This is a genomic window from Pseudomonas sp. MM211 (assembly GCF_020386635.1).
GTDB lineage: Bacteria > Pseudomonadota > Gammaproteobacteria > Pseudomonadales > Pseudomonadaceae > Aquipseudomonas.
Genome location: NZ_CP081942.1, coordinates 3,324,743 through 3,551,069, shown reverse-complemented (window position 1 = coordinate 3,551,069; position 226,327 = coordinate 3,324,743). Strand labels below are relative to the sequence as shown.

The following is a 226,327-nucleotide window of genomic DNA, read 5'->3' as shown; positions in this document are numbered from 1 at the left end:
ACCACCGCCTTCACCGCGCCGCACGACGTTGCACGCTTCGGTGCCGAGGTAATCCGCGCATCCCCACGCCAGGCGGACTTCATGGTCATCGCCGGCACCTGCTTCATCAAGATGGCGCCCGTCATCCAGCGCCTCTATGAGCAGATGCTCGAACCCAAGTGGGTCATCTCCATGGGCTCGTGCGCCAATTCCGGCGGCATGTACGACATCTACTCGGTCGTTCAGGGTGTCGACAAGTTCCTTCCCGTCGACGTCTATATACCTGGTTGCCCGCCCCGTCCCGAGGCGTTTCTGCAAGGGCTGATGCTGTTGCAGGAATCGATCGGTCAGGAGCGCCGCCCGCTGTCCTGGGTCGTTGGCGATCAAGGCGTTTATCGCGCCGAGATGCCTTCCCAGAAAGAACAGCGCCGCGAGCAGCGTATTGCGGTTACCAACCTGCGTTCCCCTGACGAAGTCTGAGTCCCGCTTTCAAGCAAGGCCGGATTCACTCTCACCGTTGACCGATAGCGATCGAGACCATGACTGCAGACACCACCGTGTCCATTGCGCCGTACAAGGCGGACGACCAAGACGTCGTCGTTGAGCTTCAATCCCGTTTTGGCGCCGACAGCTTCACGCTGCAGGCCACCCGCACCGGCATGCCGGTTATCTGGGTCGGCCGCGACAAGCTTGTCGAAGTGCTGCGCTTCCTGCGCCAGGCATCGCGCCCCTACGTCATGCTGTACGACCTGCACGGCGTCGACGAGCGCCTGCGCACCCAGCGCCGCGGCCTGCCGGACGCAGACTTCACCGTGTTCTACCACCTCATGTCGCTGGAGCGTAACAGCGACGTGATGATCAAGGTGGCCCTGCGCGAGGGCGACCTCAACCTGCCTTCCGTGACCGGTATCTGGCCGAACGCCAACTGGTACGAGCGCGAAGTCTGGGATCTCTACGGCATCCATTTCACCGGTCACCCGCACCTGACCAGGATCATGATGCCGCCGACCTGGGAAGGTCACCCGCTGCGCAAGGACTACCCGGCGCGCGCTACCGAATTCGATCCGTTCAGCCTGACCCTGGCCAAGCAACAGCTCGAGGAAGAAGCCGCACGCTTCAACCCCGAAGACTGGGGCATGAAACGCCAGAGCGAGAACGAGGACTACATGTTCCTCAACCTCGGCCCCAACCACCCTTCTGCGCACGGTGCGTTCCGCATCATTCTGCAGCTCGACGGTGAAGAAATCGTCGACTGCGTGCCGGAAGTCGGTTACCACCACCGTGGTGCCGAGAAGATGGCTGAACGCCAGAGCTGGCACAGTTTCATCCCCTATACCGACCGTATCGACTACCTCGGCGGGGTAATGAACAACCTGCCGTACGTGCTCTCGGTCGAGAAGCTCGCTGGCATCAAGGTGCCGCAGAAGGTCGACACCATCCGCATCATGATGGCCGAGTTCTTCCGCATCACCAGCCACCTGCTGTTCCTGGGTACCTATATCCAGGACGTCGGCGCCATGACCCCGGTGTTCTTCACCTTTACCGACCGCCAGCGTGCCTACAAGGTGATCGAAGCCATCACCGGTTTCCGTCTTCACCCGGCCTGGTACCGCATCGGCGGTGTCGCTCACGACCTGCCGCGCGGCTGGGAAAAACTGGTCAAGGAGTTCGTCGACTGGCTGCCCAAGCGCCTCGACGAGTACGAAAAGGCCGCGCTGCGCAACAGCATCCTCAAGGCGCGGACCATTGGCGTGGCGCAGTACAACACCAAGGAAGCGCTGGAATGGGGCACCACCGGTGCCGGCCTGCGTTCCACCGGTTGCGACTTCGACCTGCGCAAGGCACGCCCCTACTCCGGCTACGAGAACTTCGAGTTCGAAGTGCCGCTGGCCGTCAATGGCGACGCCTATGACCGCTGCATCGTGCGCGTCGAAGAGATGCGCCAGAGCATCAAGATCATCGACCAGTGCATGCGCAACATGCCGGAAGGCCCGTACAAGGCGGATCACCCGCTGACCACGCCGCCGCCGAAGGAGCGCACGCTGCAGCACATCGAAACCCTGATCACCCACTTCCTGCAGGTTTCCTGGGGCCCGGTCATGCCGGCCAACGAAAGCTTCCAGATGATCGAAGCGACCAAGGGGATCAACAGTTATTACCTGACCAGCGACGGCAGCACCATGAGCTACCGCACCCGCATTCGTACCCCGAGCTTCCCGCACCTGCAGCAGATCCCTTCGGTGATCCGCGGCAGCATGGTCGCTGACCTGATCGCGTATCTGGGCAGTATCGACTTCGTTATGGCCGACGTGGATCGCTGAGGAAAACACCATGAGCAATGCAGCCCTGATTCAGACCGACCGTTTCGCCCTCAGCGAAACCGAGCGCTCGGCCATCGAGCACGAGATGCACCACTACGAAGACCCGCGTGCGGCGTCCATCGAAGCCCTGAAGATCGTGCAGAAGGAGCGTGGCTGGGTGCCAGACGGCGCCGCCGATGCCATCGGTGCGATCCTCGGTATCCCGGCCAGCGACGTGGAAGGTGTCGCCACCTTCTATAGCCAGATTTTCCGTCAGCCCGTCGGCCGCCACATCATCCGCGTGTGCGACAGCATGACCTGCTTCATCGGTGGCCATGAAAACGTGCTCGGCAGCATCAAGTCCGAACTGGGCATCGTGCCTGGGCAGACTACTGCTGACGGCCGCTTCACCCTGCTGCCCGTGTGCTGCCTGGGCAACTGCGACAAGGCGCCGGCGATGATGATCGACGACGAGACCTTCGGTGACGTTCAACCCGAAGGCGTGGCGCAACTGCTGGAGAATTTCCAATGACCAGTCGCAGCTCGAACCTGCTGACCTCTTTCGGCCCGGCAAACCGCATCACCCGCAGCGAAGAGACTCATCCGCTGACCTGGCGCCTGCGCGACGACGCGCAGCCGGTCTGGCTGGAGGAATACCAGCAGAAGAACGGCTACACCGCTGCCCGCAAGGCGCTGGCCGAGATGGCCCAGGCCGACATCGTGCAAACGGTCAAGGATTCCGGCCTCAAGGGCCGTGGCGGTGCGGGCTTCCCCACCGGCGTGAAGTGGGGCCTGATGCCCAACGACGAATCCCTGAACATCCGCTACCTGCTGTGCAACGCGGACGAGATGGAGCCCAATACCTGGAAAGACCGCATGCTGATGGAGCAGCTGCCGCACCTGCTGGTGGAAGGCATGCTGATCAGCGCCCGGGCCCTGAAAGCCTATCGTGGCTACATCTTCCTGCGGGGCGAGTACGTCGACGCGGCCGCCAACCTTAATCGGGCCATCGACGAAGCGAAAGCCGCTGGCCTGCTGGGCAAGAACATTCTCGGCAGCGGTTTCGACTTCGAGCTGTTCGTACACACCGGCGCCGGGCGCTACATCTGCGGTGAAGAAACCGCACTGATCAACTCCCTGGAAGGCCGTCGCGCCAATCCGCGCGCCAAGCCGCCCTTCCCGGCCGCCGTGGGCGTGTGGGGCAAGCCGACCTGCGTCAACAACGTCGAAACCCTGTGCAACGTGCCGTCGATTATCGGCAACGGCGTCGACTGGTACAAATCCCTGGCCCGCGAAGGCAGCGAAGACCACGGCACCAAGCTGATGGGCTTCTCCGGCAAGGTAAAGAACCCGGGCATCTGGGAGCTGCCATTCGGCATCAGCGCCCGCGAGCTGTTCGAAGACTACGCCGGTGGCATGCGCGACGGTTACACGCTCAAGGCCTGGCAGCCAGGCGGCGCCGGCACAGGCTTCCTGCTTCCCGAACATCTGGATGCGTCCATGTACGCCGCCGGCATCGCCAAGGTCGGCACCCGTATGGGTACCGGCCTGGCCCTGGCCATCGACAACACCGTGAACATGGTGTCGTTGCTGCGCAACATGGAAGAGTTCTTCGCTCGCGAATCCTGCGGCTGGTGCACGCCGTGCCGTGACGGTTTGCCGTGGAGCGTGAAGATCCTGCGCGCTCTGGAGCGCAAGCAAGGCACCCGCGAGGACATCGACACCCTCCTCGGCCTGGTCAATTTCCTCGGCCCCGGCAAGACCTTCTGCGCTCACGCGCCAGGTGCCGTGGAGCCGCTGGGCAGCGCGATCAAATATTTCCGTGAAGAGTTTGAAGCTGGCGTAGGCGCAGATGCGCCGCAACCGCAGCCGCTGGTGGCGGCACACGCGGTATAGGCCTGATGGCCGGACAAATGGGCGCGCAGCGCCGTCCGGCCCAGGTCACGACAAAGAATTCCCTTAGCCCGTCCACCTCACGGTGGGCAAACGAAGACTGAAGAAAATGGCCACTATCCACGTAGACGGCAAAGATCTCGAAGTCGATGGTGCGGACAACCTGCTACAGGCCTGTCTGTCCCTCGGACTCGATATCCCCTACTTCTGCTGGCACCCGGCGCTCGGCAGCGTCGGCGCCTGCCGCCAGTGTGCGGTAAAGCAGTACACCGACGAGAACGACAAGCGCGGCCGCCTGGTCATGTCCTGCATGACGCCGGCCACCGACAACAGCTGGATCTCCATCGACGACGAAGAGGCCGTGGCCTTCCGCAAGAGCGTTGTCGAGTGGCTGATGACCAACCACCCGCACGACTGCCCGGTCTGTGAGGAAGGTGGTCACTGCCACCTGCAGGACATGACGGTGATGACCGGCCACAACACCCGTCGTTATCGCTTCACCAAACGTACCCACCAGAACCAGGAACTCGGCCCGTTCATCGCCCACGAGATGAACCGCTGCATCGCCTGCTATCGCTGCGTGCGTTACTACAAAGACTACGCTGGCGGTACCGATCTGGGCGTCTACGGCGCGCACGACAACGTGTATTTCGGGCGTGTCGAAGACGGCACCCTGGAAAGCGAGTTCTCCGGCAACCTGGTCGAGGTCTGCCCGACCGGTGTGTTCACTGACAAGACCCACTCCGAGCGTTACAACCGCAAGTGGGACATGCAGTTCGCCCCGAGCATCTGCCATGGCTGCTCCAGCGGCTGCAACACCAGCCCGGGTGAACGCTATGGCGAAGTGCGCCGCATCGAGAACCGCTTCAACGGCTCGGTGAATGGCTACTTCCTGTGTGACCGTGGCCGTTTCGGCTATGGCTACGTCAACCGCGAAGACCGGCCACGTCAGCCGATGATGATGCTCAGCAAGATGAAGATGAGCCTCGATTCCGCACTGGATCAGGCGGCCGCGCTGCTGAAGAACCGCAAGGTGATCGGCATCGGCTCGCCACGGGCCAGCCTGGAGGGCAACTTCGCCCTGCGCGAACTGGTCGGCAACGATAACTTCTACTCCGGTATCGCCGCGGCCGAGCAGGCCAATATCCGCCTGATCCGTGACGTGCTGCAGAACGGCCCGCTGCCGGTGCCGACCCTGCGCGATATCGAGGATCACGACGCGGTATTCGTGCTCGGTGAAGACCTGACCCAGACCGCCGCGCGCATCGCTCTGGCGCTGCGCCAGTCGGTCAAGGGCAAGGCCACCGAGATCGCCGCCGGTGCGAAGATTCAGGACTGGCACATGGCTGCGGTGCAGAACGTCGCCCAGCACGCGCTCAATCCGCTGTTCATCGCCAGCGTCACCACTACCCGCCTCGACGATATCGCCGAGCAGTGCGTACAGGCGGCGCCGGATGACCTGGCTCGTATCGGTTTCGCCGTGGCCCACGCCATCGACCCGAGCGCTCCGGCAGTCAGTGGTATCGACAGCGAAGCCGCCGAGCTGGTGCAACGCATCGCCGAGGCGCTGCTCAATGCACGCCGCCCGCTGATCGTATCCGGTGCCTCGCTGGGTAGCCGGGCGCTGATCGAAGCCGCAGCGAACATCGCCAGCGCGCTGAAAAATCGCGGCAAGGCCGGCTCCATCAGCCTGGTGGTGCCGGAAGCCAACAGCTTGGGCCTGGCCCTGCTGATGGGTGAGCAGTTCGCCAGCCACACCCTGGACGAAGCGCTGCAAGCGCTCACCTCGGGCCAGGCCGATGCACTGGTGGTGCTGGAAAACGACCTCTACCACCGTACCGATGCCGCCCGTGTCGACGCCGCCCTGGCTGCCGCCAAGGTGGTGATCGTCGCCGATCACCAGAGCACTGCCACCACCGCCAAAGCGCACCTGCTACTGCCGGCCGCGAGCTTTGCCGAAGGCGATGGCACCCTGGTCAGCCAGGAAGGTCGCGCCCAGCGCTTCTTCCAGGTTTACGATCCGTCCTACTACGACGCCAACATTCTGGTTCGTGAAGGCTGGCGCTGGCTGCACGCCCTGCACAGCACACTGCTGGGCCGTGGCGTGGACTGGACGCAACTGGATCAGGTCACCGCCGCCTGTGCGGCCAGCAGTGCCGAGCTGGCCGGTATCCGTGATGCCGCGCCAGGCGCCTCGTTCCGCATCAAGGGCCTCAAACTGGCTCGCGAACCACACCGTTACAGCGGCCGTACCGCCATGCGCGCCAATATCAGCGTGCACGAACCGCGTCAGCCCCAGGACAAGGACTCGGCCTTCGCCTTCTCCATGGAAGGCTATTCGGGCAGCAAGGAAGACCGTCAGCAGATCCCCTTTGCCTGGTCGCCAGGCTGGAACTCGCCACAGGCTTGGAACAAGTTCCAAGACGAAGTCGGCGGTCACCTGCGTGCCGGTGACCCAGGTGTGCGCCTGATCGAAGCTACTGGCGCGGGTATTGACTGGTTCGCCGCCCCTGCGCCGTTCAATCCGGCCCAGGGCACCTGGCAGGCAGTGCCGCTGCACCACCTGTTCGGCAGCGAGGAAAATTCCTCGCGCGCTGCGCCAATCGCCGAGCGTATGCCTGCACCTTACATCGCGCTGGCCAAGGAAGAAGCCGGTCGCCTGAGCGCGGGCGACGGCGCTCTGCTGCAACTGACCGTCAATGGTCAGGCGCTGCACCTGCCGCTGCGCGTCATGGACGAGCTGGGCATCGGCCTGATCGGTTTGCCGATCGGTTTGCCTGGCATTCCACCGGCATTCGCCGGTGCTGCAGTGACCGCGCTATCAGTTACCAGCGCTGAGGAGGTCGTGCAATGAGTTGGCTGACTCCCGCGCTGCTCGACATCATTCAGGAAGTGCTCAAGGCCATCGTCATCCTGCTTGCCGTGGTGGTGTGCGGCGCGCTGCTGAGTTTCGTCGAACGCCGCCTGCTCGGCTGGTGGCAGGATCGCTACGGCCCCAACCGGGTTGGCCCATTCGGCATGTTCCAGATCGCTGCGGACATGCTGAAGATGTTCTTCAAGGAAGACTGGACGCCGCCGTTCGCTGACAAGGTGATTTTCACCCTGGCGCCGATCATCGGTATGGGCGCCATGCTCATCGCGTTTGCGATCATCCCCATCACCCCCAACTGGGGTGTGGCGGATCTGAACATCGGCATCCTGTTCTTCTTCGCCATGGCTGGCCTGTCGGTTTACGCCGTGCTGTTCGCGGGCTGGTCGAGCAACAACAAGTTCGCCCTGCTCGGCGCCCTGCGCGCCTCGGCGCAGACGGTGTCGTACGAAGTGTTCCTGGCCCTGGCGTTGATGGGTATCGTCGCCCAGGTCGGCTCGTTCAACATGCGCGATATCGTCGATTACCAGGCCGAGAATCTGTGGTTCATCATTCCGCAGTTCTTTGGTTTCTGTACCTTCTTCATCGCTGGCGTTGCCGTGACTCACCGTCACCCCTTCGACCAGCCGGAAGCGGAACAGGAACTGGCCGACGGCTATCACATCGAGTATGCCGGCATGAAATGGGGCATGTTCTTCGTCGGTGAATACATCGGCATCGTGACCATTTCCGCCCTGCTGGTAACGCTGTTCTTCGGCGGCTGGCACGGCCCGTTCGGCATCCTGCCGCAGATCCCGTTCTTCTGGTTCGCGATCAAGACCTGTTTCTTCATCATGATCTTCATTCTGCTGCGCGCGTCCATTCCACGCCCACGGTATGACCAAGTCATGGCCTTCAGCTGGAAGTTCTGTCTGCCGCTGACCCTGATCAACCTGCTGGTGACCGGCGCCGTCGTGCTGGCCACGGCCCAGTAAGGAGAAAGCGATGTTCAAATATATCTGGGACATATTGGTCGGTACCGCGACCCAATTGCGCAGCCTGGTGATGGTCTTCGGCCATGGCTTTCGCAAGCGCGACACCCTGCAATACCCGGAAGAGCAGGTCTATCTGCCGCCACGCTACCGTGGCCGCATCGTATTAACCCGCGACCCGGATGGCGAAGAGCGCTGCGTAGCCTGCAACCTGTGCGCCGTGGCGTGCCCGGTGGGCTGTATCTCGCTGCAGAAAGCCGAAACCGAAGATGGTCGCTGGTACCCGGACTTCTTCCGCATCAACTTCTCGCGCTGCATCTTCTGCGGTCTGTGCGAGGAGGCCTGCCCAACCACGGCGATTCAGCTCACCCCGGATTTCGAGATGGGCGAGTTCAAACGTCAGGATCTGGTCTACGAGAAAGAAGATTTGCTGATTTCCGGCCCTGGCAAATACCCCGACTACAACTTCTATCGCGTGGCCGGTATGGCCATTGCCGGCAAGCCGAAAGGCGCTGCGCAGAACGAAGCCGAGCCGATCAACGTCAAGGGGTTGTTGCCATAATGGAATTCGCCTTCTATTTCTCAGCAGGGGTCGCGGTTGCCTCGACCGTTGGCGTTATCACCGGCAAGAATCCGGTGCACGCCCTGCTCTACCTGATCATTTCCCTGCTCGCCGTTTCCATGGTGTTCTTCAGCCTCGGCGCGCCGTTCGCTGGCGCCCTGGAAATCATCGTTTACGCAGGCGCGATCATGGTGCTGTTCGTGTTCGTGGTGATGATGCTCAACCTTGGCCCGGCCTCCGTGCAGCAGGAACGCACCTGGCTGACACCGGGTATCTGGATCGGCCCTGGGCTGCTTTCCGCCGTGCTGCTGGGGCAACTGCTGTACGTGCTGTTTGCCGTACCGAGTGGCGCCACCATCGGCCATACCACGGTCGATGCCAAAGCCGTCGGCATTCACCTGTTCGGCCCTTATCTGCTGGCCGTGGAGCTGGCTTCCATGCTGCTGCTCGCCGCGCTGGTCGCCGCCTATCACCTGGGCCGCAATGACATCAAGGACGCTACGCCATGAACGGTATTCCAATGGAGCACGGCCTGGCGCTGGCCGGCGTGCTGTTCAGTCTCGGCCTAGTCGGCCTGATGGTGCGTCGCAACATCCTGTTCGTACTGATGAGCCTGGAAGTGATGATGAACGCCGCCGCCCTGGCGTTCGTCGTGGCAGGTGCACGCTGGGGGCAGGCTGATGGGCAGATCATGTTCATCCTGATCATCGCCCTGGCGGCTGCCGAAGCGAGCATCGGCCTGGCGATCCTGCTGCAGTTGTATCGCCGCTTCCACACCCTCGATATCGACGCAGCCAGCGAGATGCGCGGATGAACTTCCTATTCCTGACATTACTGTTCCCTCTGATTGGCTGGTTCATCCTGGCCTTTTCCCGTGGCCGCCTTTCAGAAACTGTTGCAGCGATCATTGGCGTTGGCTCTGTTGGCCTTTCGGCGCTGACCACCGCCGTGATCATCTGGCAGTTCAATACCGTGCCGCCGTTAGACGGTGTGTATACCCAAACCTTGTGGCAGTGGATGAGTGTCGAGGGCCTGGCGCCGAGCTTCACCCTGTATCTGGACGGCCTGTCGCTGACCATGCTCGGCGTGGTGACCGGTGTTGGCTTCCTGATCCACCTGTTCGCCAGCTGGTACATGCGTGGTGAAGAGGGTTACTCGCGTTTCCTCTCCTACACCAACCTGTTCATCTTCAGCATGGTTCTGCTGGTGCTGGGCGACAACCTGATGACCCTGTTCTTCGGGTGGGAAGGCGTAGGTCTGTGCTCGTACCTGCTGATCGGCTTCTATTACAAGCACGTGCCAAACGGTAACGCGGCGCTGAAGGCCTTCATCGTCACCCGCATCGGCGACGTGTTCCTGATGATTGGCCTGTTCCTGCTGTTCCTCAATCTCGGCACCCTGAACATTCAGGAACTGATGGTGCTGGCACCGCAGAAGTACATGGCTGGCGACACCTGGCTGTGGTTGGCGACGCTGATGCTGCTCGGCGGCGCAGTCGGCAAATCCGCCCAGCTGCCGCTGCAGACTTGGCTGGCTGACGCCATGGCCGGTCCGACCCCGGTTTCGGCACTGATTCACGCCGCCACCATGGTCACCGCAGGCGTCTACCTGATCGCCCGTACCAACGGCCTGTTCCTGCTGACCCCGGAGATTCTCCAACTGGTCGGCATCGTCGGTGGTGTGACGCTGGTACTGGCAGGCTTCGCCGCTCTGGTGCAGACCGACATCAAGCGCATCCTCGCCTACTCGACCATGAGCCAGATCGGCTACATGTTCCTCGCCCTGGGCGTTGGCGCCTGGGACGCGGCGATCTTCCACCTGATGACCCACGCCTTCTTCAAGGCGCTGCTGTTCCTCGCCTCCGGTTCGGTGATCCATGCCTGCCACCACGAGCAGAACATCTTCAAGATGGGCGGCCTGTGGAAGAAGCTGCCACTGGCCTACGCCAGCTTCATCGTCGGTGGCTCGGCTCTGGCGGCGCTGCCGCTGATCACCGTGGGCTTTTATTCCAAGGACGAGATCCTTTGGGAAGCCTTCGCCAGCGGCAACTCCGGCCTGCTTTACGCCGGCCTGCTGGGCGCCTTCATGACCTCGATCTACACCTTCCGGCTGATCTTCATCGCCTTCCATGGCGAACAGAAGACCGAGGCCCATGCCGGTCATGGCATCGCTCACAACCTGCCGCTGCTGGTGCTGATCGTGCTGTCGACCTTCATCGGTGCCTGGATCACCCCGCCGCTGGCTGGCGTGTTGCCAGAGAGCGCCGGCCATGCCGGTGGCGAAGCCAAGCACAGCCTGGAAATCGTCTCGGGCTGCATCGCCCTGGCTGGCATCCTGCTGGCGGCGATGCTGTTTCTCGGCAAGCGCAGCTTCGTTACCGCTATTGCGGCCAGCGCGCCGGGGCGTTTCCTGTCGGCCTGGTGGTTCGCTGCCTGGGGCTTCGACTGGCTTTACGACAAGATTTTCGTGCAGCCCTACCTGTTCCTCTGCCGCGTGCTCGCCCGTGACCCCATCGATGGTGCCATCGGCATCATCCCGCGCCTGGCGCGTGGCGGTCATGGCGTGTTGAGCCGTAGCGAGACCGGGCAGCTGCGCTGGTACGCCATCTCCATCGCCGGGGGCGCCGTGCTGGTGCTCGCCGCTGTGTTGCTGGCCTGACCGATGATCCCGAATACTTTTTCTAAGGAAACTCGCCCGTCATGATTCTGCCTTGGCTAATCCTGATTCCCTTTATCGGCGGCCTGTTGTGCTGGCAGGCGGAGCGCTTCGGCGGAACCCTGCCGCGCTGGATAGCGCTGCTGACCATGTCCCTGCTGTTCGGCCTCGGCCTGTGGCTGTGGGGCACCGGCGACTTCAGCCTGGCGCCTGCGCCGGGTGCCGAGCCACGCTGGGCCCACGAGTTCCAGGTGCGCTGGATCGAGCGCTTCGGTATCAGCATTCACCTGGCGATGGATGGCCTGTCGGTACTGATGGTCACCCTCACCGGCCTGCTCGGTGTGCTCTCGGTGCTCTGCTCGTGGAACGAGATCCAGAACCGCGTCGGCTTCTTCCACCTCAACCTGATGTGGATTCTCGGCGGCGTGGTCGGTGTGTTCCTGGCCATCGACCTGTTCCTGTTCTTCTTCTTCTGGGAAATGATGCTGGTGCCGATGTATTTCCTCATCGCGCTCTGGGGTCATAGCGGCAGCCCTGGCAAGAGCCGCATCAACGCGGCCACCAAGTTCTTCATCTTCACGCAGGCCAGCGGCCTGGTGATGCTGGTGGCGATCCTCGGCCTGGTGTTCGTGCACTTCAACCAGACCGGCGTGTTCACCTTCAACTACGCGGACCTGCTCAAGACCGAACTGTCGGAAGGCACCGAATACCTGCTGATGCTCGGCTTCTTCATCGCCTTCGCGGTGAAGTTCCCCGTGGTGCCGTTCCACTCCTGGCTGCCGGACGCCCACGCTCAGGCGCCGACCGCTGGCTCCGTGGATCTCGCCGGTATCCTGCTGAAAACTGCGGCCTACGGCCTGCTGCGCTTCGCCCTGCCGTTGTTCCCCAATGCCTCGGCAGAGTTCGCGCCGATCGCCATGGGTCTGGGCGTGTTCGCGATCCTCTACGGCGCATTGCTGTCCTTCGCGCAGACCGATATCAAGCGCCTGGTGGCCTACTCCAGCGTGTCGCACATGGGCTTCGTGCTGATCGCCATCTACTCCGGCAGCCAGATCGCCCTGCAGGGTGCGGTGGTGCAGATGATGGCTCACGGCCTGTCGGCTGCTGCACTGTTCATCCTCTGTGGTCAGCTGTACGAGCGCCTGCACACCCGTGACATGCGCGAGATGGGTGGCATCTGGGCACGCATGTCCTGGCTGCCGGCGTTGAGCCTGTTCTTCGCCGCCGCCGCACTGGGTCTGCCGGGCACCGGCAACTTCGTTGGCGAGTTCCTGATTCTGATCGGCAGTTTCCCGACAGCCCCCTGGATCACAGTGATCGCTGCGACCGGCCTGGTACTGGGCTCGGTGTACTCGCTGATCATGATCCATCGTGCGCATTTTGGTCCGGTGAAGAACGACAGCCCACTGCCAGGTCTGCAATTTCGTGAACTGAGCATGGTGCTGTGCCTGGCCGTGCTGCTGATTCTGCTCGGCGTTTACCCGCAGCCGGTGCTCGACACTTCCGCCGCCAGCATGCAAGGCGTGCAGCAGTGGTTCAGCGGCGCCCTCAATCAACTCGCTTCGGGCCAGTAGACGTTATGGAACATCACGCTGTGGAATTCACCACCCAACACCTGATCGCCCTGCTCCCGCTGCTGGTCACCTGCGCCACCGTGGTCGTGGTGATGCTGGCCATCGCCTGGAAGCGCAGCCATGCAATGACCTTCGTGCTCTCGGTGATCGGCCTCAACGCGGCGCTGCTGTCGCTGCTGCCGGCTATCGGCGTCACCCCGCTGCAGGTCACCCCGCTGATGCAGATCGACACCTTCGCCTGTTACTACATGGCGCTGGTGCTGATCGCGACGCTGGCCTGTGTGACCCTGACCCACGCCTACCTGGGCGAGGCGACGGTGAGCGATGGCAAGACCAAGGGTTACCCACGCAATCGCGAGGAAATGTACCTGCTGCTGCTGCTCTCCGCGGCCGGCGGCTTGGTGCTGGTCAGCACCGAGCACTTGGCGGGCCTATTCATCGGTCTGGAGCTGCTCTCGGTACCGACCTACGGGATGATCGCTTACGCGTACTTCAACAAGCGCTCCCTGGAAGCCGGTATCAAGTACATGGTGCTGTCGGCAGCCGGCAGTGCCTTCCTGCTGTTCGGCATGGCGTTGCTGTATGCCGACGCCGGCAGCCTGAGCTTCGCCGAGATCGGTGCCAGCCTGGCCACGGCCAGCGGCAGCCAGTTGGTGCAGATCGGCATCGGCATGATGCTCATCGGCCTGGCGTTCAAGCTGTCCATGGTGCCGTTCCACCTGTGGACGCCAGACGTCTACGAAGGTGCTCCGGCGCCTGTGGCTGCGTTCCTGGCCACGGCCAGCAAGGTGGCGGTGTTCGCCGTGCTGCTGCGCCTCTATCAGCTTTCCCCGGCTACCGCTGGCGGCTGGCTGAACGACCTGCTGACGGTCATCGCCATCGCCTCGATCCTGTTCGGCAACCTGCTGGCTCTGGTACAGAACAACCTCAAGCGCCTGCTCGGTTACTCGTCCATCGCCCACTTCGGTTATCTGCTGGTGGCGCTGATCGCCAGCAAGGGCCTGGCCGTGGAAGCCATCGGCGTGTACATGGCCACCTACGTGCTGACCAGCCTTGGCGCGTTCGGCGTAATCACTCTAATGTCTACGCCTTACAATGGCCGTGATGCTGACGCGCTGTACGAATACCGTGGCCTGTTCTGGCGCCGCCCGTACCTGACCGCGGTACTCACGGTAATGATGCTGTCGCTGGCCGGTATTCCGCTCACCGCGGGCTTCATCGGCAAGTTCTACGTGATTGCCGCAGGCGTACAGGCACAGCTGTGGTGGCTGATCGGTGCACTGATTCTGGGCAGCGCCATCGCGGTGTTCTACTACCTGCGCGTAATGGTCACGCTGTTCCTCAACGAGCCTAACCTGCAGCGTCACGACGCCCAGTTCAACTGGGGCCAGCGTGCCGGCGGGATCATGCTGATCCTGGTAACCGTTATGGCATTCATCCTTGGTGTCTACCCGCAGCCGCTGCTGGACTTGGTGCAGCAGGCAGGCCTCAGCGCCGCGCTCTGATCGCAACGCACCGAAAAATGGCTGCCACTGGGCAGCCATTTTTTATCCAGCGTTGAAATCTGGCCGGGCAGCCGCAGACAAGCCATCACGTAGCCTGCCGCTGAGCGAAGCGATGCGCAGGATGAGTTGGAAGACGAACACCCTCACTCGCGTGGCCAGCGCTCCCCGGATTTCGCGTCGCTCTCCCAGGGCTACCGACGATTCGATATGTGCGCGTCACAAACAAAAACGGCTGCCCCAGGGCAGCCGTTTGTTTTTCTCCAACACCCTACTCGGGCAATCTGGCCGTTTTCTTCCCCGCGCTGAACAGGTTCCAACTGGCAACGAACAATGCCGCTATCAAAGGGCCAAGAACGAAGCCGTTGAGACCGAACAGCGCCATACCGCCCAGGGTAGAGATCAGAATCAGGTAATCGGGCAGGCGAGTGTCCTTGCCGACCAGGATCGGACGCAGAATGTTGTCCACCAGACCGATGACCAGCACGCCGAACAGAGTCAGCACCACGCCCTGCCAGACGCTGCCGCTGAGAAATAGGTAAATGGCAACCGGAGCCCAGACGATGCCGGCACCGGCAGCCGGCAGCAGCGACAGGAAGGCCATCAGGACGCCCCACAGCAGTGGGCTGGGAATGCCCAGCACCCAGAAGATCAGACCACCCAGGGCACCCTGAACCGCTGCGACCACGATATTGCCTTTCACCGTGGCACGTACCACTCGGGTGAACTTGATCTGCAAACGGCGCTTGGTGTTGTCGCCCAGCGGAACAGCCATGCGGATATCACGCACCAGTTCCTGGCCATCACGCAGCAGGAAGAACAGCAGATACAGCATGATGAAAAAGCTGATCACGAACTGAATGGTGCCCTGACCAATGGAGAACACCTTGGTCGCCAGGTACTGGCTGCCGGCTGCGGCGCCGCTGGATATCTGCTCACGCAGGCCGTCCAGGTTGCCCATACCGATGCGGTCGATCTGCTGCTGCATGAACGCAGGGAGCATTTCCTTGGTGCTGGTGACGTAGGCGCCTACGTCCAGGTCGCCCGACTCGATACGCTGATAGATGCTGGTGCCCTCCGCCACCATCGCCGAGGTGATGAAGATAACCGGCAAAATCGCCACCAGCAGGCAAATAACCAGCGTCAGCAAAGCCGACAAGTTGCCGCGTCCGCCAATGCGCCGGGCCATGCGCCGTTGCAAGGGGGCGAACACCACCGCCAGTGCCACCGCCCAGAACACCGCACCGTAGAACGGCAGCAAGATCCAGATGAAGGCGATCGTCACCAGGACGAGCAGCAGGATGAAGGTTTTCTTTTCGAGGGAGGTAGTGGGCATGGTCGGATCACAGGAGGGGTATGCCCGTTAGTCTCCTGCGGCCCGTACAAAGTGCGAGAAACTTCTCGAGAAGGGCATCCTTGCCCGCGTTGCTCAAATTCTGAACTGCCGCACCAATTGCTCCAGGCCCTGCCCCAGCTGCGCCAGGCTGCGTGCCGTCTGCGCGCCCTGGCGGGTTTCGTCGGCGACGCTGTCTACCGCACCAGCAATCTGGTGCACGCTGCGGTTGATCTCTTCGGCTACCGCGGTCTGCTCCTCGGCGGCACTGGCGATCTGCGCGTTCATGGCATTGATGGTGCCGATCAGCCCGGCGATGGCATCCAGCGAGGTGCCGGCCTTGTTGGCCTGTTCGCTGGTGATGTCGCCAGCATCGCTGGACTGGCGCATGGCGTTGACCGCATCCCGCGTGCCGCTCTGCAGGCGGTCGATCATGCCCTGAATTTCCTGGGTGCTTTGCTGGGTGCGGCTGGCAAGCGCCCGTACTTCGTCGGCAACCACGGCGAAACCACGGCCCGCCTCGCCGGCACGCGCCGCCTCGATCGCAGCATTGAGGGCCAGCAGATTGGTCTGCTCGGCAATCGAGCGGATCACGTCGAGCACGCTGACGATGGAGTGCACGTCCTTCTGCAGGTTGTCGAGTGAAGTGCCGCTGCCGCGAATGTCGCCCACCAGGGAGTGGATACGAGCGATGCTGCCGTCGACCACCTGTTTGGCCGCCTGCCCTTCACGATCGGTCTGTTGGGCAGCCTCAGCGGCGCCCTGGGCGCTTTTCGCTACTTCGTGGGCTGCGGCGGACATCTCGTTGATCGCCGTGGCCACCTGATCCGTTTCGTGACGCTGCCGCTCCATGGCCTGTTCGGAGCGCTGCGCCTGGGCGGCGACCTGGCCGACCAGTTCGGTCAACTGCCCAGTCATGTCGGCGATCTGCCGCACCAAAGCGTGCACTTTGTCGACGAAACGGTTGAACGAGCCGGCCAGTTCGCCCAGTTCGTCACGGCTGGTTACCGGCAGGCGGCGAGTCAGATCGCCATCGCCAGCGGCGATATCGTCGAGGTTGGCTTTTATCTGCTGCAGCGGGCGCAGGAAGGTATTGGCGAGAATTGCGCCGACCACCCCGAAGACCACCAGCAGCACCACCGCAATCACCAGGATGCTGGTGATGATGGTGCTGACTCGCTGATCGATGCTCTCACGCACAGCTACGATCTGTTCCTCTACGCCGTCCAGATTGATCGCCGTGCCCAGGGCCATGTCCCATTTTGGCAGGTAATAGCTGTAGGCAAGTTTGGGAACCTGAATCGCTTCGTTGGTAGGCAGTGGTGAGGAGTAATTGACGAAGTTGCTGTTGTCTTTGGCGACGCGCACCAATTCGCGGTTCACATAGACGCCGTTGACATCACGCCGATCGTTGAGGCTCTTGCCGACATCCACGGAGCTGTCGCTGCGAAACAGCCTGACCACATTGGAGTCGTGACCAAAGAAGTAGCCGTCCTTGCCGTATTTGATCTTGGACAGAATCACGATGGCCTGCGCGCGGCTGCTCAGATCCCCATTGGGGGCCGCATCGTAGAGGCTCTGAACAGCCCCCAGAGCAATCGAGCTGTAGTTCTGCAGCTCATTGCGTTTCTCGTCCAGAAGCCGGGTGCGGGTCTCGACGACCTCAGCCTCCGCCAGTCCGTACAGCACCTTGGCGGCAGCGCCACTGAGTACCAAGGCGAACAGCAGAACGGGAACCAGTGCCAACAGCACGACTTTGGACTTCAACGTGAGGCGCATTTTTATTTTCCTTGTGGCCAAGCGAAGCCAACGGAAAAGGCTTCTACTCAGGTCATCGGCAGGCGCCAACGAAACCTTAAGCTCGTCAGCGGCGACCTGGAAATTGCGCCTGATTCGTTACAGCACCATGGCGGCGACCCAGCCGAACACCAGCAACGGCAGGTTGTAGTGCAGGAAAGTAGGCACCACGGTGTCCCAGATGTGATTGTGCTGGCCATCGACATTGAGGCCGGCCGTCGGGCCCAGGGTCGAATCCGAAGCGGGCGAGCCGGCATCGCCAATGGCGCCGGCGGTGCCGACGATGCACACCGTGGCCAGGGGGCTGAAGCCCAACTGCACGCACAGCGGCACGAAAATCGCGGCAATGATCGGCACCGTGGAGAACGACGAGCCGATGCCCATGGTCACCAGCAGTCCGACCAGCAGCATCATCAGCACGCCCAGCCCCTTGCTGTCGCCGATCCAGGCGGCGCTGGCATCCACCAGCCCTTTCACCTCCCCCGTCTCGCGCATCACTTCGGCGAACCCTGAAGCGGCGATCATGATGAAGCCGATCATCGCCATCATCTTCATGCCTTCGGTGAACAGGTCATCGGTTTCCTTCCAGCGCACGATGCCCGAGGCGGAGAACACCACGAAACCGAGCAGCGCGCCGATGATCATCGAGTCGAGCCACAGTTGCGCGCCGAAGGCGATGGCCACGGCAATGCCCGCCACGGCGAGGCTACGGCGGTTGTAGGCGACATCCACGCGTTCGGTTCGCTCGACCAGCGCCAGGTCGTAACTGCGCTTGCGGCGATAGCTGTACAGCGCCAACAACAGGCCAGTAACCATGCCCATGGCCGGGATCAGCATGGCGTGGCTGACGTTCACGCCGGTGACGTCCACGCCGCTGCGCACCACGTTGGCCAGCAGGATTTCGTTGAGGAAGATATTGCCGAAGCCCACCGGCAGGAACATATAAGGAGTGATCAGGCCGAAGGTCAGCACGCAGGCGATCAGCCGACGGTCGAGCTGCAGGCGGGTGATGACGTAGAGCAGCGGCGGTACCAGCAAGGGGATGAAGGCGATATGGATCGGCAGGATATTCTGCGAGGAGATCGCTACCACCAGCAGTAGCCCCACCAACATCCACTTCAGCGAACCGCCGCCGCCACCGCGTGCATCCTGACGGCCGACCAGCACCAGCGCCTTGTCGGCCAGGGCATGGGCCAGCCCGGATTTGGCGATGGCCACGGCGAAGGCACCGAGCAAGGCATAGGAAAGCGCTACGGTAGCACCACCACCCAAGCCCTTGTTGAACGCGGCCAGAGAGCCTTCGATGCCCAGGCCGCCGATCATCCCGCCAGCCAGTGCACCAACGATCAGCGCCACCACCACGTGTACCCGGCAAAGGCTGAGGATCAGCATGATGCCGACGGCGGCGATAACTGCGTTCATTGATGGCTCCTGGAATCGCCGCGCAAGCCACGGCCCATTGGGGTGGCCGCCAGGGGCGGCAGGCCACAAAAAGCGTCGCACTCTGCCGGAAGCTGACCTAGGTGTCAAAAATCGGCCCAGGCGTTACGGTCAGATTCACACGGCTTACTCAAGAACGGTTCTAAGCAAATAGCACAAACGTCCTTTGCGCTTTCGATAGTGAACGTTAGCCTCACGCCTTTTACCCATGGAGGATCCACATGCTCGACATCGTTCTGGTCTCAGGTTCAAGCCGACCTGATAGCCAATCCGCAAAAGTTGCCCATTTTCTGCGTCAACGTCTGATTGCCCTGGGCAAGACCAGCGCAGAGCTGAGCCAGGTCATCGATCTGGGCACCGGCCCCCTGCCCCTTTGGCCTGCCGAAGACAAAGGCACGTGGCCGGATTACAGCCAACGCCTGAAAAGTGCCGATGCGGTGGTGGTGATCGCCCCCGAGTGGAACGGCATGGCCGGGCCGGCAATCAAGAATTTCTTCATCTATGCCAGCAAGGCCGAGCTGGCCCACAAGCCGGGTCTGCTGGTGGGTGTATCGTCGGGTATTGGCGGCGGTAGCCCGATCGCCGAGCTGCGCAGCTCGAGCTACAAGAACTGCCGCGTGAACTACCTGCCCGAGCACCTGATCATCCGCCAGGTGACCAAGGTGCTCAATGACGAGCAGCCGGCCAGCGAAGACGACAGCCGCATTCGCGCGCGTATCGACTACACCCTAGACATCCTTGCTCAATACGGTGAAGCGCTGAAGCCGGTGCGGGCCAATATCGACTTGAGCGATCCGGCCTTCACCAACGGCATGTAAGCAATGGCGGGGCATTCATGACGGATGCCCCCGCATCGAGCCAGGCCCGTAGCCTGGGTAGTGCGAAGCGAAACCCGGGTAAATCCTCGCTACGGCGCTCAGCGAGCGCGCAAAGGCAGCTCGATTCTCACCCGCAGCCCACCCAGGTCACTGTCATGCAGCGATATCGTGCCGCCCCAAGCGTCGACGATATCGCGCACGATGCCCAAGCCCAAACCATGCCCAGCGGTCTGCTCATCCAGGCGAATGCCCCGGCTCAGCACATCCTCGCGGCGCTCGCTTTCGATCCCAGGGCCATCGTCATCGACACTCAGCACATAAGCATCGGCCGTCTGTACGATCTGCAGGCGCACCTGGCTGTCCGCCCACTTGCAGGCGTTATCCAGCAGGTTGCCGAGTAGCTCCAGTAAATCCTCGCGGTCGCGTGGCAGGCGCAAATCCGGCGGCGAAGTCTGCCAACTCAACTCCAGGCCGCTGTCGTGGATCATGCCCAGGGTGGCGAACAGCCCCGGCAACTCTTCCTTGCAATCGAAATGCGCACCGGGCAAGGCTTCGCCGGCCAGCCGAGCACGGCCCAGTTCGCGGGCGATACGCTGTTCGATCTGCTGCAGGTGTTCGATCAGGTTGTCGCGCAGCTCTGGATGAGCACGCAGTTCGTCCCGCGAGGCCAGATTGACCAATACCGCCAGCGGCGTTTTCAGGGCATGGCCGAGGTTGCCGAGGGCGTTGCGCGAGCGTTTCAGGGTGTCTTCGGTGTGGGCCAACAGATGGTTGATCTGCTCGACCAAGGGCTCGAGCTCCTCGGGTACCCGCTCATCCAGTTCCGAGCGCTGGCCTTGCTGCAGCTGGGCGATCTGCACACGGGTCTGCTCCAGTGGGCGCAGAGCGCGGCTGACGGCGATGCGTTGCAATAACAGAATCAGCGCCAGGCTACCCAGGCCCAGGCCAAGGCCGATGCGCTGTACGCGCCGAAAACTTTCCAGAACAGGCGTGTAATCGCGTGCCACGGAGATGGTCAGTTGTTGACCAAAGCGTCTGTACTCGCCGCGGTAGGCGACCAGCAGTTGTCCCTGTGGCCCGTCTTGCAGCTCGGGCTGCAGGCCATCGATATCCGAGGGCTGCAGTTCGCTGTCCCACAATGAGCGTGAACGCCAGCTCTTGTCGGCAAAGTCGATACGGAAATAAAGCCCGGAGTATGGTCGCTGAAAGGCTGCACTGAGCCGCGATTCATCCAGCTGGATACCGGAAGGGCCGCGTACCAGGGCAATCAGTAACGATTGAGCCTCCTCCTCGAGCCCCGACTGCATGTAGCGGCGCAGGCTGTTGTCGAACAGCCACAGGCAGGTCTGTGCCAGTAGCAGGCCAATGATCAACAGCACGCTGATCAGGCCGAGACTCAGACGCCGCTGAATCGACCTCAAGCGGCGCTACCGCAGAACCGGTAGCCCTGGCCACGACGGGTTTCGATCACTTCACGGCCGAGCTTGCGGCGCAGGTGGTTGACGTGAACCTCGATGACGTTGGAGTCACGCTCGGTTTCACCATCGTAGAGGTGTTCGGCCAGGTGGCTTTTGGAGAGAATCTGCCCGGCGTGCATCATGAAGTAGCGCAGCAGACGAAACTCTGCAGCGGTCAGCTCGATCTCCTGCTCGCCACGGCTGACGCACTGCCGGCCTTCATCCAGATGCAAGCCGGCAGCCTGCAGTTGCGGCTGATTGGCCAAACCGCGGGCACGACGTAACAGCGCCTGGATGCGCAACTGCAGCTCTTCAGGGTGAAACGGCTTGGTCAGGTAATCGTCGGCACCGACCTTCAGCCCTTCGATACGCTCCGCCCACGAGCCGCGGGCGGTGAGCACGAGCACCGGGGTAGCGAGGCCACCCTTACGCCATTCCTGCAACACCTCGAGCCCCGGTTTGCCGGGCAAACCGAGGTCGAGAATGATCAGGTCATAGGGCTCGCTGGCACCCTGGTAGACCGCATCGCGGCCATCGGCCAGCCAGTCCACCGCGTAACCCTGGCGGGTCAGCGAGGCGATCAACTCATCAGCAAGAGGAACGTGGTCTTCCACCAGCAACAGGCGCATGTCAGTCGTCTACCTCATCCTTCAGAATCCGCCCGTCGTGGGCGTCCAGTTCCAACTCGCGAACCACGCCCTCGCGGGTCAGCAGTTCCACTTCGTAAACGAAGACATCGTCCTCTTCCTCCAGCTCGGCCTCGAGCAGAGTCGCGCCGGGGTAACGCTGCAGCGCCTCACGCATCAACTGGTCGAGCGGCAGGATCACGCCGCTCAAGCGCAGATCCCGCGCCTCGTCCTGGTCGAGGTCACGCGCGCTGGCGGCGCAGGTCAGCGTCACCAGCAGCATGATGGAAATGAAGCGTAAAACCGGGTTGCCTTTCATCAATCATCCTGATGGTTCTTGAGGATGGTGCCATTGGTCGCGTCGAGTTCGACATCCCATTTGCGGTTCTGGGCGTCACGCACTTCTACCTGATACAGGTAGCGACCATATTCTTCCTCGAGTTCGGTGTCCTCCAGTTTACCGCCCGGATGTGCGGCAAGGGCAGCCTCATTGAGTTTTTCGAAGGACTGGATGGTACCGGCGTCACGCAACTTCAGCGCTTCATCCGGGCCCAGGTCACGGGCCTGGGCGATACCGGCGGTGGCGGTCAGGGCGGCAGCGGCGAACAATGCAGTCAATTTCTTCACGGTTAACTCCTTGGTGATCTGTTTCGACGGTGTTCAGATTAAGGGAGGCGACTTAACTCAAACTGAATTGCTCCACAGACCTGCATACCTCCGGCCTCTATACTGGTCGCTCGCAACTGGAGCCCCGCATGAGCGCCATTCAGATCAAGTACCCCGCCCTTACCCTCAAGGCTGGCCGCCGTGCCCTGGCACGCATTCGCGAACGTAATCTGCAGCCGGCGGATGTCGGTACCCTGCCCGGTGCGGCTGGTGGACCCAAGGCACTCGGCATCCAGGGGCTGGATATCGCCTTGTTCGGCGACTGGCTGGCGCGCGCACCGCGGGAACGCTCACTGATCGGCGCCTCGATTGGTTCCTGGCGCTTCGCCAGTGCCTGTCTGCCAGAGCCCGCTGTGGCATTACGGCGCCTGGGCGAGCTGTATACCGGCATGCGTTTCGCCAAGGGCGTGAGCATGCTCGAGGTGTCCCGGCGCTGCACGCAAATGCTCGACGAACTGCTGCAGCAGCAGGATGCCGATGTACTCGACAATGCTCATTACCGGCTCAATATCATGGTGGTGAAAAGTCACGGGCTGCTTGCCGAAGATGGCAAGCGCGCACTAGGGCTGGGACTCTCGTCGGTGATGGGCAGCAACATTCTGGGGCGCCCGCGTCTGGCCCGCCACTTCGAGCGGGTGATTCTCCACGACGCGCGCCTGGCACCACCGCTGCACCCGCTCACCGATTTTCCTTCGCGCTGCCTGCCGTTGGATATCGGCAACTTGCGCCATGCGCTGCTGGCATCGGGCTCGATACCGTTCGTGATGCAGGGCGTACGCGACATCCCCGGCGTGGGCCCGGGCACTTATCGAGATGGCGGCCTGCTCGACTACCACCTGGATCTGCCCTACAGCGGTGACGACATCGTGCTGTACCCGCATTTTACTGATCGCATCATTCCCGGCTGGTTCGACAAGGGCATGCCCTGGCGTCGCGGTGATGCCACACGCCTGCAGAATGTCCTGCTCCTCGCTCCGTCGCGCGAGTACCTGGCACGTCTGCCCTACGGCAAGCTGCCGGATCGCAAGGATTTCAGCCGTTTTCTCGGTGATGACGCCGGGCGCGAGCGATATTGGCGCCTGGCAATGGACGAAAGCCAGCGCCTGGGTGATGAGTTTCTCGAGCTGCTAGAGGCAGGCAGCCTGGCTGATCGCCTGCAGCCACTGTAGATCCCGGCAGCGTTTCACGACGTAAACGTCGGAAAACTGGCAGCAGCTCGCCTACTGCCGTTAAACGCTTGCCATTATTGATAAAAAACACGGAACCAAACGGAACCGAATACTCAGGTTATTTTCCTATTAACTGTTGGTGTCGTTTCAATGGTTGGTAACGCAATGAGTGTCCTAACCCTTGAAAACTTTGATGCTCGTCAACTTCACAATTTAATTTTCGGTTTTTTGAAAAATTAATTGATTCGGATGTGACTTGCAGGGCTCATCGAAACATCAACAGCTATGAACGTCAGCGTTAACAAGCTCGCTGACACTATGAGTCACTGGGAAAACCTCGGAGAACCGACCCCATGAACGCTTCGCTGCGTTTCAATGATGCACTGCTGATTGCCGATCGTGCCTTTCAACCTTTTCACTGTGTAGCCTGGGCCCCCCAGGACGGCACCGGCGTGCTGAGCCTTACGGTCGTAGACCGCACCAGCACTCGCCTGATCGATCGTACGCAACTCACCAGCAGCATTTACAGCGACCCACAGGAGCTGGCCAAGGCCCTGAAAAAATCCCGCGACGAGTTGAGCAGCAAAGGCTTTAACCTCGCGCCGTGGAGCATGCCGGAATAGAGCGGTAGTCGCTCACTTTCACTATGTCATGAAAGTTGCCGCACCTCTGGTGCGGCAACTTGTCTCGGTACTGAAACATCCCTCCCCTGTTTTATTTCCCGGTTCACCGCATTCGGAAACACTGAACTTAAGATCGTGTTCGGCTGGCTAAGTATTTATCCGTCGCAACGAGCTGGCCGGCATGCATTACGTCGTTGAAGTACAGCGGTTTCCGATGACGCATTGCGTCGCTTACCTCTTGGTTGGCACCTCCATTACCGTATTGGAGTGCCGTCGATGAGCGACTCGCCGTTGATCCCCGAACTACCCAGTGATCTGCACTACGTCGATGACAGCGGCCCTGGCATCACTCGGCGCAAGCTGCGCGGCAAGTTCTGCTACTTCGAACCTGGCGGTGAACGCATTCGCGATGCCGAGCAGATCGCTCGCATCAACGCGCTGGCCATTCCACCCGCCTACGTCGACGTGTGGATCTGCCCAGATTCCAAGGGCCACCTGCAGGCCACCGGCCGCGATGCACGTGGTCGCAAGCAATACCGCTACCACCCGCGCTGGCGCGAAGTCCGCGACACCGACAAGTACGCCAACCTGCTGCTATTCGGTAAAGCCCTGCCGAAACTGCGCCAGACCGTGGAGCAACACTTGCTGCTGCCCGAACACGGCCGCGAAAAGGTCATGGCCACGGTCATTACCTTGCTCGACAACACCCTGATCCGCATCGGCAACGTGCGCTATGCCAAAGAGAACCGCTCCTACGGCCTGACGACGCTGCGAAACCGCCACGTCGAGGTGCAGGGCAGCGCCATACGCTTCCACTTCCGCGGCAAGAGCGGAATCGAGCACGAAGTGGAGGTCAGCGACCGGCGCCTGGCGCGCATCATCCGTCGCTGCCTGGAGCTGCCGGGGCAGCATCTGTTCCAGTATCTGGACGCCAATGGCGAGCGCCATACCGTTACCTCCAGCGACATCAACAACTACCTGCGTGAGCTGACGGGCGCCGATTTCACCGCCAAGGATTACCGCACCTGGGCAGGAAGCGCCCTGGCCCTGACGCTGCTGCGTGAACTGGAGTGGCAGCCCGAGAACTCGGCCAAGAAGCATGTGGTGGCGATGGTCAAACAGGTTGCCGAGGAGCTGCGCAACACCCCGGCGGTGTGCCGCAAGTGCTATATCCATCCCGCCTTGATAGACGCCTTCCATGCCGGTGAGCTGGCCGATCTGCGCCTGGCAGCAGCACGTAAAGGGCTGCGCTCCGAAGAGAGTCTGCTGATGCGCTTTCTGGAAAAGATCCCAGCGGCCTGAGCCCATCTTCGAAGTGGCGAGATCTGTGGGAATAATGTCATTGCCGCCACCTTCTCGCCCGCGCACACTCTGTCCATCTTCCCTGAGGGATTGCCATGGACGAAAGCAGATGCATCGCCGCGTTGATCTACACCGACTTCATGAGTCTGGATGTAGTCGGCCCCTTGCAGGTGTTCGCCTCCGCCAACGCTGAGCGCAATCGCCACGGGTTGGGCGACGCCTATCGCTTGCTGATGCTCGCTGAGCAGGCAGGCGCCGTGCGCAGCTCTTCAGGCATGCGCGTAGTGGCAGACGCTGCCTGGGCCGACTGCGACCCGGCCAGCCTGGACACCCTGCTGATTCCCGGCGGTATCGGTGAAACCGCACAGTGTGAAAACCAGCCCCTGCTGAACTGGCTGCGCGACGCAGAGCCGCACATACGCAGGCTTGGCTCGGTCTGCTCAGGCGCTTTGATCCTCGCCCGCACCGGCCTGCTCGACGGCCAGCGCGTGACCACCCACTGGGCCGACATCGACACCCTGCGCCAGCACGATAAATTGCGCGTCGATAGCAACTGCCTGCACACCTACGACCCCGCCAGTGCGAGTGGCAGCAACCACCTGTTCACCTCAGCCGGTGTGACGGCCGGTATCGATCTGGCCCTGGCGCTGGTCGAGGCCGATCTCGGCCGCAGCATGGCGCTGGCCGTGGCGCGACGGCTGGTGATGTTCCTGCGCCGCCCTGGCGGCCAAGCACAGTTCAGCGCCCTGCTCGCCCCCGAACCCAGCCGTACGCCCCGGCTTGCCGAATTGCTGGACTGGATACCTGCCAATCTGGGTGCAGACCTATCTCTGGAGGCGCTGGCCAGCGAAGCGAAAATGGCGCCGCGCACCCTATCGCGGGTTTTCGCCAGAGAGTTAGGCACTGGCCCGGCACGCTACGTGGAACGCATTCGCCTGGAGGCTGCTCGCGCGCTGCTCCAGGACGCCCAGGCCTCGATCGCTACGGTCGCGCGTCTGACCGGCTTCGGCCATCCGGAGAACCTGCGCCGGGTCTTTCACAAACATCTGTCCATCAGCCCTCAGGAATATGCCGAACGTTTCGGCCAGGAGATATCCCATGCTTGAACTGCGCCCCAACTGCGAATGCTGCGACCGCGACCTGCCACCCGAGTCCAGTGAAGCACGCATCTGTTCGTTCGAATGCACCTACTGCAGTGATTGCGCCGACACACACCTGCAAGGCCACTGCCCGAACTGCGCAGGCGAACTGGTTCGTCGACCGATCCGGCCGGCCGCAAAGCTGCCGGCCAACCCGCCGTCTACGTTGCGAGTCCATAACCCAGCCGGCTGTGCCTTACCTAAATGATTTCGGAATACAATGATGCTTGAGTTTGTGAAGAAGCTCCGCGATGACACCGCTGCTCTACCTCCACGCCCGCACCTTCGGCAGGTGTTCATCGCCTGGCTTGGCGGGGTGATAGCGATCGCTGCTATTGCCGGGCTTGGAGACGTACTAACCCTGAGCTTGCTGTTGGGGTCTTTTGGCGCATCGTGCGTGCTGGTATTCGGCTTTCCCGATGTGCCCTTTTCGCAACCGCGCAACGTCGTCTTCGGGCACCTGCTGAGCACGTTCACGGGGCTGGTTTTTCTGAACCTCTGCGGCCCGCATTGGTGGGCTGTGGCACTCGCGGTAGGTAGCGCCATCGCACTGATGATGCTGACCCGTACCGTACACCCGCCGGCGGGTTCCAACCCAGTAATCGTCTTTCTCGCGCAGCCAAGCTGGGACTTCCTGCTCTACCCGACGCTCAGTGGCGCCGTGCTACTGACCGTAGTTGCTTTGGTCTATAACAACGCGAGCCGCAAAGCCCGCTATCCCACATACTGGTAACGCGCGACGCTCATACCGCTAGGCGGAAGGTAGCGGAGTGAGCCATCAAGCGCCGAAAACAGTCACCTGGTTACGGCCGTTGCGCTTGGAGCTATACAGGGCCTGGTCAGCCCGCTCGATGAGTTGCTGATGGTCGTTGCAGGGCTCGCTCAGATCCGCCACGCCGAGGCTGATGGTGAAGGGAATCACCTGCCCTTCATGACTGATTTGCAAGCGCTCGACGACACCACGCAGGCGCTCAGCGAATACCCGCCCACCCGCCGAGTCGACATCCGGTAGCAACACTACGAACTCTTCGCCGCCGTAGCGCCCGGCGATGTCGGTATCGCGAATCTGCTCGCGCACCACATGGGCCAGACCTTGGATCACGGCATCGCCTGCTTGATGGCCGTAGGTGTCGTTGACCTTCTTGAAATGGTCGATATCGAAGATCACCAGCGACGCGCTGCTGCCATACCGCCGATGACGGCCATGCTCGCGCTTGAGCTCTTCTTCCCAATGCCCACGATTGTTCAGCCCGGTCAGCCGATCCGTACGCGAGAGATGCTTGAACTGATCATTCATCGACTGCAATTGGCGCTTGTTCACCGCAACGCTGGTGACGTCGTAGATGATCAGGCACAGGTGCTCGATCTTGCTGTTGGTGGCCTGCAGCGGCAGCACGGTGGTGTTCTGGTACATGAAGTCTTCCAGGCCGGTAATCGGCTGGTAGTTCTTGAAGCGCACCAGGTAGGGTCGTTGCTCCCAGATGGTAAAGGCCGGTGTGCCCAGAGTGGCCACGCTTTCCACCTTGCGGCGAAACCAACTTTCCTCGACCTCAGGAAACAACTCGAAGAACGAGCGCTCTGACGCATCTCGCGCCGTGCGGCCGGAATGGTTCTCCATGAAGCTGTTCCAGACCTCAACCCGGTAGTCGCGATCCATTACCACCACGCCAACGTCGATACTCTGCACGATCGCCAGCAGCCAGTGGAATTCGTTCAAATCCATGTTCGCGACCATGTCTGTCATTCCATCAGGTAGGCGAGTTTGTTGGTCAGCAGCGGCACCGAATCTTCGGTGAACAGCAGCAGCAGGTCGAAATGGATGTTATGCCCCTCGATGCTGTAACTCACCTCCACCGCCAGGGTCTTGCGCCAGCGTTGACCGTTGATACGGATCAGTTCGTCGATGGAAGCATGCTCGCCCAGTATCTGAGGGTGGCCCTGGGAAAAGCTCACGTCGAGTTGTGCAGCAATACCGCTCAGGCAGGCCCCAATCAGCACGCTGGACATGTCGAGGAGCATTTCCATGGCAGAGAAGTCCTGCTGCTGCCAATCCATCAGTTTGGCCATGTCGGCCACTTCCGAATCATGGAAAATCAGCAAAGCTTCACCGCAGATACCGCCACCGATGTAGCCCTGGCAAACGGCGGTCAACCCGTTGCCACGCTGGGCATCTGCAAGGGCCATATGCAGTTCGCTGACTTCGAGGATATTCACGTTGGGGATCGGCAATTGCACGAATACGCCCAGCACTCGCGCCAGCAGCGCTGCTGCCTGGCCCATGGCAACGTTGACCACTTCACGAAAAGCATCGCGAAACGACACTGTGGGCTCGCTAAGCGCGGGAGCGACCGGTTTCGCGAGTGCCGCTGGCGTATTCAGGAAACCCAGTTTGTCCAACGTTTGACGCAACAGCTCAGGGTCGCCTGGTTTTTTCAGGAAGGCCAGCGCACCGAGCTCTTGAACGCGCCGTACAGCCTCGTCCTGCACGTCACCAGATACCACGATAACTTTCTGCTCACGACCTTCCGCCTTGAGCGCAGTCAGCACGCCATAGCCATCGAGCACCGGCATGGTCAGATCGAGTAATAACAAATCGAAATGCGCCGCTCGCAAAAGCTCTAGCGCTTCCTGGCCATTGCTGGCCTGGCTGACCGTCACCGGCCAATCCGCGGGCAAGGCTCGCAACAGTTGCTTGCGGGCCATGTTCGAATCGTCACATATCAGAAGAGATGCTTTGGGCATCAATAACGCCTCAAGAAGGTGAGCCTGTGCCCGGCTTTCGTTACGCTGCGGTGAAAATTCCGACAACGGTGGCCCCATCCTAGAGCCCTGCAGACAAACTATAGCAAAAAGCCATTACGCTTTTACTGTAATCCTGCTTTCGTGAACGCGAGCACTCTAAAAACCGAAAAGGCGACCGGAGTCGCCTTGTATACCATCAAGCACGCCACTCAGTAGTAGGCGTTTTCCTTGTTGCTGTGGTCGGTCACATCACGCACGCCTTTGAGCTGAGGAATGCGCTCGAGCAGCGTTTTCTCGATACCTTCTTTGAGCGTCAGGTCGGCCTGGCCACAGCCTTGGCAACCGCCACCGAACTGCAGCACGGCGATACCTTCATCGACCACGTCGATCAACGTCACCTGGCCGCCATGGCTCGCTAGACCAGGATTGATTTCGGTTTGTAGGTAGTAGTTGATGCGCTCGTTGAGCGGGCTGTCTTCATTGACCATCGGTACCTTGGCATTCGGCGCCTTGATGGTCAGTTGGCCGCCCATGCGATCGGTGGCGTAATCGACGACTGCGTCCTCGAGAAACGGTTCGCTGACGGCATCGATCCACGCGGTAAAGCTAGCCAGACCAATGGCCTGATCTTCGGGTTTCTGCTCGCCTGGCTTGCAATAGGCAATGCAGGTTTCCGCATACTGGGTACCCGGCTGGGTGATGAAAACACGGATGCCGATACCCGGAGTGTTCTGCTTGCTCAGCAGGTCTGCCAGGTAATCATGGGCGGCATCGGTAATGGTAATTGTGCTCATGGCAACTCCTCACGGTCATGTGGCGCAGTGTACGCCAAATGGCGCCCTCGGATAAAGTCCTACTATTTTACTCAGGATAGTATCTGAGGCCTTCCATTGACTGCTTTTTCACTGAACCAAGCCTTGGCGTGAACGAAAAACCGCTTTTCGATCAGCTCGTAACTGCCCCAGGACGCTAAAGCAATCAGCGGCATACAGGCGGCGATCACCCAGTAAGGATTGAGATCCAGGCTGGCCTGCAGGTACCAGCCCAGTGACAGCACGATCACATGCAGCAGATACACCGAGTAGGAGCAATCGCCCATCCGCGCCAGTAGACGGTTGTCGTTGAACCAAGGCTCCATGGCGATACAGGCGGCGACGATCAGCGCACTTGGCACGCCCCAGTGCAGCAGACGCATGGAATTATCCAAGTGATAGATGGCCAGCAGTGAACCGGCAATCAGTAGCAGCGGCAGCCACAGGCCCTGACGAATCCAGCCGCGGTTGTAGACCATGCCCAGCAACACGCCAAAGAGAAACTCGTAGACGATGCTGTTGCGGTAAAAATCACTGACCCACGGCTGCGTTGCCAACAGCCCGAAGACCAGCAAGGTGCTGGTGATCAGCAGCAAGCGCAAGCGCTCCGGCACGATGAACGCCAGCGCGAAGAGCAGGTAGAAGAACATTTCGTAGTTCAGCGTCCAACCCACATTGAGCGTGGGATACAGGCCAAAACCGGCAGGGTTCTCTGCGGGGATGAACAGCAGCGACATCATCAGGTGCTGCAGGTCGAATGCTTGAGTTGGCATCACCGGGTTGGCGAAGGCGATGATCAGCGCAGCAATCAGTGAATACAGCCAGTACGCCGGCACGATACGCAGTGCGCGGTTAAGCATGAATCGCCACGGCGTGATGCTTTTGCCCTGGGTGGAGAGATAGATCACCAGCCCGCTGATGACGAAGAAGATATCGACGCCCACGGCGCCTTTATCGGCGAACAGATAGCCCATGAAGCTATCCGCCTTGAAATCGAAAAACACCTGCATGACATGATGAAAGACCACTACCCAGGCTGCTAACGCCCGCAAGGCCTGCACTGAAATCAGCATAGAACCGCCACTCTCCCTCTCGTTGAAACCGGTACTGGGCGGCCCGGAATCAGGCCACCACAGCGTCCGACCGCAACGGCTGGAGAAAGGTCGAGAGAAATGCCAGAGCCAGCATGACAGCGCTGGCTCGTCGGGAATCAGAGGTTCTGGTAGCGATTCATGTCCAACACGCCCGCCTCCAGCGGATCGTGTTCATGGATATGTGCGCTCAGGTCGTGGAAATGCCGCCAGAACTGCGGATGGGTACGGCGAATGCCCCAGCGCTCGACCACTTTCTCGAAGGTAGCGGAATTGTTGACCTGCTCCAGCGCCGTGACGAATTCCGCCACCTGATCGGCCGATACCGAGAACATGAAGTTCGGGTAGCTGGTCATCACCTCCGGATAAAGGGTCAGGGTATCCAGGCGTGGCTGGTAACGCAGATCCTCGCCCAGCATGAAGGCCACATTACTGTGGGCGCGGTTGCGCAACAGGCTGTAGACCTCACGGCGGCCATTGCTCCCTTCGACACGCAGCAACGTTGCTTCCGGCAGTTGATGGATCACCTTGAGTTGCGAGGCTGGCCGAGACGCCAGGCGGCTCAGCGCCTGTTCCGCCTGCTGCAGGTCGGCAGGCAGGCCATCGCGGTGGCAGTGCTCACCCGTACAGCGGTTGATGGGATCCGGCCGCGCGTTAAGGGTGCTGAAGCGCTGCAGCAACTGCTCGCCAAACTGCCGTTTGGGGTCTTCACCAGAGAGCGGCAAGCCGCTTGGGGTTTTCTTGTCCAGCGGGTAGTAATCCATCCACGCCTTGAGTTTGCCGCTGTTCTGGTACCAGTCGCTGAACAGCCCCGAGCGAGCATCGGCGGGCATCAAACGCAGGAAATTCTGCTCCGCACCATTGCGGATCAGGTCGAAGTACAAGCGCGTCTGCGCCTGATGCGAGACGTTGCCGAACACATCGAAATTCACCACCAGTTGATAATAGGTGCGCTCCAGCAGCGGATAGTCCATCCACCACAGCGTTTGTGGGATTTCGCCGACCAGCCCCTTACGTACCGAGGCGCTGTCGTGCTGTCGGAAAATCGACAGCAGCGCATTATCGTTACCGCGCCATATATGCGACCAGTCGGGCGCCGGTGCGTTGGCATAACCGTCGGTGCGCAACGCCTCATAATCGTTGCGTTTATTACGATAGGCGCGCCACAGGCCTAGCAAGTCGCCAATCTGGTCGAGTTGGCCAGGCATGGACAACAGTGGAGTGGTTTCACCGCGATAGCTCGGGTCGGTGATGTACAAGTCGTGCTGTGGATCCTGGAAGACCACCCAGAAATTATCGCGAATCACGTCCGTGGCGATCTGCCCACGGCATACCGGTCCGCGAATGAAGGTGCGCACGAAATACTCGGCGTTATCGAGCATGAACTGATAGCGCGCCTGGGCAGGAATCGCCTCGAAGGTTTCGAACGGGTTGGAGCGGCGCTGCACGCCATAGCCCGGCACCACGCCCACCTGCCAGTCGCTACCGAAAAACAGCGATTTGACCCGTGCCAGTTTCTCGGCGCTCAGCGGGTAGGTGATGTGGGTCTTGTGCACGATCACGCCCTGGATCGGCATCAGGCGGTAGTAGACGGTGGTGCCTGGATCGTCATTGGGGCGCCGGGTGGCAATAATGTCCACCGGTTGGCCGCTGGGCGTGCGCGAACGCACCACCTGGAAGAAATGCCCGGGCTCGCCTCCCTCGAAATACAGATGAGCGAGAAACAGGTGCTCGTACAACCAGCGGCTGACTAGGCCCTGCTCGTCGCCGGGCGCATTGAGAAAACGCTCCCACTCGGCGATCTGCCGTGCCTCGCCCGCGCTGGGCTGCAGCGCCTGCTCATCGAGCGGAGCGCCCTGCTCTAGCCAGCGCTGTACCGTCTGGTAGTCCTGCTCGGTCAGACCGGTGACCGCGAATGGCATGCCGGCCATGGGGTTCTTCGCCGCGAACGCCTCGAACTCGCCCGGCAGCGGGCACTGATTGTCCCGGTCGATGCCGATGGCCAGATCCTTCGGCAGTTTGCTGTTGGCAGGCAGCGGCGTGGCGTGCCCAAGCTCGAGCATGCGTGCCATCAGCGCGGCCTGGCCGCCCTGCTGATCGAGTACCGAGTGGAAATCCTTGCGGCGCCAGGCCGGCTCGCCGTGGGCATCCATGAACAGCCGCGTGGTGGCCTGGGTCTTGGTGCGTGTGCCGTCATAGACCGTGGCCTTGCTGGCACCGCGCTCGACGCCCTCGCCACTGCCCAGGTTGAGCTGGCAAGGCGCGTCGTAGCAGGCATGACAGGCTACGCAGTTCTGGGTAAAGATCGGTTGAATGTCACGGCTGTAGGAAACGGTCTGCGCCATCACCAACGGACTGATAAGAACAAGGCAAACACTCAATAGCAGCCGGTAGTGCATGGTCGCAATTCCACAAAAATAGCCGGCCATTCTAGCCGTCTCGCTTGTGCTATCGCTATGCCTGCATATGGCGAAAAGTAACCGGCTTGGCAGCCACATCAACATGAACATAATTCATGCACAAGCGTGAAATGCGGAAAAACCACCAGCTTTTGTTATGATCGCCCCCCCTGTCGTAGCCTCCCGCTCAGAGCCTTTTCCATGCCCCTGTCAGATCGTAGCGCCCGCCTCCAAGCACTTCAGCAAGCTCTCAAGAATCGCATCCTGATTCTCGATGGTGGCATGGGCACCATGATCCAGAGCTACAAGCTGGAAGAGGAAGACTACCGCGGTGAGCGCTTCGCCGACTGGCCACAGGACGTCAAAGGCAATAACGACCTGCTGCTGCTTTCGCGCCCAGATGTCATCGCAGCCATCGAAAAGGCCTACCTCGATGCCGGCGCCGACATCCTGGAAACCAACACCTTCAACGCCACCCAGGTATCCCAGGCCGATTACGGCATGGAAAGCCTGGTGTATGAACTGAACGTTGAAGGCGCCCGCGTAGCGCGCCGCGTCGCGGATGCCAAAACACTGGAAACCCCAGACAAGCCGCGCTTCGTCGCCGGGGTACTTGGCCCAACCAGCCGTACGTGCTCGTTGTCGCCGGATGTGAACAACCCTGGCTACCGCAACGTCACCTTCGATGAGCTGGTAACCAACTACATCGAAGCCACCCGCGGCCTGATCGAAGGCGGCGCGGATATGATCCTGATCGAAACCATCTTCGACACCCTCAACGCCAAGGCTGCAATCTTCGCCGTACAGGAAGTCTTCGAGCAGCAGGGTTTCGAGTTGCCGATCATGATTTCCGGCACCATCACCGACGCCTCCGGCCGTACCCTGTCAGGGCAAACCACCGAAGCGTTCTGGAACTCCGTCAGCCACGCCAAGCCCATCTCGGTCGGTTTGAACTGCGCCCTGGGCGCCAAAGAACTGCGCCCGTACCTGGAAGAGCTGGCCAGCAAGGCCGACACTCACGTGTCCGCTCACCCCAATGCCGGCCTGCCGAATGCCTTCGGTGAGTACGATGAAAGCCCGGCAGAAACAGCCCTGGTTATCGAAGAATTTGCCGCTGCGGGTTTTTTGAACATCGTCGGCGGTTGCTGCGGTACGACACCGGCGCATATCAAGGCGATTGCCGAAGCCGTGGCCAACTACACGCCACGCGCTATTCCAGATATTCCCAAGGCTTGTCGCTTGTCGGGCCTGGAACCCTTCACCATTGATCGTAATTCGCTGTTCGTGAACGTCGGCGAGCGCACCAACATTACCGGATCAGCCAGGTTTGCCCGGCTGATCCGTGAAGACAACTACACCGAAGCCCTTGAGGTCGCTCTGCAGCAGGTGGAGGCCGGCGCGCAGATCATCGACATCAACATGGATGAGGGCATGCTCGATTCCAAGGCAGCGATGGTCACCTTCCTCAACCTGATCGCCGGGGAACCTGATATTTCGCGGGTGCCGATCATGATCGACTCCTCCAAGTGGGATGTGATCGAAGCCGGCCTCAAGTGCATCCAGGGCAAGGGCATCGTCAACTCGATCTCGATGAAAGAAGGCGTCGAACAATTCAAGCATCACGCCAGGCTGTGCAAGCGCTACGGCGCCGCCGTGGTGGTGATGGCATTTGACGAAGCCGGCCAGGCCGACACCGAAGCGCGCAAGAAAGAAATCTGCAAACGCTCCTACGACATTCTGGTCAACGAAGTGGGCTTCCCGCCGGAAGACATCATCTTCGACCCGAACATCTTCGCCATTGCCACCGGCATCGAAGAGCACAACAACTATGCGGTCGACTTCATCAACGCCTGCGCCTACATCCGCGATGAGTTGCCCTACGCGCTGACCTCTGGCGGCGTGTCCAACGTGTCGTTCTCGTTCCGCGGCAACAACCCGGTGCGCGAGTCGATCCACTCGGTATTTCTTTACTACGCGATCAAAAACGGCCTGACCATGGGCATCGTCAATGCCGGCCAACTGGAAATCTACGACGAGATTCCCAAACTGCTGCGCGACACGGTCGAAGACGTGGTGCTCAACCGCAACGAAGGCGGCACCGATGCGCTGCTGGCCATCGCCGACAACTACAAGGGTGACGGCAGCGTCAAAGAGGCCGAGACCGAAGAGTGGCGCACCTGGAACGTGGTCGAGCGGCTCAAGCACGCGCTGGTAAAAGGCATTACCGCGTTTATCGTCGAAGACACCGAAGAATGCCGCCTGCAATGCGCGCGACCGATTGAAGTGATCGAAGGCCCGTTGATGGCCGGGATGAACGTGGTTGGCGACCTGTTCGGCGAAGGCAAAATGTTCCTGCCCCAGGTGGTGAAATCCGCCCGCGTCATGAAACAGGCCGTGGCCCACCTGATTCCCTTTATCGAACTGGAAAAGGGCGACAAGCCGGAAGCCAAGGGCAAGATTTTGATGGCCACGGTGAAAGGCGACGTGCATGACATCGGCAAGAATATCGTCGGCGTGGTGCTCGGCTGTAACGGCTACGATATCGTCGACATGGGCGTGATGGTGCCGGCAGAGAAAATCCTGCAAACCGCCATTGCCGAGAAGTGCGACATCATCGGTCTATCCGGGCTGATCACCCCGTCGCTGGATGAGATGGTGCATGTCGCCCGCGAAATGCAGCGTCAGGGCTTCCACTTGCCGCTGATGATCGGCGGTGCTACCACCTCGAAAGCCCATACCGCAGTAAAGATCGAACCCAAGTACCAGAACGACGCCGTGGTTTATGTCACCGACGCCTCGCGCGCCGTGGGCGTGGCGACACAGCTGCTGTCCAAAGAACTGAAGGCCGGGTTCGTCGAAAGTACTCGCCTCGACTATATCGAAGTCCGTGAGCGCACCGCCGCCCGCAGTTCACGCACCGAGCGTCTGCCCTACGCCGCTGCCGTGGCGAACAAGCCGACGTTCGACTGGAGTACGTACCAACCGCCCGTGCCAAGTTTCACTGGCAGCAAGGTGCTGGACAACATCGACCTCAATGTTCTGGCCGAATACATCGACTGGACACCGTTCTTCATCTCCTGGGATCTGGCCGGCAAATACCCGCGCATCCTCACCGATGAAGTGGTTGGCCAAGCCGCCACCGACCTGTTCAACGATGCCCAGACCATGTTGCGTAAACTGATCGACGAAAAACTGATCAGCGCCCGCGCGGTATTCGGCTTCTGGCCTGCCAATCAGGTGCAGGACGACGATATCCAACTGTACGACAACGACGGCCAGCCGCTGGCCAAGCTGCACCACCTGCGCCAGCAGACCATCAAGCCGGACGGCAAACCGAATCTCTCCCTGGCCGATTTCGTCGCACCGCAAGACAGCGGCCTGACCGATTATGTCGGCGGTTTTATCACCACAGCTGGCATCGGCGCGGAAGAAGTGGCCAAGGCCTATCAAAACGCTGGCGACGACTACAACTCGATCATGGTCAAAGCCCTGGCCGACCGCCTGGCCGAAGCCTGCGCTGAGTGGCTACACCAACAGGTGCGTAAAACCTATTGGGGCTACGATCAGGATGAAGCCCTGGATAACGAGGCGCTGATCAAAGAACAGTACAAAGGCATCCGCCCTGCCCCCGGCTACCCGGCATGCCCTGATCACACCGAAAAAGGCACGCTGTTCGATCTGCTTGACCCAGCAGCTACAGAAAACCAGGCAGGGCGTAGCGGCGTGTTCCTCACCGAGCACTACGCCATGTTCCCCGCGGCCTCGGTCAGCGGCTGGTACTTCGCCCATCCGCAAGCGCAGTATTTCGCGGTAGGCAAGGTTGATAAGGATCAGATCGACAGTTACACCGCCCGCAAACAGCAAGACTTGAGCGTCAGCGAACGCTGGCTGGCACCTAACCTGGGGTATGACGAATGACGTATCTACTCGACCAGTTAGAAACCGCTGACATGCTGGAAATCGATGGCTTGCATGCCTTTGATTTCCAACTCGACGATGGGCTGCTCGACCAGGCCGATGCGGCCGCCGAAGCTGACGAGTCATTCGCCAGCGACGCCACTGTGCTGCGCATCGAGGTACAAGACGGCCGCGAGCGTAAAAGCTGGCAGTTCAGCTATAACGCAGTGATGGAAGCCGACTATCAAGCAGCCGATGACAGCTGGACTCTGGACGGCCATCAGTTGCGCTGTTTCTCCGCGACCACTGCCAGCAGCGACGACGAGTAATTGCCACGCGAATAGGGAGATGCCCACGTGCTGAAGATGATCCGCATTGACCCGCCGCACGGGGCTCCCGACTACGCACGCCAGGTGATCGATTACCTCGGCGACGATGGCGAGGCTAGCCAGCGGGCCTTCGAACCCCTGCTGGCGCAAATCCACGCCAGCCTTGACGCCCAGCTCAACACGTTCGTCAACGATCCGCGACAATGCTTTAGCGACGAGGAACAGTTCCCCTGCCGCAACAGGCTGTCGGGCCATTACTACATCGGTTCACAAACGTTCGAAGGCTATAGCGGTGACGGTGATTACCAGCTGTGGATTCAGATCCGCTGCCTGGAACAAACCACCCACGCGGAAACTGACTATCTGGGTCTCGAAGTGATTTGCAGCTTTACGCCCGCCACTAGCGAATTGCTCATCGAGGAGAGTTTCAACACCAGCGTGATCTGAAGACTGCACATTTTCAGAATCACGCACGGGGCTTCGAAACACCAACCTTCCGACAGTACGAGGCCACACGGGCGGCTAATCCACTCCCGTGACGGGCGCGATTATTAAGATAGTCGGGAGGCGGATCGGCGTACGATCTTGATCGAGTGCTTCAGGGTCGGCTTGCGTGTGACGCTAATCGCCCTTTGGGTCACGGTATCGATGGTGATATTCCAAAAACCACTGCTCGGCACGGTGATTTTGGCCGGAAACGTGTCGAAAGCACCACCATGATAGGAATGCCGACCGCCATTCTTGAAGCTGCGAAAGTTCGCATCACTCATCAGACGGATATTGCAGGTTTGCGAGCATTCAATAACGACCAGATCGTCTTCGTTGAGGTGCTCGCGCTGGTGTATGAACTTCATCAGGCGCTCCACGCGTGTTTTCAGGGCGATAGCATGACTCACCAGCCGTCGGACAGCAAAGCCTGTGACTTCTCCAAGCCCAGATAGCTCGCCAATATGCGCTGCCAGCTACCGTCGCTGCGCATTTGCGCAAAAGCATCGCTCATCCGCTGACGCAAGACCTCAGCGCCATCGAACTTGAGACTGGCAGCGATATGACTGCGTGTCTGGCTGAGTGGCTTGCCGAATAGCAGAGGCGCCTCGTACCCCAGCTCACGCCACAGATACAGCGCACGCAGGTCGATCTCGAACCAGGCGACCACGCGGCCGCTGTGCAGCAGTTGCGCGGCCTGCTGCGGATCGGTGACTTCGACGACCCGTTGCCCCGAGGTACGGATGGCATTGATATCGTTGGCTCTCGGCGTACCGCCCATGACCGCTACCGGGCCAGCCTTCAGCGCCTCAGCCAGGCTGTTGTAAGGATGATCGACGCTAGCCAGCACGTAGGGAGTAGGCAGCACATCGAGCAACCAGGCGAAATCACCCTCACGCTCGGCGGTACGCCCCAGATTCAGCACGATGCCATGCTCATCATCGCTCGCCTCGCTCAAGACTCGACGCCAAGGCACGCTGCGAAACACGCATTGTTGGTCGGTGCGCACGCACAGCTCACGCATCAGATCGCCAAACAGCCCCGCCCGCGCAGCCACGCCGTCGGCAAACGGCATCTGCCCCTGGCCGACATAAATATTCAGCGGCTCGGCCTGCACGCTGCTTGCGCAGCCCAAAACGCCGGCCAGTAATAGCGCATAGCCAGCCCGACGACTGCAGGCCATGAGATCACTTATTTGCACACGCGAACCTCAATCCGATACCCGCCGCAGTGTGCATCAGGCGTAGGCAAACGCCAATCAACCCAATGCCGTATCCAAGAACATCATCACAGCAAAGCCACCCATCAGGCCTAAAGTCGCCGGCGTTTGGTGGCCGTTGCGATGGGTTTCCGGAATGATTTCATGGGAAACCACGAACAGCATCGCGCCCGCCGCCAAACCCAAGCCGACGGGATAAGCGAGCGCATAGCTGCTGGACATGCCGACGCCAACCAATGCGCCCAGCGGTTCCATCAGGCCGCTGGCGACGGCAATCAGCGCCGCATGCAACGCGGATAGACCAGTAGTGCGCAGCGCCAGAGCGACGGCAAGTCCTTCGGGGATATCCTGGATGGCGATGGCGGTCGCCAGGGGTATACCCACTTTCATGTCATCACCGGCAAAACCAACGCCAACGGCCATACCCTCGGGCAGGTTGTGCAAGGTGATGGCGAAGACGAATAGCCATACCCGGTTCAGACGCTCACTCTGTGGCCCAAGCGGCCCAGTGCTCTCGTGCTCGTGCGGGGTAAAATGGTCGAGTCCCAGCATCAGCAGAACGCCAAGCGCCAGACCCAGCACCACCGTTGCAGCGCCCAGCATACTGCTGCCGGTGATGTTTTCGGCAGCCTCCAGGCCCGGAATGATCAGCGAGAAAGAGCTGGCGGCGAGCATCATGCCGGCGGCGAAGCCAAGCAGGCTGTCCTGTGTTCTGACGCTGATGGTGCCAAGCGCCAACGCCGCAAAGGCCCCCAGAGCCGTTGCTGCAAACCCTGCCCCACCACCGTACAGCGCATGACGAACACGCTCGGGGTGGCCCTCTTCAAACACATTGAAGAGACTGCTTATCAGCAACCAGAGAACCACCAGCAGGGCAACCGCAAGCCCGGCGGCCACCCAAGGCGACGCCCGCACCTGAGTAAGCCAGGCCTGTAGAAAACTGCTGGGCTGCGGAAGCGCTTGCATGTAACCCCTCTGATTGAGTGAAGACGTTGAATAAACCTTGATAGCTGCGACAGCCCGATGATCCGCTGCGTTTCATCTTAACGTTGCGTGCCGGCTGTCTACCCGGCCCTCATCCCGCTATCTTCAGGCCAGGGTGAGCGTATGATCGAACCGGAAGCTACCTGGTATCAGGATCTGATAACTGCAGCCAAGCGAATTGCTGCTCAGGCTGGCGAGCGGTGAAAACGATCAGCTTACTCGCCCCAGCTGCAAGCGCTTGTTTTACCGGGCTATTGCGAACCATTCCCGAGTAGCGCGGGATCCTGAAGAGCAATTCGGATCGGTCTGGGAGCCCCCTCGACCAGCGCAGTTATGCATGCCCTCTCGCTTAGCACCAAAAGTTCTTTTCATATATTAAAACTTCACTTTTGCGCATAAACCTGAACTGGTATCTTCCCCCGGCTCCGCCTGGAGTGCGCGGCCGTGCGCGCAGATTTGCTGTAACAGGTCATCGAGAACGTTGCGAGCGACGGCTAGCCAGGAACGGAATCAGTAAACGGACGGTTAACCGTTTCGAGGCTGATTCCATACCGCACAGCTGCGCGCAGTAGCCTTTCACCGATCTGGCAAGCAGCCTGATAACAGGATTCTCCATGTACGTATACGACCAGTACGACCAACAAATCGTCGAGGACCGCGTCAAGCAGTTCCGCGATCAAACCCGCCGGTATCTCAGTGGCGAGCTGAGCGGTGAAGAATTCCGTCCGTTGCGCCTGCAGAACGGTCTGTACATTCAGCGTTTCGCGCCCATGCTGCGCGTCGCCGTGCCTTACGGCCTGCTGTCGTCCACGCAGGTACGCAAGCTGGCGCAAATCGCCCGCGATTACGACAAAGGCTATGCCCACATCAGCACCCGCCAGAACGTCCAGTTCAACTGGCCAGAGCTGGAAGACGTGCCAGAGATTCTCGCCGAGCTGGCCACCGTGCAAATGCACGCGATCCAGACCAGCGGCAACTGCATCCGCAACACCACCACCGACCAGTTCGCCGGTGTTGCCAAGGACGAACTGATCGATCCGCGCCCGTGGTGCGAAATCATCCGTCAGTGGTCGACCTTCCATCCCGAGTTCAGCCACCTGCCGCGCAAATTCAAGATCGCCGTCAATGGCTCTGCCGGTGACCGTGCGGCCATCGAAGTGCATGACATCGGCCTGGAAGCGGTCAACAACGAAGGCGGTGAGCTGGGCTTCCGCGTCGCCGTTGGCGGTGGCCTGGGCCGTACCCCGATCGTTGGCAGCTTCATCAATGAATTCCTGCCGTGGAAGCACCTGCTCTCCTATCTCGACGCCATCCTGCGTGTGTACAACCGCTATGGTCGTCGTGACAACAAGTACAAGGCGCGCATCAAGATCCTGGTCAAGGCGCTGACCCCTGAAGTGTTCGCCGAACGGGTGAACGCCGAATGGGCACACCTCAAAGACGGCCCGACCACTCTGAGCGATGAAGAAGTGGCGCGCGTCGCCGCTCACTTCGTCGATCCGGCCTACCAGGCGCTGCAGGATCAGGACTCCCTCCTCGTCAGCCACGACGCCGAGCACCCAGGCTTTGCCCGCTGGCGCGAGCGCAATACCTTCGCCCACAAGAAGCCGGGTTACGTCGCCGTCACACTGTCGCTCAAGCCGACCGGCGTAGCGCCGGGCGACGTGACCGACAAGCAGCTCGAAGCCATCGCCGACCTCGCCGATCGCTACAGCTTCGGTGAGGTGCGTAACAGCCATAACCAGAACATCATCCTCGCCGACGTCGAGCAGGAGCAGTTGTTCACCCTGTGGGGCGAACTGCGCGAGCAGGGCTTCGCTACGCCGAACGTGGGCCTGCTGACCGACATCATCTGCTGCCCGGGTGGAGACTTCTGCTCCCTGGCCAACGCCAAGTCGATTCCGGTCGCCGAAGCCATCCAGCGTCGCTTCGACAACCTCGACTACCTGTTCGACATTGGCAACATCGACCTGAACATCTCCGGCTGCATGAATGCCTGTGGCCACCACCACGTAGGCCACATCGGCATTCTCGGCGTGGACAAGAAAGGCCAGGAGTTCTACCAGGTGTCCCTTGGCGGCAGCGCCGGGCGTGACGCCAGCCTGGCGCAGATCCTCGGCCCGTCCTTCGCTCAGGACGACATGCCGGACGTGATCGACAAGATCGTCAACGTCTACGTCGAACAACGTACCGAAGAAGAGAGTTTCCTCGACACCTTCCGCCGTATCGGTGTCGCCCCGTTCAAGGAGCGCGTATATGCAGCGAATCATTAAGAACGGCCAGATCGTCGACGAAAGCTGGCACCTGCTGCCGAAGGAAACCACCTTCGAAGAGTTGTCCAACTGCGATGACCTGATCGTCCCGCTGGCGCTCTGGCTGGAGCATGGCAACGCGCTGAAAGCCCGCGACGGCGGTTTGGGCGTGTGGCTGGATGCCGAGGAAGAAATCGAGTCCATCATCGACTCGCTGGACGATTTTCAGCTCATCGCGCTGAATTTCCCGGCCTTCACCGACGGCCGCCACTCCTCCTCCGCTTACCTGCTGCGCACCCGCTACGGCTTCAAGGGCGAGCTGCGCGCCATTGGCGATGTGCTGCGTGACCAGCTGTGGGCGCTCAAGCGTTGCGGCTTCGATGCTTTCGCCCTGCGCGAAGACAAAGACCCCGAAGACGCGCTGAAAGCCTTCGAGGAGTTCGCCGAGGTGTATCAAGCCTCCAGCGACCAGCCGGTACCTCTGTTCAGGCGCCGCGCCTGAAACCAAAAGCCCCGCCAATTGGCGGGGCTTTTTTCTGCACGCGGACTTCCTGCTATCGGTCGACTTCGCCGAACTGCTCGGCAAGCTCATCGATCCGCTCGGGGATTTGTGGTTGTCTGGAGAGAATGAAGCCCTTCTGGTTGCCCACCAGGGTTTCTAGCAGATAGAGCCTATCGCCCACATCGACACCCAGTTCCTGCAATGCTTCATCGGGCAAACGTATGGCACCGTCGCCATCCCAATCCTCGATCATTACCGCCATCGTATCCATGGTGTTTCCTGTATCAGTGAGTAGTCGTTCGGACGGCACCGACGCCCTGTATCAAGGTGGCACAAGGCCTGCGACCGTTGAGGACTTTACCCTGAACCTAACACGCGCCAGGTCATTCGATACCCATAGGCCTACCAAGGTCATGGGCACCGAGCCAGAGCAAGTATTACAAATCGCTCGGTAGCTCTCGTCTGTAACTAGCTGCGCACAACCGATGCGTGGCAGCCCTGATGAGGATAAAGCAAATGGCTTCGCGCAAAACCTCCACCCCGAAATCCTCTACCGCCGACAGCGCCTATCTGAAAAGCGATAGCGCCGCTACTGCGGCCCCGCCTGCCGGAACCGGCAAGGCAGTCATCGAACAGAAACGCGCCACCGGCGAAACCGTCGACGCCATGCCGCACAACGCCAATAAGGCCGACGAATACGGCGAAGCGTCCAGCAAACCACGCCAGGGCGCTGCGGTTGGCTGCCCCTTCAGCGTAGGTGCCAGCACCGTCAGCGAAACCAATACCAACGAAAAGACCGGTGACGCGCCCGAACAAGGTGTCAACGCCGCCAGTGGCCACTTGCCGAGAGTCAGGGCCGACAGCGGTGGCCAGGGCATGACCACCAACCTTGGTGTGCCCATCGCCGATAACCAGAGCTCGCTTAAGGCAGGGCTGCGTGGCCCGGCACTGCTCAAGGACTTCATCCTCCGCGAGAAGATCACCCATTTCGACCATGAGCGGATTCCGGAGCGCATCGTCCACGCCCGCGGTTCGGCAGCCCATGGCTACTTCGAGACCTACGATTCGCTGCAGGATCTGACCTGTGCATCGCTGTTCGCCGAAGCAGGCAAGCAGACCCCGGTCTTCGTGCGTTTCTCCACCGTGGCCGGCGAGCGTGGCTCCAAAGACACCGCCCGTGATGCACGTGGTTTCGCGGTCAAGTTCTACACCGACCAGGGCAACTGGGATCTGGTGGGCAACAATATCCCGGTGTTCTTCATTCAGGACGCCATGAAGTTTCCCGACCTGGTTCACGCGGTCAAACCCGAGCCCCATCACGGTATGCCCCAGGCGGCTTCCGCCCATGACACCTTCTGGGATTTTATCTCGCTGATGCCGGAGTCGGCGCACATGATCATGTGGGTCATGTCCGATCGCGGCATCCCGCGCAGCTACCGGATGATGCAGGGCTTTGGCGTGCACAGCTTCCGCTTCGTCACCGCCGCCGGGGAATCGCACTTCGTCAAATTCCACTGGAGCCCGAAGCTGGGCACCCACTCCCACGTGTGGGACGAGGCCGTGAAGATTTCCGGTGCCGACCCGGACTTCCACCGCCGTGATCTGTGGGAAGCCATCGAGGCTGGCGAGTACCCGGAATGGGAGCTGGGCGTACAGGTCATCTCCGAAGCCGAGGCGGAATCCTTCAGCTTCGACATTCTCGACTCGACCAAGCTGATTCCCGAGGAGCTGGTACCGGTGCGCCCGATTGGCCGCATGGTGCTCAACCGCAACCCGGACAACTTCTTCGCCGAAACCGAGCAGGTGGCCTTCTGTACCGCCCATGTGGTGCCCGGCATCGACTTCAGTAACGACCCGCTGCTGGCCGGGCGCATCCACTCCTATGTGGATACCCAGATCACGCGCCTGGGTGGTGCCAACTTCCAGGAGTTGCCGATCAACGCCCCGGTGGTGCCGGTTCACAACAATCAGCGCGACGGCATGCATCGCCAGACCATCCACCGTGGCCGAGTCGCCTACGAGCCAAACTCACTGGCCGGTGGCTGCCCGTTCCAGAACGGCGAGATGGGTTTCGTCCCCTTCCCCGAGCCGGTTCATGGCGACGAAGTGCGTGGCAAGCCGGAGAAGTTCGCCGAGCACTACAACCAGGCCACCCTGTTCTTCAATAGCCAGGCAGCCCATGAGCAGCAGCACATCATCGATGCGTTGCGGTTCGAATTGAGCAAGGTGACAGTGCCCGGCATCCGTAACCGTACCCTGGCGATGCTGCGCAATATTTCGGAGACGCTGGCACAAGGCGTCGCCGATGGTCTCGGCATGCCATTGCCAGAACCGTTGCCAAAGGCCAATCCGCAGCCCATAGCGGCCGAAATTGATGACTCTCCTGCCCTGTCGCTGCTGGCACGACCAGGCGATGGCGGCATTCGCACTCGTCAGGTAGCGATTCTGCTGGCTGCTGGTGTCGATGCCACCTCGCTGCAAGCAGTGTCTAGCGCTCTGCAGGCCGAAGGCGCGGTGGTGCGCCTGGTTGGCCCACGGGTCGGCCCGTTCACCGCCGCCGATGGCAGCGTCATCGAAGCCGACTGCTCACTGGAAAACCAGCCCGCGCCACTCTTCGATGCGCTGGTGGTACCCGATGGTCAGGATGCCAGCACCGCGCTGCAGGCTGACGGGCGCGCGCTGGAGTTCGTGCGTGACAGCTTCCGCCACGGCAAGAGCATTCTCGCCATCGGTGCCGGCACGCAGTTGCTGGAAAAGGCCGATGTACCGCTGCAGTCAGCCCCTGCGGGGGTCTACGACGGCAGCAGTGCCGATCAGTCGCTCATCGACCAACTGATCGCCGGCATTGCCCAACATCGCCATCCATCGCGCGAGACCAATCCACCACAAGTCTGATACTCGCACCATCTGAGCCCGGCACCCGCCGGGCTTTTTTTCGCCTGATCAACGGTATGGATCGATGAGAGACAGGCCGTGGTGGCAGCTGAAATGAAAACGCCCGGCGCAAGCACCGGGCGTTTCGTTGAGCCAGCCGGCGACGTCAATCCAGCCTGACCAATACCCGCCCGACCTGGCCGCCGTGCAGAATTCGCTCGATCGCCTCCGGCAACTGCGCCAACCCCACTTCGCTGACCAGATCATCGAGGTTCGGCAGCTTCCACTGCAGCGACAGCTTGTCCCACATCGACGCCTTGACCACCAGCGGCAGCTCGACTGAGTCGACACCCAGCAGATTCACGCCACGCAGGATGAACGGCAGCACGCTGGCCTGGAATTCGACCCCGGCCGTCAAACCGCAGCAGGCGACACTACCGCCGTATTGGGTGGCCTTGAGCACGTTGAAAAGGATGTCGCCCCCCACCGTATCCACCGCACCGCTCCACTGCTCACGCAGCAGTGGCCGATCGGCACCGGCCTGCAGTTCGAGACGCGGGATCACCTGCGTGGCACCGAGGCGGGTCAACAGTTCGCTTTCCTGCGCCTTGCCGGTCGCCGCCGTTACCTGATAGCCCAGCTTGCTCAGTAACATCACCGCGATGCTGCCAACACCGCCTGTGGCGCCAGTCACCAGCACCGAACCGTCATCCGGAGAAAGCCCGGCACGCTCGAGCTTGTCGACGCACAGAGCTGCCGTCAGGCCTGCGGTACCGAGAATCATCGCCTCACGCAGCGACAGCCCCTGGGGCCGCTTGATCGCCCAGCCGGCCGGAATACGGATGTATTGGCCAAAACCGCCAGCGGTATTCATGCCGAGGTCGTAGCCGGTGACGATCACCTCGTCGCCCTCGTTGAATTCGGCCGCGCTGGAATGTTCCACCACGCCAGCGGCATCGATGCCAGGGGTATGCGGGTAGTGACGGCTTACACCCCGCTGCCCACTGGCCGAGAGCGCATCCTTGAAGTTGAGAGAAGAATACTGAACGCGGATCAGCAGCTCGCCGGCAGGCAAGTCGGTGACATCGCGTTCGACCACTTGCTGAGTGAACGTGCCACCTATCTCAGGGGCTGCCTGTAGAGCGAAAAAACTCGTCATCCGAACCTCCTCATCCGCCTTGGCGGAAGGTGCTGGTTACCAGAAGCGTTGCTGGCCGAGACGGCCCAGCCAGGTCAGTGCGAAGCGATCCAGCGCCACGCTGGCAGCCAGGCCGACACGCTCCTGAAGGGATTTTTTCTGCACGAAGTGCAGTTGGAACAGATCGGCCTCGCGGGCACGCTCCGCCAGGTACTCGTCGCTGGTTTTCAGTTCATCGACCAGCTGTTTTTCCAGTGCAGCCATGCCCAGCCAGACTTCGCCAGTGGCAATTTCGTCGATCTCGAGCTGCGGGCGATAGCGGGCCACGAAATTCTTGAACAGCTCGTGGGTGGTTTCCAGGTCTTCCTGAAACTTCTCCCGGCCCTTTTCGGTGTTTTCGCCGAACACCGTGAGGGTGCGTTTGTACTCGCCGGCGGTCAGCACCTCGAAGTCGATATCGTGCTTCTTCAGCAGGCGATTGACGTTCGGCAGTTGGGCGACCACGCCGATGGAACCGAGGATGGCGAACGGCGCGGAAATGATCTTCTCTCCGATGCAGGCCATCATATAGCCGCCGCTGGCCGCGACCTTGTCGATGCACACCGTCAGCGGAACGCCGGCCTGACGGATGCGCGCCAGTTGCGAGGAGGCCAGCCCATAGCTGTGCACCATGCCGCCGCCACTTTCCAGACGCAGCACGACCTCATCCTGAGGCGTGGCCAGGCTCAGCAGTGCGGTGATTTCATGGCGCAGGCCATCGGTTGCCGAAGCCTTGATGTCGCCATCGAAATCCAACACGTAAACCCGGGACTTCTGCTGCGGCTTCTTCTTGGCCAGCTTGGCCGACTTGGCTTCCTCCTTGCTCAGGGCCTTGAGTTGATCCTTGTCCAGGATCGACTGCTCCAGGCGCTGACGCAGTGCCTTGTAGAAATCGTTGAGTTTGACCACCTGCAGTTGGCCGCCGCCACGACGGCCGCGGCTACGCACCGCAACCAGGGCGACCAGTACGACGATGAAAGCCACCACCAGCGTGACTGTCTTGGCCAGAAACCCCGCGTAATCAGCAAGAAACTCCACACACTTCCCCTATATCCAATCGATGGCCTCTCGCAGAGGCCTTGCGTTGCCCAAGCATACCGGCGCCACCTGGGCACGGCCAGACAGGTTCGTGGCTTTCAGCGGATGCACGACACGGGAATTCAAACAAACGTATGAATTTTCGTTGACAGCCTCCGGCCACCCTCCTACCCTCGGCAAACATTCAAGATTCCCGGGTTACAGCGGACGTGGGCAGCATCTACCTGATTCGACATGGCCAGGCTTCGTTCGGTGCAGAGGATTACGACGTTCTCTCGGCCCTGGGCGAACGGCAGTCCAGTCTGCTAGGCAGCCACCTGGCGCAAAGCGGGCTGTGCCTCGATCGGGCGATCAGCGGCAGCCTGTTGCGTCAGGCCCACACCGGCCGCCTGGTACTCGAACAACTGGAGCAGGCCCCTGCGCTGGAAACTGATCCGGCATTCAACGAGTTCGACGCCGAAGGCGTTATCCGCGCCCTGCTCCCGGCGCTGTTGCCCGAAGAACCGAAAGCCATCGAAATAATGCGTAATGCGGCGCACAACCGCGCCGAGTTTCAGCGCCTGTTCGTGCGCCTGCTGGAAACCTGGATCGGCGGAGACTATGACGCCCCGACACTGCAAAGCTGGCAGTCCTTTGTCGACCAGGTTGACGACGGCTTGCAGCGCCTGCTCGGCAGTGCAACATCCAGAGAGAAAGTCGCCGTATTCACCTCCGGCGGCACCATCACCGCGTTGCTGCACCTGCTGACCGGTATGCCGGTCGCCAGCGCCTTCGCAATGAACTGGCAAATCGTCAACACCTCGCTAAGCTGCCTGAAGTTTCAGGGCGAGCGGGTGACCCTGGCTTCGTTCAACAGCCACGCCCATCTGCAGCTGTTGAATACACCGTCGCTCATCACCTATCGCTGAGCCTCGGTCAACGTACCCGTGAGGGTGCAGAACAACCCGAAAACAAAGGAAACCACCATGAGCGTCGCAGACATCGTCCAAACCATGCAGACCAAGTTCAACCCCAGCGCCGCCGAAGGCCTGGACCTGGTCTTCCAGTTCAATATCGAAGATGCCGACAACCACTACCTGATCGTCAAGGACGGCACCTGCGACGTCAAACAGGGTGATAGCCCGGATGCCAACGTCACGCTGATCATGGACAAGGAAACCTTCAAGGGCATCACCACCGGTGAAACCGACGGCATGCAAGCATTCATGGCTGGCAAGCTGCGCGCCGAAGGCGACATGATGCTGGCCCTCAAGCTGAGCGAACTGTTCCCGGTCTGAGACCAGCGTTCGACAGCCAAAACCGGAGTCTTGTGATTCCGGTTTTTTTTCGCCTGCCGGCGGCGTATCAGCGGCCTTGATCCGCTGCCAACAGCGATATCGATAAGCGGATGATGTGCTTGTGGCACTGCCCTGGGCTGATTAGATTGGCCAGATCATCACCGCCAACGACAACTAAAAGGGATAGGGATGACACTCACCGACCGATCCAGCGCCATCCGCCAGGGCGAGGAACTCGACGCCACGGCCATCGATGCCTACCTCAAGGCGCATATCGCCGGCCTGAGCGGCGAGCCGCAGATCAGCCAGTTTCCGGGCGGGGCCTCGAACCTCACCTACCTGCTGCGCTATGCCGATCAGGAGTTGGTGCTGCGTCGCCCGCCGTTTGGCAGCAAGGCGAAATCTGCCCATGACATGGGCCGCGAATTCCGCATCCTCAACCAGTTGCGCGACGCCTTCCCCTATTGCCCGCAGGCCTTCGTGCACTGCACCGACCAGGCTGTCATCGGCGCAGAGTTCTACGTGATGGAGCGCGTCGAGGGCATCATCCTGCGTGCCGATCTGCCTGCCGAACTGCAGTTCACGCCTGCGCAGACCACCACGCTGTGCGAGAGCTTCATCGATCGCCTGGTGGAACTCCATCAGGTCGATTACGCCGCCTGCGGCCTGGCCGATCTTGGCAAGCCGGACGGCTATGTGGCGCGGCAGATCAGCGGCTGGAGCGAGCGCTACGATAACGCCCGCACACCCGACGCCCCGCTCTGGCAGGAGGTCAGGAACTGGCTGCAGGAGAAGATGCCGGCCGACCACCTGCAACCGGCAATCGTCCACAACGACTACCGCTTCGACAATGTGATCCTCGATCCGCAGGATCCCATGCGCATCATCGGCGTGCTCGACTGGGAGCTCACCACACTGGGCGACCCGCTGATGGATCTGGGCAATACCCTGGCCTACTGGATCGAGGCGGATGATCCACCTGCCGTGCAGATGATGCGCCGCCAGCCGAGCAATGCTCCCGGCATGCTCACTCGCCAGGCCTTCGTCGACTACTACGCGCAACGTTCCGGCATCGAGATCGAGTGCTTCGACTTCTATTACATTTATGGCCTGTTCCGCCTCGCCGGAATCGTCCAGCAGATCTATTACCGCTACTACCACGGTCAGACCGCCGACAAGCGCTTCGCCTCCTTCGTGCAGATGAACGCATTGCTGGAACAGATGGCCCTTGGGGTCATCGCGCGCTCGTCACTTTGACGTCACCCATTCAGAGAGGCTCATATGTCCAAGACCCAGTTGTTCGACCTCGATGGCAAGATTGCCTTCGTATCCGGTGCCAGCCGCGGGATCGGTGAAGCGATCGCCCATCTGCTGGCCCAGCAAGGCGCCCAGGTGATCGTCGCCAGCCGCAAGCTGGACGACTGTCAGACGGTGGCGGATGCCATCATTGCCAAAGGTGGCAAGGCGGTGGCGATGGCTTGTCACATTGGCGAAATGGAGCAGATCCAGGCGGTATTCGCGCAAATCCGCGAGCGCTTCGGCCGCCTCGACATCCTGGTCAACAACGCCGCCACCAACCCGCAGTTCTGCAACGTGTTGGATACCGATCTCGGCGCCTTCCAGAAGACCGTCGACGTGAATATCCGCGGCTACTACTTCATGTCCATCGAAGGCGGCAAGCTGATGAAGGAAGGCGGTGGTGGCAGCATCATCAACGTGGCGTCGATCAACGGCGTATCGCCGGGTGAGTTCCAGGGCATCTATTCGGTGACCAAGGCGGCAGTAATCAGTATGACCAAGGTGTTCGCCAAGGAATGCGCGCAATTCGGCATCCGTTGCAATGCCCTGCTCCCGGGCCTCACCGATACCCGCTTCGCCTCGGCGCTGACCAAGAACGAGGCGATCCTCAACTTCGCCCTGCAGCGTATTCCGCTCAAGCGCGTGGCCGACCCGAGTGAAATGGCCGGCGCGGTGCTCTACCTGGCCAGCGACGCGTCGAGTTACACCACCGGCGTGTCGCTGAATGTCGACGGTGGCTTCCTGTCCTGAAGCTGGGCGCCTTACTGCCAGTCCTGCAGCGCTTGGTGGGCGGCCTGGTTCATTGGCTGGGCGAGCAACCCGGTAGGCGTCAGGCTGATGTTGAACACCGCCCCGTCAGCCATCGGTAGATAGGTCACGCGGCGGGCCTGGGCATCGAACATGAACAGGTCGTGCTGCCCCACACGCAGCCAGCGCCACAGGTCGACGTCATACAGGCTTTGGGTCAGTTCCACCTGGGTGTAGCGAGCCTGGCTCTGTTGCTCGATGGCCAGGAAGCGGCTGTTGAGCTTCTCCAACCGATAGCCCGGCTCCAATCCAATCAAAGCTGCCAAGCCCTTCCATTGCAGCAGGCGCGCATCCAGTTGCCACAGGTCGCCTTCAAGGTTGACGCTGCGCTGGGCACCGCCCTCGGTGATATCGACCTGGTAAACGTTACCCGCGCGATGGAAGCTCAGAGTCAGCAGCGGCTTGTCCGCCGGCCAGGGGTCGTAACGACTGAGGTCATAGGCCACCAGCCCGACCAGCACCGCGACAGCCAGAAAGACCAGGCCGCAGGTGCCGCGCAGCCAGGCCAGAAACCAACGCCCGCCAAACAGGATACGAACTGCGACGAAGACCACCAGCAGCGCCAGTAGGGCTGTTGCCCAGGCAAGACCGTTGTACTGCATGGAATCAATTCCTTGTGCGTGAAAATGTCGGCATTATGCGCAGCGCATTCGCATGCGAATAGCGCTGACACCGCACAATCGGATACAGGTCGCCTTTTATGTCCTTCCCGTTCGAAATGGCCGTCGATCCCACGACGTTGCTACTGCTCGCCCTGGTTGCCTTCATCGCCGGGTTTATCGACGCCATTGCCGGGGGTGGCGGGCTGCTGACCATTCCCGCCCTGCTCACCACCGGTATGCCGCCGCACCTGGTGCTGGGCACCAGCAAACTCTGCGCAACCTTTGGCTCGGGTACCGCGGGCTACGCCTTCTATCGGCGCAAGTTGTTCACCCCGGCCAAGTGGCGCAACGCGATGATCGGCACCGCCATCGGCGCCATTGCCGGTGCCGTACTGGTGCACTGGATACCTGCGGAGTGGATCAATAAGATGCTGCCGGTGGTGGTATTCGCCTGCGGCATCTATCTGCTGTTCGGCAAGACGCCCAGCGCACCGCTGGATGCCGACCTGCCGATCGCCAAAAAACGCCAGTGGCCGCAGAGCCTGACCCTGGGTTTCTACGACGGCGTGGCTGATCCCGGTACAGGCGCTTTCTGGACGGTCAGCACGCTACTGATGTATCCGCTCGATCTGGTGCGCGCCAGTGGCGTGGCACGCTCGATGAACTTCATCAGCAATGCCTGCGCACTGGTAGTGTTCATCGCGGCGGGTCAGGTGGCTTGGTTGGTGGGGCTGTGCATGGGCTTTTCGCTGATGGGCGGCGCCTTTCTCGGCGCGCGCACAGCGATTGGCGGTGGCTCGAAGTTCATCCGCCCGGTGTTCATTCTGGTGGTGTTGGGCCTGACTACGCGGCTAGTCTGGCAGCACTGGTTCGGCGCGGCCTAAGCGGCGCGCCACATACAGGTCGATCAGGTAACGAGCGATGGATCGGGACGCCGGCAATGGCGGTAGCTCATGTACCGAAAACCACTGCGCGTCTTCGATCTCCGCTTCCTGCCTGACGATCTCACCACCGGCATAATGGGCATGGAAGCCTAGCATCAGCGAGTGCGGAAACGGCCAGTTCTGGCTGCCTTGATACTCGATATCACAGACTTCCACGCCCACCTCTTCGCGCACTTCCCGCGCGACGCACTGCTCCACCGACTCGCCAGGCTCGACGAAACCGGCCAGGGTGCTGTACACGCCGATGACGAAGCGCGGTGAACGAGCCAGCAGCACCTCATCACCACGGGTGACCAACACGATCATGCTCGGCGACAAGCGTGGGTACTGGCGCAGGAGGCAGCGTGGGCAATGCATCGCACGCTCGCCTATTACAGGCTCCATGGCAGTGGCACAGCCGCCACAGAAGCGATTATCACTGGCCCAGGTGCCGATCTGCGCGGCGTAGCCAAGCATCTGGAACAGTTCGGCATCACCTTCGAGCATGACCTGACGCAGGCCCTGCCAGCTGCACCCCGGCAGCTCGGCCTTGTGCTCCAGCTCCAGCAGGTAGAGTGGATCGCCGCGAAAATGCCCGAGGCCATGCTCGGCGATTACCGGCAGACCCTGCTTCTTCAACCAGTCACGGGGAAACAGCAGGCCATTGGTATCGGCCAGAAAATGCTGTCGGTGGTGAGCCAGCACCCAGCCTCCAGGTTGCCCACAATCCAGCAGCTCGGGCAACCAGCTCGGGGTCATCAGGCCGCCACCTCTTGACCCAGGGCGCGCACGCTCTCCGCAGCCAGATCCAGCACGCTCGGCTGTGCCAAACCGTTATCGGCTTCCAGGTAATATTCAAGGCTGCTCAGCGCATCGGCGAGCACTTCCAGGCGCGCATCGGCTGGCATCTGCTCAGCATCGAGCATCTGTGTCTGGATGTAGTCCGCACAGGCGCCGACCAACGCCGCCGCACGTTCCTGGCCAAGAAACCACAAGCCGCCACGAACCGCCTGTAAGCTGAATGGCACGTTGGCCAGGTGCATGCGGTCACCAGACGCCTCGAGGTAGGCGGTGATCGCGCGTTTGGCCAGCGCCAAGCCCGCACGCGCTTCATCCAAGACGACGATCCGCGCTTCGAAAAGCTGATGCTGGGCGAAGGTACAAATCTCGGGTTCCGGGCGTGGCACGCTCACCCGCTCACCACGCTCGAGCGTTGCTACCATGCCTTCGACATAGAGCACGACGTCAGCCAGAACGACTAATTGTTCTGGCTCTGCTGGGGCGCCCTCACACCAGCCATTAACCGTCGGCAATTGGTTTGACAGTGAATTGCCCGCAGAACTGAGACCGACCATGGCCAGCGTCTTGCTCAGTTTGCCCAGCAATGCATGCAGGTTGGTCAAACCCTCCTCCTGCAAAGTGCCGCGTTCGATCAGATCGAGCAAATCCTTGACGCTGGCCAGCTCTTCACGAATGGCCGAGCTGAGCGAACGCATCACCGCCTGTCCGGGCCCGGAGAGTCGCTGATACTCCTCTTCCAGCAGGTGATCGGTAAACGGCAACGGCGTGATGCCAAACAACTCGCGCACCTCACCTGCCAACGCACCTCGGCCACCGGACAGCGCGACCAGATACAGCAACTCCTTGAGCAGGCTGCGCGGCGGTTCGTAGGCACCGTTGACGAGCATCTGTCGTAATTCGCGGTCGATCCGCGAGAACAGCTGCTTGCGCGATTTGCGCGGCAACAGCTGGCCATCGTTCTGCGCTTCGAGGGCTGCCGCACTCAACCAACACAGGCGACCGCGCGGCTCGTTGGCGAACAACCCGTCCAAGCGGCTCATCGCACGCCCCATCAACTTCATGCTGGCGGCAGGATTTTGCTCGCGGATAAAACCAAGCAGCCCTACCTGATACATCTGTCGCAGACGGCGGCCTTCGCTTTCCTTGGCGGCGGCATCCAGCGCCGGTGGCACCATGCGCGGCCGGGCCTGGTCGAGGCGTACGCTGAAGAAAAAGCTTTCCGGTAGTGGTGGCTGCTTGCAGGCCTGGCGCAGATCATTGATCGCTGGCAGCAGGAGCTCGGGCATTTCCTGACGATGCGCGTCCAGGCCTTCGAGATATCGACGCAGTACGTGCAGGGCATTGCTCAGCGCCGCCAACTGGGCGTCGCGTTCGGAACCCACGCCAGCGGGAATGTCAGTCGCCTGGTCGAGCACTTCCTGGGCGAGCAGCTCGGCACCGGTGAGTTCGATCAGGTTGAGCGTACCGCGCACCTGTTGCAGATTGTCCACGGCCTGCTGCAGCAAGCTGCCGTTATTGCGCTCGACGATGAACTGTTCGAGGCTCGCTTCGGCCTCTTCGATCGTGGCGAACAGTTCGTTGCGAACCAGCCCCAGTGACGATGCTCCAGAAACCATTCGCTATTGTGCCCCCTGCACAGGTATATGAAGCCGCATCAGTCGGCGAACTCCGGGTGCTGCTTGCTCATATGGGCCGCCATGGCCACGCGAAGATCAGCAGACTGCAACATGGCGGCATTCCACGTGGCGACGTATTCGAGTCCGTCGTCGACGCGATGATCGCGCATATAGCGAATCATTTCCTTGGTACCGCTCACGGCAATCGGCGATTTTGCAGCGATCACTCGTGCAATGTCCATGACCCCCGCAAGTAGCGTGTCGGCATCGCTGAACACCCGGTTGACCAGCCCGATTTCCCGCGCCTCGGCGGCGCCGACCGTACGCCCGGTATAGGCGAGTTCACGGAGCATGCCGTCACCAATGATTCGCGGCAGCCGCTGCAAGGTGCCGACATCGGCGGCCATGCCAATATCGATTTCCTTGATGGCGAACTGGGCATCCTCGGCGCAGTAGCGCATGTCGCACGCCGACACCAGATCGATCGCGCCACCCAGGCAATAACCCTGAATGGCTGCCAGCACCGGCTTGCTGCATTCATCGACGGCGTTGAACGAGGCCTGCAGCTCGAGAATCTTGCGGCGTAGCGTACGAGCATTACGACCCGCATCCTTCCCCAACTGAGTGCCGAGCTGCGCCAGCAGGCTGAGGTCGATGCCCGAGGAAAAGTGCTTGCCCGCACCAGACAGCACCACCGCGCGCACCTCATCGGTCTCGTCGATCCAGCGGAAGATCTCGATGATTTCCGTCCAGAAGGCGGCATTCATGGCGTTGATCTTGTCAGGACGATTGATCACCACATGGGCGACCTTGTCCAACAGCTCGACACGAAAGGCCTGATACTCGGTCATGGCAGTCATCCTCGGCAGACGGCGCTGGGCGCTCGGGTACGTTCAGTATCTAAAAGCGGCTTGTGAGCCCCCGCGACGGCAGCTGCTTGAGAACCGCGCAACTATAGCAAGCGGCGCCTGAAAGTCGATCACGCCCGGTGTGACGTACAGCACGCCTCGCCCAAGCCGATGTTTCTGCATGACGCCTGTAACGCGGTTATGCCTCGATGATGCAATCGACCGTGTAATAACTTCCCTGCTCGCCCTGGTGACGTTGCAACCCGTGCACGTCGGCATCGAAGCCAGGAAAACGCTGCTCGAAAGCCCTGGCGAAGCGCAGATAGTCAATGATCGAGCGAGTTTCCGCGGTGAACCGCTCGCCCGGCATGATCAGCGGAATACCCGGCGGGTAAGGCACCAGCATCACCGCAGCGATGCGCCCTTCGACGTCATCGACCAGCACCTCCTCCACCTCGCCGCGTACCAGCTGGTTATAGGCATCGGCCGGTTTCAAGGCAATTTCAGGCAGCACGGTGTACATGCGCTTGAGGGATTTTGCGGTGGCGTTTTCGCGGTAGCAATCGTGCAGCGCATCGCACAGATCGCGCAGCCCCATGCCCTGATAACGGCTGGCGCCTTCACGGGCCACCGAAGGCAGTACTGAGGTCAGTGGCAGATTGGCGTCATAGCTGCGCTTGAACTCCAGCAGCTCGGTCAAGAGCGTGCTCCACTTGCCCTTGGTGATGCCCATGGAGAACAGCACCAGGAACGAGTACAGGCCGGTCTTCTCTACCACCAGGCCACGTTCCCAGAGGAATTTGCTGACCACCGCCGCAGGAATACCGCGCTCATCGAGACGACCGCCTGCGGTCAGCCCAGGCATGACCAAGGTCACCTTGATCGGATCGAGCAGCACGTAATCCTCGGCCACATCGCCGAAGCCGTGCCAGTCGGCATCGGGCTGCAGCAGCCAGTCCGGCGTCGATACGTCGTCGGCGCCTTCGGTTTGTGGTGGCTGCCAGATGCTGAACCACCAATCCTCACTGCTCAGGCTCTGACCGAGGTTGGCCAGGGCACGGCGGAAGCTCAGGGCTTCGTCGAAGGTTTCCTGGATCAGCGAACGCCCGGCCGGCCCTTCCATCATCGCCGAAGCGACGTCCAGCGAGGCGATGATGCCGTACTGCGGCGAGGTGGAGATATGCATCATGAACGCTTCGTTAAAGCGGTCGCGGTCGAGCTTGCGCACGCCGCCGTCCTGGACGTGAATCATCGACGCCTGGCTGAAGGCAGCCAGCAGCTTGTGGGTCGAATGGGTGGTGAACACCATCGGCCCGCCCGCCTCACGCGTGGTGCCCATGCCGTAGCGGCCGGCGTAGAACTCGTGGAAGGCGGCGTAGGCATACCAGGCTTCGTCGAAGTGCAAAACTTCCACCGAATCGCCGAGGGTGCGCTTGATCAGCTCGGCGTTGTAGCACAGCCCGTCGTAGGTCGAGTTGGTGACCACCACCAGCTTGACCTTCGGCTCACGGCCGCGGGCCAGCGGGCTGGCATCGATCTTGGCCTGGATCGACTCGCGGGAGAACTCGCTCAGCGGAATCGGCCCGATGATGCCCAGCTCGTTGCGCTCCGGCGATAGGTACAGCGGAATCGCCCCGGTCATGATGATCGCGTGGAGGATCGACTTGTGGCAGTTGCGATCGACCAAAACCAGGTCATCGCGGCCAACCATCGAATGCCAGACGATCTTGTTGGCGGTCGAGGTGCCGTTGATCACGAAGTAGGTGTGGTCGGCGCCGAAGTTGCGCGCGGCCCGCTCTTCGGCGGCGGCCAGGGGGCCGGTGTGGTCGAGCAGCGAGCCCAGTTCGGGCACCGATACCGAAAGATCGGAGCGCAGGGTGTTCTCGCCGAAGAACTGGTGGAAGGCCTGCCCGACCGGGCTCTTGCGATAGGCCACGCCGCCGCCGTGGCCCGGCGTGTGCCAGGAATAATTGGACTGCGAGGTGTGCTGCACCAGCGCTTTGAAGAACGGCGGCAGCAGGCCATCGAGGTAATTGCGGGCAGCGCGCGCCACCTGGCGAGCCAGAAACGGCACGGTGTCTTCGAACAGATAGAGAATACCGCGCAATTGGTTGAGATCGGCCATGGCTTCGGCCGGCGCATTTTCGATGGTGACCTGCTCGCCCAGGGCAAAGATCGGCAACTGCGGCGCACGCCGACGGGCGATGCGGATCAGCGCGACCATGTCCTGCAGCAAATGGCGGTTTTCCCCGGCGCCCTCGGCGGCGACCAGAATGCAGGCCAGGCCATGATGGGTCGACGCGACGATATGCCCTTCCGCCGAACTAGCGGTGGAGAGGATGGTGAAACCGTCCTGCTCCAGTTCCTGGGCGATGGCCCGTACCCGCTCGCCGGCCACGGTATCGGCCTTGATATCACGATGAACGATGAGTACGGGGAACTTGAGGTCTTTGTACATCAGCTACACCTGAGGTCACACGGGATTGGCCCGCTGTGCCCTCAGGGTAGAGGGTCGCCGGAGAGGACGGAACCCCTCGCAGGCGGTGCTATACGAAAAGGTCGCAATTCGCCGCTCAGGAGGCGGATGTACCCTGCTCCAGCTGCGCCCATAGCGCCGGTGCGCCGGCGGACTTCTCGATAGCGGCCAGTCGTGCAACGTGTGCGGCAACGTCGTCGGCACTGGCAGCGATCACGGCGCCACGCGCGCGATCAGCCGGCAGACGGCGGATCGGCGTCGGTTGCTGGCGGCCGTTACCGTCGCCCTCCGAACCATCGCCGGCCAGGGACAGATTGGTCTGCCCACCGGTCATCGCCAGGTAGACGTCGGCCAGAATCTCCGAGTCGAGCAAGGCGCCGTGCAGTTCGCGGCCGGAGTTGTCGACGCCGTAGCGTTTGCACAGCGCATCGAGGCTGTTGCGCTGGCCCGGATGGCGCTCGCGGGCCATTTGCAGGCTGTCGAGCACGTCGCAGTAGGAAGCCAGATCGGCGCGCTCGTGCTGACCGATCAGATTGAACTCGTTGTTGAGGAAGCCCACGTCGAACGGCGCGTTGTGGATGATCAGCTGCGCGCCCTTGATGAACTCGTAGAACTCGTCGGCGACTTCCTTGAAGCGCGGCTTGTCCTTGAGGTCTTCGCTGGTAATACCGTGAACGGCGATGGCGCCTTCGTCGATCTCACGATCGGGCTGCAGGTACACGTGGAAATGGCGCCCGGTCAGGCGACGGCCCTCAACCTCGACGCAGCCGATCTCGATGACCCGGTGGCCATCGCCTACCGGCATACCGGTAGTTTCAGTATCCAGTACGACTCTACGCACGCTTCATGCTCCTGATGTCTTCGACGCCGCGGTTGGCCAGTTGGTCAGCACGCTCGTTGCCCGGATGGCCGATGTGGCCGCGCACCCACTGCCAGGTCACGTTGTGGCGGTTGACCTGCTCGTCCAGCTGCTGCCACAGGTCGGCGTTCTTCACCGGTTCTTTCGCGGCGGTTTTCCAGCCACGCTTCTTCCAGTTGGGCATCCATTCCTGAATACCCTTCATGACGTACTGCGAGTCGGTGACCAGACGCACGTCACAGGGACGCTTCAGCTCGGCGAGGCCGCGGATCGCGCCCATCAACTCCATGCGGTTGTTGGTGGTCGCTAGTTCACCGCCCCACAACTCCTTCTCCACACCCTGGAACACCAGCAATGCGCCCCAGCCACCGACGCCAGGATTGCCCTTGCAGGCACCGTCGGTGTAAAGCTCAACTTGTTCGGACATTCAGCGCCTTTCTATCTATGGTCTGATTCGAGATTGCAGCAGTGGCTCAGGATGCGTCGCTATCGCGACGGCTGACCTTGGCAACCGGCATGGGCACCAGCTTGCCCATCGGCTCGCGACGGGACTGGCGCAGGGGGCGCAGGCCGACCACCAGCTTGCGCGCTACCAATACGTAAAAACCGCCACCCGGCGACTGCCAGGCACCGCCCCAGCGTTCCAGCGGGGCCAACCGAGTCTGCCAGGCAGCGGAAGCAAGCGGCGGACGATAACATCCGAAGCGCCGTTTCTCCAGCGCGAAGCCGAGCAGGTTGAGCCAGTCGGCAAGGCGCCCGGGAGCGATGCAGCGGGCGTCGTGGAGAACGTCATGAGCGAACAGATGACGTGCGCCCCAGGCACTCAGCGGGTTGATGCCGACCACCAGCAAGTGACCACCCGCACGCACGCTGCGCGCAGCCTCGCGCAACAATCCATGGGGCGACTGGCAGAAGTCCAGACCATGCTGCAGCACCACCACGTCGGCGGCCTGCTCGACCAGCGGCCAGGACTGCTCTTCACAGACGATCTCGACCCCCGCGAACGGCGCGCCAAGGCGCACGCTGCGCTGGATCTGCTGGGTCTCGATGGAGGTTTCGGCGCATGGGCCGTAATGCACCAGGTAACCGCCGAAGAAACGTGCCAGTTCTTCATCCAGCAAGCGCTGCTCCTGCTCCAGCAGCAGACGCCCCAAGGGGGTGGTGAACCACTCTCGGGCAGCACCAATCAGCTGAAGCCAATCGGCATCAGCCTGGGCAAAGGGATTGTCGCTCATGGACGCTTGTTCATAGGGATTACCTGCATAGCCATCTTCAACAATGACACCTAAGATGCACCTTTGTCCCCAACTTGGCGACCACCTGATGATCAAGATCGAAGCCCTGAGTGCATTCTCGGACAATTACATCTGGCTGTTGCAGGATGAACGGGACAAGCGCGTCGCCGTGGTCGACCCCGGTGATGCGGCGCCCGTGCAGGCCTGGTTGCAGGCGCATCCAGGCTGGACGCTGAGCGATATCCTGATCACCCACCATCACCCGGACCACGTAGGCGGCGTCGAGCAATTGCGCCGCGACAGTGGTGCGCGCGTCTATGGCCCGGCCAAGGAAAACATCCCCGCCCGCGACCAGGCGCTGGTCGATGACGAACGTATAGAAGTGCTTGGCCTGCCCTTTCAGGTGATCGACGTGCCGGGCCATACCCTTGGCCATATTGCCTTCTATCAGGACGACCATCACTGGCTGTTCAGTGGCGACACCCTGTTCGCCGCGGGTTGCGGCCGGCTGTTCGAAGGCACTCCCGCGCAGATGCACCACTCGCTGCAGCGTCTTGCCGCATTGCCGGACGACACGCTGATCTACTGCGCCCACGAGTACACCCTGAGCAACCTGCGCTTCGCCCACGCGGTTGAGCCCGGCAACCCGGCCGTTACCGAGCGCCTGCAACAGGTCACCGAATGGCGTGAGCAGGGCCGTATCAGTCTGCCCTCCGTACTGGAACTGGAGCGCGTGACTAACCCCTTTCTGCGCGGCGCTGAAACATCGGTTAAAGAAATGATCGCCAGCCGCGAGGGTCGCTCGATCGACAGCGAGGCCGAGGTTTTCGCGGCATTACGTGCCTGGAAAGATCACTTCTGAAACACGACTGGGCCGCAAAAACTCTGGTCAAAACTTGACCACCCCTGGATCGGTTTCTAGAATCCTCCAACTTTCGATCCAGGACACCCCCACTAACCAATGCCTTATCAGCCCTGTAACTCACTGAATTCAAAGGCATTGTCCTTGCGTTATCCGGCGCTTGCAGTGGCCATTTTTGCCATTCTCAGCGGCTGCCAAAGCCTGGATCAACAGGCCGTTGACTCAGTCCCTGCAGTCGATCTGAGCGGCAGGACTCCGCACGAGCCTCTGTGGATCAATGGGCCGGCTCAGGCTGAGCAACCCAAGGACATCTGGGAACGGGTGCGAGCGGGTTATCAGTTGCAGGACAACATCGGCGTCAACCCGCGTATCGAACAGCAGCGCCTGTGGTTCGCCAGCAACCCGTCTTTCGTCGAGAAGTCCGGGGAGCGCAGTAACCCGTACATTCACTACATCGTCGAGCGTCTGCAAGAACGCAACATGCCGATGGAATTGGCACTGCTGCCGATGATCGAAAGTGCCTACAACCCATTTGCCTACTCTCCGGCCGATGCAGTTGGCCTGTGGCAGTTCATCCCGTCCACTGGGCGCAACTTCAACCTGCGCCAGACCAGTTGGTACGACGGCCGTCGCGACGTCACAGCGTCCACCCAGGCCGCCATGAATTACCTGGCTCGCCTGCACGAGATGTTTAACGGTGACTGGCTGCTGGCCCTGGCTGCCTACAACGCCGGTGAAGGTCGAGTCAGCCGGGCCATTGAGCGCAACCAGAAGCTCGGCCTGCCGACCGACTACTGGAACCTCTCGCTGCCCCAGGAAACTCAGAATTACGTGCCCAAGCTGCTCGCCCTTTCCCAGGTGATCATGGCGCCCAATGCTTACGGCGTGAGCCTGAGCCCAATCGCCAATGAGCCCTACTTCGAGGAAGTTGAGCTCAAGCAGCGCATGGATCTTTCCCGTGTCGCCGCCCTCGCCGAAGTCGATGAAGACGAGCTGTATCTGCTCAATCCGGCCTTCAAGAAGCGCATCACCGTCGACGGCCCGCAGCATCTGCTGGTACCGACGCAGAAGGTCGAGCTGCTGACTGCCAACCTGTCGACCCTCAAGCCCGAGGATCTGCAGAACTGGCAGGAGTATGTGGTGCGCCCAGGTGACAACCTGCACGGCATAGCCAACCGCTACGAGCTGAGCGTTGCCAGTATCAAGGAGCTCAACCAGATCGCCGGCAATACCCTGCGCGTCGGCCAGCTCCTCAATCTGCCAACCACCGCGCAACCAGCACCGGACTCGACACCGCAACGCACTGCCAACACCGCCATCGCCTCGCGCAGCTACCAGGTACGCAACGGTGACAACCTGTGGCAGATCGCCAAAGCCCACAACGTCGCGGTGACCGACATCCAGCGCTGGAATACGCTCAAGGGCAATTCCCTGCGTGTCGGCCAGAATCTGAAGCTGCAGGGCACGGCGGGCACTCAGGCAGTCGCCAGCCTGGAACGCGATGACGTGACCTACTACAAGGTGCGCAAGGGTGACTCGCTGCACCTGATCGCCAAGCGTTTCAATGTGCAGATGAAAAACCTGCAGAGCTGGAATCCGAGAACCGGCAAGGCGCTCAAACCGGGCCAAGTACTGACCCTGCGCCTGCCTAACTGAAGTTCATTGCGACACACTTGATGCACACCGCCGGGGCCGGCCTTTTTCCTGTACAGACAAGCTGTTACTGTACGAAGACCTCTGCCGCCCCGGATCGGATACTGCACTTGAGACGCCCTCTCCTCTCGCTGATTTTCGGCCTGGCCACCAGCTTCCCGGCCCTGGCAACGCTCAGCGAAAGCCATGGCTATGCGCAGTTCGGCGCACTCAAGTATCCAGCCAGTTTTACCCACTTCGACTGGGTAAACCCCGAAGCGCCCAAGGGCGGAACACTGAGGATCATGGCTGCTGGCAGCTTCGACACCCTCAACCCCTACACCTTCAAAGGCACCAGTCCGGTCGCCACGGCCAACTTTCTGCAATATGGCGTGACCGAGCTGAACGAGCCGCTGATGGTCGGCACCGGGATGTACGACCCTTCAGGTGACGAACCCGCCTCAAGTTACGGGCTGATCGCCCAATCGGTGGAGTACAGCGAAGATCGCAGCTGGGTGGTATTCAATCTGCGCCCGGAAGCGCGCTTTCACGATGGCAAGCCGATTACTGCCTACGACGTGGCCTTTTCGTACCGACTGCTGCTCAAGGAAGGTCACCCGCAGTACCGTACCAATCTGCAGGAAGTGAAGCGCGTCGATATCCTCAATCGCCATCGCGTACGCTTCGTACTCAAGCGCTCGAACAACCCGCTGCTGATCCTGCGCCTGGGCGAGCTGCCGGTACTGCCGCAACATTACTGGAAGGATCGCGACTTCAAGGCGACCACCTTCGAGCCACCGCTGGGCAGCGGCCCCTACCGAATCACTGGAGTCAATCCGGGACGCAGCCTGAGCTTCGAGCGGGTCGAGGACTGGTGGGGGGCCTCGCTGCCGGTCAACCGCGGCAAATACAACTTCGATCGCGTCGAAGTGGACTTCTACCGCGACAGCCATGTCGCCTTCGAAGCCTTCAAGGCCGGTGAATTCGACCTCTACATCGAACAGCAGGCGAAGAACTGGGCAAACAACTATCGCTTTCCGGCGGTCACCCGTGGCGATGTGGTACGTGCGGAAATCCCTCACCAGATCCCCACCCAGACCCAGGCGCTGTTCATGAACACGCGGCGCGGCACCTTCGACGACGTGCGCGTGCGCGAAGCGCTGGGTCTGATGTTCGATTTCGAGTGGACCAACCGCACTCTGTTCAATGGTTCCTACACCCGCGCCGCGAGCTATTACCCCAACAGTGAGTTTTCCGCCAAAGGGAAACCAGAGGGTGCAGAGTGGCTGCTGCTGTCGCCCTTTCGTGCCCAACTGCCACCAGAGCTGTTCACCGAGCCGTTTCAGATGCCGGTCACCGACGGCCGTGGCATCCCTCGGGAAACCTTGCGCCGCGCCCTCGGTCTATTGGCCGACGCTGGCTGGAAACCCTCAGGCCAGCGCCTGATGAACGACAAGGGCCAGGCGCTGCGCTTCGAGATCCTGCTGGTCAATCCCAATCTCGAGCGCATCCTCCAGCCCTTCACTGAAAACCTCGCGAACATCGGCATCCAGGCCACTCTGAGAACGGTGGATCGCGCCCAGTACAAGCAACGTCTGGATCAGTTCGAATTCGACATGATATTGCTGACCCTGCCGCAAACCCTCAGCCCGGGCCTGGAGCAGTCGCTGTACTTTCACTCCAGCCAAGCCAGCGTCAAAGGCGGGAAGAATTACGCAGGCATCAACGATCCGGTGGTCGACGCCCTGCTCGAAAAACTGCTCTCTGCCCGTAGCCGCGACGAACAGGTAGCTGCTACCCGCGCCCTGGATCGCGTGATGCTCTGGCAGTACTACACCATTCCAAACTGGTACATCGACTATCACCGCCTGGCGTACCGCAACCGCTTTGCATTCGTCACCACGCCGCCCTACACGCTGGGGCTTCGCACATGGTGGCTGAAACCCACGGAGACCGCCCGATGACGCGTCCACTGCGCTCATTCCTGATGCATGGCAGCGCCCTGTTGCTGCTTGGCCTTGCCAGCCTGTCCCAGGCTGCGCCACAACACGCGCTGACGCTTTACGGCGAGCCGCCGAAGTACCCGGCCAGCTTCAAGCATTTCGACTACGTCAATCCCGATGCGCCCAAGGGCGGCATCCTGCGTCTGCCTGGCCTCAACGGCTTCGATAGCTTCAACCCGTTCATTCCCAAGGGCAACGCGGCGGATCGCCTGGGTCTGATCTATGACACCCTGACCTACCATTCTCCAGATGAGCCTTTCACCGAGTACGGGCTGCTGGCCGAAAAAGTGGAAAAGGCTGCAGATGACAGCTACGTGCGCTTCTTCCTCAACCCCAAGGCACGTTTCAATGATGGCGAGCCGGTCACCGCCGAGGATGTGATCTTTACCTTCAACACCCTTCTCGAGCATGGCGACCCCATGTACCGCCACTACTACGCCGATGTCGCTGATGTCATTGCCGAGAACCCGCGCACAGTGCGCTTCAATTTCAAGCATGCCGGAAACCGCGAGCTGCCGCTGATTCTTGGCCAACTGCAAGTCCTGCCTAAACACTGGTGGACTGGCCGCGACTTCTCCCGTGGCAGCCTGGAAATTCCTCTGGGCAGCGGTCCCTACCGAATAGCCGAATTTTCACCGAACAGCTCGATACGCTTCGAGCGGGTCAAGGACTGGTGGGCCAAGGATCTGCCCGTGGCCCGCGGCCAATACAACTTCGACGAAATTCGTATTGAGTACTTCCGCGACATGGCCGTCGCCCTGGAAGCCTTCAAAGCAGGCCAATTCGACGTTAACCTCGAATACTCGGCAAAAGATTGGGCCACCGGCTACAACTCACCGGCGCTGCGCGCCGGGCGCTTCGTGCAGGAAGCCTTCCCCAACCGTAATCCGGCCGGCATGCAGGGCTTCGTCTTCAACACCCGCAAGCCCCTGTTCCAGGATGCACGCGTGCGTGAGGCGATCGCCTTGCTGTTCGATTTCGAGTGGGCCAACAAGCAGCTGTTCTACGGCGCCTACAAGCGTACGCATAGCTACTTCGAGAACTCGGAAATGGCGGCTAACGGCCTGCCCAGCGAAGCAGAACTGAAGCTGTTGGAGCCGTTACGTGGGCAGATCCCTGAACAGGTGTTCACCGAAGCCTTCAAAAACCCAGTCAGCGATGGCACCGGCATCATCCGCGATCAGGCCCGCCGCGCCTATCAGCTACTCACTGAAGCCGGTTACCGTATCGAGAACGACAAGATGGTCGATGCCAATGGCAACCAGCTTGCGTTCGAATTCATCAATCACCAGGCCAACCTGGAGCGTGTGATTCTGCCGTTCAAGCGCAACCTGGCGGAATTGGGTATCTACCTGCAGATTCGTCGGGTCGACGTCTCCCAGTACATCAACCGCCTGCGTTCGCGGGACTTCGACATGACCTCGGCGATCTGGCCGCAGTCTAGCTCGCCGGGCAATGAGCAGCGCGAGTTCTGGCACTCCAGTAGCGCCGACAATCCAGGCAGCCGCAATCTTATCGGCCTGCGCGACCCAGCCATCGACCAATTGGTCGATGGCTTGATCCGTGCGGACTCGCGTCAATCGTTGATCACTCATACAAGGGCGCTGGATCGCGTCCTGCTATGGGGCAACTACGTGGTGCCGAACTATTTCGTCGACGCCTACCGCGTGGCCTACTGGAAGCGCTTCGGGCACCCGGAGAAATCGCCACTGTACGATTACGGTCTGATGACCTGGTGGCAGGAAAAGCCGGTCGGCGAAGTGGTCACTCCTGAAGAAACGCCCACCACCGAGCAGGAAGAACGCTAAATGCTGTCCTATATCCTGCGGCGCTTGCTGCTGATCATTCCAACGCTGTTCGGCATTCTGGTGATCAATTTCGTGATCATTCAAGCCGCACCTGGCGGATCAGTCGAGCAGATGATTGCCAAGCTCGAAGGCTTCGATGCCGCCTCCGGTGGGGCCACGGGGCGTATATCCGGTGGTGGTGGCGGTGAGGTAGCAACCGCGGGCTCCAACTACCGCGGCGCCCAGGGCCTCGATCCTGAACTGATCGCCGAGATCGAGAAGATGTACGGCTTCGACAAGTCGGCGCCCGAACGCTTTTGGATCATGCTCAAGAGCTATGCCCAACTGGATTTCGGTGAGAGTTTCTTTCGTGACGCCAAGGTCATCGATTTGATCCTGGAGAAAATGCCCGTGTCCATTTCCCTCGGGTTATGGAGCACGTTAATCATGTACCTGGTTTCCATTCCACTGGGTATCGCCAAGGCGACACGGCATGGCAGCGTTTTCGATGTATGGACCAGCTCGGCGATCATTATTGGTTACGCGATTCCGGCGTTCCTGTTCGCGATTCTGCTGATCGTGTTATTCGCTGGTGGCAGCTATTACGACTGGTTCCCGCTGCGCGGGCTGACCTCGAGCAACTTCGACGAACTGAGCTTCAGCGGTAAGCTGCTCGACTACTTTTGGCACTTGGCACTCCCCGTCACCGCACTGGTGATTGGCAACTTCGCCACCCTCACCCTGCTGACAAAGAACAGCTTCCTCGATGAAATCAACAAGCAGTACGTGACCACCGCCCGGGCCAAGGGCCTAAGCAACACCCGTGTGCTTTATGGCCACGTCTTTCGCAATGCCATGCTACTGATCATCGCTGGTTTTCCGGCAGCCTTCATCGGCCTGTTCTTCACCGGCTCGCTGCTGATCGAGGTGATCTTCTCCCTCGACGGTCTTGGCCTGCTGAGCTTCGAGGCGGCGATCAACCGCGACTATCCGGTGGTCTTTGGCACCCTGTTCATCTTCACCTTGTTGGGACTGGTTGTGAAACTCATCGGCGACATTACCTATACCCTGGTCGATCCACGCATCGACTTCGAAAGCAGGGAGGGCTGACATGGCACTTTCCCCGCTCAATCAACGCCGCTTCGAGCTGTTCAAGGCCCACAAGCGTGGCTGGTGGTCGCTGTGGATTTTCCTTGCCCTGTTCTTCGTGACCCTGGGGGCCGAGCTGATCGCCAACGACAAGCCCCTGGTCGTCAGTTACGACGGCGAGCTCTACTTCCCGGTGCTCAAGCGCTACCCGGAAACCACCTTCGGCGGTGAATTCCCCCTGCAGGCGAACTACAAGAGCCCTTATATCCAGGAGCTGATCGAGCAGAAGAATGGCTGGATGGTCTGGCCGCTGATTCCCTTCAGCTACTCCAGTATCAACTACGACCTCAAGGTGCCGGCCCCCGCTCCGCCCTCGGCGGACAACTGGCTGGGCACCGATGACCAAGGCCGCGACGTGCTTGCCCGGGTGATCTACGGGTTCCGTATTTCGGTGCTTTTCGCTCTCTCGCTAACCTTGGCAAGCTCGGTGATCGGCGTCGCGGCAGGTGCCTTGCAAGGCTTTTACGGTGGCTGGGTGGATCTGACTGGGCAGCGCATCCTGGAAATCTGGTCAGGTCTGCCGGTGCTGTACCTGCTGATCATCCTGGCCAGCTTCGTGCAACCGAACTTCTGGTGGCTACTCGGCCTGATGCTGCTTTTTTCCTGGATGAGTTTGGTGGATGTGGTGCGTGCAGAGTTCTTGCGTGGCCGCAACCTGGAATACGTGCGTGCCGCCCGTGCACTGGGCATGCGTAACGGCTCGATCATGTTCCGGCATATCCTGCCGAACGCCATGGTTTCGACCATGACCTTCCTGCCGTTCATCCTCACTGGCGCTATCGGCACTCTTACCGCCCTGGATTTCCTCGGCTTTGGCCTTCCAGCCGGCTCACCGTCACTTGGCGAGCTGGTGGCGCAGGGTAAATCCAATCTGCAGGCGCCGTGGCTAGGGATGAGCGCCTTTGCTGTGCTGGCCATCATGCTCAGCCTGCTGGTATTCATCGGCGAGGCCGCCCGCGATGCCTTCGACCCGAGGAAATAAGATGACCGATCCTGAAAACCTCGTTGAAGTGCGCGATCTGTCCGTGGCATTCGTCAATGGCGACAGCCATCGGCAGGTGGTCAACAACATCAGCTTCGATATTCGCCGGGGCGAAACCCTGGCACTGGTCGGTGAAAGCGGGTCAGGAAAGTCAGTCACCGCCCACTCGATCCTGCGCCTGCTGCCCTACCCGCAGGCGCAGCACCCCAGCGGCAGCATTCACTACGCCGATCAGGATTTGCTCAAGCTCAGCGAGAAAAAGTTGCGCGGCATCCGTGGCAACCGCATCGCCATGGTGTTTCAGGAGCCGATGACCTCGCTGAACCCCTTGCACAGCATCGAGAAGCAGATCAACGAAGTACTCGCCCTGCACAAGGGCCTGAGCGGCAAGGCGGCTACACGGCGCACTCTGGAGCTGCTGGAGCTGGTCGGCATACCTGAGCCGCAGAAGCGCCTCAAGGCCCTGCCCCATGAGCTTTCCGGCGGGCAGCGTCAGCGCGTGATGATCGCCATGGCCCTGGCCAACGAGCCAGAACTGCTGATCGCCGACGAGCCGACCACCGCCCTCGACGTTACCGTGCAATTGAAGATTCTCGAATTGCTCAAGGAGCTGCAGGCGCGCCTGGGCATGGCCATGCTGATCATCAGCCATGACCTCAACCTGGTGCGGCGTATCGCTCACCGCGTCTGCGTGATGCAGAACGGCGAACTGGTCGAGCAGGCTGAGTGCGAGGCGCTGTTCACCAGCCCGCAACACCCCTATACCCGCGAGTTGCTGGCCGCCGAACCGGATGGCAACCCGGTTGCGACGCAAGCTGCCGACACCATGCTCGAGGTCGATGACCTGCGCGTCTGGTTCCCGATCAAGAAAGGCCTGCTGCGCCGCACCGTCGATCATGTAAAGGCGGTAGACGGCATCAACTTCAGCCTGCAGCGTGGCCAAACCCTGGGCATCGTCGGCGAAAGCGGCTCGGGTAAATCCACGCTCGGGCTGGCCATTCTGCGCTTGATCGGTAGCCAGGGTGGCATTCGCTTCGACAAGCAGTCTTTGAATGGCCTGTCGCAAAACCAGGTGCGCCCTTTCAGGCGCCAGATGCAGGTAGTATTTCAGGATCCCTTCGGCAGCCTCAGCCCGCGCATGACCGTGGGTATGATTGTCGGCGAAGGCTTGCGCATCCATGGCATCGGCAGTGGCGCTGAGCAAGAGCAGGCGATCACTGAAGCGCTTCTGGAGGTCGGCCTGGATCCTGAAAGCCGCCATCGCTATCCCCATGAGTTCTCCGGTGGTCAGCGGCAGCGTATTGCCATCGCTCGCGCGCTGGTGCTCAAACCGGCCTTGATCCTGCTGGATGAACCGACCTCGGCACTCGATCGCACCGTACAGCGTCAGGTGGTTGAACTACTGCGCTCGCTGCAAACCAAGTACAACCTGACTTACCTGTTCATCAGCCATGATCTGGCAGTGGTACGGGCGCTCAGCCATCAGTTGATGGTGGTCAAGCAGGGCCAGGTGGTTGAACAAGGTGACGCCGAGGCGATCTTCCGGGCGCCGCAGCACGCCTACACGCAGCAACTACTGGAAGCTGCGTTCCTGTCGCCGGCCAGTAGCGCATAAGCCTGCGATCGCTGAATGTGAAAAGGCCCCGCTGTCTCTCGACGCGGGGCCTTTTCTTTAGTCTGAGACAAGGCTGCAGAAACACAAAGGCCCCGAAACCGGGGCCTTTGTTTACTCAGCGGACATCCGCACTTAGAAGCGCTCGATGTCTGCCTTGCTCTCCAACTGCTTGCGGAAGGCCGCAAAATCCTGCTGGCCACTGCGCGAAGCGAGGAAGCGACGGTACATCGCCTTCTCTTCATCGCTCAGCGCCTGCTCAGGCTCGCTGACGCCTTTCAGGCGTACCGCTACGAAGTCGCCATTGCCCAGCGTAACGCCAGTAAACTCGGACGCGTCGCCAGTCGGCTTGGGCATACGGAACAACGCTTGTAGCACAGCCGGGTCGACACCTTCCTGATTACGGGTAGCGGCTTCCACCACCTGCCAGTCAGCGCCTTCTGCCTGCGCCTTGCCGTCACGCAGCTCAGCGACCAGAGCCTCACCAGCGGCCTTGGCAGCTTCGCTGGCCCGGGTCTGAGTCAGTTGACCACGGATGCTATCGCTCACCTGCTCCAGCGTCAGCTGTTGCGGCTTGAGATGTTCCTTGACGCGTACAACCACCAGGGTGCTCGGATCGAGTTCGATGGCTCCGCTGTTGCTACCGTCTTCCAGCACTTCCTGGCTGAACGCAGCCTGCAGCACCTGACGGTTACCGGCTAGGCCTTCACCACCCTGACGCCCGAACGGCTCGCTGGTCTGGACCTTCAGGCCCAGTTCCTGAGCTGGCTGAGCCAGGTCAGAGGACTCGAATGCGGCATCTTCCAGTTGCTTGGTCGCTTCGACAAAACGCTGCTCGACACGCTGAGTCTTGAGATCGGCCTCGAGCTTGTCTTTCAGGCTGGCCAGCGTCGGCACTTCAGGAGCCTGCACGCCCAACAGTTTGATCAGGTGCCAGCCGAATTCGCTGCGTACCGGCGCCGACACTTCGTCTTTGTTCAGTGCGTAGAGAGCGTCCTCGAAGGCTGGGTCATACACACCCTTACCTGCGTAACCGAGATCCCCGCCTTCACTTGCGGAACCTGGATCCTGAGAAAACTCCTTGGCCAGCGCAGCAAAATCTTCGCCTTGCTGCAGGCGCTTCTGGACGTCTTCGATCTTCGCCTTGGCCTGCTCGTCGCTGATGTCGCCGCCAACTTCGATGAGAATATGCGCCGCCTGACGCTGCTCGGCCAGGTTGGCAATTTCCGACTCGTAGGCGGTTTTCAGCTCTTCGTCGCTGACGGATATTTCCGAGAAGAAAGCGTCTTTCTTCAGTTCGACGTACTCGAGTACCACCTGCTCCGGGCTCATGAACTGAGACTGCTGGGCATCGTAGTAAGCTTTCACGTCATCATCGCTGACCTGCACCGCATCAGCATCTACCTTGATGGTGCGGGTGGCGAAATCGCGGGTCTGTTTCTCCAGGCGGGCGAATGACGTCACTTCTTCATCGGTGACGAAACCGCTGCCAGACAGTCCGGCACGCAATTGACCGATCAGCATTTCCTGCTCGAGCATCTGACGGAACTGCATGCGGTTGTAACCAAGCTGACGAATAACCTGGTCGAAACGCTCAGCATTGAAACGGCCATCAACCTGAAACTCAGGTGTCTGTACGATCACTTGGTCGAGTGCAGGCTGAGAAAAGGCGAACTTGGCATCGGCAGCGCCTTGTACGAGCAGTGAGCGCTCGATCAATCCTTTCAAGGAAGCTTCACGCAGCAGATTCTCATCCAACAGCGATGCGTCAAATTCCTGACCAAGCTGTTGCAACAGTTGGCGACGCTGCATTTCCACAGCTTGATTGAGTTCGTTCTGGCTAATTGCCTCGCCATTCACTTCGGCAGCGTTCTGGCTGTTGCTGGTACCGGTAATGATGGCGTCAACGCCGGTCAGCGCCATAAGAACGACGATCAGGCCGATGATGGTTTTGGCAATCCAACCCTGTGAATTGTCCCTGATATTTTGCAGCATGCTTCCCCCAGAACGACCACGTACTAAAAATGGCCGCGCAGCGTGGGTAAATTCCGGATAGAAGAAAGGCGCATCCTAGGATGCGCCTTCTCGTAACGTGCGAAGCGGATCGGGATCATCAATCTACAATCCCCGGCGTGACAGACCAGGTGGTCTTATTGCCGCTCCACAACCGAGCCGGGGTTAGCCGACCCGGCGGGCAAAGGCCCGAAGACGCTTAGTTGACGGCGTCTTTCAGCGCTTTACCAGCTTTGAAACCTGGGATCTTGGCAGCAGCGATGCTGATCGGCTTGCCAGTCTGCGGGTTGCGGCCAGTGCGAGCAGCGCGATCCTTGACAGCGAAAGTACCGAAACCTACCAGTACAACGGAGTCCCCAGCTTTCAGAGCACCAGTAACGGATTCAATCACTGCGTCCAGCGCACGGCCAGCAACAGCTTTCGGGATATCAGCAGATGCAGCGATGGCATCGATCAGTTCCGACTTGTTCACTCTAAGTCCCCTTAATTTCGGTTGAGTTTGTTTCTTGATTTTAATGGAAGCGAATCGGGTGCTGGATGGCCTGCCGACACGAATAAGCCGCTTTATAGCAAGGGCTCTAAAATTGTGTCAAGGAAGCCACCCGGCTAATGCGTGCTGATTCGCTCCTTGGAATCAGTCTCGCGTGTTTCATCCTTTGCAACCAACTCCGGAGCCGCGTCTGGCAAGGGCTCCGGGGCGTATTGCAGCGCAATTTGCAGGGCCTCGTCAATCCATTTAACCGGTTTAATCTGCAGGTCTTGTTTGATGTTCTCCGGAATTTCCTTGAGATCGCGAACATTCTCCTGGGGAATGATCACTGTTTTGATTCCACCACGATGCGCCGCAAGCAGTTTTTCCTTCAAACCGCCGATCGCCAGCACCTGACCTCGCAAGGTGATTTCACCCGTCATTGCGACATCCGCACGCACTGGAATCTGCGTCAATGCGGACACCAAAGCAGTGCACATACCGACACCCGCACTCGGGCCATCTTTCGGCGTAGCACCTTCTGGCATGTGGATGTGAATATCACGTTTTTCGTAGAAGTCTGGAGCCACGCCAAGGCTTTTTGCACGGCTGCGCACCACTGTCTGCGCGGCTGTGATCGATTCGACCATCACGTCGCCCAGTGAACCAGTCTTGATCAAATTACCCTTGCCAGGTACCACCGCGGCCTCGATTGTCAGCAACTCGCCGCCCACCTGAGTCCACGCCAAACCGGTTACCTGACCGATCTGATCCTGCTGCTCGGCAAGGCCATAACGGTGCTTGCGCACGCCCAGAAGCTCCTCCAGCGAGTCAGCCGTTACTAGCACATGGAAGCGTTTTTCCTTGATGTGCTGCTTGACCACCCGACGGCAGACCTTGGCAATCTGCCGCTCCAGACTGCGCACACCAGCCTCTCTGGTGTAGTAACGAATAATGTCGCGAATCGCCTCATTCTCGAATTCCAACTCAGTTTTTTTCAAGCCATTGGCCTGAATCTGCTTGGGCGCGAGGTATTTGACAGCGATATTGACCTTTTCATCCTCGGTGTAACCCGGCAAGCGAATCACTTCCATACGATCCAGCAAGGCAGCCGGAATATTCATGGAGTTGGCCGTGCACAGGAACATCACGTCGGATAGGTCGTAATCGACTTCAAGGTAATGATCGTTGAAGTTGTGATTTTGCTCCGGATCGAGCACTTCGAGCAGTGCGGAGGCAGGATCACCACGCATGTCCTGCCCCATCTTGTCGATTTCGTCGAGCAGGAACAGCGGATTGCGCACACCAACCTTGGTCATCTTCTGAATCAGGCGACCCGGCATAGAGCCAATATAGGTACGGCGATGGCCGCGAATTTCCGCCTCATCACGCACACCGCCCAAGGCCATGCGCACAAACTTGCGGTTGGTCGCACTGGCAATGGATTCGGCAAGAGACGTCTTGCCAACGCCAGGCGGGCCGACCAGACAGAGAACCGGCCCCTTGAGCTTCTTCACGCGCTTCTGCACGGCGAGATACTCGAGAATGCGCTCCTTGACCTCTTCCAGGCCGTAATGATCGGCATCCAGAATGCTTTCGGCACGAGTTAGATCCAGGCGTACCTTGCTTTGCGCCTTCCACGGCACATTCACCAGCCAGTCGATGTAGGAGCGCACCACCGTGGCTTCAGCGGACATCGGCGACATCTGTTTAAGTTTATTCAGTTCAGCCTGAGCCTTACCGTAGGCTTCCTTGGTCAGCCCGGCATTCTCGATACGGCGCTTAATCTCATCGAGCTCGTTGTGACCTTCCTCTCCGTCGCCAAGCTCCTTCTGAATGGCCTTCATCTGCTCATTCAGGTAGTACTCGCGCTGGCTGCGCTCCATCTGTTTCTTTACGCGGCCGCGAATACGCTTTTCCACTTGGAGCAGATCGATTTCGGCATCCAGCAGCGCTAACACGTGCTCAACACGTGCAGACAGATCAACGATCTCGAGGATTTCCTGCTTCTGATCGATCTTCAGCACCATATGCGCCGCCATGGTATCGACCAGGCGACTCGGCTCGTCGATGCTATTGAGCGACGACAACACCTCAGCAGGCACCTTCTTACCCAGCTGAACGTATTGTTCGAACTGGCTCAGCAGGCTACGGGTGAATACCTCCGCCTCACGCTCTGGCGCTTCGATCTCGTCAAGCAACTGGACTTCGGCTCGACTGTACCCGTCAGCCTCGATGAACTGTTCGATCTCGCCGCGCTGCTCGCCCTCAACCAGCACCTTGACGGTGCCATCGGGCAATTTGAGCAATTGCAGCACGGTCGCAACAGTACCGACTCGGTAGAGCCCTTCTTCATTCGGTTCATCGTCAGCGGGATTCTTCTGGGCCAGCAGCAGGATCTGCTTTTCCCCGTTCATCGCCGCTTCGAGTGCTTCGATGGATTTCTCGCGCCCCACGAAAAGCGGGATGACCATGTGCGGATAGACCACGACATCGCGCAAAGGCAGGAGAGGCAATTCGATGGTTGTCTTCATGATTTTGGCTCTACAGCGGCCTTGCGGCCGTAAACAGTGGGAGTACCCTTGACGTTAAGATGGGGGTAGCCCCAGGAAAAAACAAGCACTGCTGTCGGCAAAAACAAAGGGGCCCGCAGGCCCCTTGCTTTCAACATGTGACAAACGCATTACGCGTCAGGTGCCGCTTTGGCAGTCGGCTCGCTGTTCTCATAGATCAGCAATGGTTTGGAGCTGCCATTGATGACACTTTCATCAATGACCACTTTGCTGACATCCGATTGCGATGGAATCTCATACATGGTGTCAAGCAGCACACTTTCAAGAATCGAACGCAGGCCACGTGCACCAGTCTTGCGCTCAAGGGCCTTCAGAGCAACGGCCTTGAGCGCGTCAGGACGGAACTCAAGATCCACACCTTCCATCTCGAACAACTTGCCGTACTGCTTGGTCAGCGCATTCTTCGGCTCGGTGAGAATCTGCACCAACGCAGCCTCGTCCAGCTCCTCGAGTGTTGCAATGACCGGCAAGCGGCCAACGAACTCGGGAATCAGGCCGAATTTGACCAAATCATCCGGCTCGATGTCACGTAACGACTCACCGATCTTCTTGCCGAGATCCTTAGTGCGCACCTCGGCACCGAAACCAATTCCGCCCTTGGTGGAGCGGCCCTGGATCACTTTCTCGATACCGGCGAAAGCACCACCGCAGATGAACAGGATGTTGCGCGTATCAACCTGCAAAAACTCCTGCTGAGGATGCTTGCGGCCACCCTGAGGCGGAACCGAGGCGACAGTGCCTTCGATCAGCTTCAGCAGCGCCTGCTGCACGCCCTCACCCGAAACGTCACGGGTAATCGACGGATTGTCGGACTTACGGGAAATCTTGTCGATTTCATCGATGTAGACGATACCCATCTGGGCCTTCTCGACATCGTAATCGCACTTCTGCAGCAGCTTCTGAATGATGTTCTCGACGTCTTCACCCACATAACCGGCTTCGGTCAGGGTGGTGGCATCGGCGATGGTGAATGGAACGTTCAGCAGCCGCGCTAGCGTTTCAGCCAGCAGCGTCTTACCAGAGCCTGTCGGGCCGAGGAGCAGAATGTTGCTCTTACCAAGCTCAACGTCATCCTTCTTCTCGCGCTGATTGAGGCGCTTGTAGTGGTTGTAGACCGCGACCGCCAGGATCTTCTTGGCCCGCTCCTGACCGATCACGTACTGATCGAGGATCGAGCTGATCTCCTTGGGAGCCGGCAGCTTGTGCGCACTGCTCTCGGCCTGGGCTTCCTGAACCTCCTCGCGGATGATGTCGTTGCACAGGTCGACGCACTCGTCGCAGATAAAGACCGAGGGCCCGGCAATCAATTTGCGCACTTCATGCTGGCTTTTGCCGCAGAAGGAGCAATAGAGCAGCTTGCCGTTGTCCTCGCCGTTGCGGGTGTCAGTCATTCGTTCGATCCAAATCCGATAGGCTTACAACAGAAGATGAAGGCTATTGCGGGCTTTTTCAAGCCCGCAAGTGATCGATACAACCGACCACGCCTATTTAGAGCTGCTTATTTTAAGCAGGACGCTGGGCGATGACTTCGTCGATCAACCCGTAGGCAAGAGCAGCCTCTGCACTCATGAAGTTATCGCGATTGGTGTCGCGCTCGATTTCCTCAAGGGTGTGCCCGCTGTGCTTGGCCATCAGCGTGTTCAAACGCTCGCGGATGAAGAGGATTTCCTTAGCATGGATTTCGATATCCGACGCCTGCCCCTGAAAACCGCCCAGTGGCTGGTGAATCATCACACGCGAGTTGGGCAGGCAGAAACGCTTGCCGTGCGCACCGGCAGTCAGCAGGAATGCGCCCATGCTGCAGGCCTGACCAATACAGGTGGTCGACACGTTAGGCTTGATGAACTGCATGGTGTCGTAGATCGACATGCCCGCGGTCACCGAGCCGCCCGGGGAGTTGATATAGAGATGGATGTCCTTGTCCGGGTTTTCCGCTTCAAGGAACAGCAGTTGCGCACAGATCAGGTTGGCCATGTAGTCCTCTACAGGGCCCACCAGAAAGATCACTCGCTCCTTGAGCAGGCGCGAGTAGATGTCATAGGCGCGCTCGCCACGAGCTGACTGCTCGACAACCATCGGAACCAGACCGCCAGCGGCCTGGATATCAGAGTTCTGCTGAATATACGAATTACGGAACATGCTCTGCAGTCACTCCCAAATAGTTATGTCTTGAATACGCATAAGCCAGCGCGAAGGCTGGCTTATGGTGTACGTCTTAGCGCAGAGACGATCAGGCGGCTTGCGGAGCTTCTACCGGCTTGACTGCTTCTTCGTAAGAGACTGACTTGTCAGTCACGTTAGCCTTCTGCAAAACAGTATCTACAACTTGCTCTTCCAGTACAACCGAACGAACCTCGTTCATCTGCTGGTCGTTCTTGTAGTACCACGCCACGACCTGCTCCGGCTCCTGGTAGGCCGAAGCCATTTCCTGGATCAATTCACGGACGCGAGCATCGTCAGGCTTCAGTTCGAACTGCTTGACCACTTCGGCAACGATCAGGCCGAGAGAAACGCGGCGCTTGGCTTGCTCTTCGAACAGTTCAGCCGGCAGCTGGTCAGGCTTGATGTTGCCACCGAACTGCTGAACAGCCTGCACACGCAGATTGTTGACTTCACTGGCGATCAGCGCCTTAGGCACTTCGACCGGATTCGATGCCAACAGGCCATCCATTACCTGGTTCTTGATCTTGGACTTGATGGCTTGGCGCAGCTCACGCTCCATGTTCTTGCGAACTTCGGTGCGGAAGCCTTCCAGACCGCCTTCCTTGATACCGAACAGAGTGAAGAACTCATCGTTCAGCTCTGGCAGTTGCGGAGCGGAGACGCTGTTCACCTTGACGGTGAATTCGGCGGTCTTGCCGGCCAGGTCGAGGTTCTGATAGTCCTCGGGGAAGGTCGGATTGATCACGCGCTCCTCACCAGCCTTGGCGCCGACCAGGGCGTCTTCGAAGCCAGGGATCATACGGCCGGAGCCCAGAACCAGCTGAGTACCGGTAGCGGAACCGCCAGCGAAGGCTTCACCGTCGATCTTGCCGACGAAGTCGATGTTCAGCTGATCGTCTTTCTCGGCAGCACGCTCGACGGCTTCGAAACGTGTGTTCTGCTTGCGCAGGATATCCAGCATGTTATCGACATCAGTGTCGGCCACTTCGGCCTGCTGACGCTCGATAGCGATGCCGTCAAGACCACCGATGGTGATTTCCGGGAACACTTCGAAGGTAGCGATGAACTCCAGATCCTTACCTTTCTCCAGCACTTTCGGCTCGACCGAAGGCTGACCGGCAGGTGCAAGCTTCTGCTCGGCAATCGCCTCATAGAAGGAGGACTGAATCACGTCGCCTACGGCTTCCTGACGTGCATCGGCCTCAAAACGCTGACGAATCACGCTCATTGGCACTTTGCCAGGACGGAAACCAGGGATCTTGGCCTTCTGTGCAGTCTGCTGCAGACGCTTGTTGACCTGAGTCTCGATACGCTCGGCCGGCACAGTAATGCTCATGCGGCGCTCGAGAGCGGAAGTGCTTTCAACAGAAACTTGCATGGATATTCCTCGTTGCACAGACGTATGCCGGCCGTTTACCGACCCCATTTAAGGGCATGCATTCTAGAGGGAGGTGTTGCAGAAGTCACCCTAGATGCAGGTGGCAAACGGGAGGGGCGCTAAAGATGGTGCGGACGGAGAGACTCGAACTCTCACACCTTGCGGCGCTGGAACCTAAATCCAGTGTGTCTACCAATTCCACCACGTCCGCGTGGTAATACATTTTCTACAAACAAAAACGCCAGGCTTTAAGGCCTGGCGCTTTCAGAATATGGGGTGGACGAAGGGGATCGAACCCTCGACACCAGGAGCCACAATCCTGTGCTCTACCAACTGAGCTACGCCCACCATATTGCTTTACTGCTTACTTGTGCCGACTCACCTAGTGGCGCACCCGGCAGGACTCGAACCTGCGACCATCCGCTTAGAAGGCGGATGCTCTATCCAGCTGAGCTACGGGCACTTATCCATCCACCAGAGCAGACTTCAAGCTTCGACTAGAGCGACTACTTTCGTTGCTGCCTTTGCCGCTTTACCCTGTCACTTGCTGTGCTCGCCAAGTGGTGCGCATCTTATAGAGCGCCCCCTAGGTCGTCAACACCCAAATCTAAAAAATTCAGTTAGATAAAGGAGTTACACCAAATCTACTCTCTGGCGCCTTTGCCCCTCCTTAATGCCATGCGAGAATGCGCGTCCTTTTTTCTCCCTTTCGATGGTTAACCAAGCGCAATGACCGCACAACTGATAGATGGCAAAGCGATTGCCGCCAATATCCGCCAGCAGATCGCCCAGCGCGTCGCCGACAGACGCCAGCAAGGACTGCGCGCACCCGGCCTGGCAGTGATTCTGGTCGGCAGCGATCCCGCCTCTGAGGTTTATGTCGCGCACAAGCGCAAGGACTGCGAGGAAGTCGGCTTCGTTTCCCGCGCTTACGACCTGAGCGCTGAAACCAGCCAGGACGAACTGCTGGCCCTGATCGACTCCTTGAATGAAGACACCAGCATCGACGGCATCCTGGTTCAGCTGCCGCTGCCGGCACACCTCGACTCCTCCTTGCTGCTCGAGCGCATCCGCCCGGACAAGGATGTGGACGGCTTCCATCCTTACAACATCGGTCGCCTGGCTCAGCGCATGCCGCTGCTACGCCCCTGCACCCCCAAGGGCATCATGACCCTGCTGGCGAGTACCGGGCAGGATCTCTATGGCATGCATGCCGTGGTGGTAGGCGCCTCGAATATCGTTGGCCGGCCAATGGCCATGGAGCTGCTGCTGGGCGGTTGCACCGTGACTGTCACGCACCGCTTCACCAAGGATTTGCCCGGCCATGTGGCCCAGGCAGATATCGTCGTGGTGGCGGCCGGTAAACCCGGCTTGGTTAAAGGTGAATGGATCAAGGAAGGCGCCATCGTCATCGACGTGGGCATCAACCGTCAGACGGACGGCAAGCTGATTGGCGACGTGGTGTACGAAACCGCCCTGCCCCGCGCCGGCTGGATTACCCCGGTGCCAGGCGGCGTAGGCCCGATGACCCGCGCCTGCCTGCTGGAAAACACCCTGCACGCAGCGGAACATCTGCACGCCTGATGGCAGTTCGCAGTAATGAAAACGGCGCCTTCGAGGCGCCGTTTTTATTTCAGTGTGCTCGTCGCCCCCTGAGGCTTGCGCACGAACCACAGCACCCGGCTCACGCCGCGGGTCACCGCCACGTAGCCAAGACGCAGGCTTTCGTCGGCCATTGCCTGATCGTAGCTGTTGGCGAAGAAACCGCAGTACGCGTACAGCGCGTTGCGCAGCGGATGAGGCGTGGGCGGCAGGCAGTCGTCGATGATGATTGCCACTTCGGCCTGCAGGCCCTTCGCACGATGGATGGTGTAAGCCTTTACCGGGAGCTTGCGATCGAGCCCGGCCTGCAGATCCTTTAGCGTCTCGTTACGCCGCCCCAGCAGCAGCACCGCAGTACGCTCCTTGGAATCGATGGAGCTAGCGTACTCACACTGGGCGGCAATTTCCTTCAACAGATCGGGCATCTGCCGGGCCAGGTCGAATGGCGTCACCAGCTGTACGCCATGCCCGCCGGGCGGCGCGCTCCTGATCGCTTCGGTGGTCTTATCCTGCTTGAAGGCGACCTCGCGCAGAATCGACTCGGCGTCGCGGATCACCGGCTCGATCGAGCGGTAATTCGCCTGCAGCATCAGCACCGCACTCTTGCCCTTGCCTTTGCTCGGGAAGTGCCGGTCGAAGGTCATGAACAACTCCGGCGAACTGCCGCGCCAACCATAGATCGACTGCCAGTCATCCCCGATGGCCATCAGGCTCACCGCCATCGAAGCGCCGACCAGGCGCCGATGCACGGCCTGCAGCCACTGTACGATCTGCGGTGAGACATCCTGAAATTCGTCGATCAACAGATGGGAGAAGTTCGCCAGCGACTCGGTGGGTAGCCCCCCGTCGCCTTCATCGAGCATCTGCGTCAGTTGTTGAAAGGCACCGTTGAAAGTCATCAGGCCCTGTTCGCCAAGACGCTGCTGCAGTGCCTGCCAGAAAGTCTGCAAGGCGAGGAGAAAAAAGCGCTCCTGATCCGAACAAGGCACCGCGACCACCGCCAGCTGGTCGATGCGAATGCCGATGCTTTCGATAAAGCCTGCCTGCCCGTAGAACACCTCGAACAACGGTGCAGCATGCAGCTCGCCCGCCAGCCTGAATGGCTGCATTGGCGCTTTGGGCAAGGGCTTCTGCTCATCCGGCACTGGCGAACCCAACAAGGCGTGAACCTGCGAGCGAAACGCCGGATCATCGACGTAGCAAGCCTGATACACCTCTTTCAGCAAGCGCCCCTGCGCAGCCCCCAGACGCCCGCCGGCCAGCGGATTATCGGGCTCGCTGGACGAGGCCTGTCGATCACCAAGCTGCTCGAACCAGCCTGGATTGCCCAATGCCTGACGGGCCAGCACGCCCATGGCGGAGTGAAAGGTACGCACGCACTGCTGTACCGCCCGCTCGTCGACCGGCGACGACCAGAACCCCAGCACCTTGAGCAGCCGCTCGCGCAGCTCGACGCAGGATGCATTGGTAAAGGAAATCACCGTCAACCGCTCGGGCTCGATGTTCAGGTGACAGAGCATGAAGACCACACGCAGCACCAGCGTCGTCGACTTGCCCGATCCTGCACCGGCAAAGATGCGCGTCAATGGCGCGCGCCCCAGGATCATCGCCCACTGCTCGTCGGAGGGCGCACCGACCACCCCGACAGCAACGGCTCGCGCGACGGTGTCACGCATAGCCTGCTCCTGAGCCGAGCTGATTTTCATCGCTGCAGCCGAGTAGATACCGGCGCTCGTGCGCCTAACGGGCTTTTTTGTTGCGGAGCTTGCGCCCTTCCCTGCGCGTTTTGGAGCTGCAGTTTTTTTTGCAGAGGTGGCTTTGCTTTTAGCTTTCGGTGCAGCCTTCAGCCGTTCAGCCGCAGCATGCTTTTCAGCCTCAAGATAAGCGGCAGTACGCGGAAAATAACGGGCCAGCGTAGTGGAAAGCAGCAGTTTGTAACGCGTCAGCATGGTTTTCCCATAGCGAATTGGATGCAGGCTTCTGGAAACGAAAAGGCCGCATCAGCGGCCTTTTCGTTGCGACACTCGCTTACTCGGCGAGTCGCCAGGTGGTGCCACCTTTGCCATCCTCGAGCACCACACCCAGAGCGGTGATCTGATCACGGATGCGGTCGGATTCCGCCCAATTTTTATCGGCACGCGCCTGCAAGCGTGCGGCGATCAGCGCTTCCACTTCAGCGGCATCGACCTTGCCTTCAGCGCCGGCCTTGAGGAAAGCATCCGGCTCCAGCTGTAGCACACCGAGCAAGCCTCCCAGTTCCTTGAGGCGTGCGCCCAGCGCAGCGGAAGTTTGCAGGTCGCTGTCTCGCAGGCGATTGACCTCACGCGCCAATTCGAACATCACCGAGCAGGCACCGGCAGTATTGAAATCGTCGTTCATCGCCGCACTGAAGCGCTCGACATAGCTTTCGCCACCAGCCGGGGCGGCCTCTGGCAACCCTTTAAGCGCATTGTAGAAGCGCTCCAGGGCCGCCTTGGACTCGCGCAGGTTGTCTTCGGAATAGTTGATCGGGCTGCGGTAGTGACTGGCGATCAGCAGGTAGCGCACTACTTCCGGATGATACTTCTCCAACACCTCACGAATGGTGAAGAAGTTGCCCAACGACTTGGACATCTTCTCGCCATTGATAGTGATCATCCCGCAGTGCAGCCAGGAGTTGGCGTAAGGCTTGCCAGTGGCAGCCTCGCTCTGGGCAATCTCGTTCTCATGGTGCGGAAACTCGAGGTCGTTACCGCCGCCATGAATGTCGAACGACTCACCAAGGCAGCAGGTGGACATCACCGAGCACTCGATGTGCCAGCCCGGACGACCGTCGCCCCAAGGCGATGACCAGCTCGGCTCGCCCGGCTTGGCTGCCTTCCAAAGAACGAAATCAAGCGGATCCTGCTTGGATTCGCCGGGCTCGATGCGCGCACCAATACGCAGATCTTCCACACGGCGGCGCGACAGCTTGCCATAACCTTCGAACTTGCCGACACGGTAGTACACGTCGCCGTTGCCCGGTGCGTAGGCGTACCCCTTGTCGATCAGGGTCAGGATCATCGCGTGCATGCCGGCGATATGATCGGTGGCGCGCGGCTCCTGATCAGGCTTGAGGATGTTCAGCCGCGCTTCGTCTTCGTGCATCGCACTGATCATTCGCTCGGTGAGCGCCTCAAAGGCCTCGCCGTTTTCGTTGGCGCGATTGATGATCTTGTCGTCGATGTCGGTGATGTTGCGCACATAGGTCAGGTCGTAACCGCTATGGCGCAGCCAGCGTGTTACCACGTCGAAGGCGACCATGCTGCGACCGTGGCCCAGGTGGCAGAAGTCGTAGACGGTCATCCCGCACACGTACATGCGCACCTGGTTACCGACCAAGGGCTTGAAGACTTCCTTGCTCTTGCTAAGGGTGTTGTAGATGGAAAGCGCCATTACTGACCCCAGGAGTCACGCAGGGTGACGGTACGATTGAAGACCAATGCGTCCGGCTCGGAATCCCTGGCGTCCAGGCAGAAGTAGCCTTCGCGCTCGAACTGGAAGCGATCTTCGGCAGCAGCCTGGGCCAGCGACGGCTCGGCGCGGCAACCTTTGAGCACCACCAGCGAATCCGGGTTGATGTTGTCGAGGAAGCTGCCGCTCTGCTCGCCATCGTCACCAGCCTTCTCCGGGTTGGCGGAACGGAACAGGCGGTCGTACAGGCGTACTTCGCACTCGACGCTCTCGGCTGCCGGAACCCAGTGGATCACGCCCTTGACCTTGCGGCCTTCCGGGTTCTTGCCCAGGGTGTTTTCGTCGTAGGAGCAGCGCAGCTCGACGATATTGCCGGCAGCATCCTTGATCGCTTCGTCGGCGCGAATCACGTAGCTACCGCGCAGGCGCGCTTCGCCGCCAGGAATCAGGCGTTTGAAGCCGTCCGGCGGGGTTTCTTCGAAGTCGCCGGCGTCGATGTAGATCTCGCGGGAGAACGGCAGCACGCGGGTACCGATATCCTGCTTGGGATGGCGCGCCAGCTCCAGGTTCTCGACCTTACCTTCCGGGTAATTGGTGATCACCACCTTGAGCGGCTTGAGCACGCACATGGCGCGCGACGCGTTGGCGTCCAGGTCTTCGCGGATGGCGAACTCGAGCATGCCGATGTCCACCAGTCCGCCGGCGCGGTTGACGCCGATCATATCGCAGAAGGTGCGGATCGAAGCCGGCGTGTAACCACGGCGACGATAGCCGGACAGGGTCGACATGCGCGGGTCATCCCAGCCGTTGACGTGTTTCTCGTCGACCAGTTGCTTGAGCTTGCGCTTGCTGGTGATGGTGTAGTTCAGGTTCAGCCGGGCGAATTCGTACTGACGCGGCTGCGCCGGCACTGGCAGATTGGCCAGGAACCATTCGTACAGCGGGCGATGATCCTCGAACTCCAGGGTGCAGATCGAGTGGGTCACGCCTTCGATGGCATCCGACTGACCGTGGGTGAAGTCGTAGCTCGGATAGATGCACCACTTGTCGCCGGTCTGGTGGTGATGGGCGTGGCGGATGCGATAGAGGATCGGGTCGCGCAGATTCATGTTGCGCGAGGCCATGTCGATCTTGGCGCGCAGGGCGCGGGCGCCATCCGGGAACTCGCCGGCCTTCATGCGTGCGAACAGGTCGAGGTTCTCCTCGACACTGCGCTCGCGGTACGGGCTGTCCTTGCCGGGCGTATTCAGGGTGCCACGGTATTCGCGGGCTTCGTCCGGCGACAGGTCGTCAACATAAGCCTTGCCGGCCTTGATCAGCTCGACGGCCCAGTCATGCAACTGGTCGAAGTAATTGGAGGCATAACGCTCCTCGCCGGCCCATTTGAAGCCGAGCCACTCGACGTCGGCCTTGATGGCGTCGATGTATTCCTGATCTTCCTTGGCTGGGTTGGTGTCGTCGAAACGCAGGTTGCACTCGCCACCGAATTCCTGGGCCAGGCCGAAGTTCAGGCAGATCGACTTGGCATGGCCGATATGCAGGTAGCCGTTGGGCTCCGGCGGGAAACGGGTGATGATCTTGGCGTGCTTGCCAGCGTCCAGATCAGCCTGAACGAGGGGACGCAGGAAGTTGGCGGCTTTTTCGACGGTGGGCTTGCTCATGGTGTCCTTAGCGCGTGCGGATTGCGGCACAGGGTAGGCCGACTAAAACAAAGCGCTTATCATAGCCCAAGCTGTCAATACCCTGACAGGCCTTGGTGCCTGCTCCTGACCTCCGGGCGACATAAATGTCCATACCGAACCGGGAGCAGCCCGCGATTTTCTCGACAGAGCGATAAACACATGATCAAGCTGCACACCAACCACGGCGTCATCACCCTGAAGCTGTTCGAAGAAAAGGCCCCCGCCACCGTCGCCAACTTCAAGGAATACGTGAAGAGCGGCCACTACGACGGCACTGTGTTCCACCGCGTGATCGGCAACTTCATGATCCAGGGTGGCGGTTTCGAACCGGGCATGAAGCAGAAGCCGACCAAAGCGACGATCAAGAACGAAGCCAACAACGGTCTGAGTAACAAGATCGGCACCGTGGCCATGGCTCGCACCTCGGAGCCACACTCGGCGTCCGCGCAGTTCTTCATCAACGTTGGTGACAACACCTTCCTCGACCACAGCGCACAGACCGTACAGGGCTGGGGCTACGCGGTGTTCGGTGAAGTGGTCGAAGGCCTGGAAGTGGTCGAAGCCATCAAGGGCGTCGCCACCACCATGAAATCCGGCCATCAGGACGTTCCGGCTGAAGACGTGATCATCGAGAAGGCCGAGATCGTCGAGTGATCCTGCTGATCTCCGACCTGCATCTTGAAGAGGAGCGCCCGGATATCAGCCGGGCGTTCTTGCATTTCCTCGCCCACCGGGCACCCCAGGCCGAGGCGCTGTATATCCTTGGCGACTTTTTCGAAGTATGGATTGGCGACGACGCCATGACCCCCTTTCAGCGCGGTATCGCCCAGGCGCTGCGCCGGTTGAGCGACAGCGGTACGCGCGTCTACCTGATGCACGGCAACCGTGACTTCCTGCTTGGCAAGGCGTTCTGTCGCGAGGCCGGCTGCACGCTGCTCGGCGATCCTCACGAAGTGCGCTTCGCTGGCGAGAAGGTGCTACTCATGCACGGCGACAGCCTGTGCACCCTGGATGTCGGCTACATGAAGATGCGCCGCCTGCTGCGCAACCCCATCAGCCTGTTCATCCTGCGCAACTTGCCGTTGAGCACCCGCCACAAGCTGGCGCGCAAGCTGCGCTCAGAAAGCCGCTCGCAGACCCGAATGAAGGCCAGCGACATCGTCGATGTCACGCCAGAAGAAGTACAGCGCGTGATGGCGGCCCATGGCGTACGTACACTGATCCACGGTCACACCCACCGCCCGGCTACCCACGACGTGCTGATCGATGGTCAACCGGCACGGCGAATCGTCCTGGGCGACTGGGATAAACAGGGTTGGGCGCTGCAGATCGATGAAAACGGCTTTAACCAGAGCGCCTTCGCCCTGGAGTGAAACAGCAGGTAGCTCGGCGTTGAGCGAAGCGATACCCGGGAATCTTCCGACGAATCCCGTCTACGCCTGCGGAACACCGCTGTGGAAGCGAAATTCCGTATCCGGCGACTCGATGAGCTCCTGCTCGAGCGCCCTCACCCGCTCGATGGCCTGATCGACATCCGCCGTATCGCCATACTGGTAGGCGAGTTTCAGGTAACCCTGAAAGTGCCGCGCTTCGCTTTTCAGCAGACCGAAGTAGAACTTGCCCAGTTCTTCGTCCAGATGCGGCACGATCGCCTCGAAGCGCTCGCAGCTGCGCGCCTCGATAAAGGCACCGACCACCAGGGTGTCGACCAGCTTGTAGGGTTCGTGATTGCGCATGCCCTTGCGCAGGCCCGAGGCGTAGCGCGCGGCGGAAACCGGACGCAGGCCGATCTTGCGGCGTTTCATAATGCGCAGCACCTGCTCGTGGTGAACCAGTTCCTCACGAGCCAGGCGCGACATCATGGTGATCAAATCCGCGTGGCAACTGTACTTGGCGATCAGGCTGAGCGCCGTGCTGGCGGCTTTGAACTCACAGTTTTTATGGTCAATCAGCATGATGTCCTGATTGGCCAGGGCAGCATCGACCCAGGCCTGAGGCGTGCGGCAACCGAGAAATTCATGGATTTCCGGCAGGTTCGGCGTGGCGCTGCGGCGGCTGGGCGATGGCTGATCGGGAGCAGTGGCTGGAAACAACACGGGTATGGGCTCTGGCGGCTGGCTATTTGATAAGCCGGCCATTATAGGGCCGCCAGAGCGGCGCGTCCTGCCTATCGGCCCGCGCAGAGCATGGGCGGGGCGAACGACTCAGTTGTTTTCCAGCCAAGCGTTCATCTGGGTGATTTCCTGCTCCTGCGCAGCGATGACCTGCTTGGCAAGCTTCAGCACTTCTGGGTCGGAGCCGTAAGCCAATGCGACCTTGGCCATCTCGATGGCGCCCTGGTGATGAGGAATCATCCCGCGCATGAAGTCCTGATCGGCGTTACCACTGAAATCAACGGCCATGGCACCGTGCATACGATGGTTGACCACCTCGAATGCAGCCCTGACTTCAGCGCTCTTGCCGGCGTCGACAGTGGCCTCATATCGCTCGGCGTTAGTAGCCAACCACTCGTTCATCAGGCCGATCTCCTGATCCTGCGCGGCAATGACCTCACTGGCCAAGGCACGCACCCTTGCGTCGCTGCCGTACTGCAGCGCGACCTTGGCCATCTCGATGGCGCCCTGATGATGGGGAATCATGCCGCGCATGAAATCCACATCGGCACTGCCGGTCAGCGTGACGGCCATCGCCTTGTGCATCCTGTCGTTGATCGCGCGGTAGGCGGTCGTCGAGGCACTGGCATTCGCCGACATGCCCTCGGCCGAGTGCGCGGCATGCCCGCCTGCATGGCCGTTGGCTGCATCCTGGGCGGTCGCTATGCCGGCGGTCAGCACGGACGCCCCGGCAAACAGCAGTAAACCTAGCGCTTTGGCTTTCATTGACGATCCTCGACCATTGATAAGAGGTCAGAACCTACACCTTGCCACGACGGGAAGGTCAAGGTGCCGCCTACCGCTGCGGCTTGCGTCACCGGGCCACGGTCATACGCGCCACACGCCATCTATAGTGAATAGGGCAAGCCACACGCAGAGGAAACCCCATGCAAGCCATCCGCAGCATTCTCGTTGTCATCCAGCCGGATCATCTAGACGCACTTGCCCTGAAACGCGCCAAGCTGATTGCTGGCGTGACGCAGTCTCATCTGCACCTGCTGATTTGCGATGAATCGGGCGAACACAGCGGCCACCTGCGGCTGCTCAGTAATGCACTGCAGCAGGATGGCTACAGCGTCAGCACCGAGCAGGCGTGGCATGGCAACCTGCATGAAACGGTCAGCACCGTACAGCAAGCCGAGGGCTGCGGCTTGGTGATCAAGCAGCACATGCCTGACAACCCGCTGAAAAAAGCCCTGCTGACGCCCGATGACTGGAAGCTGCTGCGCTACTGCCCCTGCCCGGTGCTATTGGTGAAAACGCAGACGCCCTGGGCCGGTGGCACGGTATTGGTCGCCGTGGACGTGGGTAATATCGACGATGAGCATCGCGCGCTGCATACCCGCATCGTCGATCACGGTTATGACATCGCCAACCTGGCAAAAGCCGAACTGCACGTGCTCAGCGCCCATCCATCGCCGATGCTGTCAGCCGCCGATCCGACCTTCCAGCTGCGCGAAACCATCGAGGACAGCTACCGTCAGCAGTGCCTGGAGTTTCAGCAGACCTATGACATCGACGATCAGCACCTGCATATCGCCGAAGGCCCGGCCGATGTGCTGATCCCGCATTTCGCCCACCAGTTGCGCGCGGCCGTCACGGTGATCGGCACCGTTGCGCGCACAGGGTTCAGTGGTGCGCTGATCGGCAACACCGCCGAGGTGATTCTCGACGCGCTGGAAAGTGACATTCTGGTGCTCAAGCCAGACAGCATCATCGAGCACTTGGAGCAGCAACTCAGCGAGCGCTGATCACTCGCGAAACGGCTGCCTTGGCTTACTGCGCAAGGGATCGAGCAGCGCCGACAAGCCGTTGTGATCAATCTCCTGCATCAGCGCCAGCAACTGGCCGATCTCGCCCTTCGGGAAGCCTTCACGGGCGAACCAGTTCAGGTAATGTCCCGGCAGGTCGGCGATCAGCCGGCCTTTGTATTTGCCAAAGGGCATTTCTCGGCTCACCAACAATTTCAGGTCTTCGGGTTTCATCACATCGGCCGTCAGGTTTGCGTAGGCGGGTCATTATGCCGCAACCGTCAGGCGGTTGGGCCGGCCGCTCAACTCGGGTAAGCTGCGCGCCGTTCACACTTGCAGGTACTCCCCATGATTATCAAGGCACTGCGCCTCGGCCTAGGCCAACTGATCGTTCTCGGCGACCTCGCCACCCGTCCGGCCAAGATGAAGCGTGCTCCCGAAGCACAATCTGCCGTCGACCAGGCCGCGGGCCATCTGGCGCTCTACCAGTTCAAGGCCTGCCCGTTCTGCGTGAAGATTCGCCGCAAGCTGCATACCCTCAATGTGCCTGTCGCCCTGCGCGACGCCAAGAACGACGCCACCTCGCGCAGCGAGCTGGAGAGCCAGGGCGGCAAGATCAAGGTGCCGTGCCTACGTATCGAAGAAAATGGCCAGAGCACCTGGCTGTACGAATCCAAGGCCATTGCAGCCTATCTGGATCAGCGCTTCGCGGTGTGAAGCGTCCGTAGTAAGCCTCTAAAAGCGTAGGCGAGGCAGTCAGCGCAATACCGCTTTCAGCCCCGCGGAAACAGGTGAGAGTGCAGTTTACGAGCGGTAAATGAGCATTTTAACGGGGCTGGCAATCCAGCCTGTTTTCAACGCAGGTGTTTTTAGAAGCGCCTTAGTGCTGATGGCTACGCCCGACATGGGACACATCCTTCTCGGCATGCAGGTTGTCACTGGTGCTGAGCTGACGAATGATCTCGCAGGGCGACGATTGCTGATCCGCCAAGCAACTATTGCGCAGCTCGACCAACTGCCCCTGTAACGACTGCAGGCTGGCGATGCGCGCATTGACGTGTTCGATGTGTTCGTCGATCAGGGTATTGATTGCCTCGCAATTTTCCGCCGGCCGGCCGCGCAGGCTGAGCAGCTCACGAATCTCGTCGAGCGTCATGTCCAGGGTGCGGCAGTTGCGGATGAAAGTCAGGCGTTCGACGTGCTCCGGCCGGTACAGCCGATAATTGCCCTCGCTACGCTGCGGCGCCGGCAGCAGCCCTTCGCGCTCGTAATACCGAATGGTCTCCACCTGGCTGCCGGTAGCTGCTGCCAATTCGCCAATTTTCATAATATTCCCCTTGATCGCTTGACCCTATAGTGGCTACAGGGTGTTCACTCTGCAACAGGTTATTTGGAGATACCCATGGCCAACTGTTGCGATCACGACCACACCCCAAAGCCCTCTCGCACCCAGGACTCGTGCTGCGCTGCCGAGACTGCGTCGCCATGCTGCGACTCTGGCAGCGCGTTGATCACCGGGATCAGCGAGCCGGCGCCCGCCCACGCCAGCCCTGCGATGGAAAGCAGCACACTGCGCATCGAACAGATGTGCTGCCCCACAGAAGAAGGCCTGATTCGCGGCAAGCTGCAGCACCTGCCCGAAGTGCACGCCATGCGCTTCAATCTGCTCAACCGCACACTGCTGGTCGAGCACCAGGCGGGCGCCGCGCCTTTGCTGGTCAAGGCCATCGCCAGCCTTGGCATGCAGGCAGTGCCGCTGGCCGCGGAGACTCGGGTGCGCATCGAGCAGATGGACTGCCCCACCGAGGAGCGCCTGATCACCGACAAACTCGCCCGGCAGCCCGGCATCGAAGCACTGCAATTCAATCTGATGCAGCGGGTGCTGACCATTCGCCACAGCCCGGATGCCCTCGAGCCGGCGTTACAGGCCATACGTGAGCTGGGTTTCACCCCGCAGCCCGAAGGCGACGACAGCCAGCCAGTGACTGCCGAGCCGCCCAGCGGCGGGGTACCTTGGCGGCTGATCGGGGCTGGCGTGGCGGCGTTCATGGCGGAGGTGGTGCACTTCACCGACACCGCGCCGGAGTGGGTGGTCGCGTTGATCGCTCTGGGCGCGATCCTCACGGCCGGGCTCGATGTCTACAAGAAAGGCTGGATCGCCCTCAAGAATCTCAATCTGAACATCAACGCGCTGATGAGCATCGCCGTGACCGGCGCCGTGCTGATCGGCCAGTGGCCCGAAGCGGCAATGGTCATGGTGCTGTTCGCCATCGCCGAACGGATCGAGGCGAAATCCCTGGATCGCGCGCGCAACGCTATTCGCGGCCTGATGGCACTGACCCCGGAGCAGGCCACGGTGCGTCAGCCCGACGGCAGTTGGCAGACAATGGAAGTCACACAGGTTGCCATCGGCAGCGTGGTTCGGCTGCGCCCCGGCGAACGCATCGGCCTAGATGGGCAGGTGCTCGAAGGGCACTCGACGGTCGACCAGTCGCCGATCACCGGGGAAAGCCTGCCCATCGAGAAAAGCGTGGGCGATACCCTATTCGCCGGCACCATCAACCAAAGCGGCGCGCTGGACTACCAGGTCAGCGCCGCCGCCAGCAACAGCGCGCTGTCACGCATCATCAAGGCCGTGGAAGAGGCTCAGGGTGCGCGGGCGCCGACCCAGCGTTTCGTCGACCGTTTCGCCCGCATCTACACCCCGCTGGTCTTCCTGCTCTCGCTAGCCGTGGCCGTGGTGCCGCCGCTGCTGATGAATGGTGATTGGTTCGAGTGGGTCTATCGCGCGCTGGTACTGCTGGTGGTCGCCTGCCCTTGCGCGCTGGTGATTTCCACGCCGGTAAGCATCGTCAGCGGTCTGGCGGCGGCGGCGCGCAAGGGCATCCTGGTCAAGGGCGGCGTGTACCTGGAGAACGGCCGGCACATCACCCACCTGGCGCTGGACAAGACTGGCACCCTCACCCACGGCAAACCGGTACAGACCGACTATCAGGCCCTGGAAAGCGATGCCGATGTCTACCGCAAACTTGCGGCCAGCCTGGCCGCCCGTTCCGATCACCCAGTGTCCCAGGCGGTGGCCAAGGCGGCGCAGGAGCAAGGTGTCGTGCTCGACGAGGTGCAGGCATTCGAGGCGCTGCCCGGGCGTGGCGTAAGCGGCGTGATCGACGGCCAGCGCTACCAGTTGGGCAATCATCGCCTGCTCGAAGAACTGGGCCTGTGCTCGCCGGAGATCGAAATCCGACTCGATGGGTTGGAACGTGAAGGCAAGACGGTGATTCTGCTCAGCGACGATAAACGCGCCCTGGCGCTGTTCGCGGTCGCTGACACGCTCAAGGCCAGTAGCCGTGAGGCCATCGCCACCCTGCATGAAATGGGTATCAAGACCCTGATGCTCACCGGTGATAATCAGCACACCGCCCAAGCCATCGCCGCTCAGGTCGGCATCGATGAAGCCCGCGGCGACCTGCTGCCCGCCGACAAGCTGGCGACCGTCGAAGGTCTGCTCGGTCAGAAAGGCGTGGTCGCCATGGTCGGCGACGGCATCAACGATGCCCCTGCCCTGGCCCGTGCCGATGTCGGCTTCGCCATGGCGGCGATCGGCACCGACACGGCCATCGAAACCGCCGACGTGGCGATCATGGACGACGACCTGCGCAAGATTCCGACGTTCATCCAGCTGTCCCGGCAGACCGCAACGATCCTCAAGCAGAACATCGCCCTGGCTCTGGGTATCAAGGCGATCTTCCTGGCGGTGACCATCACCGGGCACGCCACCATGTGGATGGCGGTGTTCGCTGATGTGGGTGTGAGCCTGCTGGTGGTGTTCAATGGCCTGCGCCTACTGCGCAAGTAGGCGCTTGCTCCCGCAGCCTGTCACTAAGCGTAGCGATGTGCAGGGGCGGCTTCGATAGCTGCATTTGCAAGCAGCGAAAACCGCTCCCTGGGTTTCGCTGCGCTCTACGCCAGGCTACAAGAGCGGACGGTGCTGCTAGCCCAACATGGTCACGTGCTGCGGGTGGCTGGCGACACGATCCAGCCAGGCGTTGACCGCGGGGTAGCCGCTCAGGTCGAAACTGCCTTCGTGGGCCACGTGGGTATAGGCGTACAGGGCGATATCGGCGATGGAATAACGGTCACCGACCAGGTAAGGAGTCTGCTCCAGCTGCCGTTCCATGACTCGCAGCGCCTTGTGACCACGCACCTGGCACACCTTGTACTCCTCGGCGCGTGCCGCTGGCATGCCTTCGAGCCACTGAATGCGACGGGCCACGGCAATGTAGGGCTCATGGCTGTACTGCTCGAAGAACTGCCACTGCAGTACCTGGGTGCGCAGGCGTGGTTCGGTCTGCAGGAACTCGCTGCCATCGGCGAGGAAATTGAGGATGGCGTTGGACTCCCACAGGTACGAGCCGTCTTCCAGCTCCAGCACCGGAATCCTGCCATTGGGGTTCTTGGCCAGGAACTCGGGGCTCTGTGTCTCGCCCTTGAAAATATCGATCGGCACCCATTCGAACGGTTTGCCGAGCAGGGTCAGCATCAGCTTGACCTTGTAGCAGTTGCCAGAGCGGTAGTCGCCATACACCTTGTACATGTTCGCCTCCTGAATCCCAATGCCTCTTTAGCCAATAGTCACGCCGCGTCCGCGGCCAGTCCCTGACGCACCACACCCGCCAGCCGGCGCAGCCCTTCACCCAGACGCTCCGGTGCCACGTGGCTGAAGTTCAGCCGCAGGTAACCGTGCTCGCGATCCGGGTCGATGAAAAACGGCTCGCCCGGCATGAATGCCACGTTCTGGGCCAGCGCCGCGTCGAGCAGCAGACGGGTGTCCTGGGGCTGCTTGAGGCGCAGCCAGAAGAACAGACCGCCCTGGGGAATCTGCCACTCAGCCAGATCACTGAAATGTTCGACGAGCGCCGCCTGCATCGCATCACGCCGCAAGCGATAGAAATTTCGCAGCTCGGCCAGATGCTCGCTGTAGCGCTCGGTGCCCAGCCATTGCAGCGCTTGCCACTGGCCCACGCGGTTAGTGTGCAGATCCGCCGACTGTTTGAGACGCAGCAGGTGCGGGTACAGATCCGCCGTAGCGATCAAGTAACCGACGCGCAGCCCGGGCAGCAGGGTCTTGGAGACGGTGCCGGTGTAGATCCAGCTGGCCTTGCGCAGGCGACTGACGATCGGCGTGGCGCTACCAGCGTCGAACACCAGCTCGCGGTAGGGCTCATCCTCGATCAGCGTCACCTGATAACGATCCAAGAGGGCCGCCACAGCGTCACGCTTGGCCTCGCTGTAGCGCACGGCACTGGGGTTCTGGAACGTCGGAATCAGGTAAGCGAACGCCGGGCGCTGGCGCTCCAGCTGCTCTTCGAGTGCCTGCAGCTGCGGGCCATCGGCCTCCTGCGGCACGGCGATGCAGTCAGCGCCGAACAGCTGGAAGGCCTGCAGGGCAGCAAGGTAGGTCGGCGCCTCGAGCAGTACTTTGGTGCCGGGATCGATAAACAGCTTGCTGGCCAGGTCGAGGGTCTGCTGCGAGCCGCTGACGATAAGCACCTGGCTCGCCTCACACGGCACGCCCAGGGCACGCGCTTCGGCGGCAATGGCTTCACGCAGCGCCGGCTCTCCCTCGCTCATGCCGTACTGCCCCATGCTGACGGGCATCTGCGACCAATCGAGCGCTGGCAGCATCTCCTCGGCAGGCAGGCCACCGGCGAACGACATCACCTCCGGACGCTGGGCGGCAGCGAGAATTTCGCGGATCAGGGAGCTTTTCAGACGGGTGATGCGTTCGGAGAAGGCCATGGAGGTCACCGGGTGATAAGTCGGGAGAATTGAGTCAAACTGGTTGACCGAAAGTACGATGCCCGAGACATATACGTCAACATGATTGACCTTAAAAATTCAGCAACTCAACAAGCGGCCATGGAAGCCTTCTTCTTCGGTTACCAGGCGTTCACCGCCAAGGCCGACGAAATGCTCGCGCGCCGGGGACTGTCGCGGGTGCACCAGCGCATCCTGTTCTTCATCGCCCGTCACCCCGGGCTGAGCGTCAAGGAATTGCTCGGTTACCTTGGCGTGAGCAAGCAAGCGCTGAGCATCCCGTTGCGTCAGTTGCAGGAAATGAATCTGGCGCAAAGCGTCCCCGCCGAAGATGACAAGCGCAAACGCTTGCTCGGTCTCACTGCCGAGGGCGCCAATCTGGAGCGGGCGCTGCGCCGTGAGCAGGTAAAACTGCTGCAGCGCGCCTTCGACGAAAGCGGCAAGCACGCGGTGGATGGCTGGCTGGCAGTGAACAAGGCATTGAGCGGTACAGGTCGAACACCGGAGTGATGGGCACGCAACTGTATGGTTGCTTATAGCCGCCGCTGTACCGCGACGGCCACGCTGGCAGCCCTTATCGTGGCGGCTCAACTTCGAGACTTCGCCATGACCCCGGAACTGCTGATCGCCTTCATCGCCTTTGCCTTCGTCACCTCGGTGACGCCTGGCCCCAACAATATGATGTTGCTCGCTTCCGGGGTGAACTTCGGCCTGCGTCGCAGCGTGCCGCACATGCTCGGTATCAGCCTCGGCTTCATGGTGCTGGTGATGTGCGTAGGATTCGGCCTGGGCCAGGTGTTCGAGCAAGTGCCGGCGCTGTACACCGTACTGCGCTACCTGGGCGCGGCCTACCTGCTCTACCTGGCCTGGAAGATCGCCGGCTCTGGTGCTCCGGACAGCACGGGGGGCGAACGCGGCAAGCCTTTCACCTTTCTCCAGGCTGCCGCCTTCCAGTGGGTCAACCCCAAGGCCTGGGTGATGGCCATCGGCGCCATCACCACCTACACGCCGCAGGAAAATTTCCTGGTCAACGTGCTGCTGATCGCCGGACTGTTCGCGCTGGTCAACTGCCCGAGCGTGGGGCTGTGGACGGTGGCAGGCTCGCTGCTGCGCAACTGGCTGCGTAACCCCCGCGTGCTGCGTGCCTTCAACATCGGCATGGCAGTGCTGCTGGTGGCCTCGCTGTACCCGATCTTCGCCGACATGAAAGGAGTGCTGTGATGCTCGAGAGCAGCCGCCCTCGCCTGCGGCCGCTGGCCGACACCTCGACCTCCGCCGTGGTAGCGGGCTTCATCGGCATGCTCACGGGCTACACCAGCTCCCTGGTGCTGATGTTCCAGGCGGGCCAGGCTGCCGGGCTCAGCGCCGGGCAGATTTCCTCGTGGATCTGGGCGCTGTCGATCGGCATGGCAGTGACCTGCATCGGTCTGTCCCTGCACTACCGCGCGCCCATCATGGTCGCCTGGTCGACCCCCGGCGCGGCATTGCTGATCACCAGCCTGCCCGGCGTGCCTTACAGCGAGGCGATAGGCGCCTACATCCTATGCTCCGCGCTGATTCTGGTTTGCGGCCTGACCGGCAGCTTCGACCGCATCATGCGGCGCATCCCCGGCTCCATCGCCGCCGCTCTGCTGGCCGGCGTGCTGTTCAAGATCGCGCTGGAAATCTGCGTGGCCGCCGAGCAGCAGCCCCTGCTGGTGATCGCCATGCTGTTCGCCTATCTGCTCGGCAAGCGCCTGCTGCCCCGCTACGCCGTACTGGCTGCGCTGCTGGTCGGCTGCGTGCTGGCTGGCACTCTGGGGCTGCTGAACTTCTCCCAGTTCGAGCTGCAGCTGGCGACCCCGGAATGGACCACGCCGAGCTTTTCCATCGCTGCGGCGATCAGCATCGGCATCCCGCTGTTCATCGTCGCCATGGCTTCGCAGAACCTGCCAGGCATGGCCGTACTGCGAGCCAACGGCTATGACGTTCCGGCGTCGCCGCTGCTCAACACCACCAGCCTGGTGTCGATCCTGCTGGCGCCGTTCGGCTCCCACGGCATTCACATGGCGGCCATCAGCGCGGCGATCTGCGCCGGCCCCGAGGCCCATGAAGATCCGCGCAAGCGGTACACGGCAGCAATCTGGTGCGGGGTGTTCTATGGCATCGCCGGGCTGTTCGGCGCCACCCTCGCCGCCCTGTTCGCGGCATTGCCCAAGGCACTGATCCTGTCAATCGCCGCCCTGGCATTGTTCGCCTCGATCATTGGTGGCCTGACCCAGGCCATGAGCGAACCCAAGGAACGCGAAGCGGCGTTGATCACCTTTCTCGTCACCGCTTCGGGGATGACCCTGTTCGGGGTGGGTTCGGCGTTCTGGGGCATCGTCGCAGGCTTGCTGACCCTGGCGCTGCTCAATGGCGGCAAACGTGCCTGAGCGGCGATGAACATATTAAGGCCCCAGACATGCCGTTGAGCTTTCACAAGATGCACGCCAACGGCGATGACTTCGTGGTGGTCGACTCACGCAACTCGGCCAACCCAGTGACAGGCGCCCTGGCTCGACGCCTGGGTGATCGCAACTGCGGCATCGGCTTCAATCAACTGGCGGTAATACTTGATTGCGCTGATGCCGACGCACGCCTGACGTTCTGGAACGCCGATGGTTCGATGCTGGATGCCTGCGGTAGCGCGACGCGCGGCGTTGCAGACCTGCTGATGCGCGAGTCGAACAGCACCAGGCTGGTACTGCGCAGCAACCGTGGTCTGCTGACCTGCGAGCGGATCAGCAATGGAGCCATTGCCGTGAGCATGGGGGAGCCGCTGTTCGACTGGGCGGATATCCCTCTGGCAGAGGAGCACGACACCGCAGCTTTGCCGCTCGCCGGCGCCCCAGCGGCCTGCAGCATGGGCAATCCGCACTGCACCTATTTCGTCGATGACCTGGCAGCGCTGGATATCGCCACACTCGGGCCGGCGCTAGAGATCAACCCGCTGTTCCCCCGCAAAACCAACGTGCACTTCGTGCAGATCATCGACCGCAAACGCATCAGGCTGCGCATCTGGGAACGCGGCGGCGGCATTCCCCTCGGCTCAGGGTCTTGCTGCTGCGGTGCCGCGGTCAACGGCATGCGCCGCGGCCTGCTGGACGACACCGTCGACGTGGAATGTGATGGAGGAACAGTGACGGTTCACTGGGATGGCAGCGGCCCGGTATTTCTCACCGGGCCGGTAGCGCACTGCTTTTCCGGCGTTATCGCGGATAGCGTATTGGCCACGAGCAGCACCGGACTACCTGAAACCCATACCCGAAGCGCTCATTTCTAGGCACTACGCTCAGCCTCCGTCGCCAGCTGATTGCCATGGGCCGCATTCACCCACCAGCCGAACGCCGCGGCGGTGAAGAACATGATGATGCTGTACAGCGCAGCGGGAATCGCCATGGTGCTGTTGTTCAGCAATACCGGGCTGAGCGCCAGGGCGATGGCCAGGGTGCCGTTGTGGATGCCGATCTCCATGCCGATGGCGATGGCCTGCCGCAGGCTGAGCTTGAGCAGACGTGGCACGAAGTAGCCCACCGCCAGGCTCAGCAGGTTGAATGCCAGGGCCGCGGCACCGACTACCGGCGCGTAATCGAGCACGGTCTGCCAGTCCTTGACCAGTGCCAGGATGATGATCAGCAGCAGGAACAGCGCCGAGATGATCTTCACCGGGTTTTCCATACGCATGGCGAAACCAGGAAAGCGGCTGCGCAGGAACATGCCGATGGCCACCGGCCCCAGCACGATGGCGAAAACCTGAACCACCTTGGCGAACTGCAGTGGAATCGCCTGGTCGCCCTCCATGAAGTAGGCCAGCGACAGGTTGACGATGAAGGGCATGGTCAGCACTGCGACGACCGAGTTCACTGCAGTCAGGGTGATGTTCAGTGCGACGTCGCCATGGGCCAGGTGGCTATACAGATTGGCGGAGGTACCACCGGGCGACGCGGCCAGCAGCATCATGCCCACGGCCAGGGCAGGCGCCAGGCCGAACGCCTGCACCATGAAGAAACAGGCCACCGGCAACAGCAGCAATTGGCAGGACAGGCCGATCAGCACTGGCTTGGGGTACTTCACCACCCGGGCGAAATCCGCCAGGGTCAGGGACAAGCCCAGGCCGAGCATGATGATGCCCAGAGCCAGGGGAAGAAACACGCTCAGCAAAGGACTTGCAGTCATCGATACATCTCCGTGGTCAGACTTCCGTGATCGTGATCCACACTGTAGCGGGCAATCGTCAGCCCGCGCATGGGGCGTTGCAGCAAACCCAGCCCCATCAGTTCGATGGATCGGTAGACATTCGGCCACTGCGACATCCTTGTCCAATGCCCCGGTGAGGATTATCACCACTGCTTATTTCAACGGAGGTTTTTCCATGTCCACTCAGCTCAACCGCCAGTTTCTGCTCGCCAAACGCCCGACCGGCATGGTCAGCCGCGATACGTTCGATTACGTGGAAAAACCGGTCGGCGAACCTGGCAGCGGGCAGATCCTGGTCAAGAACCTCTACCTGTCGCTGGATCCGGCCATGCGCGGCTGGATGAACGAGGGCAAGTCCTACATCGCGCCGGTTGGCCTGGGCGATGTGATGCGCGCGCTTGGCGTCGGTGAAGTGATTGCGTCCAACCACCCGGACTATGCCGTCGGCGATCACGTCAACGGCGCCCTGGGTGTGCAGGACTACTTCCTCGGCGAGCCTAGGGGCTTCTACAAGGTCGATCCGCAGCGTGCACCCTTGCCGGTCTACCTGTCGGCCCTCGGCATGACGGGCATGACCGCTTACTTCGCCCTGCTCGACGTCGGCGCGCCGAAGAGCGGCGACACCGTAGTGCTCTCCGGTGCTGCTGGTGCGGTGGGCAGCATTGCCGGGCAAATCGCCAAGCTCAAGGGCTGCCGGGTCATCGGCATCGCCGGTGGCGCCGAAAAATGCGCCTACCTGACCGATGAGCTGGGCTTCGATGCGGCCATCGACTACAAGAGCGAGTCGCTGCCCGAGGCGCTCAAGCGCGAGTGTCCGAAAGGCATCGATGTGTACTTCGACAACGTCGGTGGCGACACCCTGGACGCCGTACTGGGCCGCCTCGCTCCCAAGGCGCGCATCGTCATCTGCGGCGCCATCAGCCAGTACAACAACAAGGAAGCGGTCAAGGGTCCGGCCAACTACCTGTCCCTGCTGGTCAACCGCGCACGCATGGAGGGCTTCGTGGTAATGGATCACGCCGCCAACTTCGCCAGCGCAGCGGCAGAAATCGGCGGTTGGCTGGCCAGCGGCAAGGTCAAATCCAAGGAGCACGTGGTCGAGGGCCTGGAAACTTTCCCGGAAACCCTCCTCAAGCTGTTCAAAGGTGAAAACTTCGGCAAGCTGGTGCTCAAGGTCTGAGACCCGCTCGGCGAGCGGCACCCCTGCCGCTCGCCGGTGACGACTCGCAACCTGTACGCAGTGATAACAAACCAAAAAAAGATGGCTATGAGCCATTAAATGGCTTGAGTCGTTGCTGACAGTTCGGGTAGTTTCGCCGCCATGCTGTTCGCCCATCGGGGCCGGCTGATCCTTCACGCCAGGAGCCCTGATGGAACTCGTCTTCACTGTCATCGCCATCATGCTGGTAGGTGCCGCCTACCTGCTGTTTCACTATCTGCGCGGCGGTGCGGCGCAGTGCCGTCGGCCCATAACCGAATGGCTGGCGAGCTACCAGACATCCAGCCCGGTTGAGCAGCACGAGATGGCTGAGGTGCTGCTGCGGCGATCCATGCGCCTAGCGGCCAATATGGGCGTGCAGATTGACCTCGATAGCCTGATCGCCAACGGTAAGGAACCTACAGAGCTGATCGCCGCGTGGCAGGCTCGACTGCCCAGCGTCATACCTGCGGCCTATCTACCAGGCACCCCGGCGAGTACCGTCGGCGCCCTGCTGTTGATTCAGCAGGTCGAACCCTCGCGTTTTCACGAATTGCTCGGGCAATCCGCTGCAGGCTGAAACAAGCCAGTCCCTGGCCATCGGCAACGATAGCGAACGGAGTTCCGATGCATCGATACGCCGCCGATCGGCGAACGGATCGATGATTACGCAGACCTCAAAGGCTGCGCATGAGGATGATCGGCAAGGCGGTGAACAGTGCGGTGACCAGAAGCAGAATCATCAGCAGATCCAGGCTATAAAAAGTCACGTCATCCTCCAGGCGAGCATACTTGGTGCTCGCATCAGGTTTAACAGCATCTACGGCAAGGTTGTTATTGTCTCACTGCACGGCAGAGCCCGGCTGGCGTCGCTGAAGATCGCCTGAAGCCCTTGCCGATCGCTATCTCTACACCTTAGCTCAGACCTCCGTTTGTCACACGCTGGCGCGCCGCCAGAGGAAAACCGGCGGATATGATGGGAACTTCTCAGCCCTGAGGCCTACAGAAACCTGTATCGGCTTTATCAGGAGAACCCCGAATGGAACAGTGGAACATCTGGTTCGATCGCGAATTATGGCTCGGCGTCGGCATCGTGGTGATCGCTACCGCCGTGATCTACACCGTGCTGCGCACCGTAGTCGGCATCGTGCACAAGCGCCTTGTCACGTGGTCAAAAGGCCAGGACGGCAACTGGCAGCATTTCGTCGCAGTGGTGATCGGGCGTACCAGCCGCTTGCTGCTGCTCGCCTTCTCGCTGCTGCTGGCCCTGCGCCTGCCGGATCTGCCCGGCAGTTGGCAGGCCGCCCTGAGCCACACCTGGTTCGTCGCCCTCGCACTGCAGATCGCTCTGTGGGTGGATACCGGCGTGCGCCTGTGGGCGCGCAGCCTGGTGGTCGGCAAGAATGGCAGCATCGGTTTCAACCCGGTGATGACCACCATCATCAGCATCATGGTGCTGATCGTGGTGTGGTCGGTAATGCTGTTGTCGATCCTCGCCAATCTGGGCGTGGATATCACCGCCTTGGTGGCCAGCATGGGTGTCGGCGGTATTGCGATTGCCCTTGCAGTGCAAACGGTACTCGGCGACATATTCGCCTCGCTATCGATTGGCGTCGACAAGCCATTCGAGATCGGCGATTTCGTGGTTTTCGGCGAAGTGGCCGGGAGCATCGAACATATCGGCCTGAAAACCACGCGCATCCGCAGCCTCAGCGGCGAACAGGTGGTGTGTGCCAACGCCGACCTGCTGCGCCAGATCGTGCACAACTACAAGCGCATGGACACGCGACGCATCGTCTTCAAATTCGGGGTCAGCTACGACACCCCGAGCGACAAGGTTCGCCAGGTATCGGAAAAGGTCGGCGACATCATCCGTGCCACCCCCAAGGCCAAATTCGACCGGGCGCACTTTCTCGGCTTCGACGAGAGCCAGCTGACCTTCGAAGTGGTCTACATCGTGCAGAGCTCGGACTACAACCAGTACATGGACATCCAGCAGGAGATCAACCTGCAACTGCTCGATGCCCTGCGCGAACTGGATGTGCGCTTCGCCCTGCCGCGTCGCGATCTGCGTTTGGTGGGTGAAAAGATGCCGACGCTGAAAGTCGCCGGTTTGCCGCAGCACGAACAGCAGGACGATTCGGCCGAGCGCGATCAGCGACTGCCACGTTTCAGCTAAAGCCAGTGGGTGGAAAACCGTAAAGGTTCTCCACCCGCCATGGCCAACGCCTCGCTGTCGAAAGCCGTCGTTGCCCGGCCTAGCGGCAACCCGTCATGCGGTTGCAGTTGACCCGGTCTCTCTCGCCCTTGGAGCTGGAAAGCCGGCTAACCACGTTCCAGCCGATCCGCCGGCTGGAACCCACCCACAGCTCACCATTGCTGCTGACACCGGTGAACAGCTGCAGGCGCCCATAGGTGGTGCTGGTCTGCGCCCAGGTCTGCCCGCTGATGACATCGAAGCCACGCATCAGCGTGTCGTTACCGCGCTGAACGATGCCGTAGTGATTGCCGAAACGATCCGTGCAATTGAGCATCGTGGCACTGCGAGTGCAGCCCATGGCGTCGCCAGGCAGCGTAAAAGCGGCATGAGCAGACGACGTAAAAGCCAACAACAGAAAACCACCCGCCGCTAACTGACGAAACAACAACACAAGCATCTCCAAGGGGTTCATACACGTTTCTACTGAGCCACGTTCTTACCCTATGGCTAGCAGCAATCTATTCAAGCCTGGCTATTCTCCAAAAAACCAATCCCCAGGGTGATGAGTTTGGTCATGTTTTCCAGTGTTTGCGCACCATCGGGATGGGTGCTTATTGAGGCGATGGTGGAGTGTGCATAGGTGGCCGACAATTCTCGATAGGCACTGTCATATCGTGAGCCCAGCAGCATGACGTCGGGCGCCTCCTCAGCACCTGATTGCTGATCCTCATCGGTAACCATTCTGAGGGTTTTGGCGATATCATTCTTACCTTGCAACAGCAGAGTATCGAGATGCTCGGGTTTCTTGATCAAGGCTGCCAGATTGATCAGATGCTCGATAGCTATTCGGTTGACCGCTGCGGCCTCTCTATCGAAGTCATTGTTGATCAACAGCAGAACGGCATCCGAGTTGGAGATGATGTTTTCCAGAAACTTCAGCGCTACCTTCTCATGGGCGGCGATAAAACGACCCTCCAGCCGCTCAACCAACTCATTAGCGCTGAAGATCATATCCCTTAGCCTGACTCTTTCCTGTGTCATACGACCTCCTCGTTGCGAATTAATGATCCAACCGTCATTAGCGATCTGAAGTCTGTTCAACGCCACTCAGCTTAGAGCCTATTCGCCATCAAGGCGACGTTCTGCACCTGGGCGCTTTCGGCGGCGGTGACCGGTGTCGAGAGGCAGAAAGTGGTAGTAGCGAGCAGGCGTGGGTACAGCCTGTTCATCAGGGCTCTTTGAGTGAACTCATATGCCGGGCCAGGCCGAAAGCCGCAGCCAGGCCGATACAGACCAGCGCCCACCAGAGTACCTGCGGCGGCGCCTGGTCAGCGGGCAGCAGCCGGCCGATCAGCACATTGCCGAACAACGCTGCCAGCCCGCCCACACCGGCGAAGAAGCCGTAATAAGCGGCAAGTTGCCCGCGCCGGGCGTAATGAGGCACATGGGCCGACAGCAGCGGCAGCACCAGCAGGCTGCCGAGGCTAAGCAAAGCGGCCATCAGCAGAACCGCCCAATACGGGGTCAACAGACTGGCGAAAGGTTCGGCCAGCAGCGCGTAGCTAACCGCCATCAACGCCAGACCGAGGCCCATGCCCTGTCCCTCGCTGAGCCAACGCTGGCGTAGCGCGCTGAGGGGCATCTGCAGCAGCACGCCGACCAGCGCGGTGATCACGAATACCCGCGTGATCCACGCCTGGCCGCCGCCGTGGGCGTGGCTGTAGGCCGGGATCGCCAGATAAAGTGGATGGAACAGCAGCGGATAGGCTGCCGCCAACACGGCGAAGCGCAGGAATGGCCACTGCTGCAGCATGTCCAGGCACTGGCGCAGCATGGTCACCGGCTCGTCACCGGACACCAGCTCCTTGCTCGGCAGGAAGCGCCACTGCACCAGGGTCATGAGCAGAAACAGCCCGGCTGCCACGCTGCCGGATACCGCGAAATCGATGCCGATCAGCAGCAGACCTGCCAGCGGCCCGAGCAGCATGCCCGCGGTGCTGGCCATGTTCTGCAGGGCGAATGCGCGCTTGCGCTGCTGCATGTCCTGGCACTCGTCGGCCAGGTAGGCCTGGGCACAAGGCGTGAACAGCGCACCGGCGAAACCGCTAACGCAGGCGGCCAGCAGCAGAACCGCCAGGCTTTCCGAGAAGCCGAGCACGGCAAACCCCACGCAGCGCACCAGGCAACCGATGAGAATGGCGCGACGGTAGCCGATGCGGTCACCCAGCAAGCCACCGAACAGGAACAACCCCTGCTGGCTGAACACGCGGATGCCGAGCACCAGGCCGACCGCCCAACCCGCCAGCCCCAGGCTCTCGCTGAGGTGCCCGGCCAGATACGGCACCAGCATGTAAAAGCCGAAGTTGAACGCCAGGCTGTTGAGCACCAGCACCCGGGCGGCGGGTGACAGGCTGGCGAAGGTATCCAGCACTCGGCTCATGGCTGGCTCATTTACTCGCGCGCTGGACGATCTGCTCCAGCCGCTGCTTGGCCCGCGCCGGCAGTTGTGCGGGAATCTGCGCCTCGCTGACAGGCTGATCACCAACCTGAATGAGCATCACCATGCCCATCGCCAGGTGCGGAATGCACTGGATGCCATAGAGCCCTGCTTCACTGAAGGTCACCTCGACCTCTTCGTTGATCTTGCCCTTGAACGACTCGGCCCCCTCCGGCAGGAAGCCGGGGATGCTGGCAGCGTTGTGGGTCGGGTGCGTGGCGATGAACTTCACGCTGTCACCTGGGGCGATGGCCAGGAAATCCGGTTCATAGACCATCGAACCGGACTCCCCACGGTTGAGCATTTTCACTTCGTGGGTTTCGGCCAATGCCGGAGCTGCGAATACAAGCGTAGCGAGCAAAGCGAAGAACGGCGAAAAACGCATAAAAAGACTCGTTTCAGATAGGTTGAAAGCGCAGCACCCGGGCACCGTCTTCGGGGTCGAGCAGGTAGCGGGCGCGTACGCCGAAGGTGTCGCGCAAACGGTCGGTGGTCAGCACCTCGGCCGGTACGCCGAGCGCCACCAGTCGACCGCGCTCCATTACGCCGAGGCGGTCGCATTCCAGTGCCTGATTAAGGTCGTGCAAGGCGATCAGCGTGGTCACCGGCAGCGTGCGCACCAGATTGAGGATCGACAGCTGGTGCTGGATATCCAGATGGTTGGTGGGCTCGTCGAGCAGCAGGATCTGCGGTTTCTGCGCCAGCGCCCGGGCGATGTGCACGCGCTGCCGTTCACCACCCGACAGGGTGCTCCAGGCTCGCTCCGGCATTTCCGCCATGTCCACATCGGCCAGTGCCTGAGCGACGATCTTCTCGTCCTCCGCCGACCAGGGCTGCAGCGCCGACAGCCAGGGCGTACGGCCCAGCTCGACGGCATCGCGCACCGTCACCGCATCACCGGTGTCGGCCTGCTGCTCGACGAACGCCAGCTGGCGGGCGACATCGCGGCGACTCAGGCTACCCAGCAGCTTGCCTTGCAGGTGCACCTTGCCACTGCCTGGCGTACGGATGCCGGACAGCAGCTTGAGCAAGGTCGACTTGCCCGAACCATTGGGGCCGATCAGGCCGAGCGTCTCGCCCTGGCGCAATTGCAGGTCGACGCCGGCGACGATCGCCCTTCCCTTCACCGACCAGCCCAGGTCGCTGCACTGCAGCACCGTACTCACCGCACCCGCCTCCCACGTACCAGAATCACCGCGAAGGCCGGCGCGCCGATCAACGCGGTGACCACGCCAATCGGCAGTACCTGCCCCTTGATCACCGTACGCGACAGCACGTCGGCGGCGATCAGGAACACCGCGCCGGTCAGGGCTGCGACCGGCACCAGCCGGCCATGCCGCACGCCGACCAGCAGCCGTGCCGCGTGAGGAATCACCAGGCCGACGAAACCGATGGAGCCGACGATCGACACCATCACCGCCGTGACCAGCGCCGCGCAGGCGATCAGCGTGGCCTGCACCCGGCGCACCGGCACGCCCAGTGACGCCGCCGATTCGGCACCGAAGGTGAAGGCATCCAGCGCGCGGGTGTGCCAGGCCACCAGCAGCACCCCGGCCAGCGCCACGGGCACGGCCAGGGCGACATCGTGCCAGTTGACGCCGCTGAGGTTGCCGAGCAGCCAAAACATAATGCCTCGGGCCTGCTCGGCGCTGGCCGATTTGGTGATCAGGAACGAGGTGAGCGCGTTGAACAACTGGGAGCCGGCGATGCCAGCGAGAATGATCTGCCCGGTGCCATTCAGCGCGCCGCCGCCCGCTGCCCGCGCCAGCAATGCGACCAGGCTGAAGGCGGCGATGGCGCCAATGAAGGCGCCCATCGAAAGCGACAGCATGCCCGCGCCGAGCCCCAGCAGCGCCACCGAAACCGCACCGGTGGAGGCACCGGCGGAAATCCCCAGCAAATAAGGATCGGCCAGTGGATTGCGCAGCAGCGCCTGCAGCACCACCCCACACACCGACAGCCCGGCGCCGCAACAGGCGGCGACCAGGGCGCGGGTCAGGCGGTAGTTCCAGACGATTCCCTCGTCGATCGGGTCGAGCACGAAGCCCGCCCCGAACAGCTTGTTGGCCAGCACCTGAAAGACCACCGACAGCGGGATGCGGGTTTCACCCAGCGCCACACCTACGACTACCGCCACGGCCAGCAACAGCAGGCAGACGATGGTCAGCAGGAACAACCGGGAGCCGCGAGTAATCATTTCTGCAGATCGAACCCGTCAACGGCCTTGGCCAGGGTTTCGATGCCGGTGACCATGCGCAGCGAAGCCTGCATGCCATCAGCATCGAGAATCACGATGCGACCGTTCTTCACCGCATCCATGTGTTTGGCGACTGGATCATTACGCAGGAATTCGAGCTTCTTCTCCACATCGTCAGCCGGGAAGCGGCGGCGATCCATGCGCGCGAGCACCAGCACGGTCGGGTTGGCCTTGGCCAGGGTTTCCCAGCCGACCGTCGGCCACTCTTCGCTGGACTCGACCACGTTGCGCAGGCCCAGCGACTTCATCATGGTGTCGGCGACGCCTTTCTGGCCGGCCATGTAGGGATCGAGATCCAGATCGGCGCTGGAGAACCAGAACGCAGCGGAGATTTGCTTGGCCTGACGCTGCTCGGCGTTGGCGACCGCTTTGCCGAGCCTGTCCTGCAGACTGGCGACCAGCTTGTCGCCCTCAGCCTGCACATCGAAGATTTGCGCCAGTTGCTGCACGCTCTTGTACAGGCTGTCGATCTGGAAAGGCTGCAGGCGGGTACCGTCTGCACCGACCAGATTGTCCTTGCCCTCGCAGTCGGACGGCATGATGTAGGTGGGAATCTTCAGCTCGTGAAACTGCTCACGGGTGCCGACCACGCCCTGCTCGCCAACCATCCATTCGAACTGCACGGCCACCAGACCGGGGCGCTTGTTGATTACCGATTCGAAGCTCGGATCGTTATCGGCCAGCCGTTCGACCTTGGCGTTCTGTGCCTCGAACTCGGGCAGCACGTTGCTGAACCACAGCGAGGTGCCCACCAGGCGGTCGCCAAGCCCGAGGGAATAGAGAATTTCGGTACCGGCCTGGCCAATGGTTACGGCGCTCTTCGGCGCAGCGGCGAAGCTCAGCTCATGGCCGCAGTTCTCAAGGGTCAGGGGGTATTGAGTTGGGCTGGCGGCCAGCGCCATCGAAGACAGGCCAAGGGTGGCGGCCAGAACGGCAAAACGAGACACGGTCATGCGGGTGATCTCCCAATCAACAGATACGCATAAATGGCAGTGCGCAGGCTGGAGAACACATCACGCCAAGCGGCCATGGCCGCACCTGTCCCTGAGGAAGGTGATTACGGATGCCCCTCCCGGACACCCCGCCGGCTGGTTCGATTGCAGCGCCCGAGCAGGGCTGCACTGCAGCTGCTCAGACCTATGCCGGCAGGTCTCCTGACTGGTACGTCGTGGCAACGCTGCGGCCTTCCCGGATTCGAACCCAGTGACACGAATGCAACGATGCTCAGTACCTACAGTTGCGGGGGCAGTTCCGTTTGGCCAATAGAGGTGGCGACGGATTCCCTATTAATTCCTCGCGGAAACCGGCGGGCGGCATCTTAAACGATTAGGTCGCTCCCCTGCAGCGCTTCGCTGCAGTTTCTGCGCATTCATCCCAACAAGCCGGAAGCCAGTGCAGCACTTATACGGCTAATTTCGGCGACCATTATTGTTACAACATAACAATTTAGCAAGCCCAGCTCAGCACTCGTTTCAGCTTCTGATCTGGAAGATCCGAGGGCCGATCAAGGCCTGCGGGAAAAATCCAGATTCGGGCTTGAAATGAGAACCAAAATCAATAAGACTGGATATTGTTACCTTATAACGTATTTATTGGAACACTTATGAAACCTGGTATCCACCCTGAATATCGCCCCGTTCTATTCCACGACGTCTCGGCTGACGCCTACTGGCTGATCGGCTCCACGGTCAGCACCGACAAAACCCGCGAGCACAGCGACGGCAACACCTACCCCTACGTCACGCTCGATATCTCCAGCGCTTCGCACCCGATCTACACCGGCCAGCAGCGCCAGACTGCAAGCGAAGGCCGCGTGGCCGGCTTCAACAAGCGCTTCGCCGGTTTTGCAGGAGCCCGCTCATGAAAGTGCTCGCGTCGCTACGCACCGCCAAATTGCGCCACCGCGATTGTCAGATCGTCAAACGTCGTGGCCGCATCTACGTGATCTGCAAGACCGAGCCACGCTTCAAGTGCGTGCAAGGCCGGCCCAAACCGCAGCGCAAGAACAAGGGCTAAGTGCCTGTACCACCCTCTCGGCGCGGCGCAATGGCAGCCGTCTCTCCAGGCCCGCGGCGCGACAACCATTCGCCGCGGGGTAGCGGCTTGTATGTTCCAAGTTCCTACAAAAGCATGAAGATTCCGGCCTGTAGGAGCCCGCTTGCGGGCCATACGATGGTGGCCTTGCTGCTGAATCTGCGTTGGCCCGGTGATTCGCCCGCAAGCGGGCTCCTACAGTATTGGTGGTGTTTGCAAAATGGATGCTCGACCCCGTGAGGTGTGAGCGCCGCCCTCGGCGCGAATGCGATTGCGGTCATCCCGCGGCTGGCGCCGTGACGACCTGGCCATGCGATAAGCCCGGCCAACTCAACCTGCCACCTCCCCCAGCTCACGCAAATAGCTCCAGGGATAGATACCGCGGTCGTGGCCATCGTCGAACACCAGTTGCAGCCCATAGCCCTGAGGGTGGACTGCCGTGATGCGGACGCCAGCCGGTGCCAGGTCGATGTGCTGCGCCAGCCGGGCCGCCCGGCATTTCGAGCACGGGCACCCGGCGCGCAGGCGCCCGTGGGCAAGCACCTGTACCTGCCCTTGCCCCCACTCCACGGTCAATGTCGCTTGCGTGGCACTGTTACGTATTGCGACGGGTGCCTGGTTCATGGCTTTTGCAGGCGCAACTGGCCGATGGCGATACGCACCGCCTTGCGCACTTCCGGATCGCCATCGTGCTCGACAGCCAGCAATGCTGGCAGTGCCTGAGCGTCGCCCAGCTCGCCAAGCGCCAGCGCGGACTCCTTGCGCAGGTTGCTGATGGCGTGCCCGAGCAGTTCCACCAGCGCCTCACGGGCCGCGGCGAATCGCAGGCGGCCGAGCGAGCGCACGGCACGCAGTCGTACCTGCCAATAGCTGTCGCTCAGCGCCTCGAGCAGCGCAGGGCCGGCACCCGCCTGGCCAACTTTGCCAAGCGTGGTGGCTGCCTCTTCGCGCACCTGCCATTCGCGATCCTTGAGCGCCGTCTGCAAAGCCGGCAGCACGCTGTCGTCGCTGGCCAGACCCAGCGCACCGGTGGCGGCGCGGCGTACTTCGGTATCGGCATCGTCACTGGCCAGGCGCGCCAGTTGGGGCAGCGCATCGGCCTGTTTCAGCCAGCCGAGGATGCCTACCGCTTCACGGCGCACGAAGGCATCGCTGTCCAGCAGCGCGGCGATGGCAGTGGGTACGCTGTCGATCAGCCGCAACTCACGCAAAGCCCGCAAGGCACTGGCGCGGACGAACGGGTCGGCATGGGCAGCCCAGGGCAGCACCACGCGACCGGCATCGGCGGTTTTCAATTCACTGAGGCTCTGAGCTGCGGCGCCGCGCACGCGGGCGTCGGCATCGGTCAGCGCAGCGCACAGGGCATTTACCACCTCGGGCTCCTCCCAGGCCTCCAGCAGGCGAGCCGCCTCGGCGCGGACATCGGCGGATGCATCCCGGGTCAGTGCATGCGTCAGCCAGGGCAAGGCTTCTGGCTCTTCCAGATCGGCCAGCTCGATCAGGGCGATGCGGCGCACGCCAGCGTCCTCATCTTGCAGGCGTGGCAACAGGTCGAGAATGTCGGGGTTATCGGTGCTTATATAGGTACTCAGGTCGGTCATAGGGCAACTCGCAATGGCGGATGTTCGGTGGGCAGCCCGAGCGGCGTCAGGCGTGGCAGCTCGCGGCCTTCTTCATGGCGCAGCAGCTCCAGACAGTGGCGCTTGAGCTGCACGAATTCCGGGCTGGTCAACAGGCCCGCATGCCGCGGACGGCGGAAGTCCAGGCGCAGGTCTTCGATGAAACGTCCCGGCCGCGGACTCATCACCAGAATGCGATCGGCCAGGAACAGGGCTTCGTCGATATCGTGGGTGACGAACACCACGGTGGTGCGCACCCTGCCCCAGATATCCAGCAGCAACTCCTGCATCTTGCTGCGGGTCTGCGCGTCCAGCGCGCCGAAGGGTTCGTCCATCAGCAGCAGACGCGGCCGATTGATCAGCACACGGGCGATCTCGGCACGTTGTTGCATACCGCCGGAGAGCTGATTGGGCCAGCGCGAAGCGAAGTCCTGCAGGCCGACCAGGTTGAGAAATTCGCGTGCCCGCTGCTGCCGTTCAGCCTTGCCGATGCCCTGCATCTTCAGGCCGAAGGCGACGTTGTCGAGCACGCTGCGCCAAGGCAATAGGGTGTGATGCTGGAACACCATGCCGCGCTGCGGCGACGGGCCATCCACCACCTGGCCATCGACCCGCAAGCTACCGGCGCTGGGCGTCAGATGCCCGGCCAGGGCGCCGAGCAAGGTCGATTTGCCACAGCCGGAGGGACCAAGAATGCACACGAACTCGCCAGCGGCGATGGAGAAGTCCAGCGCCTGCACGGCTTCGAACGCCTGAGTGCCCTCGCCGAGGCGGATGGTCAGCTTCTCGATATCGATGCGTCCGGCCGACAGGCCGGTTTCATGAATGCTCATCAGCGACGTCCTCCGCTGCGATACCAGGGCGTCAGCAGGCTACCGAGGCGTTTGACCAGCAGGCTGCTGCCCATGCCGAGCAGGCCGATCAGCAGCATGCCGACGATGATGTCCGGGTAATTCTGGATGGTGTATGACTCCCAGGTGTAATAGCCGATGCCGAACTGCCCGGAGATCATTTCCGCAGTGACCAGGCAGAACCAGGAGGTACCCATGCCGATCGCCAGGCCGGTGACGATGCTCGGCGCAGCACCCGGGAGGATCACCTCGCGCAGGATCGCCAGGCGCCCTGCGCCAAGGCTGCGGGCCGACGCGATCAAGCGGGCATCGACGCCCTCCACCCCGTGCACGGTATTGAGCAGCACCGGAAACAGCGCGCCGGTGAAGGTGATGAAGATCATCGACAGTTCCGACGACGGAAACATCAGAATCGCTAGGGGAATCCAGGCCACGGCAGGAATCGGCCGCAGCACCTCCAGCGGCGGCAACAGGCTGTCCTCGGCCCAACGTGAGCGGCCGATGGCGATGCCCAGCGTGACGCCCAGCAGCGCTGCGATCAGATAACCGCTGAATACCCGCCCCAGGCTGGCACCGACGTGATCCCAGAGCCTGCTGGATTCGATCAGCGCGATGGCCGCATCGACCACCGACTCGGGCGTGGGCACATAGATGAAAGTGAGCAGGCCCAGATCCAGGCGCAAGCTGGTCGCCACCTGCCAGAACAGCAGGCAGAACGCCAACGACGCCAGGCGCAACGGCCAACGGTGTAGAGAAGTCATTATCAGGCTCCAGTAAGGTGCTGCGCCACACCAAGCGTGGCGCAGCGGGCCGATCAGCGTGCGGCTACCAGGCGCTGGTTGGCGCTGCCGAAGTCCAGCGCTTCACCACCGTGAGCCTTGGCATAGGCTTCGGCCTGGCCCTTGAGCAGGAAAGCGCTGAGCTCACCCTTGCCGTTACGCACGAACCAGGCCTGGTTGGCCAGCAGCTTGATGCCGCTGTCGCTGGCCTGGGCGTAGATGGCACGGATGTCCTTGCCCGCCTCCTCGAGCTGCGCTAGCGCCTTGAAGGCCGCTTCCGGTGAGGCGTAGTGACGTACCTTGCTTTCACCACGCACCCAGATCTGCGCCACGCGCTTGAAATCGGTGATCGGCTGGCCGGTCACTGCATCATTGGCTTTCAGCGGCAGTTGTGCGTAATTGGCCAGCGCCTGCGCGTAATCACCACCTTCGGCCTTGAAGGCAGCCTTGATGTACTGATCGTCGACGAATTGCTCGACGTTCAGACCGCGGTCGGTCTTCTTCAGCAACTTGAGGGTTTCGATGGAGGTGGTGACCGCCTGGCGGTACTCGGGCTTCCAGGTCAGGTCACGGGTCTGCAACCCGAGCGGGCCGTGGAACAGGTAATTCACCTCGGCCTCGATACCGGTGACCTTCTCGATCAGCTCGCTGTACTTCTCCGGCTCGGCTGCGAACAGGCGATCCGCTTCCAGGCCGGCGCGCAGGTAGGCGGTGACCACTTCCGGGTACTTCTTGGCGTAATCGGCATCCACCAGCGCACCATGGAAGGTGGGTGCATCCGCCTGGGAGCCATCGTAGATCTTGCGCGCGAAGCCACGGTTGGGGAACAGTTCGGCGAACGGCACGAAGTCCGCGTGGGCCTCGATGCGATTGCTGCGCAGCGCCGAGCCGGCGATTTCCGGGGCCTGGGCGATGATGCGCACGTCCTTCTGCGGATCCCAGCCCTGGGCGGCAACGGCGCGCAGCAGCATGCCATGGGCGGTGGACGCGAACGGCACGGAAATGGTCTTGCCCTTGAGCTCGGCCAGCGATTGCACGCTGGAGGATGCCGGCACCACGATGCCGTTGCCACTGCCCTTGGTGCTGCCCGACAACACGGTGATGAACAGGCTCTGCTTGCCGGCATCGCGGTGGGCCACACCATTGAACGAACCGGGGAAGTCAGCCATGGCGCCAAAGTCGAGCTTGCCGGCGACCATTTCGTTGGTCAGGGGCGCGCCGCTGGTGAAGTTCTTCCACTCCACTTCGTACTTGGCGTCCTTGTACTTGCCGTCGCGCGGCAGGTATTTGTCGAGCAGACCGAGCTCGCGGATCAGCAACCCGCCGGTGGCGCAGTTGATGGTGGTGTCCTGGGTGCCGATGGCGATGCGAATGGTCTCGGCCTGGGCAGTGATGCTGCCGATGGCCAGCGCGAGGCCGACCAGAGTGGTACGCAAGTGCATGGGTGTCTCCCCTCGAATCAATAGGTATTGGAATCGTCTCCGCCGGGTGGTCGGCCGGTGGGAAACGAGGGGTCTGTTGATCAGGCGTCCGGTGGTTGGCCGGATGGCGTGTTGCTTTTTATGTTGGATATTCGGTGGATAAGCTTCGCGCTAGCTGCAGAGTCCCGAGCGTTGAAGTCCGTAGGAGCCCGCTTGCGGGCGATGCTTTCCCGTTGATCGCCCGCAAGCGGGCGCCTACAAAACTCCAGGTCGCGCTTTGTTCAACGCAGCAGATAGGGAATCTCGACGCGCACCGCATCGGTCGGGCAATCCTTCTCGCACGGCATGCAGTACCAACACTCGTCGAAAGCCATGTAGGCCTTTTGCGTCGCCGGGTTGATCGCCAGCAGATCCATCGGGCAGACGTCGACGCACACGGTGCAGCCCTTGTGGGCGATGCACTTGTCTTCGTCGATGGTCACGGGCGCATTGCTGCGAAACAGGATTTCCTGGGGCTGGAAGGCCATATCACGGTGTCCTCGGAGCCTGTGGCTCTCGTTATGGTGTTGCACGCTGTCAGGTCAGGCCGCTTCGGTCTTTACCCGCAGGCGGTTGTAGGCCTGCTGCTCTTCATCATCCAGAGCGATCAGGTAAGGTTCGACCGGTTTCTTGAAGCTGACCATCTGGCCGTGTTCGTCCTTTTTCAGGTGGCAGTGCACGAACCATTCGGCATCATTGCGCTGCGGGTGATCGACCCGGTGGTGATACAGGCCCCAGCGGCTTTCCTTGCGAAACAGCGAGGCGCGGGCGGCCATCTCGGCGCAGTCGCGGATCACGCTGACTTCCATGGCGCGCATCAGTTCGTGGGCGTTGTTGGCCTTCAGCTCGCCCAGATCCGCTTCGATGGCAGCGAAACGCTGCAGGCCGATCTCCATCTTCCTGGTGACCTTGGGTGGCTGCAGGTAATCGTTGACGAAGCGGCGCAGCTTGTACTCCACCTGCGCCGGCGGCAGGCCGTGCTCGCGGTTCAGCGGCGCGTAGACCCGCGCCCGCTCGGCGTCGATCTGCGCCTGATCCAGTGGGCTGTGGTCGCGTTCGGCGACGAAGTCGGCAGCGTTGTTGCCCGCGAACCAGCCGTAGGTGAAGGCGCCGAGCATGTAGTTGTGCGGCACCGCCGCCATGTCTCCGGCCGAATACAGGCCCTTGACCGAGGTTTCCGCCCGCTCGTTGACCCACACGCCGGAAGCGCTGTGGCCACTGCAGAAGCCGATCTCGGAGATGTGCATCTCGACCATGCTGGAGCGGTAGTCGGTGCCACGCCCGGCATGGAACTGACCGCGGCTGGGGCGCTCGTTGCTATGCAAGATTTCCTCGATGTTCTGGATGGTTTCCTCGGCCAGGTGATCGAGTTTGAGGAACACCGGGCCGTTGCCGCCCTCGAGTTCCTGATGGAACTCCCACATCATCTGGCCGCTCCAGTAGTCGCATTCGATGAAGCGCTCGCCCTTGTTGTTGGCGGTATAGCCCCCCAGCGGGCCGGTCACGTAGGCGCAGGCCGGGCCGTTGTAATCCTTGATCAGCGGGTTGATCTGGAAGCACTCCAGATTGGCCAGCTCGGCACCGGCGTGATACGCCATGGCGTAGCCATCACCGGCATTGGTCGGGTTCTCGTAGGTACCCATCAGGTAGCCGGAAGACGGCAGCCCGAGACGTCCGGCCGCGCCGCAGCAAAGAATCACCGCCTTGGCCTTGATCACGTGGAAATCGGCGGTGCGGCAGTCGAAACCCATCAGGCCGTTGACCGCGCCGTCGGCATCGGTCAGCAGGCGTGTGGCCACCAGGCGATTGGTTATTTCCACCCGGGCGCGCTTGAGCTGGCGATACAGCACCTTCTTGATGTCGTGCCCTTCGGGCATCGGCAGCACGTAGGCGCCCATGTGATGCACCTTCTTCACCGCGTAGTCGCCGGTTTCGTCCTTCTCGAACTTCACGCCCCAGCGGTCGAGCTGCTCGATGGTTTCGAAACTGTGGGTGGCATAGGCGTACACGGCGGCCTGATTGACGATGCCGTCATTGGCCACGGTGATTTCCTTGGTGTACTGCTCGGGCGTGGCGTGGCCGGGCACGATGGCATTGTTGAGGCCATCCATGCCCATGCTGATCGCTCCGCTGCGCTTGACGTTGGCCTTGTCGACCAGCAGCACGCGCAACGCCTTGTTGCGTTCCTTGGCCTTGATCGCGGCCATGGGGCCGGCGGTACCACCGCCGATGATGACGATGTCGTATTCCTGTTCCAGGGTGTTGATGCTCATGGCTGCGCGCCCTTCTGTCGGTCGATGCGCAGGCGATACTGGAAGGCATCGCCACGGTAATAGAGGTGTTCGAAATCCAGCGGTGTGCCATCGGCGGTGTGGGTCAGGCGCTCGATACGCATGATCGGCGAGCCTTCCTCCACGGCCAGCGCCTGGGTCAGGTCGCTGTCGGCAAGCACGGCATCGATGGCCAGATCGGCATGACCCAGGGCGATGCCGCAGTCGTTTTCGAGGATCAGGAAGATGTCACGCGTGACCAGATCGGCCTTCTCCAGCTTTTCGCCCACGGCATGGGGCAGCCAGGTGATTTCCAGGGAAATCGGCTCGCGGTTGATCAGCCGCACCCGGCGGATTTCCGTGACGGTGCTGCCCTCTGCCACCTGCAGGCGCTCGGCAACCAATGCCGACGCCGGAACGTGGCGCAGGCTGCGCAACTTGTTGATCACCTCGTAGCCCATCTGCTTCATCGATTCGCCCAGGCCCTGCAGCGTGCTGACGTTCTGGAACGCCTTGGGCTTGGCTACGAAGGTGCCCTTGCCGTGGATCTTGAAGATCAGCCCTTCCTTCTGCAGGTCCCCCAGCGCCTGGCGCACGGTGATGCGGCTGACGCCATAGGTCTGGCCCAGTTCGTTCTCCGACGGCATGCGGCTGTGCGGCGCATAGGTGCCGTCGAGAATGCGCGAGCGCAGCAACTCCTTGAGCTGGCTGTACAGGGGAACGGGCGAAAGCGGTATGAGCTGAGACATGTGAATCCTTTTTGATCAACTTGTCATAACAAGTAGTGACGAGAAAATAGCGAATACTCGCAGTCACTGGAAATATTGATATCGAATAAGCATATGGCTGAAAACCAGCAGGTTCGCCGACAGCGCAGTACGAATCAGGTGAGGCAATCCCGCTGCAACGAACAAGACGCTCAGAGAGTGAGCGCGCTCAGGTCAACCCGAGCGCGTTTTGAGGAAGCATCAGGAGGGGTCGCATTCCAGCGGCATACCGCACGGCGCAAATCCGCAGAAGGCATCGACACTGCCGCCCTGCCCCTGATCCTCGGCACTGACCGGCTCCAGGGTGCGCAGCGCCTGCCGAGGCTGTCCGGCGTATTCACCGAGATCCACAGCGAGCGCCAAAACCACTGCAAAGCTCAGCAGCAGCCAGCCACTTCGGGCCAGGGATCTATCGTTCACGAGTGCCATTCAACTCTCCAGTCCGAACAGGCGACGGGCGCGGACACCCGCAAGGCTGCCCAGCAATGCCAGTGCGAACCATACCCAACCATGCAGGCTGCCAGAGGCAATGCCGCTGAACAGCGCACCGACATTGCAGCCGAACGCCAACCTGGCACCGTAGCCCATCAGCAGACCGCCAATCACCGCCGCCAACAGGGATTTCAGCGGCACCCGCAGCAGCGGTGCGAAACGCTTGCTGAGCCCCGCAGCCAACAACGCACCGAGAATCAGCCCGAAGTTGGTCACCGAGGTGGTTTCCGCCAGCACCGGCCCGGCCAGCGCCTGAGCCGGCATCGACCAGCTCCAGTATGCCCAACTGCCGACATCCAGCCCGAGCAGGGTGGCCAATTTAGCCCCCCACAGATTGAACGCGAAGGTCACCGACCAGGGCTGCCCGGAGAGCAGCAGGTTGCACACGCCCAGTACCGCCAGCGCCAGAGATGCCCAGGCCAACGGCCAGTGTCCGCGCCAGAGCCGCTGGCGCCAGGGGATATCTGCGCTTTCCTGCGCAGGCCTGAAGATCGATGCGACCTGCCGGCGCCGGCGTACTTCCCAGCCACGTGCCAGCAGGCCGACAGCAGCCAGGGCCAGCAACTGCAAGGCGACTGCTGGCCACAGGCCGATCAGCTTCGCCGGCTGGATGACACCAATACTGTATTGCGACGACCACCACGGCAGATGAGCCGTGCCTATCAATGCGCCGACGATGAAGAACACCAGAGTGACCAGCATCCGCGTGCTGCCACCACCGACGGTAAACAGCGTTCCCGAGGCGCACCCGCCACCAAGCTGCATGCCGAAACCGAAGAGCAGCGCTCCGACCGCCAACGAGATGCCGAGAGGGCCCAGCGCTCCGGTCAATGGCTGACCGAACGCTTCACCCCGGTCGAGCAGCGGCATGATCACCGCACACGCCAGGGCGATCGACAGCATTTGCGCACGAATGCTGGCTGTGCGCCCCTCAGTGATTGCCGCTCGCCAGCCGCCGGCAAAGCTGAAGCTGGCCTGATAGAGGACGAAGCCGAGCGCCACCCCGACCAGCGCCAGAAGCCCCTGGCGCAGATCGATGGCCAAATAGCAGGTGATGGCCAAGAGCGCGATGCCTGCAGCGGCCACCGCCACTACCGGTGTATCGACCACGGCGTTCGACCTGGCTGGCAGACCGAACGTTTGGTTGGACGACATCGATCAACCCTTGCTCGGGCCGTAAGCCGGGTTGACCCAGCCTTCCCACTTGCCCTCGAACGCATCGACCTTCTCGAAGCCGAGCAACTTGAGGACGGTATAGCTCTGCGCCAGCTGCAACCCGCCTCGGGCGAAGATCACCACGTGCTTGTCCGGGGTCACGCCCTGGGCGGCAAACAGCGCGCGCAAAGCCTCGGCATCTTTCAGGCTGCGTTGTTCATCGAGGGTGTCATTCCAGAACACATTGACCGACTCGGGAATGCGCCCTACCTGGTAGTCAGCTGGCGGGCGCACGTCCACCACGATGGCACTCTCGTCGGCCTGCAAGGCCTTCACTTCGGTTTCATTGAGAAAGCGCGGCCCCAGTGATTTTGGGCTATTGAGGGCATCACCGGCGAACGAGAAATTGTCCAGCCCCAACGTCTGCTGGTTGCCATCACGGCTCCACTCATCCCAGCTCTTGTCGTAGAACTTGATGTTGTTGTAGCCAAGATCCTTGAGGAACAGATAGGAGCTGGATGCCGCCGCGCCGCTACCGCAGTAAGCGACGATTTCGTTGTCGGGGGTGATGCCCTTTGCCTTCAGTTCGGCGACCAGCTCAGCGCGGGGTCTGAGGATGGAGGTCTTGCCGTCGACGAAACTGGTGGAAGACAGCGCCTGCGCCGTGGGGATCACACCGTCGTCCGTGGCGTTGGCCACACGTGCGTCGAGGATGCGCGTCTTGCCGTCACCAATCCTGCTGGCCACGTAATCTTTCTCGACCCGGTTCTCCTGCTTGCGGGTCAGCTTGAACTCGCTGGGCTTGGGCTTGGTGGCCTGGGTCACCAGCTTGCCCTTCCACTGGCTAAGGCCGCCGTCGAGCACGTGCAAGTCGCTGAAGCCTGCGTACTCCAGCACCACGAAGGCGCGTCCGGCCAGCGACGTGGCGCCGTAGATCAGCAGCGTATCGTCGTAGCTGACACCGGCAGCGCTGAGCGCCTGTTCGATGTCCTCGTCACTGGCGTACTCGTTGCGAATGCCATCGCGCTCGGAAACGTTCAGCAACTGCCAGGGTAAGTGGATAGCACCGGCGATGTGCCCTTTGTCGTATTCGGCCTGGCTACGGATATCCAGAACCTTCACGTTCTTTTGCTGGCTGAGGGTCTGGAACTGCTCCTGGGGCAGGATGATGCCTGCCGACGTCTGCGCCAGGGTAAGGCCGGGAACAGCTATAGCAGCCACGAGGCTGCTGGCGAGAATCGTGCGGATAAAGGGTCGGTTCATAGGAATGCTCTCGAAGGAAATATCGGCCGCAGCCGGAAAGGTCTGTCGAGATCATAAGCACGCTAATCTATTCACTTAAATAATTTATAAGTCACCTTTAAGTCCATAAAAGAATATGCACGCATTCCTGTCACGTATTTGTACGCTCTTGAGCAAACGCCTCTATCTCGATGCTTTCACCCTGCTAGCGGCAGGAAAAACCGTATGAGAACACCGAGGTTCGCCACGTCACCGGCCAGTGCCGGACGAAATCATGTGACCGGTTCCTGAAAAGCCGATTATTCTATCGAGGCATTTTTCCTGCCCTTAATATGTGAGTACCTGAGATGAAGATCGATGACATGGATGCATTCGTCGCCGTCATCCGCTGTCAATCGACCAAGCAGGCTGCTGATGCGCTGCAACTGACGCAGCCGGCGATCACCCGCCGCGTGCAGAATTTCGAAGAAGACCTGGGCGCCAATCTGCTCGACCGTAATACCAAGCCACTCAAGCCAACGCCCATGGGCCTGCGCGTGTACGACCAGTGCAAGGCGATCCTGCGTGAGATCGACTCGCTGCGTGAACTGGTCGCCAGCGATGGCTCGCCCAGCGGTGCACTGCGCCTGGGCGTACCGCAGACCATCAGCGACGTGGTGCTGCTCGACGCCCTGCAGCAGATTCGCGAAACCTTCCCGGAACTCAAGACCCAGGTCATCAACGGCTGGGGCAGCAGCCTGATCGCGCGCATGGAAAACGGTGAGCTGGATGCCGCCGCAGTGCTCTTCCCGGCGGGCAAGATCTTCCCCGAAGGCATCGCCAGCCGCTCCATCGGCCGCATGCCGCTGCTGGTGGTGGCCGCCAAGGGCGCGATGCGCAAGCGCAGCTGCAAGCTCAAGGACTGCTACCAGCAGGGCTGGGTGCTCAACCCCGACGGCTGTGGTTTCCGCGCAGGCCTGCAACGCGCGCTGTCCGAACAGGGCCTGTCGTTGCAGATCAACCTGGAAACCTTCGGCACCGAACTGCAATTGGGCCTGGTCGCCAGCGGCATGGGTTTCGGCCTGGTACCCGCGCCCCTGCTCGAGCGCAGCGGGCACCGCGAGCAACTGGACGTGATCAACGTCAGCGACTTCAAGCCGATGATCGATCTCTGGCTGCTGCACCCGCAGTACCTGGGCAACCTGCAGGACGCCGTGAACCTGTTCAGCGATGTGGCTGCAGAGCGCTTGCGGTCGCAATAGCGCCGAGTTGGTAGCGACGCCATTCCCGGGCCCTTATCGCCCCAAGTGTCGTTTCGCTAGACCCGGGCTACGGGCGTTGAGCCGAGCCCGTATTCCCCCCATTCCCGTAGCCTGGGTTGAGCGCAGCGATACCCAGGAGCCGTAGGCGCAGCCAATGATTGGCCGAAGCGTTCCCTCATCCTTTGAAAACGGCATGACCTGAAAGCGACCGGGAAGACCACGACTGGCGCCCGTCAACAATTCGGCAGCCATCTCGAGCGCTTACAAAATTCTATAAACGCATAACAGCAAAACTATTAATTCAGAAAAGCTGATAATTAGCTTAGAACCAAAAAGACTTTTACAGCGCAAAGCTATAAGAATACGGTCTCATCCAGGCTACCTCATCACCCTGGGGCGCTCAGAAATCAAACAGGCATTGCCTGCCATCTGCGCCAGTGATGAGAGACCCATGACGCAATCCGCCGACACCCTCGCCTTCCCCACCCATCGCGTATCCCCGGAGCGCGACGAGGCACGCTTCGCCCGCCTGCTCGATGAAATCAGCGCGACCCTGGCCGCCAGCGCCGCGCGTTACGATCGCAGTGGCGAATTCCCGGCCGAGAACTTCGCCCTGCTGCAGCGCCACGGCCTGCTGGGGTTGACGGTTCCGAAAACGCTGGGTGGCGGTGGCGCCGATCTGCCTACCGCGCGGCGGGTGATCAGCGCGGTGGCCAAGGGCGAACCCTCGACGGCACTGATTCTGGTGATGCAGTACCTGCAGCACTTCCGCCTGCAGCAGAACCTCAACTGGCCCGAGCATCTGCGTCGCCAGGTGGGTATCGATGCGGTAGAGAACGGCGCACTGATCAACGCCTTTCGCGTCGAACCCGAACTCGGCACGCCGGCGCGCGGCGGTCTGCCAGCGACGACTGCCCGACGTACCAGCGAAGGCTGGCGCCTGAGCGGCCGCAAGATCTATTCGACCGGCAGCCACGGCCTGATCTGGTACCTGGTGTGGGCACGCAGTGACGATGCCGACCCGCTGGTTGGCGGTTACCTGGTACATCGCGATAACCCCGGCATTCGTATCGTCGAGGACTGGGATCACCTGGGCATGCGCGCCACCTGCAGCCATGAAGTGCAGTTCGACGACGTGCTGATTCCCCTCGACCACGCTGTCAGCGTCAGCCCCTGGAGCGCACCCAGGCCGGAACTGGATGGCGAAGGCATGCTGTGGATGTCGGTACTACTGCCAGCCATCTACGATGGCGTTGCCCAGGCGGCGCGGGACTGGCTGGTGGGCTTTCTCGAACACCGTACGCCCTCCAACCTCGGTGCGCCGCTATCGAGCCTGCAGCGTTTTCAGGAGATCGTCGGGCGCATCGATACCCTGCTGTTCGCCAACCGCACCCTGCTCGATTCGGCCGCCGCCGGCCAGGTCGAGGCAGCGCACGCCGGGCAGATCAAGCAACTGGTGAGCAGCAACGCCATACGTGCCGTGGAGCTCGCCATCGAGGCATCCGGCAACCCGGGGCTGTCACGCAAGAACCCGCTGGAGCGGCATTTCCGTGACGTGCTGTGCAGCCGCATCCATACCCCGCAGGACGACGTGGCGCTCAGCGCCGCCGGCCGTAGCGCCTTCGCTCAGGCTCGGGAGGCAGCACAATGAGCCAGACCATCGTCAGCCAGCTGGATGCCGAGGCCAACGCCTATCTGCGCGAGCGCCTGCCGCAACAGCGCATCGTCGAAATCCCCTTTGGCCCGGAAGGCCTGGCGCAGATTCCCGCTGACGCCAGCACGCTGATCGTGCGGCCCATCAACGTGCGCGGCGTCGAACTCAAGGACGCGCCAGCCGGCTGGCCGTGGTCGTTGCAGTGGGTGCAACTGGCCTCCTCCGGCATCGATTTCTACCCGCACTGGCTGTTCGACGTAGAGCAGGTCGCCAGCGCCAAGGGTGCCAACGCCAACCACGTTGCCGAATTCGCCCTGGCGGCGATCTTCAGCGTGGCCAAGCAGCTTCCGGACATCTGGGTAAACAACGACGATTGGCACTTCACCTACCTGCAGCCGGTCAAGGGCGCGACGCTGGGTATCCTGGGCCTCGGCTCGATTGGCCAGAGCCTGGCGCACAAGGCTCTGGCCCTGGGCATGCGCGTCATCGCTCTGGGTCGCCCAGGGCACGCCATTGCCGAGATCCCTGGCATCGAGGCCGCCCGCGACATCCACCACCTGTTCGCCGAAGCCGACCACCTGGTGGTGGTTGCGCCGCTGACTGCCGATACCCGCCACCTGCTCGACCGCGACGTGCTGGGCAGCGCCAAACCCGGCCTGCACCTGATCAACCTGGCTCGTGGGGGTCTGCTCGATCAGAACGCCCTGCTCGAGGCGCTGGATAACGGCAGCATCGGCCGCGCCACCCTGGATGTCACCGACCCCGAGCCGTTGCCGAACGATCACCCGCTGTACTTGCATCCGCGGGTACGTATTTCACCCCACACCAGTGCCCTGTCCACCGATGGCAAACGCAAGTTCGTCGACGATTTCGTCGCCAACTTCCAGCGTTTCCAGACGGCAGCGCCATTGGAAAACCTCGTCGATATCGAACGCGGTTACTGAACAGACTGCCCACCAGGGCCTGGAGATTGCCATGAGTTCACTCGCAACCCTGCACAGCATTCCTTCCGTCCAGGAGCGCGTCAGCCCTGAAGAATGGGAAGTACGCGTCAAGCTGGCTGCCGCCTACCAATTGGCTGCGCTGTTTCGCTGGACGGATCATATCTACACGCATTTCTCCGCCCGCGTGCCGGGGCCGGACGAACACTTTCTGATCAACGCCTTCGGCCTGTTGTTCGACGAGATCACGGCGTCCAATCTGGTCAAGGTGGATGTCGACGGCACCATCATCGACGACCCACTGAACCTGGGTATCAACCAGGCCGGTTACGTGATCCACAGCGCCATCCACCGCGCGCGCCCGGATCTGCAGGCCGTGCTGCACACCCATACCCGCGACGGCGCAGCGGTATCCGCCCAGCGCGGCGGGCTGCTGCCGCTCTCGCAGCATGCCCTGGGCTTCTACAGCCGCGTGAAGTACCACGACTACGAAGGCGTGGCGCTGGATCTGGACGAGCAGGAGCGCCTGGTCGCCGACCTTGGCGACAGCAACATCTTCATCCTGCGCAACCATGGTCTGCTCACCGGCGGCATCAGCGTCGAACATGCGTTCCGCGAGCTGCATGGCCTGGAACGCGCCTGCAACATCCAGATCGCCGCCCAGGCCGGCGGCAATGCCGATCTGCTGCATGCACCCGACGAAGCCATCGAAAAGGTCCGCCAGCAATCGGCGCGTTTTTCCGATGGCAAAGGGCCGGGCATCAAGCTGCACTGGGACGCGCTGATTCGCCAGCTCGAGCGGGCTTCAGGCCAGAGCTACAAGCACTGATCAGCGGGAGATCCTCATGACCGACGCCAGCACCATCACCGTGAGCCGCACGATACAGCCCGCTCGCCGCAGCAAATGACCACGCCGGATTTTGTCCTGCGCCTGATCAGCCCTGTGGCCATTTTGCTGCTCTGGGAAATCGCTTCGCGGGCCGGTCTGATTCCCGCTCGCGTGATCGCCGCCCCGAGCGAGATCAGCGGCACACTCTGGGAATTGACGCGCAGCGGTGAACTGCTGCGCCACCTGCTGGTGTCCCTGCAGCGAGCAGTGACTGGCCTCGGCATCGGCGTGGCGATCGGCGTCACCGCAGCGCTGATCACCGGCCTGTCGAAACGTGGCGAAATCGCCCTCGATTCGCCCATGCAGATGCTGCGTACCATCCCGTCCCTGGCCCTGGTGCCGCTGTTCATCCTGTGGTTCGGCATTGGCGAATTCACCAAGGTGGCGCTGATCGTCATGGGCACCACCTTTCCGATCTACCTCAACCTGTTCGCCGGCATCCGCAATATCGACCCGAAACTGATCGAAGCGGCCAATACCTTGGGGCTGAACCGCCGCGAACTCATCTGGCACGTGATTCTGCCGGGCGCCCTGCCCTCGTTCTTCGTCGGCCTGCGTTACTCCCTGGGAATTTCCTGGCTGGCCCTGGTGTTCGTCGAGCAGATCAACACCACCGCCGGTATCGGCTTTCTGGCCAGCGATGCCCGCGACTTCATGCGCACCGACGTGATCGTCATCTGCCTGCTGATCTACAGCTTGCTGGGTCTGCTCATCGACGGCCTGATCCGCACCCTGGAACGCCTGGCTCTGGCCTGGCGCCCTTCGTTCATGGGCGACCTGAAGCATGAATGCGCACAGCAAGATCGACTACTCGCCAGCCGTCAGCCTGCGCGGCGTGGTGCGTCAGTTCGGCGACAACCGAGTAATCGATGAACTGAACCTGGATATCGCCCCTGGTGAGTTCGTTGCCCTGCTCGGCGCCAGCGGCTCCGGCAAGACCACCCTGCTGCGCTCGCTGGCAGGCCTGGACTCCATCGATGGTGGTGAACTGGTCGTCCCACAAGCCCGCGCTGCGGTATTCCAGGAGCCGCGACTGATGCCATGGAAGCGCGCCTGGAAGAACGTCACCCTCGGCCTGCGCGTGGCCAACCCCAAGGAGCGTGCCATCCAGGCGCTGACCGAAGTGGGCCTGGCCCATCGCCTGGAAGCCTTTCCCGCTACCCTGTCCGGCGGTGAATCCCAGCGCGTGGCATTGGCGCGCAGCCTGGTTCGCGAGCCCAAACTGCTGCTGCTCGACGAACCCTTCGCCGCCCTAGATGCGCTGACCCGCATCCGCATGCATCGCCTGATCATCGACCTGTGGCAGAAGCACACGCCAGCCGTGCTGCTGGTCACCCATGATGTCGACGAAGCCATTCTGCTCGCCGATCGCATCATCGTGCTGCAGAACGGGCGCATCGCCGAAGCGCTGCGCGTCGATCTGGCTCGCCCGCGTGACAACGGCCAGGCCGGTTTCAACGATATCCGCACGCGCCTGCTGGCATTGCTCGGCGTGGAAAAGGACGACCCGCAAAGCCTCGGCCGCGATCACAACCCCTTTCTCGCGTCGGGCTACCCGCTCAGCGCCATTGCCATCTAGGGCAGGAAGCCAATCATGAAACGCTATCTTTCCCGCATCGCCAGTCGCCTGCTCGACAACCTGCATGGCGACAGCGCCAGCACCCTGATCGGCTGGCCGGGTGTGCCGCCAGCAGACAGCGGCGAGCGAATGTGTCGCCCGCACTGATCGTCTAACCGGATAGCTCACCGGACAGACCCCGCAAGACCTCGAGCGATCTACCACCGCCTTGTCGCTCCCCACCACTCCCATAAAACGCGCAGGTGAAAACAGGCGCGTCAGGGTTTCGTGCGCCTCGCGCACGGCGGTGGACACCTTTTCGGACGACGCCGCATTGGCCGTCGCCGCAGCCTTTCAGACAGGGATAAGCGCCATGGCAAGACCTTTTTCCACTTCACGGCTGCGCCACCTGCGCAGCGCCCCAGCCCGTGCCGGGCTGACCTTCTCGGTACTCTCACTGGCCTGCCTGCTGGCGCCCGGCGTGCAGGCGCAGAGCAGCGAAACACGCCTGGAGACCGTCAACGTGATCTCCACCGGTGTCCGTGGGCAGCAACGCACGGTGGCCGATAGCCCAACACCAATCGACATCATCAACAGCGAGCAACTGCTCAAGACCGGGCGCGCCGAGCTCTCCGAGGCGATTTCCAAGCTGCTGCCGTCGTTCAACTTCGGCACCAACATCGCCGGGGTCAACTCCTCGATCCGCCCGCTGAGCAACCGTGGCCTGGGCCCGGCCTATACGCTGGTACTGGTCAACGGCAAACGCCGCCATAACGGCGCCGCACCCGCCAATGGCAGCACTGATAACAGCGGTGCGAACGCGGTGGATATCGATCAGATCCCGGTCAGTGCCGTCTCGCATATCGAAGTGCTCAAAGACAGCGCCGCGGCCCAGTACGGCTCGGACGCCGTCGCCGGGGTGATCAATATCATCCTTAAGGGCAATACCTCTGGCGGCCATGTCGAGACCAGCTACGGGAAGCTCTTCTCCGGCCAGGGCGAAACCATTAAAACCGCCGCAGACCACGGCTTTGCACTGGGCACCGAAGGGGGCTTCGTGCACCTTTCCGCAGATGCTCGCAAGCGCGGTACGGCAACCTGGGTCGGCAAGTCGCCGAGCACCGTGCAAGCCTATTTCGAGCCTGAGCGTCAGGCGGCCTGGGATCGAGTAAGCACCAAGAATGGCGACCCCGATCTGGAGGCCTTCAACCTGGCTTACAACGCCGAACTGCCATTGGCAGATGATCTGAAGCTGTACTCGTATGCGACCTACGGCGAGCGCAAAACCGAGGCGTTGAATCAGTTGCGCACGGCCAGGGGCGCGGCCTCGATCCCCGAACTGTTCCCAGACGGCTACTACCCGCTGAACAACCTCAAGGACACGGATTACCAATTTCTGTTTGGTGGCAAAGGCAACGTGGCGGACTGGGATTGGGATCTGTCCACCACCTACGGCCGCAACAAGATCGAGCACTCCAGCGACCTGACCATCAACCCCACTTACGGCCCCGACTCACCAACCTCGTGGGACGACCTGGCCACCCTGCAGTTCGAGCAGTGGGTCAACAACCTGGACATCACCCGCGCCTTCGACGGCGTATTCGGGCTTGCGGTACCAACCCAGGTATCCGCTGGCCTGGAGCACCGCTGGGAGCGTTTCCAAACCTTCGCGGGCAGCGATCCGCGTGCCTACAGTGTCGGCCCCTACACCTTCCCGGTCGGTAGCCCGCTGAACGGCGCCAATGGCGCGCAGCCATCGGTCGGTGCCCAGGCAGTCGTGGCCATTCGCCCGGAGGATGAAGCCGACGTCAAACGCAACAACCTCGCAGGCTATCTGGATTTCGGCTTCGACCTCAGTGAGCGCTGGTACGTGGGCCTGGCCGGCCGACTCGAGCACTATGACGACATCAAGGAAAACACCTTCAGCTTCAAGCTCAATTCGCGCTACGAACTGACCGACCAGGTAGCACTGCGCGGCACGCTTGGCTCGGGCTTCCGGGCTCCGTCTCTGACTCAGCTCGGTTATACCGTTTCCGATAACCGCACGGCTGCAGATGCCAACGGCAACGCAGTGCCGGCCCTGCGCTATACCGCCACGCCGGATAGCGCGCTGGGCCAGGCCCTGGGTGCATCCGATCTGAAACCGGAAAAATCGCGCAACCTGGGTTTGGGCGTGACCTGGCAGCCTGCGCCGCGTACCAGCTTTACTGCCGACGCCTACCTGATCGACATCGACGACCGCATCGTGCTCAGCGACAACATCGCAGCACCCGGCGGTGGCGCAGGCCCAATCGGCGACATCCTCGAGTCGGCGGGCGTGGCACGCAATACCTGGGTCAGCTACTACACCAACGCGTTCAACACACGTACCCGAGGCATCGATCTGGTAGCGGACCACCGCAGTGAGTTCGGCGCCTGGGGCGATGTGCGCTGGAGCGCGGCCTTCAACTACAACAAAACCACTGTTCGCGATAAGCGAGACAGCCCGTCGTTCTTGCAGAACGCCGGTATCGAAGTGGCCGGGCATGCCTCCGAAGGCCTGGTGGTCGCCGCAACGCCACGCAGCAAATGGGTGCTGGGTGCGAACTGGAGCCTGGGCAACTTCGCCGCCAACCTGCAGACCACTCGCTACGGCAAGGTCGAAACCTGGCAGCAGAACGCCGCCCAGGATCGCACCTTCGAAGCCAAGTGGATCACCGACCTGGATCTCTCCTACCTGCTGTTCGACAGCCTGACGGTCAGCGTTGGCGGCACCAACATCTTCAACGTCAAGCCTGACAACAACGGCATCACTCAGGCGGCCTTCAAATACAACTACGGCAACCCTCCGTTCCACCCTGGCGGCGGCTTCTGGTACACCAAACTCGCCTACGACTTCTGACTACAAGGCCGCATTGCCTACGGGCAGTGCGGCCATTTTGCCTGGAATCCCTTGTATGCAATTCATTCAACATAGTGGGAAGACGAGATGAAAAAAAACCGCCTTGCGACGCACCTGCTGGCCTCCTGCGCCCTTGCCCTCAGCCTGGTAGGTTGCTCGCCGTCCACCGACGAGGCTGCCAGCAAAACCCTGAACATCGCTTTCTTCGGCGATAACACCACCTTGGTCAGCGTCGACCCCTTCCAGGTGTACTGGCTGGAGCACCGCGTACTGCTGCGCAACGTCGCCGAGTCACTCACCGATCAGGATCCGGACAGCGGCAAGATCATTCCCTGGCTTGCAAAAAGCTGGGAAATCAGCGATGACGCCCTCAACTACACCTTCACGCTGCGTGACGACGTCACCTTCAGCAACGGCGAACGTTTCGATGCCAACGCCGTGAAGACCGCCTTCGACAGCAACAAGGCCCTGGCCACCGAGCTTCCCGCCACCTTCGGCGCCACCTACCTGGCGGGCTACGATCACGCCGAAGTGGTCGACGACTTCACCGTCAGGCTGGTGCTGTCGCAGCCGAACGCCGGTTTCCTGCAGGCCACCTCCACCACCAACCTGTCGATCCTCGCCCCGGCCTCCTACGCGCTCAGCGCCAAGGAGCGCTCGCTCGGCAAGATCATCGGCACCGGCCCGTTCGTGCTCGAGCACTACACGCCCGAAGTCGGCGCGAAGCTGGTCAAGCGTCAGGGTTACGCCTGGGCCTCGGCCAACGTGAAGAACCGCGGCGAAGCTCATCTGGATGCCGTGGAAATCAGCTACATCCCCGAGGAGAGCGTACGCAACGGCCTGTTCCTGCAGGGCCAGGCCGACATCCTCTGGCCACGCAACCCGTTCTCCGAAGTGGACCTCAAGCTGCTGCAGTCCAAAGGCGCGACCATCCAGAGCCGCTCCCTGCCGGGCCCTGCGCTGAACCTGTACCCCAACACCCGCGATGGGCGCCTGCTGGCTGACAAACAGGTGCGCCTGGCGCTGCAGAAAGGCATCGACCGCAAGACCTACGCCAGCACCGTGTACAACGCCGACTTCCCGGTGGTGAAGGGCATCTATGACGTGACCACACCCTACTTCAAGGACCAGGGCGACAAGTTCGCCTATGACCCGCAGGGTGCCGAACAACTGCTCGACGCCGCGGGCTGGAGCAAAGGCGCCGACGGCTACCGCAGCAAGGACGGCAAGCGCCTGAGCCTGAGCTACAACATCCAGGGTGCGGAAACCGCCGGCGACGTGCTGATCCAGGATCAACTGCGCAAGATCGGCATCGAGCTCAAACTGGCCGTGGTCACCCGCGCCGAGTGGACGACCGCAAACGCTCAGGGCAACTATGACCTGACGTCCACCTACATGACCCGCGCCGATCCGATCATCCTGCAGACCATCCTCGATCCGCGTACTGCCAACAGCTCGACCCTGGCCACCAACATCTACGAGCCACAGACGCTGGACAAGGCCAAGGCCCTGTTCGATGCCGGCATCACCGCCACGCAGGCCGAACAACGCGCACAGGCCTATGGCGACCTGCAAGATCTGCTGGTCGACGAGGCGTCCGCCTTTCCGATCGCCGAGCGCCTCTGGCAAGCCGCCACGGCGCAACGGGTGAAGAACTTCCGCTGGACCGCCGAGGGCTTCGCGCTGCTCAACGACATCGAGGTCGGTGAACCATGAACCGCTACCTGATCGGCCGGGTCGGCCAGGCGCTGCTGGTGCTATGGGGTGCCTACAGCATCACCTACTTCATCCTCTACCTGCTGCCGGGTGACACCCTGTCGATCATGCTCAGCGCCTCGGGCATGGAGGCCGATGCGCTGTCGCCAGAAGACCTGGCCAAGGCGCAGGCCTACTACGGCCTGGACAAGGGCATTTTCGAGCAGTACTTCAGCTTGCTCTGGGGCGCGATTCAGGGCGACTTCGGGCAATCGCTGTCGCTCAACCGCCCGGTCAGCGAACTGCTCGTCGAGCGCCTGCCGCAGACCCTGTCGTTGGCCGGCCTGGCCATCGTGCTGTCGATGATCGGCGGTATCGGCCTGGCCTACCTGACGGCCTACGTGCGCTGGCAGCCCCTGAAAGTGGCGCTGGCCCGCCTGCCTTCCCTGGGCTTTTCGGTGCCGGTGTTCTGGATGGGCCTGCTGCTGATACAGGTGTTCGCCTTCAGCCTCGGCTGGTTCCCGGCCACCGGTAGCCGCGGCTTCGACAGCCTGATCCTGCCGGCCGTGACCCTGGCGATCCCCAGTGCGGCGGTGTACGCCCAGGTACTGCAACGCGGCTTTCAGGGCGTATGGCAGGAACCCTATATCGCCACGGCCTATGCCAAGGGCCTGAGCCGCTGGCAGGTGCAGGCCCGCCACGGTTTCAAGAACGCCGCCCTGCCGATCCTCACCCTGATCGGCCTGCAGGTGGGCAACACGGTATCCGGCGCGGTGCTGGTGGAGACCATCTTCGCCCGCAACGGTGTCGGCCGCCTCGCTCAGGAGGCGGTACTGCGCCAGGACATTCCGGTGGTGCTGGCGATCGTCGCCGTGTCAGCCGCCGCCTTTGTGCTGGTGAACCTGATCGTCGACCTGCTCTACCCCTACCTCGATCCGCGCATCGCCCATGCGCCAAAGGTGTCCTGACCATGAATGCCGATAGCCGCCTTTCCTCGTTGTCTCATTCACCGGCCAGCGTGTCGTTGACCTGGCGCCGTCGCAGCCGCCTGCAACGGGCCACTGCGGCGCTACGCCCGTTGCTGCGCAAACCGGGCTTCAGCCTGGCACTGGCGGTGGTGCTGTTCGCCCTGGTAGCGGCACTGGTGCCGCAACTGCTGACAGGCTTCGATCCCTACGCGACGTCGCCAACGGACAAACTCACCGCGCCCAACGCGCTGCACTGGTTCGGCACCGATGAGCTGGGCCGCGACCTCTACACCCGTGTGGTCTACGGCTCCAGCCTGTCGGTACAGGCCGCTTTGCTGGCGGTGGGCATCGCCCTGTTCGGCGGGCTCGGCCTCGGCGTGCTATCGGGCTTCGCCGGCGGGCGTATCGATGCGGTGATCATGCGTTTCGTCGATGTATTGCTGGCCCTGCCCGGGCTGCTGCTGGCGCTGGCCATCGTCACCGCTATCGGCTTCGGCACCATCCCGGTGGCGATTGCCGTGGGCGTGGGCATCATCCCCGGCTTCGCCCGCACCACCCGCGCCGAAGTGCTGCGCGTCAAGACGCTGCCCTATGTCGAGGCCGCACGCCTGGGTGGCGCCAGTTGGGGCCGCACTCTTCTGCGGCACATTCTGCCCAACGCCTGGGGCCCGGTAGCGGTACTGGCTACTCTGGACTTCGGCGCGGCCATCCTGGCCACCGCCGGGCTGTCGTTCCTCGGTTTCGGCGCCGCGCCACCGGCCGCGGAATGGGGCACGCTGATCGCCAACGGTCGCCACTTCCTGATCACCGCACCCTGGGTGTCACTGCTGCCCGGGCTGTTCGTGGTGGCCGTGGTGTTCAGCCTCAACCATATCGCCCGCACCCTCGAGGAGACCCAGCGATGAGCAGCAGCGCACTGATCGACATCCGCAACCTGGCCGTCAGCTATCGCTCCGCCGGGCAGACCACCGATGCGGTGAAAGGCCTGTCTTTTTCCGTCGCCCAGGGTGAAACGGTGGCCATCGTCGGGGAGTCCGGTTCGGGCAAGTCGACCCTGGCCAACGCCATTCTCGGCCTGCTGCCCGACAGCGCAGCGATCACCGCTGGAGAGCTGCACGTCGATGGCGTCGACCTGACCCACGCCAGCGAACGGCAGAAGCGCGGCCTGCGTGGACGGACCATCGGCCTGGTGCCACAGGGCCCGATGGTCAGCCTCAACCCGACTCTGCGCATCGGCAAGCAGATCGGCGAAGCGCTGATTCTCGCCCAGGGTCGGCGCTACCCCGGTGTCGATGCCGACGTGATCGAGCTGCTGGAACAGGTCGGTCTGGACAAGCCGCTGTTGCGCGCCCACCAGTACCCACACGAGCTCTCCGGCGGCATGCGTCAGCGGGTACTGATCGCCATTGCCCTGGCTGGCAACCCGCGGCTGATCATCGCCGACGAGCCGACCAGCGCGCTGGACGTCACCGTGCAACGGCGCATCCTCGACCACCTGCAACGCCTGGTCGCCGAGCGTGGCATTTCCCTGCTGATCATCACCCACGACCTCGGCGTGGCCACGGATCGTGCCAACCGCATCCTGGTGATGAAACAAGGCGAACTGGTCGAACAGGGCCCGCCGAAGCAGATCCTCACGGCGCCTCAACATGATTACACCCGCGCGCTGATCGCCGCTGCACCGGCCTTTTCCAACCGCCGCAAGGTGCGAGCACACGAGCAGATTGCAGCCGATGCCACGCCGATCCTCAGCCTGCACAACGTCGGCAAGCGCTTCGCCCTGCCACGGGTCAAGGGCGAGGACAGCAGCTTCGTGGCGCTGGAAGACCTCAGCCTGCAGGTCTACCCCGGCCAGACCCTGGCCATCGTCGGCGAGTCCGGATCGGGCAAGAGCACCGCACTGCGTATCGCTTTGGGCCTGGAGAAACCCAGCCAGGGCCGCGTGCTGTTCGAACAGCAGGACATCACCGACCTCAGCTGGCGCGCCTTTCGCCCGCTACGCCAGCGCATGCAGCTGGTACAGCAGAATCCCTTCGCCGCCCTAGACCCGCGCTTCACCATCTTCGACAGCATCGTCGAGCCACTGGTGTCTTTCGGCTTGCTCAAGGGGCCGGCACTGGAGCAGGCCGCCCGCGAGCTGATCAGCCGCGTGCATCTGCCGATCAGCTACCTGGATCGCCTGCCCCGCGAGCTCTCCGGCGGTCAGCGCCAGCGCGTCGCCATTGCCCGTGCCCTGGCACTCAAGCCGGACCTGCTGCTGCTCGACGAACCAGTCTCGGCGCTGGATGTCTCGGTGCAGGCACAGATCCTCGACCTGCTCCTCGAACTGCAGCGCGAGCTGGGCATCGCCTACGTGCTGGTGTCCCACGACCTGTCCGTAGTGGCCAACGTCGCCGATCAGGTGCTGGTGCTGCGCAACGGCAAGATGATCGAGCAAGGCCCGGTAAGCCAGGTGTTCGATCATCCGGCCAGCGACTACACCCGTGAACTGATCGCCGCCATTCCGGGCCGGCAGCGCGCGAGCGCCGCGGCATGAAACTGTTACTGGTGCGCCACGGGCAAACGGCATTCAACCTCGAGCATCGCTACCTCGGCGCCCTCGATCCACCCTTGAACGACGCCGGCATCGCTCAAGCGCAAAGGCTGCGAGCCCAGTTACCCGACAGCATCGACGTAGTGATCAGCTCCCCACTGCTCCGCGCTCGCCAGACCGCAGAGGTTTTGCGTCATGACACGGCAGCCGCGGTAATCACGGACGACGCGTTCCGCGAGCGCAATGTGGGTGTGTTCGAAGGTCTCACTCAGGACGAAGCGCGCACGGCCTTTCCCGACCTGTGGGCGAGAAACATCACCCGCCAATGGCACGCGGCGCCCGACGGCGGCGAAACCATCGCCGCAGTATTCGCCCGCGCTCATACGGGCCTGACGCGGCTGCTCGAGCACTATGCCGACGCTACCGTGCTGCTGGTCGCCCACGGCTTCGTGGCCAAGGTCATCCGCGCCATCGCACGGGGCGATCACCACGACTTGTTCGACTGGCAACTGGACAACGCAGCGATCTGTGCGCTGCAAGTGAGCCTGCCGTTGGCCTCCCTTGAACCGGCGCTTAGCACCATGGAGCGGCCATGAGTAAGCCCGTCAGTGGTGCGCGACCGCAACCGGATCACGGGTGCAGGCGTCACATCCGGCATCGACTTTGCCCTGAACGTGGTTGCCGAGATCGCCGGTAACGAGCAAGCCCAGGCCATACAGCTGCAAATGGAATACGACCCAGAACCACCCTACTCATCCGGCTCGCCGCGCACTGCTACTCCAGCGCTGGTGGCGCGGGTGCGCGAGCAAAGTGCGAGGTTTATCGAGCGCCGCCGTCAGGCAACACTGCGAGCGGCGCAGCGGCTGGAAAGCAGAAACGTCTAAAACAGCTCATGTCACGCATCCGTAGCAATACACACCAGGTACTCCCGCAGATCGCGTTCAGCTTCGTCAGCGCTGACCCCGATGACGACCTCAATCCCGGCGTCAACAAGTATTCGGGCGCCGGCCCCTGCATTTCTCGGATCGGGATCCAGCATGGCGATGAATACCCGTTCGATACCCTGACTGACCAAGGCCTGCGCGCATGACGGCGTACGGCCATGAAACGAGCAGGGTTCCAGGGTGACGTAAGCCGTCAGGCCCTGCTGACTTCTCGCTGGCAGTTGGGCCAGGGCCATTGCTTCGGCATGATGCTGGCCAGGCGCCTGGGTGTGGCCTCGGCTGACGACGCGGCCCTCTCGAACCAACACGCAGCCGACCGGCGGGTTCGGCAAGCACGCCGGTAAAGCTTGCCGCCCTTCAGCCAAGGCGAGCGACATGAAGTACTCAGGGCCTGCAGATGCCTCGAAAGGCAAACTCACGACGAACGTCGGTTAGCAGGAATCGCCAGCCCCAGGCTCTCACGCAAGGTGCTGCCTTCGTACTGGCGACGATAGACCCCACGCTCCTGCAGGATCGGCACCACCTCTTCGGTGAAGCGCCTGAACTGCTCCGGGTGGCCGATGTAGATGTTGAAGCCATCCAGCGCCCGGGCTTCGAACCAGCGGATCATTTCATTGGCCACGGTTTCGGCCGAGCCGACGAAGCCGTTTGGCCTGAGCGTCAGGCCGTTGGCAACCGCCTGACGTAGCGTCCAGCCCTTGCTGACGGCCTGGTCGGTAGCGGCCTTGGCGGCGGTGTAGAAGCTGCTGCGGGCAAATTCCAGAGCCTCGACCGGGAACGGGGCATCGAGATCGTACTGGCGGAAATCATGCCAGCCGAAGGAGCGCCCGAACTCGGCCACGGCCTGTTCGAAGCTGTGGTCGATGTCGTGGTAATGCCGTTCGATCTCGCGGGCCTGCTCGTCGTTATCGCCGATATAGATCTGAGCGCCGGGCAGGATGATGATCGCGTCCGGGTCGCGGCCCTGTTGCTGCGCGCGCTCCTTGATGTCGCGGTAGAAGGCCTGGCCCTTCTCCACGCTCGGCGCGTGGGTAAACACCACATCGGCAATGCCAGCGCCCAGATCGCGACCCTGCCGGGAGTCGCCCGCCTGAAAGATCACTGGCTGGCCTTGGGGCGAGCGCTGGATGTTCAGCGGCCCGACCACCGAAAAATACTCGCCCTTATGATCGGTGCGGTGCAGCTTGGAGCGATCAAGAAACTGCCCGGTTTCGCGGTCACGCGGCAGCGCATCGTCCTCGTAGGACTGCCACAGCTTCTGCACCACCTGCACGTGTTCCAGGGCACGGCCATAGCGGGTGTCGTAATCGTAGTGCTCGTCACGGCCGTAGTTGCCGGCAGTTCCGGCATCACCACTGGTGACCACGTTCCAGCCGGCGCGCCCCTTGCTGATCAGATCCAGCGAGGCCAGTCGGCGGGCGACGTTGAACGGCTCGTTGTAGGAGGTGGTCAGGGTGCCGACCAGGCCGATATGTCGGGTAGTGACGGCCAACGCGGAGAGCAGCGTCAAGGGCTCCAGCCGGTTGAGGTAATGAGGCGGCGAGTCGGGGGTGATGAACTGGCTGTCGACGATGAAGATCAGGTCGAACAGCGCCGCTTCCGCCTGCCGGGCCAGGTCGATAAACCAGTCGATGTTCACGCTGGCATCCGCGGGAATCGCCGGATCGTGCCAGAGGTTATGCCGCCCTGGCCCGCCGACGCCCATGGGCACCGCACCGAGCTTCATCTGTCGTTTGCTACTCATATCCCATCCCAAAAACCTTTTCACAGCCCTCATTAAATACTTATTACTGATATTTAAAAATACATTAGATAAGTAAATTACATAATTAGCTTAGAACCAGAAAGACTTTCACAGGCATTTATTAGAGAGATAAGGTCAATCCCAGACCGACCCCTTTCCTGGCGGAGGCCGTCTTCCACGACCGACCACCAGGAGCATGCCGTACATGACCGTCTTTTCCAGATTGCGACTGCCTGCCGACCAGCCGGGCATCGACGCCCGCCTCGCGGACACCACGACAATTTCCTCAGTACGTGGTGAAAAGCAGCTCCGTGCGCTGTATGGCTCGCAACACACGTGCGGCAATCGGCACATGCCGCCTCCCTTCCCAAACAACCGCCCTGCCCGCCGCCGATTGGTGCTTACGGCCTGCCCGCTCAGTACCGCCGCGACTCCGCTAGGGACGAATGGCTGGGTAGTCCAGGCGACATCAACCAGCGCCGGCGCATGGCAGAAATCTTCGGCCTGGCCCGCAGCCAGGCCACAGCCAACACAATCTGAAGGAGACACCTCATGTTGATCCGCACCCTGATCGCCAGCCTACTGGGCGCTAGCCTGCTGATGGGCAGCTACGCCAGCGCGGCTGACCTCGAACCGCTGCGCGTCGCCAACCAGAAATCCACCATCAAACTGCTGCTGCAAGCAGCAGGCGAACTCGATGACGTGCCCTATACCATCGACTTCTCGGAGTTTCCCGCTGCTGCTCCGCTCGGCGAAGCGCTGAATGCCGGCGCCGTGGATATCGGCGGCCTGGGCGATGCGCCCTATGTATTCGCCCTGGGCGCCGGCGCCCCGCTGAAGGTGGTGGAAATCATCAAACGTGATGGCCGTTACACCACCTCGATCCTGGTGCCCAAGGACTCACCGCTGAAAACCGTGGCCGACCTCAAGGGCCAGCGCATCGTCACCAATCGCGGCTCCGTCGGCCACTTTCTGGTGATCAAGGCACTGCGTGAAGCCGGCCTGAAAACCTCCGACGTGACCTTCGTCAACCTGCTGCCCACCGATGCCCGTAGTGCCCTGGAAAGCGGCGCCGCTGATGCCTGGTCGACCTGGGATCCCTACACCACCATCGCCATCACCCAGAACGGCGCACGCATCCTGCGCGACAGCGACGAGCTACTGACCAACCACTTCTACCTGGCTGCCACCCAGGACGCCGTCGACGGCAAACGCGTGCAGCTCGAAGACTTCGTCAAGCGCGTGGAACGCGCCTTCCTGTGGGCCAACGACAACCACCAGGCCTACGCAGAAGCCCAGGCTCGGGTGACCGGCTTGCCCGTCGCGGTGCACCTGGAGTCCGTCCAGGCAACCATCCACTCGCGTGCCGAGATCACCGATGAGGTGATCAGCAACCTGCAACAAGTCTCTGACATCTACCTGGAAGAAGGGGTACTGACCCGCGCCGTGGATGTGTCACATGGCTTCGACCCCAGCTTCAACGCCGCCCGCGCCGAACAGCCGGGCAAAGCAGTTGCCCAGGCGCAACCTCAGTAAACCGACAGGAGCATTTTCCATGAGCAAACGACAGATCAAACTTGGCGCGATGATTCACGGCGTCGGCCACGGCTGGGGCGAGTGGCGCCACCCGAACGCGCTGGCCGATGCCAGCGTCAATTTCGGCTTCTACAAGCAGCAGGCACAGCTGGCCGAGGGCGCCAAGTTCGACTTCGCCTTTATCGCCGACAGCCTGCACATTCACGCCAAATCCAGCCCGCACTACCTCAACCGCTTCGAGCCACTGACCGTCCTCTCGGCGCTGGCTGCGGTCACCGAGAACATCGGCCTGGTCGCCACCGTGACGGTGAGCTACACCGAGCCATTCCAGGTCGCTCGCCAGTTCGCCTCGCTGGATCACATCAGCGGTGGGCGTGCCGGCTGGAACGTGGTCACCTCGTGGCTGTCCGGCACCGCCGACAACTTCGGCAAGGCCGAGCACCCGCCGCACGCAACGCGCTACCGCATCGCCCGCGAGCACGTGAACGTGGTCAAGGGGTTGTGGGACTCTTGGGAAGACGATGCCTTCACCCGTGACAAGCAGAGCGGCGAATTCTTCGACCCGCAAAAACTCCACACCCTTAATCACCAGGGCGAGTTCTTCAAGGTCAAGGGCCCGCTGAACATCCAGCGCTCGCGCCAGGGCCAACCGCTGATCTTCCAGGCAGGCACCTCCGAGGATGGCCGCAACTTCGCTGCGCAGAATGCCGATGCGATTTTCGTCAGCCCGGAATCCTTCAGCGAGGCTCGCGCCTACTACGCGGATCTCAAGCAACGCGCTGCCAAGGCAGGCCGCAACCCGGACGAGCTGTTCATCCTGCCGGGCATCCGGCCGATCATCGGCCGCGATGCAGAAGAGGTGGAAAGCCGCTATCAGCAGGCCGTCGAGCTGGTGAGCATCGAAGACGCCATCGTTGCGCTGGGTCGTCCGTTCAACGATTACGACTTCTCCAAGCACGATCTGGACGCGCCTTTTCCCGACCTCGGCGACCTGGGTAGCAACAGCCAGAAAGGCGGCTCCGACCGCATCAAGCAGCAGGCCCGCGAAGAGAACCTGACCCTGCGCGAAGTAGCCCTGCGTTTCTCGAAGCCCAGCCGTGACTTCGTCGGCACGCCCGAGGAAGTGGCCAACGCCCTGCAGGACTGGTTCGAAGACGGCGCCGCCGACGGTTTCATCGTCAACTCGCTGCTGCCAGACGGCCTGGCCTACTTCACCGAGTACGTGGCGCCGCTGCTGCAAGCCCGCGGCCTGCTGCGCCGCGAATACGCAGGCCAGACCCTGCGCGACAACTTCGGCCTGGCCGTACCCACCAACCGCAACACGCTGCAACGCGCTCAAGGAGAAGTGGCATGAGCGAGTCGCTGAACGATTTGCTGGCCGAACTGCACGCCGAGCGCGAACGTACCTGGGCGCCGGAAGCGCTGAAGATCAATATCGAGCAACGCCAGAAACTGGTGGACGAGGCGCGTCACGACGCCTTCATCAAGGTTGGTGACAACCTCACGACCTTCGAGTTGGAGAGCGTCGACGGCAGTACCCTGAGCCTCGAGCAACTGGTCGCCGACGGCCCGGCGGTGCTGGTGTTCTTCCGCTTCGCCGGCTGCCCCGCGTGCAACATCGCCATCCCCTACTACGAACGCAACCTGCAGCCGGCACTGCGCGAACGTGGTGTGCCGTTGCTGGCAGTCAGCCCGCAGGTGCCGGAGCGCTTGGTGGAGATCCGCGACAGACATCGGTTGACCCTGCAGGTCGCCAGCGACCGGGATAACGCCCTGGCCCGGCGCTTCGGCATTCTCTACGAATTCGACGAACCGTCGCGCCAGGCCGCACTCAGCAAGGGCCCGGGTATCGGCGCCGTGACCGGTACCGGCACCTGGGAGCTGCCGCAACCGACCGTGGTGGTGATCGGCAGCGACCGCCGCGTGCACTTCGCCGAGGTCAGCCCGGACTGGCTGGTGCGCAGCGAAGCGCAACCGATCATTGATGCGGTGGATGCCCTGCTGGGCGACAACCAGCAGATCGCCAGAACCGCCTGATATCTCCCCGCCGCCAGGCACTCACCCTGCCGTTGGCGGCTACCCGTTAGCCGCACGCTCGCTTATGAGCCTGCTCGCCTCTGCTACGACGGGTAATGACAAGAGGACAGCCCCATGCCCGCGCTCACCGAAACCCCAATAGTCACCCCGTTGGAGTCCACCGTTGGTGCCGAGATAAGCAGCATCGACCCGCGCAAGCCACGCAACCCGCGACTGTGTGACGAGATCCCCGCGCTGCTGAATTCCCGCCACGGCTACTTCGACCGGGTGCACACGCAGGTGGCCGGTTGATGGTCCGGCAACTGCACCTGGCGCTGTTCGTCAGTCATGCCGGCAGCCACCTCGCGGGCTGGCGACTGCCCGAGGCGGAAGTCGGCAATGCGCTGGATATCCGCTATTACCAGCGCCTGGCCGAACAGGCCGAAGCCGCCAAACTGGACATGCTGTTCGTGGCCGACAAGCTGGCCCTGGACGATATCCATGGCGGCTCCTTCGATGCAGCCGTGACCTGGCGACCGAGCGGTTCGCCCGAACCCCTGGCACTGCTCTCGGCGCTCAGCGTGCTGACCTCACGCATCGGCCTCGGGGCGACGATTTCCACCAGCTATCACCAGCCGTTCCATGTCGCCCGCCAGTTCGCCACGCTGGATCATTTCAGCGGTGGCCGCGCGGCCTGGAATGCGGTGACGTCGGTGAACGACGGCGAGGCCCGCAACTTCGGTCTGGATGAGCATCTCGGCCACGCCGAGCGCTACACCAAGGCCAGCGAATTTCTCGATGTGGTGCGCACCCTCTGGGACACCTGGGAAAACGATGCGCTGCTGGTCGACAAGGCCAGCGGCCGCTATGCCGACGCCAGCAAGCTGCATTACGCCAACCACCAGGGCGACTGGTTCAAGGTACGCGGCCCGCTCAATCTGCCGCCCCCGCCCCAGGGGCACCCGGTGCTGATCCAGGCCGGCGTGTCGCCGGCCTTTCAGTCGCTGGCGGCGCGCAACGCCGAGGTGGTCTTCCCGGTGCAGTCGACGCTGGAAAAGGCCAAGGCGTTCTACCGCGAATTCAAGGAGCAGGTGGTCGCCGCCGGCCGCCAGCCCGATGACGTCAAGGTGCTGCCAGGCCTTTACCCGATCATCGCCGACACCGATGAACAGGCCCACGCCCTGGCCGATGAGCTGGACGAGCAGATTTTGCCGATCGCTGGCCTGGCATTCATGTCGGCGAGCATGAACTACGACTTGGCCCAACACGATCCCAAGGCGCTGGTACCGGATATCCGCGAGCACATCCGCGGCAGCAAGGGGCGTTTCGACGTGGTGATCGGCAACGCCATCGAAGCCGGCTGGACGCTCGAACAGCTGGGCCGCTGGTACGCCTCGAGCCTGGCTTTCGCCAAGTTCATCGGTTCACCACAGACGGTTGCCGAGCAGATCCAGCAATGGTTCGAGCAGGAGGCCGCCGACGGTTTCGTGGTGATGCCGCCCTACATGCCGGGCGGCGCCGAGCGCTTTCTCGATCTGGTGGTGCCGCTGCTGCAGCGGCGTGGAATCTTCCGCACCGAATACCAGGGCAGCACCCTGCGCGAGCACCTGGGACTACGCACGCCGATTAATAAATTTAAAAAATAACATAAGCATATTTTTATACGTTCTTTGCATGTTCAAAAGGCCTTTCCTAGTATCCGTCCATTGCCTTGACGTGCATCCAGAGGCCGCGCCAATGAACGCGGCACCCACCGAATGAACAGGAGTTCCCCGCAATGAGTCTCGAATTTATCGGCCTGATCGGCCCGCAGGAAGGCAGTGAATCGCAAGCGGCCCATGGCCCCGCCGTCGACGTCGAGTTCATCAAGGCATTCGCCCAGGCCCAGGAGTACGGGGGTTTCGACAAGGCGCTGCTGGCGGTCAACACCAGTGCGGCGGATTCGATGATTCTGGCCAGCTATGTCGCCGCTGTGACCGACAAGCTCGGCCTGCTGGTCGCGCACCGCCCAGGCTTCCAGGCGCCGACCTTCGCCGCCCGGCAGTTCGCCACCCTTGACCACCTCAGCCGTGGCCGTGCCTCGATCAACGTGATCACCGGTGGCGACAGCGGTGACCTGCAGCGCGATGGCGACTTCCTCGACAAGGACGCCCGCTATACGCGCACCGAGGAGTATCTGGATATCTTCCGCAAGGTCTGGACGAGCACCGAGCCCTTCGATCATCAGGGCGAGCACTACCGTATCGAAGACAATCTGACCCTGGTCAAGCCGGTTCAGAAGCCCCATGTACCGATCTACTTTTCCGGCGCATCCGACGCTGCGGTGGAAGTCGCCGCCAAGCACGCCGACGTGTACATGATGTGGGGCGAGCCACTGGAGCAGGTTCGTGAACGCATCGCCAAGGTGCGTAAGGCCGCGGCCAAGTACGGCCGCGAAAAGCACATCCGCTTCAGCCTGTCGCTGCGGCCAATCCTCGGTGCCACCGAAGCGGAAGCCTGGGCTCGCGCCGAGCGCATCCTGGCCGATGCCCGTGAACTGATCCATCTGCGCCAGGGCAAGCGCCGCGACAAGAACTTCGGCACCAGCAACTCGGGCTCTTCACGGCTGGTCGAGCTGGCGGGCCAACGCAAGGTGCACGACAAGCGCCTGTGGACCGAAATCGCCGCGCTGAGCGGCGGCGCCGGCAACTCCACCTCGCTGGTGGGCACGCCGGATCAGGTCGCCGATGCCGCGCTGGACTACTACAACGCCGGCATCACCACCTTTCTGTTCCGTGGCTTCGAGCAACTGCGCGACGCGGTGGAGTACGGCCAGGATCTGCTGCCACGCATTCGCGCGCTGGTCGAGCAGCAAGGCAGTGCGAAGAAAATCCAGAACGCCTGAGCAGGAGTCACCACGATGCCGCCAAGCAGACGCGACACCCTGGGGATGCTCACTGGAGGTGCCGCCCTGCTGGCGGCACATTCGGCACTGGGTTCCGAGCACTCGCCACTCAAAGAAAGCCCACGCCGCGTGAAAGACTCATCGACTCCCCGGCAAGCGCCGAAAACCTACAACCTTTTGGAGCTGGAAGCGCTCGCATCAGAGGTCATTCCTCGCCCGGCCTTCGATTACATCGCACGGGGCGCCGGTGACGAGCAGACCTTGCGGGAGAACCGCACGGCATTCTCCCGAGCCTTCCTCGACCAGCGCATCCTGACCGGCAAGACGGTCAAGAGCCTGGAGACGAAAATCCTCGGCAGCCCACTACGTGCGCCTATCGTAGTGTCCGCCATGGCAGCGCACGGTCTGGCACACCCGTCGGCAGAGTCCGGCACGGCAAAAGGCGCCGCTGCTTACGGAACACTGCTGGGTGTCAGCACCGTCTCGACCCAGAACCTCGAACAAGTTGCCTCGGCCAGTCAAGGTGACAAATGGTTCCAGTGCTACCTAACGCGTGACAGCGGCTTCAACCGTGAACTGCTGCAGCGAGCGCATGCTGCGGGTTACAAAGCCATCGTTCTGACTGCAGACGTAACGGTCGGCGGTAACCGCGAGCAAGACAGGCGCAATAACCTGCGCATACCAACCCCCGGCAACTTTCTCGATGCGAGTAATCGACCTCGTAAGATTGAGTTCGCATTCGACAGCAGTATTGGCCTGGACAGCCTTGATTTCGTAAGCAAGCACAGTGGTGGTCTGCCGTTGATCGTCAAAGGTGTGACCACTGCGCTGGATGCGCGAGCGCTGCTGCAACATGGTGTCGATGGCATTCAGGTTTCCAACCACGGCGGCCGCCAGCTGGACGGTTCACCCGGCGCGTTCGACTCATTGCTGCGCGTTGCAGACGAAGTGCAGGGCAAGGTTCCGCTCATCTTCGACAGCGGCATCCGCCGTGGACTCGATGTGTTCAAGGCCATCGCCGCCGGCGCTGATCTGGTCGCAGTCGGTCGTCCCGTGCTCTACGGCCTGGCCCTCAATGGCTCGCAAGGGGTGCAGTGGGTGCTCGAACAGCTCGAGCAGGAACTGCGCATCGTCATGCAACTCTCCGGCGCCGCCACGGTTGCCGACATCCGCACCACGCCTTTGCTGCACAAGCCGTTCTTCGACGCATGAAGCGCTGAGCGACTGCGCCAGCGCTATGCACCGTGGTAACCATCACTCGCGACTGGCATGACCAGGGGACAACAGCATGACTCAACGACAACTGCATTTCGGCGCCATTCTCACGGGCGTCGGCACCAGCCAGCAGGAATGGCTGAACCCGGAGATTCCCGGCAACGCCAGCATCGACAGGGCCTGGCGCGTCGTTAGTCGAGAAGTCTCGTGCGGGCAGCCCACCGATTGACCGCATGCGGGCCCATGACAAACACCCTGCTCTATCGCCCACCACCCAAATCAAGAACACCGAGCCTTACATGACCGTACTCGTTCTGGAAAAACCTCTCATCGACACCGTCGACGCCGTCGATTTCAAGCAAGCCATGCGCAGCACCGCCGCCTCGGTGAACATCATCACCTGCGCTGGCGGCGATGCCGATTACGGGCTTACCGCTACCGCATTCAGCTCGGTGACTGCCGATCCGCCAACCGTGCTGATCGCAGTGAACAGTGGCGCGAGCATCTACCCGCACCTGATCCGCCAGAAACGCTTTTGCGTCAACGTGCTGAATGCCAATGCTGAAGAAGCCGCCAATGATTTCGCCGGCCGTCTGCCGCCCGAACAACGTTTCGGCAAGCACGCCTGGCGTCGCCTGGACAGTGGCAACCCGGCGCTGCTGGCCAGTACCGCCGGCTTCGACTGCCGGATCACCGACTTCCACCATGTCGGCACCCATCTGGTAGCGATTGCCGAGGTGCTGGACTGCTGGCACAGCGATCAGCAGCCACTGCTCTATTCTTCGGGCCGCTACGGCCGCTTCTCCTGAGCGAGGTGAGGCCCGGCGCGGCATTCAGCGACTGGCTGTCCGATTGCAGATTAGTCAGAGCATGGTGTGATCATAGAGAATCGCCGCACCGACCCCGATCAACACCAGGCCGCCGATGATCTCGGCCTTGTGGCCGATAGCGGTGCCGATTACGCGACCGAGCATCACGCCAATGGTGACCATGGTCATGGTTGCCAGGCCAATCGCCAGCGCGGCGATCCAGATGTTGACGTCGACAAATGCCAGGCCGACGCCCACAGCCAGCGCATCGATGCTGGTGGCGAAGGCAGTCACCGCCAGTACCCAGAAGGAATGTGATTTGGCTTTCTCGGACGCCTCTGCCGCATCGGGCTGCAGGCCGGCGTAGATCATGTGCAGGCCGAGCAGCAGGAGCAGCACGAAGGCGATCCAGTGATCCCATTCTTCGACGAAGCCAACCGCAGCCTGGCCGATGAACCAGCCGACCACAGGGGTGATGCCTTCGATGACACCGAAGATCAGTCCGGTGCGCAGGGCATCTATGAATCGGGGCTTGTGCAGACTGGCGCCCTTGCCGATAGCTGCAGCGAAGGCGTCCGTGGACATGGCGAAAGCCAGGAGAATGAGGGAAAAGGGGTTCACGGGTACGTCTCGGTCGGGCTATGAGTCAATGACGGATACACGCGCCCGACCTTAGGCACGTATCTGTCATTGGTCTCACCAACCTCACGGTGTTCGCACCACGGCTTCTGCCGAGAATGTTGATACGAACGCTACCGAGCGAACTCGACAGCAGGCTACTCCCCAAAGAGGCCCGCACTTTACCTAAAAGCACCGACTGAAAAAACCACTTTTTCTGCCGGGAAAAGCCAACTGGCTGCCGCAGTGCTCAACGATTACCGTCAGCGCTAAAACAGGGGCCAGACATACGATCACTGGCCCCAAAGGGCGGCCCTGCGTGAGCCGCCGTCCGCAAAACGATCAACCTGTGACACTACCCGCCGGCTTGCGCCCGGCGAACACGTCCACCAGGCTGGCGACCACCATCTCACCCATGCGCGTACGGGTCTGCACCGTGGCGCTGGCGCGATGGGGTTGCAGTACCACCTGCTCGAGCCCGAACAGCTCGCCAGGCACCTGTGGCTCGTCGGCGAATACGTCGAGGCCGGCACCGGCAATCTGGCCGCTCTGCAGCGCGGCGACCAGGGCCGGCTCATCGACCAGCTTGCCGCGGGCGATATTGATCAGGTAACCCTCGCGGCCCAGGGCGTGCAGCACCTCGGCATTGACGATGGCTTCGCCCTTGTCGGCAGCGGCCGCCAGAATCAGCGCGTCGCTGTCGTTGGCCAGCGTCAGCAGATCCTTCACAAAGGTGTACGGCACGTCACTCATCGCCTGCAGATCGGTGTAACTGATCGGGCAACCGAATGCAGCGGCGCGAGTGGCCACGGCTCGGCCAACACGACCCATGCCGACGATGCCGATACGCATACCGGACATCTGCCGGGCCAGCGGCAACGGCACCAGCGGCGTGGCGCTCATTGCCCACTGCCCGCTGCGCACATAACGGTCACCCGTACTGATGCCACGACACGCGCAAATCAGCAGACCGATGGCCAGATCAGCGACGTCCTCAGTCAATGCCCCGATAGTAGCCGTCACCTGGATACCGCGATCACGGGCGTAGGCCAGATCAATGGCGTCTGTGCCCACGCCATTGACCGCGACCACTTCGAGGTTCGGCAATTGCGCCATCACGGCCTGGCTGATACCGGTGTGTCCGCCGGTGATCACCCCGCGGATATTGGCGCCGTGCTGAGCTAGGTAAGCAGGTTTGTCAGCCTGCTCGTAGTAGCGGCGGATGGTGAACAGCTGGTCGAGCTGGTCGCGTATCTCGGGGATCAGGATGGGGCTGAGCTGCAAGACTTCTGGTTTCATGGGTACCTCATTTATCTGTTGGGGCAGGCCGTCAGGGGCCTGCCGATCAGCCGCGGCCAACGAAGGGCATGTTGGTGGCCATCACGGTCATGTTCAGCACGTTGGCCGAGAGCGGCAGCCCGGCGATATAGCGCACGGCATCGGCGACGTGCTTGACGTCGACCATGGGCTCGACGGCGATCTCGCCATTGGCCTGACGCACGCCCTTGGTCATGCGCACTGACAGTTCGGTCAGGGCGTTGCCGATATCGATCTGGCTGCAGGCGATGCTGAACTCGCGGCCATCGAGTGCCAGGGACTTGGTCAGGCCCAGCACCGCGTGCTTGCTGGTGGTGTAAGCGCTGCTGTAGGGGCGCGGCGTATGTGCCGAGATCGAACCGTTGTTGATGATCCGGCCGCCCTGCGGCGTTTGCTTGCGCATCAGGCGGAAGGCGCCGCGCGCGCAGAGAAAGACGCCATTGAGGTTGGTGTCGATGACGTTGCGCCACTGCTCGACATCCAGTTCGTCGAGCGTCACCGCGGGCGTATTGACGCCAGCGTTGTTGAAGATCACGTCGAGCCGCCCGTAGACCTCCTCCACGGTGGCGAACAGGGCATCGACGCTGGCCGGATCGCGTACGTCGGTAGGCACTGCGATGGCTTCCTGGCCACGCGTACGAGCGGCCTCGGCCAGCGCCTGCAGCGGCTCGGGTCGACGCCCGGCCAGTACCAGCGAAAAACCATCGGCCATCAGCGCCTCGGCAACGGCCTTGCCGATACCGCTGCCTGCGCCGGTTACCAGCGCGACTTTTTTCAGGGTTTCATGGGACATTTGTTGTTCTCCTCGGTGACCTGTTTACGACGTGCAGTCGGCTTGTTTAGCGGCAGCGAAGTGGTGACAGCGGACGTACGTTGTGGGGCTCCAATTGGTGGGCTGAAGCCCACCCTACAGCCGTGCATCCAAGCGTAGGGTGGGCTTTAGCCCACCAAATCGAACGCCCGCTTTAACAATGCAGCCCTTGCTCGAAAATACTAGGGGCGCTCGCCAACACGCATTTCCAATTCGGCAACACCGCCGATACCCGCATTGATCACGTCCCCCGGATTAAGGGCGGCGACACCGTGGGGCGTGCCGGTCATGATCAGATCGCCAGGGCGCAGCGGCACCAGGCGGGACAGCAGGCTGATCACTTCACCGACCGTAAAGATCTGCGCCTCTAGGCTGCTGCGCTGCCGCTCCTGACCGTTGACGCTCAACCACACTGCGCCCTGCTCCGGGTGCCCGGCCTTAGCGACCGGCACCACGGCGCTGATCGGTGCAGCACCTTCGAAGACCTTGGCCATTTCCCAGGCCATGCCCGCGCTCTTGACCCGCATCTGGATATCACGGCGGGTCAGATCGAGACCGGCGGCGTAGCCCCAGACGTGTTCCAGCGCGCTGGCTTCGGTGATGTTCGCGCCGCCCTTACCAATCGCCACCACGAATTCGATTTCATGGCAGAACTCGTCCGTCATTGGCGGGTAGATCACCTCACCCACCGCCTCGACCACGGCGCTGGCCGGCTTCATGAAGAACACCGGTGCGTCGGGTTTCTCGCTGCTGGCGCCCGGCCAGGGATAGTTGCGGCCCACGCAGAACACCCGGCCAACCGGAAAGCGCTGGTCGCTGCCGGCTACCGGCAGATCGACCTGGGGTTCTGGCGTGAAAACATAGGAAGTAGAAGTCATTGTTATTGGATTCCTGTTCAGAGCGTTCAGCCTAAGGCCGTGTGCTCGTTAAAAGTTGGACGAAAGCTGCTTCGTATTGGACAAAACCGGTCAATTCAAAGGCTTGCGTCGCCACGCTGGAGCGCCGACGCATCACCGTCAGCGTGCTTGCAGCTGGATGCGGTACAAACGCCCCAGCAACAGTGAGTAAGACAAAGTGCCCATCAGGGCGACCCCGCCGATAAACCAAAAGGCCATGGCGAAAGAGCCGGTGGATTGCACGATGGCGCCAATCACGATGGGCGTGACGATGCCACCGATATTGGCCGCCAGGCTGGTGACGCCACCGGTCAGGCCGATCAGTTCCTTGGGCGCTACCTCCGAAACCGCCGCCCAGGATGAAGAAGCGATGCCTTGGGCGAAGAACGCCAGGGTGAGAATGGCGATGCACAGCACGTTGGAGTCGGTGAAGTTGACCAGCACGATCGACATGCCGAGCATCGAGCCCACCACCAGCGGCAATTTGCGCGCGAAAGACAGCGAGTAGCCGCGGCGTATCAGCGTGTCGGAGACGATGCCCGCCAGCAGGATGCCCACCGTGGCGCCAATGAACGGCATGACCGCGAATATGCCGACCTTGATGATGGTCAGGTGGCGTTCCTCGATCAGGTAGGTCGGAAACCAGGTCAGGAAGAAATACAGCGCCGAGGTACTGGCGAACTTGCCAATGCAGATCGCCCACACCTGGCGGTAGCGGAACAGCTCAGCAACCTGGCGCCAGTTGAACTTGGTGCGCTGCTGGCTGCTCTTGGCCAGTGCACCGCCCTCCTCGATGTATTTCAGCTCTTCCTTGCTAACCTTCTTGCAGTTCATCGGATCCCGGTACAGGTACAGCCAGATGACCCCGAAGAGAATCCCTGCCGCGCCTGTGGTGTAGAAAATATGCCGCCAGTCATAGGTGGTTGCCAGCCACAGCAGCGCACCGGTGAACAGCGCGGTGCCCAGGTATTGGCCACAGACGTAGATGCTGCTGGCCACTCCCCGCTCACGGGCCGGGAACCAGACCGTCACCGCACGGCTGTTGGCCGGGAATGCCGGCGCCTCCATGGCGCCAACGGCGAGTCGCAGCCCGAACAACGCGCCGAAGTTGCTCACCAGCCCCTGGCACACGGTGACCGCAGACCAACCGATCAGCGATACGCCATAAGTCAGCCGCGAACCGAAACGGTCAGCGATGAACCCGGCCGGCACCAGGGCCAGGGCGTAAGTCCAGGCAAAGGCCGAGAAAATCAGGCCCATCTGCATCTTGTCCAGACCAAGGTCCTCAGCCATGAACGGCGCGGCGATGGAAATGTTCACCCGATCGACGTAGTTGATGATGGTGGCGATCAGCAGCAGCGACAGCATGAACCAGCGCCGACGGGTCGGCAGGCTCTGCGGCACGGCTGCCTCGGCAGTCCTGGTGTGCTCGGCTGTTACAGCCTGGGAGGTAGGGATACTCGACATGGGTGACCTCTTATGATTGGAAGTATCGAGATTTTTCGGGCGAAGACGTCCCTCACCCTCGGTTTGCGGGGTGGGCGTTATCGTTGGGGCTCGGGCGTTACAACGCGGCGTGGCAGACGCCGTGGAGAATCAGCCGGCGCGCTTGAACAGCGTGCGAGGTGATCGACGTGGGGGCGAGTTGGCGGTTGGCAATGAAACGAGGCGAAGAGTCATGGGGCTGCACCTGAGATTGTTTTTGGATGAGATGTTGCTGTGCATGCCCACAAGGTGATCGTACAACCTTTGTAAATCAATATTTCCGTTAGATCGTTTTTTGCGGTGCCCTCCCTCTGCGTTGAACCAGTCCAAAAAATCCTGTTGGCCGACTGGGCGTAAGAAACACAAGAAACCCCTCTGAAAGTACCGTTCCAGAGAGGTTTATCGTTACTTTAAGCAACTCTCATGATTTGGACAGTACGTAACGGCCACCCACGGCAACTATCGCACCCAGACGGGTTCATCATCGTACAACTGCTTGCCAGAGCCCTCCGCCAACGGCCAATATGTTGCGAAAGATTCTTAACCCGAGAGCTGGTAGATGTCTTCACTGAGTCGAGTTCCTACCTACTTAATGCAGCAGCGTAGCGAGCTGACGGACTTCTACATCCGCGATAAAAAGGGCCGTCGTGCAGAAACCGCGCCCCATCGTCACGAATACTTCCAGATCCAGATCAATCTCGGTGGCGACACCGTTCAGCACATCGGCAACGTCGAGCGGCCTTTTCCGCGCAACACCCTGGCGTTCATCCTGCCCCATCGGGTGCACGTGATTCCCCATCCGCCGGAAAGCAGCTTCATCGTCATCAACTTTTCGCAGACCTTCCTGCTGCCCCATCTGCAATGCGACCCGATGGATCTTGAAGACGTTTCCATTCTGCTCGCACCGGAGCTGTCGCCCTTCCGCTTTCAGGAATATCTGGATTTCACCCTCGACGACGAGCACTTCGCCCGGGTCTGCGCCCTGATCGCGCAGATGCGCGAGCTGGACGTCAGTCGCCAGTTCGGCGTGCGGGAAATCCTCAAGGGCCTGATGCTGCAGATGATCGGCCTGGTGTGCATGCTCTACGCCGAACCACTCAAGCAACTGGCGGAAAGCAACGCCGCTCAGGCGAGCCGCCGTGATGCGCTGGGGCGGATGTCCGAATACCTGCGGCGCAACATCACCGACCCGGATCTGAACCTGAAGAAGGTCGCCGCTGCCACCTACTTGTCGCCCAGCTACCTGACCCACTGGCTGCGCAAGGAAGTTGGCAAGACCTTCAGCGACATGGTGCTGGAGCGGCGCATGCACGCCGCCCGCAACCACCTGCTCAACGGCAGCAAGCCGGTGGGCGAAGTGGCGCGGCTATGCGGCTTCGCCGACGAGGCCTACTTTTCGCGGCGTTTCCGGCAAATCCACGGTTTGCCGCCCGGCCAGTTCCGCCGCCAGCAACTGGATCCGGACACGCCGCAGATCCCTTTCGCCGACTAGCCCCCGCTGGTAACCCGAGCGCTGCGCAAGCCGCGCACGTAGAGCACGCCCCAGGCCAGCCCGACCAGCGCCGACGCCAGCGAGCCCAACAGCACGCCGAGCTTGGCGGCGCCCAGCAGGTTGGCATCGCTGAAGGCCAGGTTGGCGATGAAGATCGACATGGTGAAGCCGATCCCCGCCAGCAGGCCGATCAGCGTCACGCCGCGCCAGGACACATCGGCCGGCAAGCGGCAGATACCGAGCTTGACCATCAGCCAGCTGACGCTGATCACGCCAATCGGTTTGCCCGCCAGCAGCGCGATGGCCACGCCCATCATCACCCAATGCGAGGTGCTCTCGGACAGGTCGACACCGCCCAGGCTCACACCGGCATTGGCCAGGGCGAACAGCGGCATCAGGCCGAAGGTGACCCAGGGATGCAGAGCCAGCTGTACACGCACCACCGGTGGCAACAGCTCACGCTGGGCAAGGCGCAGTTCACGCAACGACTGCGCCGCTTCGTTGGAGGCCACGGCAGTGCCGCTGTCATCTTCCAGTTCACGGGCGATTCGGCCAACCGTCGCGCGCGGCAGTTCGCGGGTTGGCAGGCAGATGACCGGCGTCATCAGGCCGAGAATCACCCCAGCCAGGGTCGGGTGAGCACCAGTCATCAGCAGGCCACCCCACATCAGCGCGCCAGGCAGCACATAGACGTAGGCCGAGCCGATGCCGATGCGTTGCAATCCCAGCACCACCAACCCGCCGACACCGGCCAGGGCGAAGCCGCTGTAGTTGAGCCCGTCCGAATAGAACAGCGCGATCAGAATCACCGCAATGACATCGTCGATCACCGCCAGGGTCAGCAGGAAGATGCGCACACCGGAAGGAATGCCCTTGCCCAGCAAGGCCAGCAGCCCGACGGCGAAAGCGATGTCGGTAGCGGCCGGAATCGCCCAGCCGTGCAGCCCGGCGCCTTGATAATTGAGGCTGGCATAGATCAGCGCCGGCATTATCACGCCACCGCAGGCCGCAGCGATCGGCAACGACGCCTGACGCAGATCGGCGAGCGCGCCGTCGTGCATCTCACGGCGAATCTCCATGCCGACGACCAGAAAGAACAGGGTCATCAGGCCATCGTTGATCCAGAAATGCAGGGACTGGGAAAAGCCGAAGCTGCCGAAGCCAAAGGACACCGGCGCATGCCAGAGCGCGTGATAGCTGTCGGCATAGGGCGAATTGGCCCAGATCAGTGCGGCAGCGGTGGCGAGCAACAACACTACGCCACTGAAGGCTTCACGATGGAGAAGACTGCGAATGAACGCGAAGACGCACTCAGCCAAATGCTGGGCGCGGGGAAGATCCTGACGAGACGGGCGCGATTTCATGGGCGAACGGGCTCCGCGCGGCGGCCCGACCAACGCAACTGAACCTGTCTCACCGCACCATGCGGCTAACACCCGAGCGCCATCCTACACAGTGAGTGGACGCTGGCACCAGCCCATTTGCAGACAATTCGCGCTGTGCGTCCCGTGATCAGCAGCCCGCCATTTTCGAGCTGACAACGCCGCCATCTAAGGGCAAACAACCGACCGACAACCGCAATCAGCGCACTTTTCTTGGTAAGCTGCGCGCCTTTTCGACCCGTCCCGATATCCCCCCTCGGATTCAGGCGAGCCAAGCAAAACTCAGCGTATAGAAACCCGAATGCACCCTGAAACCGCTACCACGCCCGTCATTACACGCCCCGAGCCCTCCCGCCGCTTCTCCGTGGCGCCGATGATGGATTGGACGGATCATCATTGCCGCTATTTTTTGCGCCAGCTGTCGCAGCACGCGCTGCTGTATACCGAAATGGTCACCACCGGCGCGTTGTTGCATGGCGATACCCAGCGGTTTCTGCACTACGACGAGACGGAGCATCCACTTGCGCTGCAACTGGGCGGCAGCAACCCCGCCGATCTGGCAGCCTGTGCGCGGCTTGCTGAGCAGGCGGGCTACGACGAGGTCAACCTGAATGTCGGCTGCCCCAGCGACCGGGTGCAGAACAACATGATCGGCGCCTGCCTGATGGCCCATCCGGCGCTGGTGGCCGACTGCGTCAAGGCGATGCGCGATGCGGTGAGCATTCCCGTGACGGTCAAGCACCGCATCGGCATCGACGGGCGTGACAGCTACGAGGCGCTTTGCGATTTCATCAGCCAGGTGCGTGACGCCGGTTGCCGCAGTTTCACGGTGCATGCACGGATCGCCATTCTTTCCGGCCTGTCGCCCAAGGAGAACCGTGAGGTGCCGCCGCTGCGCTACGACATCGCCGCGCAGTTGAAGCAGGACTTCCCCGAGCTGGAGCTGGTGCTCAACGGTGGGATCAAGACCCTGCAGGCCTGCCAGCAGCACCTGGAGACCTTCGATGGCGTGATGCTCGGCCGCGAGGCGTACCACAACCCTTACCTGCTGGCCGAGGTCGACGGGCAGTTGTTCGGTAGCGAGCGGCCACCTATCAGCCGGCAGGAAGCCATGCAGGTCATGCGCCCCTATATCGAACGGCACATGGCTGCCGGCGGCCTGATGCACCACGTCACCCGCCATATGCTCGGCCTGGCGCAGGGCTTTCCGGGGGCTCGCCGCTTCCGCCAGTTGCTTTCTGCGGACATCCACAAGAGCGATCAGCCGCTGGCCATTTTCGACCAGGCTGCCGAACTTCTACAGGGCCGCTAACGGGTCGCCGAAAGCGACCTGTTGTGCCACCAGTTGAGCACTACATGATGCTCAGGTAAGGTCATGGCACCGCGAATCGACAAGGCCCCGCCATGACCTCCAAGCTGGATCAACTCAAGCAATTCACCACCGTGGTTGCCGACACCGGTGACATCGACGCTATCGCCCGCCTCAAGCCGGTGGACGCCACCACCAACCCTTCCCTGCTGCTCAAGGCTGCCGCCCTGCCGCGTTATGCCGAGCTGCTCAAGCAGGCGGTCAGTGCCAGCAAGGGCGATGTCGATCTGGCCAGCGACCGTTTCGGCGTGACCGTTGGGCGGGAAATTCTGCAGGTAATTCCGGGGCGCATCTCCACCGAGGTGGACGCCCGTCTGTCCTTCGACACCCAGGCGACCCTGGCCCGTGCCCGGCGCTTGGTAGAGCTGTATGAAGAAGCCGGCGTCACCCGCGAGCGCATCCTGATCAAGATTGCCGCCACCTGGGAAGGCATCCGCGCTGCCGAGCAGCTGGAAAAGGCTGGCGTGCAGACCAACCTCACCCTGCTCTTCTCCTTCGCGCAAGCGCGCGCCTGCGCCGATGCCGGCGCCTTCCTGATCTCGCCGTTCGTGGGCCGTATCTACGACTGGTACAAGAAGGCCGAAGGCCGCGATTACATCGGCGCCGAAGATCCGGGCGTGCAGTCGGTGGCGCGCATCTACGACTACTACAAGGCCAACGGCCACAAGACCGTGGTCATGGGTGCCAGCTTCCGCAACATCAGCCAGATCGAGCAGTTGGCCGGCTGCGACCGCCTGACCATCAGCCCGGAGCTGCTGCAGCAACTGGCCGACGACAATGGCCCCCTGCAGCGCAAGCTCAGCGCGGAGATTTCCGGGCAGAGCGAAGCGCACATCGGCGAGAGCCAGTTCCGCTGGGAAATGAACGAAGACGCCATGGCCACCGAGAAACTCGCGGAAGGCATCCGCCAGTTCGCCCGTGATCAGGAAAAACTGGAAAAGCTGCTGACAGCCAACATCTGAGCCTGAAATGAAAACGGGGCGCCGACTCTATCGGCGCCCCGCTATCGGCAGCAGTCAGCGATCAGGGATGCTGTTCGAGGGCGCTGACAAGGTCATGGAAGGCCGCGCGGTTCGATTCGTTCAAGCCCATCAGAATCCGGTGCGCTTCCAGCACGCGAGCGCGCACTACGTCCTCCGACTGATCCTGCGACGGCAGATCGGCCAGACAGTCCGGGCACTCGTAGGGCTGGTTGATGATGTTGAACACCTGATCGAAGCCCATCGACTGCAACAGACGGGTGATGTCGGCGTGGGTGGTCACCACCGTTGGCAGCAGCCCAACCTTCTGCCGCGACAGAATCGATAGCTTGGCCAACAGCCCTAGTGTGGTGCTGTCGATACTGCGCGTTTCCGTCAGGTCGATGACGATGGCGGAGAAATTCAGCGCGGTGAAAATCTTTTCGATCGTGGAGTCCAGCGCCGAACACAAGGTCAGGCGCACTTCACCGATGAACTTCAGGACGAAGGTTCCGTCCTGCTCGGCAAACTGGATTCTACCGGGGCTTATCCCAGGATTCATGCAAGGTTCCTGCTTAACACCAGCAAGGCGATATCATCCGGCATCTCCGCCAGATTGGCCAGTCCAAACACGCTGCGCAACCCGTCCAGGGTTCCACCTGCTTCGCTCACCAATTTCGGTAGCAAGGCTTCTTTTTCCTGCAGGGTGTCGCCGTCCAGCAAATCGAGAATACCGTCCGACAACAGAGTCAGGCTGAACGATTCCGGAAGGTCGATCACCAGATCGATGTAATCGGCTTCCTTGAACAGGCCGACGGGCAAACCGCGGCCTTCCAGATAATGGGCTTCGCCGCCGCTGTACATCACGGGCAGCGGCAGATGGCCGCCGATGCTGTAGGTCAGACGATTGGTCTCTTCGTCGATCACCCCGCCGAGCATGGTCACGTGCTTGCCCAGCTTGCAGTTGATCAGGCCACGATTGATGTGACCAAGCACGTCAGACGGTTTGAACTCCGGTAACAGACCATTGCGGCGCCACTCATAGAGCAAGCGCGTGGTCATGAACTTGAGCAGCACGGTGACGAATGCCGAAGAGGCGCCGTGACCGGAAACGTCCGCCAGATAGAACGCCACACGCCGCTCGTCGACACGGAAGTAATCGACGAAATCGCCCGAGAGATAGAGCGAGGGAATGATTTGATGGGCGAAGGATAGCCCTTCGTTTTCCCAGGGCGTGACGGGCAGCATGTTCATCTGCACCTGACGCCCGGCGTTCTGGTCTTCCTGCAGCAGGTGCAGGCTGGCCTGCAGCTCGCGGTTGGCGGTTTCCAGCTTTTCCCGGTAGCGCTCGTTCTCCTGGCGCAGATGCACACGATCCAGCGCACGGCGTACCGAATGCTCGAGCACGGCGAGGTCTTCGAGAGGCTTGATCAGGTAATCGGCGGCGCCGAGGCGCAAGGCTTCGACCACATCGGTCATCACCCCGGCACCGGAGACCACGATGATCGGCGCGGAGATTTCCAGGGCATTGATCCGACGGATAAGCTCGAGACCATCGACCTGGGGCATGCGCAGGTCGCAAATGACCAGATCCGGTCGTTCGCGCTCGAACACTTCGAGACCTTGCGAGCCGTTGCCGGCGAGCAGGATGTTGAAGCCGCTGTCTTCCAAGTAGGCTGCAATACTGGCGCGGACGACTTCGTCGTCATCGATCAGCAGCAACGTGGCACTGGTTTTGTGCATGGGGTGTCCAGGCAAACTGCGCCGGGGATGGTTAGCGTAAACGCAGCCAACAACCTGCGCGGGTACACGGTTCGCGTCAAGGCGCAGACGGTACTCCCATCCTCAGCACGATTCAACAGGTGCCGTTCGCCGCCGAGCGACTTTACACCTGAAATCAGTGAGGGTTATAAGAACCGCAGCAGAGCCCTACCATAACGAGGATAGCTTGATGAGCCAAAGTGATCGTGATTACGAGGAAAAGCGCGATTACATTCGCATGCGCCTGGAAACCCAGGTAACGCTCCACTATGGCGGTCAGGCAATCCCGGCGCTGTGCCGCGATCTGTCGAGCACCGGCATGCAGCTCGAGGCGCAGTGCCACGTGCAGGTTGGAGACAAGGTGCGGGTGTTGATCCCTTCCGGGCACGACGAACTGAAGGGGCTGGAAACCGAAGCGGAAGTGGTGCGGGTAACCGACCAGGAAGGCGGCCGACAAATTCTCGGACTGGCCGTGATATCGATGAACTGAAACACGTTGTAACGCGATGGAGCCCACCTCCATCGCGTCGCTACGCTTCCTGCCTTCGAGCGTGACTGCCTGCTCTCGACATCAGCGTCTTGCCATCAAAAATCGTCTTCGACCTCGCCATCACGCACGCGGAACTCACGGTTCTGCAGGTAGGCGTTACGGATGAAGATGTACTTGTCGCCGCTGATCATGCGTTCGGCATCCAGCAGGCTGGCACGGGCGTCGACCACGTTGATGCCACGAATGACGTTTCGGCTCGGCACGTGATCCATATACGGGTAAGGGGTCAGCAAGCTGTCCGGAATCTTGCTCGGCGCATCGCGCAGCGAGCTCGGGCCGAGCAGCGGCAGCACCAGATACGGGCCGCTGCCCACGCCCCAGACGCCGAGGGTCTGGCCGAAGTCTTCATCGCTGCGCTGCAACCCCATGCGGCTGGCCACGTCGAAGAAGCCGAGCGCGCCGATGGTGGTGTTCAGCAGCAAACGGCTGGTATCCACGCTAGCATCGTGAGCCTTGCCCTGCAGCAGGTTGTTGGCCAGGTTGCCGACATCGCCCACGTTGCGGAACACGTTGTGCACGCCGGTCTCGAGGAATTGCGGCGTTACGGCCTGGTAGCCTTGAGCCAGGGGCTTGAGGGCGTAGGTATCGACGGTATCGTTGAAGCGGAAGACAGGGCGGTTGAACGACTCCCAAGGGTCTTCCGTCGCCGCCTGGCTTGCCAGCGGCAGCACCATCAGGCCGGCACAGGCCAGCATTCGCCCGAAGCTCCCGATCCAATCCGATCCAATCAAACGCATTACTGTTCTCCTAGGCTAATGAGCACGGTCTCTCCGGCAGCAGCGGCGTAGTATAAGGCCGCGAGCGGGCAATAGGCAGAGCACCGATACGCAGCCACCCTACCCGACCCTGAGCCACTTCACATCACTGACGTTTACCGGGCGTCGGGCCGCTCACTGCCGTCATGCCATCGTCATATTGGCTTGTCATGGTAAGCGCGATAATAGCCAGGGAACGACATCGCATGCCGCAGCCAGCGCTCTCCGCAGTTACCCCCTCCTTCACCGCCGTCCTGTTCGGCCTGTCCGGCTGCCTGGTTGATTTCGGAGCCCGCAGCGCGTCGTTGGCCGGCACTCGCCACCTGACGCTGATTCGTGAAGCCGGCGGCCCGGCGCGCGCACTCGAAGCCGCTAACCCGCGAGAGCTGGAGAGCTGCGCCGAACCGACGCCTGGCGCCTTGGCAACCCTACGCAGCCTGCGTGAACAACGCGTGCCCTGCGCCTGGCTGGACGAACTTCCCGAAACCCTCGCCATGAAACTGACGAGCCAGCTACCCGAATGGCTGGTCGCCTCTCCAGCCTGCTCGCAGCGCAGCTGGCCGGCACCTGATGCCTGCTGGCAGGCGTTGAGCACGCTGCAGATCGATCGCCTGGATGGCTGCGTACTGGTTAGCGGTGAACCTCGCCTGCTGCAGGCGGGCCTGAATGCAGGCTTGTGGACGGTCGGGCTGGCCGCCTGCGGATCCCTGGGCGGCCACGCCCTCTGCGACTGGGAAATACTCGATGCAGCGCAGCGTGATCGCCTGCGCGCAGATGCAACCCTGGCGCTGTACCGGCTCGGTGCCCATTCGGTGATTGATCAGCTGACCGACCTGCCCGCCTGCCTGGACGATCTGCAGATCCGCCGCAGCAAGGGCGAGAAACCCTAGGGCGCAATGGCGCAGGCGAGATTATCCTGAAGACGAAGTAATGACCTTTCGTCATGACGCATGGTCAATTGTCTTGCCTATCAAGAAAGGGAGAATCTCCATGCCTGCGAACCATCTGCAGCAGCAACTGGAAGAGCTGCACAAGCAACTGGCGCAGAATCCGCCGGTAAACGAGGAAGACCGCGAGTCGCTTTCGCTGCTGGCTCGTGACATCGAACTGCAGCTGGCGGCTCAACCAGTGACCACACCTGATGCCTCGCTGGTCGATAGCGTCAATCTAGCCGTGGAGCGCTTCGAAGTGAGCCATCCAACCCTGGCTGGAAGCCTGCGCAATATCATGCAGAGCCTCGCCAACATGGGTATTTGACGCCAACGCCGCAAATAAAAAACCAGCCTCTTCAGGCTGGTTTTTTATTAATTGCTTACTGCCTGACCAGACGCCGATTGTCCGGCAACTGCGCCAACGTGGTTCGATAGGGATTGATATCGAGCCCACCGCGGCGTACATACCGTGCATAGACGGTCAGGTACTCCGGCTGCAGCAAGCGCTGCAAATCCAGAAAGATGCGTTCCACACACTGCTCGTGAAAATCGGCGTGCTGACGGAAGCTGACTAGGTACGCCAGCAGGCTCGCCGGCTCTAGCGCTGCACCGCGGTACTCGACCACCACGCTGCCCCAATCGGGTTGACCGGTTACCGGGCAGTTGGACTTGAGCAGATGACTGTGCAGGCTCTCCTCGACGATGCGCGATGCGTCGCAGGCCAGCAACTCGGGACGGGGCGCCTGGTAATCGCTGATGCTGATGTCCAGGTCGTCGATGCAGGTTCCCGGCAACACCGCCAGACCGTCCTGCGCCACTTCGCTCAGGCTGCGCACACGCACGCCAACGGGCTTGCCGGCAGTAGCGGACAAATCCTTCTCGAGCACGCTCACCAATTCGGCCTCACTGGCGAACACCGACTGATTCAGCGAGTTGAGGTAGAGCTTGAAGGACTTCGATTCGATGATGTTCGGCGAGTCGGCGGCAATGCTGAATTCACCGATCGCCACCACCGGCTTGCCGGACGGCAGCAGCCAGGACAGCTCGAAGCAGTTCCAGTAATCCACGCCACGATACGGCAGGGTGTCTGCGCTCAAACCGAGTTCGGCCCACTTGGCCGCTCGCGGGATGGGAAACAGCAGTTCGGGCGAATAGGTGGCGATGTACTCGCTGCTCTTGCCTAGCGGCGAATGTTCCACGGAATGCATGACGGTTTACCTGCAAGGCAATGGGTGCGGCGGCTTGATCGCCGCCGTACAGGAATGGATGGGCCGATCAACCCAGCTCGGCGACCAGCTTGGCCAACGCGGCAGCCGGATCGGCGGCCTGGCTGATCGGGCGACCGATCACCAGATAATCCGAGCCGGCGTCCAGTGCCTGACGCGGCGTGAGAATGCGGCGCTGATCGTCCTGCGCGCTGCCGGCTGGACGGATACCCGGCGTGACCAACTGCAGCGCCGGTTGCGCTGCCTTGAGCGCAGGCGCTTCGAGGGCCGAGCAGACCAGGCCATCCATACCTGCTTTCTGGGCCAGCGCAGCCAGGCGCAGCACCTGTTCCTGAGGCTCGATATCCAGGCCAATACCGGCCAGATCCTCACGCTCCATGCTGGTCAGCACGGTCACGCCGATCAGCAGCGGTACTGGGCCGTTGAACGCATCCAGCGTCTCGCGGCAGGCGCTCATCATGCGCAGGCCACCTGAACAATGCACGTTGACCATCCACACGCCCATTTCTGCGGCAGCCTTGACGGCCATGGCAGTCGTGTTGGGGATGTCATGGAATTTCAGATCGAGGAACACATCGAAGCCGCGCTCGCGCAGCGTGGCGACGATATCCGACGCACAACTGGTAAACAGCTCCTTGCCCACCTTGACCCGGCACAGCTTGGGATCGAGCTGATCGGCAAGCGCTAGCGCAGCCTCTCGGGTCGGGAAATCCAGGGCGACGATGATCGGGGTCTGACAAACGGACATGGGGCAATTCTCGAGCGAGCCAAATTCGGCGCGCATTGTAGCGCAAGCTGCCGCCAAGTGGCGCTGTACTGCCATTGCAACAGCACAGCGCCCTTGCCGCCCATCGCGCGCGACAATCGCCAGCACAGACGACGAAAGCCCTACTTTCCAAGCGGGTCATGCCAGAACGGCTGGCCGACTTCGCGCAGTATTTCGCCACGATTCAAGCCCAGGTCTTTCAGTGCGGCATCACTCAACATAGCCAGTTGCCGCCGCTCACGCGCCAGCTGCCGCCAACGCAGAATACGGGCCATCAGGCGAACCAGCCGAGGCGCCAATTGCCATTCCAGCCGTTTTGTAACACCACAATCTGCACATGCCTTGTGACTGTTCATCTGATCGCCCTCCGGTTGAATTGGCGTCAGTCTCCAACTGGCGTTACGATCAATCCAACGAATGTTTCTTATGCATTACATCTCGGAGATTGATGGATGGCGCACTACCCCACGATCGACAGTGAATTGCTGCGCACCCTCGTCGCCATTGCCGATCACGGTGGTTTCACACGAGCAGCCGAAGTGGTTAATCGCACGCAATCGGCAGTCAGCATGCAGATGAAGCGCCTGGAGGAGGATGTGATTGGTCGAGCACTGTTCCTACGCGAGGGACGCCAGGTAACCCTGACAGCAGAAGGCGAAGTCCTGCTGGGCTACGCGAGACGCATTCTGCAACTGCACACCGAAGTACTCAGTACGCTGCGCGAGCCGCATATGGTCGGCAGCCTGCGCATCGGCACACCGGATGACTATGTCATGCGGTTCATGCAGGGCATCCTGAAGCGCTTCGCACAAACCTACCCACTGGTGCAGGTCGAAATGCATTGCGAGCCCTCATTCGCACTGCTGCAACGCCAGGATCTTGATCTGACTATCGTCACCCGTGAACCCGGGATGGAAATCGGCCAACTGCTGCGCCAGGAACACCTCGTCTGGGCTCAGGCGGCTGACGCGCATTTGCACGAACTCGATTCGCTGCCTCTGGCAATGTTCAACAGCCAGTGTTTCTGCCGCTCATGGGCGTGCAATGCACTGGATGCGCAGTCACGCAATTATCGTATCGCCTACAGCAGCCCCAGCCTGTCGGCAATCATGGCCGCGGTAAGTGCCGGGCTAGCGATCACCGCACAACTGCGCAGCCTGGTCACACCGGACCTACGCATTATTGGCCATGCTGAAGGCATGCCAGAACTGCCGATGGCCAACGTTATGTTGCTGCGCAATGAGAAAACCAGCTCCCCCGCCAGCGAAGCACTGGCAGAGCAGGTGCTTGAGGGCTTCAGGCTTTGATGCCGAGCATCAGCGCACAGACCAGCAGAAATATGGTGAACAGCACCCGCAGTTGGCGCTCCGGCAAGGCATGCGCCAGGCGCACGCCCCAACTGATGCTGAGCAGCCCGCCGATCGCCAAGGGAATGGCCAGAACCCAGTCGACATGACCATGCACGGCGTAGGTCGCCAGGGTCACGCCAGTACTGGGCGCAGCCAGGGCCAGTGACAAGCCCTGCGCCACCACCTGGGAGGTACCGAACACGCTGGTGAGAATCGGTGTGGCGATAACCGCCCCGCCCACACCGAACAATCCGCCAAGCAGGCCGGAACCGCTACCCAGCACCGCCAGCCACGGCCACGGGTGGCGCAACTGTCCGGAGGCCGCTGGCGGCCGCAGGAACATGCGCAGCAGGTTGTAGAAGGCCAGAGCCACCAGAAACGCAACGAACGCGATACGCATCGACTCAGGGTCAAGATTGACGGCCCAGCCCGCGCCGAACAGCGCGCACACAAAACTGCTCAGAGCCAGCGCCAGGGCATGGCGCAGATCGATCCGATTGCGCTGGTGGTAGCGCCATAGCGCCAGCAGCACGTTGGGAACCACCATCACCAACGCGGTGCCCTGGGCCAGCTGCTGATCCAACCCAAACAGCACCCCGAGCACCGGAATCGCGATCAAGCCCCCACCGATACCGAACAGCCCGCCTATGGTGCCCAGCAGCAAGCCAAGTACGATATTGAGGGCGAATGCGAGCAGATCCATGGGGCAGTCCTTGAGCGAGGTGCGCGCATCGTACCCGCTGCCAACTGGCGGGGTAACGCACAGCCCGGCACAATGGCTGTGCGAATCACGCAAAGCGGGAAAATCGATGAATCCAGATACCCTGACCGACCAACTCAGCCTGTTCCTCGACGTGCTGGAGAGCGGCAGCTTCTCCGCCGCAGCCAGGCTGCATCCCCTTACGCCCTCGGCGGTGTCACGACGCATCGATGCGCTGGAGCGCTCGCTCGACTGCAGCCTGTTCAGCCGCAGCACCCACGCGGTGCGCGCAACGCCTGCGGGCCTGGCCTTTGCTGAACGGGCCAGAAGGATTCTCGCCGAGCTGCACCTGGCGCGCGCCGAAGCGGTATCGCTGAGCAGCGCCCCCGAAGGCCTGATCCGTATCGATGCCCCTGCCCCGTTCGGCCGCCGCCACCTGGCCCCGGCTATTGCCGACTTCCTGACCGCCTACCCGGGACTCGACGTGCAACTGCGGCTGATCGACAGCTTCATCGACCTGCACGGCGCTCACCTGGGCGAAGTGGATCTGGTGCTGCGCATCGGGCCGCTGGCCGACACACGCTTGGTCGCCACGCCACTGGCACCGATGGTACGCGTGGTCTGTGCAAGCCCGGCCTACCTGGAACGCCATGGCGTGCCGCGTACACCTGCCGAGCTGCTGGAGCATGACGGCCTGGACTGGGATGGCCTGGCACCCGCCTATGCCTGGCGCTTCGAGCACCAGGGCAAGCTGGCGATGTTCCGCCCCCGGCGCCTGCGCATGACTGCCAACAATGCCGAAACCCTGGTGTTCAGTCTGCTCGCCGGCCTCGGTGTGGCGCACCTTCCAACCTGGCTGGTCAGTGAATACCTGGCCCGCGGCGAACTGGTCGCGCTGTTTTGCGAGAACGGCCTACCGCCCCCGGAACCCAGCGGCATCTATGCCTTGCGACTGGAGCGCGATACCGACTCCCGCAGCCGTCTACTGCTGGAGTTTCTGAAGAACCGCTTCGGGCCGATTCCACCCTGGGATATTCCCCTGCAAAGCAGCTTGCAGCGCGGCGCCGGCAACTGACACAAAAAACGCGGCCGAGGCCGCGTTTTCACGATTGCTGGTGTTACGTCCAGCGGCTGGCGCTGGACACCCGGCTCAGAAGAAGCCCAGCGGGTTGATGTCGTAGCTGATCAGCAGGTTTTTGGTCTGCTGATAGTGGTCGAGCATCATCTTGTGGGTTTCGCGCCCGACCCCGGACTTTTTGTAGCCGCCAAAGGCAGCGTGCGCCGGGTACAGGTGGTAGCAGTTGGTCCATACACGGCCGGCCTTGATGCCGCGACCCATGCGGTAGGCGCGGTTGATGTCGCGCGTCCACACGCCAGCGCCCAGGCCGAACTCGGTGTCGTTGGCGATGACCAGGGCTTCGGCTTCGTCCTTGAAAGTGGTCACGCCGACCACCGGGCCGAAGATTTCCTCCTGGAACACGCGCATCTTGTTGTTGCCCTTGAGCAGGGTTGGCTGGATGTAATAACCACTGGCCAGGTCGCCTTCGAGTTTCTCGGTGGCTCCGCCGGTGAGCAGCTCGGCACCTTCCTGCTGGGCGATCTCCAGGTAGCTAAGGATCTTGTCGTACTGCTGCTGGGAGGCCTGGGCACCGACCATGGTCTCGGTATCCAAAGGGTTGCCGCGCTTGATGGCCTTGATCTTCTTCATCACCTCGACCATGAACGGCTCGAAGATCGACTCCTGCACCAGCGCACGGGACGGGCAGGTACACACCTCGCCCTGGTTGAAGAAGGCCAGCACCAGACCTTCGGCGGCCTTCTCGATGAACGTCGGCTCAGCCTGCATGATGTCTTCGAAGAACACGTTCGGCGACTTGCCGCCCAGCTCCACGGTGCTTGGGATGATGTTGGCGGCGGCGCATTTCATGATGTGCGAACCAACCGGCGTGGAGCCGGTGAAGGCGATCTTGGCGATACGTGTGCTGGTGGCCAGCGCCTCACCAGCTTCACGGCCGTAGCCCTGGACGATGTTGAGCACGCCCGGCGGCAGCAGATCGCCGACCACTTCGGCGAACAAGGTGATCGACAGCGGCGTCTGCTCGGCGGGCTTGAGTACCACGCAGTTGCCCGCAGCCAGGGCCGGAGCCAGTTTCCAGGCGGCCATCAGCAGCGGGAAGTTCCAGGGGATGATCTGCCCGACCACACCCAGCGGTTCGTGGAAGTGATAGGAGGCGGTGTGTTCGTTGATCTCTGCCGCGCTGCCTTCCTGGGCGCGGATGCAGCCAGCGAAGTAACGGAAGTGGTCGGCGGCTAGCGGCACGTCGGCGTTGAGCGTTTCGCGCACGGCCTTGCCGTTGTCCCAGGTTTCCGCGACGGCGAGCAGTTCGAGGTTGGCTTCGATGCGGTCGGCGATCTTCAGCAGAACCAGCGCGCGATCCTGCACCGAGGTTTTGCCCCAGGCATCGGCGGCGGCATGGGCGGCGTCCAGGGCCTTGTCGATGTCCTTGGCGTCGGAGCGAGGGAATTCACCGATCACCGAGGCATCCACCGGGCTGGTGTTGGTGAAGTACTGGCCACCGACCGGGGCGACGAATTCGCCACCGATGTAGTTGCCGTAGCGCGGTTTGAGGGTGATGACGGCGCCTGCGGTACCGGGTTTGGCATAAATCATGTGAGTGACCTCTACTTTTTATGGATGCCTGTCCTCTGAGGCGAGAGACAAGTCTTGGTTCGATTCGAATGGCGCTTGGCGCGCCGAACGGACTTCGGCGGATGCCGATAATCGGGCAGTTTCCGCAGAGAGGCGCGGCAGAGCACGCAGTTGCCTGGCGCTATCAGGGTAGACGCTCGCTACGGCTTTCGCCGCGGCGTACCTTTGGGAAGATTCAGTGAACATTGCGCCAATCCAGCCAGTCACCTGTTCACAGTAAGAAGTCTAGGAGACGGCAATGAAAAAGCTCACGGGATCGGCACTTTTGCTCGCTGCCTTGTTCGTCACCGGCGTGCAGGCTGACGACGGTGGCCCGTCGCTGCAGGAGCAGCGCCAGCAGATCGGCGATGACATGATTCGTAACCGCACCGGTGCACCTCCGACCAGCGCAGACAGCATCAACCAGCCAGCCACCGATCAGAATCAGCAGCAACAGCCCAATCAGGTACCCGACCAGCAGGCACCGCGTAGTACGGTCAACTCACCAGCCAGACAGAATCGCGCGGCAGAACCAGCGGGCAACACGCCCAACGAGCGACAGCCGTCGAACCAGGCACCCGGTGTGCCGGCAAGTGATGGGCAGAACTCGCCGCCGATTCAAGGTGGCTCGGTAAACACGCCAGCCACGCCGAGTGCACCAGGAGCCGCTGGCAGCTCAGGTGGATCGGCAACAGGCGGAGCGAGCAATTAGGCGAGAATCCGCCAAACCGAGCGCATTTCTGGCGAATCAGGGGCGGGAAATCGCCACCTGATTCACAGAAATGTGACAAACATATTGATACAGATCACTAGTTCATTGACCTGCACCCTTTCCGGCATCGGTTTTGCTTACTGCCCGCCGCCTGCGACGAAAGCGCGCACTTCAAGGTAAATCACCCGGCGTTTCAAAAAATCACCGGGACTGACCGGTTTCGCAGAACGGAACCTGGCAGCACGCAACAGGCGATGCAGCTTCGCTACCCAAGGCTGTACCAGAGTCGGTCGTGCCGCCATGCAATCACATTAATGAAATGGTCTGTCTAATGAAAAAACTCCTGCTGTCCCTACTGTGCTTGAGCGCGCTCGGCTGCGCCAAGCAGCCTGAACCGGAAAAATCCGTGGACGTCCTGCTGATCGGCGGGGGCATCATGAGCGCAAGCCTCGGCACTTACCTGAACGAGCTGGAGCCGACCTGGAAGATCGACCTTTATGAGCGCCTGCCTCAGGTCGCCAGTGAAAGCTCCAATCCGTGGAACAACGCCGGTACCGGTCACTCGGCCCTCGCCGAGCTGAACTACACCCCGGAAAAGGCCGATGGCAGCATCGACATCAGCAAGGCCGTGGCGATCAACGAGTCGTTCGAGATTTCCAAGCAGTTCTGGGCCTATCAGGTCGACCAGGGCGTTCTGAACAATCCGAAGTCGTTCATCAACAACGTGGCGCACATGAGCTTCGTGTGGGGCGACAAGAACACCGAGTTCCTGAAGAAGCGCTATGACGCGCTGCAACACAGCTCGCTGTTCCGCAACATGGAGTTCTCCAACGACCCTGCGCAGATTGAGCAGTGGATTCCGCTGGTAATGGAAGGCCGTCAGCCGGGCGAAAAACTAGCCGCCACCCGCGTGCAGACCGGCACCGACGTGAACTTCGGCGAGATCACCAATCAGCTGCTCGATTCGCTGTCGCAGAAGAACGACGTGTTCAACGTCCATGTGCAGCATGAAGTGCGCGACATCACCCGCGCCGACGACGGCACCTGGAACGTCACCGTGGCCGACCTGGCCAACGACGAGAAGCTGAGCACCGTCAACGCCAAGTTCGTGTTCATCGGTGCCGGTGGTGGCGCCCTCAAGTTGCTGCAGAAGTCCGGCATTCCGGAAGCCGACGGCTATGCCGGCTTCCCGGTTGGTGGCTCCTTCCTGGTGACCCGCAATCCAGAAGTGGCAGCTCGTCACCAGGCCAAGGTCTATGGCCTGGCTTCGGTCGGTTCGCCGCCCATGTCGGTTCCGCATCTGGATACCCGTGTCATTGATGGCGAGAAAGTCATCCTGTTCGGGCCATTCGCGACCTTCTCCACCAAGTACCTGAAGAACGGTTCGCTGCTGGACATGTTCGGCACCATCACCACCCACAACATCTCGCCGATGGTCAATGCGGGCATCGACAACTTCTCGCTCAGCACCTACCTGATCGGTCAGTTGATGCTCAGCCAGGAAGACCGCATGCACTCGCTGCGTGAGTACTTCCCGCAAGCGCAAGACAAGGACTGGGAGCTGGTACAGGCCGGTCAGCGCGTGCAGATCATCAAGAAAGACCCTGAGCTGGGCGGTATCCTGCAGTTCGGTACCGAAGTGGTCAGCTCCGAAGACGGCTCCATCGCGGCCCTGCTCGGCGCTTCGCCAGGCGCGTCTACCGCTGCGCCGATCATGCTTCACCTGATGGAAAAAACCTTCAAGGACAAGATCAAGACCCCAGAATGGCAGGCCAAGCTGAAGGAGATCATCCCCTCCTACGGCCAGACCCTGAACAACAACCTGGAACTGACCAACAAGACCCGTGCCTGGAGCAGCGAGCGTCTGCAACTGACCTACGTCGAGGTCAAGCCAGAACAGCAACAGGCTGAAGAACCAGCCGAGGTCGAGGCACCAGCCGAAGCCCAGTAACACCTCTGAACGGGCGCCTCCACGCAAGGCGCCCTGCAGAAACGAAAGCGGCCCTTCAAGGGCCGTTGTCGTTTCTGCAATTTGAAGCTCAGCGCACCAGCCGGAGTTTCAGGCTCACGCCGGCTCGGCACTGCGCCCGTTGGCGATGAAACGCAGCATCCACTCGCCGACCGTACGCCCGTGGTGGTCTTCGTGCAGGCTATCCACGGCCACGCGGTACACCGAATCGCCAATGTGTTGCTGGCGGATATCGAGCAATGCGCGCGAGTACTCGGGCACAAACTCCGGGTGTCCCTGGAAGCACAGCACCTGATCGCCGATGCGGTAGGCAGCATGGGCGCAGAATGGGCTGGAAGCCAGCAAAGTGGCATTTTCCGGTAGGCGGGTGACCTGATCCTGATGGCTGATCAGCAAGGTCACTTCCTCCAGCGATGGCGTCATCCACTCCGGTTGCTCGGCCAGTTGATAACGATGGATACCCACACCCCAGCCACCACTCGCACGCTCGGCCTTACCGCCAAGCAGCAGCGCCAGCAACTGGTGACCGAAACAGATACCGAGCAGCTTGTCACCGGCCTGATAACGCTCGAGCAGGTAAGCCTTGAGAGTCTCGATCCACGGATCGGTGGCGAATGAATCAGCCTTGCTACCGGTGACCAGATAGGCGTCGAAACGCGAGCCAGCCGGCGGATAGTGGCCGTTCATCACGTTGAATACATGAAAGCTCGCAGCAATAGCCTGGCCGGCGAAAAGACGTTCGAACATCCTGCCGTAGCCCTGATACTGATCGACCAGCTCGGGGCGCAGGATGTCGGTTTCCAGAATGCAGATCTGCAACGACATGGGCGGTACCTGAAAAGAATGATGACGCAGCTAAAGCGTGCCTGCGCCCGCCGATCAAGGCAAGAGGCCGAGTGCCGTTATCAGCGCCCTGTCAGCGACCTCGACTGCCATACAGACGAATCGCTGAGCGCAAAGAGTTTCCCTGAACCACAAGCGCAGCGACACACTCCAAGCTTCAACGCCTGAAAACGGGCGTAACCTTCCCGAAGAAAAGGAGTTTTACGATGCTCAAGAAGACCCTGACTGCCCTCACCGCTGCCGCTGCCCTGAGTGCCGGTTTCGCCATGGCCGATCGTCCTGGCGCTGACTGGATCAGCATCGAGCAAGCCCTGAGCAGTGCCAAGCAGGCTGGCTTCACCCAGGTTCACAAGATCGAAGCTGACGACGCCGGTTACTGGGAAGGCGAAGGCACCAAGCAGGACAACCGCCTGTACGAATTTCGTATCGACGGCAAGTCGGGCAAGGTCATCCGCGAGCAGCTGGATAACTAAGCTGACTTAGCATGAAAAAACCGGCCTTATGGCCGGTTTTTTGTAGGTTAATCACTCTATCCAAGGCGTCCTGACGAACGGTAAACGTGGATTTTCAGAGAAGCATCGACCCGCGCGGCCTCTGGCGCAGGGGTATCCGAAAGAAGCAAAGGGTTCCATAACTGTGCGGCACTCTCCGGCGCTATGTTAGGAACCAACTGATATAAAAAAACAGAACATCCGCTCTACAGTGAAGACATGCACCGCCGGGTCTTGCCGGGGTGATTACTGGGGACGCGGCACTCACCGGCCCACACGACAACAATCAAAAAGGTAACGGCCATGTTCAAGACGCCCAAATTCCGTCAGGCGGGACTAATCCTCTTTGCAACTGCGGTGCTGTTGATCCTGCCCAACATGAGCAGAATGATCGGCTGATACACAGTCAGTTAACCAGCGGCATCCACCAGGCCAGAATCAGCGGCAGCAAGCCGATTGCCAGTACGGTCGAGCACATCACCAGACTGGCGACCTGTTCGGGCGAGCGATTGGCACGCACTGCAAACAGGTAGTTGAATACCGCGACCGGCATCGCCGATTGCACCACCAGAACAGCGTGAGTCAGCGGCTCCAGCGCCAGCGCGGCGCCGATCCCCCAGCCAACCCCTGCCCCCAACAGAATGCGCAACCCACCCAGCATCAGCCCAGAACCCAGGTGATGCAGGCGAATGCTCGCCAGCGAAACGCCAAGGGTCAGCAGCATCAATGGTATCGACATACCGCCCAGCAGGCTGACGGTATTGTCCAGCCAGCGTGGCAGTTGCAGATCGAAGAAAATCATCGGCAGCGCTAGCAGCAGGCTGATCATGATCGGGTTACGCAGCAGATCGCGTACCGATGCCGCATTGCCCGACAACGCAATGCCCACGCTGAACTGAAAGATCGAAAGGGTCAGAAAGAAGGCCACGGCCAGGGCTAGACCGTGCTCGCCGAAGGCGTAGAGGCTGATCGGCAGCCCCATATTACCGGTATTGGGAAACAGGAAGGCAGGCACCAGCACCTTCCACTCCTGCCGGAACAACCGGCTACACAGCCAGCCAAACAGCCCCATGCAACCGGTCACCAGCACGCAGCCCAGAGCCATGCTGGTGAACGCCGTGGGGTCGAGATCGGCACGGCTTAACGTCGCCAGCACCAGGCTCGGCGTGCCGATGGTCAGCACCAGCCGGGCGATGAATTCCGTGGGGTAGCTCTGGCCACTACGAGCCCAAGCGTAGCCAATGCCGGAGACGATGACCACGGGCGCCAGTACAGCGAACAGCTCGGCCAACATGGCCATTCCCCTTGGGCAAAGGGTGCATCCTAGAAGCGATGAGTGACTCATCGCAAGTCGTACAAGTGCTAACTGACATCAACACCGTGCTAGTGGAGCGCGAGGCTGCGAAGCATGGCTACGGATCGAAGGGGCAGGCCGGCAATCAGCCCCCTGCCCTCACGGGATTACTGTTCCTGAGCGAGGATCAGCGGCTCCACGTCGACCCGCGCCATCATCCTCTCACCACCACCGCCACGGCGCATGCCGCGTACCGGGCAGGCATCGAGGTAATCCAGCCCCACTGCCAGTTTCAGGTGGCGCTCTGGCCGCGCCAGGCAGTTGGTCACGTCGAAGCTGTACCAGGCGCCATCCAGCCAGGCTTCAGCCCAAGCGTGGCTGGCCAGATGATCACGGCTGTCGGTGAACAGGTAGCCGGACACATAGCGCGCCGGAATGCCAAGGCTGCGGGCGCAGGCAATGAAGGCGTGGGCGTGATCCTGGCAGACACCTTGGCGGCCAGCGAAGGCCTGTGCAGCGCTGGTCTCCACCTCGGTGACGCCTGGCAGGTAGCTGATATGGCCGTTGAGGCCATGCATCAGATCGATCAGGGCACTGCGGTCACGTCGTCGCGCGCACTGCACGGCAGCGAAATCACGCAGCGCCTCGTCGGCTTCGGTCAGCCGCGTGAAACGCAGGAATGGAAAGGCAGACTGGCTTTCGTGCTCGGCGTCGCTGGACTCGTCAATCTCCACCTGGCCGCGGGCGCCGATGACGATCGATTCGTGAGGCTCGTCCAACGTCAGCACGTGCAGGATGTTGCCGTACGGGTCTCGCTGCGCACGCACCGGGCGCGGCAGATCAAGCTGCCAGCTGAGTACCTGCTGGCGTTCGCTGTCATGGGGCGTGAGGCGCAGGTACTGGATGCTGGCACGTACCTGATCTTCGTAGTGATAGGTGGTGTTATGGCGAATGGACAGTCTCATGCGACCTCCAGATAGGACGTGTGAATGACGCGACCGAGATCGTGAACCTGCCCGATGAAATCGGTCAGCCAGGCGTGCAGGCCCTCTTCCAGCACCTCGTCGATGCTGGTGTAGCGCAACCGTGCGTCGAGTTCGGCGGCCAGGCGTTGTGCCGGTCGGCCGTTCTCGCCAGGCAGGTTGGCGAGCATCAGGTACAGCTCGTCCATACAGGCGCGTAGTGAACGTGGCACCTCGGGACGCAACAACAGCAATTCGGACACTTTGCGCGCGCTTGGAGAGCCTCGGTAAACCTCGGCGAACGCCTCGAACGACGACAGGGCGCGCAGCAAGGCACTCCACTGGTAGTAGCTATGCGCCGGACGGCCGTCGACCTCGTCGATGTCCTCGCCCAGCAGCTCGTAGCGCGAATCGAGCAGGCGCAAGGTGTTGTCGGCGCGCTCGATAAAGGTGCCGAGGCGGATGAAGCGATAGGCTTCGCCGCGCACGATGGTGCCGAAAGTGGCACCGCGAAACAGGTGCGAACGCTCCTTGACCCACTCGCAGAAGCGATTGATGCCGTAGCGCCCCAGGCCCTGATCGGCGATACCGCGGATCTCAAGCCAGGTCGCGTTGATGTTCTCCCACATATCCGCAGTAATGCGCCCGCGTACTGCATGGGCGTTGCTGCGCGCCGCGCCGAGGCAGCTGTAGATGCTGGCCGGGTTCTGCGCATCCAGCGCGAAGAAGTGCAGCATGCGCTCGGCATGCAGGGCACCGTGGCGCTCCTGATACTCCTCCAGCGTGCCGGTGATCAGTAGCGGCATCGCCAGTTCGTCCAGGCCGTCGCGTCGGCCGTCCTGGGGCATCAGTGACAGCGAGTAGCTGCCATCGAGCATCCGCGCGAGGTTCTCGGCACGCTCCAGGTAGCGGGACATCCAGTACAGATCGGAGGCAGTTCTCGATAGCATGCTCAGTCCTCCACTATCCAGGTGTCCTTGGTACCGCCGCCTTGCGACGAGTTCACCACCAGCGACCCCTCACGCAGGGCCACACGGGTGAGCCCACCGGGCACCAGGCGGGTTTCCTTGCCGGATAGGACGAAGGGACGCAAATCGATGTGCCGCGGCGCGATGCCGTTCTCGACGAAGGTCGGGCAGGTCGACAGGCACAGGGTCGGCTGGGCGATGTACGCCTCCGGCCGGGCAATAAGGCGCAGGCGGAACGCTTCGATCTCCGCCTTGCTGGCAGCCGGCCCGACGAGCATGCCGTAACCGCCGGAGCCCTGGGTTTCCTTGACCACCAGATCCTTGAGGTTGGCCAGTACATGGGACAGCTCGCTGGGCTTGCGGCATTGCCAGGTCGGCACGTTCTTGAGGATCGGTTCTTCGTCGAGGTAGAAACGGATCATCTCGCCGACGTAGGGGTAGATCGACTTGTCGTCGGCCACGCCGGTACCGATGGCGTTGGCCAGTACCACGTTGCCGGAACGATAGGTAGACAGCAGGCCGGGCACGCCGAGCATCGAGTCGGGATTGAAGGCCAGCGGATCGAGGTAGGCATCATCGAGGCGGCGATAGACCACGTCGACCTGCCTGGCGCCCGAGGTGGTGCGCATGAACAGCTTGTCGTCGCGCACGAACAGGTCGGCGCCCTCCACCAGCTCCACACCCATTTCACGGGCCAAAAAGGCGTGTTCGAAGTAGGCGCTGTTGAAACGCCCCGGCGTCAGCACCACCACCGTCGGGTTATCCAGCGGGCTGGAGGTCTTCAGGGTGTCGAGCAGCAGGCTCGGATAATGATCGATAGGGGCAATGCGCTGGTTGGCGAACAGCTCGGGGAACAGACGCATCATCATCTTGCGGTCTTCGAGCATGTAGCTGACACCGCTGGGCGTGCGCAGGTTGTCCTCGAGCACGTAGTAGGTGCCATCGCCATCACGAACCAGATCGACGCCCGCGATATGTGCATACAGGTCGCGGTGCAGGTTCAACCCCTGCATCGCCATCTGATAGCCCTCGTTGGCCAGCACCTGTTCGGCAGGAATCAGCCCGGCCTTGATGATGCGCTGGTCGTGGTAGAGGTCGGCGAGGAACATGTTCAGCGCCTGCACCCGCTGGATGCAGCCACGCTCGACGATCCGCCACTCGCTGGCGGGAATGCTGCGCGGAATGATGTCGAAGGGAATCAGTCGCTCGGTGCCCTGATCGTCACCGTAAAGCGTGAAGGTAATACCGGCGCGGTGAAAAAGAAGATCCGCCTCGCGGCGTCGTTGCGCCAGCAATTCCTGGGGTGTATCTGCCAGCCAGCGGGCAAAAGCCTGGTAATGCGGACGACATGCGCCATCCGCCAGGTGCATCTCATCATAAAAGGTGCGGGCCATGCCGTACTCCTTGCCACCCGTGTCAACCCATACGCTGCAAACGTCGAGCCAGCGTATTTATTCCTTTAAAATCAATGACATAAATTTAAAAAAAAACCCTATTGCACCACTTTGACGCACATCGTTGCTCGCTGACTGGCTGGCGTGCTCCATGGCGTTGCACAGCCTGAGCGCGGGCGGCACTGAACATCCGCCTTCGGCAGCCGCGCCTCATGAAAACGTAGACAGGCGAGACGGCAAAGCATTGCACTTTTATCTCATGCCCTTCCGTCCTGAAAATACATCGCGAGAGAAACATCGGCCTCGCCAGACGATCCCAGATTCAGGTGCCGTGTTTCGATGCGGCTGACAGTTAACGTCCCTGAACAAGGAACGCCCGATGAACAGCAGCCTCGTACCTCCCTACATCCTCGACCGTATCATCGGTCACGGAACCGAGCGTCAACGCGACTGCGCGCGCAGCACGCTCAATCATGTCAATTCATTGCGGCACAACAACGGAGCTCCTCAGCTTGCCACGCAACAGGACAGCCGCAGTGCCGTGCAGGCGGGCCAGCCGCAGCGCAGTATTCATGATGCCGGGCAGGACATGCGCCTGCCCGGCGAGCTGAGCCGCAGCGAAGGTCAACCGGCAAACGGCGACGTAGCGGTGGACGAAGCCTACGAGGCACTGGGCGCGACCTATGCCTTTTTCTGGGAGGCCCTGGGCCGCCACTCCATCGATGGCAAGGGCTTCCCGCTGGTGGGTACCGTGCATTATGGACAGGATTACGAGAACGCCTTCTGGAACGGCGAGCAGATGGTATTCGGTGACGGCGACGGCGAGATCTTCAACCGCTTCACCATCGCGATGGACGTGGTTGCCCACGAGCTGACCCACGGCGTCATCGACAGCGAAGCTGCCCTCGCCTACGTCAACCAGTCCGGTGCGCTGAACGAATCGCTGTCCGATGTGTTCGGCATTCTCACCAAGCAGTACAGCCTGCAGCAGACCGCCGAACAGTCGGACTGGATCATCGGCGCGGGCCTGCTGACCGACGCGGTGAATGGCCAGGGCCTGCGCTCCATGTCGGCGCCAGGCAGCGCTTACGATGACCCGCTGCTCGGCAAAGATCCACAGCCAGCGCACATGCGTGACTTCGTCGATACGCGTGAGGACAACGGCGGCGTCCACATCAACTCCGGGATTCCCAACCGCGCCTTTCACTTGGCAGCTGTCGCCCTCGGCGGCTTCGCCTGGGAGAAGGCCGGGGTCATCTGGTATGACACCCTGTGCGACAGACGCTTGAGCAACGACGCCTCGTTCGTGGACTTCGCCAGCCTCTGCGTGGACAGAGCCGAACAGCGCTATGGTCAGGGTTCCAGGGAAGCGCTCGCCGTGGTCAAGGCTTGGCACGACGTGGGCGTAGAGGCCGCGTCATGAAAAAACTGCCGGATCTGGGTAGCAGCGCCGTCGTGCGCATTTCCCGTCAGGGGGGCTTCGCGGCGATCAGTGCACTGAGCCGCCCGCGGGAAATCGACTTCGCCCAATGCGACCCTGCCCAGCGCGGGCAGGTCTGTTCCGTACTGGAGAACTGCCTATCGGTGGCGAAAGCCGAGGTTGGCAAGGGCGACCAGCGTTTCTATCGCATAGAACTGCAGGTGGCACGCCAGCAAGAGCCGGGCGAACTGGTGTTGCAGATCCCCGAAGAGCAGGCTCCTCGGGATCTGGTAAGACTATGGGAGAAAGGTGCTTGAGAGACCTGGCAGCGGGACGCTGCCAGGGAGTTGCCGAACGAATCGATAAACTCGGGCTTCAGCCCCTGAGACTGTCGGGTTTGAGCTCCTGGGTTACGCCCCAGCCGTCCAGCTTGCCACCCAGGGGTGCTACCACCGCCTGCATGTCCTGCTCGAAATCATCGATACCTGCATAGGTGACATGCATCACCTTGCTCACCTGCAGGTGCCAACCGCCCTCGTCACGCTCGGTCACCAGAGCGTGCAGCGACTCGCCACGAAAATTTCGTGTCGCCTTCAGTGCATTGTTTTCATCGGGAAAAATTGCGTAGAACTCGATGGGATGGACACTGGCAAAATCGAACCCCCCTTGCTTCATCCGACCTAGAACGCCACCACTGACATCATCGTGCAAGACTGTGCTCATAACGTTGATCTCCATCAGGTGAAAGGTTGGATCGCCGAACCAACGGCTCCCATGTGCCTGGTCTGATTGGTCGGCGCGGACCGTAGCGATTGATCCTTACTGAGGATAGACCGCTCAGCAGCTCGCGTCGTTCTGTCGCAGCACCATGCTATACCCATTTATGAAACCCACGCCCGTTTTGCAGGTGTGTTTCGAACAGGGATCGTCGTGCTGCCTCTGCGGGCCAGACACACGAGGTATCACTCATGAGTACGCTACAGTGCACCCACCGCGACCACTACATCAGTGCCGAGGTCATGGAACACCCAGGCATTCCAACCCCATGGGCCGGCGGCTGCCGGATCACCGCACCGGACGGACGTACCACCCGGCGCATGGCGCTACCGATGAACGGGGCCTTCCTTGAGGATCTGAACAAGGCCCAGCACGCTTCGATCGCACACGGCAAATGGCTGGTCGATCAGTATCTCGATAAAGAACGGGATCTTTTTCCCGATAACGCGGCCAAACATCACGCAGCATGAGGCCGTATCGAATGGCCCGCATACGCAGCGGGCCATTCCATTTCCTAGCTAAAGCGCGCAAGCGCCCATTCCAGCCGGTCTCATGCCCAGATAGATCCTGGCCGCCCCTTGCGGTCGCTCCCATTCGAGACGAAGGTTGGATTTCATGGCGAAACACACGCTTTTCATTTCTACAGTTTTGATGACCAGCATCCTGGCGCTGACTGCCTGCAGCGACGCCGACAAGATACCCGCCAAGACCGCCTCCGCCACACAGAGCAGCCCGCCAAAGCTGCAGGAAAAAACGGATCTCAGTCCATTCGCCGGTTTTGCCAGCGCTCGCTTCGGTAGTGATGAGGCGGCGGTACGTGCGGCCTGGAAAGGTTCTCTGCGTGAAGGCGGCGGTACCTCCGACACCTGTCGTCAGCTGTTCCAGGATCCACGCCCTGCCAACGGTTTTGGCACTTCGTTCATGTTGGATAACGGACTTTTCGTGCGTTATGACATCGATACGCGCGAACGCAAGGCACCACGTGGCCTCCAAGTCGGTAGCAGCGCCCAGCAGATCCGCGCGACCTTTCCCGGCCACTTCGAAGAGCAGCCACACAAGTACGTGAAGGGTGCCAGCAACTTTATCGTCAAGCCGTTCATCGACAGTGAAGCGCGGCTGGTTTTCGAGACCGACCCCAATGGCCTGGTGACCCGCTGGCGTATCGGCATGCCACCGGCCGTGTTCTACGTGGAAGGCTGTAGCTGAAGTGACGATCAGGCGAGACGCTGATCTCGCCCTGCCCTCGCAGCACCGATGAAAACCAACGCACCGGGAACCCGAGCGTTTGGATGGCGGACAGTCCCCTAGATCGATGGCGTAGCTACCATTCGCCGGCAAGCCGGCTCCTACAGAACCGCATGTATTTTCGATCTTGTAGGAGCCCGCTTGCGGGCGATTCGGTAGCGGGCGTTCAGCACAATTGCTGGCGTGAGTCCCCAACTTGCAGGCGCCTAGCTACTGTAGGAGCAGCGCCCCCGCGGCGAATAGCGGCCACACCGCAGATCTTCAGTATGGCCACCATCACGTTCGCGCCGGGGGCGACGCGCTTATAGGGTTGGCGTCAGCAGGCTACGGCTTGTCGGGCATGCCATCTTCCACGCCAGCGGTGTTATCTAACAGGCTTTTGGTGGCAGTCTGCAGGAAGCCTTCGAGACGTTTCTTCAGCAGTTCGTCGATCGGGCCTTCGATGCGCTCGGCGGTCGGCTTGGCACCCAGGCTGTAGCGATACAGACGTGGCTCGAAGTCCTTGGGCTGCACCAATACCTGATCGGGAGTAACGATGGCCACCGTCTGGTCGCCGCCCGATGGTTTGATCACGCCAATGCCACCGTCGCCTTCCGGCAGATTGAGCAAGTCACGCCCCCAACACTGGTGCCGCACCTCACCACCCAGGCGGCCCATGATGGTCGGCACGATGTCGACCTGGGTACCCACGGTATGGCTGACCTTGCCGAACTTCTCCTGAATGCCCGGCGCGATCAGCAACAACGGCACGTTGAAACGCTGCAGATCCATCTCGGTGACCTGATCGAAACCACCGAAGCCATGGTCACCCACCACCACGAACAGGGTTTCCTTGAAGTACGGCTCCTTGCGCGCCTTCTCGAAGAACTGCCCCAGGGCCCAATCCGAATAGCGCATCGCCGTACGGTGCAGGTTCTCCTTGCCATCGATCAGCACCGGCTCAACCGGCAGATCCTTGGGCAAGGCGTAAGGCGTGTGGTTGGACAGCGTCTGCAGCAGCGCATAGAACGGCTTGTCGCCGTAGTTGGTCTTCAGCTCCAGAGCGCCGCGGTCGAACATGTCCTGATCGGATACGCCCCAGGTTGGATCCATGAACACCGGATCGACGAAATCCTCACGCCCAATGAAGTCAGTCATGCCCTGGTTGCTGAAGAAGCCGGACTGGTTGTCCCACTGGAAATTGCCGTTATAGACATACAAGTTGTCGAAACCGCGGCCACCCAGCAGTTGCGGCAGCCCGGAGAACTTATGGGCGCCTTCCGGCGTGCGCATCAGGTACTCGAAGCCCGGTAGATTGGGGAAGCAGGCCATGGTGGCGAACATGCCCTGATGGGTATGAGTGCCATTGGAGAAGAAGCGGTCGAACAGCAGCCCTTCCTTGCTCAGCTTGTCGAAGTAAGGGGTGATGTTACCCGGCGCGCCGAGTGCACCGACGGAGTGCCCGGCGAAGCTTTCCATCAGAATGACCACTACATTGCGGATCGGCAGCGTGCCGTCGGCGGGCGGCGTGTAGACGCGACGCATCGCGGCGCTATCGGCGTCGACCAGCTTGTCGTCCGGCGTAAGCAGCATGTCGCGGGTGATCTGCCGGGCCTGGTCGTCTTCCATGGTCGACTGCCAGGTGTTGTCGCGGTGCGGGCCGAAGGTAGCCTGGGCGGCCGTGAACAGGGTCAGGGTGCCGTTGAGACCCAGCTGGTTGGCGAACATCGACTCGGTGGTGTAGGCATCGCCCCAACGCAGCGGCGACCCTGGCGCAAGTGGCCACGGGCGGCGATCACCGCGATCAGCAGGCACAGGAAGAACACCGAAACGCGCCAGTACCAGGCCACCTTGGGTCGCACAACTGCAGCGCTACTGGCCGTCTTAGTGCGGCTGGCACGGTCGAACAAGCTGAACATCCACCACAGCAGGCCGGTGATGACGAACCAGGCGATCAGGTAACGGGCAACCGGGAAACCGTTCCAGAGCATGCTCATCACGGTGGCCTGATCTTCCTGCAGGTACTGAAATACCAGGCTGTTCAGGCGCTGGTGAAACTCCTTGTAGAAATCCATCTCGGCCAGGCCGAGAAACAGCGTGACGCTGGCGAAGAAGGTCAGCCAGACGCGCTGCCAGCCGCGCGCAAGCATGGCGCGGGTGCTCAGCAAGGCGATCAGCAACGGCGCGCAGGCGTAGACCACCACGCGCAGGTCGAAACGCAGGCCATTGAAAAAGGCCTCGGCGAACACCGCAACCGGTGTATCACCGATCAGGTCGCGGTTGTAGGCCAGCAACGCGGCTCGCAGCCCGGTGTACATCACCAGCAACGCCAGGGCGCTGAACAGGGTGAAGAGCAACTGGCTGCGTAACGGCTGGAAGGAATGCGAGGCGCTGGGAGGGGTGCCCTGAACTGCTGTAGGGGTCATGTTCGATCATCCACAAAAGACTTATTGCGCCCAGCTCACCGCAGATAACGGCGACTGGTGCCGCGCGAGTGTGTTCGTGTGGATGTGAAAATTTTGTCGATAAGGATTCTCAGCGAACCGGCAGCTCTGTTTGAAAGTCATTTCCACGCTGACAAGATACCGCCCCGGGGTTATCGTCAGCGCCATGACACCGAGCCAAACCATCAGCCTCCCGTACCTCGCGCCCTGGAACTGGCAGCAGTTCCACGAGCACTTCACGCTACGGGCGATCCCCGGGCAGGAGCTTCTCGGCGATCGCGACTACTGCCGCAGTTTTCGCCTGGCTGACGTTACCGGCTGGTTCCGCGTCAGCGCCCTGCCCGACCAGAACGCAGTTGAGCTGGCTTACAGCCCATCGGCTGAAGCCTGCCTGCCGCAGTTGGCCCAACGGGTACGGCGCATGTTCGATCTGGACGCCGACCCAGCCATCATCGCCGCTCACTTCGCGGCCGATCAGCACCTCGCACCGATGCTCGCGCGCAATCCGGGCCTGCGCCTGCCCACCGCTTTCGATGCCTTCGAGCAGGCCGTGCGGGCCATCGTCGGCCAGCAGGTCACGGTCAAGGCGGCGGTGACTATCACCGGGCGTCTGGTCAGCCGACTCGGCGAATCCCTGGCAGACGCACCCGCCGGCATCGACCGCCTGTTCCCGACACCCGCCGCCATCGCTGCCGCCAACCTCGACGCCATCGGCATGCCCGGCAAGCGCGTACAGACTCTGCAGCATTTCGCTGCCCAAGTGGCTTCCGGCGAGTTGCGGCTGGACATCAGCCAGGGTGCGAGCGAGCTGATCGCACGGCTGTGTGCCCTGCCCGGCATTGGCCCCTGGACCGCCGAATACATCGCCCTGCGCGCGTTCGGCGACTGGGACGCTTTTCCCGCCAGTGACCTGGGCCTGCTGAAGGCGCCGATCTGGGGCGCAGCAGGCATCACCCCTCGCCAGTTGCAGGCCCATGCAGAGGCCTGGCGACCCTGGCGTGCCTATGCCGCCGCCCATCTCTGGCAAGACTACTCAGGAGGCTGACGATGTTCTACCGCTACCACGACAGCCCCATCGGCCGCCTGTTCATGGTCGGTGACGCCGACGGCCTGCAGCAGCTGCTCATGGACGTGGAACGCACGCCCTGGCAGATCGGCGATGACTGGCGCGAAGCAGGCTCGGAACTGGATCAGCCAAGCCGCCAGCTCGACGAATATTTCAGTGGCCATCGCCAGCGCTTCGAGTTGCTGCTCAATCCCCAGGGCACGCCCTTTCAGCAGTCGGTGTGGCGCGCCTTGCAGCAAATCCCCTTCGGTCGCGTCGACAGCTACAGCGCGCTGGCCCAACGCATCGACAGACCCAAGGCAGTACGCGCGGTCGGTGCGGCCAACGGCGCCAACCCGATCTGCATCATCATCCCCTGCCACCGCGTGATCGGCCGCGATGGCAGCCTCACAGGCTTTGCCGGCGGCTTGCCACGCAAGCAATTGCTGCTGGAGCTGGAAGGCGCGGTGCCGCGGCCACAGGCCTCGCTGTTCGACTAGCCTGCTCAGTCTTCCAGGCGCGGAAAAGAGCCGGCGATTGGATCACCGCTCGGCTTGCCCGCAACATCGCTGCCGGACGACAGGCGCACTAGTGCGCAATGGGGAAACTCGCCCAGATCGAACCAGTGGGGCGTACCAGCGGGCACCGAAACCAGCGCATTGCGCTCACCCACCAGCGCATAGACGTAATCGCCGACATGCAGATTCAACAAACCCTGCCCGGCCAGGAATAGATAGAGCTGCGCGCCATCCACCACGATTTCCAGGGGTGGCTCGGCGGGCTTTTCGCCCTCCTTCGGCCAGCGACGCTGGTCGACACTGACCACCTCCACGTGACCCAGATCGTGATCACGTTTGAGCTGCTCCAGCGGCCCGGCAAGCGCAGCGAGGATGTCCTCGGGCGCCGCGCCGGCATGCAGTTTGGCGTCAAGATCGACAACCCTGTAATCGATACCGGCTGCTGTCAGCGTGCTGGTGATGTCCTCAGCATGCCCCAGTATCTTGTTGGGAATATTGGGGCTGGACTGATGATGGACGCTCAGGCGGCTCATGGAGGAATCCTTTAGTAAGTGCTCGCTACCCTGCGGGCAGCGTGATTTGACCAGCAATCAGGGACGCGCCGGATCGGTCGTGCGTCTGATCATGATAACGGCTGCGGCCAGTGCGGCCAGCCCCGCCAGGGCGAATGTCCACTGCGGGCCCAGGCCATTCCAGCTGTAACCGGCATACAGGGCGCCCAGGGCGCCGCCAATACCGGCCAGCGAGGCGTATAGCGCTTGCCCCTGCCCTTGCTGACGAGCGCCAAAACTGCGCTGCACGAAGGCAATGGAAGCCGCGTGGAAGCTGCCGAAGGTGGCGGCGTGCAGCACTTGCGCGAACAGCAGCACCAGCAGGTGATCGGCGAAAAAGCCCATCAATACCCAGCGCAGCGCGGCGATGGCGAAGCTGGCGACCAGTACCTGGCGCAGGCTGAAATGCTTGAGCAGGCGCGCCATGGCCATGAACACCAGCACCTCGGCGACCACCCCCAGCGCCCAGAGCAGGCCGATCAGCCCGCGGCTGTAGCCGAGTTGCTCCAGGTGGATGCTGAGGAAGGTGTAGTACGGCCCGTGGGACAGCTGCATCAGTGCCACGCACAGATAGAAGGCCAACACACCGGGCTGCTTGAGTTGTTGCAGGAAGCCGCCGCGGCTCGGCGACTGCGAAGATACCAATGGTTGGGCATCGGGCACCCAGAAGCTGCTCAGGGCGATGCCGGTGATGATCAGCAGCAGCGCCCAGGGATAGACGTCCAGGCTGAACCAGTCGAAGGCCTTGCCCAACCCGACCACGCTGAGGATAAAACCGATTGAGCCCCACAGGCGGATCTGCGCATAACGGGCCGACTGTTCGCGCAAATGGGCCAGGGTGATGACCTCGAACTGCGGCAGCACCGCATGCCAGAAGAACGCATGCAAGGCCATCACCATGGCCAGCCAGGCGTAACTCTGGCTGACGAAGATCAGGCTCAGGCTGAGCAGCGTACACAAGGCGCCAAGGCGCACGATCAACAAGCGCCTGCCGCTGTAATCGCCCAGCCAGCCCCACAGGTTCGGCGCGATGCAACGCATCAGCATGGGGATGGCGACCAGCTCGCCGATGCGCGCCGGCGAAAAGCCCAGGTGTGCGAAGTACAGGCCGAGGAAGGGCGCGGTGGCACCCAGCAGCGCGAAATAGAACAGGTAGAAGCCGGACAGGCGCCAATAGGGCAAGGCCGCGTTCATGACGTAGTCTGGGTCGAGCGCAGCGATACCCGGGGCAGCTTCAAGGTATCGCCATGCTCGTTCCAGCCTGCGCAGTCGATCACAGTTGCGGCAGCACCGGCGTATTCACGCGCACATCGGCGTTCTGGCCGCGATGGCGCAGCAGGTGATCCATCAGCACGATGGCCATCATCGCCTCGGCGATCGGCGTGGCGCGGATGCCTACGCACGGATCATGACGTCCCTTGGTGATCACATCCGCCGGGTTGCCGTCGATATCGATGGAGCGACCTGGCGTGGTGATGCTGGACGTCGGCTTGAGGGCCAGATGAGCGACGATCGGCTGGCCACTGGAAATACCGCCAAGAATGCCGCCGGCGTTGTTGGACAGGAAGCCTTCGGGAGTCAGCTCGTCACGGTGCTCGGTACCGCGCTGCGCCACCGAGGCGAAACCGGCACCGATCTCCACGCCCTTGACCGCGTTGATGCTCATCAGCGCGTGGGCCAGTTCGGCGTCCAGGCGGTCGAAGATCGGCTCGCCGAGCCCAGGCATGACGCCCTCCGCGACCACGGTGATCTTCGCACCGACCGAATCCTGGTCGCGGCGCAGCTGATCCATGTAGGCCTCCAGTTCCGGCACCTTGTCCGGGTCGGGGCTGAAGAAGGCGTTTTCCTCGACCGAGTCCCAGGTCTTGAACGGAATCTCGATGGGCCCCAGCTGGCTCATATAGCCGCGAATGACGATGCCCTGGCTGGCCAGGTACTTCTTGGCGATGGCACCGGCAGCCACGCGCATGGCGGTTTCCCGTGCCGAGCTGCGGCCGCCGCCACGGTAGTCGCGAACGCCGTACTTGTGGTGGTAGGTGTAGTCGGCATGGGCCGGGCGGAACAGATCCTTGATCGCCGAGTAGTCCTTGGACTTCTGGTCGGTGTTGCGGATCAGCAGGCCGATGGAGCAACCCGTGGTCTTGCCTTCGAATACGCCGGAGAGGATTTCCACCTCGTCGGCTTCCTGGCGCTGGGTGGTGTGGCGGCTGGTACCCGGCTTGCGGCGGTCGAGGTCGCGCTGCAGGTCGTCCAGGGAAATATCCAGCCCGGGCGGGCAGCCGTCGACGATGGCGACCAGCGCAGGGCCGTGGCTCTCGCCTGCCGTGGTGACGGTGAACAGCTTGCCGAAGGTATTGCCGGACATTGCGCGAGGCTCCACATCAGTTCGATCAGCAGCCTGCGGCGAAAAGGCAGGCCCAAGAGGAAAGCCGCTGAGTATACTCCGTCGCACCTGCGGAGATCACCCGCGAGCGAACCTTTGGCCATTTGCCAGCGTCCAACGAATCCCATTACAGACACGTTCTCATCATGCTGCGAGCCCTGCTTTTGACCCTTTCTCTCTTCACCGGCCTGGTTCAGGCTGCCCCCATCCTGCGTGAACAGGTCAGCCTGGATACCGGCCAGGGCGTGCTGCATGGCTCTCTGGTGCTGCCGCAACGCACCGAGGCCGTACCGGTGGTGCTGCTGGTGGCCGGCTCAGGGCCGACCGACCGTAACGGCAACAACCCGGGCGGCGGGCATAACGATGCGCATCGCAAACTGGCCCAGGCACTGGCTCAACAAGGCATCGCCAGCGTGCGTTATGACAAGCGCGGCATCGCCGCCAGCTTCGCTGCGACGCCGCACGAACGCGACCTGAACGTGGAGCGCTACGTCGCTGACGTAGTTGCCTGGAGCCACAAGCTGCATGAGGACAAGCGCTTCAGCCAGGTGATTCTGGTCGGCCATAGCGAAGGCGCGCTGATCGCCAGCCTGGCAGCCCCTGAATCCGGTGCCGATGCCCTGGTGTCCATTGCCGGCAGCGCCCGCCCCATCGACCAGCTGCTTCAGGAGCAACTGCGCGACCGTCTGCCGCCGCGCCTGCGCGCCGAGAGCGATGCCTTGCTGATCGCCCTGCGCGAGGGTCGTCAGGTTCCAGAAGTGTCGGACGAGCTGACCGTGCTGTACCGCACCAGCGTGCAGCCCTACCTGATTTCGCTGTTCCGCCAGAATCCGGCTGCGGCCTTTGCCAAGGTGCGCGTACCGGCACTGATCATCCAGGGGGATCACGACATCCAGGTCAGCGTGCAGGACGCCGAAGCGCTGCATGCCGCGAACCCGGCCGCCGAGCTGCAGATCATCACCGGCATGAACCATGTGCTGCGCATCGTGCCGATGGACTTCGAGGCGCAACTGGCCTCCTACGACAACCCTGATCTGCCGCTGGCCCGTGCCCTCACCGCCCGTATCGCCCGTTTCATTCAGGGCTTGCCGCCTGTAGAAACCAGCGTCGCTGCCGATACCCACTAAGCCGACGCTCAACTTCGCGGCGGTTTTTTGAGGAATGCCCCATGACCGACAGCGAAACGCCAGCCGTCGCCGCACCTGAAGAGGAACAGGCCGAGTCGTCCCATCCGTGGGCCACGCTCGGCCCGGAGCACTTTCGCCTGTTGCGCCTGGCGCCCCTGCCCATCGACCGCCATACCGGGGCGCGGCCGCTGCGTTTCGTGCAGCTGGGCCGGGTCGAACGGCACAGCAAGGAACAGAGTCTGCTGCGCCTAACCCTGCAATTGCCGGGGCAGAAGGTGCGCAAGGAACAGAACGTACTGGAACTGTGGCTCGACCACCGCGCCAAGGAAGGTCGTTTCGGCCCGGACAGCGGCCTGAGCCTGGAGCCGCAGAACCGTGGCCTTGGCCGCTTTCTGCTGGCTCAGGCAGCCGCCTGGGCCAAACAGCACTGCGCCCATTACACCCTCGAAAGCGGCCCGCTACCGAGCCGCGACGCGCTGAGCGAAGAGGCCCGCGCGCGCCGCGATCATTGCCTTAAGGCCCAGGGTTTCGCCGTCGACTATCAGGACGGTCAGCTCAAGGCGCATTACAGCGCATCGCGCCTCAGCGACCTGCACAGCGACTGGAATGGCGAAAAGGTCAGGTTCATCGAACAGCTGGACGCCGCACAGATGCTTCAGCAGGCGGATCAGAATCTGCACGAGCAGGATGTGCAACTGCGCAAGCAGCATGAGCGCCTGGAGCAGCTCAAGCGCGAGGACGGCGGCCTGCGCTTCACCATCGCCTGCCTGGTAGCCTTCGCCCTGTTCCAGGCGGGCCTGCTGATCTGGATCGCGACGCACTAGAAACGCCGCAGCCGAAGCGCATCTGCAGTGAACGGCAGGCCACAAAAAAGGCCGTTACCCCAAAGGGTAACGGCCTTTTTCATTGCAACTGAAGCGTGATGATCAGACCCGGAAGTGGCTGACCATCTGCTGCAGCTGACTACCCAGGCGGGCCAGCTCGACACTCGACGCAGCGGTTTCTTCACTGGCTGCGGCAGTCTGCTCGGAGATGTCGCGCACGTTGATCACGCTGCGGCTGATCTCCTCGGCCACCGCACTTTGCTGCTCGGCAGCGGCGGCGATCTGCTGGTTCATCGACTGGATGTTGGACACCGTGCGAGTGATGCTTTCCAGCGAACCACCGGCCTTGCGGGTCAGCTCCACCGTGCTGTCGGTCAGGTCGCGGCTGCTCTGCATGATGTTGGCCACCTGTTGAGTGCCCTGCTGCAGACCGGCAACCAGGCCCTCGATCTCTTCGGTGGACTTCTGAGTGCGTTGCGCCAGGCCACGGACTTCATCGGCGACCACCGCAAAACCACGGCCTGCTTCACCAGCACGAGCGGCTTCGATAGCGGCGTTGAGTGCCAGCAGATTGGTCTGCTCGGCCACCGCCTTGATCACGTCCATCACGCTGCCGATCTTGTTGCTTTCCTTCTGCAGATGGCTCATCGCCTCGGTGGAGCGCGTCACTTCGGCAGCCAGGCGCTCGATCTGCGCGATGGCTTCGGCCACTACGCGATCACCTTGTGCTGCCTCGCGGTCGGCGTCCGATGCGGCGCGGGATGCGTCGGCGGCGTTGCGCGCGACTTCCTGCACGGTGGCGGACATTTCGTGCATCGCGGTGGCGACCTGGTCGGTCTCGACCTTCTGACTGTTGACCCCGGCGCTGGTCTGCTCGGTGACTGCGGACAATTCCTCGGCAGCGCTGGCAATCTGGGTAACGCCGTCGCGGATGCCACCAATCAGATCACGCAGGGTGGTGCCCATACGCTGGATGCCCTGCTGCAGCACGCCGATTTCGTCACGACGGGTTACGTGCAGGGTCTGGCTCAGATCACCACCGGCGATGCGCTCGACCGCGACCAGGGTTTCCTGCAGCGGACGGGTGATCTGTCGGGTGATCAACCAGGCGGCGAGAATACCGACCAGCAACGCCAACACGGTGGTGCTCAATTGCAGGGTGCGGGCAGACGCCGTTTCACTGTCACGACGCTCCAGTTGGATCGCGGTGAGCTCCTTGCTGATTTTGACGATTTCATAGCCTTCTTCGGTCAGCTCCTTGCGCGCCACGGCAATGGTCTCGGTCGCGGCCTTGAACGCCATGACCGCTGCACGGTAGTTGTCCAGCCCGGTAGCGACCAGGTTGACACGCTGGGAATGCTCGGTTGAGAACGCCTGACGGAATTGCTCGAGATCCTTGATGGTGGTCTCGATCTGGGTGATAGCGGTACGTTCGGCGTCCGCATTGGGGGCGCCGGTGTAGCCGCGTACCTGGTAACGCACCAGTTGCCAGTCTTCCTTGGCCTTGGTGATCGCCTGGAACTGGGCAGCGCGGGTTTCATCGTAAGGCGGCAGGTTCAATACGGCGGTATTGATCTCGTCAATCGCCTGACCGGCAGTCACCGCATTGCGGGTCATTTCCTGGCGCGCGTCATTGCTCGCACGGTAGCCGCTGCGCATCTTGTTCAGCGATAGCTGATAGGCGTCGATCTGCGCGCCCTGGGCTTGCAGCAAGCGGACGTTGTCGGGGCTCTTGAAGCTCGACAGTACCTGGGCATGCTGGGCCTTGAAGCCATCGAGGGATTTCTGCACGGTCTCGGCGACGGTTTCGTCGCCGTTCGCCAGCATGTACTGCAGGCGAGTCACACGGAGTTCGGTCAGTGTGTCGTTCAAACGCGCAATGTCCGACGTCCAGTCACTGCGCTGTATCAAGCTGCCCAGACTGGTCCATCCAGCAAGAGCAAGTACACAGGTAAGGGCAAGCACGAGGCCAAAACCCAAGGCAAGTTTCAAAGTTACGCTGATGTTCGCGAACCAGCTGTTCATAGTGTTCTCCGACCTTTTTAAGGGGGTTAAGCAGCTGGAGATTTATTCTTGGACCAGTCTGAAAATTTAAGCGGCACGCATTCTATCGGCGGCAAAATAAATAACTAGAGCGGCACCATGCAGATGGTGAAGCCAAAAAGATAAAAACCTAGTCACACGCGAGGTTATTGATCATAAATTTTTTATTTATCAGATAGATAGATTGAATATCTGGCGGTGAGTCAGTTTTTTATCCGTGACATCAGGCCGCAGATCAGCCCTGGTTCAGGCGCCAAACAGCACCGTCCAGCGCACCATAGATCGTTCGCCCAGGCGCTGAGTCGATGGCCATGCCGCCGGTGAACTCACCGAAGGCCGGCAACAGGGTGATGCTCTGCTCGACGCTGAAGCACGGCATACGCAAGCGGTCACGCCCCCGCCCGCGTAGCACGAATACCGGGTGCAGATGCCCGGCCAGCACATGCAGGCCGGGGCAATCCAGGGGCTCATGACAGAGCGCGAAAGGCCCCATGCGCCAGGGCTCGCTGACCACCTCGATGGCCAGATCGGCTGGTGGGTCGCCGGCACTGCGATCATGGTTGCCGCGTATCAGCACGATCTGCAGCTCAGCATGCCGTTTGCGCCACGCCTGCAAGGCCGCCAGGGTGCTGCCGGTTCGCGCCGGACGGGCGTGAAGAAGATCTCCCAGGAAAACCAGGCGGCGAGTCGGATAGCTCGCCAGTAGGTCATCCAGCCGCTGCAGATTGCGCGCCGTGGTGCCTTGCGGTACCGGCTGCCCGAGGGTGCGATAGGTGGCGGCCTTGCCGAGGTGTGCGTCGGCGACCAGCAGAGTCTGCTTGGCGGGCCAGTACAGCGCCTTATCGGCCAGCAACCACAGCGTTTCACCGGCGATCTCTACGGCAAGGTGAGGCGTCCCGCTCATGCCTCACTGCCCTTGGTCTTGCGGCGTGGACGGCCATCCTTGCGCTTACGCTCGCCACGACGTATGGCTGGCTCGACCTCAATCAGCGGTTTAGCGACAACCTGCCCGCCCGGCCCTGCAGCACGCTCGAGCTCGCCGAGCATACGGACGATGCGGTCGGCGAGTTTTTCAGAGCTGTGTCGCTCGCGAAAACGCTCGACCATCAGCGGAAAGGCCAGCGGGGTCGCGCGACGTAGCTCATGCAGGTTCAGACGCGACGCGCGCATGTCGGCCAGGGTGCACTGTAGTTGCCTGACATCCAGTTCCTGGCTGAGAACCTCATCGTGGGCCTGGGTCAGCAGCAGGTTGTCCGGGTCGTACTGGCGGAACACGTCGAAGAACAGCCCGCTGGAGGCCTGCACCTGGCGCAGGCTTTTACCCGCGCCAGGGTAACCGCCGAACACCAGGCCGGCGATGCGGGCGATCTCGCGAAAACGCCGCTGGGCCAGCTCACCAGCATTGAGGCTGGCAAGCACGTCGTGCAGCAGGTCGTGATCGTCGAACAGATCAGTGTCGAGCAGCCCTGCCCAATCAACCTCGCTGGCACACAGCAGCTCCAGGCCATAGTCGTTGACGGCAATCGAGAAACTCAGCGGCTGCCGCTGGCCCAGGCGCCAGGCCAGCAGGCTGGCCAGTCCCAGATGCACGTTGCGCCCGGCGAAGGGATACAGGAACAGGTGCCAGCCTTCACGCGAGTGCAGGGTTTCGGCCAGCAAGGTGCCTGGCGCCGGTAACGCGGACCAGTGCGCCTGCACTTCCAGCAGCGGCTGCAGCATGCGCATTTCCGGGCCATCGAAGTGGCCCTGCGCTGCCTCACCGAAACGTGCAACCACGGCTTCGGCGAGGGCGCTGGAGAGCGGCATGCGCCCACCATTCCAGCGCGGCACACTGGCTTTGCTGGAATTGATGCGGCGTACGTAGGCCGTCATGTTCTCCACCCGGACCAGCTCGAGGGGCCGCCCGCCGAACAGAAACACGTCGCCCGGATGCAGGCGGGCGATAAAGCCTTCCTCGACGCTACCGAGCGAGCCACCGCCGCCGCCTTTGCTCCACCATTTCACCGTAACGCTGGCGTCGCTGACGATGGTGCCCACGCTCATCCGGTGGCGGCGCGCCAGACGCGGGCTGGGCACTCGCCAGATGCCTTCTTCGTCTGGCTCCACACGCTGATAATCGGGATAGGCACTGAGCGACTCCCCACCCTGCCGCACGAACGCCAGGGCCCAGCGCCACTGGGCATCGTCAAGGTCGCGATACGCCCAGGTGCTGCGTATCTCCGGCAGCAGCTCATCAGGCCTGAAGCCGCCGCCCAGAGCCATACTGACCAGATGCTGAACCAATACATCCAGCGGCTGATGAGGCGATTCGCGGGCCTCGATACGCCCGGCCGCGACGGCGTCCTGCACGGCAATGGCTTCGATCAGTTCGAGGCCGTGAGTGGGCACCAGTGTGATGCGCGAGGTACGCCCCGGCGCATGACCGGAACGCCCGGCGCGTTGCAGCAGGCGGGCGACACCCTTGGCCGAGCCGATCTGCAGAACCCGCTCCACAGGCAGGAAGTCGACCCCCAGATCCAGGCTGGAGGTACAAACCACGGCTTTCAGCTTGCCCTGCTTGAGCCCGCCCTCGACCCAATCACGGACTTCGCGGGCCAGCGAGCCGTGGTGCAGGGCGATCAATCCGGCCCAGTCCGGGCGCGCATCGAGCAATGCCTGATACCAGAGTTCGGACTGCGAGCGGGTGTTGGTGAACACCAGGGTCACGCTGCTGCCTTCCAACTCCTCGACCACCTGCGGCAACAACCGCAACCCCAGATGGCCGGCCCAGGGAAAGCGTTCCATCGCCGTCGGCAGCAGCGTATCGATCTGCGGTTTGGCGCCCTGCTCACCGCGAACCAGCCGACCACCACCGTCAGGCAGCAGCACCTCCATGGCATGGGGCTGGTTGCCGAGGGTGGCCGACAGCCCCCAGACGACAAGTTGCGGGTTCCACTGGCGCAGCCGCGCCAGCGCCAATTGCAACTGCACACCGCGCTTGTTGCCGAGCAACTCATGCCACTCATCCACCACCAGCATGCCGACATGGGCGAACTGCGCCTTCGCGTCAGCACCGGTGAGCAACAGCGTCAGGCTCTCGGGCGTGGTCACCAGCGCGGTCGGCAGGCGGCGTGCCTGGCGCTGCCGCTCGGCGCTGCCGGTATCGCCGGTGCGCATGCCCAGCGTCCAGGGTATTTCCAGACCATCGAGCGGCGCCTGCAAGGCACGTTGCGTGTCAGCGGCCAAGGCACGCATCGGCGTGATCCACAACACGGTGAGCGGCGCAGCCGGTGGCGCGCGCTTGCCACTGGCAGGCTTCTTGGCAGCATTCTTGCCCGCGAATCGATTGATAGCAGCCAACCACACGGCATAGGTCTTGCCGGCACCGGTCGACGCATGCAGCAGGCCGCTCTGCCCATCGGCCACTGCCTGCCAAACTTCCTTCTGAAAGTCGAATGCCGTCCAGCCATTGCGCCGCAGCCAGCTACTGGCCAGGCTCATTGCAGCAATTCCTGCAGCAGCGCCAGGGTATCGGCCTCCTCCACCGTCTTGTCATGACGCCAGCGCAACATGCGCGGAAAACGCACGGCGATGCCGCTCTTGTGGCGGGGGGAACGGGCGATGCCTTCGAAACCCAGTTCGAACACCAGGCTCGGCGTGACACTGCGCACGGGGCCGAACTTCTCCACGGTGGTCTTGCGCACGATGGCGTCAACCTTGCGCATTTCCTCGTCGGTCAACCCGGAGTAGGCCTTTGCGAACGGCACCAGTCGGCGTTCGGGATCGCCTGGCGCGCCGTCCCATACGGCGAAGGTATAGTCGCTGTACAGGCTGGCACGCCGGCCGTGACCACGCTGGGCGTAGATCAGCACGGCATCGACGCTCAGGGGGTCGATCTTCCACTTCCACCAGACACCGACGTCCTTGCTGCGCCCTACCCCGTAAGCCGACTCCCGCGCCTTGAGCATCATCCCTTCCACGCCCAGCGCCCGTGAGCCCTCGCGCTGCTCGGCCAGGGCCTGCCAGCTCTCGCCATGCAGCAGCGGCGACGGCATCAGCCGTGGGCTCGCACAATTGGCGACCACCTGCTCCAACTGAGCGCGGCGCTCGTGTTGCGGGCGGCTGCGCCAGTCGTCGCCCTGCCACTCCAGCAGGTCGTAAGCCAGTACGGCGACTGGTACCTCCTCGAGCAGCTTGCGGCTCAGGGTTTTACGACCGATGCGCTGCTGCAACAGGGCGAAGGGCTGAATGCCGTATTGCTCGAGCTGTTCCTCGACCTGATCGTTGAGCCGCTCGGCAGATTGCTCGGCAGCCTGGGCCATCAACTCGCCCTGCCGAGCGGTGGCCTCCGGAGCGTGGCGCCACACCACCAGTTCGCCATCGACGACAGTGCCGTCCGGCAGCGATGTCGCTAGCTCCTGAAGTTCGGGGAAGCGCTCGCTGATCAGCTCTTCACCCCGTGACCAGACCCATAATTGGCCGTCACGCTTGACCAGTTGCGCCCGAATGCCATCCCACTTCCATTCGATCAGCCAGTCGGCGGGCGAACCCAGGCTGGCGTCGAATTCTTGCAGTGGCCGCTGCAACGGATGGGCGAGAAAGAACGGATACGGCTGGCCGCCGCGCTGAGCGTGTTCGTCATCAGATTCGGCAGCGATCAGCCGTTGGTAAGAGGCGGCCGTGGGCCGGTGCGACAAGTCGGTATAGCCGACCAGACGCTGAGCCACGCGCTTGGCATCGACATCGGCAATGGCAGCCAATGCGCGGGTGACCAGAAGCTTGGAGACACCGACACGAAAGGCGCCGGTGATGAGTTTGATGCTGACCATCAGCGATGGCGCATCGAGCTGAGCCCACAATGCGTCGAGGCGCATCGCCAGTTCGTCCGGCGGCAGTCCGCGCAACGGCAGCAGTTTTTCTTCCACCCAGACGGCCAGCCCGTCCTGGGAGGTCGAGGTCGCTTCAGGCAGCAGCAGTGCAATGGTTTCCGCCAGATCGCCGACCGCCGAATAGCTTTCCTCGAACAGCCATGCCGACAGGCCGGCCCGCTGCATGGCCAGCTCGCGCAACTGCCGCGAAGGCACCAGCTGCCGTGGCCTGCCACCGGCGAGAAAGTACACCGCCCAGGCGGCGTCTGCAGGCTCGGCGTCGCGCAAATAGTCCTGCAGCGCCGCCAGTTTGGCATTGCTCGAGGTGGTGGCGTCGAGGCGCGCATACAGCTGCGCGAAGGCGATCACGGGGTCGGCTCCGCAGCTGCGTCGTCTTCTTCACCGTATTCGGTGTCGAACGCCTGGGCATCCAGGCCCTGCTCACGTAAGTGACGAACCAGAATGTTCACCGAACCGTGAGTGACCATGACCCGCTCGGCTCCGGTCTGCTCGATGGCCCACAGCAGGCCAGGCCAGTCGGCATGATCGGAGAGCACGAAACCGCGATCGACACCGCGCCGCCGACGGGTGCCACGCAACAGCATCCAGCCGCTGGCGAAGGCATCGCTGTAGTCACCGAAACGCCGTATCCAGGTGCTGCCACCCGCCGAAGGTGGCGCCAGGATCAACGCCTGGCGCAGTAGCGGATCGCCCTTGGGCACCTCGCCGGCATAGCGCGTTTCCGGCAGGTAAACCCCGGCATCGCGATAGACCTGATGCAACGGCTCCATGGAGCCATGGCCCAGGATCGGCCCGATGCTCGCGTCGATACCGTGGAGGATGCGTTGCGCCTTGCCGAACGCATAGCAGAACAGCACGCTGGCCCGGCCGGCTTCGCGATTCTGCCGCCACCAGTCATTGATGCCGGCGAATATCTGCGCCTGAGGCTGCCAGCGGTAGATCGGCAGGCCGAAAGTGGATTCGGTGATGAAGGTGTGGCAGCGCACCGGCTCGAAGGGATCGCAGGTGCCGTCTGGCTCGACCTTGTAATCGCCAGAGGCGACCCAGACTTCGCCGCGGTATTCGAGGCGTACCTGGGCCGAGCCCAGCACGTGGCCGGCAGGATGAAAGCTGAGGGTCACGCCGTGGTGGTCGATGGTCTCGCCATAGGCCAGGGTCTGCAGGTTGATATCGCGCCCCAGGCGGGTGCGCAGAATACCTTCACCCGGAGCGGCCGCCAGATAATGGGCGCTGCCTCCGCGGGCATGGTCACCGTGGCCGTGGGTGATGACAGCGCGCTCTACCGGACGCCAAGGGTCGATGTAGAAGTCTCCGGGAGGACAATACAGGCCTTCTGGCCGTGCAATCACCAGATCCAAGCAGGCGACCTCCGGAAATGGAAAGACGGGAGTAAAGGGTGTGCAACGGGAAGTGGCCAGAGCCATCAGCGGCAGTCGCCGCCGACGGCGATGCCTGCGTCAGTTCAGTGACGCAGGCGCTGGCTCATATGTAGCCGAGTAGCAGCAGCACCAGCACGATGACCAGCACCAGCCCAAGCCCACCCGTGGGGCCGTAGCCCCAGCTGCGGCTGTGCGGCCATGCCGGAATGGCGCCAACCAGCATCAGGATCAGAATGATCAGCAGTATGGTTCCCAAGCCCATGGCTATCTCCTTGCGTATCTGTCGGCGAACCACTCGAAGTGATCCGCCTGGCATCAGAAGCCTGTGCAGGCATCCGTTCGGATGCAGGGCATGGCGCTGCGGCGAAGCCAGCGTCTGGCAGAGCGCTCGTCGCAGCGCCATGCCCTACACCTTTTACGACTTGGCAAGGAAACGGAAAGTGCAAACTTTAAATCGGCAGGGGCAACTCATGACGGCCTGAAACCCACGTAACGACACATGCGTGAACTCAGGGACGCCAGACGGCTTTTTCGACATCGACCTTTACCGGTAGCAGGCGGTTTTCCAAAAACAGGTCGGCGGTACGCTGCTGGGCGGCGACGATTTCGTCGCTGACCGGGATGGGCGGCGATGGCGGGCGGTGGCTGAAAGTGCGCTCGATCACCGCTTCGGGCAAGCCCATGAAGCGCGACAGCAGGCTGATGCTCGCCGCCTTGTCATCGCGGGTCAGCGCCTCGGCGCGGCCCAGCTCTTCGAGCAGTTGTGGAATGAACGCCGGGTTGGCCTCGGCATAGGGCCGTGCTGCGAGAAAAAACGGGCCGATAAAGCCCAGGCCTTCGCCATTGGCCAGCAGCCGCGCCTTGCCTTCCAGATCGATGGCCGAATAGAACGGATCCCAGATGGCCCAGGCATCCACGCTGCCGCTCTCGAAGGCGGCACGGGCGTCAGAAGGTGCCAGGTAGATCGGCTGAATATCGGCAAAACTCAGGCCTTCGCGCTGCAGTGCACGCAGTACCAGGTTGTGGGCGCTGGAGCCTTTCTGCAGGGCGACCTTGCGGCCCTTGAGCGCTTTCACGGACTGAATGGGGCTGTCTTTCGGCACCAGAATCACTTCAGCCTGGGGCTTCGGTGGCTCGGCAGCGATGTACAGCAGATCGGCACCTGCGGCTTGGGCGAAGATCGGCGGGATATCACCCGTGGCGCCGATATCCAGGCTGCCGATGTTCAGCGCTTCGAGCATCTGCGGGCCTGCGGGGAATTCGATCCATTGCACCTTGGTGTCGGCAAAACGCTTTTCCAGCATGCCGTGCTCCTTGGCCAGTACCAGGCTGACCGAGCCTTTCTGGTAGCCGATGCGCAAGGTCTGCGGGTCGGCATTTACAGCCTGCACAAGACCGATCAACGCCAGTGCGGCAACCGCTAACTTCATACCTTTCATGCTCACTCCTGCCAGTCGGTCGACGGTTTTTCCCAGAGGTTGATGCCGCCCTCGACGGCGTAACGGTCGATTTCCGCCAGCTCCTCGGCGCTGAACGCTAGGTTATCCAGCGCCGCGACGTTCTCGATGATCTGCTCCGGCTTGCTCGCGCCGATCAGCGCCGAGGTGACCCGCGGATCGCGCAGGGTCAGGCCAGCGCCAGCTGTGCCAGGCTCTGGCCGCGACGCTGGGCGATTTCGTTAAGGGCGCGGGCACGAGCGGTATTGTCGTCGGACAGGTGCTCGGGTCGCAGTGACGCGCCACCCGGGCGATTGACCCGAGCGTCGGCGGGAATGCCATCGAGGTACTTGTCACTGAGCAGCCCCTGGGCCAGCGCGGTGAACACGATCACCCCGGCACCCTCCTCCTCGGTCGCCGTCAGCAGATCCTTCTCGATCCAGCGATTGAACAGGTTGTAGGCCGGCTGATGAATCAGCAGCGGCACGTTGCGCGCCCGCAGCAGCGCGGCGATTTCCTGGGTCTTGCCTGCCGAATAGGAGGAGATGCCGATGTACAGCGCCTTGCCCTGCTCGACGATGCTGGCCAGTGCACCGGCGGTTTCTTCCAACGGCGTGTGCGGGTCGAAGCGGTGCGAATAGAAGATGTCGACGTAGTCCACGCCGAGGCGCTGCAGGCTCTGGTCGAGGCTGGAAATCAAGTACTTGCGCGAACTGCCGCCCTGCCCGTAGGGGCCTGGCCACATGTCCCAGCCGGCCTTGGTGGAGATGATCAGCTCATCACGGTACTGGCTGAAATCCTCACGCAGCAGGCGACCGAAATTGCTCTCGGCGCTGCCATAGGGCGGCCCATAGTTGTTGGCCAGATCGAAGTGATTGATCCCCAGATCGAACGCCGTACGCAGCAAGGCGCGTTGGGTGTCGATGGGCGTGGCGTCACCGAAGTTATGCCACAGGCCTAGAGACAGGGCCGGCAGCACCAGACCACTGCGGCCGACGCGGCGATACGGTACACGCTCATAGCGCTGCGGGTTGGCGAGGTAGGTCATCAGAGGTTCTCCATCAGGGAATGAATGCAGGTTGCGCGGCAGGCAGGTGGTACCACTCGAGGCCCACGGCGCTGCGATTCTTGAAACCATGCCAGTAGCTGTGGTCGGCCTGCTGGCGCCCCTCGCCGTCCACCGACCATTTGCCATCGACGGCCAGCGGCGTCAGATCAAGATAGGCCTTTCTATCCAGCCCCTTGAGCTGCTGGTCGAGAAACGCCAGAACGAAATGCTGGTTGATGTTGTTGATACGCGCGCTGTCCCACACCGGCTCCGCATAGGCGGAGAAATCGTCGGGATGACTGCTGGCGGCAGGCGGTGGCGGATTCGGTGCCACGTTATGGCGCGCATTCTGATAGACCAGCAGGTAGCGCTCGGCATTCACTGCGCCGTCTACCAGGCGCTTGATACCGTCGCGATAACCGGAGACGTCGTCCTGGTCACCGGCGACGAACAGGCTCGGCACCCGCAGGCCAGCCAGACCGGCCTGATCGAAGATGCCCTGCCGCCCGCCCCAGGGGGCGAACAGCACCAGCGCCTTGATTCGTGGGTCTCGACCGCCCTCGTAGATGGGGTTGCCGGTACGTCGTGGCTCGAGCGCCTTGCCCGGCACCAGGCTGCTGGCCACCGCGCTGACACTAGCGCCAGCGGCATTCAGCGCGCCGTAGCCACCAATGGAGTAACCCAGCAAGGCGGTGCGCTGCACGTCCACATGCCCAGCCAGGAAGCTGCCACTGCCGGCCTCGCTCAAGGCGCTCAACTGCTGGAGCACGAACAGATCGTCCAGCGGGCGATTGAGCAGCGTGCTGGCGAAGCCGGCCTTGTCCGCGCGGGTCGATTCCGGGTGGTCGATGGCCGCCACCACGTAGCCGTGGGAGGCCAGGTGCTCGGTCAGGTAGCTCATCTGCAGACGCGACCCCGGGTAGCCGTGGGAGACGATGACCAACGGATAACGGCCCTCGCTCGCCGGCGCGTCACGCGATGCCCGGCCCGGGAACTCGAACGGCGTGTTGGGACGCGTGGGGTCGTTGGCACCGGCACCCAGCACATCGCGGTAGGTGGTCAGTTCCTGTTGTCCGGCCGGCAGTTGCGCCGGATACCAGATTTCCAGGCGCAGCCTTCGCTCATAACGCGGCGCAGGATTCTTCGCGTCGATGGACAGCACGTCGAGTTGATCGCGGTTTACCAGCTCAAGGGTATGTACACCCACATGATGCTCCCCACGTGCGGCAAGCTCGGGGGCGTCGGGGCGGGTGTCGCCATACAGCGCAAAGGCGCTGCCGGGAACACCTAGGGCCAGCAGACAGGCGAAGACGAATTTCATCGATTTTCCTGGGTGAAGAAACGGTTCTGCGGCGCACTCAGGCCCAGATGATCGCGCAGCGTGCGGCCCTGATACTCACGGCGGAACAGCCCGCGGCGCTGCAGTTCGGGCACCACCTGCGTGGCGAAATCTTCCAGACCGGCCGGCAGATGCGGTACCAGAACGTTGAAGCCGTCGGCAGCGCGCTCCTCGAACCAGGCCTGTAATTCGTCGGCGATCTGCGTGGGTGTGCCGATCAGGCTGTAATGCCCGCGCCCGCCAGCGATACGCCGACCCAGTTGCGCCAGGGTCAGGTTCTCCGCCCCTGCCAGTTCGGTCAGCAGCTTCTGCCGGCTCTGCTGGCCATTTTCCGTCAGCGGCAGCGCCGGTAGCGGGCCATCGGCCGGGTAGCCGGACAGATCGAAGTTGCCCAGCATGCGCCCCAGCAGCGCGATGCCGACCGCTGGCTCGACCAGTTCCTGGAAGCGATCGAATTTCTCGCGGGCCTCGCTCTCGCTCTGACCAACCACCACGAACACGCCGGGCATGACCTTCAGCGAATCCTCGCTGCGCCCGAAGGCCTGCAGGCGGCCCTTGAGATCGGCATAGAACGCCTGGGCCTTGGCCAGCGAGGTCTGCGCCGTGAAGACCACCTCGGCGGTCTCTGCGGCGAGCTGCCGACCGGTTTCCGAGGAGCCCGCCTGAACGATCACTGGTCTGCCCTGGGGCGAGCGGGCGACGTTCAGCGGCCCGCGTACCTTGAAGTGCTCCCCGTGATGGTCGAGCACATGCAATTTGGCCGGATCGAAGAACTGGCCGCTGGCCTTGTCGTGCACAAAGGCGTCGTCCGCCCAGCTGTCCCAGAGCCCGGTGACCACATCATGAAACTCCCGCGCGCGGGCATAACGCTCGGCGTGAGGGATATGCGCGTCGCGGCCAAAGTTGTAGGCCTCGGCGGCGGCGTCCGAGGTCACCAGGTTCCAGCCTGCGCGACCACCGGAAAGCTGGTCGAGGGAAGCGAACTTGCGGGCCACGTGATAGGGCTCGTTGTAGCTGGTGGTCACCGTACTGATCAGGCCGATGCGCTCGGTCACCGCGCTCAGCGCAGAGAGCAGCGTCAGCGGTTCGAAGTGCGCCGAGCGCGGCATGCGGCTGGCGATGCTATCGGTCGGCGCTGCCACACTGTCGGCCACGAACAGCGCGTCGAAACAGGCCGCTTCGGCGATCTGCGCAGTGCGCTTGTAAACCGAGAAATCCAGCGGATCGGCTGGCACGTCGGGGTGGCGCCAGGCGGCGACATGGTGCCCGGTGGCCATGAGAAATGCGCCGAGGCTGATTTGACGAGGTTGCTTGCTCATGAATCTGCACCTGCTTTGACGAAAAAGCCGTGGGTTGGCTCTGCGGCTAGTGCCACGGGGTTTTACACGCAGCGGTATTTCCAGGTTTGCTTGAGTGCAGGGTGCGCCCATGCCGACGGCATGCGCGGCGTACCCTGCACACGCATTGCAAGGCGGGTGTACCCCGCCCTGCGGGATGGATCAGAAGTCCTTGCGTAGCTGCACGCCAAAGTAGCGCTCATCGTCACGCGGAACGGAGCGGGATGCATAGTTGAGAACCGGATAGCCACTGTAAGCCAGGCCGTTGGAATAGCTCTTGTCTGTCAGGTTCTTGGCCAACAGCGCGACACGCCAGCCTTCGTTGTAGTCGGCAAGGCCCACACTGGCGTTCCAGATGCCGTAGGCACCCTGAATGGTGTTTTCGTTCTGATCGAGGCTGTACTGCACCTGATCCTGCCAGGCGTAGTCAGTGCTGAATTCGATATCCAGGCCGTTGTCCAGCGGGATGGTGTAGTCGGCGCGTACGTAGGTTTTCCAGTCCGGGCTAAAGGGCAGCGGCTTGCCATTGACTTCGCAGTTGGCCGCTGCGTTTTCCGGGCAGCTGAACTGGTCGACACGGGCCTTGGTGAAGGCCAGTGCACCGGAGAGCTTGAACTGACTGGTGACCTGGAAGGCGGCATCCAGTTCCACACCCTCGGTTGTCACGCTGCCGGCGTTGATCAGACGGGTCACCACCGCACCGCCGACCACATCATAGAAGTTGGCCTGGTAGTTCTCATACTCGGTATGGAACACCGCCAGGTTGGCGGTCAGGCGGTTGTTGAAGGCGGTGCTTTTCAGGCCTGCTTCCCAGGAGTTGGAGGTTTCCGGCTTCAACGGCTCGGTATCACGGGCCTGCATATTGAAGAACACGTTGTAGGCCGGGCCTTTGTAACCACGGGAATAGGTGACGTAGCTGGTCAGGTTGTCATTGATGTCGTACTGGAAGCCGACGCGACCGGTAAAGCCGTCTTCATCCACCGAACCTTTGCTGCCGTAGTTCGCCTGAATGCCGGCAGCGGTGCCCGTGACCACGCGCTGGTGCTTGTACTCCAGATCGTCGTGGGTCCAGCGCAGGCCGAGGATGCCGCGAAAGTCTTCGGTGAAGTTGAAGGTGTTCTCGCCGAACAGCGCCACGCTGTCGTTGACCGCTTCATAGTCGGCACGCCCGCGTTGAGTCACCAGGGTGGTCGGCGTTACCGTGCGCTGGTAGGCCTCCTCGCTCTTGCCGTGCATGTAAAACGCACCGAGCACGTACTCGTTGAACTCGCCCTTGGGTGAAGCCAGACGGAACTCCTGCGAGTACTGGTTGTAATCCACCTGACCTTTGTCGTGCGATCGCGGGGCGCCCGGGAAGATACCGGCCAAGCGATCACCGTCCTGATACTGGGTGTTGTTCCAGCCACGCCAGGCGGTGATCGACGTCAGGGTGTAGTCACCGAGCGACCAGTCCACCTGGCCAGACAAACCTTGGTTGCGGTCGTCTACCCGGGTATTCATGTCACTGTTGATGCTGCGGTTATGGTCACCCGGGGTGTAGCTGCTACCCACGGCCGCACCGAAGGCGGGACTGGTCTTGGTCAGTACGCCATTGGGGATGGTGTCCTTGCCCTGGGTGTAATCGGCGATCAGGGTGACTTTCAGTTCGTCGTTGGGCTCGAACACCAGCTTGCCGCGTGCACCCTTGCGGTCGTAGCCGTTGACGTCGTCACCGTTGAATTCGTTCTTCACGTTGCCGTCGTACTTACCCAGCAGAGTGGTCAACGAGCCTTTCAGGGTGTCGCTCAGGCGCCCGCCGATGCCGAAGCGCAGGCGGTTTTCATTGCCACCGCCGAAGTGCGAGTAATCCACGTAGCCACGGGTTTCCTCGGAGATGTCCTTGGAAATGATGTTCAGCACACCCGCCGAGGCATTCTTGCCGAACAGCGTGCCTTGCGACCGCGCAGTACTTCGATGCGCTCCAAGTCCAGCAGATCCAGAGTCGACTGCCCCGGACGGCCGAGCACCACGCCATCGATGACCGTGGAAACCGTCGGTTCTATGCCTGGCGAGGTGGTGATGGTGCCCACACCGCGGATGAACAGCGAGGTGTCCTTGTTGGACGCACCACTGCGGTAGTTCAACGTCGGCACCTGCTGCACGATGCTGGAAACGTTGTTGCGGTTGTCACGCTCGAGCTGCTCACCATCGACCACCGACACGGCAACCGGTACGTCCTGCAGGGATTGCTCACGGCGCGTCGCGGTGACCGTTACGGCTTTCAGCGAGGTGGCGGCGGGCTCGCTTGCCTCGGCCGCCCAGAGCGGTGCGGAACCGGAAGCAAGCACCACGGCGACCGCCAAGGGATGAAGGGAAATCGAACCACGGAATCGGCGCGCGCTGCGGGCGGCCGGCAAAAATGCGTTGTGCATGACGTTCACTGCCTGATTGACCGATTGATGCTCGCCAAGGCGAGCGTACTGGGCACAGTCGGTAACGGGTCTCGCTCGTGCGAGTGGCAGTCATGCGACAGAAGTGCGATGCGCTGTTAGCGCTAACAAGGCAAAGTGTGGAGAGGGCTTTAGAGATCGTCAAATACTAAAAAATGCTTTTTATATTCCAAAAAAATAAATAGTTCGGATCGCTGCAAGCGCTTTTGTTAGCGCTAACGTTGCAGTATGTTTAGCGGCCCAGCGCCATGCAGGATCCCCCATGCCCCGCCCTCCAGCCGACTCGCCACGCAAGAGACGCGGCGCTGGTCGCGTCACCCTGAGTAGCGTCGCTGAACGCGTCGGCGTGTCGTCGATCACCATTTCGCGCTACTTCAATCAGCCGGATCAGGTGTCCGAAGAACTGCGCGAGCGCATCCGCAGTGCGGTGGACGAATTGGGCTACGTGCCCAACCTAGTGGCTGGCGGACTGGCATCTGCGCGCAGGCGGATCGTCGGCATGGTCATTCCGAACATCTCCGGGCCGATCTTCGCCCAGACCATCCAGGGCTTCAGTGACACCCTCACCCGCCACGGCTACCAGTTGCTGCTGGCTTCCAGCTATTTCAGCGAGGAACAGGAGGAAAGCGCGGTGCGCGCCTTTCTCGGCTGGTCGCCGGCGGCCCTGGTGGTCACCAGCCACTTTCACAGTGCCGGTACGGAAAAGATGCTCGCCGACGCCGACATCCCGCTGGTGGAAATCTGGGACTACCGCCCCGAGCGCTCGCCCCTGCAGGTGGGCTTCCTGCATTACGAAGTTGGCGTCAGCGCCGCGCGGTATCTGCTGGACAAGGGCTACCGGCGCATCGCTTTCGTGCAGAACAGCGTGCCGGGGGATTTCAGCGCGCTGGAACGCCGCGACGGCTATGCCGATACCTTGCGTGCAGCAGGTCTCGAGCCCTGGGCGTTCGCGCCGGATGAAGACCTGCAGCCCTTCGAAGCGGGCAAGCAGGCGATGGAAAGCCTGATGCAGGGCCCGCAGCGCCCGGATGCGATCATCTTCGCCAACGACAACCTGGCCGCCGGCGGCCTGCTTGCCGGCCGCCGCGCCGACGTGCGCATTCCCGAAGACTGCGCGGTGGTGGGTTTTGGTGATTACGCCTTCGCGCCGATGCTGATGCCCAGCCTGACCACCATCCGGCCACCGGCCAGGCAGATCGGCGAAGTGGCGGCGCAGCGCATCCTGCAGAAACTGGGTGTGCTCGAGGAGGCATCGAGCGATGCCCCGCAACCGCTGGAGTGTGAGTTGATCGAGCGGGAAAGCAGCTAGGCCTTGTTCACCCAAGCGCTGACGAACTGGTCGATATTCGCTTGCGGCGCGACACGCAATTCACGCTGCGGCGTGCCCAAGTAGAGATAGCCAATCACCTGCTCGTTTTCCGCGAGGCCCAGGCCTGCATCCACCAGCGGATCATGGGACAACTCGCCAGTGCGCCACACCGCACCGATACCCTGGGCGTAGGCGGCAAGCAGAATGCCGTGAGCTGCACAGCCTGCAGCCAGTACCTGCTCCTGAGCCGGCACCTTAGGATGCTCCTGGGTGCGGGCAATCACCACTATCAGCAGTGGCGCCCGCAGCGGCATGTTGCGCGCCTTGGTCAGCGCCTCTTCGTCAGCATCGGGATACTTGCCCGCTATCGCCTCGGCAAACAGCTCGCCCAGCGCGTGACGCGCATCACCTTCGACGGTCAGGAAACGCCAGGGGCGCAGTTGCCCGTGATCCGGTGCACGCAACGCGGCGCGAAACAGCTGCTCACGCTGCTCGGCGGTGGGCGCAGGCTCGATCAAACGGGGGGCGGAAACACGGTTGATCAGCGCATCAAGAGCATCCATCGGCTCACCTCCAGATAAAGAACCAGGATTCTACCAGCCAAGCCAGGCAAGGATGACCTGAACCAGCCACATCCTATAGGAGCCCGCTTGCGGGCGAAAAACGATTGCGGCCATCACGCAAATCCGCAGCGCGGCAGCCATTCGCCGGCAAGCCGGCTCCTACAGGGATCGGGTGGATCCGTCACCTCCGTAGCCTGGCGTTGAGCGTAGCGATACCCAGGACGATTTCCCGGTGTCGCTGCGCTCGACCCAGGCTACAAAAGCGGAAGCCGAAACGGTGCTCACCCTGCAAACCGCGGTGCAGCCACCATTCGCCGGCAAGCCGGCTCCTACAGGGGGCGCGTGGATCCGTCACCTCCGTAGTCTGGCGTTGAGCGTAGCGATACCCAGGACGATTTCCCGGGTGTCGCTGCGCTCGACCCAGGCTACAAAAGCGGAAGCCGAAACGGTGCTCACCCTGCAAACCGCGGTGCAGCCACCATTCGCCGGCAAGCCGGCTCCTACACCAGCGTGCGAGCCCGGCGCAGATCCGTAGGAGCCCGCTTGCGGGCGAAGCGATGGTGGGCGCCATGCAGAACACGTGGTCTGGCCGCTAGGCAACCCGATCCGGCGACATCTCTGGCTCCAGTGGCGGCAGCAGCGGCGGCAGTCCGTAGGCCCTGCGCGCGTCATCACAATGCGGGTTGTGCTCGCCGTTAGCCCAGGAGGCCTCGAACTCGCGGCACGTGCTGGAGCGCTGTTCATACAGCGTGCAGCGCGTGCCCTGCCCCACATCGCCCAACAAGGCGTTGCAGCGTGACGGTTTGGCCTCGGTGCCGCGCATGGCGACGCGGTGCGGGGTGATCAGGATGACCTGGTCGTCGGGCACGGTTCCACCTGCCGACTGACATTCACCCCAGAAGAAGGACACACGAAAATGCGCGCAGCAGGCGCCGCACGTGAGACAAGGATTGGGCATGATTTCGAATGGGCTCAGAAACCGGCAAGGGCCGGCACCTGAGGGCGTATTCTATGCATCGCCATGGACTTGTAAAGCGGCCTGAGTGGCCGCCATGCCGGGCGATCGGAGCGCCTGAGCTGGCTGGTTTACAGCACCGGTGGCACAGGTAGAATGGCGCCACTTTTTCGCGGATAAAACCGATGGCCTGGCCAACCCTAAGACTCATCGCGTTCATCAATGGCATCTTTCTGATCACCCTGGCCATCGGCATGATCGGCCCGATGTTCACCTTGTTCGTCTTCGATCGCGCCGCGGAAGTGAGCCCCTTCGCCTGGTCGAGTCTGATCACCTTCATCGCCGGGCTGTCGATGATCGCCCGTGGACGCCCCCAGGACGTGCACCTGCGCCCCCGCGACATGTACCTGCTGACGGTGTCGAGCTGGCTGATGGTATGCATCTTCGCCGCGCTGCCGTTCATGTTCACCCAGCACATGAGCTACACCGACGCCTTCTTCGAGAGCATGTCGGGCATTACCGCCACCGGCGCCACCGTGCTGATCGGCCTGGACAACATGTCACCGGGCATCCTGATCTGGCGCTCCATGCTGCACTGGCTCGGCGGTATCGGCTTCATCGCCATGGCCGTGGCGATTCTGCCGATGCTGCGTATCGGTGGTATGCGCCTGTTCCAGACCGAATCCTCGGACCGGTCGGATAAGGTCATGCCGCGCTCGCACATGGTCGCCAAGTACATGGTGGTGGCTTACCTGGGCATCAGCCTGCTCGGCTGCCTGGGCTTCTGGCTGGCCGGCATGAATTTCTTCGACGCCATCAACCACAGCATGTCGGCCATTTCGACAGGCGGCTTCTCCACCTCGGATCTGTCCCTGGCCAAGTGGACGCAACCGGCGGTGCACTGGGTCGCCGTGGTGCTGATGATCCTTGGCAGCCTGCCGTTCGTGCTCTACGTCTCGACCCTGCGCGGCAACTTCGGCGCGGTACTGGGCGACCAGCAGGTGCGTGGTTTTCTCTCCATCCTGCTGGGTACCTGGCTGATTCTCGGAATCTGGTACTACCTGACTACCGACCTGCATTGGCTCGATGCCCTGCGCCACGTGGCGGTGAATACCACATCGATCATGACCACCACCGGCTTCGCACTGGGTGACTACTCGCTGTGGGGCGGTTTCGCCGGGATGCTGTTCTTCTATTTGGGCTTCATCGGCGGTTGCTCCGGCTCCACCGCCGGCGGCTTGAAGATCTTCCGCTTTCAGGTCGCCTACATTCTGCTCAAGGCCAACCTGATGCAGTTGGTGCACCCCCGCGCGGTGATCAAGCAGCAGTACAACCGCCACCGCCTCGACGAGGACATTGTCCGCTCGATTCTCACCTTCTCGTTCTTCTTCACCATCACCATCGCCCTGCTGGCACTGGCGCTGACCCTCTGCGGCCTGGACTGGATCACCGCGCTGAGCGGCGCCGCCAGCACGGTTGCCGGTGTAGGCCCTGGCATGGGCCCGATCATCGGCCCGGCCGGCACCTACGCCAGCCTGCCGGACATGGCCAAGTGGCTGCTGACCCTGGGCATGCTGCTGGGCCGTCTGGAAATCCTCACCGTGCTGGTGCTGCTGATGCCCGCTTTCTGGCGGCATTGATAGCCCCATCAGCGCAGACGACCGGGCGCCACAAGTGCCCGGAATCGACCTAAACTCTCCTGACATAACAACAACAGGAAGCCGTCGATGAGCAGCCAGGCCCACGAGCGTTTCAACTCCTTCGCCGAGTTCTATCCCTATTACCTGCAGGAACACGCCAATCCGACCTGTCGGCGCCTGCATTACGTCGGCAGCCTGCTGGTACTGCTGGTGCTCGGCTATGCATTGGTCAGCCAGCAATGGCTCTGGCTACTGGCCCTGCCCGTTATCGGCTATGGCTTCGCATGGGTGGGACACTTCATCTTCGAACGTAATCGCCCGGCTACTTTCCAGTATCCGCTGTACTCGCTGATGGGAGACTGGGTAATGCTCAAGGACGCCCTCACCGGGAAAATTCGTTTTTAGGCAGTTGCGCCATGGAGACCAGCAGGCAGCTCGGCATGACCGTTCGGTGTCTTATGGCATTGCACCTTTGCCGGTCTCCGCGCCAGCGTATATGATCCCGGTTTTCCGCTGGCCCCGTCCGCACGCCCCGTGCAGCCTGGCCCCCGGTAATGCAGTCGGATTTACAGCAGGGATCGTCGCCACCGCATGAATGCAACTCTTTCCGCCATTCCGAATGGGTTACCAACGCTGTCTACGCGCGAGTATTACTCCCGCGTACTGGCCTACATCGCCATAGCCGCCAGCGTCGCCGCCGGCACCTATGCGCAGGTGTTCAGCCACGAGTTGCTGTGGCTGGTACCGTACGCCCTGCTCTACCCGCACCTGGCTTACTGGATCAGCAAACGCTTCAGGGACGATCACCCGCATCGCACGATCATGACCCTGCTGTTCGTCGATGCCCTGCACTGTGGTGCCGCTGCAGCGCTGTTGGGTTTCTCGGTGGTGCCCAGCCTGATGTGCCTGCTCACGCTGACCTTCAGCGCTTTGATCGTCGGCGGGCTGCGTGACATGGGCCTTGCCCTGTTGGTGGCCTGCAGCGGTGCGCTGCTCACCGCCTCACTCACCGACCTGCACGTCGCACCGGAAACACCGGCTCTGGTGGCGCTGGTCAGTATCCTCTTTACCACGCTGTATATCTGCATAACCGCCTACTTCGTACACCAGCAGAGCATCCGCCTCAGCCAGGTACGCATCGAGATCAAGCGTGAGCAGGAAAAGGCCGCGCGTCTGGCTCGCAACCTGGCCAAGTACCTGTCGCCCCAGGTGTGGGAGTCGATCTTCAGCGGCAAGAAACACGTGCGCCTGGAAACCCAGCGCAAGAAGCTCACGGTGTTCTTCTCCGATATCCGTGGTTTCACCGAGCTGTCCGAAGAGCTGGAAGCCGAAGCCCTGACCGACCTGCTCAACACCTATCTAAACGAGATGTCGAAGATCTGCATGAAATTCGGCGGCACCATCGACAAGTTCATCGGCGACAGCGTCATGGTGTTCTTCGGTGACCCGAGCAGCCAGGGCGCCAAGAAGGATGCCATGGCCGCGGTCTCGATGGCCATCGCCATGCGCAAGCACATGAAGGTGTTGCGCCAGCACTGGCGCGCCCAGGGCATCACCAAGCCACTGGAGATCCGCATGGGGCTCAACACCGGTTACTGCACCGTCGGTAACTTCGGTGCCGATACGCGGATGGATTACACCATCATCGGTCGTGATGTGAACCTGGCCAGCCGCCTGGAAAGCGCTGCCGAAGCCGGCGAGATCTTGATCTCCCACGAAACCTATTCGCTGATCAAGGACGTGATCATGTGCCGCGACAAGGGTCAGATCAACGTCAAGGGCTTCACCCGGCCGGTACAGATCTACCAGGTGGTGGACTTCCGCCGCGACCTGGGTGCCACCTCCAGTTACGTCGAGCACGAGTTGCCCGGGTTCTCCATGTACCTGGATACCAACGGCATTCAGAACTTCGACAAGGAACGGGTCATCCAGGCCCTGCAGCAGGCTGCCGAGAAGCTGCGCGACAAGATCATCATGTAGTGCCCAGCCCCGCGGCTCGCGGCGGCAATTCGACATCCAGCGACTCACCACTCAGCAGTGGCTGTCGGGCCAGAAACTCGACAGCCGACGCGCGCCAGGATTGTCGCCCGGCCTCCTGCGCACAGTGCCTGCGATCCAGCTCCAGCGCTGCCAGGCACGCCTGACGCAAATCATCGGCGAGCACGCCCGTCACACCCGGCACCACCACATCCAGAGGCCCCGGCACGGCGAAAGCTGCCACCGGGGTGCCACAGGCCTGGGCTTCGAGCATCACCAGGCCGTAGGTATCGGTCAGCGAGGGAAACACCAGCACATTGGCACGACGATAGAAATCGGCTAACGCCTCGCCGTGCCGGTAGCCAAAGAATCTGACCTGCGCATAAGCCTGTTGCAGCGCCTCTCGCTGCGGCCCATCACCGACCACCCACTTCTCACCGGGTAGATCGAGATCGAGAAATGCCTGCAGGTTCTTCTCCGGCGCGATCCGCCCCACGTACAGGAATACCGCGGTCACCGGCGTCTGATCACGGGCCTTGGGGGCGAACAGCCGGGTATTCACGCCCTTGCGCCATAACGCCAGGCGCTGCAGCCCTCGGCTGGCGAGCCCCGCGCGCAATCGCTCGGTACTGACCAGCACCGCCTGGCTGGGACGATGAAACAGACGCAGATAGGCATACCCCAACCCCAGCGGAAGCCACGGGCAGCGAGTTGTCAGGTACTCGGGAAAACGGGTGTGCACAGCGCTGGAAAAAGCCATGCCTCGGCGCAGCAGCCAACGTCGCGCGGCCCAACCCAAGGGCCCCTCGGTCGCCAGGTGCACGCAATCCGGAGCGAATGCCTCGATGGCCGCAGCGACCCGCCACAGGTTCCAGGCCAGGGGAATCTCCGGGTAGCTCGGACAGGGCACGCAGCGAAATGCACCCGGCGCGAGCACCTCGACAAGATGCCCCATATCCCGCAACTCGCTGACCAAGGCCTGCAGGCTGGTGACCACGCCATTGACCTGCGGCGCCCAGGCATCGGTAACGATCAGCAGCCTCATGCGGCTGGCTCGATGACCGCGACCTTGTCTGCCTGTAGTTGCGCCAGCCGCTCCTGCTCATCGGCAAGGCGATACAGCTCGATGCGCCCGTCCGGGTGTTCGATCAGCGCCGTGCAGGATTCGACCCAGTCGCCGCAGTTGAGGTACTCGACATCGCCCAGCTTGCGAATCTCGGCGTGGTGAATATGCCCGCACACCACACCGTCGAAGCCGCGACGGGCGCATTCGTGGGTGATGGCTTCCTCGAAATCGCTGATGAAGTTCACCGCCGTCTTGACCTTGTGCTTGAGGTAGGCGGACAGCGACCAGTAGCCGTAACCGTAGCGACGCCGCCAGTGATTGAGCCAGCGATTGAGCACCAGCGTGAAGGTGTAGGCCGAGTCGCCGAGAAAGGCCAGCCAACGGTGATAACGGGTGATCACGTCGAACTGGTCGCCGTGGATGACCAACAGGCGCCGGCCATCGGCGGTAACGTGCTCGGCCTCGTCGACCAGCTGAATGTTGCCCAGCAGCAGCTTCGAGTAGCGGCGCAGGAATTCGTCATGATTGCCGGTGACGTAAATCACCTGAGTGCCGCGCTTGCTCATGGTCAGCAGGCGCCTGATCACATTGGTATGCGCCTGCGGCCAGTAGATGCCACCGCGCAGCTTCCAGCCGTCGATGATGTCGCCCACCAGGTAGATACGCTCGGCCTGATAACGCTTGAGAAAAGCCGCCAGGTGCTCGGCCTGGGTGTCCCGCGTGCCCAGGTGCACATCGGAAATCCACAGCGTACGGACACGTTGCTTGCGGCTCGGCCTTACCAGTTGTGCGATGCTCATCGGGCGATCTCCGGCATATTTTCGGCCGAGCTTGAGCGAAAGCGGTGAAATGATTGTGAACGTGGCATGGCGATTCGATGACAGCAGCCTCACAGCAGCGGCTGTTTTCGCAGATGCACGCTCGCTGTCCGCATCCAAAACGTCGATTCACGGAGTAAACTGGCACGACCGTTCGAGGAACTCCGCCATGTCAGCGCTCTTGTCAGTACGCCACTACCATCAGGACATCGTCTGCCACGAGCATGACCATGCCCAGTTGGTTTTCGGCCTGAGCGGACACCTGCAGTTCGAGGTTGAAGGCCTGGGCAGCCGCATCAGCCGGCAGACCCTGGTGGTGGTGCCTGCCGGTGCGCGCCACGCCTGCGACAGCCGCCACGGTAGCGAATGCCTGGTGCTCGACGTTCCCGCAGGCAATTGGCTTGAGCATCACCTCGGCGATCACGCCGATGCCAGCCAACGCCTGCTGGAAGCGCCGCAGAAAGTCGAGCTGTCGGTGACGCAGAGCGGCCTAGTCAACTGGCTTGCCGCCAGCCCGATCAACGATCCGCTGATCGCTCGTCAAGGCTCCATCCTGTTGCTGGCCAGCCTCAGCGCAGAAGCTGATCAACGTCCCAGCCTGGGTCTGCCGCTTACGGTGCTGAACGCCTACATCGAGCGACACGCCGCCCACCCGATCCAGGTGGCGGATCTGGCCAGCCTTGCCGGGCTTTCCGCTGCGCGCTTTCACAACCGCTTTCTCGACGAAACAGGGCTCACGCCCATGGCCTACGTGCGCGACAAACGCCTGCGCCTGGGCCGGCAGCTGCTGCACAACAGTCGCCTGAGTGTCGGCGAGATCGCCGCACGGGTCGGCTACACCTCGCAGAGCGCCTTCACCGCAGCCCTCTCCCGGCAATTCGGCGAAACGCCCAAGGCGCTGCGCGAGCGCCAGCCTCGCGACAAATAACGCCAGTCGCGCGACAGCTGATCCTGTTCCGGCCCTTTAAAGTGGCGACCAGAACAGGAGACGTATCATGCAAATCATCGAGTGGCAGGACTTCGAGCGCGTCGAACTGCGCGTCGGCACCCTCATCAGCGCGGCGCCCAATGAAAAAGCCTTGAAACCCGCCTACGTACTGCAGGTGGATCTCGGCGAACTGGGCATTCGCACTTCCAGCGCCCAGCTCACCGCCCACTACAGCGCAGACGAACTGGTGGGGCGCCAGGTGCTGTGCGTTTGCAACTTCGCCCCCAAACGCATTGCTGGGGTGCGCTCTGAAGTACTGGTAACGGGGGTCTATGACAGCGCTGGCAAAGTCGTCCTGGCCAGCTTCGACAAGCCACTGCCAAATGGCGCGCGCCTGGCATGAACACCCGCAATGCGCTGCTCGGCCTGCATCTGGGGGCGCTGGCGTTCGGCCTGTCCGGCATCTTTGGCGAACTGGCGAACACCACGCCGATTGCCATCGTCAGTGGCCGCGCGCTGTTCGCCGTACTTGCCCTGGGCCTGTTTCTCCTTGCGCTGGGCAGACCGTTGCGTATTGCCGCTCGCCATCTCGCCTGGTTAGGGCTTGGTGGGTTGCTGCTGGGGGCTCACTGGCTGACCTTCTTCGAGTCGGTGCGGGTCTCCGGGGTGGCCATCGCTACCCTGGGTTTCGCCAGTTTTCCGGCCTTCACGGTCTTGCTCGAAGTGCTGCTGGGAGAACGCCCACGGCCTGGCGAGTACCTGATGGTCGCCTTGGTCAGCGTTGGCCTGCTGATGGTCGCGCCGGCCCTGGATACGAGTGACAGCAACACCCAAGGGCTGCTTTGGGGAGTAATGTCAGGGCTGCTATTCGCCTTGTTGTCGCTGCTCGGCCGGGCGATAGCCTCGCATGTCGATCCTATCCAGGCGGCACTCGGCCAGAACCTGGTAGCCCTGGCCTGCTCCCTGCCATTCGCAGGTGCGACGCTGCAGGGCCTGGCAGCCCCGCAATGGTTCTGGCTGGCTCTGCTGGGCGTGTTTTGCACGGGGTTGGCGCATAGCCTGCTGGTGGCCAGTCTGCGGGTCGTCAAAGCGCGCAGCGCAGCACTGATTTTCGCCCTCGAGCCGGTGTACGGCATCAGCTTCGCCTGGCTGCTGTTCAGTCAGACGCCAACGCCTGGCATGCTTGCCGGTGGCAGCCTGATCATCGTGGCGGTATGCATGAGCGCCGCTCAGGCGGGTTCGGGGCCAGTGCCGAAAGCGGCCTAGCGGGACGACTCAGTTCGTTGCCGGGCGATCGCTATGGCCAAGATCACGGGCCGGGTCGATCACGTCGCGCACCCGCTGCTTGAGCACCTTGGCTTCGGGAAAGCCGCCATCGGCCTTGCGCTCCCAGATTTCCACACCGTTGCACTGGATGCGAAAGGTACCGCCAGTGGCTGGCTCCAGGCTCACCCTGGCAAGGTCATCAGCGAAGGTCGACAACAGCTCTTGGGCCAGCCAGGCAGCGCGCAGCAACCATTGGCACTGGGTGCAATAGGTGATGGTGACTTCGGCTTTGTTAGGGGTCATGAGTCGGCTCCATTACTAAGGCCGCCATCTTAGCGCCAGCCCATTCGAGCGCTCATGAAAAAGCGCGGCATGGCCGCGCTTCGTTTCAATCAGGAATTAGATCAGGCAATACGCGCAAGCAGCTCGCGGGCTTCCTGCTTCTCTTCTTCGTCACCCTCGTTGAGCACTTCGTTGAGGATGTCGCAGGCGGCTTCCAGATCATCCTGTTCAATGTAGGCCATCGCTAGGTTGAGCTTGGTCAGGTTCGCCTCGTTGGTGACGAACCGGTCGAGACCATCGGCCTCATCAGCAGGCAAATCATCCAGATCGAGCCAATCGTCCTCTTGCCCTTCTTCCTCCACCAACATGGTGCCAGCGAATGGGCTGCTGGCATCATGACCGAAAATATCGGTGGACTGCTCGGCGCTTGGCACCTCGGAAGTTGTGGGCTCTACGCCAGCACGTTTCTTGCGCGCGCCGTTCTCGAAGGGGTTGACCAGATCCCAGTCGGCATCCAGCGACAAATCGTCCAGGTTCAACTGGAAGTCGTCGTCCTGGCCTTTTTTCTGCTCGGGCGCAGAGGATGGCAGGTCGTCCAATTCGAGGGTCAGTTCCTCCAGTCCCTCCAACGGCTCCAGCGAATCGAAAGACTCCAGCGTTTCTGGCGGCGACGCAAACAGAGCCGGGTAACGGCTCTTGAGCTGGTCGATACGTGCATCCTCGAAACCGTCCCGACGCAACTTCGCTTCCTCTTCGGCGAAAGCGGCTGTGTTGCCCTGCTGGGCCAGTACTTCGAGCAGGCGGAAGCGGATATCAAGACGTTGCGGATTAGCCTGGGAAGCCTGACGCAACGCCGTTACTGCTTCACCCAGGCGGCCATAGGCGATATAGATATTGGCGCCTTCCAGCGGATCGGTAGCATTCGGCTCAGTGCGCGCTACAACGGGGGAACGTACTGGCAGCGGTACGTCGACCACGGCCGTGCGCGTCGCTACGACAGGCTCTACAGCCATCGGTGCGACTGCCTGAACCACCGGGGGCACAACAATCACAGGCTCGGCAATGGTTTCAGGATCAGGTTTGCGCTTACGCTTGAAGAGCAACAAGGCAAGCGCCAGTAGCGCCAGCAGAGATGCAAGTAGCACGTTCCACAGATTCCAGAACCCTTCTGCGGCTGGCTGCGCGGCAGGTACCGGAGCTACTGCGGGTGCCTGCGTGGCCGCAGACGGTGCAGTCTCGGCGGCCGGCAAAGCCGGCGCAGCAGGTGCCGGACGCTCAGCGAGCTGTTCGAGCAATTGGGCGATCTGCTGATCACGCGCTTCCATGCGCGTCATCATGTCTTTCAACTGGTTCTGCACCACCAGCAGATCCTGCTGGAGTTGCAGGTTCTCGGCACTGCGATTGGCGACTTCTTCTTCGACGCGTCGAATCTGCGCGAGCACTTCTACCTGCGGCTCGGCAGGCTGCTGCGGCGCGGTATCGGGAATGATTTGCGCAGGCGCTTCAGGTTGTGGTGCAGAACCTGACTGAGCAGGCTGGCTTGGCGCAGCCTCAGGCATACGGGCATGATCCGGCAACAGCAACGAAACGCCGGCGCGCAGGCGATGGATGTCGCCGTTGCTGAACGCCTGGGGGTTAAGGGCGTGTATGTCCAGCATCAAGTCCTGCAGGGAGGACTGATTGCCCTCTACCCGCAGCTTGGAAGCGATCGTCCAAAGACTATCCCCACTGGTCACCTGATATCGCTCACCACGACTGGCGATCGGCGTGCGGCGCGGCGGCGCGTATGAGGTGAACTGTTCATTGCCGACCTGGGCGGCCTGGCTGTTGTAGGAAGACGACGTCGGCGGGTCGAGCAGCACCGTATATTCGCGCAGCAACTGGCCGCCCGGACGTTTTAGCTCGACGATGAAATTCAGGTAGGGCTCGCGCACGGGCTGATTGGAGACCACCCGCACGACGCTGTTGCCGCCACGCATCACTGGACTGAAACGCAGGTCATTGAGGAAGTAAACGCGATCGACACCGGCAAGATTGAAGGCATCCGCCGGCGCCAGTGAGACCTTGATATCCGAAGCACTCATTTCGTCGCCGACTGCCAACAGCTCGATCTCGGCGTTCAGCGGCTGATTAAGCGCCGAATGCAGGGTGATCTCTCCCAGCCCCAGCGCTGGCGCCAGTCCCGAATAGAATGCCGACCCCGATGCCAGGCCGATTAATAAGTGACGAACACGAGTCATAAAAGCTCCCGATAACTCCGCTCGAAGAGTAGCTGCAGCAACCGAAACCGGATCGGCCTTCCTGCAAGATGCGGCGTAGCACAGCGCTGCGTCGGCAAACGCTCCTTGTCCCACCGAGTAGTGAGTATGGCCTCGATTCAACGGCTTGCGAGTTTTCAACACGCATAACCCACTCGAAATCGAGCATCTGGCCATCATACGCAAAAAGTCAGAAATACGGCTAGTTATGTGAACGCCGTCAACGTTGTGACGGGCGGATATTCCAGGCGGCAATCACGGTAAGTACGAACAGCACGCCCATTAGCAGATAGCTCTGCTGAAACGCCACCACCTCAGCCGCGAAATCACCACCCTCCTGGCGATGACGCCATTCCAGAAAGAAGGTCAGCAGGTTCACTCCAAATGCACCGCCCAACTGACGCACGAAAGTGATGGCGCCCGCTCCGTGCGCAAGCTGTTCACGGTCAAGAATGTCCAGCGCGCCAGTACTCAACGCGGGCAGCAGGATACCCAGACCAATACGGCCGACGCAGGCCCAGCAGCAAAGCACCAGAAACGAGGCCCCCGGTTCCAGCCAGCCCAGCCCGAACGAAGACAGCGCCAGCATCAGCAAACCACTGACCAGCAACACCGCGGTGGACAGCCGATCACTCAACCAACCGCCGAGAAACGAGGCCACGCCCATCAGAATGCCGGTTGGCAGCAACAGCAAACCGGCTCTGCCAGCGCTATAGCCCTCGATGGTCTGCACATGCAGTGGAATCAGATAGGTGGTGCCGTAGAGGCCCATGCCCAGGGCGAGTGCAACCCAACTGGCCTTGCGAAAACCGACATGCCGCCAGAGCCCGAGCGGTAGCAACGGGCGAGCGCTATAGCGACTGCGCCATAGAAAGCTGGCCATCGCCAGAGTACCGATCAGGCCAGTCAGCCAGACCCGCGGCTGCCCCCAGGGAAAGCGCTGCGCCTCAGCCAGCGCACCGAGCCAGGCGAACAAGCCGATGCACAGCAGGCTGAAAGCCCAGAGGTCGAGAAATGGTGTATTGCGCTGACGCTCGCTGGGCATCAGAAATTGCCCGGCGAGCATGGCCAGTACGCACATTGGCAGAGGCAGCCAGAACACCGCATACCAGCCAAAGTCATCGACCAGATAGCCGCCGATGGTCGGCCCCAGCGTTGGCGCGATCATCACGCCTAGCCCGTAGGCCCCCAGCGCGGTACCGCGACCGCCGCCAGCGAACACCTGAAAGATCAGCACCATCGCCAGCGGCTGGACGATGCCGGCACACAGCCCCTGGATGATGCGCAAGGCGATCAGTTGCCAGGCGGCATCGGCAACCAGTGCGAGTAATGACGTAACGATGAACAGACTCAAACCGGCCTGCGCCGTCATACGGGCACCCAGCCGGGCCTGCGCCCACGCTGACAGCAGCAGGCCGGCAGTCATCGCCGCGAGAAACCCCGTGGACAACCACTGAGCCAGCGGACGGCCAATCTGGAAGTCGGCCATGATTGCTGGCAAGGCCACATTGATGCTGGTCGACGCCAGAATCATCGCCATGCTGCCGAGCATCAGCACGACCAGAAGATACTGAGGATAGCGCGGCCCGAAGCGTCTCTGCAGCAGAGACAGTCCCTGCATCAGCGGCGTTCCAGATTACCCAGAATGCGTGCGTGCACCTGCTGGCAACGGCGCAGTTCTTCCTCGTCGATGCCAGCAAAAAGCTCTTCGCGCAACTGCGTGGAGATCGCCTCGATTTGCTCGATCAACGGCTTGGACGGCGGGCACAAGGCGATTTTCTTGGCCCGACGATCCTCGGGAACCGCATGGCGGCTGACCAGCCCCTGCGCCTCCAGGCTGTCGAGCAAGCGCGCCAGCGTTGGCCCCTCGACACCAACGCTCTGAGCCAACTCACGCTGGGTCGGCAATTCAGCGAAACGGCCGATGTGCAGCAGTACCAGCCAGCGCGCCTGGGACAACCCCAGACCGGCGAGACGCCGATCCAGCTCGGCACGCCAGGAACGGGAAAGCTGGGCCAACTGCATGGCAAAACGGTGTTGTTCGGTTTGGGACATTGAGGCTGCTCTTGGAATTATCAAAAACTAATTATTAGCGAGCTAACCATAGCTTTTGGCCGAGAGCAAGATTGCAGTCGTTGCGAGATAAGAGTCTGTCGCGTCAATAATCGTCGATCAGGCTTCGAATTCGGCTTGCAACGCTGCACGAACGCAATGCAGCACGCCCTCCTCCACACGCCCAGCGAACAGCGGGCTGATTTGCGCCACCGGCGGCAGCTCACCCTCACCATCGAGAAAAGCGTCCTGAATCTCACCAAGCAGCTCTTCCGGCAGATCGAGGGCCTGCTCCAGAGAGATCTGCTGGTCAGCGATGGCTTCGGCGAGCAGCGAGTACGCGCTCTTCTGACTGCAGCCGAGCTGATTGGCAATCTGCGCTGGGGTCATGCCCGCGCGCGCCAGGCTGACCAGTTCATGGCGCAAGTCCACCACTGGCTGCGGCGTTTCGTTGCCGGCCAGTACTTCGAGGAAGGCATCGCCGTAGCGCTCCAGCTTACGGGCCCCCACGCCACTGACGCGGGCCATCTCCGCCAGCGTGGTGGGTTTGCTGCGCAGCATCTCCAGCAGCGTGGCGTCGGGGAAGATGACGTAAGGCGGTACGCCGTGCTCCTCGGCCAGACGCTTGCGCAGGGCACGCAGCGCTTCCCACTGCTCGCGCTCTTCACCACGCACCAACTGCCGTGCCGGGCTGCCCGAGGCCTTGGCGCTCTGTTGCGGCTTGAGATCACGGCGCAGCTGCAACGTCACCTCGCCACGCAGCAAAGGCCTGCAGCTGTCAGACAAACGCAGCCCGCCGTAGCCTTCCAGATCCACATCTGCCAGGCCACGCGCTACCAGCTGACGGAACAGCGAGCGCCACTCCCCTTCGCTGAGCGCACTGCCAACACCGAATACAGAAAGATGCTGGTGGCCGAGGCCGCGCATCTTCTCGTTGTCACGGCCCAGCAGAATGTCCACCAGGTGGCCGACGCCATAACGCTGGCCACTGCGGTAGATGGCCGACAGCGCCTGGCGAGCCGGCTCGGTGGCATCCCAGGTCTGCACGCCGTCGGTGCAGTTGTCGCAATGGCCACAGGGCTGCGGCAGGTCTTCGTCGAAATAGGCCAACAACACCTGGCGACGGCAACGGGTTTCCTCGCACAAAGCCAGCATCGCATCGAGCTTGTGCTGCTCCACGCGCTTATGACGCTCGTCGCCCTCGGAGTTGGCGAGCATCTGCTTGAGGAAGATCATGTCCTGCAGCCCGTAGGCCATCCAGGCTTCAGCAGGCAGACCGTCGCGGCCGCCACGGCCGGTTTCCTGGTAATAGGCTTCCAACGACTTGGGCAAATCGAGGTGGGCGACGAAGCGCACGTTGGGCTTGTCGATGCCCATGCCGAAGGCGATGGTCGCCACCATGATCAGCCCTTCCTCATTAAGGAAGCGTTTCTGGTTGTAGGCGCGCAGCTCACTGGGCAGGCCAGCGTGGTATGGCAGTGCCGGGAAGCCCTGCTCGGATAGAAACGACGCGACTTCTTCGACCTTCTTGCGCGACAGGCAATAGACGATGCCGGCATCGCCCTTGCGCGCGGCCAGGAACGCCAGCAACTGCTTGCGGGGCTGCTCCTTGGGCACGATGCGGTAAAAGATGTTGGGGCGGTCGAAACTGGACAGGAAGCGTTCAGCGTTCTGCAGATGCAGACGATTGACGATCTCCTCGCGGGTACGCATGTCGGCAGTCGCGGTCAGGGCAATGCGCGGCACCTCGGGGAACAGCTCGGCCAACTGCCCCAACTGCAGGTACTCGGGACGGAAATCATGCCCCCACTGAGACACGCAGTGAGCTTCGTCGATGGCGAACAGGGCAACCTTCAGCTGCTGCAGGAAGGCCAGCATGCGCGGCTGCACCAGCCGCTCCGGGGCGAGATAGAGCATCTTGATCTCGCCGCGACGAATGCGATCGGCGATATCGCGCTGCTGATCGGCGTCCAGTGTCGAGTTCAGCGCCACTGCGGCGACACCCAGCTCTTCAAGGGTCGCCACCTGATCGTCCATCAGCGCGATCAGCGGCGAAACGACTACGGCCAGCCCGTCACGCAACAACCCGGGTACCTGGAAGCACAGCGACTTGCCGCCGCCGGTCGGCATCAACACCAACGCATCGCCGCCACTGGCCACACGCTCGATGATCGCACCCTGGCGGCCACGGAAGCTGTCATAGCCGAATACGTCTTTGAGGATGCGTTGCGCCTGCTCGAGCATGTAGGGTCTCCGAATCAAGCGGGGCATTATACGCAAGTGTCTCGCGGCGACGGGCAACGGATGTGTTTTTTAGCGTTTAGCACGCCGTTTTGCCTGCAACTCTGGCCGGGTAGGTTGGTCTGCTCTAGAATCCAGCCTCGTTTACTTCCTCAAGGTAGCCACCGATGTCCTTCGCCGAGCAACTGTCCCGTCTGCAAGCCTTCCTCGATGCTGATGAACTGCACGAAGAAGCGCTGGACTATGTCGCCGCACACGGTTACCTGACCGCCCTCTCCATCTGCCCGGACAAGGTCGAAACCCGTGAGTGGATCGACGCGTTGTTCTCCGAGCCGCCGCACTACCGCAGCGATGAAGAGCGTGATGACATCGAAGCCACTCTGATTCAGTTGCAGTCGCATATCGCCCGCCAGCTGGCCAGCGATGACGAGCCGGAAGTACCGTGTGAGCTGGATCTCGGTGACGAGCCGGACGACTCCGACCTGCGTGGCTGGTGCATCGGCTTCATGGAAGGGGTATTCCTGCGCGAAGCCGTGTGGTTCGATGACGCTGAAGACGAAGTCAGCGAGCTGCTGCTACCGATCATGGTCGGTTCGGGCCTGTTCGATGAACAGCCGGAGTTCGCTGAGATTGCCCGTGATCGCGACTTGGTCGATAGCATGATCGAACAGATCCCGGAGCTGCTCACCGCACTGTTCCTGCTGTGCAATGCGCCTGAAGAAAAACCGGCGCTGCTCAAACCTCGCCACCACTGATAGCGACGCCATCAACATGGCGCGCGAACCCTACGAAACACGCAACCCTCTGCTGCGCTACAGTCTGCTGACCCTCGGCTGGCTGAGCGTAGCACTGGGCGTGCTCGGCATATTTCTGCCGGTGCTGCCCACCACTCCCTTCCTGCTGCTGGCCGCTGCCTGCTTCATGCGCAGCTCGCGACGCTTCTACCTATGGCTGGTCGAACATCCTCGCCTCGGCCCGTGGATTCGCGACTATCTGGAGGGTGAAGGCATTCCTCGCAAAGCCAAGATTTACGCCATCGGCCTGATGTGGCTGAGCATTGGCGTTTCCTGCTGGCTGGTTCCACTGGTATGGGCGCGCGCGTTCATGCTAATCAGCGCTGTGCTGGTGAGCCTGTACATTCTCAAACAGAAGACCTTACCGGATCGGCACTGAATGTGCCGACAGCACCTGCGCACCGCAAATGCGGCGTCATGGTAGGAGACTCTATGTCAACGAGGCCCCTGGTTTGGGATTGTAGTCGGCCTCGCTTGCGCGCGAATCGGGGGCACGACACGGGTCTTCGCAATGGCCACTATCGCATTGTAGGAGCCGCGACCCCGCGGCGAATGTTGGCCACTCCGCAGATATTCAGAATGGCCACCACCGCATTCGCGCCGGGTCGACGCTCCTACCGGATTGGCGTTGCCCCCCCATCTCGCAAGCACCTCACTACTGTAGGAGCCCGCTTGCGGGCGATCAGTAGTTCGGTTCCCGATCGATCAGAATGGCCACCATCGCTTCGCCTGCAAGCGGGCTCCTACACGATGGTAGGTAACGCGATTCCGTAGGAGCGGGCTTGCCGGCGAATGATGGCCGTGATGTGCTTTGCGGTACGGCCACCATCCCATCGCACCGGGTCGCCGCTCCCACGGTCGATGGACTGCTGCTAGCCAGAATGGCATCGCCAGCAGATTTCCCATCCGCTGATACACTGCACTGCAGGTACGTTCACGGGCGGCGACGAATATGACTATCCAGCGCGCAGAGGATACGGTTCAGACCACTCACTTCCGCAGTGACCGGGTCAGCACCATCAATGGCCGCTTCTTCTTCACGACCCGCGAGGGCACCCTCGAAGGCCCCTACTTCTCCCGCGATGAAGCCGAGCGAAATATCCCCCGCTACATCGACCGCATGCTGCAGGCCTTGGCGATCATCGAGAGTCGCAACAGCACGGGCAGTTTCAGGCCATAACCCATTGGCTATTAGCCCTGGGTATCGCTTCGCTCAACGCCAGGCTACGGCCACTGATATCGGCAGTATTAGCGCTCGCTCTTTTCGAACGCCGCCTCCAGCGCATCGTTGATGGTACGCAGCACCTTTATCCGGGCGAACTGCTTGTCATTGGCCTCGACCAGTGTCCACGGCGCCAGGCGGGTACTGGTGCGATCAACCATGTCGCCCACCGCCTCGCGGTACTGCGGCCACTTTTCGCGGTTGCGCCAATCCTCTTCGGTAATCTTGAAGCGCTTGACCGGATTGGCCTCACGCTCGCGAAAGCGCTCCAGCTGGGTATTCTCATCGATGGCCAGCCAGAACTTCACCAGCACCACACCTGCATTGCTGAGCTGCTCCTCGAAATCGTTGATCTCGCCGTAAGCACGCAGCCAATCCGCCGGCTCGCAGAAACCCTCGACCCGTTCCACCAGCACGCGGCCGTACCAGGAACGGTCGAACACGGTGAACTTGCCGCGCGCCGGAATATGCCGCCAGAAGCGCCATAGATAAGGCTGGGCGCGCTCTTCCTCGGTCGGCGCTGCCACCGGCACGATGCGGTATTGCCGGGGATCCAGCGCCGCAGCGACCCGACGTATAGCACCGCCCTTGCCGGCGGCATCGTTACCCTCGAACACCGCCACCAGCGCGTGGCGGCGCATGCGTTTATCGCGCATCAGTTGCGACAGGCGTGCCTGCTCGCGAGTCAGTTGCTCACGGTAGTCAGCCTTGGCGAGGCTCACACTCATATCCAGGCTGTCGAGCAAGCTGCATTGATCGGTTCGGGTCATCAACGGCGTGGCATGGGGCAAGGGAGCACGCTCACCCGTACCGCGCAGCGCAGCCTGCAAACCCTCGAGGAGAACGCGCCCAACAGTCAGGCTGCGGTAATTGGCGTCCGCCCCGGCGACGATGTACCAGGGCGAGTAATCGCGGCTGGTGCGCCGCAACAGATCCTCGCCGACACGCACGAACTTGTCGTAGGTCTTCGACTGCTGCCAGTCCAGCGGGCTCAGGCGCCAGCTGTGCAGTGGATCGTCCTGCAGGCTCTTGAGACGCCCCAGCATCTGTTTCTTGGAAAGGTGAAACCAGAACTTGAAGATCAGCGTGCCTTCGTTGCACAGCATCTGCTCCAGGCCCAGAGCGCCGTCGATGGCGCCATTGAGGTCGTCCTTCTTCAAATCGCCGTGCACGCGACCTTGTAGCATCTGGCTGTACCAGTTGCCGAAGAAGATCCCGATACGCCCTTTGGGTGGCAGCTGCCGCCAATAACGCCAGGCGGCTGGCCGGGCTAGCTCTTCGTCGGTTTGCTGATCGAAGGTGCTGACCTGGATAAGGCGCGGATCCATCCACTCGTTGAGCAGCTTCACCGTCTCGCCCTTGCCTGCCCCCTCGATGCCGTTGATCAGGATGACAACCGCCGAGCGCCCCTGCTCGCGCAACGCGTATTGCGCCTCGAGCAGTGCCTCGCGCAGCACTTGCTCTTCGGCGTCGAAGGTAGCCTTGTCGATGATGTGGTCGATCTCGGCGGATTCGAACATAAGCACCTCTTCCTGAAATGTATGCCCCAGACTAGGGGCCGTTGGCATTTCAGCGCAAGCCACGATGCACAGGTGGATTGCCCTCAGCATCGCGAGGCTCGATCCAAGCGGAGGGTGTAGGAGATTCTATGTCAACGAGGCCCCAGGCTTGAGATTGTAGTCGGCCTCGCTTGCGCGCGAATCGGGGGCACGACACGGGTCTTCGCAATGGCCACTATCGCATTGTAGGAGCCGCGACCCCGCGGCGAATCGTATGAGCAACGCCAAAATCGCGTTATGGCCACCATCATTCGCGCCGAGGTCAGCGCTCCTACGCGATACGCCAGCCTTATACGCGCTCGCTCTGCACATCGCCCCTGCTAGAATCGCCGCCCTGCCTGCTCCAGGAACGCCACGATGGCCGATCAACACGCACAACTCGACTGGGACGAACAGGGCCAACCCTCGTCGCGCCAATACGCCGATGTCTATTTCTCCCGGGAGAACGGCCTGGAAGAGACGCGCTATGTGTTCCTTACCAACAATGATCTTCCGCAACGCTTCGCTGCACTGCAACCCGGCGAGCAGTTGGTGATCGGCGAAACCGGGTTCGGCACCGGCATGAACTTTCTTTGCGCCTGGGAGCTGTTCGAGCAGCAGGCCGCTGCCGGTGCACGGTTGCATTTCGTCAGCGTGGAAAAGCACCCTCTCACCCATACCGACCTGAAGCGCGCGCTTGCCTTGTGGC

Annotated in this window: 208 protein-coding genes, 3 tRNA genes, 5 pseudogenes and 1 riboswitch (2 of these 217 cut by a window edge); of the genes and pseudogenes, 105 read left to right on the top strand and 111 right to left on the bottom strand. The window is 61.8% G+C overall.

All coding sequences use genetic code 11. The annotated features are described in order from the left end of the window. From K5Q02_RS16305 to nuoN, 12 genes are all read left to right on the top strand, one after another. Positions 1-459, top strand: partial view of a NuoB/complex I 20 kDa subunit family protein gene (locus K5Q02_RS16305; RefSeq protein WP_131182461.1) — the 3' portion only. Its footprint begins 219 nt before the window's first position; the window shows 459 of its 678 coding nt (coding positions 220-678); its start codon lies off the left edge, out of view; it ends in the stop codon at positions 457-459. 59 nt (positions 460-518) lie between these two features. Next, positions 519-2,300, top strand: a complete 1,782-nt coding sequence (gene nuoC, locus K5Q02_RS16300) for an NADH-quinone oxidoreductase subunit C/D (protein WP_131182460.1) — start codon at positions 519-521, stop codon at positions 2,298-2,300. Between the two features lie 10 nt (positions 2,301-2,310). Beyond that, positions 2,311-2,811, top strand: a complete 501-nt coding sequence (gene nuoE / locus K5Q02_RS16295) for an NADH-quinone oxidoreductase subunit NuoE (protein ID WP_042552636.1) — start codon at positions 2,311-2,313, stop codon at positions 2,809-2,811. Then, complete coding sequence (nuoF, locus tag K5Q02_RS16290) at positions 2,808-4,175, top strand: NADH-quinone oxidoreductase subunit NuoF (RefSeq protein WP_225832234.1); 1,368 nt, start codon at positions 2,808-2,810, stop codon at positions 4,173-4,175. The genes nuoE and nuoF overlap by 4 nt, the downstream gene beginning before the upstream one ends. Before the next feature lie 106 nt (positions 4,176-4,281). Further along, a complete protein-coding gene (gene nuoG, locus K5Q02_RS16285; protein ID WP_225832233.1) occupies positions 4,282-7,026 on the top strand; it encodes an NADH-quinone oxidoreductase subunit NuoG in 2,745 nt (914 codons plus the stop codon). Continuing rightward, positions 7,023-8,015: an NADH-quinone oxidoreductase subunit NuoH gene (nuoH, locus tag K5Q02_RS16280; protein WP_225832231.1), complete on the top strand. Its 993-nt coding sequence runs from the start codon at positions 7,023-7,025 to the stop codon at positions 8,013-8,015. The genes nuoG and nuoH overlap by 4 nt, the downstream gene beginning before the upstream one ends. A gap of 10 nt (positions 8,016-8,025) precedes the next feature. After that, positions 8,026-8,574 (top strand): NADH-quinone oxidoreductase subunit NuoI, encoded by a 549-nt coding sequence (nuoI, locus tag K5Q02_RS16275; protein ID WP_225832229.1) that lies wholly within the window; start codon positions 8,026-8,028, stop codon positions 8,572-8,574. Further along, on the top strand, positions 8,574-9,083 hold the full coding sequence (nuoJ, locus tag K5Q02_RS16270) for an NADH-quinone oxidoreductase subunit J (protein WP_225832226.1): 510 nt from the start codon (positions 8,574-8,576) through the stop codon (positions 9,081-9,083). The genes nuoI and nuoJ overlap by 1 nt, the downstream gene beginning before the upstream one ends. After that, complete coding sequence (nuoK, locus tag K5Q02_RS16265) at positions 9,080-9,388, top strand: NADH-quinone oxidoreductase subunit NuoK (RefSeq protein ID WP_070883764.1); 309 nt, start codon at positions 9,080-9,082, stop codon at positions 9,386-9,388. Before nuoJ ends, nuoK begins: the two co-directional genes overlap by 4 nt. Then, complete coding sequence (gene nuoL / locus K5Q02_RS16260) at positions 9,385-11,232, top strand: NADH-quinone oxidoreductase subunit L (RefSeq protein WP_225832224.1); 1,848 nt, start codon at positions 9,385-9,387, stop codon at positions 11,230-11,232. The genes nuoK and nuoL overlap by 4 nt, the downstream gene beginning before the upstream one ends. Before the next feature lie 41 nt (positions 11,233-11,273). Next, positions 11,274-12,803 carry an NADH-quinone oxidoreductase subunit M gene (nuoM, locus tag K5Q02_RS16255; RefSeq protein ID WP_225832223.1) on the top strand — a complete coding sequence of 510 codons (1,530 nt, stop codon included), beginning with the start codon at positions 11,274-11,276 and terminating at the stop codon, positions 12,801-12,803. 20 nt (positions 12,804-12,823) lie between these two features. After that, positions 12,824-14,308, top strand: a complete 1,485-nt coding sequence (gene nuoN, locus K5Q02_RS16250; protein WP_225832222.1) for an NADH-quinone oxidoreductase subunit NuoN — start codon at positions 12,824-12,826, stop codon at positions 14,306-14,308. Positions 14,309-14,576: 268 nt separating this feature from the next. On the opposite strand, the gene K5Q02_RS16245 is transcribed toward nuoN, so the two are convergent. The 3 genes from K5Q02_RS16245 to K5Q02_RS16235 form a co-directional block, all read right to left on the bottom strand. Beyond that, entirely contained in the window at positions 14,577-15,641 is a 1,065-nt protein-coding gene (locus K5Q02_RS16245; protein ID WP_225832220.1) for an AI-2E family transporter, read from the bottom strand. A 93-nt stretch (positions 15,642-15,734) separates the two neighbouring features. Next, positions 15,735-17,417, bottom strand: a complete 1,683-nt coding sequence (locus K5Q02_RS16240) for a methyl-accepting chemotaxis protein (RefSeq protein WP_225832219.1) — start codon at positions 17,415-17,417, stop codon at positions 15,735-15,737. A gap of 117 nt (positions 17,418-17,534) precedes the next feature. Further along, on the bottom strand, positions 17,535-18,857 hold the full coding sequence (locus K5Q02_RS16235) for a Na+/H+ antiporter family protein (RefSeq protein ID WP_225832217.1): 1,323 nt from the start codon (positions 18,855-18,857) through the stop codon (positions 17,535-17,537). A 239-nt stretch (positions 18,858-19,096) separates the two neighbouring features. Here K5Q02_RS16235 and K5Q02_RS16230 point away from each other — a divergent pair, with 239 nt between their 5' ends. Next, positions 19,097-19,693: an NADPH-dependent FMN reductase gene (locus K5Q02_RS16230; RefSeq protein ID WP_225832216.1), complete on the top strand. Its 597-nt coding sequence runs from the start codon at positions 19,097-19,099 to the stop codon at positions 19,691-19,693. Between the two features lie 98 nt (positions 19,694-19,791). On the opposite strand, the gene K5Q02_RS16225 is transcribed toward K5Q02_RS16230, so the two are convergent. The 4 genes from K5Q02_RS16225 to K5Q02_RS16210 are packed head-to-tail and all read right to left on the bottom strand — an operon-like array spanning position 19,792 to position 22,403. Continuing rightward, on the bottom strand, positions 19,792-21,114 hold the full coding sequence (locus tag K5Q02_RS16225) for a sensor histidine kinase (RefSeq protein WP_225832215.1): 1,323 nt from the start codon (positions 21,112-21,114) through the stop codon (positions 19,792-19,794). Continuing rightward, on the bottom strand, positions 21,111-21,779 hold the full coding sequence (locus K5Q02_RS16220) for a response regulator transcription factor (RefSeq protein ID WP_225832213.1): 669 nt from the start codon (positions 21,777-21,779) through the stop codon (positions 21,111-21,113). The genes K5Q02_RS16225 and K5Q02_RS16220 overlap by 4 nt, the downstream gene beginning before the upstream one ends. 1 nt (position 21,780) lies before the next feature. Continuing rightward, a complete protein-coding gene (locus K5Q02_RS16215) occupies positions 21,781-22,059 on the bottom strand; it encodes a PepSY domain-containing protein (protein ID WP_442964012.1) in 279 nt (92 codons plus the stop codon). Between the two features lie 35 nt (positions 22,060-22,094). Next, positions 22,095-22,403, bottom strand: coding sequence for a PepSY domain-containing protein (locus K5Q02_RS16210; RefSeq protein ID WP_225832210.1), 309 nt, complete (start codon positions 22,401-22,403; stop codon positions 22,095-22,097). A gap of 128 nt (positions 22,404-22,531) precedes the next feature. On the opposite strand from K5Q02_RS16210, the gene K5Q02_RS16205 reads away from it, so the two are divergent. The 6 genes from K5Q02_RS16205 to K5Q02_RS16180 all read left to right on the top strand — a co-directional run bounded on the left by K5Q02_RS16205 (position 22,532) and on the right by K5Q02_RS16180 (position 27,408). Next, positions 22,532-23,611, top strand: coding sequence for a patatin-like phospholipase family protein (locus K5Q02_RS16205; protein WP_225832208.1), 1,080 nt, complete (start codon positions 22,532-22,534; stop codon positions 23,609-23,611). A gap of 353 nt (positions 23,612-23,964) precedes the next feature. Then, entirely contained in the window at positions 23,965-24,234 is a 270-nt protein-coding gene (locus tag K5Q02_RS16200; RefSeq protein ID WP_225832207.1) for a hypothetical protein, read from the top strand. Positions 24,235-24,510: 276 nt separating this feature from the next. Further along, positions 24,511-25,536, top strand: coding sequence for a DNA topoisomerase IB (locus tag K5Q02_RS16195; RefSeq protein WP_225832205.1), 1,026 nt, complete (start codon positions 24,511-24,513; stop codon positions 25,534-25,536). 95 nt (positions 25,537-25,631) lie between these two features. After that, on the top strand, positions 25,632-26,642 hold the full coding sequence (locus tag K5Q02_RS16190; RefSeq protein WP_225832203.1) for a GlxA family transcriptional regulator: 1,011 nt from the start codon (positions 25,632-25,634) through the stop codon (positions 26,640-26,642). Then, entirely contained in the window at positions 26,635-26,883 is a 249-nt protein-coding gene (locus K5Q02_RS16185; protein WP_225832201.1) for a DUF1272 domain-containing protein, read from the top strand. The genes K5Q02_RS16190 and K5Q02_RS16185 overlap by 8 nt, the downstream gene beginning before the upstream one ends. A gap of 27 nt (positions 26,884-26,910) precedes the next feature. Further along, positions 26,911-27,408, top strand: coding sequence for an HPP family protein (locus tag K5Q02_RS16180; RefSeq protein WP_225832200.1), 498 nt, complete (start codon positions 26,911-26,913; stop codon positions 27,406-27,408). 45 nt (positions 27,409-27,453) lie between these two features. On the opposite strand, the gene K5Q02_RS16175 is transcribed toward K5Q02_RS16180, so the two are convergent. The 5 genes from K5Q02_RS16175 to K5Q02_RS16155 form a co-directional block, all read right to left on the bottom strand. Beyond that, entirely contained in the window at positions 27,454-28,410 is a 957-nt protein-coding gene (locus K5Q02_RS16175; RefSeq protein ID WP_225832199.1) for a sensor domain-containing diguanylate cyclase, read from the bottom strand. A 5-nt stretch (positions 28,411-28,415) separates the two neighbouring features. Continuing rightward, complete coding sequence (locus K5Q02_RS16170; RefSeq protein WP_225832198.1) at positions 28,416-29,417, bottom strand: response regulator; 1,002 nt, start codon at positions 29,415-29,417, stop codon at positions 28,416-28,418. Positions 29,418-29,626: 209 nt separating this feature from the next. Continuing rightward, positions 29,627-30,211: a Fe-S biogenesis protein NfuA gene (nfuA, locus tag K5Q02_RS16165; protein ID WP_225832197.1), complete on the bottom strand. Its 585-nt coding sequence runs from the start codon at positions 30,209-30,211 to the stop codon at positions 29,627-29,629. Positions 30,212-30,282: 71 nt separating this feature from the next. Continuing rightward, a complete protein-coding gene (locus tag K5Q02_RS16160) occupies positions 30,283-31,302 on the bottom strand; it encodes an acyltransferase family protein (protein WP_225832196.1) in 1,020 nt (339 codons plus the stop codon). A 137-nt stretch (positions 31,303-31,439) separates the two neighbouring features. Further along, positions 31,440-33,719: a fatty acid cis/trans isomerase gene (locus K5Q02_RS16155; protein ID WP_225832195.1), complete on the bottom strand. Its 2,280-nt coding sequence runs from the start codon at positions 33,717-33,719 to the stop codon at positions 31,440-31,442. A 201-nt stretch (positions 33,720-33,920) separates the two neighbouring features. Between K5Q02_RS16155 and metH the strand changes: the two genes are divergently transcribed. Genes metH through K5Q02_RS16140 form a run of 3 tightly spaced genes read left to right on the top strand, consistent with a single transcriptional unit; the run spans position 33,921 to position 38,392 of the window. Continuing rightward, a complete protein-coding gene (gene metH, locus K5Q02_RS16150; RefSeq protein WP_225832194.1) occupies positions 33,921-37,637 on the top strand; it encodes a methionine synthase in 3,717 nt (1,238 codons plus the stop codon). After that, entirely contained in the window at positions 37,634-37,945 is a 312-nt protein-coding gene (locus tag K5Q02_RS16145) for a DUF5629 family protein (protein ID WP_225832193.1), read from the top strand. The genes metH and K5Q02_RS16145 overlap by 4 nt, the downstream gene beginning before the upstream one ends. 27 nt (positions 37,946-37,972) lie before the next feature. Then, a complete protein-coding gene (locus tag K5Q02_RS16140) occupies positions 37,973-38,392 on the top strand; it encodes a hypothetical protein (protein WP_225832192.1) in 420 nt (139 codons plus the stop codon). Between the two features lie 104 nt (positions 38,393-38,496). On the opposite strand, the gene K5Q02_RS16135 is transcribed toward K5Q02_RS16140, so the two are convergent. From K5Q02_RS16135 to K5Q02_RS16125, 3 genes are all read right to left on the bottom strand, one after another. Next, positions 38,497-38,799, bottom strand: coding sequence for a DUF1883 domain-containing protein (locus K5Q02_RS16135; RefSeq protein WP_225832191.1), 303 nt, complete (start codon positions 38,797-38,799; stop codon positions 38,497-38,499). Positions 38,800-38,837: 38 nt separating this feature from the next. After that, positions 38,838-39,614: a substrate-binding periplasmic protein gene (locus K5Q02_RS16130; protein ID WP_225832190.1), complete on the bottom strand. Its 777-nt coding sequence runs from the start codon at positions 39,612-39,614 to the stop codon at positions 38,838-38,840. 75 nt (positions 39,615-39,689) lie between these two features. Continuing rightward, on the bottom strand, positions 39,690-40,616 hold the full coding sequence (locus tag K5Q02_RS16125; protein ID WP_225832189.1) for a ZIP family metal transporter: 927 nt from the start codon (positions 40,614-40,616) through the stop codon (positions 39,690-39,692). 632 nt (positions 40,617-41,248) lie between these two features. Between K5Q02_RS16125 and K5Q02_RS16120 the strand changes: the two genes are divergently transcribed. Both K5Q02_RS16120 and K5Q02_RS16115 read left to right on the top strand, forming a co-directional pair. Further along, on the top strand, positions 41,249-42,907 hold the full coding sequence (locus K5Q02_RS16120) for a nitrite/sulfite reductase (protein ID WP_225832188.1): 1,659 nt from the start codon (positions 41,249-41,251) through the stop codon (positions 42,905-42,907). Further along, on the top strand, positions 42,891-43,388 hold the full coding sequence (locus K5Q02_RS16115) for a DUF934 domain-containing protein (RefSeq protein WP_225832187.1): 498 nt from the start codon (positions 42,891-42,893) through the stop codon (positions 43,386-43,388). Before K5Q02_RS16120 ends, K5Q02_RS16115 begins: the two co-directional genes overlap by 17 nt. Before the next feature lie 52 nt (positions 43,389-43,440). On the opposite strand, the gene K5Q02_RS16110 is transcribed toward K5Q02_RS16115, so the two are convergent. Then, complete coding sequence (locus tag K5Q02_RS16110) at positions 43,441-43,650, bottom strand: AbrB/MazE/SpoVT family DNA-binding domain-containing protein (protein ID WP_442964011.1); 210 nt, start codon at positions 43,648-43,650, stop codon at positions 43,441-43,443. Positions 43,651-43,904: 254 nt separating this feature from the next. Between K5Q02_RS16110 and K5Q02_RS16105 the strand changes: the two genes are divergently transcribed. Then, positions 43,905-46,283 carry a catalase gene (locus K5Q02_RS16105; protein WP_225832185.1) on the top strand — a complete coding sequence of 793 codons (2,379 nt, stop codon included), beginning with the start codon at positions 43,905-43,907 and terminating at the stop codon, positions 46,281-46,283. Positions 46,284-46,428: 145 nt separating this feature from the next. Here the strand turns inward: K5Q02_RS16105 and K5Q02_RS16100 are convergent, their stop codons facing one another. Further along, positions 46,429-47,421: a YhdH/YhfP family quinone oxidoreductase gene (locus tag K5Q02_RS16100; RefSeq protein WP_225832184.1), complete on the bottom strand. Its 993-nt coding sequence runs from the start codon at positions 47,419-47,421 to the stop codon at positions 46,429-46,431. Between the two features lie 36 nt (positions 47,422-47,457). After that, complete coding sequence (sohB, locus tag K5Q02_RS16095; protein ID WP_225832183.1) at positions 47,458-48,477, bottom strand: protease SohB; 1,020 nt, start codon at positions 48,475-48,477, stop codon at positions 47,458-47,460. A gap of 209 nt (positions 48,478-48,686) precedes the next feature. On the opposite strand from sohB, the gene K5Q02_RS16090 reads away from it, so the two are divergent. The 4 genes from K5Q02_RS16090 to K5Q02_RS16075 all read left to right on the top strand — a co-directional run bounded on the left by K5Q02_RS16090 (position 48,687) and on the right by K5Q02_RS16075 (position 51,803). Then, on the top strand, positions 48,687-49,385 hold the full coding sequence (locus K5Q02_RS16090; protein ID WP_225832182.1) for a histidine phosphatase family protein: 699 nt from the start codon (positions 48,687-48,689) through the stop codon (positions 49,383-49,385). A 57-nt stretch (positions 49,386-49,442) separates the two neighbouring features. Continuing rightward, positions 49,443-49,754: an SCP2 sterol-binding domain-containing protein gene (locus K5Q02_RS16085; protein WP_225832181.1), complete on the top strand. Its 312-nt coding sequence runs from the start codon at positions 49,443-49,445 to the stop codon at positions 49,752-49,754. A 189-nt stretch (positions 49,755-49,943) separates the two neighbouring features. Further along, entirely contained in the window at positions 49,944-51,011 is a 1,068-nt protein-coding gene (locus tag K5Q02_RS16080) for a phosphotransferase family protein (RefSeq protein WP_225832180.1), read from the top strand. Positions 51,012-51,035: 24 nt separating this feature from the next. Further along, on the top strand, positions 51,036-51,803 hold the full coding sequence (locus K5Q02_RS16075) for an SDR family oxidoreductase (protein WP_225832179.1): 768 nt from the start codon (positions 51,036-51,038) through the stop codon (positions 51,801-51,803). An 11-nt stretch (positions 51,804-51,814) separates the two neighbouring features. Here K5Q02_RS16075 and K5Q02_RS16070 read toward each other — a convergent pair whose 3' ends face one another. Beyond that, on the bottom strand, positions 51,815-52,462 hold the full coding sequence (locus K5Q02_RS16070) for a hypothetical protein (RefSeq protein WP_225832178.1): 648 nt from the start codon (positions 52,460-52,462) through the stop codon (positions 51,815-51,817). A 98-nt stretch (positions 52,463-52,560) separates the two neighbouring features. On the opposite strand from K5Q02_RS16070, the gene K5Q02_RS16065 reads away from it, so the two are divergent. After that, positions 52,561-53,346, top strand: a complete 786-nt coding sequence (locus K5Q02_RS16065) for a TSUP family transporter (protein ID WP_225832176.1) — start codon at positions 52,561-52,563, stop codon at positions 53,344-53,346. On the opposite strand, the gene nudC is transcribed toward K5Q02_RS16065, so the two are convergent. The 7 genes from nudC to K5Q02_RS16030 all read right to left on the bottom strand — a co-directional run bounded on the left by nudC (position 53,314) and on the right by K5Q02_RS16030 (position 61,220). Then, the gene (gene nudC, locus K5Q02_RS16060; RefSeq protein ID WP_225832174.1) at positions 53,314-54,144 is read right to left on the bottom strand and encodes an NAD(+) diphosphatase; all 831 of its coding nucleotides are present in this window, start codon (positions 54,142-54,144) and stop codon (positions 53,314-53,316) included. The genes K5Q02_RS16065 and nudC overlap by 33 nt on opposite strands. Next, positions 54,144-55,802, bottom strand: a complete 1,659-nt coding sequence (locus K5Q02_RS16055) for a ferrous iron transporter B (RefSeq protein ID WP_225832172.1) — start codon at positions 55,800-55,802, stop codon at positions 54,144-54,146. Before K5Q02_RS16055 ends, nudC begins: the two co-directional genes overlap by 1 nt. 38 nt (positions 55,803-55,840) lie before the next feature. Beyond that, positions 55,841-56,653, bottom strand: a complete 813-nt coding sequence (locus tag K5Q02_RS16050; protein ID WP_225832169.1) for a crotonase/enoyl-CoA hydratase family protein — start codon at positions 56,651-56,653, stop codon at positions 55,841-55,843. 196 nt (positions 56,654-56,849) lie between these two features. Beyond that, on the bottom strand, positions 56,850-59,108 hold the full coding sequence (locus K5Q02_RS16045; protein WP_225832167.1) for an arginine/lysine/ornithine decarboxylase: 2,259 nt from the start codon (positions 59,106-59,108) through the stop codon (positions 56,850-56,852). Positions 59,109-59,223: 115 nt separating this feature from the next. Next, the gene (gene dnaQ / locus K5Q02_RS16040; protein ID WP_225832165.1) at positions 59,224-59,967 is read right to left on the bottom strand and encodes a DNA polymerase III subunit epsilon; all 744 of its coding nucleotides are present in this window, start codon (positions 59,965-59,967) and stop codon (positions 59,224-59,226) included. Next, positions 59,960-60,412 carry a ribonuclease HI gene (rnhA, locus tag K5Q02_RS16035; RefSeq protein ID WP_225832163.1) on the bottom strand — a complete coding sequence of 151 codons (453 nt, stop codon included), beginning with the start codon at positions 60,410-60,412 and terminating at the stop codon, positions 59,960-59,962. The genes dnaQ and rnhA overlap by 8 nt, the downstream gene beginning before the upstream one ends. Before the next feature lie 46 nt (positions 60,413-60,458). Continuing rightward, positions 60,459-61,220, bottom strand: a complete 762-nt coding sequence (locus K5Q02_RS16030; protein ID WP_225832160.1) for a methyltransferase domain-containing protein — start codon at positions 61,218-61,220, stop codon at positions 60,459-60,461. A gap of 88 nt (positions 61,221-61,308) precedes the next feature. Between K5Q02_RS16030 and gloB the strand changes: the two genes are divergently transcribed. The 7 genes from gloB to K5Q02_RS15995 all read left to right on the top strand — a co-directional run bounded on the left by gloB (position 61,309) and on the right by K5Q02_RS15995 (position 71,250). Then, the gene (gloB, locus tag K5Q02_RS16025) at positions 61,309-62,082 is read left to right on the top strand and encodes a hydroxyacylglutathione hydrolase (protein ID WP_225839706.1); all 774 of its coding nucleotides are present in this window, start codon (positions 61,309-61,311) and stop codon (positions 62,080-62,082) included. 99 nt (positions 62,083-62,181) lie between these two features. Then, positions 62,182-63,738 carry a lytic transglycosylase gene (locus K5Q02_RS16020; RefSeq protein WP_225832158.1) on the top strand — a complete coding sequence of 519 codons (1,557 nt, stop codon included), beginning with the start codon at positions 62,182-62,184 and terminating at the stop codon, positions 63,736-63,738. Between the two features lie 107 nt (positions 63,739-63,845). After that, positions 63,846-65,678, top strand: a complete 1,833-nt coding sequence (locus K5Q02_RS16015) for an extracellular solute-binding protein (protein WP_225832155.1) — start codon at positions 63,846-63,848, stop codon at positions 65,676-65,678. After that, positions 65,675-67,525 carry an extracellular solute-binding protein gene (locus K5Q02_RS16010; RefSeq protein ID WP_225832153.1) on the top strand — a complete coding sequence of 617 codons (1,851 nt, stop codon included), beginning with the start codon at positions 65,675-65,677 and terminating at the stop codon, positions 67,523-67,525. Before K5Q02_RS16015 ends, K5Q02_RS16010 begins: the two co-directional genes overlap by 4 nt. Continuing rightward, positions 67,526-68,614: a microcin C ABC transporter permease YejB gene (locus K5Q02_RS16005; RefSeq protein WP_225832150.1), complete on the top strand. Its 1,089-nt coding sequence runs from the start codon at positions 67,526-67,528 to the stop codon at positions 68,612-68,614. A gap of 1 nt (position 68,615) precedes the next feature. After that, positions 68,616-69,635: an ABC transporter permease gene (locus K5Q02_RS16000; RefSeq protein WP_225832148.1), complete on the top strand. Its 1,020-nt coding sequence runs from the start codon at positions 68,616-68,618 to the stop codon at positions 69,633-69,635. Position 69,636: 1 nt separating this feature from the next. Beyond that, on the top strand, positions 69,637-71,250 hold the full coding sequence (locus tag K5Q02_RS15995) for an ABC transporter ATP-binding protein (protein WP_225832146.1): 1,614 nt from the start codon (positions 69,637-69,639) through the stop codon (positions 71,248-71,250). A 132-nt stretch (positions 71,251-71,382) separates the two neighbouring features. Here the strand turns inward: K5Q02_RS15995 and K5Q02_RS15990 are convergent, their stop codons facing one another. The 9 genes from K5Q02_RS15990 to K5Q02_RS15950 form a co-directional block, all read right to left on the bottom strand. After that, entirely contained in the window at positions 71,383-73,242 is a 1,860-nt protein-coding gene (locus tag K5Q02_RS15990; protein WP_225832144.1) for a SurA N-terminal domain-containing protein, read from the bottom strand. Positions 73,243-73,459: 217 nt separating this feature from the next. Continuing rightward, on the bottom strand, positions 73,460-73,732 hold the full coding sequence (gene hupB / locus K5Q02_RS15985) for a nucleoid-associated protein HU-beta (RefSeq protein ID WP_172152308.1): 273 nt from the start codon (positions 73,730-73,732) through the stop codon (positions 73,460-73,462). A 134-nt stretch (positions 73,733-73,866) separates the two neighbouring features. After that, complete coding sequence (lon, locus tag K5Q02_RS15980; RefSeq protein WP_225832141.1) at positions 73,867-76,263, bottom strand: endopeptidase La; 2,397 nt, start codon at positions 76,261-76,263, stop codon at positions 73,867-73,869. Between the two features lie 149 nt (positions 76,264-76,412). Then, a complete protein-coding gene (gene clpX, locus K5Q02_RS15975; RefSeq protein WP_225832139.1) occupies positions 76,413-77,693 on the bottom strand; it encodes an ATP-dependent Clp protease ATP-binding subunit ClpX in 1,281 nt (426 codons plus the stop codon). A gap of 112 nt (positions 77,694-77,805) precedes the next feature. Continuing rightward, positions 77,806-78,441 (bottom strand): ATP-dependent Clp endopeptidase proteolytic subunit ClpP, encoded by a 636-nt coding sequence (clpP, locus tag K5Q02_RS15970; protein WP_225832137.1) that lies wholly within the window; start codon positions 78,439-78,441, stop codon positions 77,806-77,808. 91 nt (positions 78,442-78,532) lie between these two features. Beyond that, positions 78,533-79,843, bottom strand: a complete 1,311-nt coding sequence (tig, locus tag K5Q02_RS15965) for a trigger factor (protein ID WP_225832135.1) — start codon at positions 79,841-79,843, stop codon at positions 78,533-78,535. A gap of 126 nt (positions 79,844-79,969) precedes the next feature. Continuing rightward, a tRNA-Leu gene (locus tag K5Q02_RS15960) sits at positions 79,970-80,054 on the bottom strand. Positions 80,055-80,115: 61 nt separating this feature from the next. Continuing rightward, positions 80,116-80,191: transfer RNA gene (locus K5Q02_RS15955), tRNA-His, on the bottom strand. 38 nt (positions 80,192-80,229) lie between these two features. Next, positions 80,230-80,306: transfer RNA gene (locus K5Q02_RS15950), tRNA-Arg, on the bottom strand. Positions 80,307-80,572: 266 nt separating this feature from the next. Here K5Q02_RS15950 and folD point away from each other — a divergent pair. Next, positions 80,573-81,427, top strand: coding sequence for a bifunctional methylenetetrahydrofolate dehydrogenase/methenyltetrahydrofolate cyclohydrolase FolD (gene folD, locus K5Q02_RS15945; protein WP_225832133.1), 855 nt, complete (start codon positions 80,573-80,575; stop codon positions 81,425-81,427). A gap of 44 nt (positions 81,428-81,471) precedes the next feature. Here the strand turns inward: folD and K5Q02_RS15940 are convergent, their stop codons facing one another. From K5Q02_RS15940 to K5Q02_RS15930, 3 genes are all read right to left on the bottom strand, one after another. Next, positions 81,472-83,394 carry a UvrD-helicase domain-containing protein gene (locus K5Q02_RS15940; RefSeq protein WP_225832131.1) on the bottom strand — a complete coding sequence of 641 codons (1,923 nt, stop codon included), beginning with the start codon at positions 83,392-83,394 and terminating at the stop codon, positions 81,472-81,474. Positions 83,395-83,473: 79 nt separating this feature from the next. Continuing rightward, positions 83,474-84,859, bottom strand: a complete 1,386-nt coding sequence (gene cysS, locus K5Q02_RS15935; protein WP_225832129.1) for a cysteine--tRNA ligase — start codon at positions 84,857-84,859, stop codon at positions 83,474-83,476. Continuing rightward, on the bottom strand, positions 84,859-86,538 hold the full coding sequence (locus tag K5Q02_RS15930) for a glutamine--tRNA ligase/YqeY domain fusion protein (RefSeq protein ID WP_225832127.1): 1,680 nt from the start codon (positions 86,536-86,538) through the stop codon (positions 84,859-84,861). Before K5Q02_RS15930 ends, cysS begins: the two co-directional genes overlap by 1 nt. A 180-nt stretch (positions 86,539-86,718) precedes the next feature. Here K5Q02_RS15930 and K5Q02_RS15925 point away from each other — a divergent pair, with 180 nt between their 5' ends. Beyond that, the gene (locus K5Q02_RS15925) at positions 86,719-87,213 is read left to right on the top strand and encodes a peptidylprolyl isomerase (RefSeq protein WP_225832125.1); all 495 of its coding nucleotides are present in this window, start codon (positions 86,719-86,721) and stop codon (positions 87,211-87,213) included. Next, entirely contained in the window at positions 87,210-87,932 is a 723-nt protein-coding gene (gene lpxH, locus K5Q02_RS15920; protein WP_225832123.1) for a UDP-2,3-diacylglucosamine diphosphatase, read from the top strand. The genes K5Q02_RS15925 and lpxH overlap by 4 nt, the downstream gene beginning before the upstream one ends. 60 nt (positions 87,933-87,992) lie before the next feature. On the opposite strand, the gene K5Q02_RS15915 is transcribed toward lpxH, so the two are convergent. Continuing rightward, positions 87,993-88,652 (bottom strand): tRNA-(ms[2]io[6]A)-hydroxylase, encoded by a 660-nt coding sequence (locus K5Q02_RS15915; protein WP_225839705.1) that lies wholly within the window; start codon positions 88,650-88,652, stop codon positions 87,993-87,995. A gap of 111 nt (positions 88,653-88,763) precedes the next feature. Further along, positions 88,764-89,438 carry a CopM family metallochaperone gene (gene copM / locus K5Q02_RS15910; protein ID WP_225832121.1) on the bottom strand — a complete coding sequence of 225 codons (675 nt, stop codon included), beginning with the start codon at positions 89,436-89,438 and terminating at the stop codon, positions 88,764-88,766. Between the two features lie 161 nt (positions 89,439-89,599). Between copM and K5Q02_RS15905 the strand changes: the two genes are divergently transcribed. Then, the gene (locus K5Q02_RS15905) at positions 89,600-90,463 is read left to right on the top strand and encodes a universal stress protein (protein WP_225832119.1); all 864 of its coding nucleotides are present in this window, start codon (positions 89,600-89,602) and stop codon (positions 90,461-90,463) included. Here K5Q02_RS15905 and K5Q02_RS15900 read toward each other — a convergent pair whose 3' ends face one another. After that, positions 90,464-90,697, bottom strand: coding sequence for a DUF3820 family protein (locus K5Q02_RS15900; RefSeq protein WP_225832117.1), 234 nt, complete (start codon positions 90,695-90,697; stop codon positions 90,464-90,466). A 114-nt stretch (positions 90,698-90,811) separates the two neighbouring features. Between K5Q02_RS15900 and K5Q02_RS15895 the strand changes: the two genes are divergently transcribed. Further along, a complete protein-coding gene (locus tag K5Q02_RS15895; RefSeq protein WP_225832115.1) occupies positions 90,812-91,180 on the top strand; it encodes a glutathione S-transferase N-terminal domain-containing protein in 369 nt (122 codons plus the stop codon). 163 nt (positions 91,181-91,343) lie between these two features. Here K5Q02_RS15895 and cadR read toward each other — a convergent pair whose 3' ends face one another. Next, a complete protein-coding gene (cadR, locus tag K5Q02_RS15890) occupies positions 91,344-91,790 on the bottom strand; it encodes a Cd(II)/Pb(II)-responsive transcriptional regulator (RefSeq protein WP_225832113.1) in 447 nt (148 codons plus the stop codon). 324 nt (positions 91,791-92,114) lie between these two features. On the opposite strand from cadR, the gene K5Q02_RS15885 reads away from it, so the two are divergent. Continuing rightward, a complete protein-coding gene (locus tag K5Q02_RS15885; RefSeq protein WP_442964010.1) occupies positions 92,115-94,319 on the top strand; it encodes a heavy metal translocating P-type ATPase in 2,205 nt (734 codons plus the stop codon). Positions 94,320-94,454: 135 nt separating this feature from the next. Here K5Q02_RS15885 and K5Q02_RS15880 read toward each other — a convergent pair whose 3' ends face one another. Further along, a complete protein-coding gene (locus tag K5Q02_RS15880; RefSeq protein ID WP_225832112.1) occupies positions 94,455-95,057 on the bottom strand; it encodes a glutathione S-transferase family protein in 603 nt (200 codons plus the stop codon). A gap of 38 nt (positions 95,058-95,095) precedes the next feature. Continuing rightward, positions 95,096-96,262: an aminotransferase-like domain-containing protein gene (locus K5Q02_RS15875; RefSeq protein WP_225832110.1), complete on the bottom strand. Its 1,167-nt coding sequence runs from the start codon at positions 96,260-96,262 to the stop codon at positions 95,096-95,098. An 81-nt stretch (positions 96,263-96,343) separates the two neighbouring features. Between K5Q02_RS15875 and K5Q02_RS15870 the strand changes: the two genes are divergently transcribed. From K5Q02_RS15870 to dapF, 4 genes are all read left to right on the top strand, one after another. Next, the gene (locus K5Q02_RS15870) at positions 96,344-96,790 is read left to right on the top strand and encodes a MarR family winged helix-turn-helix transcriptional regulator (protein ID WP_225832108.1); all 447 of its coding nucleotides are present in this window, start codon (positions 96,344-96,346) and stop codon (positions 96,788-96,790) included. A gap of 96 nt (positions 96,791-96,886) precedes the next feature. Further along, a complete protein-coding gene (locus K5Q02_RS15865) occupies positions 96,887-97,501 on the top strand; it encodes a LysE family translocator (protein ID WP_225832106.1) in 615 nt (204 codons plus the stop codon). Next, positions 97,501-98,694 (top strand): benzoate/H(+) symporter BenE family transporter, encoded by a 1,194-nt coding sequence (locus K5Q02_RS15860; protein ID WP_225832104.1) that lies wholly within the window; start codon positions 97,501-97,503, stop codon positions 98,692-98,694. The genes K5Q02_RS15865 and K5Q02_RS15860 overlap by 1 nt, the downstream gene beginning before the upstream one ends. A 29-nt stretch (positions 98,695-98,723) precedes the next feature. Beyond that, positions 98,724-99,584 (top strand): diaminopimelate epimerase, encoded by an 861-nt coding sequence (dapF, locus tag K5Q02_RS15855; protein ID WP_225832102.1) that lies wholly within the window; start codon positions 98,724-98,726, stop codon positions 99,582-99,584. Here the strand turns inward: dapF and K5Q02_RS15850 are convergent. Then, positions 99,581-100,477 (bottom strand): bile acid:sodium symporter family protein, encoded by an 897-nt coding sequence (locus tag K5Q02_RS15850; RefSeq protein ID WP_225832101.1) that lies wholly within the window; start codon positions 100,475-100,477, stop codon positions 99,581-99,583. The two genes, dapF and K5Q02_RS15850, sit on opposite strands and share 4 nt — an antisense overlap. A gap of 196 nt (positions 100,478-100,673) precedes the next feature. Between K5Q02_RS15850 and K5Q02_RS15845 the strand changes: the two genes are divergently transcribed. From K5Q02_RS15845 to K5Q02_RS15835, 3 genes are all read left to right on the top strand, one after another. Beyond that, positions 100,674-101,678 carry an NADP-dependent oxidoreductase gene (locus K5Q02_RS15845; RefSeq protein ID WP_225832099.1) on the top strand — a complete coding sequence of 335 codons (1,005 nt, stop codon included), beginning with the start codon at positions 100,674-100,676 and terminating at the stop codon, positions 101,676-101,678. Positions 101,679-101,868: 190 nt separating this feature from the next. Beyond that, positions 101,869-102,276, top strand: a complete 408-nt coding sequence (locus tag K5Q02_RS15840) for a hypothetical protein (protein ID WP_225832097.1) — start codon at positions 101,869-101,871, stop codon at positions 102,274-102,276. A 459-nt stretch (positions 102,277-102,735) separates the two neighbouring features. Further along, positions 102,736-103,875, top strand: coding sequence for a mechanosensitive ion channel family protein (locus tag K5Q02_RS15835; RefSeq protein ID WP_225832095.1), 1,140 nt, complete (start codon positions 102,736-102,738; stop codon positions 103,873-103,875). Positions 103,876-103,954: 79 nt separating this feature from the next. Here K5Q02_RS15835 and K5Q02_RS15830 read toward each other — a convergent pair whose 3' ends face one another. From K5Q02_RS15830 to K5Q02_RS15800, 7 genes are all read right to left on the bottom strand, one after another. After that, positions 103,955-104,347, bottom strand: a complete 393-nt coding sequence (locus K5Q02_RS15830) for a hypothetical protein (RefSeq protein WP_225832093.1) — start codon at positions 104,345-104,347, stop codon at positions 103,955-103,957. 71 nt (positions 104,348-104,418) lie between these two features. Next, positions 104,419-104,937 carry a DUF5677 domain-containing protein gene (locus K5Q02_RS15825; RefSeq protein WP_225832091.1) on the bottom strand — a complete coding sequence of 173 codons (519 nt, stop codon included), beginning with the start codon at positions 104,935-104,937 and terminating at the stop codon, positions 104,419-104,421. Between the two features lie 187 nt (positions 104,938-105,124). Beyond that, entirely contained in the window at positions 105,125-106,336 is a 1,212-nt protein-coding gene (locus K5Q02_RS15820) for an MFS transporter (protein ID WP_225832089.1), read from the bottom strand. 7 nt (positions 106,337-106,343) lie between these two features. Further along, positions 106,344-106,778, bottom strand: coding sequence for a pseudoazurin (locus K5Q02_RS15815; RefSeq protein WP_225832087.1), 435 nt, complete (start codon positions 106,776-106,778; stop codon positions 106,344-106,346). Positions 106,779-106,791: 13 nt separating this feature from the next. Then, a complete protein-coding gene (locus K5Q02_RS15810) occupies positions 106,792-107,559 on the bottom strand; it encodes an ABC transporter ATP-binding protein (protein ID WP_225832085.1) in 768 nt (255 codons plus the stop codon). After that, positions 107,556-108,590 carry a FecCD family ABC transporter permease gene (locus tag K5Q02_RS15805; protein WP_225832083.1) on the bottom strand — a complete coding sequence of 345 codons (1,035 nt, stop codon included), beginning with the start codon at positions 108,588-108,590 and terminating at the stop codon, positions 107,556-107,558. The genes K5Q02_RS15810 and K5Q02_RS15805 overlap by 4 nt, the downstream gene beginning before the upstream one ends. Next, positions 108,587-109,603 carry an ABC transporter substrate-binding protein gene (locus tag K5Q02_RS15800; RefSeq protein ID WP_225832081.1) on the bottom strand — a complete coding sequence of 339 codons (1,017 nt, stop codon included), beginning with the start codon at positions 109,601-109,603 and terminating at the stop codon, positions 108,587-108,589. Before K5Q02_RS15800 ends, K5Q02_RS15805 begins: the two co-directional genes overlap by 4 nt. 174 nt (positions 109,604-109,777) lie before the next feature. Further along, a riboswitch (cobalamin riboswitch) is annotated at positions 109,778-109,973 on the bottom strand. Positions 109,974-110,253: 280 nt separating this feature from the next. Here K5Q02_RS15800 and K5Q02_RS15795 point away from each other — a divergent pair. Both K5Q02_RS15795 and ykgO read left to right on the top strand, forming a co-directional pair. Then, positions 110,254-110,514, top strand: a complete 261-nt coding sequence (locus K5Q02_RS15795; RefSeq protein WP_225832079.1) for a type B 50S ribosomal protein L31 — start codon at positions 110,254-110,256, stop codon at positions 110,512-110,514. Then, a complete protein-coding gene (ykgO, locus tag K5Q02_RS15790; protein ID WP_225832077.1) occupies positions 110,511-110,666 on the top strand; it encodes a type B 50S ribosomal protein L36 in 156 nt (51 codons plus the stop codon). Before K5Q02_RS15795 ends, ykgO begins: the two co-directional genes overlap by 4 nt. 348 nt (positions 110,667-111,014) lie before the next feature. Here ykgO and K5Q02_RS15785 read toward each other — a convergent pair whose 3' ends face one another. From K5Q02_RS15785 to K5Q02_RS15735, 11 genes are all read right to left on the bottom strand, one after another. Then, complete coding sequence (locus tag K5Q02_RS15785; protein WP_225832075.1) at positions 111,015-111,308, bottom strand: DUF971 domain-containing protein; 294 nt, start codon at positions 111,306-111,308, stop codon at positions 111,015-111,017. Then, complete coding sequence (locus tag K5Q02_RS15780; protein ID WP_225832073.1) at positions 111,305-112,285, bottom strand: HEAT repeat domain-containing protein; 981 nt, start codon at positions 112,283-112,285, stop codon at positions 111,305-111,307. Before K5Q02_RS15780 ends, K5Q02_RS15785 begins: the two co-directional genes overlap by 4 nt. Further along, positions 112,282-113,136 carry an ABC transporter ATP-binding protein gene (locus tag K5Q02_RS15775; RefSeq protein WP_225832071.1) on the bottom strand — a complete coding sequence of 285 codons (855 nt, stop codon included), beginning with the start codon at positions 113,134-113,136 and terminating at the stop codon, positions 112,282-112,284. The genes K5Q02_RS15780 and K5Q02_RS15775 overlap by 4 nt, the downstream gene beginning before the upstream one ends. Beyond that, positions 113,136-113,915 (bottom strand): ABC transporter permease, encoded by a 780-nt coding sequence (locus K5Q02_RS15770; protein ID WP_225832069.1) that lies wholly within the window; start codon positions 113,913-113,915, stop codon positions 113,136-113,138. The genes K5Q02_RS15775 and K5Q02_RS15770 overlap by 1 nt, the downstream gene beginning before the upstream one ends. A 53-nt stretch (positions 113,916-113,968) precedes the next feature. Next, positions 113,969-115,375: an ABC transporter substrate-binding protein gene (locus K5Q02_RS15765; RefSeq protein WP_225832067.1), complete on the bottom strand. Its 1,407-nt coding sequence runs from the start codon at positions 115,373-115,375 to the stop codon at positions 113,969-113,971. Between the two features lie 260 nt (positions 115,376-115,635). After that, a complete protein-coding gene (locus K5Q02_RS15760; protein WP_042552539.1) occupies positions 115,636-115,881 on the bottom strand; it encodes a 4Fe-4S dicluster domain-containing protein in 246 nt (81 codons plus the stop codon). Positions 115,882-115,935: 54 nt separating this feature from the next. Continuing rightward, entirely contained in the window at positions 115,936-117,660 is a 1,725-nt protein-coding gene (locus K5Q02_RS15755; protein ID WP_225839702.1) for a fumarate reductase/succinate dehydrogenase flavoprotein subunit, read from the bottom strand. Between the two features lie 2 nt (positions 117,661-117,662). Beyond that, a complete protein-coding gene (locus K5Q02_RS15750) occupies positions 117,663-118,412 on the bottom strand; it encodes a GntR family transcriptional regulator (protein WP_042552537.1) in 750 nt (249 codons plus the stop codon). 219 nt (positions 118,413-118,631) lie between these two features. Then, complete coding sequence (locus K5Q02_RS15745; RefSeq protein ID WP_225832064.1) at positions 118,632-118,859, bottom strand: hypothetical protein; 228 nt, start codon at positions 118,857-118,859, stop codon at positions 118,632-118,634. After that, positions 118,860-120,077, bottom strand: coding sequence for a YeeE/YedE family protein (locus K5Q02_RS15740; protein ID WP_225832062.1), 1,218 nt, complete (start codon positions 120,075-120,077; stop codon positions 118,860-118,862). 3 nt (positions 120,078-120,080) lie between these two features. Continuing rightward, the gene (locus K5Q02_RS15735) at positions 120,081-121,340 is read right to left on the bottom strand and encodes a rhodanese-like domain-containing protein (RefSeq protein ID WP_225832060.1); all 1,260 of its coding nucleotides are present in this window, start codon (positions 121,338-121,340) and stop codon (positions 120,081-120,083) included. 326 nt (positions 121,341-121,666) lie between these two features. Between K5Q02_RS15735 and K5Q02_RS15730 the strand changes: the two genes are divergently transcribed. The 14 genes and pseudogenes from K5Q02_RS15730 to K5Q02_RS15670 all read left to right on the top strand — a co-directional run bounded on the left by K5Q02_RS15730 (position 121,667) and on the right by K5Q02_RS15670 (position 136,563). Continuing rightward, the gene (locus K5Q02_RS15730) at positions 121,667-122,560 is read left to right on the top strand and encodes a LysR family transcriptional regulator (protein ID WP_225832058.1); all 894 of its coding nucleotides are present in this window, start codon (positions 121,667-121,669) and stop codon (positions 122,558-122,560) included. Positions 122,561-123,011: 451 nt separating this feature from the next. Beyond that, entirely contained in the window at positions 123,012-124,211 is a 1,200-nt protein-coding gene (locus K5Q02_RS15725) for an acyl-CoA dehydrogenase family protein (protein ID WP_225832056.1), read from the top strand. Next, entirely contained in the window at positions 124,208-125,158 is a 951-nt protein-coding gene (locus tag K5Q02_RS15720) for a D-isomer specific 2-hydroxyacid dehydrogenase family protein (RefSeq protein ID WP_225832054.1), read from the top strand. The genes K5Q02_RS15725 and K5Q02_RS15720 overlap by 4 nt, the downstream gene beginning before the upstream one ends. Before the next feature lie 31 nt (positions 125,159-125,189). Next, positions 125,190-125,984: a class II aldolase/adducin family protein gene (locus K5Q02_RS15715; protein ID WP_225832053.1), complete on the top strand. Its 795-nt coding sequence runs from the start codon at positions 125,190-125,192 to the stop codon at positions 125,982-125,984. A gap of 84 nt (positions 125,985-126,068) precedes the next feature. Continuing rightward, positions 126,069-126,815 (top strand): annotated as a pseudogene (locus K5Q02_RS15710) (ABC transporter permease); the annotation flags it as partial. Between the two features lie 13 nt (positions 126,816-126,828). Continuing rightward, a complete protein-coding gene (locus K5Q02_RS15705) occupies positions 126,829-127,623 on the top strand; it encodes an ABC transporter ATP-binding protein (protein ID WP_225832051.1) in 795 nt (264 codons plus the stop codon). Between the two features lie 15 nt (positions 127,624-127,638). Further along, a complete protein-coding gene (locus K5Q02_RS24355; protein ID WP_268945232.1) occupies positions 127,639-127,770 on the top strand; it encodes a hypothetical protein in 132 nt (43 codons plus the stop codon). 205 nt (positions 127,771-127,975) lie between these two features. Continuing rightward, positions 127,976-130,483 (top strand): TonB-dependent receptor plug domain-containing protein, encoded by a 2,508-nt coding sequence (locus tag K5Q02_RS15700; protein WP_225832049.1) that lies wholly within the window; start codon positions 127,976-127,978, stop codon positions 130,481-130,483. Between the two features lie 87 nt (positions 130,484-130,570). Then, entirely contained in the window at positions 130,571-132,199 is a 1,629-nt protein-coding gene (locus tag K5Q02_RS15695; protein ID WP_225832047.1) for an ABC transporter substrate-binding protein, read from the top strand. Beyond that, positions 132,196-133,146, top strand: coding sequence for an ABC transporter permease (locus K5Q02_RS15690; RefSeq protein WP_225832045.1), 951 nt, complete (start codon positions 132,196-132,198; stop codon positions 133,144-133,146). The genes K5Q02_RS15695 and K5Q02_RS15690 overlap by 4 nt, the downstream gene beginning before the upstream one ends. 2 nt (positions 133,147-133,148) lie before the next feature. Further along, positions 133,149-134,051 (top strand): ABC transporter permease, encoded by a 903-nt coding sequence (locus K5Q02_RS15685; protein ID WP_225832043.1) that lies wholly within the window; start codon positions 133,149-133,151, stop codon positions 134,049-134,051. Then, positions 134,048-135,682: a dipeptide ABC transporter ATP-binding protein gene (locus K5Q02_RS15680; RefSeq protein ID WP_225832041.1), complete on the top strand. Its 1,635-nt coding sequence runs from the start codon at positions 134,048-134,050 to the stop codon at positions 135,680-135,682. The genes K5Q02_RS15685 and K5Q02_RS15680 overlap by 4 nt, the downstream gene beginning before the upstream one ends. Continuing rightward, positions 135,679-136,275 (top strand): histidine phosphatase family protein, encoded by a 597-nt coding sequence (locus K5Q02_RS15675; RefSeq protein WP_225832040.1) that lies wholly within the window; start codon positions 135,679-135,681, stop codon positions 136,273-136,275. The genes K5Q02_RS15680 and K5Q02_RS15675 overlap by 4 nt, the downstream gene beginning before the upstream one ends. A 15-nt stretch (positions 136,276-136,290) precedes the next feature. Continuing rightward, positions 136,291-136,563, top strand: a complete 273-nt coding sequence (locus K5Q02_RS15670; RefSeq protein WP_225832037.1) for a hypothetical protein — start codon at positions 136,291-136,293, stop codon at positions 136,561-136,563. Between the two features lie 11 nt (positions 136,564-136,574). Here K5Q02_RS15670 and K5Q02_RS15665 read toward each other — a convergent pair whose 3' ends face one another. Beyond that, positions 136,575-137,000 carry a bifunctional diaminohydroxyphosphoribosylaminopyrimidine deaminase/5-amino-6-(5-phosphoribosylamino)uracil reductase RibD gene (locus K5Q02_RS15665; RefSeq protein WP_225832034.1) on the bottom strand — a complete coding sequence of 142 codons (426 nt, stop codon included), beginning with the start codon at positions 136,998-137,000 and terminating at the stop codon, positions 136,575-136,577. Positions 137,001-137,038: 38 nt separating this feature from the next. Next, positions 137,039-138,367, bottom strand: coding sequence for an LLM class flavin-dependent oxidoreductase (locus K5Q02_RS15660; RefSeq protein ID WP_225832033.1), 1,329 nt, complete (start codon positions 138,365-138,367; stop codon positions 137,039-137,041). 552 nt (positions 138,368-138,919) lie between these two features. Between K5Q02_RS15660 and K5Q02_RS15655 the strand changes: the two genes are divergently transcribed. The 9 genes from K5Q02_RS15655 to K5Q02_RS15615 all read left to right on the top strand — a co-directional run bounded on the left by K5Q02_RS15655 (position 138,920) and on the right by K5Q02_RS15615 (position 146,827). After that, positions 138,920-139,903 (top strand): ABC transporter substrate-binding protein, encoded by a 984-nt coding sequence (locus tag K5Q02_RS15655; RefSeq protein WP_225832031.1) that lies wholly within the window; start codon positions 138,920-138,922, stop codon positions 139,901-139,903. A gap of 19 nt (positions 139,904-139,922) precedes the next feature. Next, complete coding sequence (locus K5Q02_RS15650; protein ID WP_225832029.1) at positions 139,923-141,257, top strand: LLM class flavin-dependent oxidoreductase; 1,335 nt, start codon at positions 139,923-139,925, stop codon at positions 141,255-141,257. Continuing rightward, positions 141,254-141,940, top strand: a complete 687-nt coding sequence (locus K5Q02_RS15645) for a peroxiredoxin-like family protein (protein WP_225832027.1) — start codon at positions 141,254-141,256, stop codon at positions 141,938-141,940. The genes K5Q02_RS15650 and K5Q02_RS15645 overlap by 4 nt, the downstream gene beginning before the upstream one ends. Before the next feature lie 114 nt (positions 141,941-142,054). Continuing rightward, entirely contained in the window at positions 142,055-142,231 is a 177-nt protein-coding gene (locus tag K5Q02_RS15640) for a hypothetical protein (protein WP_225832026.1), read from the top strand. Beyond that, positions 142,231-143,565 carry an LLM class flavin-dependent oxidoreductase gene (locus tag K5Q02_RS15635; RefSeq protein WP_225832024.1) on the top strand — a complete coding sequence of 445 codons (1,335 nt, stop codon included), beginning with the start codon at positions 142,231-142,233 and terminating at the stop codon, positions 143,563-143,565. The genes K5Q02_RS15640 and K5Q02_RS15635 overlap by 1 nt, the downstream gene beginning before the upstream one ends. 131 nt (positions 143,566-143,696) lie before the next feature. Further along, entirely contained in the window at positions 143,697-144,803 is a 1,107-nt protein-coding gene (locus K5Q02_RS15630) for an LLM class flavin-dependent oxidoreductase (protein ID WP_225832022.1), read from the top strand. A gap of 15 nt (positions 144,804-144,818) precedes the next feature. Beyond that, complete coding sequence (locus tag K5Q02_RS15625; RefSeq protein WP_225832020.1) at positions 144,819-146,015, top strand: alpha-hydroxy-acid oxidizing protein; 1,197 nt, start codon at positions 144,819-144,821, stop codon at positions 146,013-146,015. A gap of 76 nt (positions 146,016-146,091) precedes the next feature. Beyond that, entirely contained in the window at positions 146,092-146,247 is a 156-nt protein-coding gene (locus K5Q02_RS15620; protein ID WP_225832018.1) for a hypothetical protein, read from the top strand. Positions 146,248-146,317: 70 nt separating this feature from the next. Continuing rightward, complete coding sequence (locus K5Q02_RS15615; RefSeq protein ID WP_225832016.1) at positions 146,318-146,827, top strand: flavin reductase family protein; 510 nt, start codon at positions 146,318-146,320, stop codon at positions 146,825-146,827. Between the two features lie 54 nt (positions 146,828-146,881). Here the strand turns inward: K5Q02_RS15615 and mntP are convergent, their stop codons facing one another. From mntP to K5Q02_RS15590, 5 genes are all read right to left on the bottom strand, one after another. Then, positions 146,882-147,448 carry a manganese efflux pump MntP gene (gene mntP, locus K5Q02_RS15610; protein ID WP_225832015.1) on the bottom strand — a complete coding sequence of 189 codons (567 nt, stop codon included), beginning with the start codon at positions 147,446-147,448 and terminating at the stop codon, positions 146,882-146,884. 339 nt (positions 147,449-147,787) lie between these two features. Beyond that, positions 147,788-148,744: a 2-hydroxyacid dehydrogenase gene (locus tag K5Q02_RS15605; RefSeq protein WP_225832013.1), complete on the bottom strand. Its 957-nt coding sequence runs from the start codon at positions 148,742-148,744 to the stop codon at positions 147,788-147,790. A 46-nt stretch (positions 148,745-148,790) separates the two neighbouring features. Then, positions 148,791-149,555: an SDR family oxidoreductase gene (locus K5Q02_RS15600; protein WP_225832011.1), complete on the bottom strand. Its 765-nt coding sequence runs from the start codon at positions 149,553-149,555 to the stop codon at positions 148,791-148,793. 200 nt (positions 149,556-149,755) lie between these two features. Then, a complete protein-coding gene (locus tag K5Q02_RS15595; protein ID WP_225832009.1) occupies positions 149,756-150,451 on the bottom strand; it encodes a fumarylacetoacetate hydrolase family protein in 696 nt (231 codons plus the stop codon). 138 nt (positions 150,452-150,589) lie between these two features. After that, complete coding sequence (locus tag K5Q02_RS15590; RefSeq protein ID WP_225832007.1) at positions 150,590-151,936, bottom strand: MFS transporter; 1,347 nt, start codon at positions 151,934-151,936, stop codon at positions 150,590-150,592. Positions 151,937-152,513: 577 nt separating this feature from the next. Here K5Q02_RS15590 and K5Q02_RS15585 point away from each other — a divergent pair. Beyond that, positions 152,514-153,446 (top strand): helix-turn-helix transcriptional regulator, encoded by a 933-nt coding sequence (locus K5Q02_RS15585; protein WP_225832005.1) that lies wholly within the window; start codon positions 152,514-152,516, stop codon positions 153,444-153,446. Here K5Q02_RS15585 and nhaA read toward each other — a convergent pair. After that, positions 153,443-154,810: a Na+/H+ antiporter NhaA gene (gene nhaA, locus K5Q02_RS15580; RefSeq protein WP_225832004.1), complete on the bottom strand. Its 1,368-nt coding sequence runs from the start codon at positions 154,808-154,810 to the stop codon at positions 153,443-153,445. The genes K5Q02_RS15585 and nhaA overlap by 4 nt on opposite strands. A 319-nt stretch (positions 154,811-155,129) precedes the next feature. Here nhaA and dusA point away from each other — a divergent pair, with 319 nt between their 5' ends. After that, complete coding sequence (dusA, locus tag K5Q02_RS15575; RefSeq protein ID WP_225832002.1) at positions 155,130-156,140, top strand: tRNA dihydrouridine(20/20a) synthase DusA; 1,011 nt, start codon at positions 155,130-155,132, stop codon at positions 156,138-156,140. Positions 156,141-156,232: 92 nt separating this feature from the next. Next, positions 156,233-157,159 carry a transaldolase gene (tal, locus tag K5Q02_RS15570; protein ID WP_225832000.1) on the top strand — a complete coding sequence of 309 codons (927 nt, stop codon included), beginning with the start codon at positions 156,233-156,235 and terminating at the stop codon, positions 157,157-157,159. A 61-nt stretch (positions 157,160-157,220) separates the two neighbouring features. Here the strand turns inward: tal and rssC are convergent, their stop codons facing one another. Together rssC and rssB are read right to left on the bottom strand one after the other, a co-directional pair. Further along, the gene (gene rssC, locus K5Q02_RS15565) at positions 157,221-157,706 is read right to left on the bottom strand and encodes an anti-sigma factor antagonist RssC (protein WP_042554198.1); all 486 of its coding nucleotides are present in this window, start codon (positions 157,704-157,706) and stop codon (positions 157,221-157,223) included. 8 nt (positions 157,707-157,714) lie between these two features. Then, on the bottom strand, positions 157,715-158,899 hold the full coding sequence (gene rssB, locus K5Q02_RS15560; RefSeq protein WP_225831998.1) for a two-component system response regulator RssB: 1,185 nt from the start codon (positions 158,897-158,899) through the stop codon (positions 157,715-157,717). 208 nt (positions 158,900-159,107) lie between these two features. On the opposite strand from rssB, the gene K5Q02_RS15555 reads away from it, so the two are divergent. Then, a complete protein-coding gene (locus K5Q02_RS15555; protein ID WP_225831996.1) occupies positions 159,108-159,407 on the top strand; it encodes a PilZ domain-containing protein in 300 nt (99 codons plus the stop codon). A 95-nt stretch (positions 159,408-159,502) separates the two neighbouring features. Here K5Q02_RS15555 and K5Q02_RS15550 read toward each other — a convergent pair whose 3' ends face one another. Then, a complete protein-coding gene (locus K5Q02_RS15550) occupies positions 159,503-160,162 on the bottom strand; it encodes an MlaA family lipoprotein (protein WP_442963928.1) in 660 nt (219 codons plus the stop codon). Positions 160,163-160,428: 266 nt separating this feature from the next. Here K5Q02_RS15550 and K5Q02_RS15545 point away from each other — a divergent pair, with 266 nt between their 5' ends. Together K5Q02_RS15545 and K5Q02_RS15540 are read left to right on the top strand one after the other, a co-directional pair. Then, positions 160,429-161,112 carry an HAD family phosphatase gene (locus K5Q02_RS15545; RefSeq protein ID WP_225831992.1) on the top strand — a complete coding sequence of 228 codons (684 nt, stop codon included), beginning with the start codon at positions 160,429-160,431 and terminating at the stop codon, positions 161,110-161,112. Between the two features lie 100 nt (positions 161,113-161,212). Continuing rightward, entirely contained in the window at positions 161,213-161,479 is a 267-nt protein-coding gene (locus K5Q02_RS15540) for a DUF4404 family protein (protein ID WP_225831990.1), read from the top strand. Between the two features lie 55 nt (positions 161,480-161,534). Here the strand turns inward: K5Q02_RS15540 and queF are convergent, their stop codons facing one another. From queF to K5Q02_RS15525, 3 genes are all read right to left on the bottom strand, one after another. After that, positions 161,535-162,362 (bottom strand): NADPH-dependent 7-cyano-7-deazaguanine reductase QueF, encoded by an 828-nt coding sequence (gene queF, locus K5Q02_RS15535; protein ID WP_225831988.1) that lies wholly within the window; start codon positions 162,360-162,362, stop codon positions 161,535-161,537. 67 nt (positions 162,363-162,429) lie between these two features. Next, complete coding sequence (gene pyrF / locus K5Q02_RS15530; RefSeq protein ID WP_225831986.1) at positions 162,430-163,128, bottom strand: orotidine-5'-phosphate decarboxylase; 699 nt, start codon at positions 163,126-163,128, stop codon at positions 162,430-162,432. A gap of 140 nt (positions 163,129-163,268) precedes the next feature. After that, on the bottom strand, positions 163,269-163,502 hold the full coding sequence (locus K5Q02_RS15525; protein WP_225831983.1) for a DUF1127 domain-containing protein: 234 nt from the start codon (positions 163,500-163,502) through the stop codon (positions 163,269-163,271). 96 nt (positions 163,503-163,598) lie between these two features. On the opposite strand from K5Q02_RS15525, the gene K5Q02_RS15520 reads away from it, so the two are divergent. Further along, complete coding sequence (locus K5Q02_RS15520; protein WP_225831981.1) at positions 163,599-164,453, top strand: LysR substrate-binding domain-containing protein; 855 nt, start codon at positions 163,599-163,601, stop codon at positions 164,451-164,453. Here K5Q02_RS15520 and K5Q02_RS15515 read toward each other — a convergent pair. Next, on the bottom strand, positions 164,443-165,198 hold the full coding sequence (locus K5Q02_RS15515; RefSeq protein ID WP_225831979.1) for a sulfite exporter TauE/SafE family protein: 756 nt from the start codon (positions 165,196-165,198) through the stop codon (positions 164,443-164,445). The two genes, K5Q02_RS15520 and K5Q02_RS15515, sit on opposite strands and share 11 nt — an antisense overlap. Positions 165,199-165,304: 106 nt before the next feature. Between K5Q02_RS15515 and K5Q02_RS15510 the strand changes: the two genes are divergently transcribed. Then, on the top strand, positions 165,305-166,270 hold the full coding sequence (locus K5Q02_RS15510) for a LysR family transcriptional regulator (RefSeq protein WP_225831977.1): 966 nt from the start codon (positions 165,305-165,307) through the stop codon (positions 166,268-166,270). 75 nt (positions 166,271-166,345) lie between these two features. On the opposite strand, the gene exaC is transcribed toward K5Q02_RS15510, so the two are convergent. After that, positions 166,346-167,866, bottom strand: coding sequence for an acetaldehyde dehydrogenase ExaC (gene exaC, locus K5Q02_RS15505; protein WP_225831975.1), 1,521 nt, complete (start codon positions 167,864-167,866; stop codon positions 166,346-166,348). A 277-nt stretch (positions 167,867-168,143) separates the two neighbouring features. Between exaC and K5Q02_RS15500 the strand changes: the two genes are divergently transcribed. Then, entirely contained in the window at positions 168,144-168,596 is a 453-nt protein-coding gene (locus K5Q02_RS15500; protein WP_225831973.1) for a hypothetical protein, read from the top strand. Positions 168,597-168,927: 331 nt separating this feature from the next. Then, on the top strand, positions 168,928-170,547 hold the full coding sequence (mqo, locus tag K5Q02_RS15495; protein WP_225831971.1) for a malate dehydrogenase (quinone): 1,620 nt from the start codon (positions 168,928-168,930) through the stop codon (positions 170,545-170,547). A gap of 114 nt (positions 170,548-170,661) precedes the next feature. Here the strand turns inward: mqo and K5Q02_RS15490 are convergent, their stop codons facing one another. After that, the gene (locus tag K5Q02_RS15490; protein WP_225831969.1) at positions 170,662-171,390 is read right to left on the bottom strand and encodes an amidotransferase; all 729 of its coding nucleotides are present in this window, start codon (positions 171,388-171,390) and stop codon (positions 170,662-170,664) included. Between the two features lie 224 nt (positions 171,391-171,614). Between K5Q02_RS15490 and K5Q02_RS15485 the strand changes: the two genes are divergently transcribed. After that, on the top strand, positions 171,615-171,881 hold the full coding sequence (locus K5Q02_RS15485) for a PepSY domain-containing protein (protein ID WP_042554119.1): 267 nt from the start codon (positions 171,615-171,617) through the stop codon (positions 171,879-171,881). Positions 171,882-172,305: 424 nt separating this feature from the next. Here the strand turns inward: K5Q02_RS15485 and K5Q02_RS15480 are convergent, their stop codons facing one another. The 4 genes from K5Q02_RS15480 to K5Q02_RS15465 all read right to left on the bottom strand — a co-directional run bounded on the left by K5Q02_RS15480 (position 172,306) and on the right by K5Q02_RS15465 (position 176,517). Then, positions 172,306-173,193, bottom strand: coding sequence for an AEC family transporter (locus K5Q02_RS15480; protein ID WP_225831967.1), 888 nt, complete (start codon positions 173,191-173,193; stop codon positions 172,306-172,308). Positions 173,194-173,360: 167 nt separating this feature from the next. Then, a complete protein-coding gene (locus K5Q02_RS15475; RefSeq protein WP_225831965.1) occupies positions 173,361-174,158 on the bottom strand; it encodes a transglutaminase family protein in 798 nt (265 codons plus the stop codon). Next, entirely contained in the window at positions 174,155-175,105 is a 951-nt protein-coding gene (locus K5Q02_RS15470) for an alpha-E domain-containing protein (RefSeq protein ID WP_225831962.1), read from the bottom strand. Before K5Q02_RS15470 ends, K5Q02_RS15475 begins: the two co-directional genes overlap by 4 nt. A 2-nt stretch (positions 175,106-175,107) precedes the next feature. After that, positions 175,108-176,517 carry a circularly permuted type 2 ATP-grasp protein gene (locus K5Q02_RS15465; protein ID WP_042554116.1) on the bottom strand — a complete coding sequence of 470 codons (1,410 nt, stop codon included), beginning with the start codon at positions 176,515-176,517 and terminating at the stop codon, positions 175,108-175,110. Positions 176,518-176,896: 379 nt separating this feature from the next. Between K5Q02_RS15465 and K5Q02_RS15460 the strand changes: the two genes are divergently transcribed. Continuing rightward, positions 176,897-177,940 carry a M4 family metallopeptidase gene (locus tag K5Q02_RS15460; protein ID WP_225831961.1) on the top strand — a complete coding sequence of 348 codons (1,044 nt, stop codon included), beginning with the start codon at positions 176,897-176,899 and terminating at the stop codon, positions 177,938-177,940. Continuing rightward, positions 177,937-178,254: a protealysin inhibitor emfourin gene (locus K5Q02_RS15455; protein ID WP_225831959.1), complete on the top strand. Its 318-nt coding sequence runs from the start codon at positions 177,937-177,939 to the stop codon at positions 178,252-178,254. The genes K5Q02_RS15460 and K5Q02_RS15455 overlap by 4 nt, the downstream gene beginning before the upstream one ends. Positions 178,255-178,312: 58 nt before the next feature. Here the strand turns inward: K5Q02_RS15455 and K5Q02_RS15450 are convergent, their stop codons facing one another. Beyond that, complete coding sequence (locus K5Q02_RS15450) at positions 178,313-178,660, bottom strand: ribonuclease E inhibitor RraB (RefSeq protein WP_225831957.1); 348 nt, start codon at positions 178,658-178,660, stop codon at positions 178,313-178,315. Positions 178,661-178,905: 245 nt separating this feature from the next. Between K5Q02_RS15450 and K5Q02_RS15445 the strand changes: the two genes are divergently transcribed. Next, a complete protein-coding gene (locus K5Q02_RS15445) occupies positions 178,906-179,184 on the top strand; it encodes a hypothetical protein (protein WP_225831955.1) in 279 nt (92 codons plus the stop codon). A gap of 181 nt (positions 179,185-179,365) precedes the next feature. Further along, complete coding sequence (locus K5Q02_RS15440) at positions 179,366-179,920, top strand: hypothetical protein (RefSeq protein WP_225831953.1); 555 nt, start codon at positions 179,366-179,368, stop codon at positions 179,918-179,920. A gap of 363 nt (positions 179,921-180,283) precedes the next feature. On the opposite strand, the pseudogene K5Q02_RS15435 reads toward K5Q02_RS15440, so the two are convergent. Further along, positions 180,284-182,364 (bottom strand): annotated as a pseudogene (locus tag K5Q02_RS15435) (LTA synthase family protein). 184 nt (positions 182,365-182,548) lie between these two features. Between K5Q02_RS15435 and K5Q02_RS15430 the strand changes: the two are divergent. Then, positions 182,549-183,427, top strand: a complete 879-nt coding sequence (locus K5Q02_RS15430; protein ID WP_225831951.1) for a DNA-3-methyladenine glycosylase family protein — start codon at positions 182,549-182,551, stop codon at positions 183,425-183,427. Between the two features lie 2 nt (positions 183,428-183,429). Then, the gene (locus K5Q02_RS15425) at positions 183,430-183,927 is read left to right on the top strand and encodes a methylated-DNA--[protein]-cysteine S-methyltransferase (RefSeq protein ID WP_225831949.1); all 498 of its coding nucleotides are present in this window, start codon (positions 183,430-183,432) and stop codon (positions 183,925-183,927) included. Between the two features lie 5 nt (positions 183,928-183,932). On the opposite strand, the gene K5Q02_RS15420 is transcribed toward K5Q02_RS15425, so the two are convergent. From K5Q02_RS15420 to aroC, 3 genes are all read right to left on the bottom strand, one after another. Then, a complete protein-coding gene (locus tag K5Q02_RS15420) occupies positions 183,933-184,478 on the bottom strand; it encodes an acireductone dioxygenase (protein WP_225831947.1) in 546 nt (181 codons plus the stop codon). 57 nt (positions 184,479-184,535) lie between these two features. Continuing rightward, a complete protein-coding gene (locus K5Q02_RS15415; protein WP_225831945.1) occupies positions 184,536-185,690 on the bottom strand; it encodes an MFS transporter in 1,155 nt (384 codons plus the stop codon). Positions 185,691-185,769: 79 nt separating this feature from the next. Then, the gene (gene aroC / locus K5Q02_RS15410) at positions 185,770-186,861 is read right to left on the bottom strand and encodes a chorismate synthase (protein WP_225831943.1); all 1,092 of its coding nucleotides are present in this window, start codon (positions 186,859-186,861) and stop codon (positions 185,770-185,772) included. 164 nt (positions 186,862-187,025) lie between these two features. On the opposite strand from aroC, the gene K5Q02_RS15405 reads away from it, so the two are divergent. Both K5Q02_RS15405 and K5Q02_RS15400 read left to right on the top strand, forming a co-directional pair. Next, positions 187,026-188,006, top strand: coding sequence for an alpha/beta hydrolase family protein (locus K5Q02_RS15405; RefSeq protein WP_225831942.1), 981 nt, complete (start codon positions 187,026-187,028; stop codon positions 188,004-188,006). Positions 188,007-188,047: 41 nt separating this feature from the next. After that, entirely contained in the window at positions 188,048-188,830 is a 783-nt protein-coding gene (locus K5Q02_RS15400; RefSeq protein WP_225831940.1) for a hypothetical protein, read from the top strand. A gap of 102 nt (positions 188,831-188,932) precedes the next feature. On the opposite strand, the gene K5Q02_RS24635 is transcribed toward K5Q02_RS15400, so the two are convergent. The 12 genes and pseudogenes from K5Q02_RS24635 to K5Q02_RS15345 form a co-directional block, all read right to left on the bottom strand. Beyond that, the gene (locus tag K5Q02_RS24635) at positions 188,933-189,637 is read right to left on the bottom strand and encodes a methyl-accepting chemotaxis protein (protein ID WP_442964009.1); all 705 of its coding nucleotides are present in this window, start codon (positions 189,635-189,637) and stop codon (positions 188,933-188,935) included. 198 nt (positions 189,638-189,835) lie between these two features. Then, positions 189,836-190,855: pseudogene (locus tag K5Q02_RS24630) on the bottom strand (methyl-accepting chemotaxis protein); the annotation flags it as partial. A gap of 253 nt (positions 190,856-191,108) precedes the next feature. Next, on the bottom strand, positions 191,109-191,777 hold the full coding sequence (gene pdeM, locus K5Q02_RS15390) for a ligase-associated DNA damage response endonuclease PdeM (protein ID WP_225831936.1): 669 nt from the start codon (positions 191,775-191,777) through the stop codon (positions 191,109-191,111). Continuing rightward, positions 191,774-194,353, bottom strand: coding sequence for a ligase-associated DNA damage response DEXH box helicase (locus K5Q02_RS15385; RefSeq protein WP_225831934.1), 2,580 nt, complete (start codon positions 194,351-194,353; stop codon positions 191,774-191,776). Before K5Q02_RS15385 ends, pdeM begins: the two co-directional genes overlap by 4 nt. Next, a complete protein-coding gene (locus tag K5Q02_RS15380) occupies positions 194,350-196,089 on the bottom strand; it encodes an ATP-dependent DNA ligase (RefSeq protein WP_225831933.1) in 1,740 nt (579 codons plus the stop codon). The genes K5Q02_RS15385 and K5Q02_RS15380 overlap by 4 nt, the downstream gene beginning before the upstream one ends. Next, positions 196,086-197,099, bottom strand: coding sequence for a ligase-associated DNA damage response exonuclease (locus K5Q02_RS15375; RefSeq protein WP_225831931.1), 1,014 nt, complete (start codon positions 197,097-197,099; stop codon positions 196,086-196,088). The genes K5Q02_RS15380 and K5Q02_RS15375 overlap by 4 nt, the downstream gene beginning before the upstream one ends. A 124-nt stretch (positions 197,100-197,223) precedes the next feature. Continuing rightward, a complete protein-coding gene (locus K5Q02_RS15370) occupies positions 197,224-197,382 on the bottom strand; it encodes a DUF3309 family protein (RefSeq protein WP_070883450.1) in 159 nt (52 codons plus the stop codon). Between the two features lie 247 nt (positions 197,383-197,629). Beyond that, complete coding sequence (locus tag K5Q02_RS15365) at positions 197,630-198,559, bottom strand: sulfonate ABC transporter substrate-binding protein (protein ID WP_225831928.1); 930 nt, start codon at positions 198,557-198,559, stop codon at positions 197,630-197,632. Between the two features lie 2 nt (positions 198,560-198,561). Then, positions 198,562-199,604 (bottom strand): annotated as a pseudogene (gene mgrA / locus K5Q02_RS15360) (L-glyceraldehyde 3-phosphate reductase). Positions 199,605-199,617: 13 nt separating this feature from the next. After that, complete coding sequence (locus tag K5Q02_RS15355; RefSeq protein ID WP_225831926.1) at positions 199,618-200,925, bottom strand: alpha/beta hydrolase family protein; 1,308 nt, start codon at positions 200,923-200,925, stop codon at positions 199,618-199,620. Next, positions 200,922-202,262, bottom strand: a complete 1,341-nt coding sequence (locus K5Q02_RS15350) for an LLM class flavin-dependent oxidoreductase (RefSeq protein ID WP_225831923.1) — start codon at positions 202,260-202,262, stop codon at positions 200,922-200,924. The genes K5Q02_RS15355 and K5Q02_RS15350 overlap by 4 nt, the downstream gene beginning before the upstream one ends. 180 nt (positions 202,263-202,442) lie before the next feature. Next, positions 202,443-204,691: pseudogene (locus tag K5Q02_RS15345) on the bottom strand (TonB-dependent receptor). A 280-nt stretch (positions 204,692-204,971) separates the two neighbouring features. On the opposite strand from K5Q02_RS15345, the gene K5Q02_RS15340 reads away from it, so the two are divergent. After that, a complete protein-coding gene (locus tag K5Q02_RS15340; protein WP_225831921.1) occupies positions 204,972-206,018 on the top strand; it encodes a LacI family DNA-binding transcriptional regulator in 1,047 nt (348 codons plus the stop codon). On the opposite strand, the gene K5Q02_RS15335 is transcribed toward K5Q02_RS15340, so the two are convergent. Both K5Q02_RS15335 and K5Q02_RS15330 read right to left on the bottom strand, forming a co-directional pair. Beyond that, on the bottom strand, positions 206,015-206,581 hold the full coding sequence (locus tag K5Q02_RS15335; RefSeq protein ID WP_225831918.1) for an NAD(P)H nitroreductase: 567 nt from the start codon (positions 206,579-206,581) through the stop codon (positions 206,015-206,017). The two genes, K5Q02_RS15340 and K5Q02_RS15335, sit on opposite strands and share 4 nt — an antisense overlap. 592 nt (positions 206,582-207,173) lie before the next feature. After that, positions 207,174-207,539, bottom strand: a complete 366-nt coding sequence (locus K5Q02_RS15330) for a YkgJ family cysteine cluster protein (RefSeq protein ID WP_225831916.1) — start codon at positions 207,537-207,539, stop codon at positions 207,174-207,176. A gap of 182 nt (positions 207,540-207,721) precedes the next feature. Between K5Q02_RS15330 and K5Q02_RS15325 the strand changes: the two genes are divergently transcribed. From K5Q02_RS15325 to K5Q02_RS15315, 3 genes are all read left to right on the top strand, one after another. Then, the gene (locus tag K5Q02_RS15325; RefSeq protein ID WP_225831915.1) at positions 207,722-209,176 is read left to right on the top strand and encodes a TrkH family potassium uptake protein; all 1,455 of its coding nucleotides are present in this window, start codon (positions 207,722-207,724) and stop codon (positions 209,174-209,176) included. A gap of 87 nt (positions 209,177-209,263) precedes the next feature. After that, a complete protein-coding gene (locus tag K5Q02_RS15320) occupies positions 209,264-209,581 on the top strand; it encodes an Mpo1-like protein (protein WP_225831912.1) in 318 nt (105 codons plus the stop codon). Positions 209,582-209,767: 186 nt separating this feature from the next. Next, positions 209,768-211,156, top strand: a complete 1,389-nt coding sequence (locus K5Q02_RS15315; protein ID WP_225831909.1) for an adenylate/guanylate cyclase domain-containing protein — start codon at positions 209,768-209,770, stop codon at positions 211,154-211,156. On the opposite strand, the gene K5Q02_RS15310 is transcribed toward K5Q02_RS15315, so the two are convergent. Together K5Q02_RS15310 and K5Q02_RS15305 are read right to left on the bottom strand one after the other, a co-directional pair. Next, complete coding sequence (locus tag K5Q02_RS15310; protein WP_225831907.1) at positions 211,149-212,198, bottom strand: glycosyltransferase family 4 protein; 1,050 nt, start codon at positions 212,196-212,198, stop codon at positions 211,149-211,151. The two genes, K5Q02_RS15315 and K5Q02_RS15310, sit on opposite strands and share 8 nt — an antisense overlap. Continuing rightward, entirely contained in the window at positions 212,195-213,019 is an 825-nt protein-coding gene (locus K5Q02_RS15305) for a UDP-2,3-diacylglucosamine diphosphatase (RefSeq protein ID WP_225831905.1), read from the bottom strand. Before K5Q02_RS15305 ends, K5Q02_RS15310 begins: the two co-directional genes overlap by 4 nt. Before the next feature lie 187 nt (positions 213,020-213,206). Here K5Q02_RS15305 and K5Q02_RS15300 point away from each other — a divergent pair, with 187 nt between their 5' ends. From K5Q02_RS15300 to K5Q02_RS15290, 3 genes are all read left to right on the top strand, one after another. Continuing rightward, complete coding sequence (locus K5Q02_RS15300; protein WP_225831903.1) at positions 213,207-213,965, top strand: helix-turn-helix transcriptional regulator; 759 nt, start codon at positions 213,207-213,209, stop codon at positions 213,963-213,965. Between the two features lie 67 nt (positions 213,966-214,032). Beyond that, complete coding sequence (locus K5Q02_RS15295) at positions 214,033-214,368, top strand: tRNA-binding protein (protein ID WP_225831902.1); 336 nt, start codon at positions 214,033-214,035, stop codon at positions 214,366-214,368. Next, a complete protein-coding gene (locus K5Q02_RS15290; protein WP_225831901.1) occupies positions 214,365-215,231 on the top strand; it encodes a DMT family transporter in 867 nt (288 codons plus the stop codon). Before K5Q02_RS15295 ends, K5Q02_RS15290 begins: the two co-directional genes overlap by 4 nt. A 9-nt stretch (positions 215,232-215,240) precedes the next feature. Here K5Q02_RS15290 and K5Q02_RS15285 read toward each other — a convergent pair whose 3' ends face one another. The 5 genes from K5Q02_RS15285 to recQ all read right to left on the bottom strand — a co-directional run bounded on the left by K5Q02_RS15285 (position 215,241) and on the right by recQ (position 222,067). Further along, positions 215,241-215,534: a SelT/SelW/SelH family protein gene (locus K5Q02_RS15285; protein WP_225831899.1), complete on the bottom strand. Its 294-nt coding sequence runs from the start codon at positions 215,532-215,534 to the stop codon at positions 215,241-215,243. 101 nt (positions 215,535-215,635) lie between these two features. Then, the gene (locus K5Q02_RS15280) at positions 215,636-217,753 is read right to left on the bottom strand and encodes a FimV/HubP family polar landmark protein (RefSeq protein ID WP_225831898.1); all 2,118 of its coding nucleotides are present in this window, start codon (positions 217,751-217,753) and stop codon (positions 215,636-215,638) included. A 238-nt stretch (positions 217,754-217,991) separates the two neighbouring features. After that, a complete protein-coding gene (locus tag K5Q02_RS15275) occupies positions 217,992-219,392 on the bottom strand; it encodes a DHA2 family efflux MFS transporter permease subunit (RefSeq protein WP_225831895.1) in 1,401 nt (466 codons plus the stop codon). After that, positions 219,392-219,826 (bottom strand): MarR family transcriptional regulator, encoded by a 435-nt coding sequence (locus tag K5Q02_RS15270; RefSeq protein WP_225831894.1) that lies wholly within the window; start codon positions 219,824-219,826, stop codon positions 219,392-219,394. The genes K5Q02_RS15275 and K5Q02_RS15270 overlap by 1 nt, the downstream gene beginning before the upstream one ends. A 117-nt stretch (positions 219,827-219,943) precedes the next feature. Further along, the gene (gene recQ / locus K5Q02_RS15265) at positions 219,944-222,067 is read right to left on the bottom strand and encodes a DNA helicase RecQ (protein WP_225831892.1); all 2,124 of its coding nucleotides are present in this window, start codon (positions 222,065-222,067) and stop codon (positions 219,944-219,946) included. 164 nt (positions 222,068-222,231) lie between these two features. Here recQ and K5Q02_RS15260 point away from each other — a divergent pair, with 164 nt between their 5' ends. The 3 genes from K5Q02_RS15260 to K5Q02_RS15250 all read left to right on the top strand — a co-directional run bounded on the left by K5Q02_RS15260 (position 222,232) and on the right by K5Q02_RS15250 (position 224,038). Further along, a complete protein-coding gene (locus tag K5Q02_RS15260) occupies positions 222,232-222,819 on the top strand; it encodes a UPF0149 family protein (RefSeq protein ID WP_225831891.1) in 588 nt (195 codons plus the stop codon). A 16-nt stretch (positions 222,820-222,835) separates the two neighbouring features. After that, complete coding sequence (locus tag K5Q02_RS15255; protein ID WP_225831889.1) at positions 222,836-223,237, top strand: YbaN family protein; 402 nt, start codon at positions 222,836-222,838, stop codon at positions 223,235-223,237. 573 nt (positions 223,238-223,810) lie between these two features. Further along, positions 223,811-224,038: a DUF6316 family protein gene (locus tag K5Q02_RS15250; RefSeq protein WP_225831888.1), complete on the top strand. Its 228-nt coding sequence runs from the start codon at positions 223,811-223,813 to the stop codon at positions 224,036-224,038. Positions 224,039-224,106: 68 nt separating this feature from the next. Here the strand turns inward: K5Q02_RS15250 and pap are convergent, their stop codons facing one another. Next, on the bottom strand, positions 224,107-225,600 hold the full coding sequence (gene pap, locus K5Q02_RS15245; RefSeq protein WP_225831886.1) for a polyphosphate:AMP phosphotransferase: 1,494 nt from the start codon (positions 225,598-225,600) through the stop codon (positions 224,107-224,109). Positions 225,601-225,996: 396 nt separating this feature from the next. Here pap and mnmC point away from each other — a divergent pair, with 396 nt between their 5' ends. After that, a protein-coding gene (mnmC, locus tag K5Q02_RS15240) for a bifunctional tRNA (5-methylaminomethyl-2-thiouridine)(34)-methyltransferase MnmD/FAD-dependent 5-carboxymethylaminomethyl-2-thiouridine(34) oxidoreductase MnmC (RefSeq protein WP_225831884.1) crosses the window boundary here: on the top strand, positions 225,997-226,327 show its 5' end (the start). Its footprint extends 1,628 nt past the window's final position; the window shows 331 of its 1,959 coding nt (coding positions 1-331); the start codon lies at positions 225,997-225,999; its stop codon lies beyond the right edge, outside the window.

Excerpts from the sequence above, each read along its gene's own strand:
- nuoH (WP_225832231.1), top strand. The coding sequence starts at position 7,023 with ATGAGTTGGCTGACTCCCGCGCTGCTCGACATCATTCAGGAAGTGCTC.
- K5Q02_RS15595 (WP_225832009.1), bottom strand. The coding sequence starts at position 150,451 with ATGACTTCTACTTCCTATGTTTTCACGCCAGAACCCCAGGTCGATCTG.
- tal (WP_225832000.1), top strand. The coding sequence starts at position 156,233 with ATGACCTCCAAGCTGGATCAACTCAAGCAATTCACCACCGTGGTTGCC.
- K5Q02_RS15320 (WP_225831912.1), top strand. The coding sequence starts at position 209,264 with ATGAGCAGCCAGGCCCACGAGCGTTTCAACTCCTTCGCCGAGTTCTAT.
- K5Q02_RS15705 (WP_225832051.1), top strand. The coding sequence starts at position 126,829 with ATGAATGCGCACAGCAAGATCGACTACTCGCCAGCCGTCAGCCTGCGC.
- K5Q02_RS16045 (WP_225832167.1), bottom strand. The coding sequence starts at position 59,108 with ATGTACAAAGACCTCAAGTTCCCCGTACTCATCGTTCATCGTGATATC.
- K5Q02_RS15895 (WP_225832115.1), top strand. The coding sequence starts at position 90,812 with ATGATTATCAAGGCACTGCGCCTCGGCCTAGGCCAACTGATCGTTCTC.
- K5Q02_RS15405 (WP_225831942.1), top strand. The coding sequence starts at position 187,026 with ATGCTGCGAGCCCTGCTTTTGACCCTTTCTCTCTTCACCGGCCTGGTT.
- K5Q02_RS16135 (WP_225832191.1), bottom strand. The coding sequence starts at position 38,799 with ATGAAGTTCATACACCAGCGCGAGCACCTCAACGAAGACGATCTGGTC.
- nudC (WP_225832174.1), bottom strand. The coding sequence starts at position 54,144 with ATGACCCCGAGCTGGTTGCCCGAGCTGCTGGATTGTGGGCAACCTGGA.
- K5Q02_RS24635 (WP_442964009.1), bottom strand. The coding sequence starts at position 189,637 with ATGTCCGCCACCGTGCAGGAAGTCGCGCGCAACGCCGCCGACGCATCC.
- K5Q02_RS15750 (WP_042552537.1), bottom strand. The coding sequence starts at position 118,412 with ATGTCTCAGCTCATACCGCTTTCGCCCGTTCCCCTGTACAGCCAGCTC.
- K5Q02_RS15675 (WP_225832040.1), top strand. The coding sequence starts at position 135,679 with ATGAAACTGTTACTGGTGCGCCACGGGCAAACGGCATTCAACCTCGAG.
- K5Q02_RS16220 (WP_225832213.1), bottom strand. The coding sequence starts at position 21,779 with ATGCGCCTGTTGCTGGTGGAAGACCACGTTCCTCTTGCTGATGAGTTG.
- pdeM (WP_225831936.1), bottom strand. The coding sequence starts at position 191,777 with ATGAGCGGGACGCCTCACCTTGCCGTAGAGATCGCCGGTGAAACGCTG.
- K5Q02_RS16195 (WP_225832205.1), top strand. The coding sequence starts at position 24,511 with ATGAGCGACTCGCCGTTGATCCCCGAACTACCCAGTGATCTGCACTAC.
- K5Q02_RS15615 (WP_225832016.1), top strand. The coding sequence starts at position 146,318 with ATGACCGTACTCGTTCTGGAAAAACCTCTCATCGACACCGTCGACGCC.
- pap (WP_225831886.1), bottom strand. The coding sequence starts at position 225,600 with ATGTTCGAATCCGCCGAGATCGACCACATCATCGACAAGGCTACCTTC.
- K5Q02_RS15840 (WP_225832097.1), top strand. The coding sequence starts at position 101,869 with ATGGAACTCGTCTTCACTGTCATCGCCATCATGCTGGTAGGTGCCGCC.
- K5Q02_RS15725 (WP_225832056.1), top strand. The coding sequence starts at position 123,012 with ATGACGCAATCCGCCGACACCCTCGCCTTCCCCACCCATCGCGTATCC.
- K5Q02_RS15600 (WP_225832011.1), bottom strand. The coding sequence starts at position 149,555 with ATGTCCCATGAAACCCTGAAAAAAGTCGCGCTGGTAACCGGCGCAGGC.
- K5Q02_RS15310 (WP_225831907.1), bottom strand. The coding sequence starts at position 212,198 with ATGAGGCTGCTGATCGTTACCGATGCCTGGGCGCCGCAGGTCAATGGC.
- K5Q02_RS16100 (WP_225832184.1), bottom strand. The coding sequence starts at position 47,421 with ATGACGAGTTTTTTCGCTCTACAGGCAGCCCCTGAGATAGGTGGCACG.
- K5Q02_RS16145 (WP_225832193.1), top strand. The coding sequence starts at position 37,634 with ATGACGTATCTACTCGACCAGTTAGAAACCGCTGACATGCTGGAAATC.
- K5Q02_RS15620 (WP_225832018.1), top strand. The coding sequence starts at position 146,092 with ATGACTCAACGACAACTGCATTTCGGCGCCATTCTCACGGGCGTCGGC.
- K5Q02_RS15470 (WP_225831962.1), bottom strand. The coding sequence starts at position 175,105 with ATGCTATCGAGAACTGCCTCCGATCTGTACTGGATGTCCCGCTACCTG.
- rssB (WP_225831998.1), bottom strand. The coding sequence starts at position 158,899 with ATGCACAAAACCAGTGCCACGTTGCTGCTGATCGATGACGACGAAGTC.
- K5Q02_RS15485 (WP_042554119.1), top strand. The coding sequence starts at position 171,615 with ATGCTCAAGAAGACCCTGACTGCCCTCACCGCTGCCGCTGCCCTGAGT.
- nuoI (WP_225832229.1), top strand. The coding sequence starts at position 8,026 with ATGTTCAAATATATCTGGGACATATTGGTCGGTACCGCGACCCAATTG.
- clpX (WP_225832139.1), bottom strand. The coding sequence starts at position 77,693 with ATGACTGACACCCGCAACGGCGAGGACAACGGCAAGCTGCTCTATTGC.
- K5Q02_RS15415 (WP_225831945.1), bottom strand. The coding sequence starts at position 185,690 with ATGAACGCGGCCTTGCCCTATTGGCGCCTGTCCGGCTTCTACCTGTTC.
- dapF (WP_225832102.1), top strand. The coding sequence starts at position 98,724 with ATGCCGTTGAGCTTTCACAAGATGCACGCCAACGGCGATGACTTCGTG.
- K5Q02_RS15490 (WP_225831969.1), bottom strand. The coding sequence starts at position 171,390 with ATGTCGTTGCAGATCTGCATTCTGGAAACCGACATCCTGCGCCCCGAG.
- K5Q02_RS15865 (WP_225832106.1), top strand. The coding sequence starts at position 96,887 with ATGACCCCGGAACTGCTGATCGCCTTCATCGCCTTTGCCTTCGTCACC.
- K5Q02_RS15875 (WP_225832110.1), bottom strand. The coding sequence starts at position 96,262 with ATGGCCTTCTCCGAACGCATCACCCGTCTGAAAAGCTCCCTGATCCGC.
- ykgO (WP_225832077.1), top strand. The coding sequence starts at position 110,511 with ATGAAAGTGCTCGCGTCGCTACGCACCGCCAAATTGCGCCACCGCGAT.
- K5Q02_RS15700 (WP_225832049.1), top strand. The coding sequence starts at position 127,976 with ATGGCAAGACCTTTTTCCACTTCACGGCTGCGCCACCTGCGCAGCGCC.
- K5Q02_RS16155 (WP_225832195.1), bottom strand. The coding sequence starts at position 33,719 with ATGCACTACCGGCTGCTATTGAGTGTTTGCCTTGTTCTTATCAGTCCG.
- K5Q02_RS16205 (WP_225832208.1), top strand. The coding sequence starts at position 22,532 with ATGAGCGCCATTCAGATCAAGTACCCCGCCCTTACCCTCAAGGCTGGC.
- K5Q02_RS15680 (WP_225832041.1), top strand. The coding sequence starts at position 134,048 with ATGAGCAGCAGCGCACTGATCGACATCCGCAACCTGGCCGTCAGCTAT.
- K5Q02_RS15455 (WP_225831959.1), top strand. The coding sequence starts at position 177,937 with ATGAAAAAACTGCCGGATCTGGGTAGCAGCGCCGTCGTGCGCATTTCC.
- K5Q02_RS16235 (WP_225832217.1), bottom strand. The coding sequence starts at position 18,857 with ATGAACGCAGTTATCGCCGCCGTCGGCATCATGCTGATCCTCAGCCTT.
- K5Q02_RS16215 (WP_442964012.1), bottom strand. The coding sequence starts at position 22,059 with ATGCTGCTGGTGACGCTGACCTGCGCCGCCAGCGCGCGTGACCTCGAC.
- K5Q02_RS15330 (WP_225831916.1), bottom strand. The coding sequence starts at position 207,539 with ATGCCCAATCCTTGTCTCACGTGCGGCGCCTGCTGCGCGCATTTTCGT.
- K5Q02_RS15545 (WP_225831992.1), top strand. The coding sequence starts at position 160,429 with ATGCCGCAGCCAGCGCTCTCCGCAGTTACCCCCTCCTTCACCGCCGTC.
- K5Q02_RS15295 (WP_225831902.1), top strand. The coding sequence starts at position 214,033 with ATGCAAATCATCGAGTGGCAGGACTTCGAGCGCGTCGAACTGCGCGTC.
- K5Q02_RS15250 (WP_225831888.1), top strand. The coding sequence starts at position 223,811 with ATGACTATCCAGCGCGCAGAGGATACGGTTCAGACCACTCACTTCCGC.
- K5Q02_RS16190 (WP_225832203.1), top strand. The coding sequence starts at position 25,632 with ATGGACGAAAGCAGATGCATCGCCGCGTTGATCTACACCGACTTCATG.
- K5Q02_RS15520 (WP_225831981.1), top strand. The coding sequence starts at position 163,599 with ATGGCGCACTACCCCACGATCGACAGTGAATTGCTGCGCACCCTCGTC.
- K5Q02_RS15550 (WP_442963928.1), bottom strand. The coding sequence starts at position 160,162 with ATGCTGGCCTGTGCCGGCCTGATGGTGCTGCCGCTGGCAAGCCAGGCG.
- K5Q02_RS15925 (WP_225832125.1), top strand. The coding sequence starts at position 86,719 with ATGATCAAGCTGCACACCAACCACGGCGTCATCACCCTGAAGCTGTTC.
- K5Q02_RS15605 (WP_225832013.1), bottom strand. The coding sequence starts at position 148,744 with ATGAAACCAGAAGTCTTGCAGCTCAGCCCCATCCTGATCCCCGAGATA.
- K5Q02_RS15660 (WP_225832033.1), bottom strand. The coding sequence starts at position 138,367 with ATGAGTAGCAAACGACAGATGAAGCTCGGTGCGGTGCCCATGGGCGTC.
- K5Q02_RS15735 (WP_225832060.1), bottom strand. The coding sequence starts at position 121,340 with ATGAACCGACCCTTTATCCGCACGATTCTCGCCAGCAGCCTCGTGGCT.
- K5Q02_RS15815 (WP_225832087.1), bottom strand. The coding sequence starts at position 106,778 with ATGCGTTTTTCGCCGTTCTTCGCTTTGCTCGCTACGCTTGTATTCGCA.
- K5Q02_RS15450 (WP_225831957.1), bottom strand. The coding sequence starts at position 178,660 with ATGAGCACAGTCTTGCACGATGATGTCAGTGGTGGCGTTCTAGGTCGG.
- K5Q02_RS15845 (WP_225832099.1), top strand. The coding sequence starts at position 100,674 with ATGTCCACTCAGCTCAACCGCCAGTTTCTGCTCGCCAAACGCCCGACC.
- K5Q02_RS15305 (WP_225831905.1), bottom strand. The coding sequence starts at position 213,019 with ATGAGCATCGCACAACTGGTAAGGCCGAGCCGCAAGCAACGTGTCCGT.
- K5Q02_RS16240 (WP_225832219.1), bottom strand. The coding sequence starts at position 17,417 with ATGCGCCTCACGTTGAAGTCCAAAGTCGTGCTGTTGGCACTGGTTCCC.
- K5Q02_RS15820 (WP_225832089.1), bottom strand. The coding sequence starts at position 106,336 with ATGAGCCGAGTGCTGGATACCTTCGCCAGCCTGTCACCCGCCGCCCGG.
- K5Q02_RS15350 (WP_225831923.1), bottom strand. The coding sequence starts at position 202,262 with ATGAGCAAGCAACCTCGTCAAATCAGCCTCGGCGCATTTCTCATGGCC.
- K5Q02_RS16000 (WP_225832148.1), top strand. The coding sequence starts at position 68,616 with ATGGCACTTTCCCCGCTCAATCAACGCCGCTTCGAGCTGTTCAAGGCC.
- K5Q02_RS15270 (WP_225831894.1), bottom strand. The coding sequence starts at position 219,826 with ATGTCCCAAACCGAACAACACCGTTTTGCCATGCAGTTGGCCCAGCTT.
- nuoF (WP_225832234.1), top strand. The coding sequence starts at position 2,808 with ATGACCAGTCGCAGCTCGAACCTGCTGACCTCTTTCGGCCCGGCAAAC.
- K5Q02_RS15870 (WP_225832108.1), top strand. The coding sequence starts at position 96,344 with ATGATTGACCTTAAAAATTCAGCAACTCAACAAGCGGCCATGGAAGCC.
- aroC (WP_225831943.1), bottom strand. The coding sequence starts at position 186,861 with ATGTCCGGCAATACCTTCGGCAAGCTGTTCACCGTCACCACGGCAGGC.
- K5Q02_RS16055 (WP_225832172.1), bottom strand. The coding sequence starts at position 55,802 with ATGGTTTCTGGAGCATCGTCACTGGGGCTGGTTCGCAACGAACTGTTC.
- K5Q02_RS16105 (WP_225832185.1), top strand. The coding sequence starts at position 43,905 with ATGGCTTCGCGCAAAACCTCCACCCCGAAATCCTCTACCGCCGACAGC.
- K5Q02_RS15590 (WP_225832007.1), bottom strand. The coding sequence starts at position 151,936 with ATGTCGAGTATCCCTACCTCCCAGGCTGTAACAGCCGAGCACACCAGG.
- K5Q02_RS15480 (WP_225831967.1), bottom strand. The coding sequence starts at position 173,193 with ATGTTGGCCGAGCTGTTCGCTGTACTGGCGCCCGTGGTCATCGTCTCC.
- K5Q02_RS15280 (WP_225831898.1), bottom strand. The coding sequence starts at position 217,753 with ATGACTCGTGTTCGTCACTTATTAATCGGCCTGGCATCGGGGTCGGCA.
- K5Q02_RS15460 (WP_225831961.1), top strand. The coding sequence starts at position 176,897 with ATGAACAGCAGCCTCGTACCTCCCTACATCCTCGACCGTATCATCGGT.
- dusA (WP_225832002.1), top strand. The coding sequence starts at position 155,130 with ATGCACCCTGAAACCGCTACCACGCCCGTCATTACACGCCCCGAGCCC.
- K5Q02_RS15290 (WP_225831901.1), top strand. The coding sequence starts at position 214,365 with ATGAACACCCGCAATGCGCTGCTCGGCCTGCATCTGGGGGCGCTGGCG.
- K5Q02_RS16200 (WP_225832207.1), top strand. The coding sequence starts at position 23,965 with ATGAACGCTTCGCTGCGTTTCAATGATGCACTGCTGATTGCCGATCGT.
- K5Q02_RS15585 (WP_225832005.1), top strand. The coding sequence starts at position 152,514 with ATGTCTTCACTGAGTCGAGTTCCTACCTACTTAATGCAGCAGCGTAGC.
- K5Q02_RS15795 (WP_225832079.1), top strand. The coding sequence starts at position 110,254 with ATGAAACCTGGTATCCACCCTGAATATCGCCCCGTTCTATTCCACGAC.
- K5Q02_RS15500 (WP_225831973.1), top strand. The coding sequence starts at position 168,144 with ATGAAAAAGCTCACGGGATCGGCACTTTTGCTCGCTGCCTTGTTCGTC.
- K5Q02_RS15645 (WP_225832027.1), top strand. The coding sequence starts at position 141,254 with ATGAGCGAGTCGCTGAACGATTTGCTGGCCGAACTGCACGCCGAGCGC.
- K5Q02_RS15715 (WP_225832053.1), top strand. The coding sequence starts at position 125,190 with ATGAGTTCACTCGCAACCCTGCACAGCATTCCTTCCGTCCAGGAGCGC.
- clpP (WP_225832137.1), bottom strand. The coding sequence starts at position 78,441 with ATGTTCCGTAATTCGTATATTCAGCAGAACTCTGATATCCAGGCCGCT.
- K5Q02_RS15900 (WP_225832117.1), bottom strand. The coding sequence starts at position 90,697 with ATGAAACCCGAAGACCTGAAATTGTTGGTGAGCCGAGAAATGCCCTTT.
- K5Q02_RS15440 (WP_225831953.1), top strand. The coding sequence starts at position 179,366 with ATGACCAGCATCCTGGCGCTGACTGCCTGCAGCGACGCCGACAAGATA.
- K5Q02_RS15540 (WP_225831990.1), top strand. The coding sequence starts at position 161,213 with ATGCCTGCGAACCATCTGCAGCAGCAACTGGAAGAGCTGCACAAGCAA.
- recQ (WP_225831892.1), bottom strand. The coding sequence starts at position 222,067 with ATGCTCGAGCAGGCGCAACGCATCCTCAAAGACGTATTCGGCTATGAC.
- K5Q02_RS15340 (WP_225831921.1), top strand. The coding sequence starts at position 204,972 with ATGCCCCGCCCTCCAGCCGACTCGCCACGCAAGAGACGCGGCGCTGGT.
- K5Q02_RS15475 (WP_225831965.1), bottom strand. The coding sequence starts at position 174,158 with ATGAGACTGTCCATTCGCCATAACACCACCTATCACTACGAAGATCAG.
- K5Q02_RS15515 (WP_225831979.1), bottom strand. The coding sequence starts at position 165,198 with ATGGATCTGCTCGCATTCGCCCTCAATATCGTACTTGGCTTGCTGCTG.
- K5Q02_RS15695 (WP_225832047.1), top strand. The coding sequence starts at position 130,571 with ATGAAAAAAAACCGCCTTGCGACGCACCTGCTGGCCTCCTGCGCCCTT.
- K5Q02_RS16115 (WP_225832187.1), top strand. The coding sequence starts at position 42,891 with ATGCAGCGAATCATTAAGAACGGCCAGATCGTCGACGAAAGCTGGCAC.
- K5Q02_RS15800 (WP_225832081.1), bottom strand. The coding sequence starts at position 109,603 with ATGACCGTGTCTCGTTTTGCCGTTCTGGCCGCCACCCTTGGCCTGTCT.
- K5Q02_RS16175 (WP_225832199.1), bottom strand. The coding sequence starts at position 28,410 with ATGGTCGCGAACATGGATTTGAACGAATTCCACTGGCTGCTGGCGATC.
- K5Q02_RS15260 (WP_225831891.1), top strand. The coding sequence starts at position 222,232 with ATGTCCTTCGCCGAGCAACTGTCCCGTCTGCAAGCCTTCCTCGATGCT.
- K5Q02_RS15365 (WP_225831928.1), bottom strand. The coding sequence starts at position 198,559 with ATGAAAGGTATGAAGTTAGCGGTTGCCGCACTGGCGTTGATCGGTCTT.
- K5Q02_RS15385 (WP_225831934.1), bottom strand. The coding sequence starts at position 194,353 with ATGAGCCTGGCCAGTAGCTGGCTGCGGCGCAATGGCTGGACGGCATTC.
- exaC (WP_225831975.1), bottom strand. The coding sequence starts at position 167,866 with ATGATTTATGCCAAACCCGGTACCGCAGGCGCCGTCATCACCCTCAAA.
- K5Q02_RS15880 (WP_225832112.1), bottom strand. The coding sequence starts at position 95,057 with ATGTACAAGGTGTATGGCGACTACCGCTCTGGCAACTGCTACAAGGTC.
- K5Q02_RS16125 (WP_225832189.1), bottom strand. The coding sequence starts at position 40,616 with ATGCAAGCGCTTCCGCAGCCCAGCAGTTTTCTACAGGCCTGGCTTACT.
- rnhA (WP_225832163.1), bottom strand. The coding sequence starts at position 60,412 with ATGTCCGAACAAGTTGAGCTTTACACCGACGGTGCCTGCAAGGGCAAT.
- nhaA (WP_225832004.1), bottom strand. The coding sequence starts at position 154,810 with ATGAAATCGCGCCCGTCTCGTCAGGATCTTCCCCGCGCCCAGCATTTG.
- nuoE (WP_042552636.1), top strand. The coding sequence starts at position 2,311 with ATGAGCAATGCAGCCCTGATTCAGACCGACCGTTTCGCCCTCAGCGAA.
- K5Q02_RS15930 (WP_225832127.1), bottom strand. The coding sequence starts at position 86,538 with ATGAGCAAGCCCACCGTCGAAAAAGCCGCCAACTTCCTGCGTCCCCTC.
- K5Q02_RS15775 (WP_225832071.1), bottom strand. The coding sequence starts at position 113,136 with ATGAGCATTCATGAAACCGGCCTGTCGGCCGGACGCATCGATATCGAG.
- mqo (WP_225831971.1), top strand. The coding sequence starts at position 168,928 with ATGAAAAAACTCCTGCTGTCCCTACTGTGCTTGAGCGCGCTCGGCTGC.
- K5Q02_RS15640 (WP_225832026.1), top strand. The coding sequence starts at position 142,055 with ATGCCCGCGCTCACCGAAACCCCAATAGTCACCCCGTTGGAGTCCACC.
- K5Q02_RS16230 (WP_225832216.1), top strand. The coding sequence starts at position 19,097 with ATGCTCGACATCGTTCTGGTCTCAGGTTCAAGCCGACCTGATAGCCAA.
- K5Q02_RS15745 (WP_225832064.1), bottom strand. The coding sequence starts at position 118,859 with ATGGCACTCGTGAACGATAGATCCCTGGCCCGAAGTGGCTGGCTGCTG.
- K5Q02_RS15760 (WP_042552539.1), bottom strand. The coding sequence starts at position 115,881 with ATGGCCTTCCAGCCCCAGGAAATCCTGTTTCGCAGCAATGCGCCCGTG.
- nuoM (WP_225832223.1), top strand. The coding sequence starts at position 11,274 with ATGATTCTGCCTTGGCTAATCCTGATTCCCTTTATCGGCGGCCTGTTG.
- K5Q02_RS15825 (WP_225832091.1), bottom strand. The coding sequence starts at position 104,937 with ATGACACAGGAAAGAGTCAGGCTAAGGGATATGATCTTCAGCGCTAAT.
- K5Q02_RS15625 (WP_225832020.1), top strand. The coding sequence starts at position 144,819 with ATGCCGCCAAGCAGACGCGACACCCTGGGGATGCTCACTGGAGGTGCC.
- K5Q02_RS24355 (WP_268945232.1), top strand. The coding sequence starts at position 127,639 with ATGAAACGCTATCTTTCCCGCATCGCCAGTCGCCTGCTCGACAACCTG.
- K5Q02_RS15635 (WP_225832024.1), top strand. The coding sequence starts at position 142,231 with ATGGTCCGGCAACTGCACCTGGCGCTGTTCGTCAGTCATGCCGGCAGC.
- folD (WP_225832133.1), top strand. The coding sequence starts at position 80,573 with ATGACCGCACAACTGATAGATGGCAAAGCGATTGCCGCCAATATCCGC.
- K5Q02_RS15940 (WP_225832131.1), bottom strand. The coding sequence starts at position 83,394 with ATGCTGACGCGTTACAAACTGCTGCTTTCCACTACGCTGGCCCGTTAT.
- K5Q02_RS16245 (WP_225832220.1), bottom strand. The coding sequence starts at position 15,641 with ATGCCCACTACCTCCCTCGAAAAGAAAACCTTCATCCTGCTGCTCGTC.
- K5Q02_RS15805 (WP_225832083.1), bottom strand. The coding sequence starts at position 108,590 with ATGATTACTCGCGGCTCCCGGTTGTTCCTGCTGACCATCGTCTGCCTG.
- K5Q02_RS15465 (WP_042554116.1), bottom strand. The coding sequence starts at position 176,517 with ATGGCCCGCACCTTTTATGATGAGATGCACCTGGCGGATGGCGCATGT.
- K5Q02_RS16065 (WP_225832176.1), top strand. The coding sequence starts at position 52,561 with ATGTCCTTCCCGTTCGAAATGGCCGTCGATCCCACGACGTTGCTACTG.
- K5Q02_RS16160 (WP_225832196.1), bottom strand. The coding sequence starts at position 31,302 with ATGCTGATTTCAGTGCAGGCCTTGCGGGCGTTAGCAGCCTGGGTAGTG.
- cysS (WP_225832129.1), bottom strand. The coding sequence starts at position 84,859 with ATGGCGCTTTCCATCTACAACACCCTTAGCAAGAGCAAGGAAGTCTTC.
- K5Q02_RS15990 (WP_225832144.1), bottom strand. The coding sequence starts at position 73,242 with ATGCTGCAAAATATCAGGGACAATTCACAGGGTTGGATTGCCAAAACC.
- K5Q02_RS15850 (WP_225832101.1), bottom strand. The coding sequence starts at position 100,477 with ATGACTGCAAGTCCTTTGCTGAGCGTGTTTCTTCCCCTGGCTCTGGGC.
- K5Q02_RS15835 (WP_225832095.1), top strand. The coding sequence starts at position 102,736 with ATGGAACAGTGGAACATCTGGTTCGATCGCGAATTATGGCTCGGCGTC.
- K5Q02_RS15650 (WP_225832029.1), top strand. The coding sequence starts at position 139,923 with ATGAGCAAACGACAGATCAAACTTGGCGCGATGATTCACGGCGTCGGC.
- K5Q02_RS16130 (WP_225832190.1), bottom strand. The coding sequence starts at position 39,614 with ATGGCCTGCAGTCGTCGGGCTGGCTATGCGCTATTACTGGCCGGCGTT.
- K5Q02_RS16005 (WP_225832150.1), top strand. The coding sequence starts at position 67,526 with ATGCTGTCCTATATCCTGCGGCGCTTGCTGCTGATCATTCCAACGCTG.
- K5Q02_RS16010 (WP_225832153.1), top strand. The coding sequence starts at position 65,675 with ATGACGCGTCCACTGCGCTCATTCCTGATGCATGGCAGCGCCCTGTTG.
- K5Q02_RS15780 (WP_225832073.1), bottom strand. The coding sequence starts at position 112,285 with ATGACCGACCTGAGTACCTATATAAGCACCGATAACCCCGACATTCTC.
- K5Q02_RS15355 (WP_225831926.1), bottom strand. The coding sequence starts at position 200,925 with ATGAAATTCGTCTTCGCCTGTCTGCTGGCCCTAGGTGTTCCCGGCAGC.
- K5Q02_RS15655 (WP_225832031.1), top strand. The coding sequence starts at position 138,920 with ATGTTGATCCGCACCCTGATCGCCAGCCTACTGGGCGCTAGCCTGCTG.
- K5Q02_RS15255 (WP_225831889.1), top strand. The coding sequence starts at position 222,836 with ATGGCGCGCGAACCCTACGAAACACGCAACCCTCTGCTGCGCTACAGT.
- gloB (WP_225839706.1), top strand. The coding sequence starts at position 61,309 with ATGATCAAGATCGAAGCCCTGAGTGCATTCTCGGACAATTACATCTGG.
- K5Q02_RS16030 (WP_225832160.1), bottom strand. The coding sequence starts at position 61,220 with ATGAGCGACAATCCCTTTGCCCAGGCTGATGCCGATTGGCTTCAGCTG.
- copM (WP_225832121.1), bottom strand. The coding sequence starts at position 89,438 with ATGAAAGCCAAAGCGCTAGGTTTACTGCTGTTTGCCGGGGCGTCCGTG.
- K5Q02_RS16075 (WP_225832179.1), top strand. The coding sequence starts at position 51,036 with ATGTCCAAGACCCAGTTGTTCGACCTCGATGGCAAGATTGCCTTCGTA.
- K5Q02_RS15315 (WP_225831909.1), top strand. The coding sequence starts at position 209,768 with ATGAATGCAACTCTTTCCGCCATTCCGAATGGGTTACCAACGCTGTCT.
- K5Q02_RS16020 (WP_225832158.1), top strand. The coding sequence starts at position 62,182 with ATGCCTTATCAGCCCTGTAACTCACTGAATTCAAAGGCATTGTCCTTG.
- K5Q02_RS15905 (WP_225832119.1), top strand. The coding sequence starts at position 89,600 with ATGCAAGCCATCCGCAGCATTCTCGTTGTCATCCAGCCGGATCATCTA.
- metH (WP_225832194.1), top strand. The coding sequence starts at position 33,921 with ATGCCCCTGTCAGATCGTAGCGCCCGCCTCCAAGCACTTCAGCAAGCT.
- K5Q02_RS16070 (WP_225832178.1), bottom strand. The coding sequence starts at position 52,462 with ATGCAGTACAACGGTCTTGCCTGGGCAACAGCCCTACTGGCGCTGCTG.
- pyrF (WP_225831986.1), bottom strand. The coding sequence starts at position 163,128 with ATGTCCGTTTGTCAGACCCCGATCATCGTCGCCCTGGATTTCCCGACC.
- nuoJ (WP_225832226.1), top strand. The coding sequence starts at position 8,574 with ATGGAATTCGCCTTCTATTTCTCAGCAGGGGTCGCGGTTGCCTCGACC.
- K5Q02_RS15860 (WP_225832104.1), top strand. The coding sequence starts at position 97,501 with ATGCTCGAGAGCAGCCGCCCTCGCCTGCGGCCGCTGGCCGACACCTCG.
- K5Q02_RS15720 (WP_225832054.1), top strand. The coding sequence starts at position 124,208 with ATGAGCCAGACCATCGTCAGCCAGCTGGATGCCGAGGCCAACGCCTAT.
- K5Q02_RS16080 (WP_225832180.1), top strand. The coding sequence starts at position 49,944 with ATGACACTCACCGACCGATCCAGCGCCATCCGCCAGGGCGAGGAACTC.
- K5Q02_RS15525 (WP_225831983.1), bottom strand. The coding sequence starts at position 163,502 with ATGAACAGTCACAAGGCATGTGCAGATTGTGGTGTTACAAAACGGCTG.
- K5Q02_RS15665 (WP_225832034.1), bottom strand. The coding sequence starts at position 137,000 with ATGTCGCTCGCCTTGGCTGAAGGGCGGCAAGCTTTACCGGCGTGCTTG.
- K5Q02_RS15995 (WP_225832146.1), top strand. The coding sequence starts at position 69,637 with ATGACCGATCCTGAAAACCTCGTTGAAGTGCGCGATCTGTCCGTGGCA.
- K5Q02_RS16110 (WP_442964011.1), bottom strand. The coding sequence starts at position 43,650 with ATGGCGGTAATGATCGAGGATTGGGATGGCGACGGTGCCATACGTTTG.
- K5Q02_RS15785 (WP_225832075.1), bottom strand. The coding sequence starts at position 111,308 with ATGAACCAGGCACCCGTCGCAATACGTAACAGTGCCACGCAAGCGACA.
- K5Q02_RS15425 (WP_225831949.1), top strand. The coding sequence starts at position 183,430 with ATGTTCTACCGCTACCACGACAGCCCCATCGGCCGCCTGTTCATGGTC.
- K5Q02_RS15885 (WP_442964010.1), top strand. The coding sequence starts at position 92,115 with ATGCGCTTCAATCTGCTCAACCGCACACTGCTGGTCGAGCACCAGGCG.
- K5Q02_RS15400 (WP_225831940.1), top strand. The coding sequence starts at position 188,048 with ATGACCGACAGCGAAACGCCAGCCGTCGCCGCACCTGAAGAGGAACAG.
- K5Q02_RS15300 (WP_225831903.1), top strand. The coding sequence starts at position 213,207 with ATGTCAGCGCTCTTGTCAGTACGCCACTACCATCAGGACATCGTCTGC.
- K5Q02_RS15510 (WP_225831977.1), top strand. The coding sequence starts at position 165,305 with ATGAATCCAGATACCCTGACCGACCAACTCAGCCTGTTCCTCGACGTG.
- K5Q02_RS15770 (WP_225832069.1), bottom strand. The coding sequence starts at position 113,915 with ATGACTTCTCTACACCGTTGGCCGTTGCGCCTGGCGTCGTTGGCGTTC.
- nuoG (WP_225832233.1), top strand. The coding sequence starts at position 4,282 with ATGGCCACTATCCACGTAGACGGCAAAGATCTCGAAGTCGATGGTGCG.
- K5Q02_RS15630 (WP_225832022.1), top strand. The coding sequence starts at position 143,697 with ATGAGTCTCGAATTTATCGGCCTGATCGGCCCGCAGGAAGGCAGTGAA.
- K5Q02_RS15325 (WP_225831915.1), top strand. The coding sequence starts at position 207,722 with ATGGCCTGGCCAACCCTAAGACTCATCGCGTTCATCAATGGCATCTTT.
- K5Q02_RS15765 (WP_225832067.1), bottom strand. The coding sequence starts at position 115,375 with ATGCACTTGCGTACCACTCTGGTCGGCCTCGCGCTGGCCATCGGCAGC.
- K5Q02_RS15420 (WP_225831947.1), bottom strand. The coding sequence starts at position 184,478 with ATGAGCCGCCTGAGCGTCCATCATCAGTCCAGCCCCAATATTCCCAAC.
- K5Q02_RS16170 (WP_225832198.1), bottom strand. The coding sequence starts at position 29,417 with ATGCCCAAAGCATCTCTTCTGATATGTGACGATTCGAACATGGCCCGC.
- K5Q02_RS15690 (WP_225832045.1), top strand. The coding sequence starts at position 132,196 with ATGAACCGCTACCTGATCGGCCGGGTCGGCCAGGCGCTGCTGGTGCTA.
- K5Q02_RS15370 (WP_070883450.1), bottom strand. The coding sequence starts at position 197,382 with ATGGGCTTGGGAACCATACTGCTGATCATTCTGATCCTGATGCTGGTT.
- K5Q02_RS15275 (WP_225831895.1), bottom strand. The coding sequence starts at position 219,392 with ATGCAGGGACTGTCTCTGCTGCAGAGACGCTTCGGGCCGCGCTATCCT.
- K5Q02_RS15730 (WP_225832058.1), top strand. The coding sequence starts at position 121,667 with ATGAAGATCGATGACATGGATGCATTCGTCGCCGTCATCCGCTGTCAA.
- K5Q02_RS15445 (WP_225831955.1), top strand. The coding sequence starts at position 178,906 with ATGAGTACGCTACAGTGCACCCACCGCGACCACTACATCAGTGCCGAG.
- nuoL (WP_225832224.1), top strand. The coding sequence starts at position 9,385 with ATGAACTTCCTATTCCTGACATTACTGTTCCCTCTGATTGGCTGGTTC.
- nuoK (WP_070883764.1), top strand. The coding sequence starts at position 9,080 with ATGAACGGTATTCCAATGGAGCACGGCCTGGCGCTGGCCGGCGTGCTG.
- K5Q02_RS15555 (WP_225831996.1), top strand. The coding sequence starts at position 159,108 with ATGAGCCAAAGTGATCGTGATTACGAGGAAAAGCGCGATTACATTCGC.
- cadR (WP_225832113.1), bottom strand. The coding sequence starts at position 91,790 with ATGAAAATTGGCGAATTGGCAGCAGCTACCGGCAGCCAGGTGGAGACC.
- nfuA (WP_225832197.1), bottom strand. The coding sequence starts at position 30,211 with ATGAGCACAATTACCATTACCGATGCCGCCCATGATTACCTGGCAGAC.
- K5Q02_RS15335 (WP_225831918.1), bottom strand. The coding sequence starts at position 206,581 with ATGGATGCTCTTGATGCGCTGATCAACCGTGTTTCCGCCCCCCGTTTG.
- K5Q02_RS16085 (WP_225832181.1), top strand. The coding sequence starts at position 49,443 with ATGAGCGTCGCAGACATCGTCCAAACCATGCAGACCAAGTTCAACCCC.
- K5Q02_RS15285 (WP_225831899.1), bottom strand. The coding sequence starts at position 215,534 with ATGACCCCTAACAAAGCCGAAGTCACCATCACCTATTGCACCCAGTGC.
- K5Q02_RS15685 (WP_225832043.1), top strand. The coding sequence starts at position 133,149 with ATGAATGCCGATAGCCGCCTTTCCTCGTTGTCTCATTCACCGGCCAGC.
- nuoC (WP_131182460.1), top strand. The coding sequence starts at position 519 with ATGACTGCAGACACCACCGTGTCCATTGCGCCGTACAAGGCGGACGAC.
- tig (WP_225832135.1), bottom strand. The coding sequence starts at position 79,843 with ATGCAAGTTTCTGTTGAAAGCACTTCCGCTCTCGAGCGCCGCATGAGC.
- lon (WP_225832141.1), bottom strand. The coding sequence starts at position 76,263 with ATGAAGACAACCATCGAATTGCCTCTCCTGCCTTTGCGCGATGTCGTG.
- K5Q02_RS16120 (WP_225832188.1), top strand. The coding sequence starts at position 41,249 with ATGTACGTATACGACCAGTACGACCAACAAATCGTCGAGGACCGCGTC.
- K5Q02_RS15430 (WP_225831951.1), top strand. The coding sequence starts at position 182,549 with ATGACACCGAGCCAAACCATCAGCCTCCCGTACCTCGCGCCCTGGAAC.
- K5Q02_RS16185 (WP_225832201.1), top strand. The coding sequence starts at position 26,635 with ATGCTTGAACTGCGCCCCAACTGCGAATGCTGCGACCGCGACCTGCCA.
- K5Q02_RS15740 (WP_225832062.1), bottom strand. The coding sequence starts at position 120,077 with ATGTCGTCCAACCAAACGTTCGGTCTGCCAGCCAGGTCGAACGCCGTG.
- K5Q02_RS16050 (WP_225832169.1), bottom strand. The coding sequence starts at position 56,653 with ATGACCGAGTATCAGGCCTTTCGTGTCGAGCTGTTGGACAAGGTCGCC.
- queF (WP_225831988.1), bottom strand. The coding sequence starts at position 162,362 with ATGCATTCCGTGGAACATTCGCCGCTAGGCAAGAGCAGCGAGTACATC.